Consider the following 225,216-nt stretch of genomic DNA (forward strand, 5'->3'; position numbering starts at 1 on the left):
GGCGCATCGGCGCGTTCACGGGCCATGGGGACATGTGTGGACATGTCCCCATGGCCTCGGTATTTCTCAGAGCGCTCCGGACAGCCGGGACTCCACCTCGCGGTAGCGAGCCACGGGGATCAGGTGCACGCCGTCGAAGGCGCCCGAGTCGCGGATGCGCAGCACCTGCTCGCAGGCCGCCTCGACTCCGGCCAGCCGGTCCGCGGCCACCCGCTCCACCAGGTCGGCCGGGATGTCGATGTCCGGGATGGCGGAGGCCATGCGGCGGGCGTGGTTCTCGCTGGCGATGACCATCACTCCCGCGTAGACCGGTACGTCCACCGGGTTGGCCTCGCGCCAGCGCAGCAGCGTCTCCAGTGAGAAGCTGACCTGCACGAACACGAAGTCGGCCGCGCGCTTCCACGCGGGCAGGGGGCGCAGCCCGGCGGCGGTGCCGACCCGGAAGGCGGGGCCGCCGGCGAAGGCGGGGTCCTCGCCGAGCCCGCGTACCTCCTCGATCATCGAGCGGACGGTGAGATCGCCGGTCCGGTTGCCCGTGGTGGGCTTGTCGCCGTACACGAACAGGAACTGGTCCACCCCGTAGGCCGCCGCGGTGAGCAGGTCCCGGCGGAAGCCCAGCAGATTGCGGTCGCGCGAGTTGAGACAGGCGATGCTCCGCCCGCCCATCGCCTGGACCTCGTGGGCGACCGCGACGCTGGAGACCGTGGCCCGGCCGATGTGGTTGTCGGGGATCAGGAAGGAACCGGCGATCTGGCTGAGGGTGCCGATCTGGTGGCGGACGCGCTTGAGGTCGGGACGGGTCGGCGGCTCGACCTCGCAGACGATCTCGAAGGGGTGATCGGTCATGGGGCCGAACCTACGCAAGCACCGGCTTCACGCGCCCGGCGTTCCACTGGGCGAGACCGGTCCGGACGGCCGGAACGCTGCCCGCGGAGGGACTCCGGAGGCCTTTCGGGGAGGTTTTTCCCTTCAGGGGTGAGTTCCTCCCCAGCCGGGCCTTCCGCGTGGCCTAACCTCGGCTACACGGTCTGACCTGCGCATCAGCGGGTCGGGGAGACGTCGTCGTGCGCAGGATCCCGGTCGGCGGGTTCAGCTGTGAGCACGGGGTTCTCCTGTGCCCGCGGCGTGCGGCCGGTTCCGGCGACGGCCGGTCTCCGTGTGAGCGCGGGCCGTCCACCACGCTCCTGAAGAACGGACTCGCCCGTGCACCACCTTCATGTTCTCCGGTCGCGGCCCGCCGGGGCATGCCGCCTCCTGGGCCTCGCGACCCTGCTCGTACTCGTGGCAGCCTGCTCCTCCGGGGAGTCGGACCAGGGGGCGACCGGCTCCGCGACCGGGTCCCCGGCCGTCTCCGGACCCGGAGGCCCCCCGGGGTCCGGGGGACCGGGCGGCGGTGGCGAGGCCGCCTCGACGCCGGCCTTCCTGACGAGCCTGGACTGCCCGGCCGGTTCGACCGCCGGCGGGACACCGTCCGGTACGGCGGACGGACAGACGGCGGAGGCGGTGCTGGCGGCGACCCGGGCGTTCCTGGGCACGCTGGACGAGACGCAGAAGACCACGGTGATGGGGGAGCGCACCCAGGCCAACCTGTCGCAGTGGTCGAACCTGCCCGACCAGCTGTTCAAGCGCGCCGGGCTGCGGATGGACAAGCTGAACTCCGGCCAGCAGGAGGCCGTACGGAAAATCCTCCAGACCGCGCTGAGCGGGCAGGGCTACCGGCAGGTCACCCGGATCACCGCCGCAGACGGCGTCCTGGCCTCCTCCGGAGGGATGAACCTCGACTTCGGGGCGGACCACTACTGGATCCGGATCCTGGGGACGCCGTCGGCGAGCGGGAAGTGGACGCTCCAGTACGGCGGCCACCACCTGGCGGTGAACGCCACGATGGCCGGGGACGCGGTGACCCTCGCGCCGACCTTCTGGGGAGCCCAGCCGGCCGGGTACACCGAGGCGAGCAGCGAGGTCGAGCCGTTGTGCGGGGAGACGGTCAAGGCGTTCAAGCTCGTGGAGGCTCTGGACGACACCCAGCGTGAGGCCGCCGTGCTGACGACGCCCGTGAAGGAGATCGTGCTGGGGGCCGGGCAGGACGACAAGACCCTGGCCGCCGAGGGGGTCAAGGCCTCGACCTTCACCGACGAGCAGAAGAGCCTGCTGCTCGACCTGATCAGCGAGTGGATCACGCCGCTCAACGCCGAACAGGCCGCCGCCAAGCTGAAGTCCGCCGAGGACGGCCTCGCCGGGACCACGTTCGCCTGGTACAGGGAGACCGAGATCGGCAACCCGATCTACTACCGGATCCAGGGACCGGCCTTCACCATCGAGTTCGCCCACCAGCAGGGCGGGGGCGCCAACGCGGGCGGGATCACTCACATCCACTCGATCTACCGCGAGCCCGGCAACGACTACGGCGCCGGACCGGGTTCGTGATGATCACCCGGCGACAGCCGGCCCGGTGGACGGCGGCGGCGGTGCTGACGGTCGTCGGGACGGGCGCGTTCGCCGGAACCGCCACCGGGACGGGCGCGTTCGCGGGAACGGGTGCCGGGGCCGGTGCCGAGGCGGGCGCATTCCCGGTCCGTGCCCATCCGGGTGACGAGGTCGTCCAGCAGGTCTATCTCACCCCCACCGCCTCTCACCTGGCCGTCGAGCTCGACCTCACGCCGGGGGTCCTGGTGGCACCCGCCTTCGCGCGGACCGTAGACGCCGACGGCGACGAAACGATCACCGCGGGAGAGGCGGCCGCACACGCCGCCCCGGTGACCTCGGCGCTCGATCTGCGCGTGGACGGCAGGGCCGTCCCGCTCATCCTCACCGGGCGCGTCTACCCCGCCTACCGGCTTCTCGCCGCGGCGGGCGGCGCCGTGACCGTCGAACTGATCGCAACCCTGCCTCCGGGCGCCCGGAGCGTCGTCTTGACCGACCGCTACCGGCCCGGCCGTACGACCGTCCAGATGAACGCCCTGGTCGCCAAGACAGATCCCGCGCCCTTGGACGGCATCACCCGCGCCGACCAAGGACGGACGATCACCCTGACGCTGGCCCGCCCCGGCGACGGGACGAGGACGACCGGCGGGATGGAGACGCCCGGGGAACCGGGGCCGGTGGGCGGGACGGAGAGGCTCGCGCAGGCGGCCGGTGGGGTGGCCGTGTTCGAGGCGCTGGGTGCTCCGCTGCGATCACCCTGGGCCCTGGCGGTGCTGATCGGCACCTGCGTCCTGCTCGGGGCCCTGCACGCCCTGACCCCCGGCCACGGCAAGGCCATGCTCGCCGCCTATCTGGTCGGCGCCCGCAGCACCCCAGGACAGGCGGTCGTCCTCGGAGCCGTCATCACCGCCACCCACACCTCCGCCGTGATCCTGCTCGGCGGAGCGGTCCTGGTCGCGGGCCGGTTCGTCGTCCCGGCGGTCCTCGTCCCGGTCCTGGAGGTGACGGCCGGGATCGTCGTCCTCCTGCTCGGCGCGAGGCTCCTGGCCCGCCGCCGTCACCGCGGCCACAGCGGACATGGGCACAGCGGACACGAACACGGCGGACACGAACACCGCGGGCCTGAACACCGCGGCCCCGGCCGCCGTCGTCACCACCCCGGCCGCGGCAGGCACCGGTACCGCGGATCCGGTCACGGCCGCCCCAATCATCATGATCGTCCGGATCGCCACGGCCACGAGACCGGGGACACCTACGACACCCGTGACACCCGCGGCGGCCGTACGTCCCCGGCGAGGCTCCTGCGTCCGGCGGCCCGGCGCCGGCACGCCCCGCCCGTCACCCGGCCCACCGGCTCATCCGCCGGTCCGCCCGCGGGCCCGGCCGCCGCTCCGGCGGGCCTGCGGGGCCTCGCCGCCATGGGCGTGGCGGGCGGGATCATCCCCTGCCCGGAGGCGCTGAGCGTTCTGCTCCTGGCCATCGGCCTCAACCGCACCGCGCTGGGACTGACCATGGTCGTCGCCTTCAGCGCCGGCCTGGCCGCGGTCCTCATCGGGCTGGGCCTGATCCTGGTGAGCGGTCGTACGGCGTTGCGCAGGTTCCGGCGTCCGGGCACCGGCCCGCTCGTCGTGTGGCTGCCGGTCGTGTCCGCGGCCGTCGTCACCGTCCTCGGTCTGGCCATGGCGCTCAGCGGGGCGAGCGCGCTCATGGGCTGAGCCGGCGGCCCGCCGTACCTGGTGATCCCGGCGGGCCCGCGCCGGACGGGTGAGCGGTGGGCCTCCATCGGGCGGGCAGGTGGTGGTTCCGCGCCGTACGGGTAAGGAGCGGCGCATGCATCGAAGCCGCGTTCACGCCCTGCTGATCGACACCCCCGAAGCCGAGGCCGCCGACGCGGTGGCCTTGTGGAGAGCGACCCGGAGCTCTTCGCCGCCGAGGCCAAGATCTGGCCCTGATCCCGGAGCCCTGATCCCGGAGCCCTGATCCCGGGGCCCTGAACTCCGCCCGCCCGGTCGGTTCCCCGGCCCGAGGCGCGCGCCGTACTCAGCGGATGCCGGCGTCCGGGTGGGCGGCGTCCCACGCGCGCCGGGAGGCGGCGATACCCTCGCGGTGGGCGGCCGACCAGTCGGCCAGGGCCTTGACCAGGTGGGTGAGGCTGTGGCCGGTGGGCGTCAGCTCGTACTCCACCTGCGGGGGGACCGTGGGGTACACCGTCCTGCTCACCAGGCCGTCGCGCTCCAGGCGGCGGACGGTCAGGGTGAGCATGCGCTGGGAGATGCCGGGCACCGCCCGCTGGAGCTGCCGGAACCGGCGCACCCCCTGGGCCAGCTCGACGATCACCAGGACCGACCACTTGTCCCCGATCCTGTCCAGCACCTCGCGGATGCCGCAGTCCTCGTGCTCGCCGCCGCAGGAGACGACCGGTTCCGCGGACGCGGTTACCTGCGTGTGCCCCACCGACATCGAAGTGCCTCCTTATGGGATCCGTCCCGGTTCTTGATGATGATCCCAGTTACCTGAGAGAACCACATGATCGGGGGAATCCTCATGATCCTCGTCACCGGCGCGTCGGGCGCCCTGGGGCGGCTCGTCATCGACCATCTGACCCGGTCCGCGGGGGCGCCCGATGACCGGTACGTCGTCGCCGGGACCAGGGACCCGGAGAGCGCCCCGGCGGGGGTGCCGGTGCGCCGCGTCGACTTCGGCGACCCGGCCTCGCTGGCGGACGGTTTCGCGGGGGTGGACAGGCTCCTGCTCATCTCGGCGGGGTACGGCGAGGACGACGAGGTCATCGCCCGGCACGGGGCCGCGATCGAGGCGGCGGAGAAGGCCGGGGTCGGGCACATCGTCTACACCAGCCTCAGCGCCGACGGCGACCACCTGGCCTATGCCCTGGCCCACCGCTGGACCGAGCACAGGCTCCGGTCGGGTACGGCGCGCTGGACGATCCTGCGCAACGGCCTCTACGCCGAACTGCTCGCCACGCTGACCCCCGTCGAGGACGGCCGGATCACCGCGCCCCTGGGGGAGGGGCGGCTGGCCGCGGTCGCCAGGCGGGACCTCGCCGAGGCCGCCGCGCGCGTGATCGCCGACGCCGCGGCGCACGAGGGCCGGACCTACGAGCTGGTCGGTGAGGAGGCCGTCGGCGGGGCCGACCTCGCGGCGCTGCACTCCCGGATCACCGGGGCCGCCGTCTCCTACGAGCCCGGCACCCTGGCCCGGGCCCGCGAAACCTTCACCGCCCTGGGACTGGCACCCTTCCAGGTCCCGATGCTGGTGGGCACGTACTCCGCCATCGCGGGCGGGTTCATCGGGCGGACCGGCGGTGACCTGCGCACCCTGCTCGGCCGCGCCCCGCGCTCCGCCCTGGAGGTCATCGCCGCGACGGTGCGGGCCGGCTCCCCGGCCTGACCCCGCCGCGGGGCCGGATCCGTTGTCGGCCCGGCGGGCATGTCCGTGGGCCGGGTCCGCGCCGGTGCGGCGGGCGCGGACCCGGCCCTCCCCCGGCTCAGGCCGGAGGGGGCTCCTGCGGTGCGTGGAGCTCCGGCGCCCCGTGGGGCGGGCGCACGATCAGCACCTCGCACTCCGCGCGGCGCACCACCTCGGTGGCGACGGTGCCCAGCAGCCGGTCGGCGATGCCGGCGTCGCGCAGCGCCCCGACGACGAGGAGGTCGGCGGCCCTGTCCCTGGCGGTGGACAGCAGCGTGCTCGCCGGCTCGCCGTCGGCCATGAGCGCCGCCGCGATGGTCGCGCCCTGTTCCCGGGCCAGGGCCACGGCCGAGGCGATGGCCGCGCCGGCGGTGTCGCGCCCCGGGATCTGGCCGGCGCGCGAGTCGCCCAGGGTGGCGACGTTGCGCGCCTCCTGCCGGCGGGAGAGCTCGGCGTAGGCGCAGACGATGACCAGGTCGGCGTCGGCCTGGGCGGCCAGCCACGCGGCCCGGGTGACGGTCGGGGCGGCCAGCGGCGAGCCGTCGGTGCCCACGACGATCGTGCGGTAGTCGGGTGCCTTGCCCATCGGTCCACCTCCCTCAGTGCGCGCCCGCGGGCATCTGCATGACGTCGTCGACGTCGCGGACGATGGGCGGCTCCTTGATCCATGTCATGGCGAGGGCGGCCACGGCGAGCATGATCCCCGCGAACATGATCGCGTTGGTCGGGTCGCCGCCCAGGACGTTCTCGTAGATCCAGCCGAAGGTCAGCGTCTGGATGAGCATCGGAATGACGATCATCATGTTGATGATCCCCATGTACACGCCGTAGCGCGTGGACGGGATCATCCGCACGGCCATGATGTACGGCACGCCCATGATCGAGGCCCAGGCGATGCCGAGGCCGATGATCGGGATGAAGAGCAGGTACTGGTTGGTCAGGTTGGCGAAGACCACCAGCCCGACCGCGGCGCACAGCAGGCAGAAGATGTGCACCCACTTGGCCCCGCGCCTGCGGGCCAGCGTCACCAGGGGGAAGGCCACGCAGAAGGTGACGATGTTGTACCAGCCGTTGACGAGCCCGGTCCAGGAGACGGCGTCGGCGTACTTGGGATCGTCGGCGCTCACGCCGTAGACGGACTCGGCGATGGACAGCGAGACGTACTGCCAGTAGCAGACCATCGCGTACCACTGGAAGAGGTACACCAGCGCGAGCTTGCGCAGTTCCCCGGGCATCTCGACGATCGCGTCCCAGATCTCCCGCAGCGCGGAGGCGAAGCCGCCCTTCCTGGCCCGCAGCGCCGCCAGTTCCTCCTCGCTCGGGGGGATCTCCGGGGTGGTGAGGATCGACACCAGGACGGTGCCGATGGAGCACACGGCGCCCAGCATGAAGGAGCCGACGACCCAGTACGGGATGCCGGCCGAGGTCGCCCCGCTGATGAGGTTCTGGAAGACGAACAGCGAGATGTTGGCGAGGGTGATCCCGAACCCGGTGAAGAAGCTCTGCGCCAGGAACCCCTTGGCCAGCTGCGACGGCGGCAGCTTGTCGGCGATGAAGGCGCGGTAGGGCTCCATGGCCGTGTTGTTGCTGGCGTCGAGGATCCACAGCAGCAGCACGGCCGTCCAGATGGCGGCCACGAACGGGAACAGGAACAGGCAGATGCTGCAGCCGATCGCGCCGATGAGGAAGTACGGCTTGCGGCGGCCCCAGCGCGGGCTCCAGGTCCGGTCCGACAGCGCGCCGATGATCGGCTGGATGAGCAGCCCGGTGACGGGGCCGGCCAGGTTCAGCAGCGGCAGGTCCTCGGGGGAGGCTCCGAGGAAGTTGTAGATGGGGTTCACCGCGGTCTGCTGCATGCCGAAGCTGTACTGGATGCCGAAGAACCCGAAGTTCATCAGCAGGATCTGCCGCATGGTCATCAGCGGCTTCTGCCGCACGATGGTGAGGTGCACCGCGGCGGGCTGCGTCGTCGTCACCGGGGCACCTCCCGGTTCCGGTGCCCGGCCAGGTAGGTCTCCAGGCGGTCGAGTTCGAGCTCCCAGCCCTTGCTGTGGTAGCCGGCGACGGTCGGGTCGTAGGGGCCCTGGACGATGCGCACCAGGGTGCCGTTGCGCCCCGTCTTGGTGAACTCGACCCGCAGCTCCAGCGGGGCGTCGGGGTCGATGCCCGGGTCTCCGGTGATGCGCTGCCGCGCGACGAAGACGTCGGGCTCGAAGTACTCGGTGAAGACCGCGTCGGTCGTCACCCGGGTGGTGGGGTCGTTGTCGCGGACCTTGACGTGGTGGTGGCGTCCACCGAGCTTCAGGTCGGAGGTGACCGTCTCGGTCTCCACGTGCCAGCCGGGGCTGCCACGCCACTGGGCCATCTCCTCCGGGGCCGTCCAGGCCCGGAACACCTCCGGCCGGGGATAGTCGTACTGCCGCTCGACCACAACCATCACATTGGCGGTCATGGGTCCTCCAGCCCGGCAACGGCCGGCCGCGCGTCCTGTCTGGCCCCGCTGCCCTCCCCACACGATCCACCCGGTTGCTAAATCTGTCTAGCACGCAATTTCACGGACATATCCACTGCTGTCCATCGGCGTTCCGGGGTACGGCGACGCCGCGTGGGCCGGTCCGTCAACGGGGCAGGAGCAGCGCGACCTCCCGGCCGAAACCGGCGATCAGCCCGCCGTCCGGGGCCGGGGCGAGCGGCCCCACCGGCAGCGGGAACGTCAGCTCGGCCCCGGCCGGGCGGCCGTCCGGCAGCTCCAGGATCCGCACCGTCTCACCATGGCCGGTGACGGCGACGGGACGCCCGCCCACCACCGCGGTGGTCAGGGCCCGTGCCGGGATCCCGGTCAGCGGCTCGCCCAGCGGCCGTGCGCCGGCGAGGTCCCACAGGCGGAGTACGGCGTCGCGGCCCGCGGTGACGGCGACGGGGCGATCGTCCACGGTCGCGGTGGCGACCGCGGTCACCCAGTCGCCGTGGCCGGTCAGCGGGTCGCCCGTCCGGTGACCCGGCTCCAGGTCCCAGATCCGCACCGTCTTGTCCCAGCCCCCGGTGACGGCGACGGGCCGTCCGTCCACCATCGCGGTGGCGACCGCCGTCACCCGGCCGGTGTGCCCGGCCAGGGGTTCGCCCGACTGGCGGCCCTTCTCCAGGTCCCAGACGCGCACCGTGCGGTCGGCGCCCGCGGTGACGGCGACGGGGCGCCCGTCCACGGTCGCGGTGGCGATCGCCAGCACCCGGCCGGTGTGCCCGGCCAGGGGTTCGCCCACCCGGCGGCCGTCCAGGAGGTCCCACACGTTCACGGCGCAGTCAGCGTCGACGGTGACGGCGACGGACCGCCCGCCCAGCACGGCCGTGGCCAGCACCGCCGTCTCCTCCTCGAAGCCGCCGAGGGGCGGGCCGGCCTCCAGGCCGGTGCCGAGGTCCCAGGTGCGCACGGTGCGGTCGGCGCCCGCGGTGACGGCGACGGGGCGCCCGTCCACGGTCGCGGTGGCGGCCGCCAGGACCGGACCGGTGTGCCCGGCGCGCCCGGAGCCGGTGGGGCGCGCTCCGGCGTGCCCGGACCGGGTGCGGCCGGGCCCGGCGTGGTCGGACCGGGTACGGCCGGGCCCGGCGTGGTGGGCCTCGGACAGGTCCCAGATTCGTACCGTGCGGTCGGCCCCTGCGGTGAGCGCGACGGGGCGCCCGTCCACGGTCGCGGTGGCCACCGACCACACGTGATCGGTGTGGCCGGTCAGGGGTCCGCCCGACTGGCGGCCCGCCTTCAGGTCCCAGACGCGCACGGTGTGGTCGGCGCCCGCGGTGACGGCGAGGGGCCGCCCGTCCACGGTCGCGGTGGCCACCGACCACACGCGGTCGGTGTGGCCGGTCAGGGGTCCGCCCGACTGGCGGCCCGTCTCCAGGTCCCAGACGCGCACGGTGTGGTCGGCGCCCGCGGTGACGGCGAGGGGCCGCCCGTCCACGACGACGGAGGTCACCGCCAGGACCGGTCCCCGGTGGCCGGAGAGCCGGTGCCGCAGCCACAGCGCGGCACGCGCGTCCGGGTCCCGGATCGGGCCCCGGGCGAACGAACCGCCGGGCTCCAGCAACCAGACGCCGACCGTCCCGTCGGTGCCCGCGGTGAGGGCGACCGGCTCCCCGCCCACCACCGCCGTGCTCACCGCCCCCACGGAGCCGGTCTGGACGGGGTGAGCCGTGCCGGCCTCTCCCACTTTCCGGTGGGTGCGCAGGTCCCACACTCGCACGATGTCGTCGCGTCCGGCGGTCACGGCGATCGGGCGATCGGCGAGTACGGCCGTGGCCACCGCGCTCACCCCGTCCCGGTGCGCCGACAGCGGCTTGCGGAAGTCCTCGCCCGCGGTCAGGTCCACGAGCGAGAGACGCCCGTCGTCGCCTCCGGTGACGGCGACGGGCCGCCCGTCCACGGTCGCGGCGGAGATCGCCACCGCCTCGGAGGTCACGGACGATATCGGGTCGGTGCGGCCGTACAGCGGTTCGCCCATCTGACGGCCCGTCTCCAGGTCCCAGATCCGCACCGTCTTGTCGGCGCCGCCGGTGACGGCCACGGGCCGCCCGTCCGCGGTCGCGGCGGCGACCGTGCGGACCGGACCGTCGTGGCCGGCCAGCACGTGCAGGAGCCGGTGGTCGAGCAGCGAACCGCCGGCCCAGGCGACCCTCCATCCGGGGGAGGGCTCGCCGGGCAGGTCCACGGCCGTGAATCCGGCGGCCAGCTCCCGGTCCCCGAACCTGGCGGCGTCGACGGCCAGCACCTGCCGCCGCCGGGCGGGGCCCATGTCACGGTGCGTGGCGGCCGAGGCCCGGTACACCGCGGCCACGAACCGTGCCCGCGGGCCGGGCGTCCCGTCCAGCGCCGCCAGGACGCGCTCCGGGTCCGCGGACACCACGAACGCCAGGTCAGGTGATGACATGTCTAGGTTTTCGAGCTGTTCCCCCGAGATTTCTGGCATGCCGGAAGAGTAGTCGTCCCCTCCGACGACCGGCTTTTCGAGGAGGCGCGGTCGTTCAGAGCTTCGCGCGGTTCAGAGCTTCGCGCCGTTCAGAGCTCCGCCCGGCAGCGGGCCGCCAGGTCCCCGGCCGCGGCGGCCGGGGCCAGCCAGCCGGCCGCGGGTGCGGCGGCGAGCACGGGCTCCAGCACGCGCAGCGCCTCGCGCGGCGCACCGCGGGCGAGCCAGGCCCGCGCCACGGACACGTAGACGTCCGTGCCCTGCAACCAGGCCGCGCCGGACGGCGCCTGGATCGCGCGGAGCATCGCGTCGGCCTCCTCCAGGAGCACGCGCGAGCCGGTCGCCTCCGCCATCGGGGCCAGGCAGCGCAACCGGTAGGCCTGGGTGTCAGGCGGGGTGCAGTCCTCCAGGCCGCGTTCCAGGAGCGCGGCGGCCTCGCGGGTCTCACCGATCTCGATCAGGGTGGTCGCGTGCATGCCGAGGGCCGCGGCGCTCCACCAGGCGTGCGAGTCCAGGTCCAGCGATTGACGGCCGTAGCGGACCGCGTCGTCGTGGCGGCCCCGGAGCCGGGCGATCCAGCCCAGGTGGGCGACGTACCACTTCTCGTAGCCGGTGTAGCCGCTGCGCCGGTTGACGGCCAGCGCCTCCGATATCCGGGCCGCCGCCTCGTCCCAGGCTCCGGTCGCGGCCGCCGGCAGCGCGGACTCGAAGACGCACCACTGCAGCAACCACAGGTCGCCGAGCCGCCGCAGCAGCGGCTCCAGCTCGCCGATCAGGCGGCCGAGCGCGGGCATCTCGCCCAGGTGGGCGTGGGCCGTCTTCAGCCCGTCCAGGGCGGCGGCGCGGGCGTGGTCGTCACCGGACAGCCGCGCCGCGAGCAACGCCCGCTCGCCGTACGCGAGCGCGTCGGCCAGCAGCAGCCGGTTGCTGCTGACCACGGCCAGCCAGCCGAGCAGGTGGGCCTCGGCGTCGTGGTCGCCCAGCAGCGTCGCGTGCCGGAGCGCCGCCAGCAGGTGCGCGGCCCCCTCGTCGACGGACCTCCCGACCCCGGCCCAGGCCGCGCCGCCGAGCTGGCGCAGCGCGTTCATCTCCAGCCGGCGGTCACCGGTGACCCGGGCCAGCTCCACTGCGGCCTCGTGGTCGACGAGCGCCTCCTCGTACCGGAACGCCATCTCGTTGACCCGGCCCCGGTTGAGGTGCGCCTGGCCCTGCAGCTCGGGGTCCGCCGCCCGGGTCGCCGCGTCGAGCGCGAGGTCGAGCAGGCCCTTGGCGTCGTCGACCGCGTACCCGGCCATGGCGCGCTGGCCCGCGGTGAGCCAGCCGCGGGCGGCCCTCGGCCAGTCCTCCGCGGCGGCGCTGTGCCGGGCGACGGCCTCCGGGTTGCCGGTCAGGAGATCCGCCGCGGCGCGGTGGTAGGCGGTCCGGGTCGGCGCGGGGACGCTGTCGTACAGGATCTCCTGGACCAGGTCGTTGGCGAACTCGTAGACCCGGCCGGTGACGACGCTCAGCCGGGCGGCGAGGATCCGCTCGCAGCGGCGGGCCGCCTCCTGGACCCCGATGCCGAGCAGGCCCGCCACCGTCTCCGGGGAGAACGACGGCCCGAGGACCGCCGCGGCGCGCAGCAGCTCCTCGGCCGGCTCGCCCGCGCGCCGTACCCGGGCCAGCACGCTGGTCCGCAGCGAGGCGGGGATGCCCGATCCGCCCGCCGCCAGCGCGCGCAGCGTCTCGACCACGAACAGCGGGTGGCCCCGGGTGCGCTCCCCGATCCGGCCGGCCAGTTCCGCGTGGCCCGCGGCGGCGGCCAGCCGGGCGACGGCGGCCGGATCCAGCGGCCCGATCTCGATCTGTTCGGCGACCTCCCCCAGCAGGTCCAGGACGGTCCGGCCCTCCTCGGCCCGTACGGTGGCCAGCGCGAGCAGCCGGCCGGGCCCCGAGCGGGCCGCCAGATAGTGGAGCAGCTCGACCGTGGCCATGCTGGCGTGGTGCAGGTCGTCCAGGAGCAGCAGCACCGGCTGACGGGCGCACATGCGCCGCAGGAACAGGGCGACCGCCTCGTAGGCCCGGCGGCGCTCGGTCTCCGCGCTGGCGTGCTCGGCCGCCACACCGGGGAGCGCTGCGGCGACGTCGGGCACCAGCCGGGCCAGCGCCGCGGCCCGCCCGCCCGCCGCCTCCCGCAGCTCGGCGGCGGACAGCCCGCCGGCGAGCTGCGTCAGCACCTCGGTGAACGGCTGGAGGAACAGGGAGCGCTCCACCTCGAAGCAGCGCGTCGAGACCACCCGGCCACCGGCGGCGCGCGCGGCCCGGGACGCCTGCTCGGCCAGGCTCGTCTTCCCGATGCCGGCCTCGCCGGTGAGCAGCACCAGCCGCGGCCGGCCGCGCACCGCCTCCTCCCACGCGGCGGCCAGCCGCGCCAGCTCGGCCTCGCGGCCGGTGAACCCGACGGACCCGGTGAACCCGGCGGACCCGCCGAACCCCGTGAACCCGGCGGACCCGGTGGATGCGCCGGAGCCGAGAGACCCGTGAGACCCGTGGGACCCGGCCTCCCGTCCGGCGGGCCCGTCCCCGGCGCCGATCGGTCCCGCGACGGCCCGCTCCCGCAGGATGGCCTCGTGCAGATCGCGTGTGACGCGGGCGGGATCGGCGCCGAGCTCCTCGGCGAGCGTCTCCCGCAGCCTCTCGTACGCCGCCAGCGCCCGGCCCGGCTCCCCGGCGGCCTCGTGCGCGCGCATGAGCAGCCGGTGGGCGGCCTCGTCGAGCGGGTCGGCGCGGATCGCCGCCTCCGCGGCGGTGACGGCCTCGGCCGGGTTCCTGGTCCGCAGCGCGGCCTCGGCCGCGGTGTGCCTGGCCCGGCGCAGCAGCCCGGCCTGGACGGTGCGCGCGGGCTCGGCCCACAGGGCGTCGGGCTGGTCCGCCAGCACCCCGGCCGCCGCCAGCAGCTCCGCCGCGCCGCGGGCGGCGGCCAGCGCGAGCACGGGCTCCCCGCCGGTGAGCCGCGTCTCGGCCTCGCCGACCAGGGCCGCCGCCCGGTCCAGGTCGACGGTGACGCCGGGGCCCAGCCGGTAACCGCCCCGCCCCCCGACGATCACCTCGGGACCGAACGTCATGCGCAACCGGCTGACCAGCGTGGCCAGGTTCTGCGCCGGCCGTGACGGCGGGGCGCCGTCCCACAGCACGTCGGTGATGGCGTCGGAGGGGACCAGGTGGCCGCGCCGTACCGCGAGCAGGGCCAGCAGCGTGCGCGCCTGGCGGCTGCCCACCGCGCCGGACGAGCGGACCTCGCCGGCCCGGCCGACGGCCAGGCTCCCCACCAGCCGCAGTTCGATCTCGTCGTCCACGCCCCCAAGTTTTGCCTTCGCTCTGCAACGTTCCTGCAACGGTTCCGAGGAATCTGGGGGCGATCTACAGAGATTCACGGCGATCGGCGGTGAATCCGGACAGAGAGGAGACCGGCCATGGCGGTCGACCAGGACAGACTCATGGAGTTCCTGCTCAAGTTCGTCGGCGACGTGGGCGCCACGATGGCCGCGGGCAACGTGCTCGTGGGGGACAGGCTGGGCCTGTACCGCGCCCTGGCGGGCGAACCGCTCCGGCCGGAGGCGCTCGCCGAGCGGACCGGCACCCACCCCCGCTACGTGGAGGAGTGGCTGCGCGGCCAGGCCGCCGGCGGGTACGTGGAGTACGACGCCGAGAGCGGGACCTACCGGCTCACCGAGGAGCAGGCGTTCGCGCTGACCGACCCGGACGGCGCGGTGTTCGCCCCCGGTGCCTTCCAGCTCGCCGCCGGCGCCCTGCGGGCCCAGGAGCAGATCATCGAGGCCTTCCGCACCGGCGGCGGCGTCGGCTGGCACGAGCACGACCCCGACGTGTTCACCGGCTGCGAGCGGTTCTTCCGCCCCGGCTACGCCGCCAACGTGGCCACGACCTGGATCCCCGCCCTGGACGGCGTGGAGGACAAGCTCCGCGCCGGGGCCCGGGTGGCCGACGTCGGCTGCGGGCACGGCGCGTCCACGGTGCTGATGGCGCAGGCCTACCCCGCCTCGGTCTTCGTCGGCTCCGACTATCACGACGGCTCGGTCAAGCAGGCCGGGATCCGGGCGGCCGAGGCGGGCCTGAACGGCCGGGTCAGCTTCGAGACCGCCTCCGCGCAGACGTTCTCCGGCGGGCCGTACGACCTGATCACCTCCTTCGACTGCCTGCACGACATGGGCGACCCGCTCGGCGCGGCCCGGCACATCCGGGAGTCGCTGGCCCCCGACGGCACCTGGATGGTGGTCGAGCCCGCGGCGGGCGACAGCGTCGCCGCCAACCTCAACCCGGTCGGACGGGTCTACTACTCGTTCTCGACCTTCCTGTGCGTGCCCAACGCGATGTCGCAGGCCGGGGGGTACGCCCTGGGCGCCCAGGCGGGCGAGGCCCCGATCAGGAGGCTCGCCTCCGACGCCGGGTTCACCCGCTTCCGCAAGGTCGCGGAGAATCCGTTCAACATGGTGTACGAGGCGCGTCCCTGAGAGGCCGGGTCATGAAGGCGAGACAGGCGGACTCCGAAGGCTTCGTCGAACACGGCGGCGTGAAGATCCACTACGAGGTGCACGGCACCGGCGGGCCCACCATCCTGCTCCTGCCGACCTGGACGATCGTGCACAAGCAGATCTGGAAGATGCAGGTCGCCTTCCTGGCCCGGCACCACCGCGTGGTGCTCTACGACGGCCCGGGCAACGGGCGCTCGGACCGGCCGCTCGCGCCCGCCGCCTACGCGCAGCGGGCGCAGGTCGGCTACGCGCTGGCGGTCCTGGAGGCGACGGACACCGGCCGGGCGGTGGTCGCCGGGCTGTCCAGAGCCGCGAACTGGGCGCTCGAACTGGCGGCCGAGCACTCCGAACGGGTGCTGGGGGTCATCGCGATCGGCCCCGCCGTGCCGCTCGTGCCGTACGGCCCGCCGAATCTGGACGGGCCGCCGCCCGAGGCGGAGCCCTCGGCGGTACGGCGGGGCCGCCACGACCCGATGACGCACTGGCTCAAGTACAACCGGCGCTACTGGGTCGACGACCACGAGGACTTCCTCTGGTTCTTCTTCGGCCAGTGCTTCTCCGAGTCCCACTCCACCAAGGCCATCGAGGACGGCGTGGCGTGGGGCCTGGAGACCACCGGCGAGGTGCTGGTCGCCGAGAGCCTCGCCGAGCGCCCGGACCGGGACACGGTCCTGGACTGGTGCGCCCGCCTCACCTGCCCCCTGCTGGTGATCCACGGCGACCGCGACCGGGTCGTCCCGCTGCAGTGCGGCGAGGCGCTCGCGGAACTGGCCGGAGGGCGGCTGGAGATCCTCGACGGCGGCGGCCACGCGCCCCAGGCCCGCGATCCGGTCCGGGTGAACCTGCTCATCGGCGACTTCGCCGCGCGGTTCGCCCCGCCGCAGCCGCGGCGGACCTGGAGCCGGTGGAGCCGCCGGCCGCGCCGGGTGCTGTACCTGTGCTCCCCGATCGGGCTCGGGCACGCCCGCAGGGACGTGGCGATAGCCCGCGAGCTGCGCGCCCTCCACCCGGACGTGCGGATCGACTGGCTCGCCCAGGACCCGGTCACCCGGGCGCTGGAGGCGGCCGGGGAGCGGGTGCACCCCGCGAGCCGCTGGCTGGCCTGCGAGTCGGCGCACATCGAGAGTGAGGCGGGCGAGCACGACCTGCACTGCTTCCAGGCGCTGCGGCGGATGGACGAGATCCTGCTGGCCAACTTCATGGTCTTCCACGACGTCGTGCGGGACGAGCCGTACGACCTGGTGATCGGGGACGAGGCCTGGGAGGTCGACCACTTCCTGCACGACAACCCCGAACTGAAGCGGTTCTCCTACGCCTGGCTGACCGACTTCGTGGGCATGCTGCCGATGCCGTCCGGCGGTGAGCGGGAGGCGCTGGTGGCCGCCGACCACAACGCCGAGATGATCAGGCGGGTCGAGCGCTTCCCCCGGCTGCGCGACCGCGCGGTGTTCGTCGGCGACCCCGAGGACGTGGTCGGGGGCGACTTCGGCCCGGGGCTGCCGTCGATCCGGGAGTGGACCGAGGCCCACTTCGATTTCGCCGGGTACGTCACCGGCTTCGACCCGGCCGCGCACGCCGACCGGGAGGCGCTGCGCGCCGAGCTCGGCTACCGGCCGGGGGAGCCGGTGTGCCTGGTGAGCGCCGGGGGCTCCGGCGTCGGCGGCGACCTCCTGGGGCGGGTCGCGGCCGCCTTCCCCGAGGCCGCCCGGCGCGTGCCCGGCCTGCGCATGGTCGTGGTCGCCGGACCGCGGGCCGACCCGTCCCGGCTGCCGTCCCATCCCGGCCTGGAGGTGCGCTCGTGGGTCCCCGACCTGCACCGCCACCTGGCCGCCTGCGACCTGGCCGTGGTCCAGGGCGGGCTGACGACCTGCATGGAGCTGACCGCGGCCGGGCGGCCGTTCGTCTACGTCCCGCTCCGCAACCACTTCGAGCAGCAGTTCCACGTCGCCCACCGGCTGCGCCGCCACGGCGCCGGGCGCCGGCTGGACTACGCCGACCTCGATCCCGGTCTCCTCGCCGAGACCGTCGCCACCGAGATCGGCCGGCGGGTCGACTACCGGCCCGTCGCGGGCGACGGGGCCGCGCGCGCCGCCGCGCTCCTGGCCGGGCTGCTGTGACCGGGCCGCCCCGGGCGCGGGGCTATTCTTCTGACCGGCCGACGTTCCCGGAAGGGGCGTCACGCGCTCTCCGGCGCGGCGGGAAATTCCTTTCCTGCCGCACCGGGACGGGCCGATCCGCCGACGAGAGAGGGCGGCCCCGCTCATTTCCGAACGATTTTCAAAATCGGCCGGGAATAGCGGAGCCGCCCTTTTTCCGATGCCGGTGAAGGGATGCTCAGGGCAGGCAGCGGGTGGTGCCGTTGACCGTCACGCACGCCTGCTGGACGGGGAGGGGGACGGTGACCCGCTGCGTCGTGGTGGCGTCCGCCGCGACGGTCGTGGTGGTCCTCACCCCGGCGAGTGTGGTGCCGCCGACGCCGAGGACGTTCAGCCCGATGTCCACGGACTGCGAGGTGGAGCACGACACCGTCAGGGCGATCTCGGCCCCGGTGCCGGTGCGGGTGACCGTCGGCCCGGACGTGGTGCACGGCGCCTGGGCGTAGGAGGGCTGGGCGCCCGCTCCCACGGCGAGGACCGCGGTCATAGAAGCCAGACCGGTGAACAGGGCGATGCCCCGCCTGGTCCTGGTTTTCGGCATGAAAGCCTCCTTGAATGGCCGGCGCTCAGGTTGTCACCGCAAGTGATTGCGCCGCTACGAGAGAGTCTGCAGCATTTATCGGCGGCACGTAAAGCCCTGGGAAAGTAAATTCACGGAAAGATCGCGAACCCGAATCTAATTCTTGGAATCAATGCGAATTGAATTCCTGTCGAATCCTTAAAACGGAAATTTCCGTTTTGCTATACGGGGCGGTCCCTGTGAGTGATCCGCGACGTCGATCACCCGTCCGGTCCGGGCCCGGCCCGCGACGCGGAGGCCGTACGGCATCGCCGACTGCGCCGGGGATTGGAAGATCTCATTTTGATGTCATGCGCCGGTTCTGGGCGTTTGGATCGTTCCTTCCTGCCACGATGATCCACGCCGCACACTCCTGTCCCATCTCGATCCGGAGTCACATCCATGAGAATCGGTAAGCCTGTGTACCTCGCTGCGGCGGCAGTGCTGCTCGTCGGCGTCGCCGGTACGGCCACCGCGTCCGCCCAGGTTGCCGCCCCCGGCGACGTGGTCACCGCGTGCGTCCACAAGAAGACCCGCTACATGCGGCTGGTCAACGCGACCGCCAGCTGCCGCACCACCGAGTTCAAGACCTCCTGGGGCGGCCAGTCCCAGCAGGGCGTCGCGACCGCGGGCCCGCAGGGGGAGCGCGGCCCGGCCGGTCCCGCGGGACCGAAGGGCGACACCGGCCAGCAGGGCCCGCAGGGCTTCCGCGGCCCGCAGGGCAAGCAGGGCGTCCCCGGCCCGAAGGGCGACACCGGCCCGGCCGGCCCCGCGGGCAAGGACGGCAAGGACGGCGCGCCCGGCCCGAAGGGCGAGACCGGTCCCGCGGGTCCGAAGGGCGAGACCGGCCCGGCCGGTCCCGCAGGCCCCGCGGGCAAGGACGGCAGCCCGGTCAAGTACTTCGTGTTCGACCTGGCGGCCTTCGGCATCCCCGGCCTGAAGGGCACCGTCACCTGCGAGGACGGTGACCCCAGCCCGCAGGTCTTCAGGATGGCCAACTGCAGGAAGGGCGGTGTCCCGGCGGTCTCCTCGCAGGGCACCCCCTCGCCCGGCGCCTCGTCGAACGAGTCCGCGGCCAAGCCGTAGGCCCGTCGTCCCGGCCGGAACGGTCCCGCCCTCCGGGGACCGCTCCGGCCGGTCGCGCCATCGCGGTCCCCTGAAAGGGACCGGTCGTGTCATCGCGCTTCCCTGACGCAGGATGTCAGGGAAGCGCGGTTAGCGTCGCGTCCATGACCGACACGAAGGACACCGCCTTCACGGTGGGCAACAGCTTCGACTTCCTCGTCGGCACCTGGACCTCCCGCCAGCGGCGGCTGCGCCGGGTGCTCGCCGGCGACGACGAATGGTACGGGTTCCCGGGCGTCACCAGGTGCTGGAGCGTTCTGGACGGCGCCGGCAACATCGACGACGTGTACGGCGGAGTCCCGATCAAGGTCAACTACATCTGGTCGGACATCACCGCCCACTCGTGCCGCTGGGAGCAGGAGTTCTCCGCCGACGGCGGCGCGACCTGGGAGACGAACTGGATCGCCGAGTTCACCCGCACGTCCTGACCGCCTGCGCGCACGCGCGGCCCGTCCGGCCGCCCGGGGCTCACGCCGGGGGCGGCGGGACGGTCGGCAGGCAGACGGTGAAGACGGTGCCCCCGCCCTCGCGGGGGGCGGCGGAGATGGTGCCGCCGTGCGCTTTGACGATCGCCCTGGTGACGGCCAGTCCCAGACCGGTGCCCTTGATCCCGGCCTCGCGGGCGGTGGAGGCGCGGAAGAACCGGGTGAACAATCGGTCGTACTGCTCGGCCGGGATGCCGATCCCGGTGTCGGCGACCGTCAGGGTGACCGCCGTCTCTCCGCAGCGCTCGCCGAGGCCGGCGGAGACGGTGATCTTCCCTCCCTGCGGGGTGTACTTGATCGCGTTGGACAGCAGGTTGTCGAGCATCTGGCGCAGCCGTACCGGGTCGGCGTGCAGGCGCAGGGGCGGGGCCAGGTCGCTGGTGAGGGTCAGCTGCTTGGCCTCGGCCGCGGGCCGGTGGTCGTCGACGGCCTCGTTCAGCAGGCCGGTCAGCGACAGGGGACGGAGGTCGACGCCGATGCCCCCGGCGTTCATGCGGGCCAGGTCGAGCAGGTCGTCGACCAGGCGCTGCAGGTGGGCGCTCTTGCGGTCGATGACGTCGGTGAACATGCGCTGCTCGGCGCTCAGAGCGGGGTCGTCGCCGAGCAGCTCGACGTAGCCGCGGATGGCCCCGATGGGATTGCGCAGTTCGTGGGTGACCAGCGCCATCAGCTCGTCCTTCATGCGGTCGAGCTCCCGCAACCGGTTCACCTGCTGCTGTTGCTGGGCCAGCAGGCGTTCGCGCTCCTCGGCTATGTGGTGGCGTTCGGTCACGTCGGTGGCGATGCCGTCGACCAGCAGCCGGTCGCCCTCGCGGCGGGGCATCGTCCGGATCCAGATCCAGCGGGTGACCCCGTCCAGCCCGAGGACCCGGCACTCGATCTCGGCGGGCTCGCCCGCGTGCAGCGTGTGGTCGAAGGCGAGATAGGCCGCCATGTCGTCGGGGTGGACCCGCTTGAGCATCAGGTCGGTGACGTCGGCGTCGTCGGGCAGCCGCCGGCCGAACACGCCGGCGGCGTTCTGGCTCTGGTACAGCGAGCGCACCCGGCCGTCCTCGAAGACCTCGATGCTCCACACGTTGTCGTTGATCTGGGCGATGACCTGGTTGAAGTAACGGCGGCTGGCGTCCAGGGCCAGGGCGAGCTCCTCGGCGCGGCGGCGTTCCTTGTAGCGGCCGAGGTGGGCGGAGATCCCCTCCAGCAGCTCGACCAGGCCGTCGTCGGGTTCCCGGACGGCGTCGGTCAAGAGGATCAGCACGCCCAGGATCCGTTCACCGCTGCGGACGGGAAGGCCGACGACGGTGCGCAGGCCCGCCTGCAGCGCCTCGTGCTCGCGGACGAAGCCGTCGGGGTCGTCCAGCAGGTCCCTGATCCAGTGGCGCCGGCCGGTGTCCCACACCCGGCCGGGCAGCCCCTGGCCGCGTTCGAAGGTCTCGGAGCCGGAGTGCTCCGGGCCGGTGAAGGCCGACAGGTCCCGCTCGGGATCGCTCCACGAGCCGATGTGGGTGATGCCGCTCTGGTCCTCGGCGACGCGCCAGTACTCCCCGCAGGACCACCCCAGCGCCCGGGCGATCGCTCCGGCGGTGCCGACCGCGGCCTCCTCGGCGGTGGCGGCGTCGGCCAGCACCCGGTTCACGGCGTCCTGGGCGGAGCGCAGGATCTCGGTCCGGTGCTGGTCGGTGATGTCGTGCAGGGCCATCACCGCGCCCAGGCGGCGCCCGTCGAAGGTGTCGATGGGACGGCTGTTGGCCAGGAACCGGCGCACCCCGCCGGACGTGTGGGCCGCCAGCGGCTGGCCGTCCACGGACTCCCCGGCCAGCGCGCGGGCCAGCGGCACCTGCTCGGGGGCCAGCGGGGTCCGCCCGTCGGTCGCCAGCAGGCCGTAGACCTGCGGGAGGTCGTCGACGCGCAGGTTCGGCTTCTGCTCGCGGCCGCCGCGCAGCGGCTGGTTGACCACGGTCAGGCGGCCCTCGGGATCGCAGGCCGCGACGCCGACGTCCAGGCTGTCCAGCAGCGCCTGAAGGAACCTGCGCCCGTCGTCGTACTCCCCGCCGCCCCGGCGGTACTCGCCGACCTCGTGCAGGAACGCGTGCACGACCACCTGGCCGTGCACGGTGGTGGCCTGCGCGACCCCCTCCACCTCGAACTCCCGCCCGGCGCGGTCGACCACCTCCAGCTTCAGCCCGCGGCCGGCCAGCGTCGGGGCGTCGCTCTCGCGCAGCAGCCGCAGCCGCTCGTCGTAGTCGCAGCGCACCCGCTCGGGGACGACCAGCTCGACGATCGGCCGTCCGACGCTCTCGCCGGTCGACCAGCCGAACAGCCGCTGGGCGCCGGTGCTCCAGCCGCGCACCACGCCGGCGGCGTCGAGGGAGACGACCGCTTCGGGGACGCAGTCGAGCAGCCGCTGCGTCCACGCCGCGGTCTCCCGCGTCTCGGCCCTGGCCAGCCGGAGCCCGATCTCCGCCTCCGCCATCTCCGCCAGGTCCTCCAGCATGCCCAGCTGCTCGGCGCTCCACGGACGGGGCCGGGAGTCGACCGCGTACAGCGTGCCCAGCACGTGGACGCCGGAGCGCAGCGGAACCCCGGCGTAGGCGACGGGCCCGCCGTCCGAGGGCGTCCACACTCGCCGCCATCGCTCGTCGGCGCCGATGTCCGCCACGACCAGCGGCTCACCGGTGGCCACGACGTGCCGGCACATCGCGTACGACGGCGTGAGCCGGCCGTCCGAGGCCGGATCGCCCGGCCCGGCCGTACTGACCACGACCTGCCGGTCGCGCTCGGCCAGCGCCACCATCGCGGCGGGCACCCCCAGCAGGCGGACCGCCGTCCGGGTCACCCGGTCCAGCAGCGGCACCCGGGCCTCATCCAGCAGACCCGTGGCATGCAGCGTCTGCACCCTCCGCGCGTCATGAACATCATCTATCGCCCCCACCGGCCCAGACTCCCCCGAGATCACCGGCTCCCCGTTCCCTCCCACAGTAGACGCCCGCGCCGGGACGGCCGATGCGGCCCCCGGCCGTTCCCGCGCAGGTCGGGGCGGCCGGCACGGAAACTGTCGGCCGCGGAGACGAGAATCGCCCCCGGAGCCCATCGCAGAGCCCACCGGGTCCACCCAGAATCCGCCGCAGCGACCACCGCGGCGACCACCGCAGAGCCCGACGAGAGGATCCACCGGGATGGCCACGTTCGTTCTGATCCACGGAGGCGGCGGCACCGCCTGGCAGTGGCACCTGCTCGACCCCGAACTGCGCGCCCTGGGCCACGACGTCGTGGCCGTCGACCTGCCGCTGGAGGACGAGACGGCCGGGCTGGACGACTACGCCACCGCCGTGCTCGACGCCGTGGGCGGGCGCACCGACCTGGTCGTGGTGGCGCACTCCTGGGGAGGTTTCGTCGGCCCGCTGGTGTGCGAGCGGGCGCGGGCCGGCCTGCTGGTGATGCTGACGGCCATGATCCCCGCGCCGGGGGAGCCGCCGGCCGACTGGTGGGCGAACACCGGGTTCGACAGCCCGGGGTTCGACGATCCGATCGCCACCTTCATGCACGACGTCCCGCCGGACCTGGCCGCGCAGGAGATGCGTCGCGGACGGGACCACGCCGAGCGCGCGCTGGTCGAGCCGTGGCCGCTGCGGGCCTGGCCCGAGGTGCCGACGGAGGTCCTGCTCTGCCGCGACGACCGGTTCTTCCGCCCCGATTTCATGCGCAGGATCACGCGGGAGCGGCTCGGCCTCACGCCCGACGAGATCGACGGCAGCCACTGCGTGATGCTCTCGCGGCCGAAGGAGCTGGCCGGGCGCCTCGACGACTACGCCCGCCGCGCCGGGGCGTGATTCCAGCGGCGTCCCGCCTGCGCGGCGGGGCCGCCGGGCGGGCGCGACGCCTCACCGGCCATTGGGGCCCATGGCGGGGTGGACGTCGAACCTGGTGCGCAGGTTGCCGGTGGCCAGGGTCCGCGCCACCGGCCCGTCCAGGCCGGCGACCTCCATCTCCACGCCCCGGGTGCGGGCGTCGGTGACGGCGGTGAGGACCTCTCGCAGGCCGGCGGCGTCGCAGTCGGTCAGCGCGCTCAGGTCCAGGACCAGGCGGAGCGGGCCGGTGAGCGTCCAGATCTCCTCGAGCCGCCGCCGCAGCAGGGGAGCGGAGCGGTGGTCGAGCGCGCCGCCGACGCACAGGACCATCCGGTCGCCGAAGGAACGGGTGGTGAGGGTGAAATCCGACGGGGAGTGATGATCATTGAGCATTGCGTCGCTTCCCTGCGCGATCGATGTCATGTACTCCGCCCCTACCGCCGTCGGGCGAGGGCTAACCCCGGACCGGGTTCTTTCCGGTCCGGAGCCCGGACGGTACGGCGGGCCCGCCCCCGGCCGGGCGGCACGGCGCCGGTCGTTCTCCCACGCTTGACCTGGAGCGCGCTCCACATCCCAGACTCCTGTCCGTGATCTGCACGACGGACCGGACGGAGACATCATCGTGAAGTACCGCACCATCGGCGCCGACCCGAAGACCCGCCGCGAGGTGAGCGTGCTCGCCCTGGGGGCGATGCTGTTCGGTTCGGTGACCGACGAGAAGACCTCCTTCGCCATCCTGGACCGCTACGTCGAGGCCGGTGGCACGTTCATCGACACCTCCGACAACTACGCCTTCTGGGTCGACGGCGGGCAGGGCGGCCAGAGCGAGGAACTGCTGGGGCGGTGGCGGCGCAGCCGCGGCGTCGGCGCGGAGATCGTCATCGCCACCAAGCTGGGGGCGCGCCCGCTCGCGCCGGGCACTAGCTATGTCGACAACCCCGAGGGCCTGTCGGCGAAGGTGATCCGGGAATCGGCCGAGCGCAGCGGCGAGCGGCTCGGGGTGGACCGGATCGACCTGCTGTACGCGCACATCGAGGATCGGACGGTCTCCCCGCGCGAGACCGTCGAGGGGTTCGCCGAGCTGGTGGCCGAGGGCACGGTCGGCCTGCTCGGCGTGAGCAACCACGCGATCTGGCGGGTGGAGCGGGCCCGGGCCCTGGCCGAGGCGGCCGGGCTGCCCGGCTACGAGGTCCTGCAGTACCAGCACAGCTACCTCCGCCCGCGCAGCGACGTGCCCGAGCCGCTGTTCCCCGAGGGCAGCCTCGGCCACGCCGGCGCCGAACTGCGCAGCTATCTGCGGGCCGAGCCCGGCCTGACCCTGGTCGCCTACTCGCCGCTGCTGCGCGGCGCCTACACCCGGACCGACAAGCCGCTGCCGCCGGACTACGACCACCCCGGCACGCCCGCCCGCCTGGAGGTGCTGAACGAGGTCGCCCGGGAGACGGGGGCGAGCGTGAACCAGGTGGTGCTGGCCTGGCAGATCGGCGCCGGTCTGCCGGTGATCCCGCTAGTCGGCGTCTCCTCGGTGGAGCAGCTGGAGGAGAACCTGGCCGCGGTGGATCTGGAGCTGACGCCGGACCAGCTGGCCCGGCTGGAGGCCGCCCAGTAGCCCCGGGCCCGCCGCGGACGTGCGCCACGGGTGAGCTCCTTCGCCCGTGGCGCGCTGCCGTACGACCCTTCCTCACCCCCTCCGAACCCTGCGCTCTCCTCCGGGAACGTCGCCTCGGCACGCGTTGACAGATAAACCTTCTTTTCCTACTGTTTAACTAGGTAATGGCTCCCGGCATGCCCCGTGCGAAACGAGGAGAGCTCGTGACCCCTTCCGCCTCTGTCAACCGCGGCTCCCGGCAGGTCTGGTGAGCGCGCCGCGCAGGCAGGTCCACCTGGCCGCGCACTTCCCCGGCGTCAACAACACCACGGTCTGGGCCGACCCCCGCTCGGGCAGCCAGATCGACTTCACCTCGTTCGTCCACCTGGCGCGCACCGCCGAGCGCGGCAGGTTCGACTTCTTCTTCCTGGCCGAGGGGCTGCGCCTGCGCGAGCTCAAGGGCCGCATCCACGACCTGGACGTGGTCGGGCGGCCGGAGTCGCTGACCGTGCTGTCCGCCCTGGCCGCCGTCACCGACCGGCTGGGCCTGGCCGCCACGGTCAACGCCACCTTCAACGAGCCCTACGAGCTCGCCCGGCGCCTGGCCACCCTCGACCACCTCAGCGAGGGCCGGGCCGCGTGGAACGTGGTGACCACCTCCGACGCCTTCACCGGGGAGAACTTCCGGCGCGGCGGTTTCCTCGACCGGGCCGACCGCTACACGCGGGCCGCGGAGTTCGTCCGGTTGTCGCGCGCGCTGTGGGACTCCTGGCGGCCCGACGCGATCGTCGCCGACCAGGCCGCAGGCGTGTTCGTCCGGCCCCAGGACATCGGGACGGTCCGGCACGACGACCGGCACTTCACCGTCGAGGGCCGCTCCACCGTGCCGCGCAGCCCGCAGGGCCACCCGGTGATCATCCAGGCGGGCGACTCGGACGAGGGACGGGAGTTCGCCGCCTCCAGCGCCGACGTCATCTTCAGCAGGCACGGCACGCTGGAGGAGGGCAAGGCCTTCTACGCCGACGTCAAGCGCCGCCTGGCGAGGTACGGCCGCGAGCCGCACGAGCTGAAGATCATGCCGGCGGCGACGTTCGCGCTGGGCGGCACCGACGCCGAGGCGGCCGAGAAGGCGGCCGAGATCCGCCGTCAGCAGGTCGGGCCGCAGACCGCGATCGCCTTCCTGGAGCAGATCTGGGGCAGGGACATGTCCGCCTACGACCCCGAGGGGCCCCTGCCCGACGTCGATCCCGAGCCGGAGGAGGGACTCTCCCAGGGCCGGGTACGGCTCGCCGACCGCACCGCGGTCGCCGCGAAGTGGCGGGCGGTGGCCGAGGAGAAGAACCTCACCATCCGCGAGCTGGTCATCGAGATGACCGGCCGGCAGTCGTTCGTCGGGTCGGCGGCGACCGTGGCCCGGCGGATCGAGGAGTTCGTGCAGGGCGAGGCCGCCGACGGCTTCATCCTGGTGCCCCACCTCACCCCCGGCGGGCTCGACGACTTCGTCGAGGAGGTCGTGCCGATCCTGCAGGAGCGGGGCGTGTTCCGCACCGAGTACGCCGGCCCCACCCTGCGCGACCATCTCGGCCTCGCCGTACCCCGCCCCGCCCTGCGCGACCATCTCGGTCTTGCCGTACCCCGCCCCGCCCGGGAAGGAGCATCGTGACGACCGTTCCCCTGCACCTGGCCGTCGCCCTCGACGGCGCCGGCTGGCACCCCGCCGCCTGGCGCGACCCGGCGGTCGACCCCCGGGAGCTGTTCACCGCCCGCCGCTGGGCCGGGCTCGTCACCGAGGCCGAGCGCGGCCTGCTGGACTTCGTCACCATCGAGGACGCGCTGAGCCTGCAGTCCACCCTCCCCGACGGGCCGGACGAGCGCGCCGGCCAGGTCCGCGGCCGCCTCGACGCGGTGCTGCTGGCGGCCAGGCTCGCCCCGCTCACCAAGCGGATCGGCCTGGTGCCCACCGCGACGACGACGCACACCGAGCCGTTCCACGTGGCGATCGGCATCGCCACCCTCGACCACGTCAGCGCCGGGCGCGCCGGCTGGCGGGTGCAGGTCTCCCCGCGCCGGACGGAGGCCGCGCACTTCGGGCGCCGGGAGGTCCCGCCCCTCGACCCGCGGCGGCTCGACACGGACCTGCTGGCGGACCTGTTCGGCGAGGCCGCCGACGCGGTGGAGGTGGCCCGCCGCCTGTGGGACAGCTGGGAGGACGACGCCGAGATCCGGGACGTGCCCACGGGCCGGTTCGTGGACCGCGACAAGCTGCACTACATCGACTTCACCGGGGCGCGCTTCTCGGTCAGGGGGCCGTCGATCACGCCCCGGCCGCCCCAGGGCCGGCCGATCGTCACGGTGCTCGACCACGGCCACTCGCGCGTGCCGTACGAGCTGCCCGCCCGCTCGGCCGACATCGTCCACGTGACCCCGCACAGCCGTGCGGAGGCCGAGGCGATCACCGGGCGGATCCGCGCGCTGCCGCGGGAGGGCGAGCCGCTGAAGATCTTCGCCGATCTCGTCGTCTTCCTGGGGGAGGACGCCGCCGCCCGCAAGGCGGGGCTCGACGAGCTCGACGGCGCCGAGTTCACCTCCGACGCGGCGGTGTTCACCGGCACCGCCGAGGAGCTGGCCGACCTGCTCCTGGACTGGCGGGAGGCGGGGATCGAGGGATACCGACTGCGGCCCGGGGCCGTACCGCACGACCTCGAGGCGATCACCCGCCGGCTGGTCCCGGCCCTGCGCAGGCGCGGCGCCTTCAGGAGGGAGTACGAGGCCGCCACCCTGCGCGGGCTGCTCGGCCTCCCCCGGCCGGACAGCCGCTACCGGGAAGCGGCCACGGTGTGAAGTTCCTCGCCATCACCCTCATCGCGCACGACGGGCGCACGTCCACCACCGAGCGCTTCCGCGAGGTCGTCGACAACGCGATCCTGGCCGAGGAGCTGGGGTTCGACGGCTTCGGGGTGGGTGAGCGGCACGAGCGGCCGTTCATCTCCTCCTCTCCGCCGGTGGTGCTCGGCCACATCGCCGCCAGGACCTCGCGCATCCGGCTGTTCACCGCGGTCACCACGCTCAGCCTGCTGGATCCGGTACGGGCCTACGAGGACTACGCCACGCTCGACCACCTGTCCGGCGGGCGCCTGGAGCTGATCATCGGCAAGGGCAACGGGACCGCGCAGGCCCGGCTCTTCGGCGTCACGGCCGAGGACCAGTGGGAGCGCAACCGTGAGGGCTACGAGCTGTTCCGCAGGCTCTGGCGCGAGGACAAGGTGACCTGGTCGGGGCGGTTCCGGCCGCCGCTGACCGACGCCGAGGCCCTGCCCCGGCCCTTGCAGCGGCCGATCCGCGTCTGGCACGGCAGCGCCACCAGCACGGACTCGGTGGACCTGGCCGCCCGCCACGGCGACCCGCTGTTCTCGGCCAACGTCACCCACCCCGTCGAGCCCTACGCCGAGCTGGTCGACCACTACCGGGAACGCTGGGCGCACTACGGTCACGACCCGGCCGACGCCCTGATCGGCGCCGGCAGCGCGGGTTACTACGCCGCCCGCACCTCGCAGGAGGCCGTCGAGACCTACCGGCCCGTCTTCGCCGCCCGCCAGGAGGCGTTCAGGAGGTACGGCGTGCCGCCGGTGTTCCACTCGCTGGAGGACGCCATCGAGCGCGGCTCCGTCCTGGTCGGCAGTCCCCAGCAGATCATCGACAAGGTCCACCGTTACCACGCGCGGCTCGGCCACGAGGTCATGCACCTGCACGCCGACGCCGACGGGCTGACGAACAGCCGGCACCGCGCCGCGCTCGAGCTGTTCCAGGCCGAGATCGCCCCCGTGCTGCGCAAGGAAATCCCCAGCAGACCGTTCCCGGAAGGGCTGTCATGACAGTTCCGCTGCCCGTCCCCCTGTCCGTCCTCGACCTGGCGCCGATCCCGTCAGGAGGCAGCGCGGGCGACGCGCTGCGCAACACGCTCGACCTCGCCCGGCGGGCGGAGGAGTTCGGTTACCGGCGCTACTGGCTGGCCGAGCACCATTTCGCCGCCGGTGTGGCCGGCTCGGCCCCGGCCGTGCTGATCGCCCTGGTGGCCGCGGCGACCGGCCGGATCAGGGTCGGTTCCGGGGCGGTGCAGCTGGGCCACCAGACGCCTTTGTCCGTGGTGGAGCAGTTCGGCCTCATCGACGCGCTGCATCCAGGCCGGCTCGACCTGGGGCTGGGCCGTTCCGGCCAGCGCAGGGCCGAACTGGCGGGCGCGGGCGCCCCGGGCGGTCAAGGCGCTTCGGGTGGTCAAGGCGCTCCGGGCGGTCAGGACGCCCCGGCCCGTCCGGGCGGGGGAAACAGTTCGCGGGCCGCGGCCGGGCCCGCGGAGTCCTCGGTCGTCGACGGCCTGCTCATCCCGCCCCCGTTCGACTGGTCGGCGCTGGCGAGGTCCCCGCAGCTGGCCTTCCAGGCCTCGCTGCTGCAGCAGCCGGGGGCGCGGACCCCCGACTTCGCCGAGCAGGTCGACGACGTCATCGCCTTCCTGAACGGGACCTACACCTCCCCGGAAGGGCTGACCGCGCACGCCGTACCCGGCGAGGGCGCCGACGTGCAGCTGTGGATCCTGGGCAGCAGCGGCGGGCAGAGCGCCCAGGCGGCGGGGGAGCGGGGGCTGCCGTTCGCGGCGAACTACCACGTCAGCCCGGCCACCGTGCTGGAGGCCGTGGAGGCCTACCGGGAGGCGTTCAAGCCGTCGGCGGCGCTGGCGGAGCCGTACGTGATCGTCTCGGCGGACGTGGTCGTGGCCGGGGACGACGCCGCCGCGGCCCGGCTGGCGGCGCCGTACGGGCTGTGGGTGCGCAGCATCCGCACCGGCCGGGGGGCCGTCCCGTACCCGAGCCCGGAGGAGGCCGACGCCCACGTGTGGAGCGAGGCCGATCTGGAGCTGGTCGCCGACCGGGTCGACACCCAGTTCGTCGGCTCGCCGGAGACGGTGGCGGAGAAGCTGCGGGTGCTGCAGCGCGTCACCGGAGCCGACGAGCTTCTGGTCACCACCATCACCCACCAGCACGCCGACCGGGTGCGCTCCTACGAGCTGCTGGCCCGGGCGTGGGGACCGTCCGGTCCGGTGCTTGGCGACCCCGCCGGCGCGCGGGTGGGAGCGTACCCGTGATAATTTCATGTAAACCCAGTAGGAAATGTTGACTTTCCTCCGAGAGAGCCATAGATTCACCGGTATGAGCCAGGGCCGTTACCTGACCCGGCGCCCGCACGTGGACTTCTGCCACGTCGCCAGCGCGCAGTGTCGCTGACCGCGCATCCCCCTCCTTCTCACGCTCCCACGAGGGCGAGACCTCGCCCGTCCGGCTCGACCCGGTCCCGTGCCCGAGAGGCCCGCGGCCGGGCCGGCCCCAGAACGTTGTGAACCTCACGGAGGTGCTCCCATGACGGAGACTCTGCCCGGCCGCGCGGTGGACGCCGAAGGCTACCGGCGCGCACTCGCGGTGCACGCCGCGGGCGTGGTCGTGATCACCGCCCGGAGCGGCGACGCGCCGGTCGGCCTGACCGCCACCTCGTTCTCCTCGGTCAGCCTCGACCCGCCCCTGGTCTCCTTCTACGTCGACAGGGGCTCCACCACCTGGCCCCGGCTGCGCGCGGCCGGCCACTTCGCGGTCAACGTCCTGGCCAGCGACCAGGCCGAGCTGGCCACGCGCTTCGCCAGCAGGGGCGTCGACCGTTTCGCCGCCCCCACCCGGTGGAGCCCCGGGCCGCTCGGCGCGCCGCTGCTGCGGGACGTCTCGGCGCACTTGATCTGCCTGCCCCACGAGACGGCCGAGGTGGGCGACCACACCCTGGTCGTGGGCCTGGTCGTCGAGGCGGTCGCCGACGGCCCCGGCCGTCCCCTGCTGTACCACCAGGGCCGTTTCGGCCGGTTCATCGCCCACCCCTGACCGGTGCCCGGCCGGCCGGGCCGTGCGTCCCCCGGCCGGCCGGAGCACCCATGAGGAGCGACCATGACAGAACTCGATCTCACAGCCGACGTCCTCGTCGCGGGAGGCGGCCCGGCCGGAGCCTGGGCCGCGGTCAAGGCGGCCGAAGCCGGAGCCGACGTGATCCTGGCGGACAAGGGCTACCTGGGCACCAGCGGCGCGACGGCCGCGGCCGGCACCGGCGTCTGGTACGTCCAGCCCGAGCCCGCGGCCCGCGAGCGGGCGATGGCCTCCAGGGAGGGGCTGGGCGGATACCTGGCCGACCGGGAGTGGATGGCCCGGGTGCTCGACCAGACCTACGCGAACATGCACGAGCTGGCGGAGGTGAGCCGCTATCCCTTCCCGGTCGGGGAGGACGGCGCGCAGATCCGGCGCGGGCTGCAGGGACCGGAGTACATGCGCCGCATGCGCGTGCGGGCCAGGCGCGCGGGAGTGCGCATCCTCGACCACAGCCCGGTCACCGAGCTGTTGGTCGACTCCGAGGGCGCCGTCGCCGGAGCCGCCGGTCACCGCAGGCGGCACGACCAGGCCTACCGGGTGCGGGCGGGCGCGGTGGTGCTGGCCACCGGCGGCTGCGCCTTCCTGAGCAAGGCGCTCGGCTGCGACGTCAACACCGGCGACGGCGCGCTGTTCGCCGCCGAGGCCGGGGCCGAGATGTCCGGTATGGAGTTCTCCAACGCCTACGCCATCGCCCCGGAGTTCACCTCGGTGACCAAGACGGCCTTCTACTCCTATGCCACCTTCTACCACGGGGACGGCAGCGTCCTGGAGGGCGCGGGGAGCACCCGCGGCCGCTCGGTGATCGCCCGCGCCCTGCTGTCGGAACGCGTGTTCTGCCGCATCGACCGGGCCGAGGAGCAGGTGCGGCGGGCGATGCGGCTGGCCCAGCCCAACTTCTTCCTGCCCTTCGACCGCCAGGGCGTCGACCCGTTCACCGAGCTGTTCCCGGTCACGCTGCTGGCCGAGGGGACCGTCCGGGGGACCGGCGGGATCCGCCTGGCCGGCTTCGACTGCTCGACCTCCGTTCCGGGCCTGTACGCCGCCGGCGACGCGGCCACCAGGGAGCCGATCTGCGGCGGGTTCACCGGCGGCGGCAGCCACAACGCGGCCTGGGCCATGTCCTCCGGCACCTGGGCGGGGCAGGCGGCCGCCCGCCACGCCCGCGCCCTGGGCGCCGGACCGGCGCGGCGCCCCGTGCGCGGGACCGGGGGAGCCGGGCTGCGGCCGTCCACCGGCGCGCGGCAGCCGTACCGGGAGGTCGTGGAGGCGGTCCAGCGCGAGGTCCTGCCGTACGAGAAGAACTACCTGCGGCACGGCGCCCGGCTGGCGCCCGCGCTGGCCGAGCTCGACCGGATCTGGGCACAGGCCCGGCGGGCGCTGCACGCGGACGGGGCCGAGACGGCGCGCGCCCGCTCGGCGGCGGCGATGGCCGCCCACGCCCGCTGGATGTACGCCTCCGCGCTGACCAGGACGGAGAGCCGGGGGATGCACAAGCGCGAGGACTTCCCGCGCGAGGACCCCGCCCAGCACTACCGGATCGTCTCGGGCGGGCTGGACGAGGTGTGGACGGCGCCCGAGCCCGGCCTGATCACGGTGGCGGCGGCCTCATGATCGAGATCGTCTCGCGTGAGCGGTGCATCGCCTGCGACAAGTGCGTCGAGGTCTGCCCGACCGGCGTCTTCGAGCGCGGCCCCGACGGCGTGCCCCTGATCGCCAGGCAGAGCGACTGCCAGACCTGCTTCATGTGCGAGGCGTACTGCCCCGCCGACGCGCTGTTCGTGGCCCCCCGGGCCCACCCGCTGCCGGAACCTCCCGACGAGGCCGACCTGGCCGGGCGGGGACTGCTCGGCAGCTACCGCAGGCAGATCGGCTGGGGGCACGGCCGCACACCCGGCGCGCTGCTCGCCGTCGGCCCGCCGCTGCCGGACGCCGGCGGAGCCGTCCCCGCCGCGTCGCCGGCCAACGTCATCATCTCCTGACCCTGATCGCGTCCGGTGAGAACCGGAGGACCTTCCGGTGAGAGCCGGAGAACGGAGCACCACAGTGTCGAGCCGCAGCGGCGGTCCCGGGCACGGACCGCGAACCCTTCCGGGGGCCGGGCCGTGACGCTTTCCGAAGTGAGTGCGGGCCCGCTCGTACGGCAGGAGCGGCCGCCTGAGGTGGTCACCGCCCGCCACCCCCTGCGCTGGGTGGCCGTCGCGGGAGTGCTCGTCCTGCTGGCGATGGCGGCCAGCGCCCTGATCACCAACCCCGCCTGGGAATGGGAGATCGTCGGGCAGTACCTGTTCGCGCCGTCGGTGGTGCGCTCGGTCGTCCTCACGCTGGAACTGACGGTCATGGGCATCGTGCTCGGCTTCGCGCTCGGCACGCTGCTGGCACTGATGCGGCTGTCGCCCAACCGGCTGCTGTCGTCGGTGGCCTGGGGCTACGTCTGGCTGTTCAGGTCGGTGCCGCTCATCCTGCAACTGCTGTTCTGGTACAACCTGGCGCTGCTGTACCCTCGGCTGTCGTTCGGCGTGCCGTTCGGGCCCGCGCTCTTCGACATCGGGACCATGGACCTGATCGGCCCGCTGACCGCGGCGGTGCTGGGCCTGGCGCTGCACCAGGCGGCCTACGCCGCCGAGATCGTGCGCGGGGGCCTGCTCTCGGTGGACCACGGCCAGCGCGAGGCCGCGGCGGCCCTGGGCATCCCGCGGGCCCGGCGGCTGCTGCGCATCATCCTGCCGCAGGCCATGCGGACCATCGTGCCCAACGCGGGCAACGAGATCATCGGGCTGGTGAAGGGCACCTCGGTGGTCTACATCATGGCGCTGCCCGAGCTGTTCTACCAGGTGCAGGTGATCTACAACCGCAACGGCAGGGTCATGGCCCTGCTGCTGGTCGCGGCCATCTGGTACCTGATCCTGACCACCGCGCTGTCGATCGTGCAGTACTACGTCGAGCGCTACTACGGCAGGGGACGCGCATGAGCGGCGGGAGCCGTACCGTGCGGGACCGCGCCCCCGGGGACCGCGCCCTCGGGGACCTCGTCACCGGGGACGGGACCGCAGGCGGGCACGCCATGGTGGAGCTGCGCGGCGTGCACAAGAGCTTCGGCCCGCTGCACGTGCTGCGCGGGGTGGACCTGACGGTGGAGCAGGGGCAGGTCACCGTGATCCTCGGCCCCTCCGGCTCGGGCAAGTCCACCCTGCTGCGCACGATCAACCACTTGGAGAAGGTGGACCGCGGCTCGGTCCGGGTCGGCGGCCGGCTGCTCGGCTACCGCCAGGTGGGCGACCGGCTGCACGAGCTCAGCGAGCGCGAGATCCTGAGGCAGCGCACCCAGATCGGGTTCGTCTTCCAGTCCTTCAACCTCTTCCCCCACCTGACGGTCCGGCAGAACCTCACCGAGGCGCCGCTGTCGGCCCAGCGCCGGCCGCGCGCCGAGGCCGAGGCGCTGGCCGCGCGGCTGCTGGAGCGGGTCGGGCTGGCCGACAAGGCCGACGCCTACCCGCGGACGCTGTCCGGCGGCCAGCAGCAGCGGGTGGCCATCGCCCGGGCGCTCGCCCTGGAGCCCGCGCTGGTGCTGTTCGACGAGCCGACCTCCGCGCTCGACCCCGAACTCGTCGGCGAGGTGCTGGAGGTCATGAAGGACCTGGCCCGCAGCGGCACCACCATGATCGTGGTCACCCACGAGATCGGCTTCGCCCGCGAGGTCGCCGACACCGTCGTCTTCATGGACGCCGGGCTCGTCGTCGAGTCCGGCCCGCCCGCCCAGGTACTGGACGACCCCCGCCACGAACGCACCCGCGCCTTCATCGGCAAGGTCCTCTGACTCGAAGGAATCGCACATGCACTCCACCACCGCGCGGGCACTCGCCCTGCCCGCGCTCCTCCTGCTGGCCCTGACCGCCTGCGGCGCCGAGCCCGAGATCGTGCCCGCGACCGTGGCCGGCGACGCCACCGGCACGCCCGCCGCCGGCGGCAGGACGCTCAACCTCGGCCCGGACCAGAAGCGCGTCCGCGCCGAGAAGGTCGACTCGATCGCCTCCCGGGTCCCGGCCGAGATCGCCGAGGACGGCAGGCTCACCGTGGGCTTCAGCGGGGAGGGCTCGCCCCCTCTGACGTTCCCGGCCACCGACGACACCACGATCATCGGCGTCGAGACCGACATCGCGCAGCTGGTGGCCGACGTGCTCGGCCTGGAGATCGAACCGCAGACCAGCTCCTGGGAGAACCTGTTCCTGGCCGCCAAGTCGGGCAAGTACGAGGTCGTCTTCAACAACGTCACGGTGACCGAGGAGCGCAAGGACCTCTACGACTTCGCGACCTACCGGGTCGACCAGCTCGGCTGGCAGGTGCCGGAGAACAGCCCGATCAAGGAGATCGCCAAGCCGGCCGACATCGCCGGGCTGCGGGTCTCGGTGGGCTCGGGCACCAACCAGGAGAAGATCCTGCTCGACTGGGACAAACAGAACAAGGAGGCGGGCCTCAAGCCGGCCGAGATCCTGTACTACCAGAAGTACGGTGACGTCCTGCTGGCGCTGAAGTCCGGCCGCGTCCAGGCGTACTTCGGCCCCAACCCGTCCATCGCCTACAACATCGCCGTCAGCGGCGGATCCCGGATCGTCGGCACGTTCTCCGGCGCCGGCCCCGACCTGCAGGGTCTCATCGCGGCCATGACCAAGAAGGACAACGGCCTGGTCAAGCCGGTCAGCGAGGCGCTGAACACGGTGATCGAGAACGGCAGGTACAAGGAAGTGCTCGACCGCTGGGGCCTGGGCAACGAGGCGATCCCCGAGTCGCAGATCAACCCGCCCGGCCTGCCGAGGCAGGGGGCATGAGCGAACTCGCCACCGGGACGGACTGTGTGAGCGGGCTCGCCGGCCGGATCGGGGGTGCGGGCGGGCCCGCCGCCGAGGTGCGCCTGGTCGGCATGGAGGATCCCGCCGTCACCCCCCTGCTGGCCGGGCTGGATCTGGAGTACACCACCCGGTACGGCCCGAACGACGAGCTGAGCAGGTATCCGGCCGGGGAGTTCGCCCCGCCGCACGGGGCCTTCCTGATCCTCGTGGCGGACGGCGAGACGGTGGCGGGCGGCGCGTTCCGCCGCTACGACGCCGTGACCGCCGAGCTCAAGCGGGTCTGGACGCACCCGCACCGCCGCCGGAGCGGCCTGGGCCGCCTGGTGGTGCGGGAGCTGGAGCTGCAGGCCCTGCGGCTGGGGTACCGCCGGGTGTACCTGACGACGGGGCCGCGCCAGCCGGAGGCCGCTGGGCTCTATCTCGCCGCGGGGTACACGCCCCGCTTCGACGTCGACGACCGCCCCACCGAGGGGCCGCTGCCCTTCGTCAAGGACCTGGGTCACGCGTCCTGAGGCGCCGCCGGCCGGCGTATCCGTCAGCGCAGGAACCGGGTCAGGGTCTCCGCGAGCCACCCGGGATCGCCGAGCCAGGGATAGTGCGCGCCGCCCGGCTGTACGGCGAGCTCGGCCGCCGGGAATAGCCCGGCGTACTCGGCGGCGCGCTCCGGCGGCAGCGCCAGGTCGTACTCGCCCGTGACGAGCAGCACCGGCGCCCGCAGCTCCGCGAGGGCGGATCTGACGGTCTTCGGGTCGAAGGCGCCCTCGGCGTAGTAGCCGGCCGCCGCCTCCGTGTTCTTCAGGTCCCTCTCCCGGTCGAACAGGGCCCGGACGGCGCCGTCCCAGCGGCCGTAGAAGAAGGGCGCGGTCGCCGCCGAGTCGCCGGCCGCGGCCCGGCCGGACCAGATCCGCTCGAATGCGGCGAAGGCGTCGGGGAACCAGGGCTCCTTGCGACGCTGCTCGGCGAGCTTGCGGCGGTCCGCATCGGTGATCTCCAGATCGACCGCCCGCGGGCTGGGGTTGAGCAGGACGAGGCGGCCGACGCGGCCGGGGTGCCGGGCGGCGTACAGCAGGGCGAGCGTCGCCCCGGCCGAGTGCCCCATCAGGTCCAGCCGCTCCAGCCCGAGGTGCGTGCGCAGCGCCTCGACGTCCTCGACCTGCCGATCGCACCGGTAGGTGGCCGGATCCGCCGGGACGGCGGACTCCCCGGTGCCGCGCAGGTCCAGCAGCACCGACGGCAGGCGCGCGGACAGCCCGCCCAGGTCGCCGAGGTAGGCCGAGGCCAGCATGGGCCCGCCGGGCAGGCAGACCAGCGGGGGGCCTTCGCCGGTCCGGCGGTAGGCGAGCCGGGTGCCGTCGGCGCTCTCGAAGGTGGCCATACGAAGATCATACGCACCGGGATCACCGGAGGCCGCGCGGCCTCCCGGGCACGGGCTTCCCGGGAAGCACGGCCCTTCCGGGAGCGCGTCCTCCTCGGCGGTGCGGCCTTCTCGGGAGTGCCTTCCCAGCGGTACGGCCCTGTCAGGAGTGCGTCCTCCTCAGCAGCACGCCCCCGGACAGGCCTCCCGCCAGGCTCATGACGGCCACGGTGACGGCCAGCGGCACCATGGTGCCGGTGCCGAACGCGCCCGAGATCGGCCCGGTGATCCCGCCGGTGACCCACTGCACCAGGCCGAACAGGGCCGAGGCGCTGCCCGCCCTGGAGGTGGGCTGGCTGGACATGGCCAGGGTCAGCGCCATGGGATAGATCATTCCCTGGCCCGAGGTCATCAGGAACAGGGCGACCATCACGACGGGGAGCCCGAGACCGGCCAGGGCCGCCACGAGCAGCAGCAATCCGGCGGCCGCGGACAGCGCCAGCCCGGTCGCCAGCATCAGGCGCATCGACACGCGCCCGGCGAGCCGCCCTGCCAGCTGCCCGGTGATGATCATGCCGGCCGAGTTCACCCCGAACAGTACGCCGAAGCCCTGCGGGGACAGGCCGTACACCTCCTGCAGGACGAACGAGGCGCCGGAGATGTAGCAGAACATCGCGCCGCTGGCGAAGGCCGCGGTGAGGGTGAGGGCCATGAACCTGCGGTGCCGGAGCACCGCGATCATCGATCGCGCGACCGCGCCGGGGGCGGTGCCGGTCCGCAGGTGCGGCGGGTGCGTCTCCGGCAGGGCCAGCAGGGCGGTGAGCCACAGCAGCCCGCCTGTCGCGGTGATGACGCCGAACAGTCCGGGCCACGGCACGACCCGCAGCAGTTGCGCTCCCAGCAGCGGCGCCGTCAGCGGGACCAGGCCGGTCACCAGCATCAGCATGCTGAAGAACCGGGCCGCCTCGACCCCGCCGTACAGGTCGCGCACCACGGCTTTGGTGAGGGCGACGCCGGTGGCGGCGGTCAGCCCCTGCAGGAGGCGCAGCGCGACGAGCGCCTCGATCGACGGGGAGATCGCGCACAGTGCGGACACCGCGCAGAAGGCCGCGAAGCCGATGAGCAGCGGGCGCCTGCGGCCGAAGGCGTCGCTGAGCGGGCCGACGACGACCTGGCCGGTCCCGAGCCCCACCATGAAGGAGGTGAGTGAGAGCTGGGCCGCGGACGCGCTCGCGCCTAGATCGCCGGCGAGCCGGGGGAGCGCCGGCAGGTAGAGGTCGATGGCCAGCGGGCCTATCGAGGTCAGCGCGCCGAGCAGGATGAACATCCTGGTCCGCCCGCGCGCGTGGGTGATCGGGGACGTGGGACTGTCGGTGGGGGCGTGGGCGGGGGCCGCCGTCACCGCGGGACCGTGCTCATGGTGGTTCTTTCTCTCTGATCTTCTGATCTGCGCGTGGGCGGTCCGCCGAGGAGAGGCCGGCTGCTTTCATCCTTGACCTTGGGCCACATTCCCCTATAAGTCAATAGGTAATATATGGAATATCGCCGCTCCGCCAAGAAAGGGTGAAGAGCCATGGACGCCTTCCGGCCGGGATCTAACCTCGTGCCCATGTCGATCGAGGAGAGCGCCTCCCGCGGCGCGGCGCTGCCGCCCGCCCCCGTCCGCTCGGCCGTCGCGGTCGCGCCGCCGACCCCCGGCGAGGGGCACTGGGCCGGAGCGCCCAGCGCGGTGGCGCACGAGGGCCGGATCTATCTCGCCTACCGGCTGCGCCGGCCCGTCGGGCAGGGACGGGGTCACACGGTGGTCGTGGCCCGCTCCGCGGACGGTGAGCGCTTCGAGACCCTGCTGACGATCACGCGTGAGGAGATGGACACCGAGTCCCTGGAGCGGCCCGCGCTGGTGCGCACCCCCGAGGGGCGCTGGCGGCTGTACCTGAGCTGCGCCACGACCGGGACCAAGCACTGGCGCGTGGAGATGATCGAGGCCGACGACCCCGCCCGCTTCGACTCCCGCTCGCGCAGGACCGTCCTGCCCGGCGATCCGAAGACGGGGGTGAAGGATCCGGTGATCGTACGGCGGGAGGGGGTGTGGCACCTGTGGGCCTCCTGTCATCCGCTGGCCGACCCCGACCACACCGACCGGATGGTGACCGACTACGCCACCAGCGCCGACGGCCTGGAGTGGACCTGGCACGGCACGGCGCTGAGCGGCCGCCCCGGGGCCTGGGACGGCCGGGGGGTGCGGATCAGCGCGGTGCGCTTCACCGGTGAGGGGGTGCTGGCCTTCTACGACGGGCGGGCGAGCGCGCAGGAGAACTACGAGGAGCGGACCGGGATCGCCGTGGGATCCGATCCGGCCGACCTGGCGCCGCAGGGGGACGCCCCCGCCGCGGTCTCGCCGCACCGGGGCGGGGGGCTGCGCTATCTCGACATCGTCGACCTGCCGGACGGCGGTGTGCGGCTGTACTACGAGTACACCCGCGCCGACGGCGCGCACGAGCTGCGCACCGAGCTGCGCCGGTCGGCCTGACGGCACCGGGCCGCGCCGGTCAGCCTGAGGAGGGGCGGCCGTTGCGGGCCTGGCGCTGACCGGGAGGGCGGGCGCCCACCAGGCCTCCGGAGCGCTCCCTGGGCCGCAGCCAGTCGCCGAAGTCCTCACCGGTGACCTGCTGCAGCAGCTCGATGTCGTCGGCGAAGCGGGGGATGAGCCGCCGGCGCTGCTCCCAGGTGAGCGGGCGCCGCGCCTTGCCCCGCCGCTGGAGCAGGCCCTCGATCGGCTCGGCCAGTGCCGTGCCCAGCCGTCCCGGCAGCAGGCGGCCGGCCCGCAGGGCGGCCGACAGCAGCCGGTGCCGCCGGTCCGCCTCGGGATGCGCGGTCACGTTCTCCCGGGGGACCTCGGTGAGCAGGCCCTGCTCCACGCCGAGGAAGGCGCAGATGCGGTCGAGCGCGGGCCCGGGTCTGTCGAGCAGGTCGCGGTATCTGAACACCAGCACCTGTTCGCGGGGGAAGAGCGTGAACAGGTGCGCCAGCTGCTCGCCGTACCGGCCCAGCCGGACGTAGTGCCAGAAATGGGCCCAGCCGGCCTCGATGCGCCGCTCCTCCTCGGCGCAGGCGCGCACCACGTCGCCGATCGGCTCCAGGCCGGCCGACCACAGGTGCGTCCAGTTGGAGTGGGCCCGCTCGACCGGGTCGCGCAGGATCGCGATGATCCGCGCCCGGGGGACGGTCGCGTGGATGCGCCGCTGGGCCTGCCGGTCGTAGAGATAGAACGGGGTCGACTCGCCACGTGAGGTCCCCGGCGGGGCGTCGGCGAACAGGGCCTCGTAGTCCTCGCGCCGCCAGACGTGCTCCCGGTAGGTCTGGGCGTCGCCCGGCCCGCCCCGGTCCGGCGGGGGGCCGTCGGTGAGGAAGAACTTCGGTTCCTTGACGGGGGACATGTAGAGCTGCGGGTGTCTCTGGAGTGCGGCGTGCAGAGCCGTCGTTCCGGACTTGGGGGCGCCTGCGACCAGGAAGTCCGGCAGGGGCATCGTCGTCCTCCGATCCCGTGTGGCAAATACCTTATTTTCCTACCAAATGTGTGGGATAATGTAAACATGGGTTCGGATCTCACCCGCTCCTCGCGAGCGGAGACTCCCCTGACCGCCGCCGTCTCGGCCGGACGCTGGATCCGCCGGGCGGCCGTCGACGGTGAACACGGACGGCACTGGAAGGCCAACCCCGATCCCCGGGGCAGATCGGCCCTCAACCCCGCCGAACCCGCCTCGCTCTACGCCGGGGCGGCCGGCATCGTGCTGTTCTTCCTGGAGCTGGCCGACGCGACCGGCCACGAGGCGTACCTGGAGGACGCCCGCGCCGGCGCCCGCTATCTCGCCTCCACCTGGCAGGACCAGACGGACCTCTCATTGCACCACGGCCTGGCCGGCACGGTCTTCGCCCTGGCGCAGGCGGGCTGGGTGCTCGGCGACGGGAGGTTCGAGGAGGCGGCCGTGGCCGCCGCCGACCGCGTCGTCCGCGGCGTGCGCGCCGTCGACGGCGGCGTCGGCTGGTCGCGGGACCCCGCCCAGCGGGGCGACGGCGGCATCGTGCTGAGCCTGCTGCACGCCTCCACGATCCTCGGCGTGCCCGCCTACGGGGAACTGGCCGTCGAGGCGGGCGGGCGCATCGCCGAGCAGGCGGTGCCCGGCCACCTGTTCGGCGACTGCCCGGATCTGCCCGCCGACGCGGTCACCCCGGGGTTCCTGTCCGGTACGGCCGGCACCGCCTTCCTGATGGCCCGGCTGTACGGCGTGACCGGGCAGGCGCGGTTCCTGGAGGCCGCCCGCCGGGGCGCGGGCTTCGTCCGCGCGGTCAGCACCGTCGCCGGCGAGTGCGCCGTGGTCCCGCACCACCTGCCCCAGGGCCGGGACCTGCACTATCTGGGCTTCTGTTCGGGCTCCGCCGGAGTGGCGCGGACCTTCTACGAGCTGTACCGGGTCAGCGGTGACGCGGGCGACCTCGACTGGGCCGAGCGGCTGGCCCACGGCATCGTGCGCAGCGGGGCCCCGCAGCGGCGCACGGCGGGGCTGTGGAACACCTCCTGCCAGTGCTGCGGCACCGCCGGACTGCTGGAGCTGTTCGTCGGCATGTGGGCCGTGACCGGCAAGGACAAGTATCTGGAGTTCGCCCGCACGCTGGCCGAGGACCTCATCGGCCGGGGGACCGACCACGACGGCCGGGGACTGCGCTGGTACCAGGCCTACCGGCGGCTGCGGCCGGGCGAGGTGTCGGCCGACACCGGCTACATGGTCGGCGCGGCCGGCATCGGCGCCGCGCTCCTGCACCTGGACGCGGCCCTGCAATCCGACGCCGCCCGGCGGGTGATCCTGCTGCCCGACAACCCGTTCCCGGCCATCCCCGTGCCGCCCGCCGTGCTGCGTCGTCCCATCGGGGAGCAGAACGCCGGGTGAGACGCGGTCCGGCGAAGGGCGGCCCGTCGCGGCCGCCCTTCGCGTTTCCGCCGGGGTCACGGGAAAGCCCCGGCCGCTCTGGGCGAGCGGCCGGGGCCGGGGTGATGACGGTCGCCGGGGTCGGGGGTGGCGGCTGTCGGGGCCGGGCGGTCGGGGTCGGACCGCCGGGATCAGGCGGCGACGGGGGAGTAGGCGGTGGCGTCGCCGGTCAGCACCGTGCTGGGGCTGCCGTCCACACCGACGGGGACGTCACCGGCGATGGTGATCCGGTGCAGACGGCGCGGCCGGCCGCCGAAGTCGTGTACGACCCGGTGCTGGGTGGCGCGGTTGTCCCAGACGGCCACGTCGCCCGGGGCCCACCGCCAGCGCACGGTGTTCTCCACCGCGGTGACCTGGTCCTGGATCAGCCGGATGATCGAGTCCGAGGTCACGGCCGACAGGCCGGCCACCCGCCTGGCGAAGTCGCCCAGCAGGATCGAGCGCTCCCCGGTCTCCGGGTGCACCCGCACGACGGGGTGCTCGGTCTCGAAGACCGTGGAGGCGAAGACCTCGGCGCGCGCACGCTCCTGCTCGGGGTCGTCCGAGGTGGCGATGCGGGCGTAGTCGAACCGGTTGGTGTGCACGGCGCGCAGCCGGTCGACCAGGTGACGCAGGTCGGCGGGCAGGTACTCGTAGGCGGTGACGGTGTTGGCCCACAGCGTGTCGCCGCCGGCCGGGGGGACGGTGACCGCGCGCAGCACGGAGGCCGCCGGCGGCCGGTCGACGAAGGTGACGTCGGTGTGCCAGCGGTCGACCTTCTGCCCGCCGCTGTAGTCGAGGTCGAGGATGTGGCCGTTGCCGCCGAGGGCGGGCACGGTCGGGTGGGCGGTGGTCAGCTCGCCGAGCAGCCGGGCGAACGCCTCCTGGCCGCTCTCGTCGAGGTGCTCCTGGCCGCGGAAGAAGATCACCTTGTGGGTGAGCAGGGCCAGGCGGATCTCGGCGACGACGTCGGCGGACAGCTCGCCGCCGAGCCGTACGCCGGTCACCTCGGCGCCGATCCGGCCGGCGACGGGGGAGACGTGAAGCGATGGCATGGTCGTGGGGTTCCTTCCAGAAGGGGAGAGGGGTCGTCCTAGGGCTGGAAGGGGCGACAGAGCGCGCTGGCCACGCGGCAGAAGTCCACGTGACTGCGGATGGTCAGCAGAACCGGGGTCGTCACGTTCCTCACGGTAGATCGGCCTCCGGATAAAGTCAACACAATTGGTAGGGAATTAGGGTTTATGACTACGCCCGATCGATGGGAGCTGGGAGTGACGGTGTGGTCACGGGGGCTTGACGCGGGCTCCGTCCGGGTCTATAAACACACTAAGTCTACTGAATAAGTGGGAAATAGGGAGAATGATGAACGCTCGCAGGCTTCGCGGAGTGGTGGCCCTCCTGGCCGCCGTGGGACTCACGACCGTGGCGGCGGCCTGCGGGGGTTCGGAGCCCGCGGATTCGGTCAAGGCCGGCGGCGCGGGACCCGCCGAGGTCAGGCTCGGCTACTTCCCCAACATCACCCACTCCACCGCCCTCGTCGGCGTGGAGAAGGGGCTGTTCGCCAAGCACCTCGGCTCCGGCACGACGCTCAAGACCAGCACGTTCAACGCCGGTCCCGCGGCGATCGAGGCGGTTTTCTCCGGTGCGATCGACGCCACCTACGTCGGCCCGAACCCGGCCATCAACGCCTGGTCGAAGTCCCAGGGCAAGGCGATCAAGATCATCGCCGGTGCGGCCTCCGGCGGCGTCTACCTCGTCGTCAAGCCGGAGATCAACACTGTCGAGGACCTGAAGGGCAAGAAGATCGCGACGCCGCAGCTGGGCAACACCCAGGACGTCGCCCTGCGCTACTGGCTCGACTCCAAGGGCATCAAGACCGACACCAAGGGCGGCGGCGAGGTCTCGATCGTGCCGCAGGAGAACTCGCAGACCATCCAGACCTTCGCCACCGGCGACATCGACGGCGCGTGGGTGCCCGAGCCGTTCGCCAGCCGCCTGGTCACCGAGAGCAAGGGCAAGATCCTCCTCGACGAGCGCGACCTGTGGCCGAACAAGCAGTTCGTGATCACCCACCTGATCGTCCGCCAGGAGTTCGCCGCCGAGCACCCCGAGACGGTCAAGAAGCTCCTCGAGGCGCACGTCGAGGCCAACGCCACGATCAACTCCGACCCGGCCGGCGCCGCGCAGACCGTCAACTCCGCGCTGGAGAAGCTGACCGGCAAGCCGCTCAAGCCCGAGGTCCTCGACAGCGCCTTCAAGAACATCACCTTCACCAACGACCCGATCGCCTCCTCTCTGGTCGGCAGCGCCGACCACGCCGTCAAGGTCGGCCTGCTGGAGCCGGTGGACCTCAACGGCATCTACGACCTGAAGGCTCTCAACGAGATCCTCGCCACCAAGGGCGAGTCGCAGATCGCGGACAAGTGAGGCGGCCATGACCACGCCACTGACCACGCCGCAGGCCGGGCCGGCCTCCGGGCCGGGGCGGGAGCACGGGCCCGCCGTCCGGCTGGAGGGCGTCTCGAAGGTGTACGGCCAGGGCAAGGACGGCCTGCTGGCCCTGGACGAGGTCTCCCTGACCGTGGCCCCCGGCGAGTTCGTCTGCCTGCTGGGCGCCTCCGGCTGCGGGAAGAGCACGCTGCTGTCGCTGGTGGCCGGGCTGGACGCGCCGACCGCCGGGCGGATCGAGGTCGAGACCGGCCGGGTGGCGATGATGTTCCAGGAGCCGGCGCTGTTCCCCTGGCTGACGGTCTCGGCCAACGTCGAGATGGCGCTGCGCGCCAAGCGGGACAGGGGCGTCAAGGGCACCGGGGGTGCCGAGGGTGCCGGGACCAGGAGCCGGGCCGAGCGCAGGGCCCTGGCCGGGGAGTTCCTGGACATCGTGCACCTGGGCGGGTTCGGCGGCAAGCGGCCGCACGAGCTGTCGGGCGGCATGCGCCAGCGGGTCGCGCTGGCCCGCGCGCTCGCCCAGGACGCCGACGTGCTGCTGATGGACGAGCCGTTCGGGGCGCTCGACGCGATGACCCGCGACCTGCTCCACGACGAACTGGAGCGCATCTGGCGCGAGCGGAACCTGTCGGTGCTGTTCGTGACGCACAACGTGCGCGAGGCGGTACGGCTCGGCGACCGGGTGGTGCTGCTGTCCAGCCGGCCCGGCCGGGTGGTGGAGAGCTTCCCGGTGGAGCTGGAGCGGCCCCGCCGTACCGACTCGGCCGAGGTGGCCCGGCAGGCGGCCGAGATCACCGACCGGCTGCGCGAGGAGGTCCTGCGCCATGGCCGCTGACCTCGTCCACGCAGGAAGACCGATTCGGAAGGTGGCCCGCGATGGCCGTTGACGCGAGCACCCAGCAGTCCGGCGCCGAGCCGTCCGACGTCCACGCGCGTCAGATCGCCGGGCTGGACGCCCTGGAGCTGGCCGACCGGCGCAAGAGCGGGCTGGCGTCCCGGATCTGGTCGGGCCTGTGGCCCGTCGTCTCCGCCCTCGTGCTCGTCCTGCTGATCTGGCAGGGCGTGGTGCTGGCCGGCTGGTGGCCCGAGTACGTCTTCGCCGGACCGGTCACGACCCTGGGCGAACTGGCCGGCCGCCTCGGTGAGGCGGAGTTCTACCAGGCGGTGGGCGTCACCATGCGGCGCGCGGTGGTCGGCTTCGCGCTGGCGATCGCGGTCGGGCTGGTGGTCGGCGCACTGGTGTCCAGGATCCGCCCGCTGCGCCGGGCGGTCGGCTCGCTGATCACCGGCCTGCAGACCATGCCGTCGATCGCCTGGTTCCCGCTGGCCATCCTGCTGTTCGGGCTGACCGAGAGCGCGATCACGTTCGTCGTGATCCTCGGCGCGGCGCCGTCCATCGCCAACGGGCTCATCGCGGGCGTCGACTACACCCCGCCCATCCTGCTGCGCGCCGGGCACATGCTGGGGCTGCGGCGGCTGAGCCTGTACCGGCACGTCATCCTGCCCGCCTCCCTGCCGTCGTTCCTGGCCGGGCTCAAGCAGGGCTGGGCGTTCGCCTGGCGGTCGCTGATGGCCGGTGAACTGCTGGTCATCATCGCCAACCAGCCCTCCCTGGGTGAGCAGCTGCACTACGCCCGGGAACTGGCGGACTCCCCGGGCCTGCTCGCCACGATGATCGTGATCCTGGTCATCGGCATCGGGGTGGACCTGCTGTTCGGGGCGGCCGACAACGCGCTGCGCCGCCGGTGGGGTCTGCACCAGGTCACGAACTGATCGGGGCGGCGATGCGGATCTCCGCCAGAACGCAGTACGCCCTGCGCGCGGCGGCCGAGCTGGCCGCCGCGCAGCCCGGTCCCCTGCCCGCCGAGAAGATCGCCGTGGCCCAGGGCATCCCGCGCAGGTTCCTCGACAGCATCCTGCTCCAGCTGCGGCGCGCCGGGGTGCTGCACAGCCAGCGAGGCCCGGAGGGGGGCTACTGGCTGGCCCGTCCCGCCGAGGAGATCAGCCTCGCCGAGATCATCTCGATCGTCGAAGGCGTTCCCGAGGGCGGCGACCACGGCGGGTACCCGGGGGTGGCCAGGCCCCTGGCCGACGTGTGGAGCGCACTGCGCGACCACGAGGAGACCATGCTCGCCGAGATCACTCTCGCGCATGTCGCGCGCGGCGCCCTGCCGGGGAGCGCGAGGGGCTGAGCCGCCGGAACTCCCGGGCCGCGGCGGTGCGCCGGCCCGCCGGAACGGGTGGCGGAACCCAGGTGATCCAGGGCGAAAGCGCAGGTCAGGAGGGGCTGGTCAGGTCCCGGGGTGGCGCAATCTCCCCGTTATTCTATTTTCCCTACTTGATTACTAGGGTTATTTCGTCACGAGGTTCCGGCGGTTTCCGGGAGGCGGGAATGGACAGGGCGGCGGCCGTACCCGCCATCGCCGAGGCACGGCGGCGCAGGGCCGACCGGGCCAGGCAGGTGGCCGACCTGCTGCGCAGGGAGATCCTGCACGGCGGGTTCGGCGCCGGGCGGCTGCCGCTGGAGGCGGCGCTCGCCCGCGAGTTCGGGGCCTCGCGCAACACCGTGCGCGAGGCGCTGGACCTGCTGCGCGAGGAGGGCATCGTCGAACGCTGCCCCGGGGTGGGCACCACGGTCGCGGGGGAGAAGTACCCGCACGGCCTGCACCGGCTGCTCGGCCTGGCCGAGACGCTCCACGAGCACGGCAGCGTGACCAACGAGGTCCGGACTATGGGCCTCATCGAGCCGCCGGCCGCGGTCGGGCGGCGGCTCGGGGTGGCGGCCGGGGAGCCGGTCGTCTATCTCGAACGGCTGCGCCGCCTGAACGGCCTGCCGCTCTCGCTCGACCTGACCTACCTCGTCCGCGACGTCGGCGAGCCCCTGTTCGAGGCCGACCTCGAACGCAACGACATCTTCGTGCTGCTGGAACAGCTCACCGGACAGCCGCTCGGTACGGCGGAGCTGACCATGGAGGCCGTCAACGCCGACGCCCACACCGCCGCCGTGCTCGACGCACCGCGCGGGGCCGCCCTGCTGATGATCGAGCGGCTCACCCACCTGTCGGACGGCCGCCCGGTGGACCTGGAGTTCGTCCGGTTCCGGGGAGATCGCCTGGCCATGCGCGGCCACCTGCGCCGTGACCCGGAGGACCCGGAGGACCCGGAGGACCCGGTGGACCCCCAGGACCCACAGGACCCCGAGGAGAACACATGCCCCTGATCACCCAGCGCGTCGAGGTCCCGGTGACCATCGACGAGGCCCTGTGCATCGACGGCTGCACGCTCTGCGTCGAGGCCTGCCCGCTGGACTCCCTCGCCATCAGCGACGAGACCGGCAAGGCCTACATGCACGTCGACGAGTGCTGGTACTGCGGCCCGTGCGCCGCCCGCTGCCCCGTGGACGCGGTCACCATCGACATCCCCTACCTGCTGCGATGAAGCCTGCTGCGATGAAGGATCCCGCGAAGATGAACCCCCTGCGCGCCGCGGCCGCGGCCGCCCTGCTGCTGGCCGTCGCCGGCTGTTCGGTCGCCGGAGCCGCGGGCGGCGGCGACGGCGGTGACGACACCGGCAAGACCAGGGTCGTCATCGGCTACCAGTCGAAGACCATCAACACCGTGACCGCCGGGACGCTGCTGCGCTCGCTCGGCTATCTGGAGAAGCGGCTCGGCGACGAGTACGCCGTCGAGTGGCAGGACCACGACACCGGCGCGCCGATCACCGCCAAGATGGTGGCCGGGAAGGTCGACATCGGCTCGATGGGCGACTACCCGCTGCTGATCAACGCCTCCCGCACCCAGGGCATCGAGGCGGCCCGCACCGAACTGGTCGCCATCACCGGATACAACCTGCGCGGCGCGCTCAACATGGTCGTCGTCGCCAAGGACTCCGAGGCCGCGACCCTGGCCGACCTCAAGGGCGGGAAGATCTCCGCCAGCGTCGGCTCCGCCGGGCACGGCACCCTGGTCCAGGCGCTGGAGAAGGCCGGGATCGACCCGGTGAACGGCGTCGAGACCGTCAACCAGCAGCCGCCGGTCGGCGCCTCCGCGCTGGAGGCCGGCACCGTACAGGGCTACGCCCAGTTCGTCGCCTGGCCCGGCCTGCTGGTCTTCCAGGACAAGGCCCGGCTGCTCTACGACGGCGCCGCCTTGGACGTGCCGACCTTCCACGGGACCGTGCTGCGCGCCGCGTACGCCAAGGAGCACCCCGAGGTCGTCGAGGCGTTCCTCAAGGCGCAGATCGACGCCACCCGCTATCTGCACGAGCACCCGCTGGAGGCGGCCGAGTCGGTCGCGAAGGAGACCGGGCTCCCGGCCGAGGTCGTCTACCTCTACAACGGCCCCGGCGGCATCTCCACCTTCGACGTCACCCTCAAGCCGCAGCTCAAGGCGGCCCACGAGCACGACGTGCCCTACCTCAAGCGCATCGGCGACGGCTTCTCCGGGGTCGACCTGTCCCGTTTCGTCAACGACTCCTACCTGCGCAAGGCGTACGGCGCGGCCTACGACGCCGACACCGCCTCCACCGCCAACCCCGCCGCGATCACCGGCGACGACCCCGTCTGCGGGATCCCGGTGAAGGACCCCGCCACCGCCTCCGAGCTCTGGCTCGCCGGTGAGAAGACCACCCGCCCCGCGGCGACCCCCGCCTGCCTGCTGCGCGGGGTCGCGAAGGCGCAGGCGGACGGGGCGGCGGAGGTCCGCGCCGCCTACGTGCCCGACGCCGCCACCGGCACCCGCTGGTTCGCCGACCGGGCGTTCTGGGTCGAGGACCCCGGGGCGGAGGAGGACGCCCGCCTCCTGCCCTTCACCACCCAGGACGGGGCCGAGGCCTATCTCGACGCCCACTCCGGCGCCAAGGCCATCTCCTACGACGACGCCCTGAAGGCCGCCGCGAAGGGCGACGCGTGATGGCCGGTCCCCGGACGGCCCCCCACTCCCCGTCGCCCGGCCCCGGCACGGACCCGGCCACGGTCTCGGACGCGGTCTCGGACGCGGAGAACGCGCCCGCCACGGGCCCGGGGACCGCGGACGCGGACTCGAAGAACGCGATCGGGAGCACGGGGCCCACGGCCCCCGTCTCCGGAGGTCCGGGCGCTCCCGACGGTACGGCCGGCGGTCTGACCGCTTCCCGGGGTGCGGCCGGCGGGCAGGCCGTGCTGCGCTGGGGGATCCGGGCGGCCTCCCTGCCGGCCGCGGCCGGGCTCTGGCAGGTGCTCACCGCCGCCGACGCCCGCCTCTGGCTGCGCTTCGACCGCCTGCCCACGCTCGGTGAGATCGCCGAGCGGTTCGGCGCGCAGCTGACCACCTCGCTCTACTATCTCGACCTGCTGCAGAGCCTCATCCGCATCCTCACCGGCTTCGGCCTCGCCGCGGTCGCCGGGATCGCCACGGGCATCCTGGTCGCCCGCTCCCGGCGCGCCGGCGACGTGCTGCTGCCGCTGCTGGAGGCGGTCCGGCCGATCCCCGCCATCGCCCTGGTGCCGATCGCGATCCTGCTCTTCCCCACCGACGAGCAGGGCATCGTCTTCATCACCTTCACCGCCGCCTTCTTCCCCGTCACGGTCAGCACGCGGCACGCCGTACGCGCCCTGCCGACGATCTGGGAGGAGGCGGTCAGGACCCTCGGCGGGACCCGCCGCCACGTGCTGTGGAACGTCGTGCTGCCCGGCATCCTGCCGGGCGTGTTCGGCGGGCTCTCGGTCGGCATGGGCGTGGCGTGGATCTGCGTGATCTCCGCCGAGATGATCTCCGGCGAGTTCGGGGTCGGCTACCGGACCTGGCACGCCTACACGGTCGTCGACTACCCGGGGGTGATCGTCGGAATGATCACCATCGGCGTCCTCGGCTGGCTGACCTCGGCCGCCATCGAACTGATCGGGCGGCGGGCCACCGGCTGGCTGCCCCGCGCGGAAGGGAGCAGGCGATGACGTCGGTCGCGGAGAGCGCCGCCGGACGGACGGGGGCGGGCGGCACTGTGGTGGACGGCGCCCGCCGCGAGGACATCGTGGGCGGGGCGGGCGGCGCGGGCCTGGCCTTCCGGCTGGAACGGGCGGGCCTGGGCTACGGCCGGGACGCGGTGCTGCGGGAGGTCGAGCTGGAGGTGGCGCCGGGCGAGGTCCTGGTCGTCGTGGGCGCCTCCGGCTCCGGCAAGTCCACGCTGCTGCGCGCCCTGGCCGGGCTGCTCCCTCCGAGCGAGGGCCGGATCCTCGCCGGAGGGCGGGAGGTCACCGGCCCCTCGGCGGACCGCGCGATGGTCTTCCAGGACGACGGGCTGCTGCCGTGGCGCTCGGTCCGGCGCAACGTCGAGCTGCCGCTGCGCATCCGCGGCGTGGCCCGCAGCGAGCGCGGGCGGGCCGCGCAGGAGTGGATCGAGAAGGTCGGGCTGGCCGGGTTCGCCCGGCACCTGCCCCGCGAGCTGTCAGGCGGCATGCGCCAGCGCGTGCAGCTGGCCCGCGCCCTGGTCGGCGCCCCGCGCGCGGTGCTGATGGACGAGCCGTTCGGCGCGCTGGACGCCCAGACCCGCGCGGAGATGCAGCGCCTGCTGCTGGAGGTGCTGCGCGAGACCTCCGCGACGGTCGTGTTCGTCACCCACGACGTGGAGGAGGCGCTGCTGCTGGCCGACCGCGTCGCGGTGCTGGGCCGCACCGGCGTGCGGGCCGTCCTGGACGTGCCGGTCGGCGACGAGGCCCGTACGAACCTGCGTGAACGCATCCTGGAGGAGTTGTGATGGAGATCCCGCCGATCGAGGACCGCCTCGAGCTGGAGTGCGAGGTGCTCGTCGTCGGCGGCGGGACCGCCGGCACGATGGCCGCGATCACCGCGGCCGAGCGCGGCGCCCGGGTGCTGCTGATGGAGAAGGCCCACGTACGGCACAGCGGGGCCCTGGCCATGGGCATGGACGGGGTCAACAACGCCGTCATCCCCGGCAAGGCCGTCCCCGAGGACTACGTCGCCGAGATCACCCGCGCCAACGACGGCATCGTCAACCAGAAGACGATCTACCAGACCGCGACCCGCGGCCACGACATGGTCCGCAGGCTCGAAGGCTACGGGGTCAAGTTCGAGAAGGACGAGTACGGCGAGTACGCCGTGCGCCGCGTGCACCGCTCCGGCAGCTACGTGCTGCCCATGCCCGAGGGCAAGGACGTCAAGAAGGTCCTGTACCGGGTGCTGCGCCGCCGCGACATCAGGGACAGGGTCCGCATCGAGAACCGGGTCATGCCGGTCCGGGTCCTGACCGAGGGCGGCCGGGCGGTGGGCGCGGCCGGGTTCGACACGCGCAGCGGGCAGTTCGTCACCGTGCGGGCCGGATCGGTCATCCTGGCCACCGGCGCCTGCGGGCGGCTCGGCCTGCCGGCCAGCGGCTATCTCTACGGCACCTACGAGAACCCGGCCAACGCCGGTGACGGCTACGCGATGGCCTACCACGCCGGGGCCGAGCTCAGCGGCATCGAGTGCTTCCAGATCAACCCGCTGATCAAGGACTACAACGGCCCGGCCTGCGCCTACGTCGCCAACCCGTTCGGCGGCTACCAGGTCAACAACCGGGGAGAGCGCTTCGTCGACTCCGACTACTGGTCGGGCCAGATGATGGCCGAGGTCGCCTCCGAGATCGCCTCCGCCCGCGGCCCCATCTATCTCAAGCTCTCCCACCTGCCCGAGGAGACCGTCAGCGCGGTGGAGACCATCCTGCACTCCACCGAGCGGCCCACCCGCGGCACCTTCCACGCCGGGCGCGGCCACGACTACCGCACCCACGACGTGGAGATGCACATCTCCGAGATCGGCCTGTGCGGCGGCCACTCGGCCTCCGGCGTGTGGGTGGACGAGAACGGCGCCACGACCGTCCCGGGCCTGTACGCCGCCGGGGACCTGGCGTGCGTCCCGCACAACTACATGATCGGGGCGTTCGTCTTCGGCGACCTCGCCGGGGCTCACGCCGCCGCGCACCACGCCGTCCCGCAGACGCTCCCCGAGGACCAGGTCGCCGCCGCCCACGAGCTCGTCTACCGCCCGCTGCGCAACCCCGGCGGGCCGCCGCAGCCGCAGGTGGAGTACAAGCTGCGCCGCTTCGTCAACGACTACGTCGCCCCGCCCAAGACCGGCGCCAAGCTGGAGATCGCGCTGGAGTCCTTCGAGCGCATGCGCGAGGAGATCGCCGCGATGGGCGCGCGCACCCCGCACGAGCTGATGCGCTGCGCGGAGGTGGACTTCATCCGCGACTGCGCGGAGATGGCCGCCCGCTCCTCGCTGGTGCGGACCGAGAGCCGCTGGGGGCTGTACCACGCGCGGGCCGACCTGCCCGCCCGCGACGACGCCTCCTGGCTGTTCCACCTGAACCTGCGCAGGCGGCCCGACGGCGCGATGGAGTTCCTCAAGCGCCCGGTCGAGCCGTACCTGGTGCCCGTGGAGGAGTTCCGCCCGGTCCCGGCCGAGCCCGTGGTCGTCGGCGCCCACGCGAGCACCGCGGTGCGCCGGGCCGCCGGGACCCGTACCGGCCGGGCCGCCGTCGGGCACTCGCCGCGCATCCTGGAACTGCACCGGCTGGCGGAGGAGCAGCCGTCCCTGGAGCGGCTGGCCCCCTACCTGGCCGACACCGACCCCAAGGTGCGCCGGGCGGCGATCGCGGCGCTGACCGAGACCGCGCCGGAGGGCGTGGGCGAGGCGCTGGCCGCCGCGCTGGCCGACGACCACGGGACGGTACGGCGGGCCGCGGCGAGCGGCCTGCGCGAGCTGGTCGAGGTGCTGCCCGCCACCCCCGGGCTCGGCGCCGCCCTCACCGCGCGGGCGGAGAGCTCCGACGCCGCGGTCCGCGGCACCGTGCTGGACGTCCTGCGCGCGCTGCGCCTGGGCACGCGGGAGATCTTCGCCGAAGGGACGCGCGACCCCGACCACCGGGTGCGCATCGAGGCGATCAGTGGCCTGGTCTCCCTCGACGAGTCCGGCCCGGTGGCCGCCGCGGCGGGCGACCCCTCCCGCGAGGTCCGCGTCCGGGTGGCCAGGGGGCTGGGCACGATCGGCAAGCCCGCCGAGGTGCTGGCCGAGCTCGCCGGCGACGCGGACCCGCTGGTCAGGGCGGCGGCCCTGGAGGCCTCCGGCGCCACCGGCTCCCCTCTGCGGGAGCAGGCCGTACGGGCCCTGCGGGATCCCGAGTGGCAGGTGCGGACCGGCGCGGCCCGGTGCCTGGGGGCGTGCGACCCGCAGGACGCGGCCGGCCCGCTGGCCGGGGCGCTGGCCGACGGCAACCTCGACGTCCGCAAGGCGGCCGTGCTCTCCCTGGCCCCGTGGGCGGCCCGCCCCGAGGCGGCCGCGGCGCTGCGCGGCGCCCTGGCCGACACCGACGCCGACGTCCGCGCCTACGCGCGCAGGGCCCTGGCGGAGTGAGCCCCGCCCGCCGAGGCCCGCGTTCCGGGGCCGGGGCGGGCGGGAAACCTGTTGTGCCGGGTGGCCGGGGGCGTTTTGGATGGAGGGCGTGTCGGCGTCCGGTGATCCCGTGTTCCGCGGTGCGGCGCGGGCGGACGCCTCCGGCCGGGCTCCGGCGGCGGACCCTCCCGCCGTCCTGGAGATCGCCTGCGACGAGTCCGGATCGGAGGGCGAGAAGCTCGTCGGCGGCAACACCGACGTGTTCACCCACGCCAGCGTGTCGCTGGACGTCGACGACGCCGCGGGCTGCATGCGGGAGATCCGGCGCAGGGCGCCCTCCCCGGCGCTGGAGTACAAGGCGAACATCCTGCTGCGGGACAAGCACCGGTCCGCCCTGGTGTGGCTGCTCGGGCCGTCGGGGCCGCTGCGGGACAGGACCCACGTCCACCTGATCGACAAGGCGTTCTTCGCCGTCGGCAGGCTCGCCGGGCTGCTGACCGGGAGCGCCGTACGGCCGGCGGGGGCGGGTCCCCGCCCCGGGCGGCGGAGCGGGGAGGCCGAGGCCGTGGCCCGCGCGCTGTACCGCGAGGGGCCGGGCGTCTTCGGGCCCGGAGGCTGGCCGGTCCTGCTGGAGTCCTTCAACGATCTGGTGCGCGCCAGGGATCCCCGGGAGGCGGCGGAGCACGCCGAGGCGTTCTCCCGCGTCGTCGAGACCGCACGCGTCGACGGCGCACGGGGCCGGGCCGGTGAGATCGTGGAGCTGCTGTGGGAGGCCCGGTCGCGGGCGGGCTCCTTCCGGGCCCTGCTGTCCGCCGGCCCCGCTACGGCCCCGGCCCTGGACCCCCTGATCCCGGCCATCGTGCGGACCGTCGCGCACTGGGGCGCGGGCGGAAGGCCCGTCTCGATCGTCCACGACATGCAGACCACGCTGACCGCGGAGCGCATCGCCCAGCTCAGGGAGATGCCCTTCGTGGGCGGCCTGACCGGCCTGCGGCTCGTCGACTCCCGGTCGGACCCGCGCGTCCAGGTCGCCGACGTCCTGGCCGGGGCCGCGCGGAAGATCGCCTCGGAAGAGCTCAACGGCCGGGGCGACGCCGAGCTCACCGCGCTGCTGCGGCCGTACGTGGACGCCTCCTCGACCTGGGGCGACGAGCGCAGCTGGTCCCTGCTCGGCCCCGTCGCGGACCCGGCGGCCCGGCCCCGTCCCTGATCGGCCCGCCGGGGCGCGGAAACGCCCGGCCCGGCCGCGACCAAGCAGAGGTGTAAGGGCGAACGACGAAGGGAGCGGGGCCGGTGCGCCTCAATGAAGACCCTGTGGCCTTTGAGGCCTTCTATCGCCGTCACATCGATGCGGTCATGCGGTTCGTCGTACGCCGGGTGAGCGATCCTCACCTGGCGGCCGACCTGACCGCGGACGTCTTCCTGGCGGTCCTGGACTCGGCGCACACCTACCGCCCCGGCCGGGGCAGCGAGGTGGCGTGGCTGTACGGCATAGCGCGCAACGTCGTGTCGGCCCAGCGCCGCAGGGCGGCCCGGGACGCGCGGCTGGCCGGGCGCGTCGCGGGCCGGCGGATGATGGACGACGACGATCTCGGCCGGATGGAGGAACGGATCGACGCCGAGCGGCGGATGCGCGAGGCCTTGCGCGCGATGGCGGACCTGCCCGACGGCGAGCGGGCCGTACTGGAGCTCGTGGCTATCGACCAGCTCACCGTCACCCAGGCCGCCGAGGCCCTGGGCATCCGGCAGGTGACCGCCCGGGTCCGCCTGCACCGGGCCAGACGCGCCCTTCAGGGCGTCGTTTCGCCGACCGTACGGCAGATGGAGGGATCGGCATGAGCAACTTCGAAGAGCGCCTGCTCGGCGCGCTCAAGCAGGACATGGCCGCCCGGGGGCCGGCCGGGCGGGAGACGGCCGTGACGCGGGCGCGCCGCGGCCCGGACCGCCGCCTGCTGGGGCTGGCCGCCGGAGTGACGGGGGTCGCGGCGGCCGCCACGGTGGTCTTCACTCTGATCGGCGGGGCCGGCAGCCCGGCCTTCGCGGTGGACGAGCGCCCGGACGGGTCGGTCGAGGTGCGGATCGACGAGTTCCGCGACCCCGGGGAGCTGGAGGCCGCGCTCGCCGGCAAGGGGATCACCGCCGTGGTGGACTATCTGCCGCAGGGGCAGATCTGCCGGGAACCGCGTGGTGAGCGCGGCGGGACGGAGCGGCAGGGAGAGCCGATGCAGGCCGAGATCACCGGAGGCGGGGGGATCACGTTCCGGATCGGCAAGGGGCATGTCGGAGCCGGTGAGACGCTGGTACTGGCGGTCTCCTTCGACCGGGAGCATTCGGATCAGGCGCCGTTCGCGATGTCGCTGGGGATCGTCCGGGGAGCCGTCGCCCCGTGCGAGGCGGTGCCGATGCCCGAGCCCACGGGGGTCAGGCCCACCGGCCCCGAGCCCACCGGCCCGGTCACCCACGAGCGGTCCGGCGGCGGCGGTGACGACGGCCCCGGCCTGGACAGCGGCGGCTGAGCCTGATCCCCGATCGGACCTCGGCGGCTGACGGCGCCGGGGTCCCCGGAGGGCCGGAGTCTCGGTGGCCGGGGCCTCAGGGTTTGCGGGCGAGCCCGGCGACGACCCAGGACTTCTGCGCCAGCCGGTCGGGCACCGGGGCCGGGGGCCGCCACTGGCGGACGTAGACGAAGCCGGGCTCCACCAGCTCCAGCCCGTCGAAGAAGCGCAGTGCCCCCTCGCGGGTGCGGGGGCCGCCGCCGGGCTTGTCGAGGGCCTTGCGGTAGATGTCGGCGATCCGCTCGGCGATGTCGGGGCGGGTGTCGAAGACGGCGTGGGTCAGGCCGAGATAGCTGCCGGACGGCAGCCGCTCGCACAGTCGCGCCACGCTCTCGAAGGGTCCGTCCTCGTCGGGGATGTACTGCAGGGTTCCGAAGATCAGGGCGGCGACGGGCCGGTCGAGGTCGATCAGTTCGCGCAGGCCGGGGTCGTCGATCAGCTCGTCGGGGTGGAGGATGTCTCCCTCCACCGCCGCCGTCCGGTCGTCGACGGCCAGGAAGGTCCGGGCGTGGTTGAGCGCGACGGGGTCGTCGGCGACGTACACCACGCGGCTCTCGGGAGCCAGGGACCGGGCGATCTCGTGGACGTTGCGCTGGGTGGGCATCCACGAGCCCACGTGGACGAACTGCCGGACGCCCTGCTCGACGAGATGGCGCACGACGTTCTCCCGGAAGGCCTGGACGTGCCTGCCCATGGCCTTGGCCTCCGGCGCGAGCGCCAGGACCTTCTCCGCGGCCGCCCGGTCGGCGGCGAAGTTGTCCTTGCCGCCCAGGAAGTAGTCGTTCATCCGGGCGATGTTGGGAGTGCCGGCCGACAGACCCGCCGGCCGTTGAGACGCCTCGCTCATCCGTCTCCTCCTCGTTCCCGCGGGGGTTACGAGGACGGTAGCAGTGTTCACGTGGATATGTCGGGATAGGGGAGAGTCATGTGGGAAAGCCTGCGGGCGTATTCCAGCTGGAAGCCCAGCGGTTCGTGGTCGCGCTCGAACATGGCGATGAACAGCGTCAAGGTGAGGAACGGGTGCGCGCCGAGCCGGAAGAGCCCGGGATAGTCGTGCTCGCGCAGGGCCCGGCGTTCGGCGTCGTCGAACCGCAGCCAGCTGGAGGACTCGCCCCGGTGGCAGCCGAGGATGCGGTTGGCGTACTCGGCCTCCCACATCTCCACCGTGGCCGCCGGGTCCTCGCGATAGCGCTCCACCAGCTCGGGGTCGCGGTCGACGGTGAACAGGAACTTGTTCAGCAGATACTTGCTCACGGCCGCCCTCCGCGGGGATACCAGGTGAAGTAGGCCTCCATGGTGTGGAACAGGTCGTAGGTGTCGACGTAGTCGGCCTTCCTGCCCTCGCCCGCCACGCCCATCATCAGCATGAAGTCCATGAAGCCGTGGGTGGCGTTGCCCGGCAGGTGCAGGCTGTCGAGGGTGACCTCGGCCAGGCAGCCCTCGAGGTCGCCCGAGGCGATCCACTCCACGGCCCTGCGGTCGAACTCCGGATCCGGCCCGGTCGGCCCGAACTGGCGCGGCCCGCCGAGCTCCAGCGACAGGTGCCCGGTGCCGATGATCGCCACCCGGCTCTCGTCCGGCCAGTCCTCGACGATCCGGCGGATGGCCCGCCCCAGCTGCACGAACCGCTCGGGCCGCGGCAGGGGAGGGGCGAAGATGTTGGTGTAGACGGGCACGATCGGCAGGTCGTTCTGCGGGCGCAGAGTGATGATCGGGCAGGTGATGGAGTGGTCGATCCGCAGCTCGTTGGAGAAGGCCAGGTCGAACCCCGCGTCCAGCCCCTCCCGCAGCAGGTGCGCCGACAGCTCCTCGTGCCCGGTGAACAGCATCCTCGGCAGGCCGAACTCGCGCTCCTCGTTGTAGAAGTTCGCGTCGTAGAAGGGCGCCTTGCCGATGAGGAACTGCGGCATGTTGTCCAGCCACAGCTGGTGGAAGTGGTCGGAGCCGACCATGACCAGCACGTCCGGGCGCGCCTCCGTCAGCGTCCGCCGGAACGCCTCCACCTTGCGCACCCACTCGTCGGCGAACGGAGGCCGGTCGTCGCCGGTGGCGGTGCTGGCGCGGAGGTAGAAGGGATGGTGGGTGGACGCGATCACCGCGACGACGTCAGCCATGCGGGCCTCCGGGGGTGTACGGCTCGGGCGCGACGGACCGGGTGCCCCGGTCGACCGACAGGAAGATCTCGCCCGCCACCGGACGGCGCAGCTCCTCGGCGAGCTGGCCGATCAGCCCGGCGGTCCGGGCGAGCAGGGCGAATCCGCGCAGCAGCTCCAGCGGCAGGCCCAGGTCGGCAAGCGCCGCGCCGCAGGTGCCCGCCCCGTTCAACGGCAGCGTCCTGCCCAGCACCCGGGGGTGGACGCGGCCGATCGCGGCCAGCAGCGACAGGTGCGGGCCGAACAGGTCCTCCTCGGCGGCGATCCGCATCAGCCGGGGGGTGCGCGGGTCGCCGTCCTTGTGCAGGTGGTGGCCCAGACCGGGGACGAGCCCGCCCTCCTTGCGCCGGGCGAGCACGGTCTCCAGGGCCAGGGCGTCCCATCCGGCCTCGTCCGCCGGCGGCGTGCCGTACCGTCCGAGGGCCTCGTGCAGGAAGCGGCCGCAGTCCTCGGTGACGCCCAGGAAGCGGGACCCGCCGCCGAGCAGCCCGGCCGCCAGCGCGCCCTGGACCGAGTCGGGCGCCGACAGGTAGGTCAGCCGGGTCACGATCGCGGTCGGCGTGAACCCGTGGTCGGCCAGCGCGGCGAGCACGGCCTCGAACACCCGCACCTCCCCCGGGGAGGGCCGCCGCTGGGCCGCGAGCCGGAAGGCCAGCTCGCCGAACCCGACCGTGCCCATCACCTCCTCGGCCAGGTCGCACCCGAGCAGGGTGATCGAGGTCGGCGAGGACGCCCCGAGCGCGGTGGGGTAGGCGGGGTACTCCGGCCGGGCGGGGCGCCCCGGTGTGCCGGACGGGTCCGGGGTGCCCGGGGCGTCCGGCCGCTCAGGCCCGGCCCGGGAGTCACGCGCGTGCGGGGGGTCCGGCTGTTCAGGCATGGCCGTCCTCTCCTGCGCCGTCCTCTCCTGCGCCGTCCTCTCCTGCGCCGTCCTCCTTCTCCGCGCCGCCTCCTTTGCCGGGACCGGCAAGCCAGGCGCGCAGCTCCGGGCCGTGCTCGTCGAGCTCCGGCGGGGGCAGCGCGTAGGCGGCCGGGGTCTCGGAGAAGCGGATCGGGTGGCGCGTGGTCGGCGTCGCGCGCCCGCCCTCGCCGACCTCGACGATCGGGTCGAGCCCGAAGCGCTCGGCCATCGCGAACCCGCCGTCGATGGTGTTGATCGGCCCGCTCGGCACCCCGGCCTCCACCAGCAGCTCGAACCACTCGACCGCGCCGCGCCGGGCCAGCCGCTCGACGAGGACGGGGCGCAGCTGCGCGCGGTTCTCGGTGCGGTCGGCGTTGTGGGCGAAGCGCGGGTCGTCGGCGACCTCGGGGACGCCCAGGACCTCGCAGAGCCTGCGGAACTGCCCGTCGTTGGCGGCGGTGACGATGAGGTCGTCGTCGGCGGTGGGCAGCGGCTCGTAGGGGAACACGCTCGGGTGCGCGTTGCCCATCCGGTACGGCACGACGCCCCCGGCCACGTACGCCGAGCTCTGGTTGACCAGCCCGCTCAGCGCCGACGACAGCAGGTCGACCTCCACGTGCTGCCCCCGGCCGGTGGCCTCGCGGTACCGGAGCGCGGCCAGGACGCCGATGACGGCGTGGTTGCCCGCCATCACGTCGAAGACCGAGATCCCGGCCCGGTACGGCGGGCCGCCCGGATCGCCGGTCAGGCTCATCAGTCCGGAGACGGCCTGCACCATCAGGTCGTAGCCGGGGACGCGCCGGCCGGCACCCGAGCCGAACCCGCTGATGGAGGCGTACACGATGCCGGGGTTGGCGGCGTGCACCGAGGCGAAGTCGAGGCCGTACCGGTGCAGCCCGCCCGGCTTGAAGTTCTCCACCAGCACGTCGGCGCGGCGGGCCAGCTCCCGCGCCGCCGCACCGCCGGTCTCGTCCCGCAGGTCCAGTGCGACGGACCGCTTGCCGCGGTTGACCCCGAGGTAGTAGGTCGAGACGCCGTCGCGCGCCGGGGGCGTCCAGGCCCGGGTGTCGTCCCCGCCCGGCGCCTCGACCTTGACGACGTCGGCTCCCATGTCCGCCAGGAGCATCGTGGCGTACGGCCCCGCCAGGACCCGGGAGAAGTCGGCCACCAGCAGGCCGGACAGCGGCCCGCTCCGGGCCCCTCCCTCCGCGACGGCGTCGTCTGTCATCCGGCCCACCTTCGTGTCCGTATCACGGACAATCGTCCGTATCCGCGAGTCTGAGAGCACCTGCCTTACGCGTCAAGGGTCTTGACAGCGGGCTGGCGGCTATTCAGAGTGACGGCGAATAGAGCTGACCGTCAGACGGACGATCGTTCGCAAAACCGGCCTGCGCCGCCCGTCGAGGACACGGTGAGGAGCCCGACCATGAACGATCGGATCACGTTCGAGAACGGACGGCCCGTGGTGTTCCGCGGCGGCACGGTCCTGCCGATGGACGGCCGGCGGGTGCTCGCCGACACCGACGTCCTCGTCGCCGGCGACCGCGTCGCCGCCGTCGGCCCCTGCCTGCAGGCGCCGCAGGACGCCGCCGAGATCGACGCTACCGGCGGGATCGTCATGCCCGGGATGATCGACACCCACCGGCACATGTGGCAGACCGCCATGCGCGGCTACGGCGCGGACTGGACCCTGACCCAGTACTTCGTCTGGTACTACCTGGAGTACGGCAAGCTGTTCCGGCCCGAGGACGTGCACGCGGGCAACACGCTCGCCGCGATCGAGGCCCTCGACGCCGGGGTGACCACCGTCGTCGACTGGTCGCACGGCCTGCAGACCGTCGACCACGCAGACGCCGCCGCCGACGCGCTGCAGGCGGTGCCCGGCCGGTACGTGCTCGCCTACGGCAACCTCCAGCAGGCGCCCGCCGCGTGGGCGACCACGCCGGAGTTCCGCGACTTCGTGCGCCGCCGGATCACCGGCGACGACATGTTCGGCTTCCAGATGGCCTTCGACGTTCTGGGCGACCCGGCCTTCCCCGAGAGGCCCGCCTTCGAGGTCGCCCGCGAGCTCGGCGTCGCGGTCACCACCCACGCCGGCGTGTGGGGGGCCACCGGCGACGACGGCATCCGGCTCATGCACGAGCACGGCTTCATGACTCCGCAGACGGTGTACGTGCACGCGGCCACGCTGTCGGCCGACTCCTACCACCGCATCGCCGCCACCGGCGGGTCGGTCTCGGTCGCCACCGAGAGCGAGCAGAGCGCCGGGCAGGGCTACCCGCCCACCTGGGCCATCCGTGTGCACGGCATCCCGGTGTCGCTGTCGATGGACACCGGCGTCTGGTGGAGCGGCGACCTGTTCTCGGCCATGCGGGCCACGCTCGGCGCCGACCGCTCCCGCGAGCACATGGAGGCGCACGCCAAGGGCGACACCGTCACGCACTGCGGCCTGCGAGCCGACCAGGTCGTCGAGTGGGCGACCCGTGGCGGCGCCCGCGCGCTCGGCCGTGACGACCTGGGCCGCGTCGAGGCCGGCGGGAAGGCCGACCTCGTGCTCATCAAGAACGACAGCTCGCCCGTCTCGTTCCCGCTGCTCAACCCCTTCGGCCACGTCGCCTTCCAGGCCCAGCGCGCAGACGTGCACACCGTCGTCGTCGACGGCCGGGTGGTCAAGCACGGGCACCGCCTGCTCGGTGTCGACCTGGCCGCCGCCCGCCGCCAGGTGGAGCGCACGGTCGAGCACCTGCGCGGGGCCATGGGGGAGGAGGCCTGGCTCAAGGGCATGAACCCCGACATCCCCGAGACGAAGATCCTCGACAACCCGTACACCTACACCGACTACCGCAGCACCTCGACGCACCGGCGGTGAGCGGGGCCCGGCACGGCATGAGGCCGCCGTCCGGGGAGCCGCCGTCCGGGCAGTCGCCGTCCGGGCAGTCGCAGCGGGCGGGAGGATCCCCGGGGCACCCCTTAGAGTGGATCAGTCCGTTCGAGCGAGCGAGGGGCGTCCATGGCGCGTGCTGACACCGGCCCCGACTTCATCGAGGCCCTGGCCCGCGGCCTCGACGTCATCAGGGCCTTCCGGCCCGGACGCCCGGTCATGTCCCTGACCGAGGTGGCGACGGCCACGGGACTGGCCCGGCCGACGGCGCGCCGCATCCTGCTGACCCTGCGGGAGCTGGGATACGCCAGGACCGAGCAGGGCGGTTTCGCCCTCACCCCGCGCGTGCTGGAGCTGGGCGTGTCCTACGTGCGCTCGATGGGGCTGTGGGAGGTGGCCAGGCCGCACCTGGAGCGCCTGGTGGCGCAGACGCACGAGTCGTCGTCGATCGCCCAGCTGGACGGGTCGGACATCGTCTACGTGGCCCGCGTGGCCGTACCCAAGATCGTCACTCTGTCGGTGCAGATCGGCACGCGCTTCCCCGCGCTGCAGACCTCTCTCGGCAAGGTGCTGCTGGCCGCCCTGTCCCCGGCGGAGGCGGAGCGGGTCCTCGCCGAGCCGAGCCGGTCGGGCGTGGAGCCGCGCTGGCGGCCGTCGGCCGAGGAGCGCGAGGCGGCGCTGCGCACGGTGCGGGCCAGGGGCTGGGCGCTCACCGACGAGCAGCTCGCCCTGGGCATCCGGTCCGTGGCCGCCCCGCTGCGCGACGGCCTGGGCAACGTGATCGCGGCCGTCAACGTCAACGCGCACGCCGCGGAGACCTCCGTCGAGAAGCTGACCGAGGACTATCTGCCGCTGCTGCTGAAGACCGCCGGAGCGATCAGCGCCGACTGGGCGCTGTACGAGACGGTCCCGCAGGTCACGGCCTCCTGACCTCCCCGCTCGCCCGCCGATCGGCGAGGGGCCGGTATGACGCTCAGGTCCCGGTGCGGGGCCAGGCGGCCAGGGCCAGTTCGGCCGTCTCGGTGAGCTCCGCCGCCGTGGCGCCGTCGCGGGCCCGCTGGGACATGCCCTGGATGACCGCGGCGAAGTAGGCGGCCAGGGCGCGGGGGTCGGCGGTGGCGGGAAGCTCGCCTTCGCGCCGCGCGGTCTCCAGGCGCGCCTCGAAGGCGGCCAGGTTCGCGTTGCGCAGGTCGCGCAGGAACGCCGCGACCCCGGCGTCCTGGACGGTGACGTTGGTGGCGGCGCTGATGGTCAGGCAGCCGGGCGGATGGCCGGGGCCGGGATAGAAGGCCGCCGCCTCGCGCAGGATGCGGCCGAACGCCTCGCGGGCGGTGGGCTCCTCCCGCAGGGCGGCGCCGGCGAACGCGCCGGCGGGGGAGCGGCCGTAGGCGTGGACCACCTCTTCGAACAGGGACTTCTTGTCTCCGAACGCCGCGTACAGGCTGCCGGGCTTGATGCCCATGACCCGGGTCAGCTCGCCGACGGACGTGGCCTCGTAGCCGTGCTCCCAGAACAGCCGGGTGGCGGCCTCCAGGGCCGTCGCACGGTCGAACGCCGGCGGGCGCCCTCGTTTCGCCCCTGTCCCACTCATGCCCCCGATTCTAGAGCGATCCCTCAAAAAAGTGTGTTACGTTTCTTATTGAGTGATCGCTCAAGAAATAAGGGATGGAGACCAGTCATGGCAGTGGGAACACTCGAGGGCAAGGTCGCGCTGGTGACCGGCGGCAGCAGAGGCATCGGCCGGGCCGTCGCGCAGCGGCTCGCCCGGGACGGCGCCGCCGTCGCCGTCGCCTACGCCCGCGACGAGGCGGCGGCGGCTGAGACCGTCGAGCGCGTCAGCAAGGACGGCGGCCGGGCCTTCGCGTTGCGCGCGGAGCTGGGGCGGCATGGGGACGCGGCCCGCCTGTGGGCCGCCTTCGACGCCGCGGCCGGGGAGCACGCGCCCGGCGGGAGGCTCGACATCATCGTCAACAACGCCGGGATCGGCCGCAGCGCGCCGCTGGCCTCGCTGTCCGAGGACGGCTTCGACGAGGTGTTCGCCGTGAACGTGCGCGCGCCGTTCTTCATCGTGCAGCAGGGGCTGAGCCGCCTGCGCGACGGGGGCCGGATCGTCAACATCTCCAGCGGCGCGGCCCGCCTGGCCATGCCGGAGATCATCGCGTACGGCGCGACCAAGGGGGCGCTGGACACCTTCACCCTCAACCTCGCCAAGGAGCTGGGTCCCCGGGGCATCACGGTGAACTCGGTGGCCCCCGGGATCATCGACACCGACGTCAACGCGGGCTGGCTGCGCGGCAACCCGCAGGCCGAGGCGCACGCGGCGTCCCTGGCCGCCCTCGGTCGGGTCGGGCGGCCCGAGGACGTGGCCGACGTGGTGGCCTTCCTCGCCTCCGACGACGCGCGCTGGGTGACCGGGCGGGTCGTCGACGCCACGGGCGGTTCCGGGTTGTGAGCCCTTCTCCCGGATGAGGGCGCCGTACGGCACCGCCTCCGTTCCGGTGGTCGGCGCCTCCGTCCCGGCCGGCGGCGCCGGGCCCGTCCCGGTCAGCGGTGGTGCGGCGGGTGGTGGGCACCGCTCTGGTGGCGCAGCCAGGCGTGCCAGGCCGCGACGCCGTCGCCGCGCGTCGCCGAGACCGGGATCACCGGGACCGCGGGGTTCACCCGGTGCAGGTGGTCGCGGAACAGCTCGTCGGGGAAGTCCACATACGGCAGCAGGTCGACCTTGTTGAGCACCACGGCGTCGGCGGTGCGGAACATGTGCGGGTACTTCAGCGGCTTGTCCGTGCCCTCGGTGACCGACATGATCACGACCCGGCGCGACTCGCCCAGGTCGAACAGCGCGGGGCACACCAGGTTCCCCACGTTCTCGACGAACACCACCGACCCCGGGGCCGGATCGAGCTCCCGCAGCGCGCCGGCGAGCATGGCGGCGTCGAGGTGGCAGCCGGCCCCGGTGTTCACCTGCACCGCCCGGCAGCCGGTCGCCCGGATCCGCTCGGCGTCGAAGGCGGTCTCCTGGTCGCCCTCCACCACCGACACCCCCGGCCCGCCGCCCATGTCGCGGATCGTCCGCTCCAGCAGGGTGGTCTTGCCCGACCCGGGGGAGCTCATCAGGTTGACCGCGAGGACGCCCCGCCCGGCCAGCCACGCCCGGTTGAGCTCGGCGAGGTCGTCGTTGCGGGCCAGGATCCGCTGCTCGACGGCGACGGTCCGGCCGCGACCGGGTCCCCGGTCGTTCCCGCGCCCGTGCCCCGGGTCGTACCCAGATCCGGGGGCGGGCCCGGGCCCGGGTCCGGGCCCGATCCCGTGTCCGGAGTCGGATCCGATCCCCTGGTCGTGGTCGTGGTCGTGGTCGTGGTCGTGGTCGTGTCCGGGGTCGCCGTACTCCGCGCAGCCGCAGGTGCCGCACATGCGCTCTCCACCTCCGCCGGTGCCTCCGCCGGTGCCTCCGCCGACACCTCCACCGACGTGATCAACATCTGCCTCCCGGACAGCACGGCCACGTCGGCCCCGCCGCACGCCGGGCACAGGACGATCGGGTCGCCGGTCTCGAACGCCGTGCCGCACCCGCGGCACCGGCAGCGGCCGGACGGTTCCCCGACCTCCAGTACGGCCCCCTCCAGCGCGGTCCCCTCGGCGACCAGGTCGAAGCAGAAGGCGATCGACTCCACCACCACCCCCGACAGCCGGCCGATCTCCAGGCGCACGCGGGTCACCGTCGCGCCGCCGGTCCGCTCGGCGACGGCCTCGACGACCGCCTGGGCGAGGGACAGCTCGTGCATCAGCAGATCCTCGGCAGCGGGTCGCCCACCAGCAGATCGCAGATCCGGGTCCCGCCGAACACGGTGTTCAGCAGCACCAGGCCCGGCGGGTCGTCCTTGACCCGGCCGATCAGCGCGGCCCGCTCGCCGAGGGGGTGGCCGCGCATGGCGGCGAGCGCGGCATCCGCCTCGGCGCCGTCCACGAAGACCACCATCCGCCCCTCGCACGCCACGTACAGCGGGTCGATGCCCAGCAGCTCCGAGGCCCCGCGCACCTCGGGCTCCACCGGCACCGCCCGCTCGTCGACGACCACCGCGACGCCGGCCGCCCCGGCCACCTCGTTGAGCACCGTGGCCACCCCGCCCCGGGTGGCGTCGCGCATCACGCGCACCCCCGGTGCGGCGGCCAGCAGCGCGGCCACCAGGCCGTGCAGCGGCGCGGTGTCGGAGACCAGGTCGGCCTCGATGTCGAGCTCGCCGCGGGCCAGCATGATCGTGATGCCGTGGGCGCCGACCGGGCCGGAGACCAGGACCGCGTCGCCGGGCCGCACGGTCGCGGCGCCCAGCCGGCCGGGACGGTCGATCACCCCCACCCCGGCGGTGTTGACGTAGCAGCCGTCGCCCTTGCCGCGCTGCACCACCTTGGTGTCCCCGGTGACCACCGACACCCCGGCCGCCTGCGCCGCCGCCCGCATCGAGTCCACGATCCGGGTCAGGTCGGCGATCGGGAAGCCCTCCTCCAGGATGAAGCCGGCCGTCAGGTACAGCGGCCTGGCCCCGGAGACCGCCAGGTCGTTCACCGTGCCGTTGACCGCCAGGTCGCCGATGTCCCCGCCGGGGAAGAACAGCGGCGAGACCACGAACGAGTCGGTGGTCAGCGCCAGCCGCGCCCCGTCCACGGACAGCGCGGCGGCGTCCTCCAGCGGTTCCAGCAGCGGGTTGCGGAACGCCTCCAGGAAGATCGCCTCGACCAGGGTGCGGGTGGCCTTCCCGCCCGAGCCGTGGGCGAGGGTGACGCGCTCCTCGCGCACCTTCGGGCGCCGCCGCCTGGCCCGCTCGATCCGGTCCAGGACCTGCTCCTCCGGGTTCACGTGACGCTCGCCTCCCGGACCCTGGTGCGGGTGAACCTGCCGAAGTTGTAGTAGGCGGCGCAGGCGCCCTCCGGCGAGACCATGCACGTGCCGATCGGCGTCTCCGGCGTGCAGGCCGTACCGAACACCTTGCACTCCCACGGTTTCAGCACACCCTTGAGCACCTCGCCGCACTGGCACGCCTTGGGGTCGGCCACCCGCACCCCCGGCGTCTCGAACAGCAGCTCGGCGTCGAAGGCGGCGTACCGCTGCCGCATCCGCAGCGCGGAGTGGGAGATGAACCCCAGCCCCCGCCACTCGAAGTACGGCCGCAGCTCCATCACCTCGCCGATCGCGCGCAGCGCGGTCGGGTTGCCGTCCCAGGGGACCACGCGCGCGTACTGGTTCTCCACCTCGGCGCGGCCCTCGCGCAGCTGCAGCAGCAGCATGTAGATCGACTGCAGGATGTCCAGCGGCTCGAACCCGGCCACCACCAGCGGCTTGCCGTAGTCGCGGGCGATGAACTCATACGGCCGGCAGCCGATGACCGTGGAGACGTGCCCGGGGCCGATGAACCCGTCCAGCCGCAGGTCGGGGGAGTCCAGGATGGCCTTGATCGCCGGGATGATCATGATGTGGTTGCAGAAGACGGAGAAGTTCTCCAGTCCCTCCTTGGCCGCCCGCAGCACGGTCATCGCGGTCGACGGCGCGGTCGTCTCGAACCCGATGGCCATGAACACCACCTGCCGGTCCGGGTTCTGCCGGGCGATCTTCAGGGAGTCCAGCGGCGAGTAGACCATCCGGATGCTGGTGCCCTCGGCGTTGGAGTCGAAGAAGTTCCCGCCGCTGCCCGGCACCCGCATCATGTCGCCGAAGGAGGTCATCAGCACCTCCGGCCGCCGGGCGATGTGGATCGCGTCGTCGATGCGGCCCATGGGGATGACGCACACCGGGCAGCCCGGGCCGTGGACAAGCGTGACGTTCTCGGGCAGGTAGTCCTCCAGTCCGTGCTTGTAGATCGTGTGGGTGTGCCCGCCGCACACCTCCATGAACTTGTACTCCCGTCCGGGCTCGCACAGAGCGGCGATCTTGGCCGACAGCGCCCTGGCCGTCTCGGCGTTCCGGAACTCGTCAACGAACCGCATACCGGCCTCCTAGATGATCCGGGACTCGCGCAGCGCCGCGATCTCGTCCTCGTAGGCCTTCCCGATGCCCTCCAGGAACTCCATCGCCGCCTTGGCCTCCGCTTCGTCGATCTTGGAGAGCGCGAAGCCGACGTGGATGAGCACCCAGTCGCCCGGCTCCACCCCCTCCTCGGCCAGCAGGCCGATGTTGATGGCGCGTTTGACCCCGCTCACGTCGACCCGGGCCAGATCGGGCCGGTCGGCCAGGATCTCGATCACCTCTCCCGGGATTCCCAGGCACATGTCCGCTCCCTTTCGATCAGGTCGACGACCGCCTCCATCGCGGTGCCGACGGCCCGCTCGACGGCGGGGCTCAGCCCCATCCGGTGTTCGAGCGTCGCGGGCTCGCAGCCCACCAGCAGCAACCGCCGGGGCGGCCGGCCGAGCATGCCCATCAGGGCCAGGACGGCGTCCGGCTGCATGCCGTGGGCGTCGAGACGGGTCGGGGCCCCGGCCTCCAGCTCGACGACCGAGACCGTGCCGGGCGGATCGCCCAGGCCGACCGCGTCAATCATGATCATCACGTCGTAGTCGCCGTCCACCGTGTCGTAGGCCAGGTGCATGCCGCGGATTCCGTAGTCCGCGACCCGCACCCCGGCCGGCAGCGCCAGGTCGGCCAGCCGGCGGACGACCTCCACCCCGAAGCCGTCGTCGCCGAGGAACACGTTGCCGACCCCGGCCACCAGGATCCGCGCGGCCGCGTTCCCCTCCGAGCCCGGGGGGACGGCGGCGGTCACAGCGGCTCCACCTCGTCCGGGGCGAAGTAGCGGAATCTTCCGTGGGCGGCGTAGGCGTCCTCCTCGCCGTCCCCGTCGAGCGCCACCGCCAGGTGCACGCCGCCGTCCACGTCGTGCAGCACGGCCGCCACGGTCGCCGTGCGCCCGGCCAGGAACATGTCCTGGGCGTCGGCCCGGCGTCCGGGGCGCAGCCGTACCGGCGAGCCCTTCGCCACCCTGACCCCGGCCACGACCACGGCGTCGGTCTCCGGGGACACCGAGGCGTCGGCGCCCGGATCCCACCACGGCACCGCCGGACGGCCGGTCGCCTCGGGCCACGACTCCCGCGGATCTCCCGTCGCCTCCGGCCACGACTCCCGCGGATCTCCCGTCGCCTCCGGCCACGACTCCCGCGGGTCTCCGGTCGTTCCCGGCCACGGCTCGCCCGGCTGCCCGTCCGGCTCCCGCGACCCGTCCGGCGGTTTCCGCGGCTGCCCGGTGACCGCGCGCAGGTCCCGCACCGCGCCGTGCAGGCGGGCCAGCGTCTCCGCGGGCAGGTGGTCCACCCGCTCGATCAGCTCGGCCGCGCGCGGGTCGGTGGCCCGGGCCTGCCGCTTCTCCTCCTCGGTGAGCGCCATCGTGCGCAGGGTGAGGATCTCGTCGATCTCGGTGCCGTCGAACAGCTCGCCCGGGCTCTCCTCGGCGACCGCCGGATAGTCGTAGAGGATGATCGGCGAGCAGAGCACGGTGTCGCGCCGGCCGGGTTCGCCGACCAGCACCGGCCACATGCCCTCGTTGCGGCACTCGCGCGCCCGCGCCGCGGCCCACTCCGGGGGGTCCAGCGAGGACAGGAAGCCGCCTGAGGTGATCGACAGCAGCACGTGCGCGGCGATCAGCGCGCTCTTCAGCGCCCCCGGCCTGCTGCCCGCGACCGCCTCGGGGGAGGCGTCCGCGGTGTTGGCCACGCACAGCCGCAGCCGCAGCCCGCCGTACGGGCCGGGCAGGGGGTCGGCGCGCAGCAGCAGCTCACCGCGGAGCGGCAGGCGGCGGCGGGCCAGCCGCGCCCCGCCGCCGCCCGGGATCGGCTCGACGTCCACGCCGCCGGGCACCTGGAAGGGCACCCGGTTGTCACCGGCGAGCAGGTCGGCCACCCGCAGCGCCGCGTCGACCTCCCGCTCGACCGCCTCCTCCCAGGTGGTGTACTCGGTGCCGGCCACCCGCAGCGAGGGCACCGCCGCACCCGCGCCGTCCTGGACGACCCTCTCCTGCAGGTGCAGGAACCGCAGCCGGACGTGGAGCACGGCCCCGGCCCGCGCCTCGGCGAGCAGCTCGGTCCGCGAGCGCGACGACTCCCCCCGGCAGCCGGGCGGCGCCAGCACGCCCCACTGCCAGCGCACCCTGTTCTTGGCGGCCGAGGCGCGGTACGGGTAGAGCAGGTAGCCCTCGTAGAGCACCGCGTCGGCGATCGCCCGCGCCCGCTCCGCTGCGCCGTTCATCTCGGGCCGTTCATCACGGCTCGCCCGTTTCGTGGCCGTTCATCGCGGGGCCGCTCATCTCGCGCGGTCCATGGTGAGCTCCCACAGAGCGTGGTACAGGGTGGTCTGCGCCTCCTGGATGCGGTGCACCGAGAGGGAGGGCACCGTGAACAGATAGTCGAGGGTGTCGATCTCGGCCATCCTGCCGCCGTCGTAGCCGGCCAGGCCCACCGTGAGCAGGCCGCGCCGGGCGGCCTCGTCGAAGGCCCGCAGCAGGTTCGCCGAGTTGCCGCTGGTCGACAGTCCCACCGCGATGTCCCGCGGACGGCCGAAGGCGGCGACCTGCCGGGAGAACACGACGTCGAAGCCGACGTCGTTGCTCAGCGCGGTGACGGACGCGATGTCGTTGGTCAGGCACAGCGCGCCCCGGCCCGAGCCGAGGAACAGCGACGCCAGGTCCTGGGCGTCGGTCGAGCTGCCGCCGTTGCCGAAGGCCAGCAGCCGCCCGCCGGCGGCGAACCGCTCGGCCATCCGGTCCGCGCACTCCAGCAGGCGCCGCCCCTCGCGCTCCAGGACGAGCGCGCGCAACTCGGCGGTCTCGCGCACCTTGGTCTCGGTGGACCGGCACACCTCCTCCAGCACATCCGTCGCCGTGCCGGAGTCGCCGGAGTACAGGAACGGGTAGAGGGAGTCCAGGCTCATGACGCAACGTCCCCTGATCGATGGAGTACGGCCAGCGCCTCGCGGGCGTGCACCAGGACGGTGTCGCCGACCCGGGCCTCGACCAGGGCGACGCTCACCTCCTCCCGGCCGCCGCCGGCGTCGACCAGGGCGAGGTCGTCGTCGAGCAACCGCACGACGACGACGGGGACCGCCGTGTCGGAGCAGGTGATGCAGGTCTCGCCGGAGCAGTCGCTCATCGCAGGGCTCCCGGGCGCTCGAGGAAGACGTGCACCAGCTCCCACAGCACGTGGTAGACGGTCACGTGGACCTCCTTGACCACGCGGGGGTCGTCGGAGGCGGCCAGCAGCAGGTGGTCGGCCGACCCCGAGGCGGCGATGGCGCCGCCGTCGCCGCCGGCCAGCGCGACGCGTAACAGGCCGACGTCGCCCGCCTGTTTCAGCCCGCGCAGGACGTTCTCGCACCGGCCGTCGGTGGAGATCGCGAGCGCGATGTCCACCGGCTCGGCCAGGTGGCGGATCTGGTGGGCGAAGGCGTCGGTCAGCCCGGTACCGGTGAGCGTGGCCACGTCGGAGGCCAGCGAGATCGCCGGCAGCGCGCGCTTGCCGACGATCACCGGGTGGACGAACTCGACCGCCACGTGCTGGGCGTCGGTGCTGGCCGTACCGCTGCCGAAGGCGAGCAGCTTGCCGCCGCGCTGGAAACGGGCGGCCATCGCCTGGCAGGCGCGGGCCACGTCGGCCGCCTGCCCGGCGAGGTCCTCCAGCGGTGCGGCCCGGCGCCGTGCCAGCTCGGTGACGGTGACGCGGTGCGATGGTGACATGAGTGTCACCTTCCATTCCTCAGCGTGTCCGCGCCTCGCTCGATACGGCGAAGCCGGCGGGCGTGGGACCGAGGATCCCCGCCCCGTTCACCGGGAGCGGCGGCTGGTCGGCGGGCGTGGCGGGATCGGGCTGCCACGCCGACGGATCGTGGGTGAGTCCCAGTAGATAGGTGACGGTGCAGCCGAGGACGTCGGCGAGCTCCGGCAGCAGGCCGAGATCCAGCCCGTGGCCGTGCTCCATGGCGCTCAGCGTCCGGTTGGTGGTCGGATTGCCGCGTCGCTGCAGACGCACGGCGACCTCGTGCTGGGTGAGCCCCAGTGCGAGCCGCCTACCGCGCAGGCGCTGCGCGCACATCCAATGGCGTTCTCGGACCGGGTCTGGTCGGTGTGAGTTCATCCCGACACCTCTGTCCGTGGGAGAAGCCACAAGTGTCCACCCGGTTACGGACGGCGTCAATCGGAGATGAGAGGAAGTTGGCGCCCAGGTCAGGGGATCAAGGGCAACCGATCACGTATGGGGAGAAGACCGCCGCGAGGCCGAGAAATCGGGCTTTCCGCAGGCTTCCCGGGCGATTCCGGGGCCGGGAAACCGGGCTTCCCGGAGGCCTTCGCGGGCGGTGGTTCCGGGGGCCCCGTCCTCAGGGGGCCGACAGGTCGAGCTCGGCCTCCACCTCGACGGCGTCGGCCAGTTTGAGCGCGCCGAAGAACGCCGAGTACGGCTTGATGCCGTACTCGGACTGCACGACCCTGCCGGTCGCGCGGTAACGGCCGCCGCCCAGGTGGGCGACCTCCAGGCGGAGCGGGCGCTCGCGGCCCAGCAGCGCGAGCGTCCCGGTGACGGTTGCGCCGCCGTCGCCGCCGGGGGAGACCTCGGCGGAGGTGAACCTCGCCTCCGGCCGCCGGTCGGAGCCCAGCAGCCGGCGGGCCGTCGCGGCGATCTCCTGCTTCTCGCGCTCGGTCAGCGGCTTGACCCCGCCGCTGCCCGCCACGACCCGCAGCGAGCCGGTGTCGGCGGTGACGGTGACCGAGCTCGCCGCCGGGTCCTCGGCCACGACGGCCTCCCCGGACCAGCGGGTCACCTCGATGGTCAGGTCGTGACCGGCCTGGGCGGCCAGGCCCTGCCGGGAGGTGCGCAGGATCAGCGTGCCGCGGGCGGGACCGACCGATATCGCCATACCGGCACCGTACGGAACGGAGTTCCGGGAGGGAAGGACCAGGCCGGACCTCAGGGCAGGGGGATGTCGCCGAAGCGTTCCCGGATGCGGCGCAGGTCGCGCAGGCGCGGCTCGGTCTCCCCGCCGAGCCACCGGCTCACGGTCCTGACCGACACGCCGAGCTGGCGGGCCGCGGCCTCCTGGGTGAGACCCTCCCTGCGCAGGGTGTCGGACATCCATTCGGCGAACGTGCGCGGCGCGGAGCCGGACGGCGAGGGGACCGCCACCGGGCCGGGCCGCTCGCCGTCCGAATGCAGCACGTCCACCTCGACGTCCTCCGGGAAAATGCGAATTGATATCTGAATCGTTCCCTCGGGACCGGCCGCGTGGAGCAGCGCGCGGAATACCCGCTGGGTGAGAGCGCGATTCTCGTTTTCGGGAAGCGAAGAATCGGCGAGCCCACGACGGACGAATTCCTGGATTTCCGGAATCGAGGACGGACGGGCCGGGAAAATTCTGGACAGCACGACGACCGGGAGTACCTCGATCGGGTTCTCCAGCGGCATGTCCGGAGGGTCGATCACCCGATCAGAGTACTCCTCACATAGGCGATCCATTCATCTGACACTTGTGTCCGGCTGTTATTGCAATATGCTTGCCGCCGTCGCCGTACGGATTTAACGTTCTCCCGTGGCCGACGAAATTAATTTCCCGCGAGGAGGTCACCGATGGCGGACGCCGATACCGATCAGGTGATCCACATTCTCTGGATGAACGGCGGCCTCGGCTGTGACGGGGACTCCGTGGCGCTGACCGCGGCCACCCAGCCGAGCATCGAGGAGATCGCGCTGGGCGCCCTCCCCGGGCTGCCGAGGATCGCGATGCACTGGCCGCTGATCGACTTCGAGTGCGGGCCCGAGCAGGGCGCCGACACCTTCATCGAGTGGTGGCACAAGGCCGACCGCGGGGAACTGGAACCGTTCGTCCTGGTGGTCGAGGGGTCCGTCCCCAACGAGGCCATCAAGTCCGAGGGCTACTGGTGCGGGTTCGGCAACAATCCGGCCACCGGCCAGCCGATGACCACCAGCGAGTGGCTCGACCGCCTGGCGCCCAAGGCCCTGGCGGTCCTGGCGGTCGGCACCTGCGCCACCTACGGCGGCATCCACGCGATGGCCGGCAACCCCACCGGCGCCATGGGCGTGCCCGACTATCTGGGCTGGGAGTGGCGCTCCAAGGCCGGCATCCCGATCGTGTGCGTGCCGGGCTGCCCGATCCACCCCGACAACCTGTCCGAGACGATCCTGTACCTGCTGTACCAGGCCGCCGGGCAGGCGCCGATGATCCCCCTGGACGAGGCGCTGCGGCCCACCTGGCTGTTCGGCGCCACCGTGCACGAGGGCTGCGACCGGGCCGGCTACTACGAGCAGGGCGAGTTCGCCAAGGAGTACGACTCGCCCAAGTGCCTGGTCAAGCTGGGCTGCTGGGGACCGGTGGTCAAGTGCAACGTGCCCAAGCGCGGCTGGATCAACGGCGTCGGCGGGTGCCCCAACGTCGGCGGCATCTGCATCGCCTGCACCATGCCCGGCTTCCCGGACAAGTTCATGCCGTTCATGGACGAGCCGCCCGGGGCCAACGTCTCGACCGTGGCCAGCACGATGTACGGCACGGTCATCCGCGCGCTCCGCGGCGTCACCATGCGGACCGTGGACGAGGAGCCCAAATGGCGCCGCAAGGGCGACGACCTTCTGAGCGGCTACAAGAGCACGTGGTGAGACCATGACGACTTCGAAGGACGACGGCGACCTGGTCGAGATGTCCTGGGACCCCATCACCAGGATCGTGGGCAGCCTCGGCATCTACACGAAGATCGACTTCGCCCAGAAGCAGGTCGTCGAGTGTCACAGCACCTCGTCGATCTTCCGCGGCTACAGCATCTTCATGAAGGGCAAGGACCCCCGCGACGCCCACTTCATCACCAGCCGGATCTGCGGGATCTGCGGCGACAACCACGCCACCTGCTCGGTCTACGCGCAGAACATGGCCTACGGCGTGCGCCCCCCGCACCTCGGCGAGTGGATCCTCAACCTGGGCGAGGCCGCCGAGTACATGTTCGACCACAACATCTTCCAGGAGAACCTGGTCGGGGTCGACTACTGCGAGCGGATGGTCGCCGAGACCAACCCCGGCGTGCTGGAGCTGGCCAACCGGACCGAGTCGCCGCACGCCTCCGCGCACGGCTACCGGACCATCGGCGACATCATGCGCTCGCTCAACCCGCTGGAGGGCGAGTTCTACCGGGAGGCGCTGCAGGTCAGCCGCTACACCAGGGAGATGTTCTGCCTGATGGAGGGCAGGCACGTCCACCCCTCGACGCTCTACCCCGGAGGGGTGGGGACCGTCGCCACGGTGCAGCTGTTCACCGACTACCTGACCCGGCTCATGCGCTACGTGGAGTTCATGAAGAAGGTCGTGCCCATGCACGACGACCTGTTCGACTTCTTCTACGAGGCCCTGCCCGGCTACGAGAACGTCGGCCGGCGGCGGGTCCTGCTGGGCTGCTGGGGAAGCCTGAACGACCCCGCGCACTGCGACTTCACCTACGAGAACATGAACGCCTGGGGCCGCAAGATGTTCGTCACGCCGGGCGTCGTGGTGGACGGCAAGCTGCTGACCACCAGCCTGGTCGACATCAACCTGGGCATCCGCATCCTTCTGGGCCACTCGTTCTACGAGGACTGGGAGGACCAGGAGATGTTCGTCACCCGCGACCCGCTGGGCAACCCGGTGGACCGCCGGCACCCGTGGAACCAGCACACCATCCCCCGGCCGGCCAAGCGCGACTTCGACGACAAGTACTCCTGGACCATGTCGCCGCGCTGGTTCGACGGCACCGACCACCTGGCGCTGGACACCGGGGGCGGGCCGCTGGCCCGGCTGTGGTCGACCGCCCTGGCCGGGCTCGTGCAGACCGACTACATCAGGGCCACCGGCAACAGCGTGCAGATCGTCCTGCCGCGCACCGTGGCCAGGCCGGAGACGGCCTTCGAGTGGAAGATCCCCCGGTGGAGCAACGCCCTGGAGCGCAACCGGGCCCGCACCTACTTCCAGGCCTACGCCGCCGCGCTCGCGCTGACCTTCTGCCAGAAGGCGCTGTCGGAGATCCGCGGCGGCAACACCAGGACGTGGGAGCCGTTCACGGTGCCCGACGACGCGGTCAGCTGCGGGTTCACCGAGGCGGTACGCGGAGTGCTGTCCCACCACATGGTCATCAGGGACGGGCGGATCGCCAACTACCACCCCTACCCGCCGACCCCGTGGAACGGCAGCGTCCGCGACAGCTTCGGCACCCCCGGCCCCTACGAGGACGCCGTCCAGAACACCCCGATCTTCGAGGAGAACCCGCCGGAGAACTTCAAGGGCATCGACATCATGCGGGCGGTGCGCAGCTTCGACCCCTGCCTGCCCTGCGGCGTGCACATGTCGCTGGGCACCGGCAAGGTGCTGCGCAAACTGCACACCCCCCACGCCTTCAACGCCGAGTACTGATGACCGGCGATCCCCGGGCGGTGGGCGACCGCATCGAGCAGCTCCTGACCGGCCTGCGCGCCGGACGCGACAGGCAGGCCGCTGAGGAGCTGGTCGGCCTGCTGGTCGGGATGTACGGCGAGGGCCTGAAACGGATCGTCACCCTGCTCGGCGGGCACGACCCGGTCCTGGTGTCCCGGCTGGCCGAGGACGACCTGGTGGGCAGCCTGCTGCTCCTGCACGACCTGCACCCGCTGGACGTGGACTCCCGGATCCAGCGGGCGCTGGACCGGGTGCGCCCCTACCTGGGGTCGCACGCCGGCGGGGTGCAGTACCTCGGCGTCGACGAACAGGGCGTCGCCCGGCTCAGGCTGGAGGGCACCTGCGACGGCTGCCCGTCCTCGACGCTCACCGTGAAGACGGCCATCGAGGGGGCGGTCCTGGACGCCGCACCGGAGGTCACCGGGATCGAGGTCGCCGGCATGTCGGAGCCGCGGCCGGTCGAGCTGCTGCAGATCGGAACGCGTCCACCGGACGGATGGGGTGGCGACACCGGCGAGGGGGGCCCCATCCGCACGGGCTGGACCGCGCTTCCGGATCTGGGGCCGCCGACCGGCCGCCCGGTGAGGGTGACGGCGGGCGATGTGACGATCATGGTGTGCTCGGTGCGCGGCACGCTGTACGCCTACCGGGACGCCTGCCCCGCCTGCGGTTCCACGCTGTCGGACGGGATGCTCAACGGACACGTGCTGGCCTGCCCCGCCTGCGACGCGCATTACAACGTCCGGGTGGCCGGGCGCGGGATGGAGGACCCCGCCCGCCACCTGGATCCGGTGCCGCTGCTGTCCGACAGTCACGGCGTACGTGTGGCGGTGCCGTCGTGACGGGCGGCGGCGAGGGGCTGCGCCGGTTCGTCGGCGCGCGTCCCACGCCGCCGGTGCCCACGGACAAATGTGACATGTGCGGAATCCCCGTCGGCGTCGACCACGGCCACGTGGTCGACGTGGACAACCGCGCGCTGATGTGCGTGTGCCGGGCCTGCTTCATGTTGTTCACCTGGGAGGAGGGCGTCGGCCGCTACCGGGCGGTGCCCGGGCGCTATCTCCACGACCCGCGGCGGCCGCTGGCCTCAGCGGACTGGCGGCGGCTGGGGATCCCGGTCGGCTCGGCCTTCTTCCTGCGCGGTGAGTCAGGGGTCACCGCCTTCTACCCGAGCCCGGCCGGGGCGACCGAGTGCCTGCTGGACCTTCGGGCCTGGGCCGAGCTGACCGAGCAGCATCCGCTGCTGAAGGCGGCGATGCCCGAGGTGGAGGCCGTGCTCATCCGCGAGACCCCCGGCGGGGTCGAGTGCTACCTGGTCCCGATCGACGCCTGCTACCGGCTGGCCGGCACCGTACGGATGTACTGGAAGGGGTTCGACGGCGGTCAGGAGGCGCACGAGCGGATCGAGGAGTTCTTCGCCGACGTGCGCTCCAGGTCCCGGCCCTTCGACCCGCCGGAGGGATGACGTGGCCGACCTGTTCTTCGACTGCCTCGGCGCCCGCGCCGACCGCTACGCCGTCACCCCGGGCATGACGCTGGAGCTGCGCGTCACCGAGACCGGCGGCGAGCGGGTGGAGGCGATCGCCCTGCGCTGCCAGATCCGCATCGAGCCGCACCGGCGGCACTACTCGGCCGCCGAGGCCGAGCGGCTGCACGACCTGTTCGGCGACCCCGGGCGCTGGTCGGACACCCTCAAGCCGCTGCAGCTGGCCACGCTGTCCACGATGGTGCCCGGGTTCACCGGCGGCACGACCGTCGAGCTCGCGCTGCCGGTCACCTACGATCTGGAGATCGCCTCAACCCGTTACTTCAGCGGGCTGGACGACGGCGTGATCCCCCTGCTGCTGCTGTTCAGCGGCACGGTGTTCGGCACCCGCGACGGCCGGATCCAGGTGCAGCAGGTGCCGTGGAGCAAGGAGACCTCCTACCCGATGCCGGTCGAGGTGTGGCGCGAGACGGTCGATCTGCACTTCCCCGGAAGCGCGTGGCTGCGCGTACGCCGCGAGACCCTCGACGCGCTGCAACGCTTCAAGTCCCGCAACGCGCTGCCCAGCTGGGACGGCGCGATCTCCGCCCTTCTCGACCGAGAGGAGACCGGACCATGGTGATGCGCGTGCTGAAGATAACGCTGCTGATGCTCGTGGTGGCCTTGATCATCAGAGCGTTGCCGGACATCAAGCGGTACATCAAGATCCGCAACATGTGACGCGACGGTGCTCGGGCACGCCGGTGCCTGGGCGCTCAGCCGCGCGCATGGTCCCGTGCGGCCGCGACCGCCGCCTGGCCGAGGCTGATCCCGCCGTCGTTGGCCGGGACCCTGGAGTGGGTCAGGACCCGGAACCCGGCGGCGGACAGCCCGTCCGCCGCCCGCTGCAGCAGCAGCAGATTCTGGAAGACCCCGCCGGACAGGGCGGCCGTCGTCACCCCGGTCGCGTCCCGGAGCGCGACGCAGCAGCGCACGACGAGATCGGCCACCCCGTTGTGGAACCGGGCGGCGATCACCGCGGGGTCGACGCCCGCCAGCAGATCCTCGGCCGCGGCCCGCACCAGGTCGGCCCCCGCCACCACCAGCGGCCCGCCGGGGACCGCGCCGGACGGTGCGGCAGGCGTGCCGGGGGAGGCCGAGGCGTGGTGGCGGTCGTGTCCGGCGGGGGAGACGGACGCGTGGTAGCGGCCGCGTTCGGCGGGATCGGCGCGCTGTTCCAGCTCGATCGCGGCCTGGCCCTCGTAGGTGATCGCGTCGCGCGGGCCCAGCAGCGCGGACACCGCGTCGAACAGCCGGCCCGCGCTGGAGGTGAGCGGGGAGTTCACCCCCGCGCGGGCCAGCGCCAGGACGTCCGCCCACCGGGCGCGGTTGCGTACGGCCACCGCCAGCCCCTCCGGCGCCTGCCCGCCGTAGGCGGCCTGGAGATAGGCGGCGGCCATCCGCCACGGCTGCCTGATCGCCGCCGTGCCGCCCGGCATCGGCACCGGCGCCAGGTGACCGGCCCGCTCGAAGGAGGTCAGGTCGGCCAGGAGGAACTCGCCGCCCCAGAGGGTCCCGTCGGCGCCGAGACCGAGCCCGTCGAAGGCCACCCCGAGCACCGGCCCCGGCTCCCCGTTGTCGGCCAGGCAGGAGGCGATGTGCGCGTGGTGGTGCTGCACCCCGACCAGCTCGGTCTCCGCCAGGGTGTCCGCCAGCTCCACGGCGTACTTGGTGGACAGGTACTCCGGGTGCAGATCGTGCGCGACGACCCGCGGCCGGATGCCGAACAGCGCGGAGAAGTGCTCGACGCCCTCGGTGAACGACCGCAGCGTCTCGTAGTTCTCCAGGTCGCCGATGTGGTGGGAGACGAAGGCCCGGTCCCCCTCGGCCAGGCAGAAGGTGTTCTTCAGCTCCGCGCCGCAGGCCAGGATCGGCCGCGGGGCGGGCCGGCGCAGCTCGACGGGGTCGGGCACGTAGCCGCGTGATCGGCGCAGCACCGACCCGCGCCCGCGGAACGGGCGCACGACCGAGTCGTCGGTGCGGACGTGGATGGGCCGGTCGTGGGTGAGGAAGGCGTCGGCGATGCCGCCGAGCCTGGCCGGCGCGTCGGAGTCACGGTGGACGATGGGCTCGTCCGAGACGTTTCCGCTGGTCAGCACGATCGGCCCGGTCACGGCGGCGAGCAGCAGGTGGTGCAGCGGGGTGTAGGGCAGCATGACGCCGAGCCTGCGGTCGCCGGGTGCCGCCGAGACGGCCACCGGCGCGCCGGCCCGCCGCGGCAGCAGGACGATCGGCCGGGCCCGGTCGGTGAGCAGCGCGGCGCCCGTCGCGTCGACCTCGCACAATAGCCCCGCCTGCTCCAGATCGGCGGCCATCACCGCGAACGGCTTGTCCTCGCGGTGCTTGCGCCGCCGCAGGGCCGCGACCGCGTCCTCGTCGGAGGCCAGGGCCGCCAGGTGGTAACCGCCCAGGCCCTTGACCGCCACCACCCGCCCGGCGCGCAGCAGCCCGGCGCACCGGCCGACCGGGTCACCGGGCAGCTCGGCGCCGCGCGGGTCCAGCAACCGCAGCCGGGGGCCGCAGTCCGGGCAGCACACGGGCTGGGCGTGGAAGCGCCGGTCGGCCGGGTCGTGGTACTCGGCGGTGCAGGCCGCGCACATCGCGAACCCCGCCATGGTCGTCAGGGGGCGGTCGTACGGTACGCCGCGCACGATGGTGAAACGCGGCCCGCAGTTGGTGCAGTTGACGAAGGCGTACCCGAAACGGCGATCACCCGGATCGGCCAGCTCCCTCAGGCAGTCGGCGCAGGTCGCACCGTCCGGCGAGACCAGGGCCCGGGGTCGCCCGGAGGCGTCACTGTCCACGATCGCGAACGCCCCCGCCACACCCCCACCCGCCCCGGCCGCGATCTCGGCAGGCTGCCCGCCGGCCTCGGCCTCCGCGGGGGTGCGGGGCATGACGGAGATCCGGTCGATCCGGGCGAGCGGGGGTGCGTCCCGCTCCAGCGCGACCAGGAACTCCTCGATCCGTTCCGGTGCCCCCTCGGCCTCGACGAACACCCCGTCCGCGTCGTTGCCCACGCACCCGGCGAGGCCGAGCCGGACGGCCAGGCCGTAGACGAAGGGCCGGAACCCGACACCCTGCACGAGGCCCTCGGCCCGCACGTCGACCCGCACCCGCCCGCCCACCCGTGTCTGCCCGGCGGCCCGCGCCTGCCCGTCCCCCCGCCCGGTGCGCACCTGGCCGCGGCCCCCGGGGCGGTCTCCCCGGTCGCGGTCTGCAGGGGTACGGCGGCGGCCGTCTTCGGAGGTCACAGATGCTTGAGGATGGCTTCGGCCAGCCGGTCGGGGGTCTCGATGAGGGGCCAGTGGCCGACGTCCGGCCACACCTCCACCTCGGTCTGCGGGCGCAGTTCGAGCAGGCGGTGGACCATGTCCACCACGGCGATCGGGTCGAGGCCGCCCCATATCGCGGTCAGCGGGCCGGGGAAGCCGGTCAGGCCCGCCGTCCAGCGTTCCTGGTGGATGCGGCGTTCCTCGACGTAGCGGATCAGGCGGGGCATCAGCCGGTCGCCGCCCTCGTGGCGGATCAGGGAGACCATCGCGGTCAGCTCGCCGTCCGGCGCCTTTCCGGACGGGAAGGTCTCGGCCAGGCTGCCCGTCAGCATGTCGGCGGGCAGCCCGTCGGTGAGGGGTTCGTCGGGGAGGGAGAGCAGGAACAGCTGGCCGTCGGTGAGCTGCGCCTGATCGATGAAGATCGACCCGTTGGTGAGGACCACCTGGTCGATCACGAACGGCAGCTCTCCGGCGGCCTGCCGTACCAGCAGTTCCGCCACGACGGTGTCACCCATGTCGTGGGCCACCAGGGCGCAGCGCTCGATCCCGCACGCGGTCGCGACCGCGACGGCCAGCGCCGCCTGGTCGAACAGCGAGTAGGCGCGGTCGGCCGGTTTGGCCGACAGCCCGAACCCCAGGAAGTCGAAGGTCACCACGCGCCGGTGACCGGCCAGCCCGGCCGCGACGGCGCGCCAGTCGAAGGACGAGCCGGGGAAGCCGTGCAACAGCAGGACCGGCGGCCCCTCGCCCGTCTCGGAGACGAAGATCTCCTGACCGGCGTGGACCATCATGCGACCGCGGGCGCGCCAGTCGTCGACGGCGGCGGGAAGGTGCTCGGACATGTCGGCATTCTTCGCCGCCACCCACGCCGGCGCCAGACCTCATCGCAAGGTTTCGGCCTACAGAGCTTATGTCCGCCGTGACGCCGGCGTCAGGGCTCGCAGACCACGCCGTCGCCGTCGCGGTCCTGATACCAGTCGTACTCCGGATCCACGCCCTTGCGGTACGGGCCGAGGCCGGCGTCGTTGGCCTCGGCGCACGTCCGATGGCGCCTGTCGAGATCCTGTCCGGGCCCGCCGGGCGTCGTGGGCTTGGGCGTCGGTGTGGGGGTGGGTACGGGGGCGCCGCCGGTGCCGCACCTGCCCGACCAGATGCGCAGTTTCTCCTTGCGGGCCTTGTCCTGCTCGGCCCGCATGATCGTGATGTACTTGTCGTTCGGCTTGTACAGCACCGCCTTGCCGTACCCGTAGCGCACCAGGTTGCGGTTGACGAACACCCCCGAGGCGTTCCACGCGTAGAACAGCGACCGGCCGTAGCGGTCCTTCGGGTCCCTGTCGGGCAGCAGCCGTACCGCCCTGCCCACCGGCAGCAGCGTCCCGACGCGGGCCGTCGCCTCCTTGTGCCAGCACCGGCCCCGCTCCGGGGTGTCGACCTCCAGCAGTTGCACGCGGACCGTCGGGCCGGTCGCGGTGAAGCGGACGTCGATCGTGTCACCGTCCACGATCTTCACGACGGTCGCCTTCTTCGTGCCCTTCGGCACGGTGGCCGAGGCCGGTGCGATCGGCGCGAACGTGACCGTCAGGCAGGCCGCCGCGAGGACGGCGGCCGTGGAACGCAGGTGCATCGGGTTTCTCCTGTGGCTGGGGGCCGGTGGGGAGAAGACGTGCGGTGCGTGCACCAGGTTCACACGTTCCAACGAAGAATGATGAGTTTCAGCCTCTCTGTGGCTGTACGGCTGATCCGTGACCTGTGCGGCCCGCCTATGTCCTCCGGGGGTTCCGCATCTGCGGGGCGCCGTCGTGGTCCTGCGGAGTGACCGCCGTGAAGATGTCGTGCAAGGTCGCGAGGCGGTACGGGGGCATCAGGGGTCCCCGGCCGGGGACGGACCTGGCGGCGGCGCGCCGCTCGGCGGCGCCGTCCTCGGGCCGGGAGCGGGACGGGCGCCCGCGCCGGGCGCGAGCCTCCTCCCGGCGCCGCAGCAGAAGGTCGGCGAGCTCCTCCACCGGCCGCTCGGCGCGGGCGGACGGGCGCGGGACGGTTTCCCCGGCCGGGAGAGGACCACGGCGGGAACGGGTGGGACCGGTTTTCGCCATGCTGCGATCCTTCGCTTTCGGCGCCGCCGCCGGGTTGCGCCGCTGCTACGCGTTTGTGAATTCCTCGCTGCCGCGGTCACAGGCGGGACAGCGGCCACGGGTGAGACAGCCGCCGCCGGCGGGACGGAGGCGATCGGTGGGAAGACCGCGCCGGGGGTGAACCCGGCGGGGGAGGGGTGCGTATCTCGGGGCGTGATGACATATCCGCGCATCGCCGCGCTCGCCCTCGCGCTCGCGCTCTCCGCGGCCTGCTCCGCCAACGGCGCCCCCGCCGGAGGCGGCCCGGCCGGTGGCTCCGGTGACGGGTACGGCGAGGCCGTGGCCCAGGAGAAGGCGCTCACCGTCGAGGAGCTGGCCGCCCGGCTCGACTGCAAACCGGACATCCAGATCGAGGCGTCCGAGCTGCGGCAGGGACACTGCAAGACGTCCATGGGGGAGTTCTTCCTCACCACCTTCGCCACCCAGCAGGGCAAGGACGAGTGGATGGACGCCGCCCCCGAGTACAACCCGCACCTGGTCGGGCACCTGTGGACGGCGCTGTCCACCCGCAAGGTGCTGGAACGCGTGCAGGAGAGGATCGGCGGCGACCTGCACCTGACCGACCACCGGACTCAGACGCCCGTACCGGGCTGACCGGTCACGGCGCGCAGGCGGCGGACCGCCGGCGCGTCCGAGGCGGGCAGCAGATCGGCGCGGTCGGCGGGCCAGGTGACCTCGATCTCGGCGCGGTCGTGGAAGCGGTACGGCCGGTGGCACAGCACGCCGCCCAGATGACGGCGCAGGCGGGACATCTCCGCTCGGACCGTGACGGTCCTCGTCGGGTCGCCGAACAGGTCGCCGGCCAGTTCGGTGGCCGTGCGGCCCTCCCGCCGGCAGGCCAGCAGGAGCAGGATCTCCGCGTGCCGGGGGCTGAGCCGGTGGTGCCAGGAACCGCTGGGACCGCTCAGCGTGACCGTCGGCGACGCCGCGCCGCGCAGGTCGAGCCGGACGCGCGTGGCGGGCCGGTCGCCCGCCGGGTCCGGCCGGATGATCCAGCCGCCCGGCAGCGGCTCCAGCACGCAGGTGCCCAGGGACGGCAGCCACACGCCCCCGGCGTCCACGACGTCGGGGACGGGCAGCCGGGCCACCGGCTCCCACCCGGAGGCGGCGGCCACCCAGCCGTGCGGGTCCACGACGATCACCGGACCGCCGGGCCGCGCCACCACGGGAGCCGCGACCGCGCGCAGCCGTTCCAGGTCGCGGTGGTGGAGGGTGCGCAGCTCCGCCTCGGCCAGCCGGGCCACGGCGTCGACCAGCGCGAGCGTGTTGGGATGGATGGTGGCCGCGGGACCGCTCACGTCGGCGATCCCGATCAGCCGCCCGCTGCGGGGGTCGTGCACGGGAGCGGCGGCGCACGTCCAGGCGTGGTGGGTGCGCACGTAGTGCTCGGCGGAGTACACCTGGACGGGACGCCGTACGGCCAGCGCGGTGCCGATGGCGTTGGTGCCGACGGCCTCCTCCCGCCAGCTGGCGCCCTCGACGAACCCCAGCCGGTCGGCCCTGCGCCGTACGGCGGAGCTGCCCTCCCGCCAGAGCACGCGTCCTTCGCCGTCGGTCACCACCATGATCTGCGAGGCGTCGTGGGCGACCCCCGCCAGGCCGTGCCGCAGGGTGTCCAGGGCCTCGCCGATCAGCGAGTCCCTGCGCCGGTGCTCGACCTCCTCATAACGCAGCGGTGCGGCCCCGCCGCCGCGGTCGGGGTCCACCCCGTAGCCGCGCACCCGGCGCCAGGAGGCGTCGATGATCCGCCGGGGGAGGGCGGGCGGCGCCTGCCCGGCCAGTGTGGCGCAGTAGACCTGCGTGAGCACGCGGGCGTGCCGGCGGGGATCAGAGCCCGCCGGCACCGCCGCTTCCAGCCGCTGGCGCCGCAACCGCCGCTCCCGACCTCGACCTCCGGTCTCCTGGCCGCTACCTCCGTTCTCACCGTGAGTCTGAACCTCACCGCCCGAGATCGCCATGGCCCCGCGGTGCGGATCCGCTTGACCTTGACACAGTGACAAGCTCTTCACTGCTGCCGAGGAGGTGGTCGCGATGACCATGCAGGAACAGGACACGGATACGGTTCGGGCCCTGCGGCAGTTGGAGGACGGCCGCGCGTCGGTGCGGCTGCGGGCGGCGATGGCGCTCGGCACGGCCCCTGACCCGCGGTTCGTCGGCAAGCTCGTCGAACGCTGCGCGATCGAACCCGAGTTCTATGTGCGCGATATGCTGACGTGGGCACTCACCCGTCACCCGGCGTCCATGACGATTCCGGAGCTTCTCGGGGAACTCCGCTCGGAGCGTGCGCAGGCACGGAGTCAGGCGTTGCACACGCTGTCCAAGATCGGGGATCGGCGGGCGTGGCCGGCGATCACACGGGCGCTGCTGTCCGACGCCGAGGACGAGGTGGCGCGGAGCGCCTGGCGGGCGGCGGTCGTGCTCGTGCCCGAAGGGGAGGAGCACGGGTTGGCCGCGGTGTTGTCGGGGCAGTTCGGGCGCGGCGGACGTGAGACGCAGCTGAGCCTCAGCCGGGCGCTGGTCGCGCTCGGCGAGGTGGTCGTGCCCACGCTGCGCGCCGCGACGACGGATCCCGACCCGCGTGTGCGGGCGCACGCGATCGCCACGGAACGGCTGCTGCGCGACCCGGACGCCGGATTCGAGTTCGCGATCGAGGAGGCCAAGCGCGTCGTGGCCCTCGGCGGCGCCGGCAAGGAGGAGTGACAGGCAGTGCTGATCGGTGACGTGGCCCGGCGGTCCGGGGTCAGCGCCCGGATGCTCAGGCATTACGACTCACTCGGCCTGGTGCGGCCGACGGGCCGCAGCGGCGCGGGCTATCGGGAGTACTCCGGCGAGGACGTCCGGCGGATCTTCCATATCGAGAGCCTGCGGTCCCTGGGACTGTCGCTGCGCGAGGTCGGGCGCGCGCTCGACGATCCCGGCTTCGCACCCGCGGAGCTCGTCGGCGACCTCATCCGTCAGACGCGCGAGCGCATCGCGGCCGAGACGGAGCTGCTCACGCGTCTGCGCCGGATCGACGCCGCGGAACCCGCCGGCTGGGAGGACGTGCTCCAGGTCGTCGCGCTCCTGCAGGCGCTGGGGTCGAAGAGCGCCGGCAACCGCCAGCGCGCGGCCCTGTCCGCGGTCGAGGAGGTTCCGCTCCCGGTGGAGGCGCTGGTCGAGGCGGCGCTGGGCGAAACGGACCCCAACGTCGCCGGAGCCCTCCGCTGGGCTCTGGCGCAGTCGGGCGATGACGGCCTGGCGTTGCTGGCGGAGGGCCTCGGCTCACCGGCGGCCGAGGTGCGCGAGCGCGCCGTCCGGTCCATCGCCGAGATCGCGGGCGATGAGGCGACCGCGCTGCTGCGGGAGGCCCTGGCCAACCCCGACGTCGTGGTCCGCAGACATGCGGCTCTGGCACTCGGGGCCCGTGGAGTGGCCGAGGCGGTCCCGACGCTCGTCGACATGGTCGTGGAGGGGACGAACGACGTCGACGCGGCCGATGCCCTGAACGCGCTGGCGAGCCGTTCCGCGCAGGCGGACCGGATCGCCGCCGGGCTCGTCGACCGTCTCGCCCGCGGCGACGTCGAACCGTCCGCGCGCCGGCGGCTGACCCAGGCGCTGGCCGACATCCCGGGAAGCACGGCGTCACGGGCCCTGGCGGATCTGTCACATGACGAGGACCGAGCCGTCGCGCTCACCGCGGCGTACGTCCTCGGGCTGCGCGACGCACGATGACGGATCTCTCCCGGGACGCCGGGGTGGAGACCGCGTTCAGGACATGAAGATCACGCGGTCGATCACGCCTTCCCTGACGCGGTAGGAGACCAGCAGGTCGAAGTCGCCGCGAGCGGTGCCGACCGCGTGCTCGTGGTCCACCACCCACTCACCCTCGGCCATCCGTCCCAGCAGGTCGGCGTGGCAGGACCTGGCGGTGAACTGCGGCGAGTACCGCTCGCGCAGGTGGTCATGGCCCTTGCCCTGGACCTGGTCACCGCTGAGCACGACGACGTCCTGCGCGTAGCACGCGATGAAGGCGTCGAGGTCGTGGGCGTTGTAGGCGTCGAGCTGGCGCTGGGCGAGATCGGAAGGCGTGGCAGTCATGCCGCACAGCATCCCAGACCATCAAAACAGATCTCAGGACCCACCCGCCTCCACGGCCTCCTCCACGGCCGCCACCACCGCGGCGGGCGCCTCCATGTGGACCATGTGCCCGGCGCCGTCGACGAGCCGTACGCCGGGCGGCCGGCCCGCTTCGCCGTACGGCAGGATCCGGTCGGACCCGCCCCACACCACCACCGTCGGGACGGCCAGCCCGGCGTGCAGGGTGGTCACGTCGATCGCCTGCCGGTCGCCGTCGAGCATGGACTCCGACACGGTCTTCAGCGCCTCAGCGACGCCGTCCAGGCGTTTGTAGCGCAGCAGGTCGTCCACGAGCCTGCCGGTGACCTGGCCGGGGTCGGCGAAGAGCTTGCCGAGCTGCGGTCTCAGCTCGCGCCGGGACGAGGCGGCGGCGAAGGAGCGGACGTATCCGGCGTCGATCTCCGTGCCGAACCCGGCCGGGGCCACCAGCGTCAGTGAGCGCACCCGGCCGGGGCGCGCGGCCGCGACGGCCGTGACCACGGCTCCGCCCAGTGAGTGGCCGACCAGGTGGGCGGGCGGTGCCCCGATCGCGTCGAGGAATCCCGCCACCGCGCCGGTCAGGCTCCCGAAGTCCTCCACCCGCTTGCCGGACCCGCCGTGACCCGGCAGGTCGAGCGCGTGCACGGTGTGCCTGCGGGCCAGCGGTTCCTGGACGAACAGCCAGGAGCCCTTGTCGCCGCCGTAGCCGTGCACGAGGACGATCACCTCCGGGCCCTCGCCCAGCGTGGCGTAGCAGATCTGCCGGCCGTCCGCCTCGACGGTGCCGAAGGCGGTCCCGGACTCCTCGGGGACGATCCCGGAGGCCAGCCGCTCGCGTGCCCCGGCGGCCATCCGCTCGACCTCCTCCTCGGCCGCGCCGGCCGGGGCGATCACCGCGATCACCGCTCCCACCGGGACCGTCGCGCCGACCGGCGCGACGATCCTGCGCACGACGCCCGGCCAGGGCGACTCCAGCACACCGTTGATCTTGTCGGTGTCGATCTCGGCGAGCTCCGTGCCCTCCTCGACCTCCGTGCCCTCGGAGACCAGCCAGGCGAGGATCTTGCCGGTCGTCATGGACAGGCCCCACTTGGGTACGGCCAGGCCCCGGACCGTCATCGCTTCCACCCGGCGACGCTCTTGACGGCGTTGGCGACGCGCTGGGGATCGGGGATGTACAGGTCCTCCAGCGCGTCGCTGAACGGGACCGGCGTGTGCGGGGCGGTCACCATCCGGACCGGCGCCCGCAGCGCGCCGAAGGCCTCCTGCGCCACCAGCGCGCAGACGTCGGTGGCCATGTTGCACCGGGGCGTGGCCTCGTCGACCACCACGAGCCTGCCGGTGCTCTCGACGCTCTCCAGGATGGTGTCGGCGTCGAGCGGGCTGGTCGTACGAGGGTCGATGACCTCGCATTCGATCCCGTCGCCGGCCAGCTGCCCGGCGGCCTGCTCGGCCGTCCCCACCATCCGGCCGAAGGCCACGATCGTGACGTCGCCGCCCTCGCGCACGATGTTGGCCTCGCCGAAGGGGATGGCGTAGCTCTCCTCGGGCACCTCGCCGACGGTGTCGTAGAGCATCTTGTGCTCGCAGAAGATCACCGGATCGTCGTCGCGGATCGACTGGATCATCAGCCCCTTGGCCTCGTAGGGACTGGAGGGCAGCACGACCTTCAGGCCCGGGATGTGCGTGAAGATCGGGTAGAGCGCCTGCGAGTGCTGCGCGGCGGCCCGCAGGCCCGCGCCGTACATCGTGCGGACGGTCACCGGGGTGATCGCCCGGCCGCCGAACATGTAGCGGAACTTGGCCGCCTGGTTGAAGATCTGGTCGAAGCAGACCCCCATGAAGTCGATGAACATCAGCTCGGCCACCGGGCGCATGCCCCGGGTGGCCGCGCCGATCGCGGCGCCGATGAACGCCGACTCCGAGATCGGGGTGTCGAGCACCCGCCCGGGGAAGCGGTGGTAGAGCCCCTTGGTCACGCCGAGCACGCCGCCCCACGCGTCGTCCTCGCCCGGGCTGCCCGCGCCTCCGGCGTTGTCCTCTCCCATGATGATGACGCGGGGGTCGCGTTCCATCTCCTGCGCGAGCGCCTCGTTGATCGCCTCGCGGTAGCTGATCGTCCTGGCCATGGCCGTTCTCCTCAGTACGCGGCGTACCGGTGGGTGACGTGGACGTCGGTCAGTACGTGACGTAGACGTCGGTGGCGAGATCGCCCGGGTCCGGCCGCGGCGCGCTCTCGGCCTCGGCCACGGCGGCGTCGATCAGGGCGTCGACCTCGATGTCGACCGCGTCGAGCTGCTTGTCGGTCAGCAGATCCCGCTCGGTCACGCGGGCGCGGAAGCGCAGCAGGCAGTCCAGGTTCTCCCTGGCGTGGGTAACCTCGCCGGCGCGGTAGGTCTGCTGGTCGCCCTCGAAGTGCCCGAAGTAGCGGGTGAGCTTGACCTCGATGAGCGTGGGCCCGCCACCCTGCCGGGCGCGGGAGATCGCCTCGCCCGCCGCCTCGTGCACGGCGAAGAAGTCGAACCCGTCGACGATCACGCCGGGCATGCCGAAGGCGGCGGCCCGGTCGGCGATGTTGTCGCAGGCGACCGACCAGCTGCTGGAGGTGGCCTCGGCGTAGCCGTTGTTCTCCGCGACGAAGACCGCCGGCAGGTGCCAGACGGAGGCGAGGTTCAGGGCCTCCAGCGTGGTGCCCTGGTTGCTGGCGCCGTCGCCGAAGAAGGCCACGCCGACGCCGCCGGCCCCCTCGTGCTTGGCGGCGAGGGCCGTGCCGCAGATGAGCGGCGGGCCGCCGCCCACGATGCCGTTGGCCCCGAGCATCCCCTTGGTCAGGTCGGCGATGTGCATCGAGCCGCCCTTGCCGCGGCACGACCCCGTGCCGCGGCCGTAGATCTCGGCCATCATGGCCTTGACGTCGACGCCCTTGGCGATGCAGTGGCCGTGTCCCCGGTGGGTGCTGGCGATGGTGTCGCGCGCGTCCAGGTGCGTGCACACGCCCGTGGCGGAGGCCTCCTCGCCCGCGTACAGGTGCACGAAGCCCGGGATCTCCCCGGTGGCGAACTCCTCGTGGACGCGCTCCTCGAAGGCCCGGATCGTACGCATCATCCGGTAGGCGTCGAGCAGCGTGATCTCGTCGATCTCTGGCATGGCGTCCCTCCCGCCGTTCCCGGCCGTGCGGCCGGGCGTCGTGGGCCAGTGGGTGGTGGGGGCAGTGGGTGGTGGGGGCAGTGGGTGGTGAGGCAGTGGTACGCGCCGCGGGCCGTGCCGGGAAAGGGTTGCAGGGGGTTGCAACGGCACCGCCCGCTCGCGGGTGGATCGTCACGAGCGGATCGCCGCTCCACTCTCCGGGTCGAAGAAGTGCACCCGCTCGGTGTCGACCACCACCTCGATCTCGTCGCCGTTGCGGACCCGCGAGCGCGGGCCGAAGGAGGCGCGGAAGCGGGTGCCCCGGTCGTGGAGGGCGACGTCGGAGCTGTGGGCGTCCTTCTCCAGGGCCTTGGTGTCCTCGGTGACCACCTTGGGCGCGTCGAGGACGAAGTGCACGACGATCTCCGAGCCCAGCGCCTCGGTCATCGTCACCGTGGTGCGCAGCCTCGGCAGGTCGTCCCCGCCGCGGGCCAGCCGGGCGTCCTCCATGTCCTCGCTGCGGACGCCCACCGCGACGTCGCGCCCGGCGTAGCCGGCCAGGGCCGGGCGCGCGGCGGTGACGGCGCCGGGCAGGGCGAGCGTCGCGGCGCCCAGGCGCACCGCCAGGTCGCCGTTGCCCGCCTCGACCCGGCCCAGGGCCATGTTCATCGGGGGCGATCCGATGAAGCCCGCGACGAAGATGTTGTCCGGATGGTCGTAGAGGTGCTGGGGGTCGCCGATCTGCTGCAGGACGCCGGCCTTCATCACGGCCACCCGGTCGCCCATGGTCATGGCCTCGATCTGGTCGTGCGTGACGTAGATCGTGGTCACGTTGAGGTCCTGCTGCACCTGGGCGATCTCGGCGCGCATCTGCACCCGCAGCTTGGCGTCGAGGTTCGACAGGGGCTCGTCCATCAGGAAGACCTGGGGCTCCCTGACGATCGCCCGGCCCATCGCGACCCGCTGACGCTGCCCGCCGGACAGCTGCTTGGGCTTGCGGTCCAGCAGGTTGCCCAGCTCCAGCATCTGCGCGGCGCGCTCGACCCGGCGGGAGATCTCGGCGGCGTCCATCCTGCGGATCCTCAACCCGTAGGCGATGTTGTCGGCCACGCTCATGTGCGGGTAGAGCGCGTACGACTGGAAGACCATCGCGATGTCGCGGTCCTTGGGCGGCAGGGTGTTCACCACCTTGCCGCCGATCGTCATCGTGCCGCTGGTGATGTCCTCAAGCCCGGCCACCATCCGCAACGCGGTCGTCTTGCCGCAGCCCGAGGGGCCCACCAGGACGAGGAACTCACCGTCGGCGATGGCGATGTCGAGGTCCCTGACCGCGTGGAACCCGTTCTCGTACCGTTTGTTGATCTTGTCGAGGACGACCTCTGCCATGGCTTTCCTCCGGGGGCTGGATGGTCAGGCGAGCCGCCAGACCTGGAACGCCGGCCCGTCGCCGGGCAGCGTCACGGGTTCGCCGGGGGCGGCCCTGAGCGGGTCGGCCCCGCCGTACAGGTTGGGCGCCTCGCCGGTGAGGCCGAGGGGCGCGGCCGGCAGGCGCAGCGGCCGGTGCGGGGCGCGGGCGGCCAGGACCAGCAGCCGCTCGCGGGCGCTCTCCCGCAGGAAGCACAACGCGTCCCCGGCGGCGTGGACCCAGCGCAGGCCGCCCCGGCGCAGGGCCTCGTGCTCGCGGCGCAGCGCGGCCAGCCGGCGGTAGCACACCATCGTGCGGCGGTCCCACCGGTCGCGCCGGTGCCAGGGGAACGGGCGGCGGGCGTCCTCCCCGAGCCGGCCCTCCAGGCCGATCTCGTCGCCGGCGAACACCATGGGCGTGCCCACCATCGTGAACAGCAGGCCCGCGGCGACCTCCGCGACCTCGGGGGCGCCCACGACGGTGCGGATCCGCGCCGAGTCGTGCGAGCCCAGCAGCGACCACGAGGCGGCCGCCGAGCGCCACGGCACGGCGGCGGAGAAGGCCCGTACGGCGCGCGCGAAGGACTCGGCGCCCAGCCGGGGCGCCCGCACCGGCAGCCCGAGATAGTGGTGGTCCTGCGGTTCCGGCGAGCGCACCCACGCCCACAGCGGCCGGGTGAAGCCGGAGTAGTTCATGGTCCCGTGCCAGCCGTCGCCCGCCAGGTCGGCGGAGGCGTCGTGGCAGTGCTCGGCCAGCAGCAGCGCCTGCGGGCTGACCTGCCGCAGGGTCGCCCGAAGGCCGCGCGCGACCTCGGCGTTGACGTCCTCGGCGCCGTGCCGCCCGGCCATGTTGGCCACGTCGACCCGCCAGCCGTCGAGCCCGTAGGGCGGATCGAGCCACCGCCCGGCCACGGACTTCGGGCCGTCGAGCAGCCGGCGCCGCAGCTCGGCGGAGGTGTGCCGGAACTTCGGCAGGGAGCGGTGGCCCAGCCAGTCGGCGTACCGGTCGCTGCGCGGGCCGGCGAAGTAGAAGAAACGGCGCTCGGCGGCCTCCGGATCGGCCAGCGCCCGCCGGAACCACGGGTGGGTGTCGCCGCAGTGGTTGACCGTCAGATCGCCGAGCAGGTGCCAGCCGCGCGCGTGGACCTGCCGCGCCAGCCGTACGAGGGCCTCGTCCCCGCCCAGCAGCGGGTCCACCGCGTGGAAGCTGGAGGCGTTGTAGCGGTGGTTGGACTCGGCCGGGAAGAACGGCGTGAGATAGAGCGTGTCGACGCCGAGCGCGCCGAGGTGGTCCAGGTGCTCGGTGACGCCGTCCAGGTCGCCGCCGTAGAACTGGCGGCCGGTCGAGGTGCCCGTGGAGACGACGGGGTCGTCCCACTGCGCGGGCTCGGCCCACGGCGGCGGCGGGCGCCCCGCCGCGGCGGCGGAGCGGGCGAAGCGGTCCAGGAAGATCTGGTAGACGTACCCGTCCCTGGCCCAGTCCGGCGGCGGGTCCGCGGTGGACAGTCGGAAGTCGGCCGTGTCCGGGACGTCGTGGGCGTGCACGCCCGCGCCGTTGAGCCAGCGGTAGCCGCGCGGGCCGCCGTCCAGCAGGAACCGGTAGCCGGTGACCGGGTTGCGCACCCGCAGGCCGCAGCGCCACCAGGTCTCCGCGGCGGTGACCCGGTCGAGGGTGCCCGCCGAGAAGGCGGGCTCGCCGTCGTGCGGAGATCTGATCCAGACCCGCTCGGCCCCGTCGGCGCGGGGCACGCGCACCAGCACCGTGACCGTGTCGCCCAGCACCGGCGCCTCGTCGGCGACGTACAGCGCCGCGCCGTCGTGGTGCGGCGCGTTCAGCGCGGCGCCGTCGTGGTGCGGCGCGGGCCGGGGCCGGGCGGGGGAGGTCATCCCTTCACCGCCCCCGAGGTCAGCCCGCCGACGATGTAGCGCTGCAGGAACTGGAAGAGCACGACCGTGGGGATCGCCAGGATCACGGCGCCGGCGGAGAAGACCCCGAAGTTCGCGTTGCGCTCGCCGGAGATGAGCCCGTACAGGCCCACCGCGGCCGTCTTCGCGCTGTCGTCGGTCAGGAACACGCTCGCGATGAGGAACTCGTTGACCGTGTTGATGAAGCCGAGCAGGCCGGTCACCGCGAGGATGGGCACGACCAGCGGCAGGATGATGCCGAAGAAGATCTGGGAGTGCGTGGCGCCGTCCACCTTCGCCGACTCGTCCAGGTCCTTGGGGATGGTGTCGAAGAAGCCCTTCATCAGCCAGGTGTTGACCCCCAGCGCCCCGCCCAGGTACAGCAGGATCAGCCCCCAGGAGGTGTTCAGGCCGATGGCCGGATACAGGTCGGTGATCTCGGCGAAGATCAGATACAGCGCCACGATCGCCAGGAACTGCGGGAACATCTGCACCAGCAGCAGGCTGACCAGCCCGATCCGCCGCCCCTTGAACCTGTAGCGGGAGAAGGCGAAGGCGGCCGCCGCGGAGACGAACATGGACAGCACCGCCGACAGGACCCCGATGAGCAGGGTGTTGAGGAACCACCGCGAGAACGACGTGGTGCCGAACAGCTTGGTGAAGTTCTCCAGGCTCGTGTCGGGCGGGATGAGGGTCGAGGAGCTGAGCGTGCCCAGCGGGTTGAGCGAGGCGGAGACCACGAACAGGATCGGGAACAGGGAGAAGGCCAGCGCGAGCAGTCCGACGAGATGGCGCCAGCCGAACTGGCGCAACCAGCCGCCTCTGGCGCTGCCGAGCCGTACGACCTCGTTGGTTGCGGTCATCAGTTGATCTCCTCCAGGCTCCGTGTGCGCCGGAAGCCGATGATCGACACGGTCGCCACGATGACGAAGATGAACACCGAGACGGCCGCGGCGAAGCCGTACTGCGCGCCCGCGCCGCCGAAGGCCAGCCGGTAGGTGTAGGTGATCAGGATGTCCGTCGCCCCGGCGTTCGGGTTGTCCGGCGGGAAGGGCCCTCCGCCGCTGACCAGATAGATCCCCGCGAAGTTGTTGAAGTTGAAGGCGAAGGAGGAGATCAGCAGGGGGGCCAGGGCGATGAGCAGCAGCGGGAAGGTCACGGTGCGGAAGGCGTACAGCGGCTTGGCGCCGTCGATCGAGGCCGCCTCGGTCAGGTCGGCGGGGATCGACTGCAGGGCGCCGGTGCACACCAGGAACATGTAGTTGTAGCCCAGCCACAGCTGCACCAGCAGGACGGCGACCTGCGCCGCCGGCGGGGTGCCGAACCAGTTGACCTCCAGGCCGGTCATCCGGTTGATCAGGCCGAACTCGGTGTTGAACATGTCCCGCCACACCAGGAGCATGACCACCGCCGGCATGGCGTACGGCAGGATGATCAGGGATCGGTAGACGCGCTGGCCGCGCATGCCCGGCCGGTTGAGGGTGATGGCCACCAGCAGCCCGAGCGCGAAGGTGATCAGGACGGTGCCGCCGGCGAACACGAAGTTCCACAGCAGCATCTTCAGGAAGGAGCTGCGGATCTCCTGGTCGGTCACGACGTCGGTGAAGTTGCGCAGCCCGACGCCGACCTTCCAGCCCTGCGCCAGCCGCTGCCCCTGCTGGTCGGCGAAGGAGCCGTCGGACTCGTCGGCCGTCCAGGTCCGCCCGGACGCGGCGTCCCTGATGCAGTCGCACCCGGCCTCGTAGGTCTGCTGCGGGGCCCCCTCGAACGCCCGGGACAGGCCCTGGCCGTACAGGGCCCCGGCCCGGGTGGGGACCTTGAAGGCGGCGATCTCGGCGCTGCGGGCCGCGGCCTGGCCGATGGTCAGGACCGTGTACCCCTGAGCCTGCCGGATCTTGCCGTCGGGATCGGCCCGCACCGCGCCGGCGGGCAGCTCCCGCAGCCCGCCGGCCGTCCCGGCGAAGGACGCGTCGGTGCCGGGGTCGGTCAGCAGGAAGACGAGGTCCCCGCTCACCGGGTCCCCGGTGGTGGCGATGGACAGGACGTAGACGGTGGAGCCCGGCACCTGCCGCACCGAGGCGTCCTGGATCGCGGTGATCGCCTCCTGCTTGGTGCCCCGGTGGCCGTCGCCGAAGTTCGTGAACGCGGTGGTGACCGTGTAGACGACCGGGACGACCTGGAAGGCGATCAGGAAGAGGGTGCCCGGGATCAGGTACTTCGCCGGGATCACCCGGGGGGAGAGGTAGATGTAGAACAGCAGCGCCGTCACCGCCACCAGGATCCCCAGGCCGATCCAGTTGCCCTGGTTCACCAGCGGGAAGGCGGCCCACAGCGCGAGCGCCGCGGCCACGCCGAGCACGGCGATCCTGATGACGAGCCTGCCGGTGGAGACGGTGCCGTCGCCGCCGCTGAGGCCGAACCGGGGCCGGCGGTGGCCGGGCCCGTGGGAGGCGCGTTCCTCGGAGATCTCAGTTGTGTCGGACATGACGCTCTCCTGGGCCGGGGTGTCCCGGGCTACTCGATCGCCGACCGGATCGTCTCGGCCGCCGCCTGCGTGGTGCCGGCGGGGTCGGCGCCGCCGACCACCGCGGCGATGGCCTTGCCCCAGGGGTCCCAGACCGCGTTCATGGCGGGGATCGCCGGCATGATGTCGCCGCCCTCGCCGGCGGACAGCAGCTTCGGCAGGTCCTGGTCGGTGGTCTTGGCCTCGTCGAAGGCGGCGATCAGCGCCGGCGGGCGCGGGTCGGCCCTGTAGAAGGCGAGCGCGACGTCGGGCTGGGCGAAGTAGTTGGTCGCGAACTCCTGGGCGAGGACCTTGCTGGGGCCCTTGGAGGCGACGAACAGGGCCTGCACGCCGACGAACGGCTTGGCCCGGGTGTCGCCGAAGCCGGGGACGGGGGAGATGTCGTAGGCGATCCCGGCCTTCTGGATCTCGGAGATGAACCAGGGGCCGCCCACCAGGAAGGCGCTCTTGCCGCCGGTGAACACGCTCGCCACGTTGTCGGTCCCGATGGAGCGCTTGAGCACCCCCTCGCCCTTCTCGCCGTACTTGGCGAAGTTCTCCATCGCCTCGGCCGCCCCGGGCTCGGCCAGTCCGAGGTCGCCGGGGTCGTAGTCGCCGTCGTCCGCCTGGCCGAACAGGTAGCCGCCGCCGGCGGTGTACAGCGGGTAGCCGTAGTAGGCGTCGCCGTTCTGGCCCACCGGGAAGGCCAGGACCTCCGAGACCTTGCCCTGGCTCTTGAGCCTCTTGCCCGCGGCCACCAGCTCCTCGAAGGACTTAGGCGCCTGCGGGGCGAGGGCGGTGTTGCGGAAGAGCACCACGTTCTCCAGCGCGAAGGGGATGCCGTAGATCTGGCCGTCGAACGTCACGCCCTTGAGCGCCAGCGAGTTGAAGGCGGCCTTCTGGTCCTCGGTCATCGTGATCGGGTCGATCGCGCCGTTGCGGACCAGGTTGCCGATCCAGTCGTGCGCGCCCATCACCAGGTCCGGGGCCTTGCCGCCCTGCGAGGCGGTGACGAAGTCGACCTGCCTGGTCTCTCCCGGCACGGTCTGGATCTTCACAGTGACCCCGGTCTCCTTGGAGAACCTGTCGGCGGCGGCCTTCAGCGCCGGGGCGCGCTTGTCGTCGGTCCAGATCGTCAGGGTGCCGCCGCCCTCGCCCTGCCGCGCCGCCGCACGGCCGGTTCCGGCGCCGCCCTGGCCGCAGGCCGCGACCGCCAGCAGGATCCCGGCCAGCAGTATCGCCGGCAGCGTGCCCCCCGGTGTGTCCCGTCGTGTGCGCAGCCGCATGTCATCGCTCCTCGGCGCACGGGAGATTGGGTTTCATACGCGCTAAACCCTGTTAGCCCGAACGTCCTCCGCCCTTCCCCGAGTGTCAATAGACCGTTGCGCAATCGTTTCCGGTATGCCGATCATGGTCGGATGACGCAACACCGCGCGACGCTGACGGAGGTGGCCCGGCGGGCGGGTGTCTCCCCGACGACGGCCTCCTTCGTCATGACCGGGCGCACCGACATGCGGATCTCCGTGGAGACCCGCGACCGGGTCCTGCGGGTCGCACACGAGCTGAACTACCGGCCCAACCTGATGGCGCGCAGCCTGCGCAGCAAGGTGACCCAGACGATCGCGCTGATCTCCGACACGATCGCCACCGAGCAGTACGCCGGGCAGATCGTGTACGGCAGCCTGGCCGCCGCCGCCGAACGCCGGCATCTGCTGTTCATCGGCGAGACGGAGGGCGATCCCGTCCTGGAGGAGCGCCTGATCAACGACCTGCTGGACCGCCAGGTCGACGGGTTCATCTACGCCACCATGTACACCCGGCGGGCGCGCGTCCCGCGCAGCCTGCGCGGCCAGCGGCTGGTCCTGCTCAACTGCGCGGCCGCGGGGCGGGAGATCCCGGCCGTGGTCCCCGACGAGGTGGGGGCCGGCCGTACGGCGGCGCAGGCGTTGATCGACGCCGGGCACCGGGAGGGCATCCACCTGGTCGGCGAGCGGGCCCCGCACCTGATCGCCGGCAACGAGCGCATCCAGGGCATCGAGGCCGCCCTGGGCGCGGCGGGGACCTCCCTGGCCGGCTCGGTGGACTGCGCCTGGTGGCCCGAGTCGGCCTACGAGGCCACGGCGGGGTTCCTGGCCGCCGGGCACCTGCCCAAGGCGCTGATCTGCATGAACGACCGGGTCGCCCTCGGCGTCTATCAGGCGCTGCAGGAGGCGGGACTGGGCATCCCCGAGGACGTCTCGGTCGTCTCCTTCGACGACTCCGACCTCGCCACCTGGTTACGGCCGCAGCTCACCAGCGTCGCCCTGCCGCACCAGTGGCTCGGCCGGCGGGCCGTGGAGATCCTGCTCGGCGAAGCGGAGCACCGGGGGGTGGAGCGTCTGCCCATGCCGTTGCGTCACCGCTCATCCGTGGGTTCTCCGAGGGGACGGTCCCGGGGGAATGGTTAACGTTAACAATGCTGACCGCGACAACGGTAGGAACCCGGAGGCTCCTCGTCAAGAGGGGTTAACGGGGCGTTTCCATGTGACCAGACCGTAACCGGCGAACTTCTTGACGACACCCGTTGTTAACGTTCACAGTCACTCCAAGCCAGGAAAGGAAGTGACCGTGAGTTCGAGACAGGAGCGCCGCTCCCCGGTGATGGCCGATGTGGCCAGGGTGGCCGGTGTGTCCCACCAGACCGTCTCGCGCGTGCTCAACGATCACCCCAACGTGCGCACCGAGACCCGTACCCGGGTCCTGGCCGCGATCGACCAGCTCGGCTACCGCCGCAACCTCGTCGCCCGCGCACTCGTCACCCGCCACTCGCGCACCCTCGGCGTGGTCAGCTTCGACACCACCCTGTACGGCCCGGCCAGCACGGTCTACGGGATCGAGCAGGCGGCCAGGGCGGCCGGCTACTTCGTCAGCATCGTCAGCCTGCGCACCATCGACAGGGCCGGCGTGCGCGAGGCCCTGGACTATCTCGCCGAGCAGGGCGTCGACGGCATCGTCGTGGTCGCGCCGCAGCGCTCGGCGGCCAGCGCGCTGGCCGACCTGCCGCCCGGCGTCCCGGCCGTCGCCGTCGAGGGCGACCACGGCGGGGACGTCAGCGTGGTCAGCGTCGACCAGGTCGAGGGCGCCCGCCTGGCGACCGAGCATCTGCTCGGCCTGGGTCACGAGACGGTCTGGCACGTGCGCGGGCCGCTGGACTGGCTGGAGGCCGAGGGGCGGATCGCGGGCTGGCGGGCCGCCCTGGAGGCGGCCGGCCGGCCGGTCCCCGAGCCGCTGCCCGGCGACTGGAGCCCGCGCTCGGGCTACGAGGCCGGGCGGTTGCTGGCCCGGATACCGGAGATCACCGCCGTGTTCGTGGCCAACGACCAGATGGCGCTCGGGGCGCTGCGGGCGTTCGCCGAGGCGGGCGTCGACGTGCCCGGACGCATCAGCGTCGTCGGGTTCGACGACGTCCCCGAGTCGGAGTTCTTCTCTCCGCCGCTCACCACGGTCCGCCAGGACTTCGGGGCGGTGGGCAGGCACAGCATCGCGATGTTGCTCAAGCAGATCGAGGAGGGTCAGGCGCAGTCCCGCGAACGATTCGTCGTCTCGCCGGAGTTCAAGGTCAGGGCCAGCACCTCGCCGGCCCGGCGATAGCCGTAAAGGAAGAGACAGGGCGCCACGGTCCCGCCGTGGATGTTAGCGCTCACATAAAGGAAGGAACCCCCCACCGTGTTGAAGAAGATGTCCGTACTGCTGCTGACCGGAGCCGTCGCCATGACGATGGCCGGCTGCGGCGGCGGTGGCAACGACAGCGCCACCGCCGGGTCGGGCGGCGGCAGCGGTGACGGCAGCATCACCATGGGCTTCTCCCAGGTCGGCGCGGAGAGCGGCTGGCGTACCGCCAACACCAAGTCCGTGCAGGAGTCGGCCAAGACGGCCGGGATCGAGCTGAAGTTCTCCGACGCGCAGCAGAAGCAGGAGAACCAGATCAAGGCGATCCGCTCCTACATCCAGCAGAAGGTCGACGTCATCGCCTTCTCGCCGGTCGTGGAGTCCGGCTGGGACACCGTGCTGAAGGAGGCCCAGAACGCCAAGATCCCGGTGATCCTCACCGACCGCGCCGTGGACTCCAAGGACACCACCCTCTACAAGACCTTCCTCGGCTCGGACTTCGTGGAGGAGGGCAAGAAGGCCGGCCAGTGGCTGGTGGAGGAGTACAAGGACTCCACCGAGCCGGTGAACATCGTCGAGCTGCAGGGCACCACCGGCTCGGCCCCGGCCAACGACCGCAAGGCGGGCTTCGCCGAGGTCATCGGGGCGGACGCCAAGTTCAAGATCGTCGCCTCGCAGACCGGTGACTTCACCCGGGCCAAGGGCAAGGAGGTCATGGAGGCCTTCCTGAAGTCCAACCCGGACATCGACGTGCTGTACGCGCACAACGACGACATGGGCCTGGGCGCGATCGAGGCGATCGAGGGCGCGGGCAAGGTCCCGGGCAAGGACATCAAGATCATCACGGTCGACGCGGTCAAGGACGGCATGCAGGCGCTGGCCGACGGGAAGATCAACTTCATCGTCGAGTGCAGCCCGCTGCTCGGCCCGCAACTGATGGACCTCGCCAAGAAGGTCGTCGCGGGAGAGCAGGTGCCCGCCCGCGTGGTGACCGAGGAGACCACCTTCACCCAGGAGCAGGCGAAGGAAGCCCTGCCCACCCGCCAGTACTGATGACCCGACGGGTCGCTCCGAACTCGCACTTCGGAGCGGCCCGTTCCCCCCGAGGAAGGGACGCCGCATGGCCACACCCGTCCCGATCCTGCGGATGAGCGGGATCTGCAAAGAGTTCCCCGGCGTCAGGGCGCTGAGCGACGTCGACTTCCGGCTCATGCCGGGAGAGGTGCACGCCCTGATGGGGGAGAACGGCGCCGGCAAGTCGACCCTGATCAAGGTCCTCACCGGGGTCTACGACATCGACGCCGGCGAGATCACTCTGGACGGCGCGAAGGTCGCCTTCGCCAACCCCCTGCAGGCGCAGCAGGCCGGCATCAGCACGGTCTACCAGGAGGTCAACCTCTGCGCGAACCTCTCGGTGGCGGAGAACATCTTCATCGGCCGCGAGCCGCGCCGCCTGGGCCGGATCCGCTGGCGGGAGATGCGGCGGCGGGCCACGGCTCTGCTGGACAGGCTCGACCTCGCCATCGACGTGACGGCGCCCCTGTCGGCCTACTCCCTGGCCGTGCAGCAGATGGTCGCCATCGCCCGCGCCGTCGACATCTCCGCCCGGGTCCTGGTCCTGGACGAGCCGACCTCCAGTCTCGACGCCGGCGAGGTCGAGCAGCTGTTCCGGGTGATGCGCCGGCTCAAGGACGAGGGCATCGCGATCCTGTTCGTCTCGCACTTCCTCGACCAGATCTACGAGATCGCCGACCGCATGACGATCCTGCGCAACGGCAGGCTGGTGGGGGAGTACCTCACCAGCGAGCTCGGCCAGGTCGAGCTCGTCGGCAAGATGATCGGCAAGGAGCTCGAGGACCTGACCGAGCTCGACGAGAAGCCCAAGGAGCTGGAGGCCGTCGAGCGCTCGCAGCCCTTCGTGGAGGCGCGCTCGCTGGGCCGCTCCGGTTCCGTCGAGCCGTTCACGCTCACCATCCACGAGGGTGAGGTGGTCGGCCTGGCCGGGCTGCTCGGCTCGGGCCGCACCGAGGTGGCGCGCCTGCTGTTCGGGGCCGACCACGCCACCACGGGGGAGGTGGCCGTCGGCGGCACGCCGGTGGCGCTGCGCACCCCCCGGGCCGCCACGGCCCGCGGGATCGCCTTCTGCTCGGAGAACCGGCGCGCCGAGGGACTGATCCCCGACCTCACCGTCCGCGAGAACATCGTCCTGGCCCTGCAGGCCGCCCGCGGGTGGTCGCGGCCGATCCCGCGCCGCCGGCAGGACGAGCTGGTCGACAAGTACATCCAGGCGCTGAGGATCAGCCCGGCCAACCCCGACCAGCTCGTGAAGAACCTCAGCGGCGGCAACCAGCAGAAGGTGCTGCTGGCCCGCTGGCTCATCGTCGAGCCGCGGCTGCTCATCCTCGACGAGCCCACCCGGGGCATCGACGTCGGGGCCAAGGCCGAGATCCAGCGCCTGGTCGCCTCCCTGGCCGACGGCGGCATGGCGGTGCTGTTCATCTCCGCCGAGCTGGAGGAGGTCCTGCGCCTCAGCCACAAGGTCGGCGTCCTGCGCGACCGCCGGCTGGTGGCCGAGCTGCCCAACGACGACGACCTGACCACCGGAGTCCTGATGGAGACCATCGCGAGCGGAGGCCGTACATGACCGCTCCCACCGGACGTCCGCCCATGAGCGGCGCGGACCCCGCCGAGCCCGCGGAGCCCGGGACGGGGGCCGACCCGTCCGTGACCGTGGCCCGGTCCGGCCCGTCCGAGGCGGCTCCCGAAACCGCTGCGACAGCTTCGACCGGCACGAGCGCCCCGGCTGCGGCGGCCCGTCCGGGCCGCAGGGCGGGCCTGGCCGCGGTGACCGGGCACCGGCTGTTGTGGCCCGGCGTCGTCCTGGCCCTGCTGCTGCTGGCCAACGTGCTGTTCACGCCCGGCTTCCTGTCGATCGAGATGAAGGACGGCCACCTCTACGGCAGCCTCGTCGACATCGCCAGGTTCGGCGCGCCGCTGATCCTGGTCGCGGTCGGCATGACCCTCGTCATCGCCACCGGCGGCATCGACCTGTCGGTCGGCTCGGTGGTGGCGATCTCCGGGGCGCTGTCCTGCCTGTGGATCAGCGGCCTGGACGACCAGCAGGACGTGGGCGGCGTGCTCGTCGCCGTCGGCCTGGCGCTGGGCCTGTCGCTGGTGCTGGGCCTGTGGAACGGCTTCCTGGTGGCCGGCTTCGGGATCCAGCCGATCATCGCCACCCTGATCCTCATGGTGGCCGGCCGCGGCCTCGCCCAGCTGATCACCGACGGCCAGATCATCACGATCAACAGCAGCCCCTACAAGCTCATCGGCGGCGGCTACTGGCTCACCCTGCCCTTCGGCATCATCGTCGTGGCGGCCGTCCTGGCGATCACCGCGTTCCTCACCCGCCGCCTGGCCCTGGGCCTGCTCATCGAGTCCGTCGGCGGCAACGCGACCGCCAGCCGGCTGGCGGGCATCCGGTCCCGCGGTCTGATCATCACGGTCTACGCGTTCTGCGCGCTGTGCGCCGGCATCGCCGGTCTGATGATCAGCTCGAACGTCTCCAGCGCCGACGGCAACAACGCGGGCCTGTGGATCGAGCTCGACGCCATCCTCGCCGTGGTGATCGGCGGCACCTCCCTCGTCGGCGGCCGCTTCTCCCTGGGCGGCACCGTGCTCGGCGCGCTCATCATCCAGACGCTGACCACCACGATCTACTCCGTCGGCATCCCGCCGGAGACCACGCTGCTGTTCAAGGCGCTCGTGGTGACCGTCGTGTGCCTCCTGCAGTCCCCGGCCTTCCGAGAGAAGGTCTTCCACCGCCGCGGCCGGCGCCCGGGCGCGTCGCCGGCGAGCGCCGATCCGAAGGTGAAGGTGCCGGCATGAGCTCGGACGTCGTGACCTCCGGCCCCTCCGGCCCCAAGGGGCGGACCGCGGACCGCCCGGCCCGCGCCGCGGTGCTGCGCGGCCGGGAGAGGTACATCCCCGTCATGGCGACGGGCGCCCTGCTGCTGGCCATGTTCGTGGTCGGCGGGATGCGCTACGAGGCCTTCGCCTCGGGGCAGATCGTGCTCAACGTCTTCATCGACAACGCCTTCCTGCTCGTCGTCGCGATCGGCATGACCTTCGTGATCCTCACCGGCGGCATCGACCTGTCGGTCGGCTCGGTGGTCGCGCTGTCGACGATGATCTCGGCGAGCCTGGTGACGGGTCAGGGCTGGCCGCCCCTGCTGGTGATCCCGCTGGTCCTGCTCATCGGCGCGGCGCTCGGCTTCGCGATGGGCTGCATCATCCACTACTTCGACATCCAGCCGTTCATCGTCACGCTGGCCGGGATGTTCCTGGCTCGGGGCCTGTGCTACACGATCGGCACCGACTCGATCCCGATCACCGACGAGACCTACACCGCCATCGCCCAGACGCGGATCGACCTGTCGGCCGAGATGTTCATCTCGCCGAGCGTCCTCATCGCCCTGGCGGTGGTCGCGGTCGCCACCTACGTGCTGCACTACACCCGCCTGGGCCGCAACGTCTACGCGGTCGGCGGGAACGAGCAGTCCGCGATGCTGATGGGCCTGCCCGTGGCCCGCACGAAGATCGCGGTCTACACGATCAGCGGTTTCTGCTCCGCGCTCGGCGGCGTGCTGCTGTCGTTCTACATGCTCTCCGGGTACGGCCTGCACGCGGTCGGCATGGAGCTGGACGCGATCGCGGCGGTGGTCATCGGCGGCACGCTGCTGACCGGCGGATCGGGTTACGTGCTGGGAACCGTGCTGGGCGTCCTCGTCCTCGGCCTGATCCAGACGATCATCAGCTTCGAGGGCACCCTGAGCTCCTGGTGGACGAAGATCTTCATCGGCATGCTGCTGTTCGTCTTCATCCTGCTCCAGCGCCTCATCACGGCCCGGCGCCCGTAGAGCCGCCGGAACGCCCCCATGGACCCCTCTGACCCTGGAGAAATTGTGAGCGCTAACAACGACAGCTACGTGGTCGGCGTCGACTTCGGCACGCTGTCCGGCCGCGCCGTCGTGGTACGGGTCTCCGACGGTGCCGAGGTGGGCAGCGCCGTGCACGAGTACGCCCACCGCGTGATCGAGGACCGGCTGCCCGGCACGGAGGTGAAGCTGGGCCCGGACTGGGCGCTGCAGTCGCCGCAGGACTGGCGCGAGGTGCTGCGCACCGCGGTGCCCGAGGCGGTGGCCGTCTCCGGAATCTCCCCGTCGCAGGTCATCGGCATCGGCACCGACTTCACGGCCTGCACGGTGCTGCCGGCCACCGCCGACGGCACCCCGCTGTGCGAGGTCGACGGGCTGGCCGGGCGGCCGCACGCCTGGCCCAAGCTCTGGAAGCACCACTCCGCCCAGCCGCACGCCGACCGGATCAACGCCCTGGCCGAGCGGCGGGGCGAGAGCTGGCTCCCGCGCTACGGCGGGAAGATCTCCTCCGAGTGGCAGTTCGCCAAGGGCCTGCAGGTCCTGGAGGAGGACCCCGAGGTCTACGACCTGGCCGAGCGCTGGATCGAGGCCGCCGACTGGATCATCTGGCAGCTCACCGGCGTGGAGACCCGCAACACCTGCACCGCCGGGTACAAGGGGATCCACCAGGACGGCGCCTACCCCTCCGATGACTTCCTGGCCGAGCTCAATCCCGCCTTCGCCGGTTTCACCGGCAAGCTCGGCCGGGAACTGGCTCCGCTCGGCGGCCTGGCGGGCCGCCTGACGGCCGAGGCCGCCGAGTGGACCAAGCTCCCCGAGGGGATCGCGATCGCGGTCGGCAACGTCGACGCCCACGTCACCGCGGCCGCCGCCGACGCCGTCCGGCCCGGCCAGATGGTCGCCATCATGGGCACCTCCACCTGCCACGTCATGTCCTCCGAGGCCCTCGCCGAGGTGCCGGGCATGTGCGGCGTGGTGCGCGACGGGATCGTGCCGGGCCTGTGGGGCTACGAGGCCGGCCAGTCCGGCGTCGGCGACATCTTCGGCTGGTTCGTCGACACCTGCGTGCCCGGCTCCTACGAGCGCGAGGCCGAGCGGCTGGGCCGTACCGTGCACGAGCACCTCACCGAGCTGGCCGCCGAGCAGAAGGTCGGCGAGCACGGCCTGGTGGCGCTGGACTGGCACAACGGCAACCGGTCGGTCCTGGTCGACCACGACCTGTCCGCGGTGATCGTCGGCCAGACGCTCGCGACCCGCCCCGAGCACACCTACCGGGCGCTCATCGAGGCCACCGCCTTCGGCGCCCGCATGATCGTCGAGACGTTCGAGGACGCCGGCGTGCGGGTGGAGGAGTTCGTCGCCGCCGGCGGCCTGCTGAAGAACCGCTTCCTCATGCAGGTCTACGCCGACGTGCTGGGCCGCCCCATCTCGGTGATCGGCTCGGACCAGGGCCCGGCGCTCGGCTCGGCGATCCACGCGGCCGTCGCCGCCGGCGCCTACCCCGACATCGAACAGGCCGCCGCGGCCATGGGCAAGCGCACCGAGGCCGCCTACGTGCCCGACGCCGGGCGCGCCGACGCCTACGACCGGCTGTACGTCGAGTACTGCCACCTGCACGACCACTTCGGACGAGGAGAGCACCCCCATGGCAACGACGTTCTGCACCGCCTGCGCGCCCTGCGGAACGAGGTGACCGCGTGAACCCCCGCGTTCGTGAGCTGAGGGAGACCGTCTGCGACCTCCACGCCGAACTGGTCCGCAACAACCTCGTCGCCTGGACCGCGGGCAACGTCTCGGGCCGGGTGCCGGGCGAGGACCTGTTCGTCATCAAGCCGAGCGGCGTCTCCTACGACGACCTGACCCCGGACTCGATCGTCGTGTGCGACCTGGACGGCAACCTGGTCGAGGGCGACTACGCCCCCTCCAGCGACACCGCCGCCCACGCCTACGTCTACCGGGCCATGCCGCATGTCGGCGGCGTCGTGCACACCCACTCCACCTACGCCTCGGCCTGGGCGGCCCGCGGCGAGGCGATCCCGTGCGTGCTCACCGCCATGGCCGACGAGTTCGGCGGCGAGATCCCGCTCGGGCCGTTCGCGCTGATCGGCGGCGACGACATCGGCAAGGGCATCGTCGCGACGCTGGAGGGCCACCGGTCCCCGGCGGTCCTGATGCAGAACCACGGCGTCTTCACCGTCGGCGCCTCCGCCAAGGCGGCGGTCAAGGCCGCCGTGATGTGCGAGGACGTCGCCCGTACGGTGCACATCTCCCGACAGCTCGGCACGCCGCTGCCCATCGCGCAGGCCGACATCGACAGCCTGTACGACCGTTACCAGAATGTCTATGGACAGAGGAGTCCGCGTTGACCCGACACGAGCGTGAGATCTGGTTCCTCACCGGCAGCCAGGGACTGTACGGCGAGGCCACGCTGCGGCAGGTGGCCGACCAGTCCCGGCAGATCGCGGAGGCTCTGGAGGAGGCCCTGCCGTTCACCGTGGTGTGGAAGCCGGTGCTCACCGACGCCGAGGCGATCCGGCGGATGTGCCTGGAGGCCGGCGCCTCGGACGCGTGCGTCGGGGTGATCGCCTGGATGCACACCTTCTCCCCGGCCAAGATGTGGATCGCCGGCCTGGACGCGCTGCGCACCCCGCTGCTGCACCTGCACACCCAGGCCAACATGGAGTTGCCGTGGGACTCCATCGACATGGACTTCATGAACCTGAACCAGGCCGCCCACGGCGACCGCGAGTTCGGCTACATCCAGGCCAGGCTCGGCGTGCCCCGCAAGACCGTCGCCGGGCACGTGAGCGACCCGTCGGTCGCCGCGCGGATCGGGGCCTGGGCCCGGGCCGCGGCCGGGCGCGCCGAGGTGGGCTCGCTCAAGCTGGCCAGGTTCGGCGACAACATGCGCGACGTGGCCGTCACCGAGGGCGACAAGGTGGAGGCCCAGCGGCGCTTCGGGGTCTCGGTCAACACCTACGGGGTCAACGACCTGGTGGCCGCGGTCGAGGCCACCTCCGACGCCGAGGTGGACGCGCTCACCGCGGAGTACGAGGACGCCTACAAGATGGCCCCCGAGCTGCGCGCGGGCGGCGAACGGCACGACTCCCTGCGCTACGCCGCCCGGATCGAGCTGGGCCTGCGCGGCTTCCTGGAGGACGGCGGCTTCAAGGCGTTCACCACGAACTTCGAGGACCTCGGCGGCCTGCGGCAGCTGCCCGGCCTGGCCGTGCAGCGGCTGATGGCCGACGGGTACGGCTTCGGCGGCGAGGGCGACTGGAAGACCTCGGTGCTGCTGCGCACGCTGAAGGTGATGTCGGCCGGGCTGCCCGGCGGCACGTCGTTCATGGAGGACTACACCTACCACCTCGTGCCGGGCCAGGAGCTCATCCTGGGCGCGCACATGCTGGAGGTCTGCCCGACCATCGCCGCGAGCACGCCCTCGTGCGAGATCCACCCGCTGAGCATCGGCGGCCGCGAGGACCCGGTCCGGCTGGTCTTCGACGCCCAGCCCGGCCCCGCGGTGGTGGTGGGCCTGGCGGACATGGGTGAGCGCTTCCGGCTGGTCGCCAACGAGATCGACGTGGTCGCCCCCGCCGAGCCGCTGCCCCGCCTGCCGGTGGCCCGCGCCGTGTGGCGCCCCCGGCCGGACCTGCGCACCTCGGCCGAGGCGTGGCTGACGGCCGGAGCCCCGCACCACACCGTGCTGTCGGCCGCGGTCGGGACCGAGGAGCTCGCCGACTTCGCCGACATGCTCGGCGTCGAACTGCTGGTCATCGACTCGGAGACCACCACCCGCCAGTTCACCAAGGAGATCCGCTGGAACCAGGCCTACTACCGCCTGGCCCAGGGCTTCTGAGGGTTCCGCCCGGCTCGGGCGAGTACACCGGCATACGCCGGACGGGCCCGTCCGCGGGGCTCAGGGGATGCCGGCACGGCTGGAGGGGGAGATCGCGTCGGCGGGGGGACGGGCGGGCGGCATCGCCCTCATCCTCGCCGCCGAGGCGGGCCTGCTCCTCGTGCTGGGTGGCCGGCTGAACCGCCGGTCCACCGCCGACGGCCTCGTGCCGTGCACGGCCGCCGGGCGTCGACGGTGCGAGGCGGTTCAGGCGATGAGCAGGCGGAGGCCGAGATCCGCCGCGTCGAGGCCGGCGAGGTCGCCGTTGCGCTCGGCCCACCGGCCGGAGTCGAGGTCGTCGCCGAGGCTTCGCACCGCCCGCTGCTCGGCCTGCGGTCCGACCCTCGTCCACACCGACATCGCACGGCGCACGTGATCCTCCAGATACGCCGCCGGCCGGCGCCAGTACGCCTCGAACAGGCCGTCCGCGCAGTCCCACGGGACGGGCACCGGCTCGGCGCGGGCGCCGATCGCACCGGCCATCCCGGCGAGCGAGGGGAATCCCGCAAGGACGGCGGCGAACTCGGGCAGGTAGTCGCGGGTGAGCCAGAACCGGTCCTGCCATCCGGGCTCGTCGGTGTCGAACGTGAGCACCACCACGCGGTGGGCCACGCGCCGCATCTCGCGCAGCCCCGCCATCGGGTCCTCCCAGTGGTGAACGGTGGAGACGGCCATCGCGACGTCGAAGGAGTGATCCCCGAACGGCAGGCTCTCCGCGGCGGCGGCCACGCACGGCGCCGCGCCGGCAGGCCGCTGCCCCCGCATGACGGCCGAGGGCTCCACCGCGGTCACGTCGCGATCGGCGGGCTCGTAGGAGCCGGTGCCGGCCCCGACGTTCAGCACCGTCCGCGCGTCCCCGAGTGCGTCCCAGATCTGCGCGGCGATCCGCGGCTCGGTACGCCGCGTTGCGGTGTAGGCGCCGCCGATCGCGTCGTACAGCCGTGCACCGAGCATCTCCAGTTGCTCCTCCGGCGTCACCTTCAGTCCCCTCGCCCGTGCCTGGAGTTCCCTGTCGATGGCCGCCACCATGGCGTCGGCGCGATCACGCCGCTCCAGCAGCAGGCCGCGCAGCCGGCGCAGGTGCGCGACCGCGTCGGTGGACGGGTCGCCGACCAGTTCCGCGATCTCCCGCAGCCCGAAGCCCAGCCGCCGATAGGCCAGCACCTCCCGCAGCCGCTCCACGTCGCCCGCCGAATAGGCCCGGTACCCGGCCGCGGTCCGCGCCGACGGCCGGACGAGCCCGATCCCGTCATAGTGATGCAGCGTGCGGACGCTCACACCTGCCAGCTCGGCCACGTGTCCCACGGTCCAGTGATCCTCCACGGCACCGACTATGCGGCCTGACGCCACGTGAGGGTCAAGGGCCCGGCTCACGACCGACGGCCGCCTCGACGCCGTCCAGCAGGATGGCGAGGCCGACGGTGAACGTCCGGTCCATCTGCCGTTCCAGGTACGGCGCCGCCTCGTCCCCGGGCGGTTCCTGCGCGCTGTCGTCGCCGTGTCCGGCCGCCGTCTCCCCGGCGAGCCGGGCCGACATGGGGAAGCGTTCGGCGAAGTCGGGCGCCAGTTCACCCAGCAGGGCCGAGCGGCCGGCCCACCACTCCTGGTCGGACACGCCGGTCGCCGTCGCGGCGAGCCGCGCCTCGGCCACGGTCTGCGCCGTCCCGCGGACGAAGTGGAACAGCGCGGTCACCGTCCCGCGCAGCGTCCCGGCGTCGAGGCCGGCGCCGTACAGGATGCCCACCAGCCGTTCCAGGACGGCCTGTTCGTTGGGACCGAGCACGGGGCGTGCGTAGGACACCTGCACCACCCACGGATGCCGCAGGTAGAGCGACCACAGTTCCCCGGCCCACGCCGTCACCGCCTCCCGCCAGCCCCCGTCCGGGTCCCGGGCGGGCGGCATCTCGGCGTGCACCCGGTCGTACATCAGGTCCAGCAGCTCCGCCTTGCCGGGCACGTAGGTGTACAGGGCCATGGAGGAGCGCCCGAGCCGCTGGGCCACGGTGCGCATCGACAGCCCCGCCAGGGTGTCGGCGTCGGCCACCGCGATGCCCGCCTCCACGATCGCCTCGACGCTCAGCGTGGGCTTGGGCCCGGGGGCCGAGCCCGTGGCCCGCGCCCGCGGCGCCCACAGCAGGGCCATCGACCGGCCCGCGTCTCCCTGGCCGGCGAAGATGCTCACCGTTGAACTCCTTATGGCGTAAGGTATCATCTTATCGATCTACAGCATACGGGATTACCGTCGTCATCCGGTGGACCAGAGGTGGAGGCGTCCGATGAGCGAAGCGAAGCTGACCGAAGTGAAACTGCACGACGGAAGCGGCATCGAGGTGGAGGCGCGAGGCACCGGCCCGGTCGTGCTGCTGCCGGTGAACCCGCGCCCGGCCGAGGGGGCCAAGGCCGAGGAACTGCGCCGGTGGGGGATGGACCCCGCCCTGGGCCGTTCCCTCGTGGACGGGCTCGCCGACGCGTTCCGGGTGGTCGCCTTCGACTACGAGGGCCACGTCCTGGCCGATCCCAAGCCGGACAGCCTGACCCCGCAGGCCATCGCCGACGACATCCTCGCCGTGGCCGACGCGGCCGGCGCCGGCCGGTTCGCCTACTACGGATACTCGTGGCTGGCGCTGAGCGGGCTGCAACTGGCGATCCGCACCGACCGTCTCTCGGCGCTGGTCATGGGCGGGTTCCCGCCGATCGGCGGGCCGTACGCGCAGATGCTGCGGGTCACCGAGGCGACCCACGAGCTGGCGGTCTCCCCGCCCGGCGTCGAGACGTCAGGCACCGAGACGTCAGGCACCGACGCGTCCGGCTGGACGGCACAGGAGGCGCAGGACGTTCAGGTTCCGCGGAGCACGGACGACTACGACTGGTCGGCGTCGGAGATGACGATGACCGAGCCGCAGACCCGGCAGTTCGTCACGCTGTACCGGGCGCTGCGGGGGTTCGACGACCGGGCCGTCCAGGCGCGGCTCACCTGCCCGCGCCTGTGCTTCGCCGGATCGGCCGACACGATCACCTACGACGAGCGCTGGGGCGACGTGGTGGTGGACATCGCCGGCCCGTTCACCGGGCGGCGCGCGGAGCTGGAGTCCCTCGGCTGGGAGGTGCGGGTGCTGGACGGCCTCGACCACACGCAGGCCATGCAGCCGGGACGCGTCCTGCCCATCCTGCGTCCCTGGCTCGACTCCGCGCTCGCCGGCCGCTGACCGGCGGGCGGCGGGTCAGATGTTCGACCCGTCCGGGGGCACGCCGTCGGGCAGCGGCGCCGCGGGCTCGGTGCCGTCGGCGGCCCCGGGGCAGGTCAGCCCGAGGGTGTAGGCGGTCATGGACAGCGAGCCGTAGGCGTACCCGTCCACGAGGACCTCGGTGGCGCCGCCGTCGGCGCCGGCCAGCCCGGCGAGATACAGCAGCGGGATGAAGTGGTCGGGGGTGGGCACGGCGTGCCCGAAGTCGCGGTGGCCGTCGAGGGAGGCGGCGGCGACGGGATCGCCGAGCATCGTCTCCTTGGCCTGCTCGTCGAAGCGCTGCGCCCAGTCGTAGCCGCTGTCGGGCAGCGCGCCGTTCATGCCGCGCAGGTTGTGCACGACGTTGCCGCTCCCGGCGATCAGCACCCCGCGCTCGCGCAGCGGCGCGAGCCGGGCGCCGAGGTCGAGGTGATAGTCGAAGTCCTTGTCGGCGTTGATGCTCAGCTGCACGACCGGGACGTCGGCCAGCGGGAAGGCGTGCACCAGGACCGACCAGGTGCCGTGGTCGATGCCCCAGCTGTCGACGTCGGCGCCCACCCAGGTGGGGTGGACGGCGTCGGAGATCTCCTCGGTCAGCTCCGGCAGACCGGGGGCGGGATAGTCGACGTCGAACAGTCGCTGCGGGAAGCCGTAGAAGTCGTGGATGGTGCGGGGGCGGGGCATCGCGGTGACGGCTGTGGCGTTGATGTACCAGTGCGCCGAGATCACCAGGACGGCGCGCGGTCGCGGGACCGCCTCGCCGAAGGCCCGCCACGCCTGGGTGTAGCGGTTGCTCTCCAGCGCGTTCATCGGGCTGCCGTGCCCGAAGAACGCCGCGGGCATCACCGGCGGCGCCGTCTCACCGATCGTCTCCGTGCCGCTGACCGTCTCTGCCACCGTTCACCTCCGCCCCTGCCGTACGGCCTGCCGTGCGGTCAGGCTAGCCCGCCCGCGCCCGCCCTTCGCGGAGGCGCGCTCCGGGACGGCGGGGACCGCTTGACCTCAAGGGCGGTTGAGGTCGCAGGCTTGATCGCGGAAACCGAGCCGGAGGGGCTGACTGATGCGTGCGGTGTGGTTGAAGGAGTTCGGCGGGCCCGAGGTGCTGGTCGTGGCGGAGACGCCCGATCCGGTGGCCGGGCCCGGGCAGGCGCTGGTCGAGGTGGCGTTCGCCAACATCACCTTCGTGGAGACCCAGCTCCGCGCCGGTGGGGCCGGGCCGTTCCGGCCGGAGCTGCCGATGATCCCGGGCAACGGCGTCGGCGGGGTGGTCACCTCGGTCGGCGCGGGGGTGGACGGGGCCCTGGTCGGCAGGCGGGTGATCGGCGGCACCGGCGGCTCGGGCGGGTACGCCGAGCGCGTCGCGGCCGAGGCCGGCGCCCTGATCGAGGTGCCGGACGGCCTGGACCTGGACGCCGCCGTGGCGCTGCTTGCCGACGGCCGTACGGCGACCATGATGCTGCGGGCCGCCGGGGTGCGCGCCGGGGAGCGCGTGCTGGTCGAGGCCGCCGCGGGCGGGGTGGGGACCCTGCTGGTCCAGCTGGCCGCGGCGGCCGGCGCCGAGGTCGTCGCGGTGGCCGGCGGCGCGCGCAAGGTGGCGCTGGCCCGCGACCTGGGCGCGGACGTGGCGATCGACTATCTGGAGCCTGACTGGGCGGACCGGGTGCGCGAGGCGACCGGCGGGGTCGACGTCGTCTTCGACGGGGTCGGCGGCGCGGTCGCGCACTCGGCGTTCGGGCTGCTCGGCCGGGGCGGGCGGATGCTCAGCTTCGGGCTCGCGAGCGGGCAGTGGGCGAGCATCCCGGAGGAGACCGCCGCGGAGCGCGGGGTGAGCCTGGTACGGGCGCAGGCCTCCCCGCAGGAGATGCGCGGGTTCACCGAGAGCGCGCTCGCCGAGGCCGCGGCCGGCCGGCTGCGCCCGGTGATCGGGCAGCGCTTCCCGCTGGAGCGGGCGGCCGACGCCCACGCCGCCATCCAGTCCAGGGCCACCGTCGGCAAGACCCTGCTGGAGGTCCGGGAGCTCTGAGAGCCGACCCGCTGACCCGCCGGGCTCCGGGCCGGGCTGTCGGACTGTCGCCTCCGGCGGACTCCGCGGGGCTCCGGAGGGCTCACGGCAGACTGTCGATCTCCGGCGGTCTCCGGGGACTCACCGCGGTTTGTCGGTCTCCGGCGATCTATCCGGGCACTCACAGCAGCAGTTGCTCCTGCTGCTCGGTGCGCCACTCCACCAGCAGCACGGTGGCGTCGTCCTGGAGCCGGCCCTGCTGGTGCTCCAGGAGGCCCTGGATCAGGCGGCGCAGTGTCTCGGGGGGCGGTACGCCGTCGGCCTCGCGGCGGATGACGAAGTCGGCGAAGCGCTCCAGGCCGAACTCCTGCCCGTCGGGACTCTGGGCCTCGATGACGCCGTCGGTGTAGAACAGCAGCCGGTCGCCGGGCTCCAGCTGGTAGCGCGACGGCTCGGTGAACGCGCTCATGCCCAGGCCCATCGGCGGGTCGGGCTCGGCCTGCAGGGTGGCCACCCAGCGCCCGCCGCGCAGCACCAGCGGCGGGTGGTGCCCCCGGTTGACCCAGGTCAGCACTCCGGTGCGGGTGTCGAGGTCGGCCAGGATGCCGGTGGCGAAGCGGGCGCCGCCGAACTGCTCGGCGATCGCGGCGTCGATCGCCTCGCCGACGGCCCGCAGCCCGATGTCCTGGCGGCGGTTGTTGCGGCAGGCGCCCATGGCGATGGTGGCGGTCAGCCCGGCGGCGGTGTCGTGGCCCATGGCGTCGAAGATCGACAGGTGCAGGGTGTCACCGGCCAGCGCGTAGTCGAAGGCGTCCCCGCCCACGGCGTAGGCGGGCTCCAGGGCGACGCTGACCACCACGCGTTCGGTGGCGAAGGTCCTGATCGGCAGCAGGGTCCACAGCACCTCGGCCGACAGCTCCATCGGCTGGGTGCGCACCAGGCGGGCGTAGGCGTCGCTGGTGGGGTACTTGCTGGAGAGGATCAATGCCACCAGGGAGGCCAGCTGGGCGGCCCGCCACCGGACGGTCTCGCCGCCGGCGGCGACGGTCATGCCCAGCACGCCGATGCGTTCGGTGCCGTCCAGCAGCGGCGCCCACAGCTGCCGGGGCTCCTCGTCGGTGATCGGGTGCGAGGGCGTGGGCTCGGTGTCGTCGGCGCGGCGCACCTGCACGATGTCCAGGGTGCGGAAGGCCCGCCCGGCCACGGTGGCGTCGATGCGCAGGCGTTCCAGCTCCTTGCCGTCGGGGTCGCGCTGGCCGGGCAGCGGCACCAGGAACTGGTGCTGCAGGTCTGTCAGGTACAGCATGACCTCGGAGAAACCGGCCGGTCCGGCGTACTTGGCGATCATGGCGGGAAGCTCTTCCACCGAGGCCAGGTGGTGGGCGGCGATCAGGTCGCCGAGCATCCGCTCACCGCGGCCGGGCATCCGCTCACCGTGGCCGGACATCGGCTCCCTCTCTCCTCGTCGGTCGCCTCCCGCCCGCCGGGCGGCCGGCGACCGGGTTCGGCCGGGCCCTCCACCGTCCGGCACTTCCCTGAAGGGACGAGGCTCACACGATTCGGCGGTGCCCGGTGTCTACCAGAATGCGACTGGGCGCATCCAGCCGACACGCGGGGGTCCCGGTACGGCGGGCCGTACCGGGACCGTCGGCGGGGCGGCGGCCGCGGGCGACGGCCGCGGCGCCGGGGAGGTCACCGCAGGACGCGCAGGAAGACGTCGTTGACCAGGTTGCCGTCGCCCGGCACCAGGTTGCCGGCCTCGGAGGCGAAGGCGACCGTCCGGCCGTCGGCGCTGAGGGCGGCCTCGTCGCTGAGGTCGTCCGAGGCGGCCCCGGTGGAGGTGACGCTGGCCAGGGTGTTCTGGAAGCCCTCGGCCTGGTTGAGGTCGGCGACGAAGACGTCCTGGGTCCCGCCGTTGGCGTCGCCGCCGAACACCAGGTTGGTGGCGTTGCTGCGGAAGGCGACGAAGCGGCCGTCGGCGCTGATGGACGGGCCGCGGCTGCTGCCGTTGCCGGGGACGTTGGACAGGCCGCTGACCACGTTGACCGTGGTGCGCCTGGTCAGGTCGTGGCGGAAGACGTCGTCCCTGCCGTTGGTGTCCCCGCCCTCGAGGTTGGCCGCGCGGGACTCGAAGGCGACGAAGCGGCCGTCGGCGCTGATCACCGGGTTGACGCTGAAGTTGTCGCCCTGGGCGCCGGAGGAGGAGACGCTCGCGCGGACGGTGCCGCCGGACAGCGTGCGGACGAAGACGTCCGTGGCTCCCGCCGTGTCCCCGGAGACCAGGTTGGACGCGGCCGACTGGAAGGCGATCTTGACCGCGGTCCCGGCCCGGGTGACCGAGGGGCCGGTGCTGGCGCCGTTGGCCTGGGCGTCGTCGTCGGCGAGGCTGACCCGCGTGGTCAGCCCGAGGTCGCGGTCGTGCAGGAACACGTCCCGCACACCGTTGGTGTCCCCGTTGACCAGGGACGAGGCCTCCGACTCGAAGACGACGTAGCGGCCGTCGGGGCTGATCGCCGGGTTGGCGCTGATCCCGTTGCCCTGGGTGCCGTTGGTGGCCACGCTCACCCGCTTGGTGGTGCGGGTCACGGTGTCGTGGACGAAGACGTCGGGGGCGTTGTTGGTGTCGCCGCCGACCAGGTCGGCGGCGAAGGACTGGAAGGCGACGAAGCGCCCGTCGCCGGAGACCGCCGGGTTGGAGCTGTTCGGGCCGGCCTGCGCCCCGCCGGTGCGGACGCTGACGAGGGTGGTCGTGCCCGCCGTGCGGTCGCGCAGGTACACCTGCCGCCCGGCGGTGGAGCCGAGGTTGTCGCTGATGGAGTCGAAGGCGACGAAGCGGCCGTCGGTGCTGACCGAGGGCAGGTCGCTGACGGAGTCGCCCGGCTGCCCGGCGCCGCTGAGGCTGATCTGCTCCGTCGCGGGCGCGGCGGCCGAGGCCGAGCCGGCCCAGGCGGCGCCGATCACCAGCTGGGCGGTCACGAGCCCGGCCGCGGCGGCGCCGAGGAGGCGCCGTCCCGATCGGCCGTTCCTGAAACGCGCGTTCATGTCGTTCCCCTTGGATGTGAAGATCCCGGCCTGGCTCTCAGGCCGGGATTCCTCACGATGCGGGGGCCCGCTGTCACGGCGCTGTCGCCGGGCTGTCGTCGTGCTGCCACAGGCCCGGCCGAGGTCCCGCGGGTCCGCGCGGGGTCGCCGCGCCGACGTCAGCCCGCGGCCGTGCCCGGCTCGCCGACCCGGAGCACCAGCTTGCCCCGGGTGCGGCCGGTCGCCAGGCGCTCGTGCGCCTCGGCCGCCCGCTCCAGCGGGAGCACCTCCTCGACCCCGACCTCGACGTGGCCCTCGTCGATCAGGCGGGCGATGCGGGCCAGCGCCGGGCCGTCCGGCTCGACCAGGAAGGCGCTCGCCCGCAGGCCGCGCTTCTCGGCCTGCCGCAGCAGGTCGGGGGAGACGCCGGAGGGGATCGCCAGCAGCAGGCCGCCGGGGACGAGGACGTCCAGGGAACGGGTGCTGGTGGAGTCGTGCCCGTCGCCGACGAGGTCGACGACCACGTCCACCTCGCCCACCTCCTTCTCGAAGGGGCCCGCGGTGTAGTCGATCAGCTCGTCCGCGCCCAGGCCGCGCAGCCACTCGTGCTTGCCCTCCCGGGCGGTGCCGATCACGTGCGCGCCGAGGTGCTTGGCGAACTGGACCGCGAAGTGCCCCACCCCTCCGGCCGCGGCGTGCACGAGCACCCGCTGCCCCGGCCGTACGTCCGCGGCGTCCACCAGGGCCTGCCAGGCGGTCAGCGCGGCCAGGGGTACGGCGGCCGCCTCGTCGTGGCCGACGGAACGCGGCTTGAGGGCGAACTGCCGGGAGGGCGCGGTCACATACTCGGCGAAGCCCCCGGCCCGGCGGGGGAACCACGGCATGCCGTACACCTCGTCCCCGGGACGCAGGGTGTGCACGCCGAAACCGATCTCCTCCACCACTCCGGAGACGTCCCAGCCCAGGACGAACGGGGGCTCACCCAGCACCCCGGCCATCCCGCCGCCCTCGCGGGTCTTGACGTCGACCGGGTTGATCCCGGCCGACACCACGCGGACCAGGACCTCCGTGGGAAGCGGTTCGGGCCGCGGCAGCCGTACGGAACGCAGAACCTCCGGACCGCCGAAGGCATCCTGGCTGATCGCGCGCATGAGTGTCATCAGTCGTCTCCTTGCCGTTGGTGATGGCGACGGCAGGGACGCTATCGTCAGGGGCCTAGTAACCATCAAGGGCACCTACTTTCTTTTGGAAAGCATGGAGCTCCGGAGGGGGAGTCGTCATGCCCACCACCTGTCTCACCGGCCGGCACGACAAGCACGACGTCTACGCCGAGCAGTGCCCCTGCCGCGGCGTGCTCGACCTGCTGGCCAACAAGTGGACCGCGCTGGCGATCGGGGCGCTGGAGGACGGGCCGCAGCGCTTCGGCGCGCTGCAGCGTCGCCTGGAGGGCGTCAGTCCCAAGGTGCTGACCCAGACGCTGCGCCGCCTGGAGGAGGCCGGTTTCGTGGACCGCACGGTCTATCCCGCCGTCCCCCTGCACGTGGAGTACGCCCTGACGGAGCTGGGCGCCGGCGTCGCCGAGCCGTTGCGCGGGCTGCGGTCGTGGGTGGAACGGCACCTGGACGAACTCCTGGGGTGAGCGGTGCCGTATGTGCGCCTGCGCGGGAAAGGGGCGGCTGTGGACGGACGAGGTCGCGGACAGTAGTAACTTCGACACATGCGACTGGGCGTTCTCGATATCGGTTCCAACACCGTGCACCTGTTGATCATGGACGCCCATCGGGGAGGCCGGCCGCTGCCCGCCTACTCCCACAAGGTGGAACTGCGGCTGGCCGAGCACATGGAGGACGGCGAGCGGCTGTCCGCGCTGGGGGCCGCACGGCTGCGCGAATGCGTCGAGGAGGCCCTGCGGATCGGTGAGGACAAGGGGATCGAGGACCTCATGGCCTTCGCCACCTCGGCGGTGCGGGAGGCCGTCAACGGCGAGGAGGTGCTCGCCGGCATCAAGGCCGACACGCGGGTGGACATCCAGGTCCTGTCCGGGCAGGACGAGGCGACGCTGACGTTCCTGGCCGTGCGGCGGTGGTTCGGCTGGTCGTCGGGGCGGCTGCTGGTGCTCGACATCGGCGGCGGCTCGCTGGAGATCGCCTCGGGCATCGACGAGCAGCCCGACGTGGCGGTCTCGCTCCCGCTGGGCGCCGGCCGGTTGACCCGCGGCTGGTTCACCGCCGACCCGCCGCCCGCCGAGGAGGTGCGGGCGCTGCGCAGGCACGTGCGGGCGGAGATCGCGCGCTCGGTGGGCGACGTCGCCCGGTACGGCCAGGCCGACCACGCCGTGGCCACCTCCAAGACGTTCAAGCAGCTGGCCAGGATCGCCGGGGCCGCGCCGTCGGGTGAGGGGAACGGCGTCCGCCGGACGCTCAAGCACGCCGACCTCACCGAGTGGGCCGGGCGGCTGGCCGAGATGGACGCCGGGCAGCGTGCGCAGCTGCCCGGCGTCTCCGAGGGACGGGTCCGGCAGCTGCCCGCCGGGGCGATCGTCGCCGACGCCACGATGGACCTGTTCGGCGTCGAGGAGCTGGAGGTGTGCCCCTGGGCGCTGCGCGAGGGGATCATCCTGCGCCACCTCGACTCGCTCCCCGGCTGATCGCGCCCGGCGGCACACGCTCCCACGTGCGCCGTGTTTACCGTTCTTTGAATGGGTTAGGCGCCCTACCATGAACATGGCTCAGATGGAAGGGGCCGCCCACCGGGCGGCGAACAGCCGGACGCTGGACAGACTGGCCCGTCTGGGCATGGCCTGCCGCGGCATCCTCTACGGACTGATCGGTTTCCTGGCGCTGCAGATCGCCTTCTTCGGCGGCAGCGGCGGCAAGGAGGCCGACAAGACAGGCGCGCTGGAGATAGTCCGGGAGCAGTCCTTCGGCACGGTGCTGCTCTGGCTGATGGTCGTGGGCTTCGTGGCCCTGACCCTCTGGCAGCTCTCCGAGGCGCTCATCGGACGCGGCCGGACCAAGGACAGGCTGGAGTCGGCCGGGCGCACGGCGGTCTACGCGCTGATCGTGGCCACGCTGCTCAGCCTGCTGCTGCGCGGCGACGCCGGAGGCTCCACCGACGAGCAGTCCAAGGACCTGACCGCCAAGCTGATGGACCTGCCCGCCGGGCAGTTCCTCGTGGGCCTGATCGGGCTCGGCCTGATCGCGCTGGGCGCGTACTGGGCGCACAAGGGCTGGAAGAAGCGCTTCCTGAAGGACCTGCGGACCGGGGAGATGCCCGCCAAGGCGCGCGAGCTCGCCGAGAAGCTGGGCATGGCCGGCTATCTCGCCCGCGGCGTGATCGCCGTGGCGGCCGGGATCTTCGTCATCCAGGCGGCGGTCACCTACGACCCGGACCAGGCCAAGGGCATCGACTCGACGCTCCGCTCGCTGGCCGAGACCCCCGTGGGTCCGTGGCTGCTGGGGATCGTCGCGATCGGCCTGCTGCTGTTCGCGGTCTACTGCTTCTTCGAGGCCCGCTGGCACCGGGTCTGACCGATCACCGGCACCGGATGCGACAGACCGGTGTGACACAGGAAACCGCACGTGACGGCAGGTGTGGACACGCAGGCGCGGGCGCGCCGGGCAAGTCCCACCTGCCTGTCCGTTAAGTGATCCGATTCGTACTTTTTCGAGACATCGCGCTTCCCGAGCGCCGCGTCTTCCAGAGGCGCTGACAGCATCGGGAGGGCCGTATGAACGACTCGCCGGAGTACGACAGTACCGAATGGGCTCTCCGTCTGGAGGGCTCCCCCGACCAGGTGGTGCAGGCCCGCCGCCTGGTCTCGGCGACCCTGGGACGCGACCATCCCTTTCACGACGACTGCGTCCTGCTCACCAGCGAGGTCACCACGAACGCGGTGCTCCACTCCCGGTCGGGCGACGGCGGGGCGTTCGTCCTCGCGGTGTCCTGCTCACCCTGGGGCGTACGGGTGAGCGTGCGCGACGAGGGCTCCGCGCGGCCGCCCCTGCTGGGCCGCGCCGCGGCGGAGTCGACCGGCGGCCGAGGCCTCCCCCTGCTGGAGGCGCTGGCCCACCGGTGGGGCGTGGTCAGGGAGGCGGGGACCAGCGAGGTCTGGTTCGAGCTCGTGCCGCAGCCGGTCGCGGTGCCGGTGGGCCGGCTCACCGGCGCCGGCGCCGGCGTCAGGTGACCCCGGGGGACGGGGAGGCGAGCAGCCGGTCCAGCACCCGCACGCCGAACTCCAGGCCCGTCACCGGCACCCGCTCGTCGACGCCGTGGAACATCCCGAGATAGTCCAGGCCGGGATCGAGCAGCAGCGGGGCGAAGCCGTACCCCGCGATGCCGATGCGGGCGAAGGCCTTGGCGTCGGTGCCGCCCGACATCACGTACGGCACCGGCCGCGCGGCCGGGTCCTCGGCCCGCAGCGCCGAGCACATCCGCTCGAAGAACGGCGCCTCCATCGGCGCGGAGGGGCCGTCCTCCAGGTTGACGAACTCGCGTGTCACCCCCGGGCCGAGGAGCCGGTCGATCGTCTCCAGGAACTCCTCGCGCAGTCCCGGCAGGAACCGCCCGTCCACGTGGGCGACGGCGGAGCCGGGGATCACGTTGACCTTGTACCCGGCCTGGATCATCGTCGGGTTGGCCGAGTTGCGGATCTGCGCCCTGAACAGGGTGCCGACCCGGCCGAGCCGCTCGGCCTCCTCCTCCAGGCGGTCCCGGTCGATCCGCTCGCCCAGGATCTCCTCCAGCGAGTCGATCAGCGCGGAGACGGCGGGCGTCAGCCGTACCGGCCAGCGGTGGGAGGCGATCCGGGACACGGCGTGGCACAGCTCGGCGACCGCGTTGCGCACCGGCGGGCGGGAGCCGTGGCCGGCGACCCCGCGGGCGGTCAGGCGCATCCAGGCGGTGCCCCGCTCGCCCACCGCGACGGGATAGACCCGGGCGTCCTGCGCCTGGACGCTGTATCCGCCCGACTCGCTGATCGCCTCGGTGCAGCCGTCGAACAGCTCGCGGTGCCGGGTGGCCGCGTAGCGCGAGCCGTACTCCCCGGTGGCCTCCTCATCGGCGAGGAAGGCCAGCACCAGGTCGCGTTCCGGGCGCACGCCGCGCCGCGCCCAGTCGCGCACCAGGGCGAGCGTCATGGACAGGGTGCCCTTCATGTCCACCGCGCCGCGGCCCCACACGCAGCCGTCGACGACCTCACCGGAGAACGGGTGGATGCGCCAGTCGGCGGGCTCGGCGGGGACCACGTCGAGATGACCGTGGATCAGCAGGGCCTCGGGCGAGTCACCCGGGATCCTGGCGACCACGTTCGTGCGGTGCGGGGCCGACTCGAAGACGACCGGCTCGGCGCCCGCCTCGGACAGCAGCCCGGCGACGTACTCGGCCGCGGGCCGCTCGCCGGCTCCGGGGTTGGTGGTGTCGAACCTGATCAGGTCCGAGCAGATCTGCGCGACCTCACTCATGGGGGGAAACTCCTGGAAACGATCGGTGCCCTGTTGCCCTGTGCCTGTTGTCCCGGGCCTGTTGCCTCTGTGCCCGCGGCGAGCGGCAGCGCCGCACCCCCTCCTCAGAAGTCGGGAACCTGGATCATCCGCAGCGTGATCTGCTGCCCGCTCCCGGCGGTCATACCCGGACCGGGGGTCTGGTCCACCACCCGCCACCGGGACGGGTCGGTCACCTCACCGCCGAGGATCGAGGTCAGGACGACGCCGGAGAACCCGAGCGACTGGAGCCGAGTCCTGGCGGTCTGCCCGTCCACGCCCCGCACGTCGGGGACCTGGATCTGCCCGTTGACGCCGGAGGGCGGGGCCGTGGTGCCGGGCACCCACTCGGGCTTGTCCGAAACGGTGACGCCGGGCGTGGCGGGAGCGGGGGTCCCGGTGGAGGGGGCGGTGTCGTCGGGCGGCAGGGTGAAGACCGACGGCGGGCCGGGGGAGGTCAGGCCGGAATCGGAGGATCCGCCGGACAACAGGAGGATCAGCGCCGCCACGGCGCCGCCCGCGGCGGCCAGCCAGGCGATCACGGCCACCGGGCCCGCCTTCGGGAGGTGCCCGGCGGAGTCGGAGGCGGCGGAGGGACCGGGCGGCAGGGGGCGCGGCACCGGCGGCAAGGGCGCGTACGCCGGGGGAAGCGGGCCGTGCGGCCCCGGCGCGGGCCGGGAGGGGGGACGCGGCGCGGGCGGCGGGAGGGGGAGCGTCGCCGTGGGAGGCGGCGTCCGCGGCGGGGCCGGAAGCGGGCGGTGTGGTGCGGGTGAGGGACGCGGCGCGGGCGGCGGAGGATCGGGAAGGGAACGATCGTGCAGGTGGCCGGGCTGAGGACGAGTCAATGCCGGATGCCCCACTCTCTGTTCGAATGCCGCCATTCGTGACCTTACGCGTGTCCCGCGCGGACGTCGGGCCCCCGGGCCGTATCGGTTCCGTCACGGCCGTTCCGGCGGTGGCGCGAATTCGGTTTTGTCGGTGAACGGCTCTACTGTCCGCGGCATGACGAACGCGGTACAGGCGTACTCCTACGCCGGACCCTCCACCCTCGCGCAGGGCCACCTGGGACTGTCGACCTCCGGCGGCAGGACGGCCACGGGGTTCCTCGACCACCCCCGTTTCTTCAGCGGGCTGCTCACCCAGGCCGCGCCCGCCGCGGCGGGGCTGCTCGCGGTGGCCGACGTGGCGCTGGCCCGCTATCACCGGCCGCAGCCCGGCTTCACCCGCGACCCCGTGGTGACCTGCGGCGGCGACCGGCTCCGCTTCGAGTCCTTCTCCGCCTGCGGCGGCGTCTACGCCCGCCTCGACGTGCTCGGTCCCGCCCTCGACGGCGAGGTCTTCGACCGGGGCACCACCAACGTGGACGTCAACAACCCGCTGCGCGAGGCGCTGGCCAGGGTCGGCGGCCGGGACCCGCTGCACGTGGGCGTCGGCCCCGACGAGCTGACCGTGACCACCGCCGACGGCGCGGTCGTGGAGAAGAAGGTGCCGCTGCCCGGCCGGTGGCTGCGCGGTTTCGCCGAGGTGCAGGTGATCGCCTCCGGCTTCGACCTGCGCGCCGAGCTGCCCGGCCCGCAGGCCGTACGATTCCTGCGCGGCCTGCCCAAGCGGGCCTCGGCCGAGGTGTGGGCGGTGCCGGCCGGGCGGGAGCTGCGGGTGACGGACCGGGCCGGGGCGGGCGGGGTCCACCTGGCCGGGGTCGGGCGGCTGGCGACGATGACGCGGCTGCTGCGCTTCGCCAAGGCCCTGCGGGTGTACGGCCCCGCCGACGGCTCGGGCGCCGGCGCCTGGGAGCTGGAGCTGCCCGGCATGCGCTACACCCTGGCCCTGTCCCCGCAGGCCTGGCGCGGTTTCTCCGGCGAGGGCGCGGTCCTGGACGACCTGTCCCGCGAGGAGACCGCCGACGACGCCGACCTGATCGGCGTCCTGCTCAACTTCGAGCCCACCCTGGAGCTCGGCGTGCTCGCCGGGCGCTCCGGCCTGTCCGTCGAGCGGGTCCGCGCCGCCCTGACCCAGCTCGGCACCGCCGGCCGGGTCGGCTACGACCTGGCCGAGGCCGCCCACTTCCACCGCGAGCTGCCCTACGACCGCACCCACGTCGCGGCGCTCAACCCCCGCCTCACCTCCGCCCGCAAGCTCGTCGAGGCCGGAGCCGTCCGGCTGAGCGGCGCGGACTCCGCGGAGGTCACCACGGACGGCGGCGTGCGCCGGGTCCGGATGGAGGAGGGCTCGTGCACCTGCGAGTGGTGGTACGACCACCGGGGCTCGCGCGGCCCCTGCAAGCACGTGCTCGCCGCCCGCATCGCCGCCCGTGAGATCCCCGGTGCGAGCGGACCGGGTGGGCGTGCCGCGGACGCGGCGGTGGCGGGCACGCGGCCGGCGGGGGCCTCGTGAGCGTGTGGGAGGAGGTCCGCGCGCTCATCGACGCGGGCGACGCGGACAAGGTCGCGGCCCGGGTCGCGGAGCTGGACCGGGCGGAGCGGCGCGAGGTGGCCCGCGAGCTGCCCGGCCACATCGCCGCGGCGCGTGAGGCGGCCCACCGGGCCACGGCGGAGAAGGAGCAGCGGCTGCTCGTCGAGCGCGTCCAGGCGATGGAGATGGGGCAGGAGGAGTTCGACCGGTACGCCGCCGAGCGCGGGCTCCTCCGGGAGGACCGCCGCCTCTGGGCGGGTAACCTGCACCACGACTGGCTGCACGGCGCGGGCCCCGGCACACGCTCCGCCGAGCGCGACGCCTGGATCGACCCGATGCGCGCCGCCGGCGCGGGCACGATCGAGAGCGTGACGGCGGTGATCTCCTGGCTCAACCGGCGCGACTTCGACCGCTGGGGCTCTCCGGCCGACGCCGTCGGGCCGGTGGCCCGGGCCGTCGCGGCGCGCCCGGCCGAGTGGCGGGCCGATCTGGCGGTACGGCTGGCGCTGAAGGTCAGGGGCGTCCGCGGGGACGTGAACTGGTACGGCGACCCGGTCGACCGGCATCTGCCGCCGGCGCTGGAGCTGTTCCGGCAGCTCGGGACGGCGCCGCCCGAGCACGACCCGCTGGTGGTGGGCTGGGTGACGATGACGCCGGATGCGGATCGGCTGCGCGAGGACCCGCTCCTGGACGTGCTGGTGCCCAGGATCTTCCAGGCGGAGGGGACAGGCCGGGCGCTGCGGGAGGAGCGGGCCGACCCGCTCGCGCCGGACTCCTGGCTGGGGGTGCTGCACGCGCTGGCGGCCGAGGGCCGCATCTCCAGGCAGATGCTGCTGAGCGGCTGCGCAGGCCGGTTCCTGCGCGGCGGGGACGCCGCCGACCTGCGCTTCTTCGCCCGCCTGCACGAGCTGCTGGAGCCGTCGGCGGCCGAGGCGGCCGCGCGGGCGCGGGACTACCTGCGGCTGCTGCCGGTGGCGCCGGGGCCGGTGGCGGAGCTGGCGCTCAGGCACCTGCGCCGCCTGGACGCGGATCCGGCGGGGACGGCCGCCGGAGCGGCCCCGGCGGTCGGAGGGGCCTCGGGCAGGACGGAGACGGTCGATGCCGCCGAGGGGTCCGGGGCCCTGGAACCGCTGGATGCGGCCGAGGTGGTCGAGGCGCTGGAGGGGCTGCTGTTCCGGGCCGAGGGCGGTCTGGTGCGGGACGGTCTCGCCTGGCTGGAGGAACGGCTGAAGGCGGATCCGGAGCGGGCCGACGGGCTGGTCCCGGCGCTGGCCCCGGCCCTGGGACACCAGGCGCGCGCCGTACAGGAACGGGCCGTGCGCCTGGCGGTCAGGCACGCCGCCGCCTTCACCCCGCCCGGCGCCCGGACGCTGCGGGAGGCGACCGGGCAGCTCCCGCCCGATCTGCACAACCGGATGGCGGCGGCCTTCGGCGGAGAGCTCCGGCAGGAGCCCGAACCCGAACCGGAGCCCGAGGAGGTCCTCCAACCCCGGGCGATCCCCACACTGAGCCCTCCCGTCGCCTTCCTCGCGACGCCGGAGAGACCCGAGGAGGTGGCCGCCCTGTACGGCGCGCAGGGCTGGATCGCCGCCGAGCGCTTCCTCGCGGGGTTCGTGCGCTGCGCCGTACGGGATGCCGAAGGGCTGCGCGAGGCACTGGCGGAGACCCGCAGGCGCGGGATGCACCGGTCCCCGCAGCTGTGGTCCGCCGCGCTCGTGAGTGGGTTCCTCAAGCTCGGCGCGGACCGCGTGCCCGAGCCGGCCGCTCATTCCGGAGATCTCCCGCTCGCCCGGGTCGTCCGCACTGAAGAACCGGCCGCGCAGATCGTTCTCACCGGCGAGCCTTCGGCCGCGCAGAGCACGCCCGCCGGCGAATTCCCGGCCGGGCCGGTGACTGTTCCTCCGGGGGCCCTGCGGAGAGGCGCCCATGCGGCGTGGCAGGTCCTCGGGCCGGGCCACCTCATCCGCCGCCGCCAGGAGGAGATCCTCGCCGCCCTGCGGGACGGCGCGCTCCCGCCGCTGCTGCTGGCCACCCCCACCCTCACCACCGGCCACCTGGACCCGGCCGAGCTGGTCGCCCGCCTCGAACGCCTGGAGGAGGCGGGGGCAGAACCGCTCCTCGCGGACCTGACGCAGGCACTGCTCCGGCTGCCCAGGACCGCCGACCCCGGCGCGGCGGCGCGGGCCGCAGGGCTGACCTCGGCGGCCGGTCGCGAGGCCGCCCGCAGGCTGGCCGGCATGGGACTGCCCGATCCGGAGGTGGCCGTCCGGTGGTTCTGCTCACCCGAGGCGCAGGACGAGCAGTGGAGACAGCAGGAGAACCCGGCCGGGCACTGGCTCGACGAGCGAGAACCGGACGGGCCCCTCACCCCCCGGCAGGTCATGGCGGTGGTCACGATCACCCCTTCGGGGAACGACGCGACGACCGGCCCGGCGGAGGTCACTTCGGCCGATGACGCGGTGACCGGCTCGCCGGAGGCTTCTCCGGCGGACGGCGCGGAGATCGGTCCACCGGAGGCTTCTCCGGCGGACGGCACGGTGACCGCTTCGGCCGGCACCGCCTCCCCGGAGCGGCGGGCCGGTGACGACGGTCCCGGCGGTGACCGGCTGGCGGCTGCCGTCGCCGAGCTGGTCGCCACCCTGGTGGCCTCGCCCGTCACCGGCCCGGGGCCCGGTCCCGCCAAGGAGGATCTGGACTGGTGGCCGAGCGTCATGCCGTCCCACCGCGAGGTGGTCGCCGCCCACATGCTCCCGTTCCGGCGCTGGGACGACCGGGGCGACGGGTTCGCCCAGCAGCGACTCCCGAACCTCGCCCTCCTCCAGGGCCCGACCGGCCAGGCGACCGCCCTGCTCCTGGCCGAACGGCTCGTCATGGGCCTGTCCACCCACCCGAGCCGGGCCCTGCTGCACCTGGCGGCCACCGGAGCCCTGCCCGCCGCGGACCTCGGCGCGGACCTCGGCCGGCGGCTCCGCCGATTCTGGATCACCCTCGGCGCCGTGCGGTCCATCCTGAACGACGCCGTACGGCAGGGCGCCGTCCGGGATGCCTGGACGATGACCGCCGCGATCCTGCCCGCGGCCCTCCCCGCCCCCGGCGAGCGGCCCCGCAAGGCCCTGCTGGAGTTCTTCGTCTTCGCCCGCAAACTCGCCGGCTGGGCCGGAGCCCGGGGAGAGATCCCCGAGATCACGGCGGTCGCCGCCCGCCGGGGCGGCAACCCGTTCCTGCAGGAGTGCCGCTGTCTCCACGGCCTCCTCACCCGTCCCTGACCGGCCGCGGACGTCCCGGGCCCGCCGGTGGAGCCGGCAGGCGGTTCCGGCGCCGGCGGCGGGAACCACGGACGACTCCGCGAACAGAGCGTGTCGAAAGCCCTTGCGCCGATATCGCACCGCGAATCGGCGACGATGGGCCCGGGGAGACACACAGGACGCAGGACGCAGGGCGTCGAATACGGAGGGGCCATGGTCGTGGATGCCGATGAGCTGGAACTGCGTCCGGGATCGCGTGCCGACCGTGAGTGGATCTACCGGCTCCGGCACGAGGTGTACGCCCGTGAGCTCGGCCAGCACGCCGTCAACGACGCCGGGCGGCTGAGCGACGAGCTCGACGAGGGCAACGTCTACATCGTGGCGGCCCGCGGGGGGCGCCCTGCCGGGTTCATCAGCGTGACGCCCCCGTGGCGGGGACGCTACTCGATCGACAAATATCTCCGGCGTGAGGAGCACCCCGTCCTGAACCGGGACGGGGTGTTCGAGATCCGCATCCTGACCGTGGAGCCGAGCCGGCGGGGCGCGCTGACCGGGAAACTGCTGATGTACGCGGCGCTGCGCTGGGTGATGGCGCACGGCGGCCGTACCGTCGTGGCCCTGGGCCGCAGCGAGCTCCTGCCGATGTACCTGGAACTGGGGCTGACCTCCACCGGCGTGCCGGTGCGCTCGGGGGAGCTGACCTTCGAGCTGCTGAGCGGTGAGGTGGCCGACCTCGCCGAGCGGACGCTGCGGACGTACGGCCCGGTGCTGCGCGCCCTGGAACCACAGGTGCGCTGGAGCCTGGAGACGCCCTTCCTGCCCGCCGCGGGCGCCTGCGAGCACGGCGGCAGCTCGATCGAAGCGCTGGGCCGCCGCTTCGACACCCTGGGGGCGCACGGCGACATCGTGCCCGCCGACGTGCTCGACGCCTGGTTCCCGCCCGCTCCCGCGGCCGCCGCGGCCCTGACCGCTCACCAGGACTGGATCGCGCACACCTCCCCGCCCACGCAGGCCGAGGGGCTCATCGAGGAGGTCGCGGCCCGCCGGAGCCTGCCCGCCGAGTCCGTCGCGGTCGGGGCCGGCTCGTCCGACCTGATCTTCCGCGCGTTCCGCGGCTGGCTGGACGCCTCCTCCCGGGTGCTGCTGGTCGACCCCTCCTACGGCGAGTACGCCCACGTGGTCGAGCGGGTGATCGGCGCCCGCGCCGACCGGTTCGCGCTCCGGCGCGAGGAGGGCTGGCGGATCGACCCGGACCGCCTCGCCGCCGCCCTGCGCGGGCGTTACGACCTGGTGGTCGTCGTCAACCCCAACAACCCCACCGGCGTGCACCTCGGCGCGGACGAGCTGCGTGAGGTGCTGGCGACGGCTCCGGACGGGACCCGCTTCTGGATCGACGAGGCCTACGTCGGCTACGCCGGTCCGGGGCAGTCGCTGGAGCCGTACGCCGCCAGTGCCGGCAACGCCGTCGTGTGCACCTCCCTGTCGAAGATGTACGCGCTGTCGGGGCTGCGGGCGGCCTATCTCACCGCGCCCGCGCAGGTCGCGGCCGAGGTGCGCCGCTGGACCCCGCCCTGGGCGGTGAGCCTGCCGGCGCAGATCGCGGCGGTGCACGCCCTCGGCGATCCCGGCTACTACGCCGGCCGCTGGGCGCGGACCCGGACTCTGCGCGCCGAGCTGGCCGCCGCGCTCGCCGCGACCGGCGAGGACGTGCACGTCCAGGAGACGGTGGCCAACTTCGTCCTGCTCACCCTGCCCTACGGTGGCCCCGGCGCCGCCCGCCTGGTCCGCCGGTGCCGCGAGCAGGGAGTGTTCCTGCGCGACCTGTCGCCGATGTCGCCGGCCTTCGAAGGCAGGACGGTACGGATCGCGGTGCGCGGGGCCGCGGCCAACGCCAGGATCGCCGCGACCGTCGCCGAGGCCCTGCGCGACCTCGTGAAAGACGCGACGTGACCGAGGTAGGGGATCTGATCCCCTACCTCGCCGGCGCGCTTGTGATCGGTGGCGTCGCCGTCGCGCTGTCGCGGCGGCGGGAGTACATCCTGCGGTGGTGCGTCTGGGCGGTGGCCGTACCCGCGGTGGTCGCCGTCCTGTACGCCGGTCCCGGCGGGGCCGCCGCCCTCGCCGCGGCGGTGGGCGTGGTGTGCGCCGTCGAGTACGGCCTGCTGACCCGGTCGCCCGTGCCGGACCGCGTGGTGCTCGGCGCCGCCGTGGCCGTGCTGCCGGTGACCGCCTGGCTGGCCCCCGCGCAGCTGCCCCGCGTGTCCGCCGCCGCCGTCCTGGCCGTCGCCCTGGTCCCGCTGCTCGCCGGTGACGCGGCCGGCGGGCTGAACCGGTTGTGCCTGGGCGTGCTCGGCGTCGTCTGGTTCACCCCGCTGATCGGGGTGGTCCTGCTCGGCCCGGCGGCCCTGGCGGTGTTCGCCGCGGTGTCGGTCGCCGACATCACCGCCTCGTTCGCCGGCCGGTCGCTGGGCGGGCCGCGTCTTTCGCCGCTGTCGCCGGCCAAGCACTGGAGCGGCGTCCTGGCCGGGGCCGCCGCGGGTCTGGGGGTGCTGGCCCTGCTGGGCGCGTTCACCCCCGCCCTGGCGGTCGCCGTGGCGCTCGGCGCCCCGCTGGGCGACCTCCTGGAGTCGATGGTCAAGCGGGGCGCCGAGGTCAAGGACTCGGCCTCCTGGCTGGCGGGAGCCGGCGGGCTGCTGGACCGGCTCGACTCCCTCCTGTTCGCCCTGGCCCTGGCCCTGCTGCTCGGCTGAGGATCCGGGCTCCGTACGGGGCTCGCAGACGCGCAGGTCCTAGAGATAGAGACCGGTGGTGTCGGGGGCCGTGCTCTGGGCGGCCACGCCCTCGCGCAGGGCGAACAGCTCGGCGAGCGTGGCCCCCGAGGCGGGGACGCCCTCGCCGGTGCCGAGCCAGGCGGCCGCCTCGTCGTACGGCAGCGCGCCCACCTCGACCTGGGCCAGGCAGCGGCCCGGGCGGACCACGGCCGGGTGCAGGCGGGCCAGGTCCTCGTTGGTGGTGATGGCCACCAGGACGTCGCGGCCCTGGCCGAGGAGGCCGTCGGTGAGGTTGAGCAGGCGGGACAGGCCCTGCCCCGTCGCCTCCTTGGCCCCGCCCCTGATCAGCTCGTCGCAGTCCTCCAGGACCAGCAGGCGCCACTTGTCGCCGTCGTCGCCGCAGTCGGAGCCGACCGCGACCTCCATCAGATAGCCGGGGGAGCCGAACAGCAGCTCGGGGTCCAGGACGCAGTCGACCTGGCACCACGACCGCCACTCGTGGGCGAGGGTGCGCAGCAGGGTGGTCTTGCCGGTGCCGGGCGGGCCGTGCAGCAGGACCAGACGGCCGCGCACCTCCTGCGGGGTGACGGACATCAGCCGGGAGAGCGGGTCGTGCAGCGACCGGGCGTAGTTGCCCCTGACCTCCGCCCACGGCGCGGTGGTGATCGGCTTGCCCGAGCGGCGGCTGCCGTGGCCGCCCCGCCACCAGAAGCCCATCTCGACGTGGTCGCTCTCCGGAGCGGGCTCCGTCGCGTCCTCGGTGATCTCCTCCAGGACCGCCTTGGCGAGCTCGTCGCTGATCGCGCTCACGCTGAGGGTGGCGGAGCGGTTCTTGTAGCGGACCACGCGCAGCGTCCAGCCGTCGCCGACGATCAGGCGCGAGTCGCGGCCGTCGTCCTCCCCGGCGGCCCGCACGAGCGTCCCGGCGGCGGGCATGAGAGAGGCGTCGGAACGCACCCGCTCCAGGCCGACCGTACGGGACCAGGGCTGGTCGCCCGAGGCGAACGGGGACAGCGCGAGGGCGTCGATGACGTCGACCGCGGTGTCGCCGTCGTCGAGCCAGATGTTCATCGGCAGCTCCGCCGGACGCTGCTCCGGCGCGAAACGTACCTCCTTCAGCACGGACATGACGACCATGATCCCGCTCGCCGCCGTACAGGTCGAAGGGTTTTCCGGCGCCCCGGCGTCAGGAGGCCCTGGAGAGATCTCCGGTCTCGGTGACGAGGCCGAGCCCCGGCTCGTCCTTCCAGGTGTAGGTGAGCCGGTCGCCCTTCCTGGCCAGCCAGACCGTCCCCGGCACGCAGCCGGTGTCGGCCCCCAGCGCGAAGACCAGGGTGTCCTGCTCGACGCGCTGCAAGGCGATCCGGCCGGTGCACCTGCTGCCCGGCTCGGCCCAGCCCGCATCGGCCTTGCCCGCCTGAAGCTCGACCTCGATCCGCTTCGTCCCGGACGCGAGGGGATTGGTGGAGGTGATGTCGTCACCGGCCCACTTCCCGGCGAAGGAGGCGGGGATCTTCAGCCCGTCCTCGGCCGAAGAGGGGTCGCCGCTCCCGGAGGGTTGCGCGGACGCGGTCTCCCCCGCGGCGTTCCCCGTGGGCCCGGCGGAGGCGGACCCGGTGGTCGCCGGGGTCTCGCCGCCGAGGGCGGCACCGGTGCGGTCGCCGAGGACCGTCCAGACGACGATCCCGGCGACGACCAGCGCGGACGCCGCCACCAGCACCGAGCCGACCACCAGACCCCGGGGACGTCTCCGTCCCGGCCGGGTGGTGAGCGCGGAGGACCCGGGGCCCGTCCGTCCCGGGTCGGAGGGGTGGGCACCCGCCGCGGAGGGGAGACCGGGCGCGGCGTGGCGTGGCGGGGCGGCGGGATGGGGGCCGGGTACGGCGTGGCCGCGGGGGTCGTACGGGGCGCCGGTGGGGGAGGCCATCTCGCTGCCGATCCTGGCCAGGTCCTCGGTCGAGGGCGCGGCCCCCGCCCCGGGGTCCACCAGGCTGACCATCAGGGCGCGGGCCCCCGGGCGGTGGGCCGGGTCCTTGTCCAGGCAGGAGGCGATCAGCCCGCGATAGCGGGCGGGCAGGGCCGCCAGGTCGGGATGGTGGGTCATGACGCGGTGCAGTACGGCGGGCACGGTGTCGGCGCCGAAGGGCGACCTCCCGCTCGCCGCGTAGACCATGGTGGCCGCCCAGGCGAACACGTCGGAGGCGGGCGAGGCCGGGGAGCCGGCGATCTGCTCGGGGGACAGGTAGGCGGGGGTGCCGATCAGGCCGGAGGTATGGGTCGCCGGGCCGTCGGCCCTGGCGATGCCGAAGTCCACCACGCGGGGGCCGTCCGGGCCGAGCAGCACGTTGGAGGGCTTGAAGTCGCGGTGCACCACCCCGGCCGCGTGGATCGCCGCCAGGGCGGTGGCCGTACCGACGACCAGCCGTTCCAGCTCGCCGTCGCGCAGCGGCCCGTGCCGGTCGACCCGCTGCTCCAGGGAGGGGCCGTCGACGAACTCGCTCACCACGTAGGGCCGGGGCCCGTCCACCGAGGCGTCCAGCACGCGCGCGGTGCAGAACGGGGCGACGCTCTCCAGGGCCGACAGCTCCCTGGTCAGCCGCCTGCGCGTCTCGGCGTCGGAGCGGAACAGCAGCTTGACCGCCACCGGCCGGCCGTCGGGGGCGTAGGCGAGGTAGACGACGCCCTGGCCGCCCTCGCCGAGCCGCCCGGTCAGCCGGAACTCACCGAGCCTGTCGGGATCGTCGGGGGTCAGCGGAGCCGTGGGCACGCGGTCAAGGCTAGCGATCCGGGCGGGAGCGGGCATAGGGCGGCGGGTTTAGCCGATCGGTTCACGGAAAGTCAGCGATGGTCCGTTTCCGGAGTCGCGCGTACGGAGCCCGGGTAGATCAATCGGTAAACCTCCCGTCACGCGCCGCGTCACCCATTACGCTCCGGTTAGCCACCGATGCCCGACCCCCTGGAGATCTTTGTGGCCATCGACCTCGTGTCCCGTCGTGAATGGGGTGCCCGCGCGCCGCGGGGTTCCTACTCCTCGCTCAGCTCGACGAAAGGGGTGAAGGTTCACTACACGGGGGGACGGGTCGACCCGGCGATCGTCGAGGACCACGCGAAATGCGTGGCGCTGGTGAAGTCCATCCAGAACCAGCACATGGACGGCAACGGATGGATGGACATCGGCTATTCCATGATCGCTTGCCCGCACCGCAAGGTGTTCGTGGGGCGCGGTCCCAAGCACCTTCCCGCCGCCAACGGATCCGGGCTCAACAGCGGCCACTACGCGGTGCTCGGCCTGGTCGGCTCCTCCGGCCTGGTCCAGCCGAACGACGAGATGCTGCACGGCATCCTCGACGCCGTCGAATACCTCCGTGACCGAGGCGGCGCCGGGCGCGAGATCAAGGGCCACCGTGACGGCTACGCGACCTCCTGTCCGGGCGAGCCGCTCTACGCGTGGGTGAGGCGGGGCGCGCCCCGCCCCGGCGGCGGCGGCGACCCCGACCCGCCCGAGCCCCACCCCTCCTTCCCCGGCCGGACGCTCAAGTACCCGCCGGTCATGGTCGGCGAGGACGTGCGCACCTGGCAGCAGCAGATGCGCACGCGCGGCTGGAGCATCGACGTCGACGGCCTGTACGGCGAGCAGTCCCGCGACGTCGCCCGGAGGTTCCAGCGGGAGAAGGGCCTGCCCGTGACCGGGGAGGTCGACCGCGCCACCTGGAACGCGTCCTGGGAGGAGCCCGTCACCTGAACGCGCGGGAACGCGCCAAGCGGCCCCCGAAGTAATGTTCTGGACGGGGGCCGCCTACTATCCGGTTCATGACCGTGCCGCCCGAGGAGCCCCGACCGGCCGCAGCGTCCCCGTCGCCCGCGTCCTCTCCGCCGTTCCCGTCGACCACGCGCGAGCAGTGGCGGGAGCTGGCGCTGGGAGTGCTGCGCAAGTCCGGGGCGGAGGCCTCCTCCCCGGAGGAGGCGCTGGCCTCGGTCACCTATGACGGAGTGACCGTCGCGCCGCTCTACGACCTGTCCGACCTGCCGGGCGACCCGGGCCTGCCGGGCCTGGCCCCCCATACGCGCGGCTCCCGCCCGGTGGCCGGCGGCTGGGAGGTACGGCAGCGCCACGAGGTGGCCGACCCCGAGGCCGTCCTCGCCGACCTGGAGAACGGGGCCACCTCGCTCTGGCTCGCCCTGGAGCCGCAGGACCTGCCGAAGGTGCTGGAGCGGGTCCACCTGGAGCTCGTCTCGGTGACGCTGGAGGCGGGAGAGCGCACCCGCGAGGCCGCCGAGACCCTGTTCGCGCTCGCCGCCCGGAAGGCGGGATCGGCCGGGAGGCCCTCCACCGTCCTCACCGCCACCCTCGGCGCCGACCCCCTGGCCCTGCGAGCCCGCACCGGCGTATCCGGCGATCTCCCCGCGGAGGCCGGCACTCCCGGCGGCTCCTCCGCTCAGGACGGCGAAGGGGGATCCGAGGCCGGGGCCGAGAGAGGTCGCCGGAGCGGTGGCGGGCTCGTGGACGCGGTGGAACTGGCCCGCAGGTGCGCGGCGGAGTTCCCGGGGGTGCGGGCGATGGTCGTGGACGCGACGCCGTACCACGACGCGGGCGGGAGCGACGCCGAGGAGCTGGGCTGCTCGATCGCGACCGGCGTCGCCTACCTGCGGGCGCTGACGGACGGCGGGCTCACCGCGGAGCAGGCGTTCGGGCAGCTGGAGTTCCGCTACGCCGTCACCGCCGACCAGTTCCTCGGCATCGCCAAGCTCCGCGCGGCGCGCCGGCTCTGGGCGCGGGTCGCCGAGGTGTGCGGGGTGGAGGGCGCCGGACAGGTGCAGCACGCGGTGACCGGCTCGGCCATGATGACGGCCCGGGATCCGTGGGTGAACATGCTCCGCACCACCCTGGCCTGTTTCGCCGCCGGGGTCGGCGGCGCCGACGCGGTGACCGTCCAGCCGTTCGACACCCGGCTCGGCCTGCCGGACGCCTTCTCCCGCCGCATCGCGCGCAACACCCACTCGCTGCTGGTCGAGGAGGCGCACATCGCCCGGGTGACCGACCCGGCGGGCGGCTCCTTCTACGTCGAGCGGCTCACCGAGGACCTCGCGGGCCGGGCCTGGGAGTGGTTGCAGGAGATCGAGCGCGCGGGCGGGATGGCCGCGGCCCTGGACGCGGGCCTGGTCGCCGGCCGTCTGGCGCACACCCGGGAGCGGCGGACGGCGAACATCGCCCACCGCCGCGACCCCGTCACCGGCGTCAGCGAGTTCCCGAACCTCGCCGAGCGGCTCCCGGTACGGGCACCCCGGCCGGGTGCGGAGACGGAGGCCGGGGCGTCCCGCGGCGGCGCGGAGGGTCCGGCCGGAGGGCGGGGGGCCGGGGAAGGAGCGGGGGAGACCGGGCGGGCCGCCGGCGGGTTGCCGCGGATCGCCTACGCGCAGGACTTCGAGGCGCTGCGCGACCTGGCCGACGCGCAGGAGACCCGGCCGAGCGTCTTCCTGGCCACGCTCGGCCCGGTGGCCGCGCACACGGCCCGGGCCTCGTTCGCGGCCAACCTGTTCCAGTCCGGGGGCATCGCCACCGTCCCCTCCGGCCCGGAGACCGATCCCGGGCGCATCGCCGCCGCCTTCGCCGCGAGCGGCACGCCGGTCGTCTGCCTGTGCTCCAGCGACCGGCTGTACGGCGAGCACGCCGTGGCCGTGGCCGCGGCGCTGCGCGCGGCCGGGGCGCGGAAGGTCTGGCTGGCGGGGAAGGGATCCTACGAGGGGGTGGACGCCGTGATCTTCGCCGGGTGTGACGCCCTGGCCGTGCTCCGCGAGACCTTCGACGACCTGGAGGTGACCCGATGATTCCGGATTTTTCAGGAATTGAGCTGGGCGGCCGGGCGGACGCCGTACCGGGTGATCCGGACCGGTGGGCGCGGGCCGTACGGGAGGAGACCGGTCACGACCCGGACGAACTGGTGTGGGAGACGCCCGAGGGGATCGGGGTCAAGCCGCTCTACACGGCCGCCGACCTCGACGGCCTGGACTTCCCGCACACCTATCCGGGCGCGGTGCCGTACCTGCGCGGGCCGTACCCGACGATGTACGTCAACCAGCCGTGGACCATCCGGCAGTACGCCGGGTTCTCCACCGCCGAGGAGTCCAACGCCTTCTACCGGCGCAACCTGGCCGCCGGGCAGAAGGGCCTGTCGGTCGCCTTCGACCTGGCCACCCACCGGGGCTACGACTCCGACCACCCGCGCGTGGCCGGCGACGTCGGCATGGCGGGCGTGGCGATCGACTCGATCTACGACATGCGGCAGCTGTTCGACGGGATCCCCCTGGACAGGATGAGCGTGTCGATGACCATGAACGGCGCGGTGCTGCCGATCCTGGCGCTGTACATCGTGGCCGCCGAGGAGCAGGGGGTGGCGCCCGGGCAACTGGCCGGGACCATCCAGAACGACATCCTCAAGGAGTTCATGGTCCGCAACACCTACATCTACCCGCCGGGGCCGTCGATGCGGATAATCTCCGACATCTTCGCCTTCACCAGCGAGAAGATGCCGAAGTTCAACTCGATCTCGATCTCCGGGTACCACATCCAGGAGGCCGGGGCCACGTGCGACCTGGAGCTGGCCTACACCCTCGCCGACGGCGTGGAGTACCTGCGGGCGGGCGTCGAGGCCGGACTGGACGTCGACCGGTTCGCGCCGCGCCTGTCCTTCTTCTGGTGCATCGGCATGAACTTCTTCATGGAGGTCGCCAAGCTGCGGGCCGCCCGGCTGCTGTGGTCGGAGCTGGTGGCGGGGTTCGGCGCGCAGAACCCCAAGTCGCTGTCGCTGCGCACCCACTCGCAGACCTCCGGCTGGTCGCTCACCGCGCAGGACGTGTTCAACAACGTGGTGCGCACCTGCGTCGAGGCGATGGCCGCCACCCAGGGCCACACCCAGTCGCTGCACACCAACGCCCTGGACGAGGCGCTGGCGCTGCCCACCGACTTCTCCGCGCGAATCGCCCGCAACACCCAGCTGCTGCTGCAGCAGGAGTCGGGGACCTGCCGGGTGATCGACCCGTGGGGCGGCTCCTACTACGTCGAGCGGCTCACCCACGAACTGGCCGCCAAGGCGCGGGCGCACATCGAGGAGGTCGAGGCGGCCGGCGGCATGGCCAGGGCCATCGACGCCGGGCTGCCCAAGCTCCGCATCGAGGAGGCCGCCGCCCGCACCCAGGCGCGCATCGACTCGGGGCGGCAGCCGGTCATCGGCGTCAACAAGTACCGCCCCGACGCCGACGAGCCGATCGAGGTGCTCAAGGTCGACAACACCGCCGTGCGGGCCAGCCAGCTGGACAAGCTGCGCCGGCTGCGCGCCGAGCGCGACCCGCGCGCGGTGGAGGAGGCGCTCGCGGCCTTGACGAAGGCCGCCGACGCCGCGGTGAACGGCACCCGCGCGCCCGGTCTGGAGCAGAACCTGCTCGCGCTGGCCGTGGACGCGGCCCGGGCCAAGGCGACGGTCGGGGAGATCTCCGACGCGCTGGAGAAGGTCTTCGGGCGGCACGCGGGTCAGATCCGTACGATCTCCGGGGTGTACCGCGAGGAGGTGGGGTCCGGCGTGGACGAGGTCCGTACGGCGTGCGCCGCGTTCGAGCGGGCCGAGGGGCGCCGCCCGCGCATCCTGGTCGCCAAGATGGGCCAGGACGGCCACGACCGGGGCCAGAAGGTGATCGCCACGGCCTTCGCCGACCTCGGCTTCGACGTCGACGTCGGCCCGCTGTTCCAGACGCCCGAGGAGGTCGCCCGCCAGGCGGTCGAGGCCGACGTGCACGTGGTGGGCGTCTCCTCGCTGGCGGCCGGGCACCTGACCCTGGTGCCCGCGCTGCGGCAGGCGCTGGCCGACCTGGACGCCGAGGACATCATGATCGTCGTCGGCGGCGTCATCCCGCCGGACGACGTCGAGGAGCTGCACGCGGCCGGGGCCTCGGCGGTCTTCCCGCCGGGCACAGTGATCGCCGACGCCGCCCTGGGCCTGCTGGCGGAGCTGTCGGCCCGGCTGGGTCATGAGTCCTGAGGCCGCCCGCGGTGAGAGCGTCTGCAGTGAGGCCGCCCGCGGCGAGGCCCGAGTTGTGACGGGGTTCTGAGCCGTGAGCACTCTTGAGGACTACCTCCGGGGCGTGCGGTCGGGCTCCCGGCGCTGGATCGGCCGGGCCGTCACCCTCGTGGAGTCCACCAGGGCCGACCACCGGGAGCTGGCGCAGCGGCTGCTCGTCGAGCTGACCCCGCTGGCCGGCGGGGCCCGCAGGGTGGGCGTCTCCGGCGTGCCCGGGGTGGGCAAGTCCACGTTCATCGACGCGCTCGGCACCCTGCTGACGGGGGAGGGCCACCGGGTGGCGGTGCTCGCGGTGGACCCCTCCTCCACCCGGACCGGCGGCAGCGTGCTGGGCGACAAGACCCGGATGGCCCGGCTGGCGGTCGACGACGACGCCTTCATCAGGCCCTCGCCGACCTCCGGCACCCTCGGCGGGGTCGCCAAGGCGACCAGGGAGGCCATGGTCGTCGTCGAGGCGGCCGGATACGACGTCGTCCTGGTGGAGACCGTGGGCGTCGGCCAGTCGGAGACCGCCGTGGCGGACATGGTGGACACCTTCCTGCTGCTGGCGCTGGCCAGGACCGGCGACCAGCTCCAGGGCATCAAGAAGGGCGTGCTGGAGCTGGCCGACGTGATCGCGGTCAACAAGGCCGACGGCCCGCACGAGATGGACGCCCGCCGGGCCGCCAGGGAACTGGCCGGGGCGCTGCGGCTGCTGCGCTCGGAGCGGGCGGTGCCGGTGCTGACGTGCAGCGGGCGGGAGGGAGCCGGGCTGGAGGAGCTGTGGCGGCAGATCGTCGCGCACCGCGACGCCCTGGAGGCCTCCGGCGAACTGGCCGCCAAGCGGCGGCGCCAGCAGGTCGGCTGGACCTGGTCCATGGTCACCGACCGGCTCCTGCGGCGGCTGCACGACCACCCGGCGGTGGCGGCCGCCGCCGCCGAGGCCGAGCGCGGGGTCCTCGACGGCACGATCACCCCCGCCCTGGCCGCCGACCGCATCCTCGCCGCCTTCTCCCCGGAGTTCTCGCAGGAGTCCCCACCGGAGCCCTCGCGAGGGAGTGGATCCCCGGAACGGCTCGGCCGTCACGCTGGGTGACGGCCCTGAAAAGAAGCCGGAAAGCCCCTTCGGGGCCTCTCGTTAACTTAACGTTAACGGTGCTGTTTGTCCGGATGTAGAGATAATTCGGATTGGATGCGAACTTGATCACGACTAGTGGATCATGTGATACTTCATCCGGAGAAAATGCGAATGCTGTGATGCGAGGCGTTTTTAGCGTGTAACGCCCCGAAGGGGCGTACGGCGAAGTCCGGGAACGGCCGGGGGCCGTCGGCTGACCGGTCCTGACCCGTTCCCGGGTGGAGAAGGGGCACGGAGCGGTGTCCCGGTTCCCGGCGTGCCGTCCCGTCCGCGTGGCCACGCGGACGGTGTTCCGCGCTGCGCGGATTCGCTCACGCGAGGTGGGAGACGCTTGGCATGCCGATCGACGTGGAGGCCGGACCCGTCCGGCGGGTGAGGTCCATCCCGATGCGCAGAACCGTGCGCAGGCTCATGAACGACCCGGCGGGCGCGCTGCTGGAGTTCGCGCGGGAGGCCGAGGGTCAGGTCGTCCGGCTGAACCTGGGCCCGTTCCGGCCCTACCTGGTGACCCACCCCGATCACGTCCAGCAGGTGATGCGCCTGGAGTGGACGAACTACCAGCGGGTGGGGATGTTCTGGCGGCCCCTGGAGCGGCTGTTCGGCCACAGCATCATGGGTGACGGCGAGCCCTGGCACACCAGCCGGGCGATCCTGCAGCCCCTGTTCACCACGCGGTACATCGCCACGCTCGCCGACGAGGTGGCCGCCCGTGTCGCCGGGCGCATCGAAGAGTGGGACGAGCACGCCCGGACCGGGCGGGACATCGACGCCACCGCCGAGATGTCGGGCGTCCTCACCTACATCGTCAACCGGGTGCTGTTCGGGGACAAGCTGAGCCGGAAGGACGCCGAGCGCATCGTCCCCGCCTTCGATCTGGTCTCCCACTCGCTCGTCTACCGCTTCCTCATGCCGTTCATGCCCTACTTCATCCGGATCCCCCGCGACCGGGCCTGCCTGAGGGGCGTCAAGCAGATCGACGACGTGGTTTTCCCGGTCGTCCATGAGGCGATGGCCCACCCCGACGACAACCTCGACGTCGTCTCCGTGCTGTGCCGCTTCACCGACGAGAACGGCGAGCGGCTCACCGCCAAGCAGATCCGTGACGCCCTGGTCAGCGTGTACGCCGCCGCGTCGGAGACCACCGCGATGATCCTCACCTGGCTGTGGCTGCTGCTGGAGGAGCACCCGGGCGTCGCGGCCCGCCTCCAGGCGGAGATCGACGAGGTGGTGGGGGACGGGCCCGCCGGCGCCGAGCATGTCCCGCATCTGTCCTACACGCGGATGGTCCTGCTGGAGGCCCTGCGCCTGTACCCCTCGGGCTGGCTCCTGCCCAGGCATGTCATGGAGGACGCGGAGATCGGCGGCGTGCGGATCAAACGCGGTTCCACGGTGCTGATCAGTCCCTACGCCACACAGCGGCTGGAGGAGGTCTGGGAGCGCCCCGACGAGTTCGACCCCGAGCGGTTCGCGCCGGACAAGAGCGCAGGCGGGGAGCGCCGCCACCGCTACTCCTACTTCCCCTTCGGCGGCGGTCCGCACAAGTGCCTCGGCGAGCACCTGTTCTACGTCGAAGGGCCGCTCGTCGTGGCCTCCATCCTCAGCCGCTACCGCCTGTCGGTGCGCACCCCGGGACCGTTCACGGTGGCCTGGGCCGCCTCGCTGCGTCCCAAGGGCAAGGTGCATCTGGGCGTGTCCTTCGCCCGGCGTGACCGGAGTCCTGCGGCCGGACACGATCGGAGCGCGGTCTCCCGATGACGATCCAGCCCGATCCCGCCGCCCGGCCGACGGCGGCGGAGTGCGGAACGATCTGCGCCGGCGCCGGCCGCTCCCAGCGGGACATGCGCGAGTGGGCCAAGGCCTATCCGGACCTGTTCTCCGCCAAGCCGTTCGACGCCGCCCTGTACAGCACGCTCTCGCTGGCCATGGCCTTCAGCGGGCCGTGGTTCACCCCCGGTCAGCTGCGGATGGCGAACAAGACCTCCCTGTGGGCGTTCGGCCTGGACTGGCTGGTCGACTACGCCGCCGCCTCGCGGGCCGAGGTGGAGGACATCGCCCGGCGGTGCCTGGACGTGGCGGCCGGAGCCCCGCCCTTCCCCGGCGACGACCTCACGCGCATGCTCGCCGACATCCGCGACGAGCTCGCCGCCGCACCGGCCTTCACGGCCCTCGGGCCGGTCTGGCGCGACGAGCTCAGGCGCATGCTGGACGGGATGCTCGCGGAGTGGCGCTGGAAGGCCGAGGAGGTCGTGCCGACCCTGGAGGAGTATCTCGGCAACGCCGACAACCTGGGCTTCTCCTTCGCCTTCACCGCCCACTGGATCCACGTCACCGGGGAGGAACCGGTCGCCGGCATCGGACCGCTGCGCGAGGCGGGCCGGGCCGTGCAGCGGGTCATCCGCCTCCTCAACGACCTGGGCACCTACGAGCGGGACGTCGCCTGGGGCGACCTCAACGCCCTGCTGCTGGGCGCCGGCCGCGACGAGGTCGAGCGGCGGGTCGCCGAGCTCGCCGCCGGCGCCCGCGAACTGCTCGCCCCGCTGCGCGGCGCCCACCCGGGACTGGCCGCCTACATGGAGCGGCAGATGGACTTCTGCGCGGGGTTCTACCAGGTGGGCGACTACTGGGGGACGCTGTGAGGCGTGCGGGCCCGCCCGTCGCCGGACCCGCCGAGGCCCCGGTCCGGCCGTCCGCGCCTGCCGGGACGCCCGGACCGCAGGTGTCGCCGGAGGCCGGCGGGCCGGGAGCCGACGTGGCCGCGGAGGTCGCGGGGCTGGTGGCCGGGCTGCTGGCCGAGCCCTGGGGCCGGGTGTCGGCCTCGCCGTACGAGACGGGCCGGGTGGTGAGCCTGGCCCCGTGGCTGACGGGGCACGCCGACCGCGTCGACTTCCTGCTCGACGCCCAGCGCGCGGACGGTGCCTGGGGCCCATCCGGCGGATACGCCCTGGTGCCCACCCTGAGCGCGGTCGAGGCGCTGCTGGCCGAGTTCCGGCGCGAGGGCTCCCACGCCGATCCCGGACTCCTGGCCAAGGCCGCCGCCCGTGGGCTGGAGGCCCTCAAGGAGTGGCCGTACGGCGGCGCCGGCACGCCCCTGCCCGACCTGCCGGCGATCGAGCTGATCGTGCCGTCCCTGCTCGACCTGATCGACGGTCACCTCGACGCCGGGCCGCCCGGCGAGAACCGTCCCGGGGACCGCGGACCGGGGCTGCCACCGGGTATGGACAAGGCCAAGCTGGCGTCGGTCAGAGCCCTGCTGGCCTCCGGCGCGGCGGTCCCGCAGAAGCTGGTGCACGCCCTGGAGATCGCGGGCCACGAGGCGCTGGCCGCCTGCCGGGTCGCCCCCACCCCGATGCCCGGCGCGATGGCGGCCGTCGGCGCCTCACCCGCCGCGAGCGCCGCCTGGCTGGCCGCGCGGCCCGGCGCCGCGTCGGGTGGTCCGGAGGGGGAGGCCGCGGTACGGAGGTATCTGGAGGCGGTGGTGGCGCGCTCCGGCGGTCCGGTGCCCTGCGCCTTCCCGATCACCCTGTTCGAGCGCGGCTGGGCGCTGAGCTGGCTGCGGCGTGCCGGGATCCCGGTGGACGCGCCGCCCGAGCTGATGGCGAGCCTGCGGGAGGCGCTGGCCCCCGAGGGGGCGGCCACCGGGCCGGGGCTGCCGGCCGACGCCGACACCACCTCCGTCGCGCTGTACGCCCTGGCGCTGCTCGGCGAGCCGCACGAGCCGCGGGGACTGTGGCCGTTCGAGACCGGGACCCACTTCTGCACCTGGCGCGGGGAGGAGGGGATGTCCCCGACGACCAACGCGCACGTTCTGGACGCCTTCGGGGAGTACGTGCGCCGCCGTGGCGGGGAGCCCCGCCACGCGGCCGTCGTGGCCAAGCTGTCGGCCTGGCTGCGCGGTCTCCAGCGGGGCGACGGGAGCTGGCCGGACCGCTGGCACGCCTCGCCGTACTACGCCACGGCCTGCTGCGCGATCGCGCTGCACGAGTTCGGCGGCCCCGAGTCGGCGGGCGCGGTGGGACGCGCGGTGGACTGGGTGCTCGGCGGACAGCGCCCGGACGGGTCGTGGGGCCGGTGGGAGGGCACCGCCGAGGAGACCGCCTACGCGCTGCAGACCCTGCTGCTCACCGGCTCACCCGGCGGCCGGTCGGAGGCGCCGCCCGCCGGGCCGCTCACCGGCTCGCCGGCGGGGGAGCGGTCCGGGCCGCGGGAGGCCGTGGAACGCGGGTACCGCCGGCTGCTGGAGCTCCGTGACCGGCCGGCGCCGCCTCTGTGGGTCGACAAGGACCTGTACCTGCCGGGGACGATCGTCCGCACGGCGGTGCTGGGGGCGCTCCACCTGGCGGGCCGGACACTGGCCTTATCAGATTCTGACTCGCCTTGAAAACCTACCGTAAACCTACAAAAGGGACAGAAAGCCTCATTCATTCCCCCCTGCCTTGAGTGTGTTTATGGACATTGCTAAGGTTCAGCGGGTGTGATGCGGGATATCCCGCTGATCCGTGACTTATGGTGGCCATTCGGCGTATTTGCCGATTGCTGAAATTGCTCGCTCTTTCTTCCTGTTCTCGGGGTGGATGCCATGCGCTTGCGCAATGCGCGCTTGCGGACCAAGGTCACGGCGCTTCTGGTGTCGCTCACCGCACTTTGGGCATTCACCGCGTGGGTGACCGTCCGTGACGGCGTGAACATGCTGGGCGTGGCCACCCTCAACTCCGACGTGGCCGAGCCCGGCGAGCGGCTCATCGTCGAACTGCAGGCCGAGCGCAGGCTCACCGCGATCACGCTCGGTGAGCCGGGGACGCAGGCCCGCCGGGAGGCGCTGACCGCCCAGCGCAAGCGCACCGACGAGGCGGGTGCCGACTTCCGCAGGCGCACCTCCTCCAACGGCGTGAAGTGGCTGGGGAGCGCGGCCCTCGAACGCCGCATCGCCGAGACCCTCCGGTCGCTGGACGGCCTGGACGCCATGCGCAAGGCGATCGACGGCGGCCGCGCCGACCGCACCCGGGCGATCGCGGGGTTCACCGGCGCCGTCGACGCCGTCTTCCGCGTCTACGACTCGCTGGCCACGCTGGACGACGACGAACTCGCCAAGGACACCCGGACGCTCATCACGATGAACCGGGCCCGCGACATGCTGGCCCAGGAGGACGCCCTGGTGATGGGCGCCCTGACCGAGGGCCGCTTCGGCGACGACGACCGCGTCCGCTTCACGCAGATCGTCGGCACCCGGCGCTTCATGCTCGACCAGGCGGTGGCGGAGCTGCCGGCCGCCGACCAGGACGCCTACCGGAAGATGGCCGACAGCCAGCAGTTCGCCCGGCTGACCGCCATGGAGGACCTGCTCGTCGAGAACCGGAACGCGGTGGCGCTCGGGCTGGTCGACGCGGTCAAGTGGAGCGGTGACGCCCAGCCCGCGCTGTCGAGGTTCGCGCAGAGCGTGCTCACCGCCGGCGGCGGCGTGGTGGAGCGCGCCGTGCCGGTGGCCACCGGCGTCATCGTGCGGCTCGTGCTCGCCGGCGGCCTGGGCCTGGTCGCCGTCATCGCCTCGGTCGTCCTGGCCATCACCACGGCCCGCGCCCTGGTCCAGCAGCTGGAGAAGCTGCGGACCGCGGCCTGGGAGCTGGCCGACAAGCGGCTGCCCGGCGTGGTGGACCGGATCGGTCACGGCGAGAACGTGGACGTGGCCGCCGAGGCGCCGCCGCTGGAGTTCGGCGACGACCAGATCGGCCAGGTCGGCAGGGCCTTCAACGCCGTCCAGCAGACCGCGATCAAGGTGGCGGCCGAGCAGGCCCAGCTCCGGCGCGACATCGCCGACATCCTGCGCAACCTCGCCCGCCGTACCCAGGGCCTCGTGCACCGCCAGCTGAACGTGCTGGACGCCATGGAAAGGCGCGAGCAGGACCCGCAGGAGCTGCGGGACCTGTTCCGGCTGGACCACCTGGCCACCCGCATGCGCCGCTACGCGGAGAACCTCCTGGTCCTGTCGGGGGCGGCCCCGGGCCGCGCCTGGCGGGAGGCGGTCCCGATGCTCGACGTGGTGCGCGGCGCGCTGGCCGAGATCGAGGACTACACCCGGGTGGACGTGCTGCCCATGGGCGAGGTGTCGCTGGACGGCCGGGCCGTCGGCGACGTCATCCACCTGGTGGCCGAGCTGGTCGAGAACGCGGCGTCCTTCTCGCCGCCCTACACGACGGTCAAGGTCAGCGGGAGCGTCGTGGCCCACGGGTACGCCGTGGAGATCGAGGACCGGGGCCTGGGCATGAGCCCGCAGGACGTCGCCGCGGCCAACGAGCGCATCGCCAACCCGCCCGAGCTCAAGCTGTCGGGCAACGCCCGCCTGGGACTGTACGTGGTCAGCCGCCTGGCCGAACGGCACGGCATCAGGGTGACGTTCAAGGCCTCGCCGTACGGCGGCACGACCGTCGTCGTCCTGATCCCGCAGGACCTGATCAGCGACGGCGGCGTCCCCTCCGGGGAGGGCGTCCCCGGCGCACGGCCCGCGGAGCCGGCCGTGGCCGCCGCCCGCGCGGACGGCCTCCGGACCCACGCGGAGGCCGTCCACGCCCGTACGGCCGTCGCGGAAGGCGCCCGTACGGCGGCCGCCCGGCCGCCCCTGGAACCCGCCGCGCCACCCGTGAGACGGCAGGCGCCGGCGGTGACGGCGCACGTGAGCCCGGAGGAGCTGGCGGCGTCCGGCCCGCCTGCCGGGCCGGACAGGGGAGGGGCCGTGAACGCGGAGCCCGTACCGGCGCCGGCGGCGTCGTCCGTCATGCCGGCGCCCGACACCAGCCACACCCCCGGCGGCCTGCCGAGGCGCGTGCCCCAGACCCACCTCGCCGCACCCCTGCGCGAGCAGGAGCCCGCGCCCCCGCCGGCGCCGCAGGAGAGCGGGGACGACGGCGAGCGCTCGCCGGAGGAGATCCGCGCAGCCTTCTCCTCCTTCCAGGCGGGCACCCGCCGGGGACGGTCCGAGGCGGCGCAACTGCTGATCGAGGGGGGTGAACGCGCGCAGGACGATCGGCCACCCATGTGACCCCGGACGATGATCGCGATTCGCGCACGAGACCCCGCGCCGACGAGCCGCCGAGAATCCGGTGGCGGCCGGCAGAAAGAGGACAACGAGTGGTGCAGGGAACAGGGCCCGCCGCCGATCTGGCCTGGTTGCTGGACGACCTGGTCACACGCGTGGCGGAAGCCGAGCACGGAATCGTCTTCTCCACCGACGGCCTGCTGATGGCGGCCTCGGCGGGACTCGACCCGGCCGACGCCGAGCATCTGGCCGCTGTCGGCTCGGCCATCCAGAGCCTGGGCAGAGGGGTCAGCGACCGGGTCAGGGGCGGCGCGGTGCGCCAGACCATCATCGAGATGCGCTCGGCGTACCTGATCGTGTCCACCGCGGGGCAGGGAGCCTGCCTGGCGGTGCTCTGCGCCGACGACGCCGACGTCGGTCTCGTCGCCTACGAGATGGCCATGCTCGTCACCCGGGTCGGCCAGTACCTCACCTCGCCCGCGCGGACGGCGGTCTCCGCCGACGGGGGCGACGCTCTGCGATGAACCCTCGCGACGAGCATCCCGACGCCCAGTGGATCGGGGAGGAGGCGGGGCCGATCGTCCGGCCGTACGTCCTGACCCGCGGCAGGACCGAGCCCACCCGCGGCCGGTTCGACCTCATCACCCTGGCGGTCACCGTCCGCTCCCCGTCCCCCGGGGAGATGGGCCTCACCCCGGAGTGCCACGCCATCCTGCGCCTGTGCCGGCAGCCGCAGTCGGTGGCGGAGATCGCGGCCCACGTCGACCTCCCGGCGGGCACCGTCCGCGTCCTGCTCAGCGACCTGCTCGACCACGGGCTCGTCACCCTGCAAGAACCACAGTCGGAGACGGACATGCAAGACGAGAGGATGTACAGGGCGGTGCTCGATGGACTCCGTGCGCTCTAGCCGCGACGCCGGGCAGGCGGTCCTGCCCAAGGCGATCAAGATCCTGGTCGCCGGCGGCTTCGGGGCGGGCAAGACCACCCTGGTCGGCGCGGTCTCCGAGATCGAGCCGCTGCGCACAGAGGAGACGCTGACGGACCGCAGCGTCGGCGTCGACGACCTGTCGGGGGTGGAGGGCAAGGACACCACGACCGTCGCGATGGACTTCGGCCGCATCACCATCGGCGACGCCTACCGGCTCTACCTGTTCGGCACCCCGGGGCAGGAGCGTTTCTGGTTCCTGTGGGACGAGCTGGCGCTGGGCGCGCTGGGCGCGGTCGTGCTGGCCGACACCCGCAGGCTGGCCGACTGCTTCCCCTCCCTGGACTACTTCGAGCGCCGGCAGACGCCCTTCATCGTGGCGGTCAACTGCTTCGACGGCGCCCGTCGCTACGACCTGGAGGAGGTGCGGCTCGGGCTGACCCTTCCCCCCGGCGTCCCGGTCATGCTCTGCGACGCGCGCAGGCGGGCGTCCGGCAAGGACGTCCTCATCACTCTGGTGGAGCACGCGATGAAGGTGCGGCTCGGCAGATCCCCCTCCGGTCCGGGGCAGCTGGAGACCATCAAGTAGGGATATCTCTCTACCCGAGTAGAGAAAAACACATCCGCCTGACAGGTGGGGTCCTAGCGCTGTGTGTTCGCCGTGTCACCATAACGGCGATCATGGAAGGCTTGACGCGCGGAGACGCCCATGTGTGACGATCCGAGTACGTCCCCGGCCATGGCCCGGGCATTGGACGACTATCGCAAGCTGCTGGCGGAGCACGGTGTCACCTGGGGCGAGGACCCCGTCTTCTACGTGAAGTCGATGGCCACCGACGCCTACCTGATGGGCCCGCGCGACTTCTGGGGGGTGTGCTACGGCATGGTCGCCGAGCGCAACCCCGGCGCCGGCGTCAAGTCCCTGGAGGACGACCTCACCGCGCTGGACATGGACGAGGTGATCCGCAACGTCCTGGCCGGGGAGGTGCTCGACAACCTCGCGGCGCTGCGGCTGACCGGTGACGGCGTCAAGCTGGAGGCCAGGGCGCAGGCCGTACTGCCGGGGCGGACCCTGCGCACGGCGCTGCTGATCGACTCCGCCCGCGGGGAGCCGGCGACCGTGCTGGTGGACGGCCGGGCCCACGAGATCGGCCCGCGCGGCGCCCGGCTGATCGAGATCACCTCGGCCAGTCGCGTCGTCGCCGACGGCGAGCCGGTCGACCTGGCGGCCCTGACCCGCCCGGCCGCCGCCGCCCGGCTGCGGCTGCGCGCGGGACTGCCGTGCCGGTGGAGCGTGTACGGCGAGCACGGCCAGGGCTGGTACCCCCGGGACGCCCCGCACCGGCGCGACGCCCACGTGCTGCCCTACTTCCACGGCGACGACGTGGTGCTGGAGGTCCCGGCCGAGCCGCTGACGGTACGCGTCGCGCGCGGCATGGAGTACGACCGCGCGCAGGCCGAGGTGACGCCCGTCGCGGGGCGGGAGACGCTGGTCGAGCTCACCCCCCGGCGGCTCTACGACGCGGCGGCCAGGGGCTGGTACGGCGGGGACATGCACGTCCACCTCAACTGGGCCGGGGACATGGTCGGCACCCCCGCGCTCGCGGCGGCCATGCAGCACGGCGAGGACCTGCACGTGCTCAACCTGGTGGCCGGGAACGTCTCCTCCGCGCGGGTCTACGACGCCGAGGCGCTGGAGCACTGGGCGGGCCGGGACCTGCCCTGGTCCGACGCCACCCATCTGGCCAGGATCGGCGTCGAGTACCGCAACGACCTGCTCGGCCACTTCTACGCCTTCGGGCCCTCCGCGCCGCCCTCCCGCTTCCACACCGGCTTCCTGGGCACGGCCGACTGGCCGCCCAACAGCGAGGCCTGCCGGGAGCTGCGCGGCCTGGGGGCGATCACCGGCTACAGCCACCCCTTCCACGTCCCGTTCACCGAGACCGACGGCCCGGACAAGGCGCTGCTGTGGCGGCGCAACTGCTCCTCCCGGGAGATCGTCGCCGACGCGGCGCTGGGCCTCGTCGACAGCCTCGACGTGCTCAACCACTCCTCGGTGGAGGCCACCGCCCTGGTCTACCGGCGCCTGATCGGGGCAGGCAACCGGCTGGCGGTCACCGCGGGGACCGACAGCATGCTCTCCTTCGCCCGCCGGGGCAGCCAGTCCAGCCCGCCCGGCTGGGAGCGGGTCTACGCCCGGGTGCAGGGGACGCTCACCGCGGCCTCGTTCGCCGAGGCGGTACGGCGGGGCCGTACCTTCGCCACCACCGGGCCGTGGCTGGAGCTGACCGTGGACGGGCACGGCCCCGGCGACACGCTGGAGGTGCGGGCGGGGACCCGGGTGACGATCACCGCCAGGACGGCCGGGCCCGAGGTGGAGCGCCTGGAGATCCGCACCGCCGACGGGGTGTTCGCCGAGGGGGCGGGCGGCTGGCTGACCGTCGAGCTGGCCGTGGACGAGCCGACCTACGTGGTCGCGGTCGTCTCCGGCGGGCCGCACGAGCGCAGCCTCCACCCCACGGGCGTGCACGCCCACACCAGCCCGGTCTACCTGGACGTGGACGGCCGTCACGTGGCCCGCCCCGAGGACGTCCGCTGGTGCCTGGAGTGGCTGGACGGGCTGGAGGCACTGCTCCGCGAGGAGGGCAGGTTCGAGAACGACGAGCAGCTCGCCGACCACCTGGCCCTGTACGACCGGGCCCGGGAGGTCTACCGCGGCCGCCTCCCCTGAGGAGGAGCGGGACGGTGCCCGAAGGGGTGCCTCGGTAGCCTGGTCCCCGTGAGATACCGGAAGGCGGCCGCCCTGCTGACGGCGGTGCTGGTCGTGGCGGGCGGGGCGGGGTGCGGCGCGGGCTCGGCCGTCTCGCACTACGGGAAGGTCGTCGAGGGCGGGGTCGGCCGGACGGCCGAGGTGGAGGTCACGCCCGGCGCGCGCTTCGCCCTGGCCGTCGGGGAGAACGCCTCCATCGGCGACAGCTGGCGGATGGGGCCGCTGCCGGATGTGAAGGTGGCCTCCTTCATCAGCGACGAGTACGAGGGCCCGTCGGAGGCGGCCGGGTCGGGCGGCACCCGCTATTTCGTCTTCAACGCCAAGCAGCGCGGCACGACCACGGTCACGCTCACCAACTGCTGGCGCTGCGCGGCCGACCGCGTCCCCGCCGACGAGCAGAGCAGACGTTACTCGGGAGACGCGGTCTTCCGGATCACCGTGAAGTGAAACATGCGACGCTTGGAGCATGAAACGACTGGCTGAGGTTGATCTGTCCGCCAAGCTCCCGAAGAAGGTCGCCGGCGAGCGGCTCGACACCGCGCTGCACCGCCTGCTGCGACTGCGGCTGATGCTCGGCGGGCAGATCGGCGACAAGCGCATCGGCCCCCCGCTGTGCGTGGTGTTCGAGGGATGGGACGCCTCCGGCAAGGGAGGGGCGATCAAGCGGCTGGTCCGCCCGCTCGACCCCCGGCACGTGCGGGTCGCCCAGTTCGCGGCCCCGACCTACGACGAGAAGCGGCACCATTTCCTGTGGCGCTTCTGGCCCGTGCTGCCCGGCTGGGGCGGCATGGCCGTACTCGACCGCTCCTGGTACGGGCGGGTGCTGGTGGAGCGGGTGGAGGGCTTCGCCACCGAGGAGCAGTGGTCGCGCGCCTACGGGGAGATCGTGGAGTTCGAGCGCACCCTCGTCGCCGAGGGCATGATCATGGTCAAGTTCTGGATGCACGTCTCGGAGGAGGAGCAGCTGCGCCGTTTCCAGGACCGGGCCGACGACCCGCTGCGGGCCTGGAAGCTCACCGACGAGGACTGGCGCAACCGTGACAAGCGCGCCGACTACGAGGTCGCGGTGGAGGAGATGCTGGAGCGGACCGACCACCCGGACGCCCCCTGGCACGTGGTCCCCGGCGACGACAAGCGCTACGCCCGGGTCACCGTGGTGGAGACCGTGTGCGCCGCGATCGAGGCCGAGCTGACCGAGCGCGGGCACGACCTGAGCGACCCCGCGCCGGGCGCCGCCGACGACGACTGATCCGGCGGGCCGGCCGGGGACGATGATTTTTCCCGGTCTTGACCAGCCGGGAGCGCCCGCCCCGCGGCGGGGCGGGCGCCGGGCGGTACGACTCTCCCGAACGGGGTACGGCAGGCAGCCCGTGCCGGTCAATCAACGAGGAGAGCACGCATGACCTTCAACCCGCTGCGCGAACGCGGTATCCCCCTGGACCGCCAGCTGCGCAACTGGCGCGAGCTGAACGTCACGCCGATCGACCCCGACCACGCCGACCCCTACACCCGGTGCCGGATCATCGCCATGAACGGCATCGAGGTCGAGGCGATCCTGTTCAGCCACCAGTTCGCCCGGCACTGCCCGGACCCGCTGGTCAAGCAGCAGCTGGCCCGGGTCCGCTACATCGAGGCCCAGCAGCAGAAGGTGGTCAACTGGCTGCTGCCCGGTCTGGCCTCGGTGCTGGAGACCACGATCGCCTACGAGCAGGTCGCGGTCGACCTGACCGCGTGGGTGGCCCGGATGGAGCCCGACCCCTACCTGAAGCAGGCCTACCAGTTCGGCGTGCTGGAGGACTTCGACCACCTGTACCGCTACGCCAACCTGTACGAGATGATCGAGCACCGCAAGGCGGAGAAGATCGTCGACAACCTGACCGAGGTCACCCCGGGCCGGCCCACCTACCTGCACCACCGCAACCCGATCGACAACCTGCGCGAGCCGTACGACAAGACCGCGGCCGCCCCGATCTCCAAGCTGCACGCGCTGACCATCATGGCCGCCGAGCAGCAGACCATGAACTTCTACATGAACGTCGGCCCGACCTACATGGAGCCGATCGCCCGCCGGCTCTACCAGGAGATCGGGCTGATCGAGGAGGAGCACGTCACCCACTACGAGTCACTGGTGGACCCGGGGGAGACCTGGTGGGAGATGCTGCTCAACCACGAGTACAACGAGTGCTACATGTACCACTCCTTCATGGAGACCGAGTCCGACCCGAAGGTCAAGGCGATCTGGGAGCTGCACCTGAACATGGAGCTGGAGCACCTGCGCATCGCCGCCGAGCTGTTCGAGCGGCACGACGGCCGCGACCCCCAGGAGGTCGTCGCCCCGCAGCTGCCGGCACCGGTGACCTTCGAGCCGAACAAGGCCTACCTGCGCGAGCTGCTGGCCACGCAGATCGACTTCACCACGATCGGCACCGGCTACGTGCAGGACATGCACGAGCGCTTCGAGCAGAGGCAGGAGGCGATCCACGGCGGCGACGCGTCCCAGGCGCCCAGCGAGCAGGTGATCGTCGACAACCGTGACAAGTCCGGCCGGGAGTACCGGCACGAGACCGACGGACCGCACCCGGTCGAGAGCCTGCGCGCCGACCGCTGACGCCCGGCCCCCAGCCGGGCGCCGACACGGCAGGGCCCGCGACCTCACCGGAGGCCGCGGGCCCTGCCGTGCCCGGCGCACTGCCGGGGTACCGCCCTGCTGGAGGGGCGCCGCCTCAGCCCTGCTTGCCCATCGCCTGGCGGATCACGTCGCGGGCCCGGTCCATCATCGCGACCGGCGTGCCGATCAGCAGGTTCTTGGTCGCCGACTCGGTCCCCGGGTGGGGGTGGGTCGGGGCCATCGCCTCGGCCGCCTTGACCCCGGCCGCCATGGCGCGGCGCTCGGCGTCGGAGGCGTAGGCGCGCAGCTTCTGGAACTCGTAGCGCTCCTCGCTGCGGGCGTGCGCCTCCACGGCCGCGCGCAGCAGCAGCAGGTTCTCCGTGAACTGCGGATCCTCGGGACCGGCCTGGTCCATCTTCATCAGCAGCTGCTTGGCCTCGTGCTCCTCGGCCAGGCGGTCGTCGACCACGGCGTCCCCGCCGTCCAGCTTCTTGCGGGCGTAGGGGTGGACGATCTCCTCCTCGGCCGTCTCGTGCACCGCCAGCAGCCGGACCAGCCGCTGGAAGGCCTCCGGCCGTTCGGCGGCCGAGGCCTTCTCCACCTCGTCGAACATGTCCCTGATCATGGAGTGCTGCGCCAGCAGCAGGTCGACGACGTCGTTCTCCTCCATCGCCTCGGGGCGCGGGTGGGCCTTGACCATGTCGATCTCCTTTTCGGATTCCTTCCGGAAGGCGTGGCCTACCCGCCCCGCCGGGGAGAAACCAGGACGGCGGCGGCGCCCGCCCCCCGGCTCCCGCCGCCACCCCGCTCGGCGGGGAGTTTGCCGGGATGGCGATCGGGCATCGGCGGGCCATGGGAGACGACGCTGCGAAGGACCCGGGCGGTGCCGCGCTCGCCCGGGCGCACGGGGTGTTCAACGTGTTGTCGGGAGTCTGGCCGCTGGTGCACCTGCCCAGCTTCGAGAAGGTCTTCGGCCCGAAGCAGGACGACTGGCTGGTCCGTACGGTGGCCGGGCTGCTGGTCGGGGTGGGCTGGTCACAGCTGCGCGCCGCGGGCGAGCCCGGGGGGGTCCGGCACGCCCGGCGGATCGGGATCGCCACGTCGGCGACCCTGCTGGCCATCGACCTCCTCTACGTGCCGCGCGGGCGGATCCGCCCCACCTACCTGCTCGACGCCGCCGCCGAGGTGGCCTGGATCACCCTCTGGCGGGCCGCTCACAGGTCGAGGCCGGAGGGGCCGAAGCGGTCGCGCAGGAAGCGGCTCTGATCGCGCAGGGCCTGCTCGTCGCCCCGGTGCACCGCCTCGGCCACCGTGCGCAGGGCGGAGTCCAGCAGGTCGAGCTGGACCAGCAGCTCCTCGTGGGCGCTGCGATCGCGGTCGCCGCGGCGGGTGAGCGCGTAGGCGGGGGGCAGGTTGGCGTAGGCCTCCAGGCCCGCGGGCAGATAGTCGCGGATCGTCCGGGAGACGACGTGCAGGTGGTCGGGGGAGGTGGTCAGCGCCTCCGCCCGGTCCAGCACCTCCGCGATCACCTCGGCCAGGGCCTCCACCCGCGCCACCACGTCGATGGGGAGGCGCCCCGAGCCCCGCACCCGGCGCAGCAGCGCCTCCAGGTCCGCCCGGAGCGGGCCGGTCTCGGCCTCGGCGTAGGAGACGGCCGCCCGGGTCCGGTCCGCCGGGGCCAGCAGCGCGCCCACGCCGTACAGCCCGGCCACCACCAGGGGCCAGAACGCGCCGGCCAGGCCGAGGAAGTGGGCCAGCAGGCCGGCCAGGGCGAGCGCGCAGCCGACGATGTTCCTGGTCGAGCCGAGGTACCCGACCACCCGGTCAAGCATGCGCGCGGCCTCCTCTCCGGGAGGGCCGGGATCGCCCGGACTGCGGGGATCGCGGGGACCGCCCGGCGGCCGGGCTACGGCCGCGGCCCTCACTGGTAGCCACGGATCTCCTTGAACGCCGCGGCCAGCGAGCCGTCGCGGGCGTCGAAGACGGCGCCCCCGGTCAGCTCGGCGACCCTGTTCATCTCCTCCACGTCGCTCTCCCCGAACAGCACGACGAAGGTCCGGGGCCGGCGCCCTTCGGGCAGCATCCGATACAGGGACTCGAAGTCCTCCGGTGAGGCGCCGTCGGTGTTCTCGCCGTCGGTCATGAGCACGATCGAGGTGTAGTGGTCCGGGTCGGCCCGCGTGCTCTCGGCGTAGGCGGCCCGCAGCCCGTCGTAGATCGCGGTCCCGCCGTCGGCGCCGAGACCCTCGGCGTATCCCCTGATCTCCTCCAGCACCGGTCCGGGGTCGCCCGCGGGCAGCGTGAAGGTGCGCGAGGCCCCGACGCCGTCGCTGAACGGGATCATGGTCACGGTCTCGCGGCTGCGGAACCGGGAGAACGTCCCGGAGGCCGAGCGGTCGGCGCCGGTCAGCATGACCAGGGCCTCGCGCAGCGCCTCGATGCGCTCGCCCTGCATCGAGCCGGAGGTGTCCAGCACGAACAGGGCGTGCGCGGGCACCCGAGCCTCGTCGAGGTAGGCGGTGATCAGCTGGTCGGCGGCGGCCCTGCGGTTGGGGAAGGGCAGCTCCAGCAGGGGCGCCGAGCCGAACTCCGGCCCCGGTCTCACCTCGGGGACGACGGGCCGCCGATGGGTGGTGGTCATGATCTCCCGCTGCGTGTCCGGCGTGCGCAGCCAGGCGGTCAGCCTGCCGTACAGCTCCCGCTTCTCCGGTGGCGCGGAGGCCAGCAGGGTCAGCGGATAGTCGGCGGTGACCACGCCGTCGTCGGGGTGGACGAGCGTGAGGTCCTTCATTCCCAGCAGCACCGACTCGTAGTTCACGATGCCGTCCACCCCGCCCCGCCGGGCGTAGGCGTCGGCCAGCCAGCCCGACGACCCCGCGGTCAGCCGCTGGGCGGAGAAGAACTCCTTCAGCTCCGGCGTGACCGCCGAGACCTGCGCGGCGTCCAGGGCCTCCCCGGCGTCCGACAGCGCCGCGGCCACGCCGACCAGCGCGGAGAAGCCGGAGTTGGACGAGGCCGGGTTCGCCATGCCGAAGGTGAACCTCCCCTCCCGGGCGGCGGTGGCGATCTGCTTCCAGCTCGCCTTGCCGCCGGCCCAGCCGAGCTCCCGGGCCTTGGCGGTCCTCAGGCCGAGCAGCACCGGGGAAACCATGATCTTGGTCTCGGTGGACAGCCGGGCGGGGGCCCCGTCGATCAGCGACAGGTAGCGGTTGGAGGAGAACCAGACGGCGTCGTACTCGCCGTCGGCGCCGCCGCCCGCCACCTGCTCGGCGCCGTCCAGGGTGCCGGTGTAGGAGATCTTCAGCTTGAGCCCGGAGCGGGACAGCAGCGGTTCGAGGTCCTTGACCTCGCTGCCGGCCAGGATCCGCAGCGTGTCCGGATGGTCGCCGATGTCGTCGGGGCCGCACGCGGCCAGGCCGAGCACGAGAGCCAGCGCCAGCGCCGATCCCAGGGCCGGCCTCAGGATCGGCCGTCTCGGCGGCCTCGGGGACCGGGCGCCCGCCGGCCGGCGGTCCGGTCCGGGGGCGGATCCCGGCGCGAGGGCGTTCATCGGCCCTCCTCCGCCGCCCGGTCCAGATAGGTCCTGACGTGTTCCAGCTCGCCGCTGAGGCTCTGGACGGTGACGGCCATGCTCTCCACGGCCTGGGCGCGGAAGGAGTCGATCATGTCCATGGTGGCGTAGACGTTGTCGAAGGCCCGGCGCAGGGAGTCCATGTCCACCGTGGTCGAGGCCGCCTGGTTCTGGACGGCGCCCGCCTGGGTGCGCAGCATCTCGCTGGTGGCCAGGATCAGGTCGCTCGTCGTGGCGTTGAGCGCGCCGATCTGGTCGAGCACCGGCTTCTGGTCGGCCAGCGCCTGCGCCACCGTGACCGCGGTGCGCAGTGCGGCGATCGTCGTGGTGGTCGCCCGGTCCACGCCCTTGCTGAGCTCCAGGTTGTTCTTGCGGACCAGGTCCAGCGCGAGGTAGCCCTGGGCGGAGACGGCCAGCTGGGTGAGGATGTCCTGGTGCTTGTGCCGTACGGTGAACAGCGCGTCGGAGCGCAGCGCGGTCGCCTTGTCCGGGTCGGCCGCCTCCAGGTGGAGCAGGTGATCCTCGATCGCGGCGTCCAGCGCGGCGGCCATCACCGCGTACTCCTGCAGGCGGGTCATCGCCTCCCACAGGTTCGCCTTCTCGCCCTCGATCGCGGCGTTGTCCTTCAGCAGCTCGTCCTGGCCGGACTTCAGCGCCCGGATGATGTCGTCGATGTGCTTCTGCGCGCTGTGGTACCCGGCGAAATAGTCGCGCAGCCGGTCGCCGAACGGGATCAGCCCGAGCAGCCTGCGCGGCCCGCTCGCCGCCTGCTTCGGGTCGAGGTCCACCACCGTACGGCGCAGCGCCACCAGCTGCCCGGCCACCCGGCCCTGGGCGTCGGCCGCCTCGCCCTTGGCCGAGGCCAGCGCGGCGACGGGACGCTTGAGCATGCGGTTGGCCACCTGGGAGGCGGCGCGGATCTCGGAGTCGCCCATCGAGGCGATGTCGTGCACCTTGCGGGCGAACTCCGGCACCCGGGGGTCCATGCCGGCCAGCTCCGCGGCGAAGTCCCTGGCCTTGGCGGCCAGCTCGTCGGCGCGGCCGTCGGGCAGCGGCAGCATGGTCGCGGCGCGCTCGGCGGGGACGGCGGTCACCGGGGCCGGCGGGGTGAGCGTCAGATCGGGCGGGGTGAGCGTCAGGCCGCCGGTCGTGCCCCCGCCCGCGCGGCCCGTCGTGTCCCCGGGCGTGTTCGCGGCCGTGTCGTGAGCCACGGTCAGGATCCTCCTTCGGCCTGCGGTACGGCACCGCCGGCGTAGAGCCGGTCGATTGCGGTGATCAGCTGTTCCAGGCGCTCGTAGACGGGGGGCTCGACCACGTCCACCAGGTCGCGGGGGACGGCGGCCCTGCGCTCGGCGACCAGGTCCGCGAAGGCCTCGGGGTCGGCGGTGCGGAAGCCGTGCTCGGCGGCCAGGCGGCGCAGCTGCGGGTCCTCGGTCAGCAGCCGGCCGACCTCGCCGCCCTGCTCGGTGAGCGGCACCAGGGTGTGCTTGCTGAGCACGGTGGGCGCGGGGTAGAGCAGCCGCATCTCGGGCGTGATCGAGCCGTCGCCGGAGAACAGGCGCGACAGGTACTGGGCCTCGTAGGTGACGACCATCGGCGTCTTGCCCGAGCCCATCACCAGATAGTCCTCGAACGGCGCCTCGGTCGAGGACTGCGAGTACCCCTGGTCGAGGAAGACCGGCGCGACCTTCTCGGCCACCCCGGGCACCTGCTCGGCGGTGGTGACCACGTCCTCGCCGTTGGCCACGTAGCTGGTCATCGCCAGATACATGGCCGCGGAGTTGGAGGTCCTGACGTCGGTGGTGGTCAGCAGCACCCGCTTGCGCGCCGGGTAGGCGGTGTTGCCGGGAAGCCGGTCCCACCGGGTCCCCTCGGCCACCAGCTCCAGATACCCGGCCATGTCCAGCACCTGGTAACCCCGCCCGGAGTCGCGCACGAGCCCGGCCCGGGTCAGCACCTCGACGATCGGCTGGAAGGTCGCCACGGTCATCGGCGAGTAGAAGGGGGAGAAGACCCGGGAGACCCCCCGGTCCTTCTTGATCTTCTCCGCCGCGGGCAGGCTGGAGGGGAACGCGAAGGCGTAGTCGTCGAGCCCGACCTCGGCCGCGATCTGCCGGGAGCCGGCGGTGTCCACCTCCACCCGCAGCCCGTGCTCCTCGAACGCCGCGCGGACCCTGGGGTCGTCGAAGAACGGCTTCTTCTCCGATCCGATCACGCCCCGCACCACGGCCGGGCCGCCGCCCCCGTTGCCGAGGACGACCGCCGTCACGACCGCGGCGCCGAGCAAGAGCGCCAGGACGACGCCGATCGATCGTTTCATTTCACCCCTTTTCCTGAAAATGCCCCTGTAGTGGGGATTATCAGAGGCCGGGAAAAGGGGTGCGGCGCTTACCGGGCGATATCCGGGAGAATTCAGCCCGTGTTCATTTTCCGGTCACGCCTCAGGCCGGTTTGACCGCTTTGTCGTACAGCGAGTCCAGGACGTCCTTGTGGCGGTCCTCCACCTCGCGGCGGCGGACCTTCATGCTGGGCGTCAGCTCGCCGCTCTCCACGGTGAAGTCGGCGGGCAGGATCGCGAAGTCCTTGACGGTCTCGTAGCTGGCCAGGCCGGAGTTGACCTCCTCGATCGCCGCCCGCACCTTCTCGCGCAGCGCGGGCAGCGAGGCCAGCTCGGCCGGGTCTTCGGACAGGCCCTCGGACTTGGCCCAGGCGGCGACCACGTCCGGGTCCAGCGTGACCAGGGCCGTGCAGTAGTTGCGCCGGTCGCCGTGGACCACGACGTGGGACAGGAACGGGCAGGCGGCCTTGATGCGGCCCTCCAGGTGCTGGGGCGCGACGTACTTGCCGCCGGAGGTCTTGATCAGCTCTTTCTTGCGGTCGGTGATGCGCAGCCGCCCGGCCTCGTCCAGCTCGCCGATGTCACCGGTGTGCAGCCAGCCGTCCTGGAGCGCCTCGGCGGTCTCCTCGGGCAGCCCGTGGTAACCGCGCATGATCCCGTGCCCGCCGACCAGGATCTCGCCGTCCTCGGCGATCCGCACGGTGACGCCGGGCAGCGGCGGGCCGACCGTGCCGAACTTCACGCTCCCGGGCCGGTTGACGAAGCTGCCGGCCGAGGACTCGGTCAGGCCGTACCCCTCCAGGATGGGCAGTCCGGCCGCGTCGAAGAACTCGGCCATCTCCAGCGACAGGGGCGCCGAGCCGGAGATGAAGTAGCGCACGCGCCCGCCGAACCTGGCGCGGAGCTTGGCGAAGACGAGCCGGTCGGCGATCGCGTGGCGGGCGCGAAGAGCGGCGGAGAGGGGCCGGCCCTCCTGCCGGGCGCGGCTGACCTCCAGGCCGGTGGCGCGCGCCCAGCGGAACAGCCTGAGCTTGATCCCGCCCTCGTTCTGCACGGTCGCGGTCACGGTGTTGTGGATCTTCTCGAAGATCCGGGGCGCGGCGGCCATCACGGTGGGCCGGAGCTCGCCCAGGTTGGCCGCGATGCGGTCCAGGCGGCCGTCGATCGCGGTCGGCGTGCCCGCCGCGATCATCACGGCCTCCAGCAGCTTGCCGAACGAGTGGGACATCGGCAGCCACAGGAAGTGCAGGTCGTCGGGGGTGAGGAGGTCGATCTCGACGGCCGCCCGGGCCGTCTGCAGCCAGTTGCGGTGGGTCAGCTCCACCCCCTTGGGGCGGCCGGTGGTGCCGGAGGTGTAGATCAGCGTGGCCAGGTCGTCCTCGGTGACGGCGTCCACCATCCGGTCGTACTCGCCCGCGTCGGCCTTCGCGCCGGAGGCGGCGACCTGGTCGAGGGTGAGCACCCAGCCCTCCTCGTCCGCCTCGCCGTCGATGACGATCACGTGCTTGACCGCGGGGATCTCGTTCTTGACCGAGCGGAGCTTGGCCACCTGGTCGTCGTTCTCGGCGATGACCAGCACGCTGCCGGAGTCGGCGGCGATGAACGCGCACTCGGAGGGGGTGTTGGAGGGGTAGATCGTGGTGGTCGCGGCCCCGGTGGACAGCACCGCCAGGTCGGCGAGGATCCACTCGATCCGGGTCCCGCAGAGCACCGCGACCCGGACGCCGGGCTCGGCGCCGAGCGCGCGCAGGCCCAGCGCCAGCGCGCGGATCCGCGCACCGGCCTCCGACCAGGTGAGCGAGGCCCACCCGCCTGCGGAGGGGTGGCGGAAGGCCTCCGTGTACGGTGTCGCCCGGATCCTGCTCCGCAGCATCGCGGGAAGGGAACCGGTGAATTCGACGCTCATGACGCACCTCGATTGGAGTGGCACTCTAGAGCGTTACTCTAGCAAGCGGGGGTGGAGTGATGGCAAGGGCCGCCACGCGTGAGGCGATCCTGGACGCGGCGCTGACGATCGTGGCCGACAAGGGCCTCGAGGCGATGACGATCAGCCGGTTGGCCGAGGTCTCGGGAGCCTCGAACGGGAGCATCTACCACCACTTCGGCAGCCGCGGGGGCGTCGTCGCCGAGCTGTACCGCGCCGGCTTCGCCGAACTGGTCGGGGAGATGATCCCCGCGCTCGACGAGCGCCCGGCCGAGGCCGTCGTGCCGGAGCTGGCCGGCCGCTTCCTCGACTGGATCGTGGCCCACCCGACCAGGGCGGAGTTCGTCTACCGGGCCTCGACCGCCGGGGTGCTGCCGGAGGAGGAGACGGCCGCCTTCAAGGCGCGCGTCATGGCGCCGCTGGCCACGTGGTTCGGGGCGCGCACGGCCCGCGGGGAGGTGCGCCCGGTCCCGGCCTGGGCCCTGGACGCGGTGGTGATGAGCCCGGTCCACGAGTGCGCCCGGCGCTATCTGGCCGCTCCGGCCACGTTCGACCTGCGGCGGGCCCGTCCCGAGGTGGAGCACGCGGTCTGGGCGATCGTCCGGCCCTGACCCGGCCGGGAGTCCTCCGGAGAATCCATTGGCGTCACTCCGGTCCCGTCAGTATCCTTGCCGTGTCGTACTGCCGTCCCCGGGAGCGTCCGTTGGAGATCTGAGGTTGCGGACACCGCGCCATGCGAGCCGTTGTGACGGCCCGGCGCGCCCGACCTCAGCGGACCCGTCCCGCCCTTTTCCCGGCGACGACCCATCTCGCGGTCTTTCCTCACCCCGCGATCTCCTCTGAAGGCGTGCGCGTCTGCGGTGTCCCTGTGTCCCGATAAATCGCGTCCTGATAAATCACGACACATTCTGGGAGCCGCCTCATGTCTTTCCCTTCATTCTCGATCGTCTGCGACGACCTCTCCTACAACTGGCCCGACGGCACGGCCGTCCTGGAGAATCTCGACGCCGCGTTCCCGCCCGGCCGTACCGGCCTGATCGGGGTCAACGGCTCGGGCAAGTCCACCCTCCTGCGGCTGATCGCCGGCGAGCTCACCCCGTCGGGGGGATCGGTCGCCGTCACCGGCGAGGTCGGCTACCTGCCGCAGAACCTCCCGCTGGGCACCGGCCGCACCGTCGCCGAGCTGCTGGGCATCGCCGAGCGGCGGACCGCGCTGCTGGCGATCGAGCGCGGGGACGCCTGCGCGGAGAACTTCGCCGTCGTCGGCGACGACTGGGACATCGAGGAGCGCGCCCGGGGCGAGCTGGACCGGCTCGGCCTGGAGCACGTCGGCCTCGACCGGACGGTGGCGACGCTGTCGGGCGGCGAGGCCGTCATGGTGGGGCTGGCCGCGCTGTTCCTGCGCCGGCCGGACGTGCTGCTGCTGGACGAGCCGACCAACAACCTCGACCTCGACGCCCGCCGCCGGCTGTACGCCGCGGTGGAGTCGTGGACCGGGGTGCTGGTGACGGTCAGCCACGACCGCGCCCTGCTGGAACGGGTGGACGCCGTCGCCGACCTGACCGGCGGCGCGGTCCGGATGTACGGCGGCAACCTGCCGGCCTACGAGGAGATGCTCGCCGCCGAGCAGGAGGCGGCCGAGCGGGTGGTCCGGACCGCCGAGGCCGACGTGCGCCGCCAGAAACGCGAGTGGGAGCAGGCGCAGGTGAAGCTGGCCCGCCGGGCCCGCTACGGCAACAAGATGTACGAGCAGAAACGGGAACCGAAGATCATCATGCAGGAGCGCAAGCGGCAGGCGCAGGTGGCGGCGGGCAAGCACCGCACCATGCACGCCGCCAAGCTCGCCGGGGCCCGCGAGCGCCTCGGCGAGGCCGAGGCGGCCGTGCGCGACGACGCCGCGATCCGCATCGCGCTGCCCGAGACGGCCGTGCCCGCGGGCAAGACCGTGCTGACCCTCACCGGCGTGCGGACCGTGAGCGGGACGACGGTGGAGGAACTGGTCGTGCGGGGACCCGAGCGGATCGCGCTGCTCGGTCCCAACGGCTCCGGCAAGACCACGCTGCTGCGCACGATCGCCGGGGAGCTGGATCCGGAGGCGGGATCGGTCGAGGTGGGCGTGCCCGGCGTGGGGTACCTGCCGCAGCGGCTGGACCTGCTGGACGACGGACTCAGCGTGGTGGACAACGTCCGCCGGTTCGCGCCGTCGGCCTCGGTCAACGCGGTCCGGGCCCGGCTGGCCCGCTTCCTGTTCCGCGGCGGGCGGGCCGACCTGCCCGCCGGGGCTCTCTCGGGCGGCGAGCGCTTCCGCGCGGTGCTGGCGGCGCTGCTGTCGGCGGAGCCGCCGCCGGGACTGCTGCTGCTGGACGAGCCGACCAACAACCTCGACCTGGCCAGCGTCCGCCAGCTGGCCCAGGCACTGGAGGCCTACCGGGGCGCGCTCGTCGTGGCGAGCCACGACCTGCCGTTCCTGGAGGCCGCGGGGATCACCCGGAGGCTGGTCCTCGACCGTCAAGGCATCGTCTCGGAGGGGTCGATCGAGTTTGACGCGTAAGGATCTATCCCACGATAGTGGGATAGATGAGCCTCCCCCCGACGGCCCGCCGGCTGATCCCGTGTGTCACGGTCGCGGCACTCGCCCTGAGCGCCTGCTCGTCGCTCACTCCCGCCCGTGAACCCGTGCGGGGTCAGGCCACCGCGGGCGGGGTGGCCGGAGGAGGCGGCGGCCCGAAGGCGGATCCCTCCGGCGGCCCGTCGGTCGCGGTGAGCACCGCCCCGCCGTCCCCGTCGGCGCTGACGGCCGACGCCTACCGGACCGAGCTGGAGCAGGCGGGCGAACCGGTCAGGCAGGCGCTGCGGAAGCTGGCCGCCGCCGGCGGGCTGGACGGCCTCGACGGGCGGGTGCGCAAGGCCGCCGGCGCGGTGGACCAGGCGGTGACCCGGCTGCAGGTCCTCGCGCCGCCCCCCGAGGTGGCCGCCCAGCACGGGGCCTATCTCGGTGCGCTGCGCACGTTCGGCGGGGCCCTGCACGACGCCGTGGAGGGCGTGCGGGCGCAGGAGACGTGCACCGGCCCCTCGGTGCTGACCAAGCTGGACAAGGGCGGGGAGCTGTCGGTCATGAAGGACGCCGCGGCGGCCCTGACCGGCTACCCGGCCGACGTCGTGTCGGTGAAGGCGGCCAAGCAGCAGAACCGCCGCCTGTCCAACGGCAGGATCCTGCGGTCGTACGAGAGCCGCACCGGCCGGGGCTCGCTCAAGGTCGACAACGGCGGTGCCTACGACGCCGTCGTCGTGGTGCTGCGCGGCAAGAAGCGGGTCGTCTCCTTCTACGTGCGCAAGAAGGGCAAGGCGACGATCAGCGGCATCCGCGACGGCAAGTACAAGGTCTACTACGCCACCGGCACCGACTGGGACGCCAAGCGCAAGGCCTTCACCCGCTCGTGCGACTTCACGCAGTTCGGCAAGACGGTGCCCTACAAGACGACCTACTCCGGCGCGTACATCCGCTGGAACAACTGGACGATCACCCTGCACTCGGTCAAGGGCGGCACGGTCGCCTCCAAGCCGGTCAAGCCCGGCGACTTCCCCAAGTAACCGCTTCCCTGGGCGGGCGCGGGCCCCCGAACGCGAAGACCGCGATCTCGTGGAGATCGCGGTCTCGGGTCGTCCCCCCTGGATGGATCAGGTGGAGAAGAGCATGCCCACCCAGCTGCGCTGACGGTGGTGGCCGTAGTGGCCGCCGTAGTGCGGAGCGGGAGCGCCCCAGCCGGGAGCGCCGTGGGCCGGCGGCGGCGGAGGCGGCGGCGCGGCGTGCTGCTGCGACCACTGGCTCTCCATCCGGGTCAGGGTCTCGAGCTCGCCGTAGTCGAGGAAGATCCCGCGACAGCCGTCGCACTGATCAATATGGACACCATTGCGCTCATAAGTGCGCATGTTGCCGCGACACTTCGGGCACTGCATCGGTCGTCTCCTTGCCTTGGCATCGTGGTCGTCGTACCCACAACCTACTGCGTGGGCACACTATGGCAGGCACTTCGGAACTGGACAATCCTTTGGCAGGTGTCGACGAGCACGCTCTCCACCTCGTCCAACGCCCGCTCCTCCCGCCGCGCCGCCGCCACCGCCGCGGCGGCCAGCTGTACCGTCAGCGCCTGCGCCGGGACGTTCAGCCGCTCCCACGGATCGCCCTGCGCCGGGACGGCGTCGCCGCCCGCGGCTCGGTAGGCCGCCAGGAAGCGGTGCCACACCTCCGGCTCCAGCAGCCCGGCGGCGAACCAGGCCGCGGGCCTGGCCAGGTCCCAGGCCGGATCGCCCAGGCCCAGGTCGTCGGCGTCGATGAGGATCCACCGGCCCTCTGCGCGGACCATCTGCCCCATGTGCCAGTCGCCGTGGGTCGGCAGGCTCACGCCCGCGGAGCTCTCGTCGAACTCCGGCAGGCAGGCGAAAGCCCGCAGCACGACCTGCTCGGCGGCCGAGCCGCCGGTCAGCCGGGTGACGGTCCTGCCCACCCGGGCCGGGCCGCCCGCCGGGGGGAGGGCGGGCAGCGCGCCGGCCGGTACGGCGTGCAGCCGGGCCAGCAGCCGGGCGCCGTCCTCCCAGGGAGCGGCGCCGGGGTCGCCGGGGTCGACCGGGGTCCCGGCCGGCCAGACGGTCACCAGCCTGTCGCGGACGGCCGTGACCTCCTCGGTGACCGGCCGCAGCAGGATGCCGCCCAGGGCGGGGTGCGCCGCGGCCCGCATGCGCCGCTCCAGGGGTTCGCGGGCGGCGCCGGGGGCGTGCGCCTTGACCACGACGGACCCGGCCCGCACGATGACCACGTCCGGCCGGGTCGGCACCACCGTCGCGGGGCCGCCGCCGTAGCGCACGCCGATCCGGCTCATCTCCTCGATCAGGTCCTCGTCGCTCACCAGGAAAGTGAATCACAGCTCCGGCCTGCGCGAACGAGCGAATCTACGCTGTAAAGGCGGTGGTTCCCGTGAAAACCGGCACCGCTGAGGGGAAGGCCCCGGATCCACGAGGCGATCACCCCTCGCATTCGTAGCAAGCGTTTGGTTGTATGCGGGCATGAGGCAACAGGAGATCGCGGACCGGCTGGAGATCGGCGACGTGCTCGCCCGCTACGCCTACTCCATCGACACCGGCGACTGGCAACGGCTCGACCTCGTCTTCACGCCCGACGCGGTGATCGACTACACGGCGGCCGGCGGGATCAGGGGCACCCGGGAGGAGGCGCGGGCCTGGCTGGCGGAGGTCCTGTCGCACTGGCCGGGCCGCCAGCACCTGATCGGCGCGACGAGCGTCCGCTTCGAGGGGAACGAGGCGGTGGTGACGGCGTCCTTCACCGACACCCTCGCCCCGTCCAGGGAGATGGTCGCCGCCGACGCCGCCGGGCTCATCCGCGGCGGCGGCTGGTACCACCACCGCATGGTCCGCACCGTGTACGGCTGGCGCAGCCGGGAGCTGGTCGAGGAGCAGGCCTGGCGCACAGCGCAGTGAGCGTCCTCCCGCGAGCACCCCGGCGGGCATCCGGCGCGGCCGACCTGCCGGTGGGGCGCCCGCCTCGCACCTGTCATCCTGGTCACCTCCATCGACGAGGAATTGAGAAGCGGGGAAGTGCGGGCCGATGACGGACGAGCGCAAGCCGATCGAGTGCTGGCTGTCGGACATGGACGGCGTCCTGGTCCACGAGGGGCACCCGGTGCCGGGCGCCGAGGAGTTCATCCGCCGGTTGATCGCGACGGGCAAGCGGTTCATGGTGCTGACCAACAACTCCATCTACACCCCGCGCGATCTCGCGGTACGGCTGCGCGCGGCGGGCCTGGACATCCCGGCGGAGTCGATCTGGACCTCGGCGCTGGCCACCGCGCAGTTCCTGGACGACCAGCGTCCCGGGGGCTCGGCCTATGTGATCGGTGAAGCCGGTTTGACCACGGCGTTGCACGAGATCGGTTACGTGCTGACCGACCTCGGCCCCGACTACGTGGTCCTGGGCGAGACGCGCACCTACAGCTTCACGCAGATAACGCGGGCGATCCGGCTGATCGAGGCCGGGGCCCGCTTCATCGCCACCAACCCCGACCCGATCGGCCCCTCCCACGAGGGCTCCCTGCCGGCCTGCGGCGCGGTCGCGGCGATGATCACGAAGGCGACGGGCGTGGAGCCGTACTTCGTGGGCAAGCCCAACCCGATGATGATGCGCAGCGCGCTGCGGGCCATCGACGGGCACAGCGAGAGCACCGCGATGATCGGCGACCGGATGGACACCGACATCGTCTCCGGCATGGAGGCCGGGCTGCACACGATCCTGGTGCTCACCGGGGTGATGGCCAAGGAGCAGATCGACCGCTACCCGTTCCGCCCCTCCCAGGTGGCCGACTCGGTCGCCGACCTCATCGACATGGTCGGTTGAGTCCCGGCCCGCCGGGTGAAGATCGGCGGATGTCCGGATTCTCCGGTCTCCGCGGTGGGCGGGTGCCATAATCCCCGCCCATGGGGGACTACTGGAACCACAACACCCACTACCATCCGCTCGTCCTGCGGGCCGTCCCGCCCGGTTGCGGGACGGCGCTGGACGTCGGCTGCGGCGACGGGCTGCTCGCCAGGAAGCTGGCCGGGCGGGCCGGACGGGTCATCGGGATCGACCGGTACGCCCCGGCGATCGAGAAGGCCAGGTCGCTGGGCGGTCCCGGTGACCTGACCTTCGCCGAGGCCGACTTCCTGACCTGGTCGCCGCCGGAGGACGGGGTCGACTTCGTCTCGTTCGTGGCCACGATCCACCACATGGACTTCACCGCGGCGCTGAAGAGGGCCGAGGCGATCCTGCGGCCGGGCGGCGCCCTGGCCGTGGTCGGCCTGGCCTGCAACGCCACCCCCGCCGACTGGGCCTTCTCCGCCCTCGGCGTGCCCGCCACCCGGATCCTGCGCCTGCGCCACCGCGCCGCCGCGGGCGAGCCCGACGTGCCGGTCCTCGATGCGGACATGTCCTGGGACCAGGTGCGGCGGGCGGCCGGCGAGCTGCTGCCCGGCTCGGTGTTCCGCAGGCACGTGCTGTGGCGCTACTCCCTCACCTGGCGCAAGCCGTACTGAGTCCGCGGGCCGGTTCCCGCGTGGCGCGGTCGATCCTCGCGTGGCGCGGGCCGGTTCCTTCGTGGCGCGGGCCGGGGCGGCCCCGGTGATCGCCCGCCCGGCGCGCCGCGCGTAGGGTGCCTGCATGAGGATCGGATTCGCGGTGCCGACGTCGGGATCCTGGGCCACGCCCGCCAACATGGCGCGGGTCGCCCGCCGGGCCGAGGAGCTCGGCTATCACGGGCTGTGGACCTTCCAGCGGCTGCTGTACCCCCGCGGGCACACGATGGGCCCCACCTACCGCAGCGTGCACGACCCCGTGGTCACGCTGTCCTATCTGGCGGGGCTGACCAGCCGGATCCGGCTGGGGGTCGCGGTGCTGAACATGCCGTTCTTCTCGCCCGTCCTGCTGGCCAAGCAGCTGGCCAGCCTCCAGGCGGTCTCCGGCGGCAGGCTGGAGGCCGGGCTGGGACTGGGCTGGCTGGAGGAGGAGTTCGTCGCCTCGGGGGTGCCGATGGAGCGGCGCGGCCGGCGCGCGGAGGAGTTCCTCCAGGTGCTGCGCAGGCTCTGGTCGGAGGAGACCGTCGAGCACGAGGGCGAGTTCTACCGGCTGCCCCCGGTCCACCAGGACCCCCGTCCCGCCACGCTCCCGCCCGTCCTGCTCGGCGGGGGCGCGCCGGTGGCGCTGCGCCGCGCGGGACGCCTGGCCGACGGCTGGATCAGCGCCAGCCGCGAGGATCCGGCCGGCCTCGGCGAGAAGATCGCCGTCGTCAAGGAGGCGGCCCGCGCCGCCGGGCGGGATCCGGAGGCGCTGCGCTTCGTCACCCGGGGCGTCACGCGGGTGCGGCCCTCGGGGACCGCGGACCGCAGGCCGCTGACCGGTTCGTTCGAGGAGATCCGGGGCGACCTGGCGGGTCTGGCGGCCCAGGGCGTGACCGACGTCTTCCACGACCTCAACTTCGACCCCGAGATCGGCTCGCCCGACGCCGACCCGGCGGAGTCGATGCGCCGGGCCGAGGCGGCACTGGAGGCGCTGGCTCCCTGATCACCCCTTGACGCGGTCTCCGGCGGGATCTAGAAAACAGAGCAAGATTCGGCCGAGAGGGGCGCCCCATGATGACCGCGACCGCCCAAGGCCGCCTGGGCGCGGTCACCGCCGGGGCCCCGGCCTTCCCGCTCGCGCTGCTGTTCGGGCTGAACGCCGTCGACGAGATCGACCGCCTGGCCTTCGCCACGCTCTCGCCGGAGATCAGGGACGCCTTCGGGCTCAGCGACACCGAGATCGGCGCGATCGGCTCGATCGTCAGCGTGTTCGTCCTGCTGGCGGCACTGCCGCTGGGGTATCTGTCCGACCGGGTGAACCGGGTGCGGCTGGTGGCCGGGGCGGCGCTGCTGTGGGGCACGATGAGCGTGCTGACCGGGCTGGTCACCACGGTGGCGCTGCTGTTCGCGGTGCGGATGCTGGCCGGGCTCGGCCGGGTGAGCAACGAGGTGGTGCACTCCAGCCTGCTGACCGACTACTACCCGCCCCGGGTCCACCCGAGGGTCTTCCAGCTGCACCGGCTGGCCAACCCGCTGAGCCAGGTCTCCGGGATCGCCGCGGGCGCGCTGGCCACCGCCTACGGCTGGCGGTGGGCGTTCGTGCTGCTGGCGATCCCGACGTTCGTGCTGCTGGCCCTGACCGTACGGCTGCGCGAGCCGGGCCGCTCCCGCTCCACCGCCGCGCGGGCCGAGGCCGCCGACGGCGTGCCGTTCACTGCGGCCACCCGGCGGCTGTTCCGGATCAGGACGCTGCGGCGGCTGTGGCTGGCGGCGCTGCTGTCGGGCATGGGGCTGGTGGCGCTGCCGCAGATGTTGTCGCTGTTCCTCGGCCACGTCTTCGAGTTCGGCGCGACGCAGCGCGGCGCGGCGCTGACCGTCGCGGGCGCCGGTCAGGTGGCGGGCCTGTTCCTGGGCGGGAGCTGGGCGACTCGGGCCTCCTCGCGGGACGACTGGCACGGCGTGGCCACGATCGCCGGCCGCTCGGCGCTGGTCTTCGCCGGTGCGCTGCTGGTCCTGGGCTGGACCCCGGTCCCGATGGCGGCGTTCGCCGTGATGTTCGTGATGGGGGCGGGCGGGGGGAGCTTCCTGCCGGCGTACCTGTCGCTGGTGGGCCGGGTCTCGCCGGGGGAGATCCGCTCGCAGGCCTACGCGTGGGCGGTGTTCTGCATCGGCCTGAGCACGGTGGTCTCGATCGGCCTGTACGCACTGGGCGAGGCGGCGGGCTTCAGGATCGCGATGACGGTCTTCGGGCTGATCGTCCTGGCCGGGGCCACGGCGGTCCTCACCGCCCGCCGGTTCGCCCAGTCCGATGCCGGGACCGGGGACACGGGGCCTGAAGCCGGAACCGGGGTCACGGGCTCCGGCGCAGGCGTTTGAGGTCGGAGCGCTGCTTCTTGGCGGTGATGCGGCGCTCGACGGCGCCCTTGCTGGGCTTGGTGGGGCGGCGCTTCTTGGGCGGCGGGGCGACGGCCTCGCGCAGCAGCTGGGCCAGGCGCATCTCTGCGGCCTCGCGGTTGCGGAGCTGGGAGCGGAACTCCGAGGCGGCGATGGTGACCACCCCCTCCACGAGGCGGGAGGCGAGCCGTTCGAGGGCACGCGTCTTGAGCAGGGGCGGCAGGGCCTCGGTGGCGGCCAGGTCGAAGCCGAGCTCGACGCGGCTGTCGGTGGTGTTGACCCCCTGGCCGCCGGGGCCCGAGGAACGGGAGAACCGCCAGCGGAGCTCGGTCTCGGGGATGGAGATCGAGCCGCTGACCTGAAGCGGACCGGGCATGGCGGCGACTCCTTCGGCGACGGGGGTGCGCGTTCAGGGTAACGAGGGGACACACCCATCGATCAACCGGTTTATGCCCCATGTGAACTGTTCTACCGAGTTCCACCCGGCCGCCACCTCCGACGCGGCGGAGGTGAGCGGCGGCCCGGCCGCCAGTGCGGCCCGGCGCTCCAGCAGGACCTGCTCCGGGTCCGTCCCGGGTCCCGGCAGGTCGGCGGCGGCCAGCGCGGCCGAGCCGAGCACGTGAACGATCACCGCGTACGCCGCCCGGGCGCCGTCGCCGGGGGACAGCCCGGCCTCGGCGAAGGCGGCGAGCAGCCCCTCGCCGACCAGGACGGCGTTCGGGCCGTTCATCGGGCCGGAGAGGAAGAACGGCACGGCTCCGGGCCTGGCCAGCAGTTCGGCGCGCAGGCGCAGCGCGTAAGCGGTGATCCGCTCGCGCCACGGGGCCGGCCCGCTCAGGACGGCGGGCCCGGCCAGGTCCAGCAGGTGCTCGACCACGGCGCCCTCCAGTGCGGCCCTGTCGGGCACGTAGGTGTAGAGCGTGTTCGGCCGCACGCCGAGGCGGGCGGCGACGCCCCGCAGGGTGGGGACGGTCGCGGGGTCCTCGGCGAGCAGTTCCAGGACCGCGTTGACGATCTTCGGGACGTCGAGGCTGCGCTTGGGGCCTTTCATTCCTTCATTGTACGGTGTATAAATTTTGTACAGCGTACATTGTGCATCGTACAAAGAAGGAGGGGCCATGATGCCCATGAGGAAGGTCGCGGTCCTGCTGGTGCTCGGCGCGGTGGCGGCCAACGCCGCCTTCGCCGGCCTGGCGGCCGTCTTCGACTATCCCGACGTGCTGGCCCGGCCCGCTGCCGAGGTCATGGACGCCTTCCACCGCGATCAGGCGATCGTCAGCGCGCTGTTCCTGCTGCTGGCGCTGGGTGCCGGCCTGCTGGCGCCCATCGCCGCCGGACTGGCCCCGCGGGCCGGGCGCCTGTCGCTCGTCGTGGGGACGGCGGCGGCCGTCGTCCAGGTCGCCGGGCTGCTGCGCTGGCCCCTGATCGTGCCGTTCGTGCGGGACCCGGAGACCTTCGAGACGCTCGGGACCGTGCTCGGCACGGTGGTCGGCGAGACCGCCGGCTACCTGCTGACCGCGGCCTGGACGGTCATGGTGGTCAGGGCCCTGGGCGGCCGGGTGCTCAAGGTGTGGGGCCTGGCCGCGGCGGCGCTCGTCGCCTCCGGGGTGCTCGTCCCCTTCGGGGTACCCGGGACGGACCTGGCGAATTTCGCGGGATATGTGGTGTGGAGCCTCTGGCTGGTGGGACTTGCCGCAGTCTTGTGGGGTTCGCGGGCTTCCGTCACAGTGGCTTCTCAGGGGAAGGCCGTACGGGCCGGTGAGGGAAAGGCGGGGGTGTCATGAACGCGATCGTCGGCGTGCACGGGATAGGCAAGTACCGCTACTACCGCGAGGCGGGCAACTCGGTCAGCGGGGCGGCCACCGCGATGCGTACCAAGTGGGACCGCTATCTGCACAAGGGTCTCACCGGCGGCGCGCCCCACGGCGGGGAGCGCTACATCACCGAGATCGCCTACTACGCCCACCTGCTGGGCGAGAGCAAGGACGAGGCGCCGCGCGAGGTCCGGGCCATGGACGCCGGGGCCCAGGAGGTCCTGGTCGCCTGGGCCCGGCAGCGCGACACGCTCGGGGAGGGGCTGACCGGCGCGCTCAACCGGGTGGCCGGCTGGCTGCTGACGCGCATGAACGACAACGCCGCGGCCTTCGCCAAGCTCTTCTGCCCCGAGGTCGCCGCCTACCTCGCCGCCGGGAGCCGGGCGCGGGAGGGCGTGCGGGCGATCGTGGCCGAGGTGATCCGCCGCAACCGGCCCAGGGTGGTCATCGCGCACTCGCTCGGCAGTGTGGTGGCCTACGAGACGCTCTGGGCCAACCCGGACCTGAAGGTGGACCTGCTGATCACGCTGGGCAGCCCGCTCGGCATGCGCAATGTGGTCTTCGAGAAGCTGATGCCGGCCCCGGTCAACGGCTGGGGCGAGCGGCCCCGCCAGGTGCGCCGGTGGGTCAACATCGCCGACAAGGACGACATCGCGGCCATCCCGCCGGAACTGCGGACCCGCTTCACCGGCGTGGACCAGGAGGTCCTGGTCAACCTCGACTGGATCGACTTCCACACGGTGGAGAAGTACCTGGGCTGCGGCGCGCTCAGGGATCCGCTGAAGCCGTACCTGTCCTGACGTCCGATCTTCGCTCGCAGGCGGGAGAGAAGTCACCTTCCGCTCGACCGGTGTTCAGCCACGGTGGGTAACCGGCGTGGCTATGCAGCGGCTGTTCACCTCCCCTTGGAGCGCAGGTCACAGCCGGGACAGCTGAACCGCGTGCACTGGGCGGGTGGAGCAGAACCTGTCACGCAGAGTGTTCCTGTCCGCCGCCGCCGACGCCGGCGGCCTGTTGCTCACCGGGGCCTCGCACGCTCCGGCCGCCCGGTCCAGGAGCCTGGCCCGGGATCCGTTCGCCCTGGGGGTCGCCTCGGGCGACCCCTCACATGACGGCGTCGTGCTGTGGACCCGGCTCGCGCCCGAGCCGCTCGGCCTGAACGGCCGCGGCGGCATGCCGTCCCGGGACGTGGAGGTGCGCTGGCAGCTCGCCTCCGACGAGGGGTTCACCAAGGTGGTGCGCTCGGGCGCCGAGACCGCGCGGTGGCGGCAGGCGCACAGCGTCCACGTCGAGCTGGAGGGCCTGGAGCCGGGCCGCGAGTACTTCTACCGCTTCCGCGCCGAGGGACACCTGTCGCCGGCCGGCCGTACCCGCACCGCGCCCGCCCGGGACTCCTCGACCTCCCCGCTGAACTTCGCCGTCGCCGCCTGCGCCCACTACGAGCACGGCTACTACACGGCCTACCGCAGGCTGGCCGAGCAGGAGCCGGACCTGGTGGTGCACCTGGGCGACTACATGTACGAGTACGCGCCGCAGGGCTACACCGCGATCGGCGGCGCCGTACGGCAGCACACGCCCGGCAAGTGCGAGACCCTGGCCGACTACCGGATGCGGCACGCGCAGTACAGGAGCGACCCCGACCTGCAGGCCGCGCACGCCGCCGCGCCCTGGCTGGTCGCCTTCGACGACCACGAGATCGAGAACAACTGGGCGGCCGGAGTCTCCAGCACCGGCGCCCCGGCGTTCGCCCGGCGCCGGGCCAACGCCTTCCGGGCCTACTACGAGAACATGCCGCTGCGGCGCTCCAGCGTGCCCGGCGGGACGTCGATCCGGGTGCACCGGCGGGTGGACTGGGGGCCGCTGGCCCGCTTCCACCTGCTCGACACCCGCCAGTTCCGCGACGACCAGGCCTGCGAGGACGGCCTGCGGGCGGGCTGCGACGACCGGCTCGCGCCGGAGCGCACCCTGCTGGGCGAGGACCAGCGGCGCTGGCTGCTCGACGGCCTCGCCGCCTCCGGGGCCCGGTGGAACCTCATCGGCCAGCAGATCATGATGGCCCAGCGCGACCATCGGACCGGCCCCGGGATCGAGGTCAACATGGACTCCTGGGACGGCTACGCCGCCGAGCGCACCCGCCTGCTGACCGGCCTGCGCGACTCCGGCGCCGCCAACCCGGTGGTGCTGACCGGCGACGCGCACATGCACCACGCGGCCGACCTCATGCTCGACTTCGACGACCCGGACTCGCCCCGGGTCGCGGTGGAACTGGTCACCTCCTCGGTCGCCAGCGACGGGGACGGCTACCGCGACGAGAGCCGGGTCGCCGAGCTGACGGCCGAGAACCGGCACATCTCCTATCTCGACCAGCGGCGGGGCTACATCATGTGCCGGTTGACCACCGAGGAACTGCGGGCCGACTTCCGCGTGCTGGACCACATCAGCCGCCGCGGGGCTCCGGCCGAGACCGGCGCCCGCTTCACCGTGCCGGCGGGGGAGAACGCGCTCGATCCCCGCTGATCGCGGGGGCCGAGAACTTATTGGCGAAATGTCGGCTATGTAAGAAATGATCTGCCGCATGAGTCACTTCGCCACGCGGCTCACCGCCGCGGCCGCCGCCGCCGTACTGGGCGGCACGCTCCTCGCACAGAGCCCGGCCACGGCGGCGGCCGTCACCGCCCCCGCGGTCGTCGCCCCCGCGGCCGCCACCGCCGCGCCCAAGTTCAAGGCCACGGTCTACTACTACAAGCACATCCGCCGGGGCGGCTACACGACCTACAAGGTCAAGGTCACCAACAGGGGCTACGACGGCCAGGCCCACGCCCTGCTCGCCGGGGCCTTCCCGGCCGGGACGCGCAAGATCAAGGTGATCGGCAAGCCGCGGAGCGTCACCTGCGACGTCGAGGGCCGCGGCCTCGGCTGCTGGATCTCCTCGCTGGACAACGGCGACACCACCACGCTGACGGTCGGCGTCTGGCTCTCGCCGTCCAAGCGCGGCACCTACACCGCGCAGTTCGGCGTGGCCTACGCCGACAGCCCGGACGTGGACGCCGACGAGGTGATCGACTACAGGCGCCTCACGAAGTTCAAGAGCAAGATCGTTTGATGCCCGGCCCGGGTGAGGAACGCTCCACCCGGGTCACGACCCGGTCCGGGTGATGGCGTAGCCGAACAGCGTGTCCCCGGCGGCGGTGGCGAAGGTCGTCGCCGTCGCCGGGCGCAGGCCCGGATACGCGCCCTTGCGCGTCGTCCCGCGCAGCAGGGTGAGCCTGCCCGTCCCCGGAGCCGCGACGATCAGCTCCTCGCCCCGGCCGGGGCCGGGGACGGCCGCCAGGGCCGCGCCGAAGTCCCCGCCGCGACCGGTGAGCAGCAGGTCGTTCTTCTTGGTCAGGCCGCCGGAGCGGGTCCCGGCGAGCACCTGCACGGCGTTCTCGCCCGGTACCCCGATCGCCAGCTCGTCGTCGCCGTCGCCGTTGAAGTCGCCGGCGGCCAGCGCGGCGCCGAACCGGTCGGAGTAGCGCGGCCTCCCCTTCAACCCCCGCTGCGACCAGGCCTCGGAGGTCGCGGTCCGCAGGCCCGCCCGCGCGCCGTAGACGACCACCACGGTGCCGTCGCCGTAGTCCATCGCCCGCTGGCCGGCGGTCAGCCCCTCTCCCGGCACCCCGATCGCCAGGTCCGAGCGGCCGTCGGCGTTGAAGTCGCCGGTGGCCAGCGCGGCGCCGAAGCCGTCCCAGACCTCGGCGCGGCCGGTGATCCACGGGCTGTCCTGGGTGAGCTGCGCGGCCCTGCGCCGCCGGACGTCGAGCACGGTGACCGAGCCCTGCCCGTTCTTCAGGATCGTGTCGCCCGGCGCGCCCACGGCCACCTCGGCCCGGCCGTCGCCGTCGAAGTCGCCGGTCGCCAGCACCGCCCCGAACTGGTCGGTCGCGCGCTCGCCCTGGTCCACCCAGCCGCTGTCCTGGGTGATGACGTACGGCGCGCGCCCCCGGTACCCGTAGACCCCGACGCCGCCCCCGCCCAGCCCGGGGATCCCGACCGTCAGCTCGTCGTCGCCGTCGCCGTCCAGGTCCCCGGCGGCCAGCGCGGCCCCGAACCGGTCCGGGCCGCGCTTACGCCCCAGGTCCCCGGAGCCGATCGTCTTGCCGGGACGCAGCCCGTCCGGCGAGCCCCGGAAGAGCTGCACGACCCCCTTGCCGTCCGAACCGGGGCCCGGCCGGTCCTCCTCGGAGACGCCGACGGCCAGGTCGGCGCAGCGGTCGCCGTCGAAGTCGCCGACGGCCAGCGCCGAGCCGAACGCGTCCCCGGTCTCGGCCTCGCCGGGCACGCCGGGGCCGTCCTGGGTGAGCCGCCGCTCGGCGCGCATGCCGTACAGGATCGTCACGGAGCCGGCGCGCGCGTGACCGCCCACCGTCGCGTACGGCGCGGCGACCGCGAGGTCGGCGCGGCCGTCGCCGTCGAAGTCGGAGGGGACGCCGGAGCAGGCGCGCGCGGAGACCTGGGAGGCCGCGGGGGAGGGGGAGACGAGGGTGGTGGCCAGGACGGCCGAGGCGAGGAGCATGGCTCTCATGCCTGGAATGTTTTCCGCCGATTCGAACCCGCATCCTGCCGAAACATGAAATCCGCGTGACCGGTGCGCATAAAGAACGTGCCAGGATTGGAGCATGGACATCGACCTGGCCGATCTGGGCTTCTGGCGCCGCCCGCTCGCCGAGCGGCACGAGGCCTTCGCCCGGCTGCGCGAGCTGGAGCGTCCCGTCTTCTTCCCCGAGAAGAAGGTGCCGCTGCTGCGCTCGGGCAAGGGGTTCTACGCGCTGGTGCGCCACGCCGACGTGGTGGAGGCCAGCCGTAACGCCAAGGTGTTCTCCAGCGAGCCGGCCGTCACCAACCCCGAGCCGCCGGGCTGGGTCAAGCACGTGTTCGGCGAGTCGATGGTGAACATGGACGACCCCCGGCACGCCCGGCTGCGCCGCATCGTCTCGCGGGCGTTCAGCCCGAAGATGCTGGCCAACCTGCAGGGCGACATCGAGAAGGCCTGCGCCAGGATCGTCGACGAGGCGCTGGCCGCCGGGCCCGGCGGCGACTTCGTGAGCCAGGTGGCCGCCCGGCTGCCCATCCACGTCATCTGCGACATGATGGGCGTCCCCGACGACATCCGGGAGAAGGTCCACAAGCACGTCGACGTCTCCACCGCCTACACCGGCGTGCGGCCCAGCCTGCCGCAGACGGTCCGGATGGCCGGGCAGAACATGTTCGCCCTGCTCGCCCTGCAGCGCATGGTGATCGAACTGGGCAAGGAGCGGGCCCGCGAGCCCCGGGGCGACCTCGTCTCGGCGCTGGTGACCGCGAACGTGGACGGGGAGAGGCTGACCGACCGCGAGCTCGGGTCGTTCTTCGCGCTGCTGCTGGTGGCGGGCAACGAGACCGCCCGCAACACCATGGCGCACGGCATCAAGCTGCTCACCGACAACCCCGGGCAGCGCGCGCTGCTGATGGAGGACTTCGACGGCCGCATCGGCGGCGCGATCGAGGAGATGGTCCGCTACGTCTCGCCCATCATGCAGTTCCGCCGCACCGTCACCCAGGACTACGACCTGCGCGGCCTGCACCTGAAGCCGGGCGACAAGGTCGTGCTCTTCTACGGCTCGGCCAACCGCGACGCGGAGGTCTTCCCCGACCCCGACCGCTTCGACATCACCCGCGACGCCAAGGCCCACGTCGGCTTCGGCGGTCCCGGCCCGCACTTCTGCCTGGGCGCCAACCTGGCCCGCCAGGAGATCCGCACCATGTTCAAGGAGCTGTTCACCCGCATGCCCGAGGCCCGCTCGGTGGGCGAGCCGGAGCTGCTGCTGTCCAACTTCGACAACAGCGTGCGCAGCCAGCGCTTCACCTTCTGACCCGGCACGGGTCGCGGGGCTCTAGTCTCGTGGTCGTGACGATCAAGAACGCGCACTGCTCCTACTGCGGTACGGCCTTCGCCGCCGACCAGGCCTGGCCGCGCACCTGCTCCGGCTGCGAGAACACCAGCTACCTCAACCCGCTGCCGGTCGCGGTCATGGTGCTGCCCGTGGACGAGGGCCTGCTGGTGCTCCGCCGCGCCATCGAACCGCACCTCGGCAGGCTCGCCCTGCCCGGCGGCTTCATCGAGACGGGCGAGTCCTGGCAGCAGGCGGCCGTACGGGAGCTGCGCGAGGAGACGGGCATCGCCGTCGATGTGGACGGCGTGCGGCTGCTGGACGTCCTCAGCGCCCCCGACGGCACCGTGCTGATCTTCGCCGCGGGGCCGCCGACCGCCGCGGCCGACCTCCCGCCGGTCGCGCCCACGACCGAGGCGACGGAGTGGCTGGTGATCGGCGAGCCGGAGGAGCTGGCGTTCCCGCTGCACACCCGGGTCGTGGCGGAGTACTTCGCCGCGCGGTGAGCACGGCCGCCGACGAGCACGCGGGTTCCCGCGGCCGGGCCGGCCCCGGGCGGGCGGTCGTCCTCAGGCCGGAGGCTTCGGCCCCCGGGATGACGGGTCCGGACCCGGGGACGGAAGGTCCGCTCCCCGCTCGCCGCTTCCGGGCGTGGCCATGGCCGGAGCGCTCACCTGGCAGCTCATGCACGGCTCCGTGGCGGCCAGCACGTTCTCGCGGATGGTCAGGAAGGTGACCAGCGCGGACAGGGCCATCATCGCCGCACCGACCAGCATCGTCGTGCGGAAGCCCGCGGTGAACGCGGCCGGGGAGGTGAAGGCGTCACCGGTCAGGCCGGCCAGCGGCGGGATCGCGGCCACCGCCAGCAGGCTGCCGGTGCGGGCCACCGCGTTGTTGACGCCGCTGGCCACCCCGGCGTAGCGCTCCTCGGCGGTGGCCAGCACGGTCGCGGTGAGCGGCGCGACCGCCGCCGACAGGCCCAGGCCGAACAGCGCCATCGGCGCCAGCACCCCGGTGACGTAATCGGAGCCCTCCCCGATCCCCGCCATCCACAGCAGCGCCGCGGCGCACAGCAGGATGCCCGCCGTCATGGGGATCCGCGGCCCGATCCGCTTGGCCACCTCACCGGCGCGCGCCGACAGCAGCAGCATCAGCACCGTCACCGGGATCATCGCCGACCCGGCCAGCAGCGGCGAGAAGCCGGCGGAGACCTGGAGCTGGACGACCAGCAGGAAGAACACCACGCCCATCGCGGCGTACATGACGAACGTGACCGCGTTCACCGCGGTGAACACCCGGGAGGCGAACATCCCGACGGGCACCAGGGCGTCCGGCGAGCGCCGGATCTCCAGGAGGACGAACGCCGCCCCCAGCGCCGCGCCGATCGCCAGCGGGATCGGCAGCAGGTCGATGAGGCCGTAGGTGATCCCGGCCAGGGCCAGGGCGGCCAGCACCGCGCCGAGCACGTCGAAGCGCCCGGAGGCGCCGGTGTCCCTGCTCTCCGGCACGTGCCGTACGGCCACCGCCACCACGAGCACCGCCACCGGAAGGTTGATCAGGAACACCCACCGCCAGCCGGCCGTGTCCACCAGCCACCCGCCCAGCAGCGGGCCGACCGCCGCGGCCACCCCGCCCAGCCCCGACCAGGCGCCGATCGCCCGGGGCCGGTCGTCCCGGGTGAAGGACGCCTGGATGATCGCCAGGGAGCCCGGGGTCAGCAGCGCCCCGCCGACGCCCTGCAGCGCCCGGGCCGCGATCAGCATCTCCGCGGTGAGCGCCATGCCGCACAGGGCCGAGGCCAGGGCGAACCAGACGGCGCCGACGAGGAAGATCCTGCGCCTGCCGTACCGGTCGCCGAGCGAGCCGCCGAGCAGGATCAGGCCCGCCAGCGTGAGCGTGTAGGCGTTGACCGTCCACTGCAGGCCCGCCATGTCGGCCCCCAGGTCCGCGCCGAGGGCGGGCAACGCCACGTTGACCACGGTGCCGTCCAGCATCGTGATCCCCGAGCCGAGCACGGTGGCCAGCAGGATCCACCGCCCGGCGGGCGAGGAGAACCGGATGTGACCGTTGTCCATGACGCCCGTCCTTCCCGATGCCCCGCGCGCGACCGCCCGCGGCGTCCGGTGATCCATCGTGACAGGAGGAAGGCAACAACGGGGCCCGCCGTCTGATTCCCCGCCGGTTCTCTGCCGGAGAGGCCGGAGAGGCCGGGGCGGGCGGGGCGGGCGGGCGTGGGCGGGTGCGCGTTCGCGCGGGGCGTCTGGGGAACGCCGGCGATCTCTGGTAGGACATGGGCGTCCGTCCCAGCCCGTGAAGGAACGCATATGACCGACGAGAACGCGACAGGCGGCGTCACCTGGAACCTGGCCGGCGACCCCTCCGAGAGGGGGCAGGACCCCACGATCCAGCGGGAGTTCGACACGTTCATGGCCACCCGCGACCCCGGCCGCGTGCGCGAGATCGTCGTGGGCTGGTGGGGAGCCGGATACGCGGGGTGCAGCTCCGAGCTGCCGGTCGGGCTGCTGAGCGGGGCGGCCGACCGGCTGAGGAATGTGCGCTCGATCCATCTCGGCGACATCGGACAGGAGGAGTCGGAGATCTCCTGGATCGAGCACGGCGACGTCACCCCGCTGCTGGAGGCGTTCCCGAAGCTGGAGTTCCTGCGCATCCGGGGGAGCAGCGGCCTGCTGCTGCGGCCGGTGCGGCACGGGGCGCTGCGGACGCTGGAGTTCGAGAGCGGCGGCCTGCCCGCCGAGGTCGTCCGGGCGGTCGGCGCCTCGCAGTTCCCCGCACTGGAGGACCTGGACATGTGGCTGGGCGTCGAGGAGTACGGCGGCGACGCCACGGTGGCGGATCTGGAGCCGATCCTGTCGGGGGAGCGGCTGCCCGCGCTGCGCTCCCTGGGCCTGCAGAACAGTGAGATCCAGGACGAGATCGCCGCGGCGGTGGCCTCGGCGCCGGTGGTGGCCCGGCTGGAGACGCTCGCCCTGGCCATGGGCACGCTGACCGACACCGGCGCCGAGGCGCTGCTGTCCGGCCAGCCGCTGACCCACCTCAGGCGCCTGGACCTGAGCCACCACTTCCTGAGTGAGGCGATGACGGAGCGGATCCGCGCGGCGCTCCCCGGGGTCGCGGTCGACCTGTCCGACCGCCAGGAGGCCGAGGAGGACGACTGGCGCTACGTCGCGGTCTCGGAGTGATCTTCCGGTCTCCGGGGCGCCGCGGCCGTTCCTGCGAGACGGGTTCTGGGGTGTCGGCGATCTCTGGTAGGACAGGTCCGCCGTACTTCCCCTGACAGGAGCCCAGGTGGACTACTCCGAGTTCAACGACAGTGTGAGCGACCTCGATGAGGGGAGCTACGCCGGTCTGCCGATCGTGTCCGTGCCCGAGAGGAAGGGCCAGAAGATCCCCGCTGCGGGCGGGGCGGCGTGGCGGATCTCGGTGACGCCCTACGAGAAGGTGGAGGCCTTCGAGGAGCAGTTCACCCTGTTCCTGGAGGAGGTGGATACCACGGAGGTGAAGGCGGTCATCATCGGTGAACGGCCGGACCCCGTCGACGGCGAGGATGCGGTGGTCCGTTCGCTCGTGGACAACGCGTCCCGGTTTCCGGCGCTGCGCTCGCTCTTCCTCGGTGCGATGAGACAGGAGATATGTGAGATCTCCTGGATCGAGCACGGCGACGTCACACCGCTGCTGGAGGCGTTCCCGCTGTTGGAGCGGCTGGAGGTCAGAGGGAGTGAGGGCCTGCGGCTGCGGCCTATACGCCACGGGAACCTGAGGATCCTGCGGTTCGAGTCGGGTGGGCTCCCCGTTGAGGTCGTGCGCGGGGTGGGCGCCTGCGACCTGCCCGCGCTGGAGTATCTGGAGCTGTGGTTCGGCATGCTGGAGTACGGCGGCGACGCCACCGTGGAGGACCTGGAGCCGATCCTGTCGGGCGGGCGGCTGCCCGCGCTGCGGCACCTGGGTCTGCAGAACAGTGAGATCCAGGACGAGATCGCGGCGGCGGTGGCCTCGGCGCCGGTGGTGGCGCGGCTGGAGTCCCTGTCCCTGTCGATGGGCTCACTGACCGACACCGGCGCCGAGGCGCTGCTGTCCGGCCAGCCGCTGACGCATCTACGGCGCCTGGACCTGCACCACCACTTCCTGAGCGACGCGATGATGAGCCGTGTCCGCAAGGCCCTGCCCGGAGCCGAGACAGACCTGTCCGGCCGGGAGCGGACCAGCGGCCCGGGCTACGTGGCGGTGGCGGAGTGACCTCGCCCGCACCCGGATCACCCGGAGTGTCGCCGATCTCTGGTAGGACATGGTCCGTCGTATTTCGCCTGACAGGAGCCGGGATGGACCACACCGAGTTCAACGACCGCGTGAGCAACCTTTCCGAGGGGACCTACGCCGGTCTGCCGATCGCGTTCGCACCCGAGAAGGATGACGACGAGGAACTCCCCGCCGCGGGCGAGGCGGCGTGGCGGCTGTCGGTCGAGACCTATGACGCGGAGGAGAGCTTCGAGGAGCAGTTCACCCGGTTCACGGCGAAGGTGGACACCACCGCCGTCAAGGCGATCATCATCGGCAGCTGGGAGGACGCCTACGAGGACGGCAGCTCCACGATCGTCCGGCTCCTGACGGACAACGCCGGCCGCTTCCCGGCACTGCGCTCGCTCTTCCTCGGCGCGATGGAGGGGGAGGAGTGCGAGATCTCCTGGATCCAGCAGAGTGACGTCACGCCGCTGCTGGAGGCGTTCCCGCTGCTGGAGCGGCTGGAGGTGCGCGGCGGCAGCGGCCTGGAGCTGCGGCCGGTGCGGCACGGGAACCTGAGGATCCTGCGCTTCGAGTCCGGCGGGCTGCCCGCCGGGGTGGTGCGCGCGGTGGGCGGGTGCGACCTGCCCGCGCTGGAGTATCTGGAGCTGTGGCTCGGCGTCGAGCAGTACGGCGGCGACGCCACCGTGGCAGACCTCGCCGGGATCCTGTCGGGGGAGCGGCTGCCCGCGCTGCGGCACCTGGGCCTGCAGGACAGCGAGATCCAGGACGAGATCGCCGCCGCGGTGGCCGCCGCCCCGATCGTCGCGCGGCTGGAGTCCCTGTCCCTGTCGATGGGCTCACTGACCGACACCGGCGCCGAGGCGCTGCTGTCCGGCCAGCCGCTGACCCACCTCGGGCGCCTGGACCTGCACCACCACTACCTGAGCGACGTCCTGGTCGAGCGCGTCCGCAAGGCGCTGCCGGAGGCGGAGATCGACCTGTCGGACCAGGAGGACATCAGGAACGACTGGCGCTACGTCGCGGTGTCCGAATGAGAGCGGGCGAGGGGCACGTGCGGTGCCTTACGGCGGTGGCCGGATGAGTCCGCTGCTCGCGGTGGCCGGGACGCCCGGGGATCGGCGGGTGACGATGTTCGCCGACGCCTGCGTCCGGTACGGCCTGCGCCCGCCGGAGGTGATCCCGTGGACCTCCGTGCTGCGGGGCGGGGAGATCACGCTGGAGCCCGGGACCCTCGTGCGGATCGACTCGCCCGGGGAGGACGCCGAGGCCGACGCGTTGCTGCGCGGGCCCGGCGAGCCGTCCCGCGTCGGCGGGGGCGCGCGCTGGCACGCCGCGTTCACCGCGGGAATGGCGCGGGTCCGGGAGGCCGTGGAGCGCACGCCCGGGGCGGGGCTGCTCGGTGACGTCGATGAGATCGCGGTCATGTTCGACAAGCGGCTGTGCCACGCGCGGCTGGCGGCGGCCGGGGTGCCGGTGCCGCCCGCGCTGCCCGGACCGGTCGAGGGGTACGCCTCGTTGCGCGAGCAGATGGACCGGGCCGGATGGGGCCGGGTGTTCGTCAAGCCCGCGCACGGTTCGTCGGCGTCCGGGGTGATCGCCCTGCACGCGGCCGGGAGCCGGGTTCTGGCGGTGACGTCGGCGGAGCTGTCCTCGGGCGGGCTGCACAACTCGCTGCGGGTGCGCCGCTACGAGAACGAGGCCGATCTGCGGGTGATCGTCGACCGGCTGGCCGGGGACGGGCTGCACGTCGAGTGCTGGTTCCCCAAGGCCGGGCACGACGGGCGCACCATCGACCTGCGGGTGGTCGTCGTGGACGGTGTGCCCACGCACGCCGTCGTCCGCGCCGGCCGTACCCCCATGACGAACCTGCACCTGGGCGGTGCGCGGGGCGACCTCGGCGCGGTCCGGGCCCGGCTGGGGGAGGGGGGCTGGGAACGGGTGCTGGACGCCTGCGCCCGGGCCGCCGCGTGCTTTCCCGCGAGCCCGGTCGCCGGGGTCGACGTGATGATCGGCGTCGACTGGCGGTCGGTCGCGGTGGCCGAGGTCAACGCCTTCGGCGACCTCCTGCCCGGGCTGACGGGCTTCCCCGGGAGCGGCGCCGAGGACCTGGACACCTACGGGGCCCAGGTCCGGGCGATCCTGTCCCGCCGTACGGCGGCGCCGGACACCGCCGTACCCCCTCCCGTCGCACCGGCGCCGGGAACGAGGGACGTCCCGGTGCGGGGGCGGGTGTGATGCGGGCGGGGGACGTGAGGGCGGTTGCTTCGAGTGTGTCCCGGGTGAAGGGCGCCGGGGCGTCAGGGGCGAGGGGTGTCTCGACGCGGGTTGGGGACGTGGGCGCCTTCTCGGTGGTGGGGGGAGTGGTGAGGTGAGTGGGATGCGGGACATGAACGCGGTCGTGGGGGGTCACGATCTGCTGCTGGTGACGCTGGACACGCTCCGCTACGACGTGGCCGACGAGCTGGTCCGGGCGGGGCGGTCGCCGAATCTGGCGCGGGCGTTGCCCGGGGGGAGGTGGGAGCGGAGGCACAGTCCGGGGAGCTTCACCTACGCCGCGCACGCCGCGATCCTCGCCGGGTTCCTGCCGACGCCGGTCGCGCCCGGTCCGCATCCCCGGCTCTTCGCCGCCACCTTCCCCGGCAGTGAGACCACGACCGGCGGGACGTGGGTGTTCGACGCGCCGGACCTGCCCGCCGGGCTGGCGAAGGCGGGCTATCACACGATCTGCGTCGGGGGCGTGGGCTTCTTCAACAAGCTGACCCCCCTCGGGTCGGCGCTGCCCGGGATGTTCGCCGAGAGCCACTGGGATCGGGGTTTCGGCGTCACCTCGCCGACCTCGTTCGAGCAGCAGATCGCGTGCGCGGAGCGGGCGGTCGCGCGGGCGCGGGCGCGGACGGGCGGGCCGGTGTTCCTGTTCGTCAACGTCGCGGCGCTGCACCAGCCGAACTGGTTCCACCTGCCCGGGGCGACCCGCGAGCACGGGGACGGCCGGGAGAGCCACGCCGCCGCGCTGGAGTACGTGGACCGGCACATCGGCAGGCTGTTCGCGCTGATGAGTCAGGATAGGCCGGGCTTCGCGATCGTCTGTTCCGATCACGGGACGGCCTACGGCGAAGACGGATATGTCGGGCATCGGATCGGCCATGAGGTGGTCTGGACGGTGCCCTACGGAGAGTTCGAACTGGAGCGGGGGGCATGGCGGTGACTCCGAGGGCGGGGCGGACGCTGGAGATCGTGCAGGCGGGCGCACGGGCCGGCGGGCGGGCTTCGGCCGTGACGGCCGCCGGGGCCGGCGGCAGGGGGACGGACAGGCCCTCCGCGTCGGGCCCGTACCAGGGATACGTCTACGCCTACCCGCACAAGACGGCCTACCGGCCGCTGGACCCGCGTCCGTCGCTGCGGGAGGTGTGGGAGGGTGAGCCGCTCGGCAGCCTCTTCCTCTACCTGCACATCCCGTTCTGCGAGATGCGCTGCGGCTTCTGCAACCTGTTCACCCGGACCGGCGCCCCCGAGGAGCTCGTCGCCGCCTATCTGGGCGCGCTGGAGCGGCAGGCGCACGCCGTACGGGACGCCCTGGACGGCCCGCGGTTCGTCACCGCCGCGATCGGCGGCGGCACGCCGACCTACCTGAGCGCGGGCGAGCTGACCCGGATGTTCGACCTCACCGAGCGGATCATGGGCGCGGACCTGCGCGCCGTACCCCTGTCGGTGGAGACCTCGCCCGCCACCGCGACCGCCGACCGGCTGGCGGTCCTGGCCGAGCGGGGCACGACCCGCATCTCGATCGGCGTGCAGAGCTTCGTCGACGCCGAGGCGCGGGCCGCGGTCCGCCCGCAGAAGCGGGCCGAGGTCGAGGCGGCGCTCGGCCGCATCAGGGAGACCGGGTTCGAGGCCCTCAACATCGACCTCATCTACGGCATCGACGGGCAGACCGAGGAGTCGTGGCGCCACTCGCTGGACGCCGCGCTGGAGTGGAAGCCCGAGGAGGTCTATCTCTATCCGCTGTACGTGCGCCCGCTCACCGGTCTCGGCCGCCGGGCGCGCGACTGGGACGACCACCGGCTCGGCCTCTACCGGTACGGCCGCGACCACCTGCTGGCCGCCGGGTACGAGCAGGTGTCGATGCGGATGTTCCGGCTGCCGGGTACGGCGAGCGCCACCGAGTACTGCTGTCAGAGCGACGGCATGGTCGGGCTGGGCTGCGGCGCCCGCTCCTACACCTCCCGTCTGCACTACTCCTACGAGTACGCGGTCGGCGCCGGCCAGGTCCGCGCGATCATCGACGACTACGTACGGCTCACGCCGCGGGACTTCGAGGCCGCCAACGTCGGCTTCCGCCTGGACTCCGGGGAACGGCGCCGCCGTCACCTGATCCAGTCGCTGCTGCAGGCCGAGGGGCTCGACGCGGCCGCCTACCGGGAGCGTTTCGGCACCGAGGCCGCCGAGGACTTCGGCGAGGAACTGGAGCGCCTGGCGGACCGGGGCTGGCTGGAGGCGGGCGCCCGGCTCCGGCTGACCGCCGAAGGGCTGGCGCACTCCGACGCGATCGGCCCGGCGCTGTTCTCCGCCCCGGTCCGCGAGCTGATGGCCGCCTATGAGACCCGCTGAGCCGCGCGCCGCCGGGGCGTCCCCCGAGGTGCTCCGGATCGGCGGAAGGCCGGAGCACCTCGCGGACACAGGTCCGGCGGACGACGCAGGCGACTCGGAGCACCTGACGATCCTCTACCGGGGGCCGCTGTCGAGCTGCGACTACGACTGTTCCTACTGCCCCTTCGCCAAACGGCGCGACAGCCCGGAGCGGCTGCGGGCCGACCGGGCGGCGCTGGAGCGCTTCACCGGGTGGGTGGCCGGGCGGGAGCATCCGGTCTCGGTGCTGTTCACGCCGTGGGGTGAGGGGCTCGTCCGGTCCTGGTACCGCCGGGCGATGGTCGGGCTCAGCCACCTGCCGCACGTGCGCCGGGTGGCCGTCCAGACCAACTTCAGCTGCCGCCCGGACTGGCTGGCCGAGGCGGACCTCGGCACGCTCGCCCTCTGGGTCACCTACCACCCCAGCCAGGTCGCCTACGAGCGGTTCACCGACAAGTGCCGCGACCTGGTGAGCAGGGGAGTGCGGTTCAGCGTCGGGATCGTCGGCCTGCCCGAGCACCTGGACCACGCCCGCAGGCTCAGGGCCGACCTGCCGGACGGGGTGTACCTGTGGGTGAACGCCGCCGAGGGTCACCTCTACACCGACGCCGAGGCCGCCGTCTGGACCGGGATCGATCCGCTGTTCCCCTACAGCCGCACTCCGCACCGCAGCGCGGGACGGCCCTGCCGTACCGGCGACAGCGTGATCTCGGTGGACGGCGACGGCACCGTACGGCGCTGCCACTTCGTCCCCGCCGTGCTCGGCAACCTCTACGACGGGACGTTCCGCCGCCGGGCCCGGCCCTGCCCGCTGGCGGTGTGCGACTGCCACATCGGCTACGTCCACCTGGAGCCGACCGGCCTGTACGACGTCTTCGCCGGCGGCATCCTGGAACGCATTCCAAGCATTCTATGAAATTTCGGATATATCCGTGCATGAGGGAAAATAAGAGCGGCCCCACGGTCGGAAGCAAGGCCGTGGAGCCGCTCTCGTATATGTGCTGCTCTCCAGAAGAGTCTTTCGGTTGGAGCCGTGGGCTCCGGGGAACACGGATTTCCGTCCTTGGGAATTCGTGTTCCCGGGGAATCCTGTGTGATTCCCCGATTGCGACCGCCCGGGGGTGATCCGTCCCCGGGCGGGGCGTCCGGTACGAGCGGCCGGACGCCCCGAGGCCTCCCGGAGGAGGTCAGTTCTCGATGAACCCGAGGAGGGCCACGTCGAGCAGGTCGTTCAGGACGTTGTTCTCGTGGTTCTCGATGTAGGTGGAGCCCCCGCCTCCACCGCCGTTGTCCCAGTCACAGGTGGCCGAGGCCGGGCCGGCGAAGATCAGGCCGGCGAAGCCGGCGATGGCTGCGCCAGCGAGAAAGCGGCGAATCATGGTTCTTCCTCCATGAAAGAGAGAATCATCGTTTGTTTCCGAGACAGGCCAGGTATGGCCGATTGCCCGTCGCTATGAACAATCTCACCTGTCCAGGAGATGACTCCAGCCGGGTTCTGTGATATCGGACCAAAAGGTGACGATGTTTTTTTGGAGGTCGCCGATGTTTTATCTGCTCCGCTGCGACTTTCCGGGGCCTGCCGGCGGGAGCGGGAGGCGTCAGGTCTCGCGCTCGGGGCGGTAGTCGGCCTCGGGCATGCCGAAGGTCCAGGCCACGCCCCCACGGGCGGTGCGGGTGGCGGGCGGGACGCGCAGCCAGTACTTGCGGAAGGTGCCGTCGGGCTCCGCGGTGGAGTTGACCACCTCGACCATCACCACCGGCTCGTCGCCTGGCAGGTCGATCCGCCACAGGATCCCCGTCTCGTCACGGTGCAGCGGGGTCGCGCCGGACTCGGCGAGATAGCGGTCGTAGCCGAAGTGCTCGAGCATGACCCGGCGCAGCTCGGCGTTGTCCTCGGTGCGGATGCGCTCGGGCGTCAGCGTCGCCATGGAGAGGGCGAAGTCGGCCGGGACCGGCATGCCGCCCCAGGCGTGCAGCGCGAAGCCGTCGGGGAAGACCAGGGCGGGCCCGCCGGCGCGGTGCAGGCGCGACAGCTCGTCGAGGTGCAGCTCGGCGGGGCGCTCGCAGACGATCGCCACCCGCTCGAACGGCCACCACCAGCCCGCCGCCCGGGCCACCTGGACGAGCCCCTCCACCTCGGGCCTGCCCAGTGCGTCGAACAGCGACAGCCACGGGGCGTCCTGCTGGCCGAGCACGGCGTCCAGCGTCGAGGCGCGCAGCGCGACCCCGGCGGACTCGGACTCCTCGGTCGCGGCGATGCCCCGGCGGATCTGCGTCACCAGGGCGTTCACCGGGTCCCAGAGCAGGCCCCCGGTCAGCGACCAGGCCACCGGCCACTCCGCGGGACCGAGTGAGGCGTGCACCTCGGCCCTGGCCCGCTCCCACGGCCGGGTGCGCACCTCCTCGCGCACCGATCGCCCGGCGCCCAGCGTGGTGATGGCCCGCGCGCCCGCGGCGGGCGAGTCGACCCAGATGATCTTCTCCGGCTCGGGCAGTCCTGCGCCGCGGTAGGCCAGCCGGATGCCCGCCTCGGCGCCGGGGCGGTCGGCGGGACCGGTCCGGAAGGCCACCTCCTCCCAGCGCCGCGCCGTCGCGGCCAGCACGTCGGCGAGTTCCATGGTGACGGTCATGTCGGCAGGCTCCTGTCGTGGGACGGGCGGTCGGCTCGGAAGAAGGCGGGCTCGGGAGGTGGCCGGTCGGCTCGTGCGGCGGTCAGTCGGCGACGACGCGGAAGGCGCCGGGGACGTATTCGCGCTGGCGCTGCACGCGGTACCAGCCCTTGGGCAGGGAGATCGCGGCGTGTTCCTCGTGGACCACGCGCCCCCCGGAGGGGACGTGCAGGAAGTCGGGGTCCATCGGGCGCGGGGAGCGGACCAGGGTGCCGGGGCCGACCACGGCGTGGGCGTGGCCGGTGGCCTCACCCAGCGCCAGCACCAGCCGGCCGCGGGCGTCGCGCGGCGCGGAGGGGGTGGCCTGGACGGAGGCGGGGACGGCCTCTTCGGGAACGGGCACGATCAGGATGTCACCCTGTCGGTACATGGGTCGCTGGCTCCTCGGATCGGGGACTGATCGAGAAACTAGCCCCCGCCCCCGACATTTCCGGACCGGCGCCGACGCCGGTCCCGCCGGTCCTCCCGGACAGAAACTCCCACCCCGGCAGAACCGGGAGCGGTGGGATCTGCGATAGATCGAATGTGTACCGATTCCTCGCCAGACGCCGGGAGCCGCCCCCGATCGGCCCGGACAGCGACGACGCCGCGCTCCTGCTGGCCGTCGCCGCGGAGCGCACCGAGGCGCTGAAGATCCTGCACCGCCGGCACGCCCCCTGGCTCCGGATACGGCTGGCCCGCCGCTGCGCCGATCCCGACCTCGTGGACGACGCGATCCAGGACGCCTTCGTCGCGATCTGGCGGGACGCGCACCGCTATCGCGCCTCCGAGGGCGAGGCGGCGGCCTGGATCTGGACCATCGCCGTGCGCAGGCTGATCTCCCTCCTGCGCCGGTCCGGGACCGCGCCGCGGACCACCTCCTTCGACGGCGACCGGACGCCCGACGCCCACCACGCCGCGTCCCCGCCGCACCCGGTCACCGAGTCCGCCGAGGACGCCGTCCTGGTCGGCGTGGAGCACGGCGACCTGGGGACCGCGCTGGCCCGGCTCTCCCCGGACCTGCGCGCCGCCATCCAGGCCACCGTCCTGGACGGACTCACCGTGCGCGAGGCCGCCCATCTCCTCGGGGTGCCGGAAGGCACCGTCAAGACCCGCGTCATGCGGGCGAAAGCCCAGCTCAGGGGGTTTCTCGCATGAGTACGACCTGGCATCTGCCCGACGGGCTGACCGAACGGTACGCGACCGGCCGCCTGGAACCCGCCCAGGTCATGTCGGTGGAGGCCCATCTCGCCCGGTGCGGGCGCTGCCGCGCGGCGGTGCCGTACGAGCCGGAGTGGCTGGCGGCGAGCTGGGAGCGGGTGGCGGGCGTGGTGGACCGGCCCGCGCCCCGGCTCTCCGAACGGGTCCTGCACCGGCTCGGCGTGCCCGGGCACGTGGCGCGGCTGCTGTCGGCCACGCCCTCCCTCAGCCGGGCCTGGCTGGCGGCCCTGGCCGCGGTGCTGGCCTTCGCCGTGGCCGGTGCCCGGCTCGTCCCCGGCGAGGAGAACGTCCTGCTGGCCTTCCTGCTGGTGGCGCCGGTGCTGCCGGTGGCGGGCGTCGCGGTGGCCTACGGCCGGCACGTCGATCCGGTGCACGAGACCCAGGCCGCCACCCCGATGTCCGGCCCGCGCCTGTTCCTGCTGCGCGCGGTCGCGGTGCTCGCCGTCGCGCTGGGGCTGACCGGCGGGGCGACGCTGCTGTTCCCCGGCCCGCTCGGGCTGAGCGCGGCCTGGCTGCTGCCCGCGCTGGCGCTCAGCCTCGGCCTGCTGGCGCTGTCCGGCCGCTTCTCCCCGCTCCTGGCCGGAGCCGTCCTGGCGACCGGCTGGTTCGGCTCGGCGCTGGTCTGCCACGCCGTCCTGAACGACCGCTTCCTGCCGTTCCACCCCGCGGCGCAGGCCCTGTACGGCGCCGCCACGCTCGCTCTGCTTCCCCTCGTCTATCTGCGGCGCCGCCGCCTGGCCCCTGGAGAACCCCGTTGGACACGACCGTAGAGGTCCGGGCGCTGGCCAAGCGCTACGGCCGGACCACCGTGCTCGACCGCGTCGATCTCGATCTCGGCCCCGGAGTGACCGGCCTGCTCGGCCCGAACGGCGCGGGCAAGACCACGCTGCTGCGCTGCCTGGCCACCACCCTGGCCCCCGACGACGGCGGTATCAGGGCGCTCGGCCTGGATCCCGCCCGCCGCGAGCAGCGCACCGCGCTCCGCCGCCGGCTGGGCTACCTGCCGCAGGATCCCGGCTTCTACCCGCACTTCACGGTCTTCGAGCTGGCCGACTACGTGGCGATCCTGAAGGAGCTGACCGACCGCGCCGAGCGCCACCGGGAGGTGCGCCGGGTGCTGGCCGAGGTGGACCTGGCCGACCGCGCCCGGACCCGGGTCCGCAAGCTCTCCGGCGGCATGAAGCAGCGGCTCGCGCTGGCCCAGGCCCTGCTCGCCGATCCGGACCTGCTCATCCTCGACGAGCCCACGGTCGGCCTGGACCCCGAGCAGCGCATGCGGTTCCGGGCCCTGGTCTCGCGGCTCGGCGAGAGCCGTACCGTGCTGCTGTCCACCCATCAGACCGAGGACGTCGCGGCCCTGTGCGAGCGGGTGGTCGTGATGAACGGCGGCCGGGTCGTGTTCGAGGGCACGCCCGGCGAACTGGCCGGCGTCGCCGCCGGGCAGGTGTGGATCTCCGACGCGCCGCCGTCCGGATCCGCGCTGTTCTGGCGGACGGCCGACGGCCGCTACCGGACCCTGGGGGAGAACCCGCCGGGCGGGACGCCCGCCGTACCGGCGATCGAGGACGGTTACCTGCTGCTGCTCGGCGCGCCGGCGGAGGCGGCGGCATGAGCCTCATGGTCGTCGCTCCCCCGGGGACGGAGCCGTCGGCGGGTTTGCGGTCGTTGTTCCGCTTCGAGGCCCGCAGGCTGCTGCGCAGCCCGTTGTTGTGGGGCGCCGCCGCGCTCTGCCTGGGCCTGCGGCTCTACGAGGTCTGGGAGTGGCTGCCCGACCTGAACGTCGAGGCGGTGGGCATGTCGGGGAGCATGCTGCTGCTCGCCGGGGCGGCGATGCTCGCGGCCGACCTCGCGGCCTCCCGGGACACGCGCGGCGGCATGCCCGAGGCGCTGGGCGCGCTGCCCGGCCGGGCGGCACGCCGGACCGGGGCGGTGATCGGCGCGGCCGTGGCCGCGGGGACCGGGATCGCCGCGCTGGTGATGGCCGCCTACCTGGTGGTCCGGCTGGTCACCGGCCCGGCGGCGGGGGTGTTCGACCCCTACGAGGCGCTGTCGGGGGTGCTGGCCGTGCCCTTCGCCGCGGCGCTCGGCGCGCTGCTGGGCCGGTGGGCGCCCTCGCCGGTCGCGGTGCCGGTGACGGCGTTCCTGCTGGCCTTCCTCACCTTCCTCAACAGCAACCAGAGCGGGTACGGGGACTGGTTCCTGCCGGTGGTGCCCTTCCACGGGCCGGACTGGCCCGCCCGGCCCTCGGGGCTGCACGCGGTCTACCTCGCGGCGGCGGCGGTGCTGTTCGCGGCGGTGGCGCTGCTGCGGCACGGGGCCCGGCCGGTCCGGGTGGTCGCGGCTCTGACCGCCGCGGCGGTCGCGGTGCCCGCGGGGGCCGTCGCGTCCGCCCGGGCGCCCGGCGCGGAGATCCGTGACTGGAGGACCGCCGTGACCGGCAGGGTGATCTCCTCCGCGGACGCGCCCGCCTGGGTCCGCGAGCGCTACGTGGGGCCGGACACCCGCAGGTGTGAGAAGCACGGGAGCGTGACCTACTGCGCCTTCCCGGGCTATGAGCCCTGGATCCCGCTCTGGGCGGCCGCGGTCGGCCCGGTGGCCGAGGCGCTGCCCCCGGCGGAACGGCCCGGCCTGCCGATCGTCCGGCAGTACACCGACTCCTGGTGGATGCACGAGGAACACGACGAGCGGTTCATCGGGACCTTCATGGGGTGGGGCCGGGCACAGGACGCCAACCACGGCGTTCTCGCCTCCAACCTCGTCAACCGGGTGACGGGGCTGCGCCCGCCGGGGCCGGAGGCGTGCGACGCCCGCGGCCAGGCCAGGACGGTCGTGGCGCTCTGGCTGCTCGGCCAGGCCGTCCCGCCGGAACCGGTGCGGGAGCGGGAGATCCGGCTCGGCACCTCCCATTACGCGACTCAGCAGTCTCCGCTGGGCATGGTCCGGTACGGCGCCGCCGAGCTCGGCTACGCCCGCAGGCTGCTGGCCTCACCCGGATTCCGGGAACGGATCTGGGCCCACTGGGAGACGCTGCTCAAGCCCGGCACGACGATCGAGCAGGTCCTCCCCCTGCTCGGCCTGCGCCCCGAGTTCGCCGCCGAACCGGTGAAGGGGAAGCCGTGCTCGTGATCCAGCTCCTGCGGCCGGTCGTCCGGGCGGTCGACTGGACCCCGCTCGCGGTCGCCGGCGTCCTCGCCCTGCTGCCGGTCTCCGTGATCGGCGCGGGGTCCGCGCTGGACCCGGGGATCTCCCTCATCCTGCTCAGGATGACGGGGGTGCTGCTGGGCGCCGCCGCCGGGTTCGCGGTGAGCGACGCCATGACCGCGAGCACGGCCGCGACCCCGGTGCCGCGCAGGCTGCGCCACCGGCTCCGCTGCGGCCTGGCCGGGCTGACCGCCGCGGCGTTCTGGGCGGCGGCCTGCGCGGTCGCGACGGCGCGGCTCCCGCGGGGCGGCACGCTCCGGGTGCCGGAGACGGCGGTGGAGGCGGCGGCCTGCGTGGCGGCCGGACTGCTGGCGGCCTCGGCCGCCGGGCGCGTGCGCCAGGGGAGGACGGCGGCCCTGGCCGGGATGGGCGGGCTGCTCGCGGTGGTCGCGGTCACCATGGCCGTGCGCGGGCCGTACCGGCCGTGGCTCCTGCCGGATGAGGACACCTGGGCCGCCGTGCACCGCGGCTGGCTGGCCGTACTGGTGCTCCTGCTCGTCGCGCTCGATCTGACGGGCCGGGGGCCGCGCCGTACCCGGTGACGGGCGGGAACCGGCGTACGGCGCGCGCCTCGCGGGGGGTCTTCAGGCGGCCGGGTCGAGGCTCGCCGCCTGCGAGGACGACCGCTCCGACGAGGCCGGGGACTGCGCGGCCGGCGCCAGCGGCAGGGTCACCACGAAGCAGGCGCCGGGACCGGCGGAGGCGTCGTACCAGGCCCTGCCGCCGTGGGCGCGCGCGAGCGAGGCGACGATCGACAGGCCCAGGCCCACGCCGGCCATGCTGCGGGTGCGCTCGTCGTCGGCCCGGCTGAAGGCGTCGAACAGGTGGGGGACGAACCCCTGAGGCACGCCGCCTCCGTGGTCGCGGACTCGGATGTCCACCGTGCCGGCGGCGAAGCGCGCCTCCAGCACGACCGGGAGCTCGCCGTACTTGAGCGCGTTGCGCACGTAGTTGCCGACGATCTGCTGCAGCCGCAGCGGGTCGGCCCACACCGGGGGGCCGGCCGGGCAGTCGACCACGATCGAGGCCTCGGGGAACAGCGCCGCGCACTCCGACAGCGCCTCCCGCAGGTCCACCGGCTCCATGTGCACCGGCAGCTGCCCGGCCTGCACGCCCGGTGTCGTCAGCAGGTCCTCGGTGAGCATGGTCAGCCGGCCGAGCAGGATCTGGGATCGGGCGATCATCTGCCGGGCGCGCTCGTCGGAGAGGTCGGGGTGCTCGTCGATGATCTCCAGGAAACCCCGGACGGCGGTCAGCGGTGAGCGCAGCTCGTGTGAGACCACGGCCACGAGGTGGTCGCGCAGCGCGTTGGCCCGCTGCAGCTCGTCGTTGTGCCGGACCAGCTCGTCGGCGTGGCGGCGCACGCGCCGGTAGAGCGTGGTGATCTCCCGCAGCAGCGAGGTGAGGACCACCAGCGCGGCCACCAGGGCCAGCAGGCGGGCGCCGTACCAGCCGAAGGTGAAGCGCGCCCCGGCGAACAGGGTGAGGAACACGTCCCCGCAGGAGGCGATCACCGCGATCACCGCCCACGACTCCAGCCCCCGGACGGTGCCGCGGAACCGGCTGACCGCCAGGAGCAGGCTGATGACGTTCAGCGCGATGATGGCCGCGCCGAACTTCTCGGTCAGCACCCGGTAGTCCCCGTTGACCATGATCACGGGGATGTGCCCGGCCCCGGCCGTCACCAGCCAGGTGACGGCGGCGGCTCCGGTGATCACGGCGCCGGTCACGGCCGCGGTAATCGTCGCCCGGCGCCCGGACGGGACGGGCGCGGCCTCCCACCGGCGCGGCCACGGCCCCAGCGCGAGTCCGATCAGCAGGGGGAAGCCGGTGTGCCATGCCGTCCACAGCCACGGCGCGCTGCTCGGCGTCGCGCCGAGCAGCCCGGTGGGCGCGAACAGGCCGGAGAACACCATCGCGTGCGGCACGATCACCGCCGCCGACCACAGGTAGGCGCTGGACAGGGCCAGCAGGCGGCGGTCGCCGCCCGCCCGGAACTGGGTGATCAGCAGGAAGGCGGTGAGCAGGTCGCTGGCCCACACCACCGCCAGGAAGGCGGGCAGGAAGGCCGGCACGGGCCCGAGCATCCGGCCGGCGCCCGCGAAGATCAGCGCAGTGACCAGAGGCACGATCGCGGCGGCGAGCAGGGGCGCACGGCCCACTCGCACGGCCGGCGCCGGACTCGGGGCTGGACTGACATTCATCACGCCGCATGGATCGGCAGCCCGTCGCCCGATCTGAGGAGTGGGGAACGACCGGTTTCCCGGACCGGGCGGTCAGGCGGTCAGGCGGTCAGACGATCGGGCGGACGGCAGGCGGCCGGGCGGCCAGGTGTTCAGGCGGCCAGGGCGCGCAGGACGAAGCCGCAGACGGTCTCCTCGGCCTGCTCCACCGTCACCGTGCCGCCGAGCAGCGGCAGCCGTTCGGCGCCGATGACGGCCATGATGATCCGGGTGGTGGCCGGCACGTCGGGCGCCTGGAAGGCGCCCGCCTTCACACCGCTGTCGATGATGCCGGTCAGGATGCGCTGCATCGGGGCGACGTGGTCGGCCAGGCGCTGGTAGGCGTCCGGGCCCAGGGCCGCCGACAGGTCGGCCGCGCCGGGATGAGGGTGGGCCAGCAGCCCGGCCAGCTGGAGCCGGACGAACACCCGCAGCCGCTCGGCGGGGGAGGCGTCGTCGGGCAGCTCCCGCTCGTAGGCCTCGATGAAGTAACTCGTCACCCGCTCGGTGAAGGCCAGCAGCAACGTGGCCTTGTCGGGGAAGTAGTTGTACAGGACGGTGCGGGTGATCCCGGCCTCGCCGGCCACGTCGGTCATCGAGACGGCGTCGATGCCCTGGTCCCGGGACAGCCGCGAGACCGCCTGCAGGATGCGATCGCGTGTCTGGGCGCGATGCTCGCCGATCGTCGCGGCCGAAATGCGGGGCATGATCCCATGGTCGCACAGGCGGGGTGGGACGGCCCCGCGGATCCGCCGAGGCTTCCTCCCATCGCGGAATCAATCCTTCCGCAATGACCGGCATGCTTGTCACAGACGGCGGACAGGTCCACCAGGACGGGAAGAGGACACATGACGACTCTCAGCTCCAGGGCGCTCAACCGTGCCACCCTCGACAGGCAGTTGCTGCTGCGCCGTTCGGAGCTGACGGTGCCGCAGGCGCTGGAGCACCTGGCCGGGCTGCAGGCCCAGAGCACCCACTCGTGGTACCTCGGCCTGTGGTCCCGGCTGGCGGACTACACCCCGCAGGGTACGGCGCAGCTGCTGCGCGAGCGGGGCGCGGTGCGGATGGCGCTGATGCGCTCGACCATCCACCTGGTCACCGCCGAGGACTGCCTGTGGCTGCGCCCCCTGGTGGAGCCGGTCATCGAGCGCATGACGATGAGCAACTTCCGCCGCGGCCTGACCGGCCTGGACCGCGCGGAGCTGGTGGCGGCGGCCCGCGAGCTGCTCGCGGACAGGCCGATGACCTTCAGCGAGCTGGGCCGGGCGCTGGCCGGGCGGTGGCCGGACAACGACCCGGCCTCGATGGCCCAGGCGATCCGCGCGTCCGTGCCGCTGGTGCAGGTGCCGCCGCGCGGCCTGTGGGGCGAGAGCGGGCCGGCCGCCCACCAGGCGGTCGAGACCTGGCTGGGGCGGCCGGTGGAGGCGGGCGCCTCGCTGGAGCGGCTGGTGCTGCGCTATCTGACCGCGTTCGGCCCGGCCACGGTCCGCGACGTGCAGCACTGGTGCGGGCTGACCCGGCTGACGGAGATCGTCGAGCGGCTCCGGCCGCGGCTGGCGGTCTTCCGCGACGAGCAGGGACGCGAGCTGTTCGACCTGCCGGACGCGCCCCGCCCCGACCCGGACACGCCCGCGCCCGTGCGGTTCGTCTACGACTACGACAACCTGCTGCGCTCGCACGCCGACCTGAGCCGCCTGGTCACCGTGAACGTCGCCGACCAGGGGTTCGGCATGAGCGGGGAGGAGCCGAGCATGCTCCTGGTGGACGGCCTCGTCGCCGCCACCTGGCGGGTCGTCAGGCAGCGCGGTACGGCGACGCTGACGGTGCGCCCGTTCAGGAAGCTGACCGGTGCCGAGGAGGAGGCGGTGACCGCCGAGGGCGCCGCCATGCTGGCCTTCTCCGCGGCCGGGAAGACCCACGACATCGTGTTCGCGGCTCCCCAGCCGGGGTGAGGCGGCCGGGGACCCGGTCCCGGCGCGGAGGTCAGGCGGCGGACTCGGCCCGCGCCACCCGGCCCAGGTCGCCCAGGACCTCGGTGTTGAGCTGGTAGGCGAGCTTCGTCTCGCGGATGACGCGCTGCTTGTCGGCCTCGTCGAGGGGCAGCGCGTCCAGCCGGGCGCGGTACTCGTTCTTGAACCGGGGGAGGCTGCCGATCGCGTCGAAGCGGTAGAAGTCGACGCCGCCGCCCGCGCGGTAGCCGTATATCTTCTCCAGCTCCATCCGGATGAACTGCCCGCCGGACAGGTCGCCCATGTAGCGGGTGTAGTGGTGGGCGACGTATCCCCCGGGCCAGGTGGCGACCTGCTCGATCCGGGCGACCAGGGTCCGGGTCGGCCCCGAGGGCTCGATCACGTCCGCCCAGCCGGGGCCGTAGATCGTCTCCAGGTCCCGGACCAGCGCCTCCTCGCGGTAGAGCTCGGGGAAGACGAACGGCGCGGCGACCGGGTCGCCGGCGAGCGCCCGGGAGACGCCGTCGAGCGCCACGTAGGCGAAGTAGTGCTGGGCGACCATCTGGCCGTACGCCTCGCGGCTGAGCCGGCCCGCCATCAGGGCCTTGAGATAGCTGTCGTCCTCGGCCGACCGGTGGTCGCCCCAGGTGGCGTTCCTGAGGACTTCGGAGAACGGCGCCTCGCCCGTGCTCACTCCGCTGCTCACTCCCTTACTCACCCTGCTGCTCGCTCCACGTCTCTTTCATGACACGGTGTCATGAAACTCGGAGGCGCGTCAAGGGATCACGACAGGCTGTCATATAGACCCGGCGGTACGGCTCCCGCCGGGTCGTGCCGCCAGGTCAGCACCGTACCCAGTGGCCGGGGGCGATCTCCTTGATCGTGCTGGTGACGTAGACGTTCCACAGGCCGAGGTTCTGCCCCGAACCGGCGGCGTAGGCGTACCCCTGCCGTTGCCGGGCCCGCCCCGCGGCGACGTGCGCGTAGTTGCCCGCCGTCACGCACACGGGCGCCGAGGTGGGGGTCGGCGTCGACGTCGGGTTCGGGCTCGGGGAGGCGGTGGGCGTGGGGGTGGGCCCGGGTTCCGCGCCGCCGAGCGCGCGCACCATGCCCATCAGAGCCGTGATCTGCTTGCCCGCCCGCTCCGCGTAGGCGGTGTCCCCGCCGTACGCCCACCAGTTCCAGCAGCCGCGCGGGTTGTCCGGGGCGGTCGTCGCCTGGGGGTAGAGCACGATCATGCGGTTGGCGTCCGCGTACTCGTTGAGGTACGCCTTGTCGATCAGCGCGTCGCCCACCAGCCCGTGGTACTGGTAGCAGCCGTGCAGCGTGACCATCAGCCTGCAGGGGCCGGACTCGCAGACCGGGGGGACGTAGACGAACCCCTCGCGGCCCATGCTCACCGCGGCCGGGTCCCCGCCCGGGACGTACGGGTCCTGGTCGAAGGAGACGAGCCTCCCGGCGAGGGGCCCGGTGCCGGGGGCGGTGACGCCGCCGAGCAGGTGGCGGAGCATGTCGCCGACCGGGTCGGCGCCCCCGCACCTGTTGACGTAGGGGGAGGCGGTGGAGGAGCAGGCGTTCGTTCCCGCCGGGCTCACCCAGGCGTGCCCGGCGCCCGAGGTCCTGTCGTAGACGACGTCGGCGCCCAGGGCCCCGTAGTACGCGGCCAGATCGTCGTTGACGGCCTGGAGCACCGTGTCGTCGGCGGTGCCGTGGTACAGGTACACCGGGTCGCCGGCGAGCCCGGAGACGGGGTCGACCCTGCCGGCGGAGGCGAGGTTGCGGGTCTCGGCGGCCAGCTCCGCCGGGGTCTTCCCGGGCAGCGTCGTCTTCATGCACGCGTTGAGGGCGTGGCCCAGGTTGCCCTGGGCGCACCGGTAGGGGCCGGCCGAGAAGATCCCGGCGCCGTCGAACGCGGCCGAGTGGGCCACGTGCAACTGGTTGGCCATGAAGCCGCCGGAGGACAGGCCCGAGACGTAGGTCCCGGTGATGTCGTGGCGCTGCAGCGCGCCGGGGACGGGCTCGGGCGCGGCCGCGTTCACCTGTATCGGGACCGGTACGGCCGCCGCCCCGGTGGTGTTCGCCGTGACCGCCGCCAGAGCGGCCGCCAGGAGGGTCAGGAGTGTGCGCCGGAGTTTCATGCGTGCCTCCAGGTGGGGGGATGCCGTCATCCTCGGTCTCCGGGGCGGCTCCGCCCACGTGGCGCACCATCACTCTGCGCAGCGGTGATGTGGCGTGGATCACCACCTACCGGAGAGCGGAGGCCGGAGACCTGCCGGAGGCCGAGGACCTGCCGGAGGCCGGAGGCCGCCGCCGCGCGACCAGCGCCGGCACCGAGGCCAGCAGGAGCGCGAACACCGGCACCCAGGCCAGGCGGCAGGCCACCCAGCCGAGCGTGGCGGGCGGGGAGAGCAGTCCGGGCACCTCGCCGAAGGGCAGCGCCGCGACCACGGTCACCGCCGCCGCGGTCTGGTGCCACAGGAACAGCGTCATCGCCGACAGGTTGACCATCGCCACCGCCGCCCACACCCGGGGCCGCCGCATCAGCCGGTCCAGCGGCCCGCGTACCAGCAGCGCGAGCCCCACCTGGGCCAGCCCGAAGGTGACGGCGGCGAGCGTGGGCGGGCTGAGGTTGGAGACCTTCGCCCCGGTCAGGCCCACCATGCTCGCGGGATAGCCGAACACCGTCACCAGGACCACCGTCCCGGCCGCCCCGCCGACCAGCAGCGCCACCACCGGACGCCGGGAGGCGAACAGGCCGCGCGCCCAGCCCAGCCCCAGCGCGTACGGCACCAGCCACCCGGCCGCCAGGTTCGTCCAGCCCGGCCAGGCCGGCCCGCCGAGCCCGAACCGGAGCGCGTCCACGACGAGCACCACCGCGCCCGCCGAGAGGGCCGTGACCCCCGGCCGGAGCCTCAGCAGCAGGGGAGTGGCCGCGGTCAGCCCGGCGAAGACCGCCAGGAACCAGATCGGCCCGACCACCGGGAGCACCAGCGCCCTGACCGTCGCCGGCGGCACGCCGTACGCCGCCGCCCCGGCCGCGATCGCCGCCCAGGCCGTCAGCAGCGGGACCGCCGGCCGCAGCAGGCGCCCCATCCTGGCCCGCACCCACGCCGGACCGTCCGTCCCCGGCCGCAGACTCCGCGCCGCCGCGTAGCCGCCCACGAAGAAGAACACCGCCAGCGTCTGCAGCACCCACGACAACGGCGTCAGCTCCGGCAGGTGGATCAGCGGACTGGAGATCCGCAGACTCCCCCCGGGTCCCACCACCCACGCCGTCACCAGCCAGTGCCCCAGGATCACCCCCACGATCGCCAGCCCCCGCAGCGCGTCCACCCCCCGGTCCCTCCCCGCAGGAGTCATCGCTTCGATCCGCCCCACCCACCCCCCTCCCGAACTCCCGCTCTCCGCCCGCCCGGCCACGCCGTTCCGGGTTCCGGCCGCACCGCTCTCCGCCCGCCCGGCCACACCCGCCGGCCCTTCGGCTCCTGCGTGTCCCGGGTGCTCGTTCTCCGGCGCCGGTACGGCGGGCAGCGGGGCGGAGATGGCCGGCGCCGCCGTACGGTGGCCGAGGCGGTCAGACATGGGACACCTCGGCGGTCCGGCCGAGGGCGATCAGGGTGAGGTTTCGCAGGGACTCGCTGCCGGGCTGGAAGTAGTCGCTGTGGCCGGCGGCGCCGGTGGCGAAGACGTCGGAGCCGAAGTCCGGGCCGGCCGGGTCGGGGCCGAAGCCCAGCGGGCCGATGCGGATCTTGGGCACCTTGCGCATCCAGTCCTCCGCCCCGCTGCCCGCCCACAGCCGGGTGCCGCCCAGCTCGGCGGCCGACGACACCCCCAGGCCCGGGCTGCCGACCACCGCGGTGTCGGCGACCGCGGTCCCCGGCACGGCCTTGGCGCACACCACCGATCCGTAGCTGTGGCACAGCAGGCTGACCCGCTTGCCCCGCAGCGTCTCCGACACATAGCGCCGCAGCGCCGGGGCGCCCTCGACCGCGGCCCCCTCGGTGGCCACGTCCAGGCTGACGGTCGCCGGGCTGCCGTACCCGAGCCAGGCCACCACCGCGAGCCGGGCGTCCGGGTCCAGGGACCGTGCCTGCTCCAGCAGCGCCCGCGCCGCACCTCCCGGCGTGCTGTACGGCTTGGCGCGCCCGCCGTCGAAGGTGGCGGCCGTGGTGTCGGCACCCGGGACGATCACGGCCACGTGCTCCGCCGTGCTCAGGTCGCCGTAGACCTTGATGATCCGGTCGTCGGACGGCTGGGGAGTGAGCAGGTGGGCGGCGGTCGCGATCGCCGCGGCGGCGAGCAGGGGGCGGACCATGCGAGTCTCCTGTCAGGTTCGGGGAACACGACAGGACGCTATGAACCATGATCGGTAACCCGCGTCACCCCGGAGTGCCCAGCTCCGGGTCCCTCCCGAGAGGTACGCGGGTCACCTTTTCCGGGCGCCCGCGACCCGGAGCCCCTCGCCTCGCGACGCGATCCCGCGAACAGGCCGATTCACGAGAGACCGACTCCCGGACAGGCCGATCCGGTCCCGGGCACTACTCGCCCGGACGCACCAGCCCGCTCTCGTAGGCGTACACGATCGCCTGGGCCCGATCACGCAGGTCGAGCTTGGCCAGGATCCGGCCCACGTGCGTCTTGACCGTCTGCTCCGACAGGACGAGCTCCTCGGCGATCTCCTGGTTGGAGCGGCCCCGGGCGATGAGCGTGAGCACCTCGGTCTCGCGCTCGGTGATACCGTCCAGCCGCACGCGCGGGCGCTGCGGCCCGACGCGGGCGAACTCCGAGATGAGCCGCCTGGTCACCGAGGGGGCGAGCAGCGCCTCCCCGGCCGCGACCACCCGCACCGCCTCGGCCAGCTGCTGCGCCGAGGCGTCCTTGAGCAGGAAACCGCTGGCCCCGGCCCGCAGCGCCTCGTACACGTAGTCGTCCAGGTCGAACGTGGTCAGAATCAGGATCTTCGGGGTGTGCCCGCCGGAGGTGAGGATCTCCCTGGTCGCGGCCAGCCCGTCCATGACCGGCATGCGCACGTCCATCAGCACCACGTCCGGCCGCAGCTCGGCGGTGCGGGCGATCGCCTCCTCGCCGTTCACCGCCTCGCCCACGACCTCGATGTCGGCCTGGGCGTCCAGGAACACGGTGAAGCCGGTCCTGACCATGCCCTGGTCGTCGGCGATGAGCACCCGGATCGTCATGCTTCCTCCATGATCGGCAGTATGGCGGTGACCGCGAAGCCCTTGCCGGTCGGCCCGGCCCATACGCTCCCGCCGAGCATGGCGGCCCGTTCCCGCATCCCGATCAGGCCGTGTCCGGTGTGCTTCTCGCCTCCGGCCTTCGCCGCCCCCGCGGCGGAGCGGTCCCCGCCGTCGTCCGTCACATGGATGTTCAGCTCGTCGCCGGACCTGGAGATCTTCACAGTGACGGCCGAGCCGGGCGCGTGCCGCATGGCGTTGCTGAGCGACTCCTGCACGATCCGGTAGGCGGACAGGCTCACCGCGGTGGGCAGGTCGAGCAGGTCGCCGCCCAGCTTGAGCGCCACGGTGAGCCCGGCGGTGCGCGCGGTGGCGGCCAGCTCCTCCAGGCGGCCCAGACCCGGCTGCGGCGCGGTGTCCGTGCGTCCCTCCCCGTCGCGCAGCACGCCCAGCACCCGGCGCATCTCGGTCATGGCGGCCAGCGACAGCGTGCGGATCTCACCGAGCCCCTCCTCCAGAAGCCGCACGTCCCCTCGCGCCTTCAGCGGTACGGCCTCCGCCTGGATGGCGATCACCGACATGTGGTGGGCCACGACGTCGTGCATCTCCCGGGCGATCCTGGCCCGCTCCTCCAGTACGGCCTGCCCGGCCAATGCCTGCTCGCTGCGCCGTTCCTCCTCGGCCAGGCGCCCGGCGGCCGTCCTCCTGCCCTGGACGTTGTAGCCGAACAGGACGGTGACGGTCACCATGGCGATGCCGATGAACGTCACGCCGGGCAGGTCAGGGCCGGATTGGATGCCGAGGATCCACAGGGCGGCAGCCGAGATCATCCACACGCCGATGATGACGTGCCGCTCACAGCGGACCGCGACCGCGTAGACCACCAGCAGGTACATGATCACGGCGTCGGCGGAGAAGAGCGCCTCCAGGTCATAGCCGCGGGTGACGACCCCCCAGGGGATCAGCACCACCGCGAGCCGCCAGGCCGTCAGCGGCCAGCGGTCGCGCAGCGCCAGCGGCAGCGAGGAGGTCGCGGCGATGAATGCGATCTCTCCCTGGTCCAGGGGCGCCGCCAGGTCCGCCACCTCGGTTGTCAGGAGTGCCTGCACGGCGCGGAACAGGATGAAGGCCAGCACGAGATCGGCGATGAGGACCAGGTCGATCGTGCGGAACGGGAGCAGGCTCAGGAACCCCGGCACGCGGGGGGCCAGCCACCGGGGGCGGGGGTGCGGCGGACCGGCCCTGCCGGTCCACACGGCCGCGACGAGCGCGCGGGCCAGCCGGGCGAGAGGCCGCAGCCGTGCACGCCGGGCAGGGGGAGAAGCCATCCGGCCAGTCTAGGGAGATCGCCGATCACCCGGATCACACCGCGGGGGGATCGGCCGGGTCACCCCGCAGAGGGATCACCCGGGCGGATGCCTCGCAAGGCGGAGGAGGCCGTAGCGGAGGCGCCGGTGCGCGGGCGGCCGGAGGCCGTACCGACAACCGCGCCGAGGGCCGCGCCACCGGCCATGCCCGCCGCCCACAAGGCGATCATGCCGGCGAGGAACTCCGGGCGCAGCACGTCCAGGACCGCCGCCTGCCACGTCGGCGGTACGGCGTCGCCGGTGCTCAGGTAACCGGCCTTCCGGTGCGCCCAGAGCACGGCCTCGGGAACGCCGACGGCGAGCACCGCCACCAGCGCGGCGACCGGGGTCAGCAGCCCGGCGACGGTTCCGGCCCCGAACCCGCGGGCACGGGTCACGGCGGCCGCGGCCAGTGCGGCGAGCGCGCCGTACCCGACCGCCGCGGGCAGACCGAGCACCACGGTCAGCAGTGCCACGTCGAAGCCCCAGCGCGGGCCGTTCGCGACCGTGGCGAGGTAGAGGCGCTCCAGGCCGGCGGTGAGCACCGCTGCGACGGCGGCGACGGCGACCAGACCCGGCCACACGGGGCGCGCGGTGCCCTGCCGCCACGCGGCGCGGGCGCCGACGGCGAGTGCGCCCGCACCGCCCCGCCGTACGGCCTGGCGCAGCCGTACCGCGAGCACCGCGACCGCGAGCAGGGGCGCCGGTGCGAGCACCGCCGCCAAGAGGAGGAGTTCGAGCATCGAGGGCCTCCGAACACAGGGGCGGGCCGGGGTCGGGTGGTCGCGGTCAGATGGCCCCGGGCAGGAGCCGGGCCGCGCCCGGGGCGGGTGCGTCGTCACCGGCACGTGCCGACGCGGTGACGGTGACGGCACGTGCCGGTGCGGCGATGGTGTGCGCGAGCTCGGAGCCCGCTGCGGTGAGGCGGTACAGGTGCCGGGCCGGCCGTCCGCGCGGCGGGTCGGCCTCCCAGGAGGTCTCCACCTGCCCGCGCTCGGCCAGGCGGATCAGGATCGGGTACACCGTGCCCGCCTTCAGGCCGAGGGCGCGGCACAGGTCGTAGCCGTGGCTCCAGTCCGAACCCGCCTCGGCGAGGGCGGCGAGCACGGCCGCGGTCTGCGGGGAGGGGCGTCGTACGCGTGCCATGACTCCAATGTCTATCTAGATAGAGTTGATGCGCAAGCCTTCAGGCGGGCCAAGTCGCGTCGAGCGGAACCGGCGGAGCGTCGCGCCCCGGTCGGGTTTCCGGGACGGCCGGCGATCTTTGCCGCTACGGTTCGTACTGGTTGTGGTGCTTTCGTGGAGGCTGGTAGGGGTTGGCGACCCGGTTCTTCTCCGGCGGGCAGACGGATCGGCTGCGCCGTACCCGGACGTCGGCCGGGAGGAAACGATCCGGCATGTCCATGTCTTCTGACATACGAAAGCCGGCCGCTCCGCCGCGTCCTGCATTTCTCGTCCTGCTGACGGCGATATCGGTGCTTCCGGTAAACATCTACCTGCCGGCGCTGCCGAATATCGCTGCCGCGTTCGATGCCGACTTCGCCTCGGTCAACCTTTCGGTCGCGGTATACGCGGTCGCCACCGCCCTGATCGAGATAATCGCCGGCGCCCTGTCCGATCGTTACGGGCGTCGGCCGGTCGTATTGACGTCCGTTTCGATTTTCATCGTCGCGTCCATCGGTTGCGCGCTGGCACCCGGCATCGGGATCTTCCTCGTGTGCCGCACGTTCCAGGCGGCGATCGCCGCGTGTTTCTCCGTTGCGATGGTCGTCATCAGAGAAACGTCGGGCGAGCGCGAGGCGGTGAGGAGAATCGGCCTCGCCGGCATGGGGTGGGCGCTCGCCCCCATGCTCGGGCCCACGTTGGGCGGGATCCTGGATGAGCTGTTCGGGTGGCGTACGATCTTCGTCGTTCTCGCGCTCCTCGGCGGAACGGTTCTCATCGCGTCGATGCGGCAGCTGAAGGAGACGTCTCCCCATCCGGGAGCCTCAAAGGGAAGGCTTCTCTCCTCGTTCCGGAGAATACTGGGTTCACCCAGGTTCTGGGCCTACACTCTCTGCATGGCCTGCTCGACGGGGACGCTTTACGTGTTCCTGGGGGGAGCGCCTCTGGTCATGGGCGACCATTTCGGCGGATCAAGTGTCGCTCTGGGCCTTTGCATGGCCATGGTTCCGGGCGGGTTCGTCCTGGGCAGTTATCTGGCGGGAATCTGTGCGTCCCGGTTCTTCAGAAGCCACATCCTCCTCTATGCGCGCGTCTTGACATGTGGAGGCCTGCTGGCCGGTTTGGTCCTCGCCACGTTGCATGACATCCACGCTCTCGCGTTCTTTTCCTCCTGCCTGTTCATCGGAATGGGCAACGGCCTGACCGCGCCTGTCGTCAACGTCGCAGTGATGGCTGAGCGTGCCGATCTGGCGGGAACCGCGACAGGCCTGTCCGCTGCGATGTCAATCGGGGGCGGTGCGTTGATCTCCTCTGTCGCGGGTCTTCCTCTCGGCGCCGCCGGTTCGGTCCGCACCCTGCTGGCTCTGTTGCTGACGTCGGCGTCACTGGCGTTGCTGGCGGCGATCTGCGCCGCCCTGGTCGACCGGCGGCCTCCTGCGTAGGTCCGGACGGCAGGGCGTGACCCTGCTGATCATGGACGTGGTGTGCAGGGTGGACATGGCGGCCCTGAGGGGTCGGGCCGAGCTGTCTTCTCATGGTCGATTACACGATTACGATCGCTCACAGCGAAACGACTCAAGGTCGGGAACATCCGGGGACTCCTGTTAATTGAGTGTGTATAACTCAACCCCCTGGAGTGCAGATGAGTGAGAGCTTGATCCTCCCGGTCCTTCCGCTCGACGACGCGGTCGTGCTTCCGGGGATGGTCGTCCCTCTGGACCTGTCGGACACGGAGATCCGCGCCGCGATCGAGGCCGCCCAGGCACTCGACGAGAACAAGCCGTGGGTCCTGCTCGTTCCCCGCATCGACGGCAGGTACGGCCCCGTGGGCGTACGGGCCGTCGTGGAGCAGGTCGGCAGGCTGCCCGGAGGCGAGCCCGCGGCCGTGGTGCGCGGCGTCGACCGCGTCCGCGTGGGGTCCGGCACCACCGGTCCCGGTGCGGCGCTGTGGGTGCAGGCGACCCGGATCGATCCGGTCCCGGCGAGCGAGCGGGCCGAGGAACTGGCCAAGCAATACAAGGCGCTGACCACCACGATCCTGCAGAAGCGCGGCGCGTGGCAGGTCGTCGACGCCGTGAACCAGATGAACGACCCGTCGGTCCTGGCCGACAACTCCGGCTACGCCCCCTGGCTGAGCACCCAGCGCAAGGTCGAGATCCTGGAGGCCCCCGACCCCGCCGACCGCTTGGAGAAGCTGGTCGAGTGGGCCCGTGAGCACCTGGCCGAGCTGGACGTGGCCGAGACGATCCGCAAGGACGTCCAGGAGGGCATGGAGAAGCAGCAGCGAGAGTTCCTGCTCCGCCAGCAGCTCGCCGCGGTCCGCAAGGAGCTCAGGGAGCTCAACGGCGACACCGCCGAGACCGAGGAGGAGGACTACCGCGCCCGCGTGGAGGCCGCCGACCTGCCGCAGAAGGTGCGCGAGGCCGCGCTCAAGGAGGTCGACAAGCTGGAGCGGACCTCCAAGCAGTCCCCCGAGACCGGCTGGATCCGCACCTGGCTCGACACCGTCCTCGACCTCCCGTGGAACGTGTACACCGAGGAGCGCCGTGCCGAAGGCGCGCCGAAGGGCACTGTCGACATCACCGCGGCCCGCGAGGTCCTCGACGCCGACCACACCGGCCTCGACGACGTCAAGGACCGCATCATCGAATACCTCGCCGTCCGCGGGCGCCGGGCCGCCAAGGGCCTGGGCGCGGTGGGCGGGCGCCGCAGCGGCGCCGTGCTCGCGCTGGCCGGTCCTCCCGGGGTCGGCAAGACCTCGCTCGGCGAGTCCGTCGCCCGCGCGATGGGCCGCAAGTTCGTCCGCGTCGCCCTCGGCGGCGTCCGCGACGAGGCGGAGATCCGCGGCCACCGGCGCACCTACGTCGGCGCGCTGCCGGGCCGGATCGTCCGGGCCATCCGCGAGGCCGGCTCGATGAACCCGGTCGTGCTCCTCGACGAGGTGGACAAGGTCGGCTCCGACTACCGGGGCGACCCGACCGCCGCGCTGCTGGAGGTGCTCGACCCGGCGCAGAACCACACCTTCCGCGACCACTACCTCGAGGTCGAGCTCGACCTGTCGGACGTGCTCTTCCTGGCCACGGCCAACGTGCTGGAGGCCATCCCCGGCCCGCTGCTCGACCGCATGGACATCGTGACGCTCGACGGCTACACCGAGGACGAGAAGGTGGCCATCGCCCGCGACCACCTGCTCCCGCGCCAGCTGGAGAAGGCGGGGCTCGGCGCCGAGGAGGTGACGGTCGGGGAGGACGCGCTGCGCAGGCTCGCGGCCGAGTACACCCGGGAGGCCGGAGTCCGGTCCCTGGAGCGCTCGATCGCCCGCGTCCTGCGCAAGGTCACCGCGAAGGCCGCGCTCGGCGAGGGCGAGCTGCCGGTGGCGGTGACGGCCGACGACCTGGTCGCCTACCTCGGCCGCCCGCGCCACGTGCCCGAGTCCTCGCTGCCGGAGTCCCGTCAGCGCACCTCGGTGCCCGGCGTGGCCACCGGCCTGGCCGTGACCGGCGCGGGCGGCGACGTCCTGTACGTGGAGGCGTCGCTGGCCGACCCGGAGACCGGCGACACCGGCCTGACCCTGACCGGTCAGCTCGGCGACGTCATGAAGGAGTCGGCGAAGATCGCGCTCTCCTACCTGCGCTCGCGCGGCGCGGAGATGGAGCTGCCGGTCGCCTCGCTCAAGGACCGTTCGGTGCACGTGCACTTCCCCGCCGGCGCCGTGCCCAAGGACGGCCCGTCGGCCGGCATCACGCTGACCACGGCCCTGGCCTCGCTGCTGTCCGGACGGCCGGTCCGCAACGACGTGGCGATGACCGGTGAGGTCTCCCTCACCGGACGGGTGCTCCCGATCGGCGGCGTCAAGCAGAAGCTGCTGGCCGCCCACCGGGCGGGCATCACCACGGTGCTGATCCCGGCGCGCAACGAGCCGGACCTGGACGACGTCCCCCAGGCCGTCCGCGACGAGCTCACCATCCACACGGTGAGCGACGTGCGGGAGGTCTTGGAGATCGCCCTCACCCCGGCCAAGGTCGCCGAGCACGCCGCGGCCTGACCCCGTTCCACGACCGGCCCGGTCCTCCCCCGTGGGAGGGCCGGGCCGCTCCGTATGCATGCACCGCCGTCGGGACACATGCGCGCACCGCCGTACGGCGCCGCCGGGGGGAAGCGGCCGGGCCGCGAAGGCCGTACCGCAAGATCACAATTTGCCCCGAGAAGCCCGGATCCGTCGCGACGAAATCCGGAAATTGGAAGACTGCTGAGATCACGCACATGCTGGACAGAAGGCCTTCCATTGAGCACCGAGATCGACATCTACGACCCCTCGCTGTACGAGGCGGGCATGCCCTGGGACCGCTACGCCCGGCTCAGGGAGGACGACCCCGTCCACCGGCACGCCGAGCCCGGCGGGCCCGGCTTCTGGGCCGTCACCAGGCACGCCGACATCCAGCACGTCTCCCGGCACCCGGAGGTCTTCTCCTCCCACGCGGGCGGCATCATGGTGCCGGACGCGACCGAGGAGCAGCTCTCCCGCAACCGGCTCATGATGCTCTTCCAGGACCCGCCGGAGCACACCTCCACCCGCAGCGTCGTCAACCGGGGCTTCACCCCCCGGATGATCGGCAAGCTCGAGGACCACATCCGCGAGATCTGCCACGATCTGGTCGGCACCGCCCTGGCCCGCGGCTCGGTGGACTTCGTCGCCGACATCGCCGCGCCGCTCCCGCTGTACGTGATCTGTGAGCTGATCGGCGCGCCCTCCGAGGACAGGGAGAAGATCTTCACCTGGTCGAACGCGCTGATCGGCGCCGACGACCCGGAGTTCGCCACCGGTGACCTGACGCCGATCTTCGAGCTGCTCTCCTACGCCTCCGCTCTCGGCGCCCGGCGCCGTGCCGAGCCGCGCGACGACATCGTCAGCAAGCTGGTCGCCCCCGGAGAGGACGGGACCAGCATGGACGACCTCGCCCTCGGCGTGTTCGTGATGCTGCTGGCCGTGGCGGGCAACGAGACCACCCGCAACGCCGCCTCCGGCGGGCTCCAGGCCTTCTTCGACCACCCGGAGCAGTGGCGGCGGCTGCTGGAGGACCGCTCGCTGCTGCGCACGCTCCCCGACGAGGTCGTCCGCTGGGTCTCCCCGGTGATCACCATGCGCCGCACCACGCTCGCCGACACCGAACTCGGCGGGCAGAAGATCCCGGCGGGGGAGAAGGTCGTCATGTACTACCCCTCGGGCAACCGCGACGCCGCCGTCTTCCCCGACGCCGACGTCTTCGACATCGGCCGCGACCCCAACCCGCACATCGGCTTCGGCGGCGGCGGCCCGCACTTCTGCCTGGGCGCCCACCTGGCCCGCATGGAGGTCCGGGTGCTGTTCGAGGTCCTGGCCGAGCGCGCCCCGGACATCGCCCCCGCCGGGCCGACCCGCCGCCTGCGCTCCAACTTCGTCAACTCCCTCAAGGAGATGCCGGTTCGCATGGGCGGGTGAGCGCGGGCGGGGACCGGCACGCGGGGAGGGCCGGCGGCCGCGACGGCGCCACGGGGCGGGGACCGGCGGGGAGGGTCAGCGGCCGCCGCACAGCGCGCGGTCGACCAGTTCGGCGGCGGCCTTCTCCCGGGCCAGCATGCGTTCTGCGTCCGCGGTCTTGCCGGAGACGAACAGTGTGACGCTGCGGCGGCCGTCCGCGGTGACGCCGGTGCGCGCGGTGTACCCGTAGTCGTCGCCGCCGTGGTTCCAGTAGAGGCCGCCGCACGTCAGCGGGCGCGACATGATCCCCAGGCCGTAGCGGGCTCCGGGCCACACCTGCTGGAACGCCGTGGCGGGCACGGTGCGGCGCATCTGCTGCAGCAGCGCGGGCGAGAGCAGTCGGCCGCCGGCCAGGGCGCGCAGGAAGCGGTTGACGTCCGAGGCGGTGGAGATCAGGCCGCCCGCGGCGTCGCCGTCGAAGTGCCTGGTGACGTCCACCGGCGCCGCGCCGGGACCCGGCACCAGATAGCCCTTCATGCGGGGGCGCGGCACGTCGAGTGAGGTGCCCGACCAGAGCGTGTGCCGAAGGCCCAGCGGCCGGCTGATGCGCTCGCTGACCTCCGCGTGCCAGGGACGGCCGGTGACCTTTTTGATGATCATGCTGATGGCCAGGTAGCCGGTGTTGGAGTACAGCCAGCCCTCGCCGGGCCGGAAGGCGGGCTCGTGCCGCATCGCCTCGGCCACCACCTGCTCGTCGGTGAAGCGGTCGTAGCGGCGCTTGCGGTAGTCCTCGACCGAGCCGAAGACCGGATAGGCGTCGTGGACGCCGGCGGTGTGCTGCAGCAGCTGGCGGACGGTCATCGCGCGGCCGTCGTGGCCGTTGCCCCGGATGACGCCGGGCAGCCAGCGCTCCACGGTGTCGTCCAGGGACAGCTTTCCCTCGCCGGCGAGCTGGAGCACCACGGTGGCCACGAAGGTCTTGGTGACGCTGGAGACGCGGGTGTATCCGCCGGCGGGGACGGGCTTTCCGGTACGGACGTCCGCCACGCCGGCCGTGGCGACCAGGCGCCGGCCGTCGCCGGTGACGACCTGCGCTTCGACGCCGGTGGCGCCGAGGGCGCGGACGGCGTCCACGTCGCGCTGGAGGTGGGCCCGGCCGTACCGGCCGATGGGTGCCCCTCCCGCGGGGGACGCTGTGGGAGAGGCCGAGGGGGAGGACGGTCCGCTCGCGGGGGCAGGAGCGGCGGAGGCAGGACGAGCGGCGCCGGAAGCGGGTCCGGTCCCATCCCCAGATGATGAACGCACGCATTGCAGCAACGATCGCCGCGGCGCGCCGACGGCTGCGTGCCCGCCCGCGGGCGGCCGACGCGGCGCTCGCCTCCGGGCTGACGGCGATGGCGCTGCTGCTCCGGCTGGGTGAGGGGTTCCCGGCGGACACCGCCACGGCCGCCGTGCTCGTCGTGCTGCTGCTCGCGCAGGCCGTACCGCTGCTGTGGCGGCGGTCGCGTCCGTGGCCGGTCATGGCCGCCGTCGGCGTCGCCTATCCGCTCTTCGAGCTGACCGACCCCCTGGTCGGCTTCCACGACGGGCTGTACGTCCTGTGCGCCGTCTACGCCGTCGCCCGCTACGCGCCCCCGCCGCGCAGCGCGGCGGCGATCGGCGCCGCCGTGGCCGCGATCGCGGTTCCCGAGGCCGCCGGGCCGTGGCTGAGCCTGCCGGTGCCCCGGGAGCCGGTCGCGGGCCCGGTCGAGGCGGTGCTGATCGTCGCGGTGGCGGCGGGCACCTGGCTGCTGGGCTTCTCCCAGCGCCATATCCACGCCGACGCGGCGCACCTGCGGGAACTGGCCGGTCGGCTCCGCGCCGAGCAGGAGGTCAGCGCCCGCCGGGCGGTCCTGGCCGAACGCGCACGCATCGCCCGCGACCTGCACGACGTGGTCGCCCACCACGTCAGCGCGATCGCGATGCAGGCCCGCGCCACGGCGGAGGTGCTGACCGAGGACCCCGGCCTGGCGGGCCGCGGCGTGGCGGAGATCGGCGAGGCGGCCGACAACGCCCTGACCGAGATGCGGCGCCTGCTGGGCCTGCTCACCGACGACCGCGACCTCGACGCCACGGGCCTGCCCGCCGGCGACCGTGCCCTTGGTCCGGCGGTCCTGCCCACCGGTGACCGCGACCCTGCTTCGGCGGCCCTGCCCGCCGGCGACCGTGGCCGGACCGGGCCTGCGGTCCCGCGCGACGGCGGTGGGCCGGGCCCCGCTCCGGAGCCGTCGCTGCGCCATCTGGACCGGCTCGCCGCCGCCGCCCGGGCCGCGGGGTGCCGGGTGGGGATCGAGGCGGTCCCGGTGGCCGGGATCCCGCCCGCGGTGCAGGTGTCGGCCTACCGCGTCGTCCAGGAGGCCCTCACCAACGTCCTGCGGCACGCGGGGGCCACGGGCGTGCGCATCACCCTGAGCCGGGGGAGGGGACGGCTGACCGTCGTCGTCGGCAACGACCCTCCCGCGCCGGCCCACGTCCCCCTGCCCGGCTCCGGCCTGGGCCTGGTCGGCATGCGCGAGCGGGCCGCGCTGTTCGGCGGCACCCTCCGGGCGGGCCCCCGCGACGGCGGCGGATGGCGGGTGGAGGCCGTCTTCCGCTTCCCCGAACCGCTCCCGCCCCGCGAGGACGGCGTCGCGTCCTGCGGGGACGCCGTGGTCACGGGCCCGCAGGGCCTGGCATGACCTCCGTGCGCGTGCTCGTCGCCGACGACCAGGAGATGGTCAGGGCCGCCCTGCGCGTCATGATCGAGCGGCGTGCCGATCTGACGGTCGTGGGGGAGGCCGCCGACGGGGAGGAGGCAGTGGCGGCGGCCTTCGAACTGCGGCCCGACGTGGTGCTGATGGACGTGCGCATGCCCGGCCTGACCGGCGTGGAGGCGACCGGGCGCATCCTGGGGCAGTGGCCGCACGACGGCCCCCGCCCCCGCGTGCTGATGCTGACCACGTTCGACCTCGACGAGTACGTCCACGCCTCCCTGCGCGCGGGCGCCTCGGGCTTCGTCCTGAAGAACACCTCGCCCGACCGGCTCGCCGACGCCATCCGCGTGGTCGCGGCGGGGGAGGCCGCACTCGCCCCGACCGTCACCCGGCGGATCATCGGCGCCGTCACGGCCCTTCCCCCCGTCCTGCTCGCCGGAGCGCTGGAGCCCGCCACGGGTGCGGCGGAGCCCGCCGCGGGAGCGCCGGCGGCCGTCACGGGGACGCCGGGATCCCCTCTGGAGCCGCCGGCGGCCGCCGGGGGAACGCCGCCGGGCCCACGATCCGGGGCGGCCCGCCGGATCGGCCGGCTCACCGCGCGGGAGCTGGAGGTCCTCGTCCTGGTGGCCAGGGGCATGTCCAACACGCGCATCGCCAGGAGCCTCGGCCTGTCGGAGGCGGGGGTGAAGAGCCGGGTGAACCGCATCCTCACCCGGCTGGGCCTGGAGAACCGGGTCCAGGCCGCGCTCCTCGCCCACGAGGCCGGCCTGGCGGAGCGCTTTCCCTCCACCCCTGCCCACCTGGGCGAATGACATATACGGACGAATCATCAAGTTGATTGACCGAATGATTCGTCCATGCTGCCATGAGCTCCATGCTGTACGGCACGCCTCGGCTGGAGGCCATCGACCGGAAAGTCCTCGACGAGATCGAGGAGATGCGCCGGGACTTGAAATACCGCCTGGCCGAGACCCATCGCTGGGACGGCCAGTTGCGGCGGCAGCTCCAGGCCCGGGCGATCCAGGGGTCCAACTCGATCGAGGGCTATCGGGCCAGCGTCGAGGACGTCGAGTCCATCATGTCCGGCGAGGAGCCGCTGGAGACCTCGGCCCGGGTGGCCCGTGAGATCGCCGGGTACCAGCAGGCGCTGACCTACATCCAGCTCCTGTCCCGGGCCGCGGTCTTCCGGTTCGATGCCGGCCTGCTGCACGGGCTGAACTTCATGATGATCGGCCACCACCCGGACAAGACTCCGGGGACCGTACGGTCCGGCGGCATCTACGTGCGCAACTCCGCCACGGGTGAGGTCGTCTACGAGGGGCCGGAGGCCGAGCGGGTGCCGGGGCTCCTGGACGAGCTGGTCTCCTGGCTCAACGAGGGCGACCTCGACGCACCCGGTTACGTCCGCGCGGCCATGGCCCACTTCAACCTGGTGGGCATCCATCCGTGGCGGGACGGGAACGGCCGGATGTCCCGCGCGCTGCAGACCCTCGTGCTCGGCCGGGACCAGATCACCACACCGGAGTTCTGCTCGATCGAGGAGTGGCTCGGGGAGGGCAGGAACACCTACGACTACTACGACGCGCTGGGCGCGAGGCAACGCAGGAGCTGGGACCCGCACGACGACATGCTGCACTGGGTGCGCTTCTGCCTGCGGGCCCACCACATGCAGGCCCAGCGGGTACGGCGCCGCCTGGCCGAGGCCGGGGAGGTCTGGATGCTCCTGGAGGAGCAGGTCGACGCCGAGGGGCTGAACACCCGGGCGGTCTCGGCGCTGTACGAGGTGTTCGTCAACCGCCGGCTGCGCCGGAGCCGCTATCAGGCCGACGAGTCGCTCAGTCAGGGGCAGGCGGCCAGGGATCTGCGGGAGCTGGCGGCCAAGGGCTGGCTGAGGCCGTACGGCGAGACCAAAGGGCGCTTCTACGCGCCGGGGCCGAGGATGCAGGCGATCAAGGACGACTTCGCCGGCCGGATCACCCCGCTGCGCGATCCCTGCCGGTGACCGGCGGGCGGGCTCGGAGCGGGGGCCGCCGGGAGGGCCATGGCGTTATCGGCCCCGAGCGGGCGGGTAGGACGCGTGTGCCCGGTCGTTGATCGCTCGGCGGGATCCGGGGCCGCGGCGTCGCCGCCTCCGCGTGAGGCCCGGTCGCGGCCGAGGAAGATCTCCGGGACCGGGGCAGGTGTGAGGTACCTCACTGGAAGTGTCGGGAATAGGGGGAATTAAGGGCGTGTTGTGGCAGGCGTGAACGTGGCGTACGACATCGCGATGACCCCGCAGGGCCGGGCCGTGTGTCGTGGCGCGCGCATGTGCGGGATGTCCCGCATGTGTGCCATGGGCGGCATGCCGTCGACGGGCTGATACCCCCTCCCATGCCGAAGCCCCCGCCCCGTTCCCCAGAGAAGGCCTGCACCATGAACTGCCCCGCGGACACCATCGTCCTGCGCCGCCTGAGCCACCTGCCCTTCCCTCCCGGCACCCGCTGACCCCCCGGCTGAATCCGCTTCTCGTACGACCTAATTCATGTTGGGGAACCGTTGTGATCGATGTGTCGGGCCTGCGCAAGGTCTATCAGGATCGAGGGCGGCGGGTCGAGGCTCTGAAAGGCGTCGACCTGCACGTCCGGGAGGGTGAGATCTTCGGCGTGCTCGGGCAGAGCGGTGCCGGCAAGAGCACGCTGCTGCGCTGTGTGAACCTGCTGGAGCGGCCCACCTCGGGCACCGTCTCGGTGGCCGGGCAGGAGCTGACCGCGCTGGGGGAGGCCGAGCTGCGCCGGGCCCGGCAGCGGATCGGGATGATCCACCAGCACTTCGCGCTGCTGTCGTCGCGGACCGTCGCCGGGAACGTCGCCTTCCCGCTGGAGGTCATGGGCGTCGGCCGGGCCGAGCGGTCCGCGCGGGTGGCCGAGCTGCTGGAGCTGGTCGGGCTGGCCGACAAGGCCGGGGCGTATCCGGCGCAGCTGTCCGGCGGGCAGAAGCAGCGGGTCGGCATCGCCCGCGCGCTGGCCGGCCGGCCCTCGGTGCTGCTGTCGGACGAGGCCACCTCGGCCCTCGACCCGGGCACCACCCAGTCGATCCTCGCCCTGCTCAAGAGCCTCAACCGCGAGCTGGGCCTGACCATCCTGCTGATCACCCACGAGATGCACGTGGTCAAGGGCATCTGCGACTCGGTCGCCGTCATGCGCGACGGGCTGATCGAGGAGTCGGGCGGCATCACCGAGCTGATCGCCCGGCCCGGCTCCCGCCTGGCCGCCGAGCTGTTCCCCCTGCCCGCCCCCGAGGCCGGAGCCGTCACGATCACCTTCACCGGGCGGGCCGACGAGCCGGTGGTCTCGGAGGTCGTGCGCAAGTTCGACGTGGACGTGAGCATCCTCGGCGGGGCCCTGGAGGAGGTGGCCGGCGTCTCGGCCGGCCGGCTCCGGGTCCGCATCACCGGTGACGAACGCGACGCCGCCCTCGGCTATCTGGCCGCGCGCGACCTGCTGGTGGAGGTGGCCCCGTGACGTGGGAAGAGATGAGCCCGCTGCTGTGGGAGGCCACCGGGCAGACCGCCCTGATGGTCCTGTGGTCCACGCTGTTCACCGTACTGCTCGGCCTCCCGCTCGGCGTCGCGCTGGTCGTCACCGACCGGGGCGGGCTGCTGCCCTCCCGCCTGCTCAACCGGGTGCTCGGCCTGATCGTCAACGTCGGCCGGTCGCTGCCGTTCATCGTCCTGATGATCGCGGTCATCCCGCTGACCCGGCTGATCGTGGGCACCACCATCGGCACCTTCGCCGCCGTCGTCCCGCTGACGCTCGGCGCGGCGCCGTTCTTCGCCCGGCTGGTGGAGACCGCGCTGCGCGAGGTGGGCCGGGACACCGTGCAGGCGGCCCAGGCCATGGGCGCCGGCCGCTGGACGATCATCGGCAGGGTCCTGCTGCCCGAGGCCCGGTCCGGTCTCGTCGCGGGACTGACCGTGACCGTGGTCGCGCTGATCTCCTACTCGGCCATGGCCGGGGTGATCGGCGGCGGCGGCCTCGGCGACCTGGCCATCCGGTACGGCTACCAGCGCTTCGAGACCACCCTCATGATCGTCACGGTCGTCGTGCTGATCGTCATCGTCCAGCTCGTGCAGACCCTGGGCGACGTGATCGCCCGCCGCCTCGCACGCCACTGACCTCATCTGATTCCCGGGCCTCCGTCACGAGTGGGGGTCCCGGTCTCTCACACCGAAAAGGAGCGCGCACCATGCGCAGGTTCTTCGCCATCGCGTCCGCCGCCACAGCCCTGGCCCTGGCGCTGACCGCCTGCGGCTCGAACGAGTCCGGCACCGCCACCGACGCCGCCGCCACGCCCGCCGCGAACGAGGTGCTCAAGGTCGGCGCCACCCCGGTCCCGCACGCGGCGATCCTGAAGTTCGTCAAGGACAACCTCGCCGCCAAGGAGGGGCTGAACCTGGAGATCGTCGAGTTCACCGACTACGTCCAGCCGAACGTCCAGCTCGACGACGGCCAGCTCGGCGCCAACTTCTTCCAGCACCGGCCCTACCTCGACGACTTCAACGCCTCCAAGGGCACCAAGCTGACCTACGTCCAGGACGTGCACCTGGAGCCGCTGGGCCTGTACTCCAAGAAGATCAAGGCCGCCGCCGAGCTGGCCGACGGCGCGACCGTGGCCGTGCCCAACGATGCCACCAACCTGGGCCGCGCGCTGAAGCTGCTGGCCGACAACGGCGTGATCACCCTGAAGGAGGGCGTCGGCACCGCCGCCACCGAGCGCGACGTCGCCGGCAACCCGAAGAACCTGACCTTCCAGCCGCTGGAGGCCGCCCAGCTGCCGCGTTCGCTGGAGGACGTCGACGCCGCCGTCATCAACGGCAACTACGCCATCGAGGGCGGCCTCAAGCCCGCCACCGACTCGCTGGTGCTGGAGAAGGCCGAGGACAACCCCTACGCCAACGGCCTGGTCGTGGCAGCGGGCAAGGAGCAGGACCCGCGCGTGGTCAAGCTCGCCAAGCTGCTGTCCGGTCCCGAGGTGAAGAAGTTCATCGAGGACACCTACAGCGGCTCGGTCATCCCCGCCGCCGCGCAGTGAGATCCGGCCGCCCGCACGGGTGACTTTCCCGATCCCTCTCCTGGGGGATCGGGAAGGCCCGCCCGCCGGATCATGATGGTGACCTCGCCATTTAAGCAAGTTGTAAGTGAGTGGCAATCGCCGGGATCTACAACGGGAGCGTCAAAAATCCTCATTCCCGAGAGGACCCCTCAGATGCGATTCGTCACCCGTATCCTGGCCGGTGCCGGTGTGGCCGCTCTCCTCGCCATAGGAGCCCCCGTCGCCGCCAACGCGGCGACGGCCCCCGCCGCCGCGCCGACCACGGCCACGGACCCCTACTTCCACGACTCCTGGGGCCCGTACTCCTCCTCCGACCACAAGGCGGAGGCCGAGGGCAAGGTCACGGTCCACAAGAAGTCGTACAAGCAGTGGTACTGGAAGAAGTACTACAAGGTCGTCAAGAAGTGCTGGTGGAAGGACGGCAAGAAGCACTGCAAGTGGGTCAAGACCTGGCACAAGAAGAAGGTCTGGAAGTGGGCCCACGAGTACCCCTTCACCGTCGACAGCAAGCTCACCAACCACAAGTGGTGGGGCAAGCACCGCTTCAGCTGCGCGTGGGAGACCTTCAAGGTCGTGAACTTCGACGACTCGGTCTACTACAAGAGCTTCAACAACTGCCACAAGCACTCGAAGTACTACTCGTTCAGCGGTAAGGACGCCAAGGCGATCTTCGTTCAGGTGAGCCGCGGCAACCACCACGAGCCCAAGGGCTACTTCGGCGGCTGGCAGCACGTCTACAGCCAGGCCTGATCGAAAGTCCCGATGGCACAGGGCCATCACCCGCACGCGAGGCCGTGATCTCCCCGGAGGTCACGGCCTCGCCGTGTGAGCGGGGGCCTCGTGCCGCAGTGGCCGTCACCCGAGGTAAGCGGGCACTTCTCAGCGGGGAGTTAACCGAGTAGCGTTCGGTTTCATGCATCCCGGAGCCATCGCAGCAGTTTCGCCGGACAAGCCCGCTGTGATCATGGCGGGCTCCGGCCGGGTCGTCACCTTCCGCGAGCTGGACGAGGAGTCCAACCGGCTCGCCCACCTGTTCCGCGCCGCGGGCCTGCGGCCGGGCGACCACATAGCCTTCATGCTGGAGAACCATCCGCTGTTCCTGGTGGTGGCCTGGGCGGCGCACCGCTCGGGCCTGTACTACACCGCGATCAGCTCGCGGCTGAAGACCGACGAGCTGGCCTACATCGTGGACAACTGCGAGGCCCGGATCTTCATCTCCTCGGCGAAGCTCGCCGACGTCGCGACCTCCATCGCCGAGGCCACCCCCCGCGTCGAGCGCCGGCTCATGCTGGACGGCGTCGCCCCCGGCTTCGACTCCTACGAGGAGGCGGTCGCCGCCCACCCGGCCACGCCGATCGAGGACGAGTGCCAGGGCGCGGACATGCTCTACTCCTCCGGCACCACCGGCCGGCCCAAGGGCGTCAAACCCGCCCTGTCCAAGGCCCCGCTCGACGAGTCCGGCCCGCTTCTGCAGCTCATCCAGTTCCTGTTCGCGCCGTCGGCCGACAGCGTCTACCTGTCCCCGGCGCCGCTGTACCACGCCGCGCCGCTGCGCTACTGCATGAGCTTCCAGCGGGTCGGCGCGACCATCGTGGTGATGGAGCGCTTCGACCCCGAGCAGGCGCTCGCGCTCATCGACAGGTACGGCGTGACGCACTCGCAGTGGGTGCCGACCATGTTCATCAAGATGCTCAAGCTGCCGCAGGAGACCCGCGCGAAGTACGACCTGTCCTCGCTGGCCTGCGCGATCCACGCCGCGGCGCCCTGCCCGGTCCCGGTCAAGGAGCAGATGATCGACTGGTGGGGCCCGATCATCCACGAGTACTACGCCGGGACCGAGGGCAACGGCTTCCTGTACGTCGGCTCGGAGGACTGGCTCAAGCACAAGGGCACGGTCGGCCGCCCCCTGCTGGGCGTGGTGCACGTCTGCGACGAGGACGGCGACGAGCTGGCGCCGCGTGAGCACGGCACGGTCTACTTCTCCGACGGGCCCCGGTTCGTCTACCACGGCGACGCGGACAAGACGAAGGCGTCCCAGGACCCGCAGGGACGCGGGTGGACGACCCTGGGCGACATCGGCTACGTCGACGAGGAGGGCTTCCTCTACCTCACCGACCGCCGCTCCTACATGATCATCTCCGGCGGGGTGAACGTCTATCCGCAGGAGGCCGAGAATGTGCTCTCGGTCCACCCCAAGGTGGCCGACGTCGCGGTCTTCGGCGTCCCGGACGAGGAGATGGGCGAGCAGGTCAAGGCCGTGGTCCAGCCGCTGTCCATGGACGAGGCCGGCCCGGGGCTGGAGGCCGAGCTGATCGAGTACTGTCTGTCCCAGCTCGCGCCGTACAAGTGCCCCAAGTCGGTGGACTTCCGCGAGGAACTGCCCCGCCACCCCACCGGCAAGCTCTACAAGCGCCTCCTGCGCGACGAGTACTGGCCCGCGAAATCATGATTTTTTAGATTTTGTACGGCTTCCGCGCCGCCCCCTGACCACGGCTGATAAAGGCCGTGTCAGGGGGTGCGGATCACCGCGATCATCCCCTTAACCAGCTCTTACGTCATGCCCGGCATCGTTGTGCGTACCGGAGGAACCGGTCGTCACCGTGGCGTCCACGGGTGGACGTAGGACATGGGGGATGACATGGACGACAACAAGAACGAGCAGGGCGTCACTCCGGCATCGGCCGCCGGCACCACCCCGGTCGAGCCGGTCCCCGGCAACGACGGCTGGAGCCAGTTCGGCGCGAGGCCGCCCCGGGCCGGGGGCTTCCGCGAGGACCAGAGCACGGGATCCCAGAGCGCGGGGCCGGAGCCGACGCTGGTCCACCCGCTTCCGGAGCGGGACGGCTCCGGGCGGCCCACCTTCGAGCAGCCCGCCGAGCGCACGGCCGAGCAGCCGATCATCGGGCACGCCGCCCCCGGGTACACCGCCGAACAGCCCGTCATCGGGCACGCCGCCCCCGGGTACACCGCCGGGCAGCCCTTCGCCGGGCACGGGGTCCCGGTGCAGGGGGCGCCCGCCGTGCCCGCCCAGCGGGTCCGGCTGAGCGCGGTGCAGAAGCTGGGCGCCGGCCTCGCGCTGGCCGCCATGGCGGTGGGCGGCGGGGTGGCCGGGGCCTTCGCGGCCAACGCCTTCGACGACGACGCCAGGCTCACCTCCTCCTCGGCCCCCGTGGTCAGCCCGGTCGGCCAGGTGACCACGGTCGCCGACGTCGCCGAGGCCGTGCAGCCCTCGGTCGTGTCGATCGAGGTCAGGAGCGGCAACGGCGGCAGCGAGGGCTCGGGCGTGATTCTGTCCGAGGACGGGCAGATCCTCACCAACAACCACGTCGTCGAGGCGGGCGGGCAGGACGCCCAGATCACCGTCAAGTTCAGCGACGGCAAGACCGCCACCGCCAAGATCGTCGGCACCGACCCGGCCACCGACCTCGCGGTCATCAAGGCGGAGAACGTCTCCGGCCTCACCAAGGCCTCGCTCGGCGACAGCGACCAGCTCAAGGTCGGCGACTCCGTGCTCGCCATCGGCAGCCCGCTCGGCCTGTCGGGTTCGGTCAGCTCCGGCATCGTCAGCGCCCTCGACCGCACGCTGACCGTCGGCGGCCGGCAGCAGGAGCAGCAGCTCCCGCCCGGCTGGGGCGGCGACCAGGGCCAGAGCGGCGGCACCTCCACCACCATCGGCGGGGCCATCCAGACCGACGCGGCGATCAACCCCGGCAACTCCGGCGGCGCGCTGGTCAACTCCTCCGGGCAGGTGATCGGCATCAACACCGCCATCGCCACCAACGGCGGCGAGGGCAACATCGGCGTCGGCTTCGCCATCCCGATCAACACCGCCCGGCAGGTCGCCCAGCAGCTCATCGACACCGGCAAGGTCTCCCACGCCTTCCTGGGCGTGAGCATGGCCGACGCCGTCGGAGACGCGGGCGGCGCGCTGGTCCAACAGGTCACCGAGGGCAGCCCGGCCGCCCAGGCCGGCCTGAAGCAGGGCGACCTGATCACCAAGATCGACGACACCGCGGTCGAGGGCTCCGCCACCGTGGTCGGCGCGATCCGCAGCCTCAAGCCGGGCGACCGGGTGACGCTCACCTACGTCCGCGACGGCCGCACCGAGACCGCCACCGCGACGCTCACCGAGAAGACCGGAGAGCAGTAGTCCCGCAAGCGGAGGCGCCGCCGGGTTACTCGGACCCCGGCGGCGTCTTCATGTCCGGTGATGACATCGGCCCGCCCAGGCCGGAGGGGAGGGCGCCCGGATATTAATCGGATATTCAACTGTCCGGTCCTGAAGTGAATTCGGCCGCGCTCACCCCCGCCCCACCTGGCCTTACTCATTCCGCTGACCGTGACGGCCGTTTCGGTCAGGGCCGCTTCAACTCTCTTGCCGGAAAACTCTTTAACGTCGTCTCAGCGGGCACTTTTTCTGAAAGGCTTGGAGCGGAGGGAGGATTGGCTTCCGCGGCGGTGGACGGAATGAGGGAGACGTTGCCCCCCGAGCGGCGAATGGGTCGGATCTTCGTCGAGTTGGCTGACACCCTGACCGACGACTTCGACATCATGGATTACCTGGACAATCTCGCCTGTCATGGAGCCGAGGTTCCCGGGGTGAGCGCGTGCGCGGTGCTCCTGGCCGACCCGGTCGGCCCGCTGAGCATCGTGGCCGCCTCCAGCGAGTCGGCTCGCGCGGTGGGGGTGAACCAGCTGCGTCACCAGGAGGGACCGAGCCTGCAGGCCTACCAGACCTGCGCACCGGTGTGCTGCACGGACCTGAAGGCCGCCCTCCCGCGCTGGCCGCACTACGCGCCGGTCGCGCTGGCGGCCGGGTTCGCCGCGGTGCACGCCTTCCCGCTGTGCTGGCAGGGGCAGGCCGTGGGCGCGTTCAGCCTGCTGCGCGCCGCCGCGGGCCGGCTGGACGTCCCGGCCGCCGAACGGGCCGGGGACCTGGCCGAGGCGGCCGCCATCGGCCTGTTGCACCGGCGCACGGTGCGCCACCACGAGAGCCT

Annotated in this window: 206 protein-coding genes (1 of these 206 only partly in view); 122 read left to right on the forward strand and 84 right to left on the reverse strand. The window is 72.9% G+C overall.

The features are described from left to right. Positions 1–66 precede the first annotated feature (66 nt). On the reverse strand, positions 67–846 hold the full coding sequence (locus tag Pta02_RS10300; protein ID WP_203874509.1) for a methylenetetrahydrofolate reductase: 780 nt from the start codon (positions 844–846) through the stop codon (positions 67–69). 435 nt (positions 847–1,281) lie between these two features. Here Pta02_RS10300 and Pta02_RS10305 point away from each other — a divergent pair, with 435 nt between their 5' ends. Together Pta02_RS10305 and Pta02_RS10310 are read left to right on the forward strand one after the other, a co-directional pair. Next, positions 1,282–2,427 carry a DUF3500 domain-containing protein gene (locus Pta02_RS10305; RefSeq protein ID WP_203874510.1) on the forward strand — a complete coding sequence of 382 codons (1,146 nt, stop codon included), beginning with the start codon at positions 1,282–1,284 and terminating at the stop codon, positions 2,425–2,427. Next, positions 2,427–4,139 carry a sulfite exporter TauE/SafE family protein gene (locus tag Pta02_RS10310; protein WP_203874511.1) on the forward strand — a complete coding sequence of 571 codons (1,713 nt, stop codon included), beginning with the start codon at positions 2,427–2,429 and terminating at the stop codon, positions 4,137–4,139. Before Pta02_RS10305 ends, Pta02_RS10310 begins: the two co-directional genes overlap by 1 nt. Positions 4,140–4,464: 325 nt before the next feature. On the opposite strand, the gene Pta02_RS10315 is transcribed toward Pta02_RS10310, so the two are convergent. Further along, entirely contained in the window at positions 4,465–4,884 is a 420-nt protein-coding gene (locus Pta02_RS10315) for a winged helix-turn-helix transcriptional regulator (protein ID WP_203874512.1), read from the reverse strand. 66 nt (positions 4,885–4,950) lie between these two features. On the opposite strand from Pta02_RS10315, the gene Pta02_RS10320 reads away from it, so the two are divergent. Further along, on the forward strand, positions 4,951–5,832 hold the full coding sequence (locus Pta02_RS10320) for an NAD(P)H-binding protein (RefSeq protein ID WP_239130070.1): 882 nt from the start codon (positions 4,951–4,953) through the stop codon (positions 5,830–5,832). A gap of 97 nt (positions 5,833–5,929) precedes the next feature. Here the strand turns inward: Pta02_RS10320 and Pta02_RS10325 are convergent, their stop codons facing one another. The 5 genes from Pta02_RS10325 to Pta02_RS10345 form a co-directional block, all read right to left on the reverse strand. Continuing rightward, the gene (locus Pta02_RS10325; protein WP_203874513.1) at positions 5,930–6,436 is read right to left on the reverse strand and encodes a universal stress protein; all 507 of its coding nucleotides are present in this window, start codon (positions 6,434–6,436) and stop codon (positions 5,930–5,932) included. A 13-nt stretch (positions 6,437–6,449) separates the two neighbouring features. Then, a complete protein-coding gene (locus Pta02_RS10330) occupies positions 6,450–7,826 on the reverse strand; it encodes an MFS transporter (RefSeq protein WP_203874514.1) in 1,377 nt (458 codons plus the stop codon). Beyond that, the gene (locus Pta02_RS10335; RefSeq protein ID WP_203874515.1) at positions 7,823–8,302 is read right to left on the reverse strand and encodes an SRPBCC family protein; all 480 of its coding nucleotides are present in this window, start codon (positions 8,300–8,302) and stop codon (positions 7,823–7,825) included. The genes Pta02_RS10330 and Pta02_RS10335 overlap by 4 nt, the downstream gene beginning before the upstream one ends. A gap of 166 nt (positions 8,303–8,468) precedes the next feature. After that, complete coding sequence (locus Pta02_RS10340; RefSeq protein WP_203874516.1) at positions 8,469–10,769, reverse strand: WD40 repeat domain-containing protein; 2,301 nt, start codon at positions 10,767–10,769, stop codon at positions 8,469–8,471. Positions 10,770–10,897: 128 nt separating this feature from the next. After that, on the reverse strand, positions 10,898–14,140 hold the full coding sequence (locus Pta02_RS10345; protein ID WP_203874517.1) for an ATP-binding protein: 3,243 nt from the start codon (positions 14,138–14,140) through the stop codon (positions 10,898–10,900). Between the two features lie 117 nt (positions 14,141–14,257). On the opposite strand from Pta02_RS10345, the gene Pta02_RS10350 reads away from it, so the two are divergent. Both Pta02_RS10350 and Pta02_RS10355 read left to right on the forward strand, forming a co-directional pair. Then, on the forward strand, positions 14,258–15,313 hold the full coding sequence (locus Pta02_RS10350; protein WP_203874518.1) for a class I SAM-dependent methyltransferase: 1,056 nt from the start codon (positions 14,258–14,260) through the stop codon (positions 15,311–15,313). Positions 15,314–15,324: 11 nt separating this feature from the next. Then, on the forward strand, positions 15,325–17,451 hold the full coding sequence (locus Pta02_RS10355) for an alpha/beta fold hydrolase (RefSeq protein ID WP_203874519.1): 2,127 nt from the start codon (positions 15,325–15,327) through the stop codon (positions 17,449–17,451). Between the two features lie 217 nt (positions 17,452–17,668). Here the strand turns inward: Pta02_RS10355 and Pta02_RS10360 are convergent, their stop codons facing one another. Continuing rightward, positions 17,669–18,031 (reverse strand): hypothetical protein, encoded by a 363-nt coding sequence (locus tag Pta02_RS10360; protein WP_203874520.1) that lies wholly within the window; start codon positions 18,029–18,031, stop codon positions 17,669–17,671. Positions 18,032–18,451: 420 nt separating this feature from the next. Between Pta02_RS10360 and Pta02_RS10365 the strand changes: the two genes are divergently transcribed. Together Pta02_RS10365 and Pta02_RS10370 are read left to right on the forward strand one after the other, a co-directional pair. Continuing rightward, positions 18,452–19,135: a collagen-like domain-containing protein gene (locus Pta02_RS10365; RefSeq protein WP_203874521.1), complete on the forward strand. Its 684-nt coding sequence runs from the start codon at positions 18,452–18,454 to the stop codon at positions 19,133–19,135. 143 nt (positions 19,136–19,278) lie between these two features. Then, positions 19,279–19,602, forward strand: coding sequence for a hypothetical protein (locus Pta02_RS10370; RefSeq protein ID WP_203874522.1), 324 nt, complete (start codon positions 19,279–19,281; stop codon positions 19,600–19,602). Between the two features lie 40 nt (positions 19,603–19,642). On the opposite strand, the gene Pta02_RS10375 is transcribed toward Pta02_RS10370, so the two are convergent. Then, on the reverse strand, positions 19,643–22,552 hold the full coding sequence (locus Pta02_RS10375) for an ATP-binding protein (RefSeq protein WP_203874523.1): 2,910 nt from the start codon (positions 22,550–22,552) through the stop codon (positions 19,643–19,645). 280 nt (positions 22,553–22,832) lie between these two features. Here Pta02_RS10375 and Pta02_RS10380 point away from each other — a divergent pair, with 280 nt between their 5' ends. Continuing rightward, positions 22,833–23,486 (forward strand): alpha/beta fold hydrolase, encoded by a 654-nt coding sequence (locus tag Pta02_RS10380; protein WP_203874524.1) that lies wholly within the window; start codon positions 22,833–22,835, stop codon positions 23,484–23,486. Between the two features lie 51 nt (positions 23,487–23,537). On the opposite strand, the gene Pta02_RS10385 is transcribed toward Pta02_RS10380, so the two are convergent. Then, on the reverse strand, positions 23,538–23,897 hold the full coding sequence (locus Pta02_RS10385; RefSeq protein ID WP_203874525.1) for an STAS domain-containing protein: 360 nt from the start codon (positions 23,895–23,897) through the stop codon (positions 23,538–23,540). A gap of 229 nt (positions 23,898–24,126) precedes the next feature. On the opposite strand from Pta02_RS10385, the gene Pta02_RS10390 reads away from it, so the two are divergent. The 12 genes from Pta02_RS10390 to Pta02_RS10445 all read left to right on the forward strand — a co-directional run bounded on the left by Pta02_RS10390 (position 24,127) and on the right by Pta02_RS10445 (position 36,402). Then, positions 24,127–25,113: an aldo/keto reductase gene (locus Pta02_RS10390; protein WP_239130071.1), complete on the forward strand. Its 987-nt coding sequence runs from the start codon at positions 24,127–24,129 to the stop codon at positions 25,111–25,113. A gap of 247 nt (positions 25,114–25,360) precedes the next feature. After that, a complete protein-coding gene (locus Pta02_RS10395) occupies positions 25,361–26,755 on the forward strand; it encodes an NtaA/DmoA family FMN-dependent monooxygenase (RefSeq protein ID WP_203874526.1) in 1,395 nt (464 codons plus the stop codon). Then, entirely contained in the window at positions 26,752–27,933 is a 1,182-nt protein-coding gene (locus tag Pta02_RS10400) for an LLM class flavin-dependent oxidoreductase (protein ID WP_203874527.1), read from the forward strand. The genes Pta02_RS10395 and Pta02_RS10400 overlap by 4 nt, the downstream gene beginning before the upstream one ends. After that, a complete protein-coding gene (locus Pta02_RS10405; RefSeq protein ID WP_203874528.1) occupies positions 27,930–28,964 on the forward strand; it encodes an LLM class flavin-dependent oxidoreductase in 1,035 nt (344 codons plus the stop codon). Before Pta02_RS10400 ends, Pta02_RS10405 begins: the two co-directional genes overlap by 4 nt. After that, positions 28,961–30,229, forward strand: a complete 1,269-nt coding sequence (locus Pta02_RS10410; RefSeq protein WP_203874529.1) for an MsnO8 family LLM class oxidoreductase — start codon at positions 28,961–28,963, stop codon at positions 30,227–30,229. The genes Pta02_RS10405 and Pta02_RS10410 overlap by 4 nt, the downstream gene beginning before the upstream one ends. A 271-nt stretch (positions 30,230–30,500) precedes the next feature. Next, positions 30,501–31,007, forward strand: a complete 507-nt coding sequence (locus Pta02_RS10415) for a flavin reductase family protein (RefSeq protein WP_203874530.1) — start codon at positions 30,501–30,503, stop codon at positions 31,005–31,007. A gap of 63 nt (positions 31,008–31,070) precedes the next feature. Next, positions 31,071–32,657 (forward strand): FAD-dependent oxidoreductase, encoded by a 1,587-nt coding sequence (locus Pta02_RS10420; RefSeq protein ID WP_203874531.1) that lies wholly within the window; start codon positions 31,071–31,073, stop codon positions 32,655–32,657. Further along, the gene (locus tag Pta02_RS10425; RefSeq protein WP_203874532.1) at positions 32,654–33,025 is read left to right on the forward strand and encodes a 4Fe-4S dicluster domain-containing protein; all 372 of its coding nucleotides are present in this window, start codon (positions 32,654–32,656) and stop codon (positions 33,023–33,025) included. The genes Pta02_RS10420 and Pta02_RS10425 overlap by 4 nt, the downstream gene beginning before the upstream one ends. A gap of 138 nt (positions 33,026–33,163) precedes the next feature. Continuing rightward, positions 33,164–34,015, forward strand: a complete 852-nt coding sequence (locus Pta02_RS10430; RefSeq protein ID WP_203874533.1) for an amino acid ABC transporter permease — start codon at positions 33,164–33,166, stop codon at positions 34,013–34,015. A gap of 92 nt (positions 34,016–34,107) precedes the next feature. Then, positions 34,108–34,860: an amino acid ABC transporter ATP-binding protein gene (locus Pta02_RS10435; RefSeq protein WP_203874746.1), complete on the forward strand. Its 753-nt coding sequence runs from the start codon at positions 34,108–34,110 to the stop codon at positions 34,858–34,860. A gap of 16 nt (positions 34,861–34,876) precedes the next feature. After that, positions 34,877–35,869 (forward strand): ABC transporter substrate-binding protein, encoded by a 993-nt coding sequence (locus tag Pta02_RS10440; RefSeq protein WP_203874534.1) that lies wholly within the window; start codon positions 34,877–34,879, stop codon positions 35,867–35,869. Continuing rightward, positions 35,866–36,402, forward strand: a complete 537-nt coding sequence (locus Pta02_RS10445; RefSeq protein ID WP_203874535.1) for a GNAT family N-acetyltransferase — start codon at positions 35,866–35,868, stop codon at positions 36,400–36,402. Before Pta02_RS10440 ends, Pta02_RS10445 begins: the two co-directional genes overlap by 4 nt. A gap of 23 nt (positions 36,403–36,425) precedes the next feature. Here the strand turns inward: Pta02_RS10445 and Pta02_RS10450 are convergent, their stop codons facing one another. Together Pta02_RS10450 and Pta02_RS10455 are read right to left on the reverse strand one after the other, a co-directional pair. After that, complete coding sequence (locus tag Pta02_RS10450) at positions 36,426–37,265, reverse strand: alpha/beta fold hydrolase (RefSeq protein WP_203874536.1); 840 nt, start codon at positions 37,263–37,265, stop codon at positions 36,426–36,428. A 142-nt stretch (positions 37,266–37,407) separates the two neighbouring features. Beyond that, positions 37,408–38,646: a multidrug effflux MFS transporter gene (locus Pta02_RS10455; RefSeq protein ID WP_203874537.1), complete on the reverse strand. Its 1,239-nt coding sequence runs from the start codon at positions 38,644–38,646 to the stop codon at positions 37,408–37,410. A 207-nt stretch (positions 38,647–38,853) separates the two neighbouring features. On the opposite strand from Pta02_RS10455, the gene Pta02_RS10460 reads away from it, so the two are divergent. Beyond that, the gene (locus Pta02_RS10460; RefSeq protein ID WP_203874538.1) at positions 38,854–39,774 is read left to right on the forward strand and encodes a glycoside hydrolase family protein; all 921 of its coding nucleotides are present in this window, start codon (positions 38,854–38,856) and stop codon (positions 39,772–39,774) included. Between the two features lie 19 nt (positions 39,775–39,793). Here the strand turns inward: Pta02_RS10460 and Pta02_RS10465 are convergent, their stop codons facing one another. Then, positions 39,794–40,771 carry a sulfotransferase family protein gene (locus Pta02_RS10465; RefSeq protein WP_203874539.1) on the reverse strand — a complete coding sequence of 326 codons (978 nt, stop codon included), beginning with the start codon at positions 40,769–40,771 and terminating at the stop codon, positions 39,794–39,796. Between the two features lie 66 nt (positions 40,772–40,837). Between Pta02_RS10465 and Pta02_RS10470 the strand changes: the two genes are divergently transcribed. Next, positions 40,838–42,190: a lanthionine synthetase LanC family protein gene (locus Pta02_RS10470; protein ID WP_203874540.1), complete on the forward strand. Its 1,353-nt coding sequence runs from the start codon at positions 40,838–40,840 to the stop codon at positions 42,188–42,190. A 170-nt stretch (positions 42,191–42,360) separates the two neighbouring features. Here the strand turns inward: Pta02_RS10470 and Pta02_RS10475 are convergent, their stop codons facing one another. After that, positions 42,361–43,263, reverse strand: a complete 903-nt coding sequence (locus Pta02_RS10475) for a TauD/TfdA dioxygenase family protein (RefSeq protein WP_203874541.1) — start codon at positions 43,261–43,263, stop codon at positions 42,361–42,363. Positions 43,264–43,570: 307 nt separating this feature from the next. Between Pta02_RS10475 and Pta02_RS10480 the strand changes: the two genes are divergently transcribed. The 13 genes from Pta02_RS10480 (at position 43,571) to Pta02_RS10540 (ending at position 56,537) form a co-directional block, all read left to right on the forward strand. Then, positions 43,571–44,635: an ABC transporter substrate-binding protein gene (locus Pta02_RS10480; RefSeq protein WP_203874542.1), complete on the forward strand. Its 1,065-nt coding sequence runs from the start codon at positions 43,571–43,573 to the stop codon at positions 44,633–44,635. A 7-nt stretch (positions 44,636–44,642) separates the two neighbouring features. Further along, complete coding sequence (locus tag Pta02_RS10485; RefSeq protein ID WP_203874543.1) at positions 44,643–45,491, forward strand: ABC transporter ATP-binding protein; 849 nt, start codon at positions 44,643–44,645, stop codon at positions 45,489–45,491. A gap of 41 nt (positions 45,492–45,532) precedes the next feature. Further along, the gene (locus Pta02_RS10490; RefSeq protein WP_203874544.1) at positions 45,533–46,429 is read left to right on the forward strand and encodes an ABC transporter permease; all 897 of its coding nucleotides are present in this window, start codon (positions 45,533–45,535) and stop codon (positions 46,427–46,429) included. Positions 46,430–46,440: 11 nt separating this feature from the next. Continuing rightward, positions 46,441–46,848 carry an RrF2 family transcriptional regulator gene (locus tag Pta02_RS10495; RefSeq protein ID WP_203874545.1) on the forward strand — a complete coding sequence of 136 codons (408 nt, stop codon included), beginning with the start codon at positions 46,441–46,443 and terminating at the stop codon, positions 46,846–46,848. 200 nt (positions 46,849–47,048) lie between these two features. Next, a complete protein-coding gene (locus Pta02_RS10500; protein ID WP_203874546.1) occupies positions 47,049–47,876 on the forward strand; it encodes a GntR family transcriptional regulator in 828 nt (275 codons plus the stop codon). Next, a complete protein-coding gene (locus Pta02_RS10505; protein WP_203874547.1) occupies positions 47,867–48,094 on the forward strand; it encodes a 4Fe-4S dicluster domain-containing protein in 228 nt (75 codons plus the stop codon). Before Pta02_RS10500 ends, Pta02_RS10505 begins: the two co-directional genes overlap by 10 nt. Before the next feature lie 11 nt (positions 48,095–48,105). Beyond that, entirely contained in the window at positions 48,106–49,566 is a 1,461-nt protein-coding gene (locus Pta02_RS10510) for an ABC transporter substrate-binding protein (RefSeq protein WP_239130075.1), read from the forward strand. After that, positions 49,566–50,585 (forward strand): ABC transporter permease, encoded by a 1,020-nt coding sequence (locus Pta02_RS10515; RefSeq protein ID WP_203874548.1) that lies wholly within the window; start codon positions 49,566–49,568, stop codon positions 50,583–50,585. Before Pta02_RS10510 ends, Pta02_RS10515 begins: the two co-directional genes overlap by 1 nt. Then, positions 50,582–51,385 carry an ABC transporter ATP-binding protein gene (locus Pta02_RS10520; RefSeq protein ID WP_203874549.1) on the forward strand — a complete coding sequence of 268 codons (804 nt, stop codon included), beginning with the start codon at positions 50,582–50,584 and terminating at the stop codon, positions 51,383–51,385. The genes Pta02_RS10515 and Pta02_RS10520 overlap by 4 nt, the downstream gene beginning before the upstream one ends. After that, complete coding sequence (locus Pta02_RS10525; protein ID WP_203874550.1) at positions 51,385–54,042, forward strand: fumarate reductase/succinate dehydrogenase flavoprotein subunit; 2,658 nt, start codon at positions 51,385–51,387, stop codon at positions 54,040–54,042. Before Pta02_RS10520 ends, Pta02_RS10525 begins: the two co-directional genes overlap by 1 nt. Before the next feature lie 109 nt (positions 54,043–54,151). Then, positions 54,152–55,231: a hypothetical protein gene (locus Pta02_RS10530; protein ID WP_203874551.1), complete on the forward strand. Its 1,080-nt coding sequence runs from the start codon at positions 54,152–54,154 to the stop codon at positions 55,229–55,231. Positions 55,232–55,335: 104 nt separating this feature from the next. Further along, entirely contained in the window at positions 55,336–55,860 is a 525-nt protein-coding gene (locus tag Pta02_RS10535) for an RNA polymerase sigma factor (protein ID WP_275423570.1), read from the forward strand. Beyond that, positions 55,857–56,537 (forward strand): hypothetical protein, encoded by a 681-nt coding sequence (locus Pta02_RS10540; protein ID WP_203874553.1) that lies wholly within the window; start codon positions 55,857–55,859, stop codon positions 56,535–56,537. Before Pta02_RS10535 ends, Pta02_RS10540 begins: the two co-directional genes overlap by 4 nt. Positions 56,538–56,613: 76 nt before the next feature. Here Pta02_RS10540 and Pta02_RS10545 read toward each other — a convergent pair whose 3' ends face one another. Genes Pta02_RS10545 through Pta02_RS10565 form a run of 5 tightly spaced genes read right to left on the reverse strand, consistent with a single transcriptional unit; the run spans position 56,614 to position 60,855 of the window. Next, complete coding sequence (locus Pta02_RS10545) at positions 56,614–57,423, reverse strand: SAM-dependent methyltransferase (protein ID WP_203874554.1); 810 nt, start codon at positions 57,421–57,423, stop codon at positions 56,614–56,616. Between the two features lie 47 nt (positions 57,424–57,470). Next, a complete protein-coding gene (locus Pta02_RS10550) occupies positions 57,471–57,830 on the reverse strand; it encodes a hypothetical protein (protein ID WP_203874555.1) in 360 nt (119 codons plus the stop codon). After that, positions 57,827–58,690, reverse strand: a complete 864-nt coding sequence (locus tag Pta02_RS10555) for a DODA-type extradiol aromatic ring-opening family dioxygenase (protein WP_203874556.1) — start codon at positions 58,688–58,690, stop codon at positions 57,827–57,829. The genes Pta02_RS10550 and Pta02_RS10555 overlap by 4 nt, the downstream gene beginning before the upstream one ends. Continuing rightward, complete coding sequence (locus Pta02_RS10560) at positions 58,683–59,606, reverse strand: citryl-CoA lyase (RefSeq protein WP_203874557.1); 924 nt, start codon at positions 59,604–59,606, stop codon at positions 58,683–58,685. Before Pta02_RS10560 ends, Pta02_RS10555 begins: the two co-directional genes overlap by 8 nt. Further along, a complete protein-coding gene (locus tag Pta02_RS10565) occupies positions 59,599–60,855 on the reverse strand; it encodes a CaiB/BaiF CoA transferase family protein (protein WP_203874558.1) in 1,257 nt (418 codons plus the stop codon). The genes Pta02_RS10560 and Pta02_RS10565 overlap by 8 nt, the downstream gene beginning before the upstream one ends. A 198-nt stretch (positions 60,856–61,053) precedes the next feature. Here Pta02_RS10565 and Pta02_RS10570 point away from each other — a divergent pair, with 198 nt between their 5' ends. Both Pta02_RS10570 and Pta02_RS10575 read left to right on the forward strand, forming a co-directional pair. Continuing rightward, positions 61,054–62,496, forward strand: coding sequence for an amidohydrolase family protein (locus tag Pta02_RS10570; protein ID WP_203874559.1), 1,443 nt, complete (start codon positions 61,054–61,056; stop codon positions 62,494–62,496). Positions 62,497–62,637: 141 nt separating this feature from the next. Continuing rightward, positions 62,638–63,438, forward strand: coding sequence for an IclR family transcriptional regulator domain-containing protein (locus Pta02_RS10575; protein ID WP_203874560.1), 801 nt, complete (start codon positions 62,638–62,640; stop codon positions 63,436–63,438). Positions 63,439–63,481: 43 nt separating this feature from the next. Here the strand turns inward: Pta02_RS10575 and Pta02_RS10580 are convergent, their stop codons facing one another. Next, positions 63,482–64,099: a TetR/AcrR family transcriptional regulator gene (locus Pta02_RS10580; protein WP_203874561.1), complete on the reverse strand. Its 618-nt coding sequence runs from the start codon at positions 64,097–64,099 to the stop codon at positions 63,482–63,484. Positions 64,100–64,186: 87 nt separating this feature from the next. Here Pta02_RS10580 and Pta02_RS10585 point away from each other — a divergent pair, with 87 nt between their 5' ends. Next, a complete protein-coding gene (locus Pta02_RS10585) occupies positions 64,187–64,960 on the forward strand; it encodes a glucose 1-dehydrogenase (protein ID WP_203874562.1) in 774 nt (257 codons plus the stop codon). 92 nt (positions 64,961–65,052) lie between these two features. Here Pta02_RS10585 and hypB read toward each other — a convergent pair whose 3' ends face one another. From hypB to Pta02_RS10650, 13 genes are all read right to left on the reverse strand, one after another. Further along, a complete protein-coding gene (gene hypB / locus Pta02_RS10590; RefSeq protein WP_239130254.1) occupies positions 65,053–65,697 on the reverse strand; it encodes a hydrogenase nickel incorporation protein HypB in 645 nt (214 codons plus the stop codon). Next, positions 65,619–66,290 (reverse strand): hydrogenase maturation nickel metallochaperone HypA, encoded by a 672-nt coding sequence (hypA, locus tag Pta02_RS41130; protein ID WP_239130085.1) that lies wholly within the window; start codon positions 66,288–66,290, stop codon positions 65,619–65,621. The genes hypB and hypA overlap by 79 nt, the downstream gene beginning before the upstream one ends. After that, the gene (gene hypE / locus Pta02_RS10600; RefSeq protein WP_275423571.1) at positions 66,290–67,360 is read right to left on the reverse strand and encodes a hydrogenase expression/formation protein HypE; all 1,071 of its coding nucleotides are present in this window, start codon (positions 67,358–67,360) and stop codon (positions 66,290–66,292) included. Before hypE ends, hypA begins: the two co-directional genes overlap by 1 nt. After that, positions 67,357–68,484 carry a hydrogenase formation protein HypD gene (gene hypD, locus Pta02_RS10605; protein ID WP_203874563.1) on the reverse strand — a complete coding sequence of 376 codons (1,128 nt, stop codon included), beginning with the start codon at positions 68,482–68,484 and terminating at the stop codon, positions 67,357–67,359. Before hypD ends, hypE begins: the two co-directional genes overlap by 4 nt. Before the next feature lie 9 nt (positions 68,485–68,493). After that, a complete protein-coding gene (locus Pta02_RS10610) occupies positions 68,494–68,766 on the reverse strand; it encodes a HypC/HybG/HupF family hydrogenase formation chaperone (protein WP_203874564.1) in 273 nt (90 codons plus the stop codon). Further along, positions 68,739–69,260, reverse strand: a complete 522-nt coding sequence (locus tag Pta02_RS10615) for a hydrogenase maturation protease (RefSeq protein WP_203874565.1) — start codon at positions 69,258–69,260, stop codon at positions 68,739–68,741. Before Pta02_RS10615 ends, Pta02_RS10610 begins: the two co-directional genes overlap by 28 nt. Continuing rightward, the gene (locus Pta02_RS10620; protein ID WP_203874566.1) at positions 69,257–70,735 is read right to left on the reverse strand and encodes a hypothetical protein; all 1,479 of its coding nucleotides are present in this window, start codon (positions 70,733–70,735) and stop codon (positions 69,257–69,259) included. Before Pta02_RS10620 ends, Pta02_RS10615 begins: the two co-directional genes overlap by 4 nt. A gap of 54 nt (positions 70,736–70,789) precedes the next feature. Further along, positions 70,790–71,416: a D-sedoheptulose-7-phosphate isomerase gene (locus Pta02_RS10625; RefSeq protein ID WP_203874567.1), complete on the reverse strand. Its 627-nt coding sequence runs from the start codon at positions 71,414–71,416 to the stop codon at positions 70,790–70,792. After that, positions 71,413–71,634 carry a HypC/HybG/HupF family hydrogenase formation chaperone gene (locus Pta02_RS10630; protein WP_203874568.1) on the reverse strand — a complete coding sequence of 74 codons (222 nt, stop codon included), beginning with the start codon at positions 71,632–71,634 and terminating at the stop codon, positions 71,413–71,415. The genes Pta02_RS10625 and Pta02_RS10630 overlap by 4 nt, the downstream gene beginning before the upstream one ends. Continuing rightward, the gene (locus tag Pta02_RS10635) at positions 71,631–72,218 is read right to left on the reverse strand and encodes a D-sedoheptulose-7-phosphate isomerase (RefSeq protein ID WP_203874569.1); all 588 of its coding nucleotides are present in this window, start codon (positions 72,216–72,218) and stop codon (positions 71,631–71,633) included. Before Pta02_RS10635 ends, Pta02_RS10630 begins: the two co-directional genes overlap by 4 nt. Before the next feature lie 19 nt (positions 72,219–72,237). Next, entirely contained in the window at positions 72,238–72,573 is a 336-nt protein-coding gene (locus tag Pta02_RS10640) for a helix-turn-helix domain-containing protein (protein ID WP_203874570.1), read from the reverse strand. A 283-nt stretch (positions 72,574–72,856) separates the two neighbouring features. Beyond that, on the reverse strand, positions 72,857–73,393 hold the full coding sequence (locus Pta02_RS10645; protein WP_203874571.1) for a YceI family protein: 537 nt from the start codon (positions 73,391–73,393) through the stop codon (positions 72,857–72,859). Positions 73,394–73,443: 50 nt separating this feature from the next. Further along, complete coding sequence (locus tag Pta02_RS10650) at positions 73,444–73,956, reverse strand: helix-turn-helix domain-containing protein (protein WP_203874572.1); 513 nt, start codon at positions 73,954–73,956, stop codon at positions 73,444–73,446. A gap of 144 nt (positions 73,957–74,100) precedes the next feature. On the opposite strand from Pta02_RS10650, the gene Pta02_RS10655 reads away from it, so the two are divergent. The 6 genes from Pta02_RS10655 to Pta02_RS42295 all read left to right on the forward strand — a co-directional run bounded on the left by Pta02_RS10655 (position 74,101) and on the right by Pta02_RS42295 (position 79,145). Beyond that, positions 74,101–75,144, forward strand: a complete 1,044-nt coding sequence (locus tag Pta02_RS10655) for an NADH-quinone oxidoreductase subunit B family protein (RefSeq protein WP_203874573.1) — start codon at positions 74,101–74,103, stop codon at positions 75,142–75,144. A 4-nt stretch (positions 75,145–75,148) separates the two neighbouring features. After that, positions 75,149–76,918, forward strand: a complete 1,770-nt coding sequence (locus Pta02_RS10660) for a nickel-dependent hydrogenase large subunit (RefSeq protein ID WP_203874574.1) — start codon at positions 75,149–75,151, stop codon at positions 76,916–76,918. Continuing rightward, entirely contained in the window at positions 76,918–77,781 is an 864-nt protein-coding gene (locus Pta02_RS10665; protein WP_203874575.1) for a NifU family protein, read from the forward strand. Before Pta02_RS10660 ends, Pta02_RS10665 begins: the two co-directional genes overlap by 1 nt. A gap of 74 nt (positions 77,782–77,855) precedes the next feature. Next, a complete protein-coding gene (locus Pta02_RS10670; protein WP_203874576.1) occupies positions 77,856–78,404 on the forward strand; it encodes a DUF5947 family protein in 549 nt (182 codons plus the stop codon). 1 nt (position 78,405) lies between these two features. Beyond that, positions 78,406–79,047, forward strand: coding sequence for a DUF6084 family protein (locus Pta02_RS10675; RefSeq protein ID WP_203874577.1), 642 nt, complete (start codon positions 78,406–78,408; stop codon positions 79,045–79,047). Between the two features lie 5 nt (positions 79,048–79,052). Further along, entirely contained in the window at positions 79,053–79,145 is a 93-nt protein-coding gene (locus Pta02_RS42295) for a DUF6893 family small protein (protein ID WP_373872360.1), read from the forward strand. Positions 79,146–79,180: 35 nt separating this feature from the next. On the opposite strand, the gene hypF is transcribed toward Pta02_RS42295, so the two are convergent. From hypF to Pta02_RS10695, 4 genes are all read right to left on the reverse strand, one after another. Beyond that, the gene (gene hypF / locus Pta02_RS10680; RefSeq protein ID WP_307837456.1) at positions 79,181–81,718 is read right to left on the reverse strand and encodes a carbamoyltransferase HypF; all 2,538 of its coding nucleotides are present in this window, start codon (positions 81,716–81,718) and stop codon (positions 79,181–79,183) included. Continuing rightward, a complete protein-coding gene (locus Pta02_RS10685) occupies positions 81,715–82,581 on the reverse strand; it encodes an alpha/beta fold hydrolase (protein WP_203874578.1) in 867 nt (288 codons plus the stop codon). The genes hypF and Pta02_RS10685 overlap by 4 nt, the downstream gene beginning before the upstream one ends. 89 nt (positions 82,582–82,670) lie before the next feature. Beyond that, complete coding sequence (locus Pta02_RS10690; RefSeq protein WP_203874579.1) at positions 82,671–83,363, reverse strand: thermonuclease family protein; 693 nt, start codon at positions 83,361–83,363, stop codon at positions 82,671–82,673. Between the two features lie 136 nt (positions 83,364–83,499). After that, positions 83,500–83,832 carry a hypothetical protein gene (locus Pta02_RS10695; RefSeq protein WP_203874580.1) on the reverse strand — a complete coding sequence of 111 codons (333 nt, stop codon included), beginning with the start codon at positions 83,830–83,832 and terminating at the stop codon, positions 83,500–83,502. Between the two features lie 195 nt (positions 83,833–84,027). Here Pta02_RS10695 and Pta02_RS10700 point away from each other — a divergent pair, with 195 nt between their 5' ends. Continuing rightward, positions 84,028–84,465 (forward strand): hypothetical protein, encoded by a 438-nt coding sequence (locus Pta02_RS10700; protein WP_239130087.1) that lies wholly within the window; start codon positions 84,028–84,030, stop codon positions 84,463–84,465. Here the strand turns inward: Pta02_RS10700 and Pta02_RS10705 are convergent. Beyond that, positions 84,444–85,742 carry a GAF domain-containing protein gene (locus tag Pta02_RS10705; protein ID WP_239130089.1) on the reverse strand — a complete coding sequence of 433 codons (1,299 nt, stop codon included), beginning with the start codon at positions 85,740–85,742 and terminating at the stop codon, positions 84,444–84,446. The two genes, Pta02_RS10700 and Pta02_RS10705, sit on opposite strands and share 22 nt — an antisense overlap. A gap of 160 nt (positions 85,743–85,902) precedes the next feature. Here Pta02_RS10705 and Pta02_RS10710 point away from each other — a divergent pair, with 160 nt between their 5' ends. Together Pta02_RS10710 and Pta02_RS10715 are read left to right on the forward strand one after the other, a co-directional pair. Next, positions 85,903–86,571, forward strand: coding sequence for a HEAT repeat domain-containing protein (locus Pta02_RS10710; protein ID WP_203874583.1), 669 nt, complete (start codon positions 85,903–85,905; stop codon positions 86,569–86,571). A 6-nt stretch (positions 86,572–86,577) separates the two neighbouring features. Then, entirely contained in the window at positions 86,578–87,582 is a 1,005-nt protein-coding gene (locus Pta02_RS10715; RefSeq protein ID WP_203874584.1) for a HEAT repeat domain-containing protein, read from the forward strand. A gap of 36 nt (positions 87,583–87,618) precedes the next feature. Here the strand turns inward: Pta02_RS10715 and Pta02_RS10720 are convergent, their stop codons facing one another. The 9 genes from Pta02_RS10720 to Pta02_RS10760 form a co-directional block, all read right to left on the reverse strand. Then, a complete protein-coding gene (locus Pta02_RS10720) occupies positions 87,619–87,948 on the reverse strand; it encodes a nuclear transport factor 2 family protein (protein WP_203874585.1) in 330 nt (109 codons plus the stop codon). A gap of 33 nt (positions 87,949–87,981) precedes the next feature. Beyond that, positions 87,982–89,085, reverse strand: a complete 1,104-nt coding sequence (locus Pta02_RS10725; RefSeq protein ID WP_239130279.1) for an acetoin dehydrogenase dihydrolipoyllysine-residue acetyltransferase subunit — start codon at positions 89,083–89,085, stop codon at positions 87,982–87,984. Continuing rightward, entirely contained in the window at positions 89,082–90,095 is a 1,014-nt protein-coding gene (locus Pta02_RS10730; RefSeq protein ID WP_203874587.1) for an alpha-ketoacid dehydrogenase subunit beta, read from the reverse strand. The genes Pta02_RS10725 and Pta02_RS10730 overlap by 4 nt, the downstream gene beginning before the upstream one ends. A gap of 49 nt (positions 90,096–90,144) precedes the next feature. Continuing rightward, entirely contained in the window at positions 90,145–91,113 is a 969-nt protein-coding gene (locus tag Pta02_RS10735) for a thiamine pyrophosphate-dependent dehydrogenase E1 component subunit alpha (RefSeq protein ID WP_203874588.1), read from the reverse strand. Positions 91,114–91,284: 171 nt separating this feature from the next. Continuing rightward, positions 91,285–92,478, reverse strand: a complete 1,194-nt coding sequence (locus tag Pta02_RS10740) for an ABC transporter ATP-binding protein (RefSeq protein WP_203874589.1) — start codon at positions 92,476–92,478, stop codon at positions 91,285–91,287. Between the two features lie 24 nt (positions 92,479–92,502). Next, on the reverse strand, positions 92,503–94,383 hold the full coding sequence (locus tag Pta02_RS10745; protein WP_203874590.1) for a glycoside hydrolase family 13 protein: 1,881 nt from the start codon (positions 94,381–94,383) through the stop codon (positions 92,503–92,505). Then, a complete protein-coding gene (locus tag Pta02_RS10750) occupies positions 94,380–95,264 on the reverse strand; it encodes a sugar ABC transporter permease (RefSeq protein WP_203874591.1) in 885 nt (294 codons plus the stop codon). The genes Pta02_RS10745 and Pta02_RS10750 overlap by 4 nt, the downstream gene beginning before the upstream one ends. Continuing rightward, positions 95,264–96,886: an ABC transporter permease subunit gene (locus Pta02_RS10755; RefSeq protein ID WP_203874592.1), complete on the reverse strand. Its 1,623-nt coding sequence runs from the start codon at positions 96,884–96,886 to the stop codon at positions 95,264–95,266. Before Pta02_RS10755 ends, Pta02_RS10750 begins: the two co-directional genes overlap by 1 nt. Positions 96,887–96,915: 29 nt before the next feature. Beyond that, on the reverse strand, positions 96,916–98,190 hold the full coding sequence (locus Pta02_RS10760) for a sugar ABC transporter substrate-binding protein (protein ID WP_203874593.1): 1,275 nt from the start codon (positions 98,188–98,190) through the stop codon (positions 96,916–96,918). A 132-nt stretch (positions 98,191–98,322) separates the two neighbouring features. Between Pta02_RS10760 and Pta02_RS10765 the strand changes: the two genes are divergently transcribed. The 9 genes from Pta02_RS10765 to araA all read left to right on the forward strand — a co-directional run bounded on the left by Pta02_RS10765 (position 98,323) and on the right by araA (position 109,345). Next, positions 98,323–99,351 (forward strand): LacI family DNA-binding transcriptional regulator, encoded by a 1,029-nt coding sequence (locus Pta02_RS10765; protein ID WP_203874594.1) that lies wholly within the window; start codon positions 98,323–98,325, stop codon positions 99,349–99,351. A 193-nt stretch (positions 99,352–99,544) separates the two neighbouring features. Beyond that, positions 99,545–100,534, forward strand: coding sequence for a LacI family DNA-binding transcriptional regulator (locus Pta02_RS10770; RefSeq protein ID WP_203874751.1), 990 nt, complete (start codon positions 99,545–99,547; stop codon positions 100,532–100,534). Positions 100,535–100,609: 75 nt separating this feature from the next. Next, positions 100,610–101,605, forward strand: coding sequence for an ABC transporter substrate-binding protein (locus Pta02_RS10775; protein WP_203874595.1), 996 nt, complete (start codon positions 100,610–100,612; stop codon positions 101,603–101,605). 67 nt (positions 101,606–101,672) lie between these two features. Next, positions 101,673–103,196: a sugar ABC transporter ATP-binding protein gene (locus Pta02_RS10780; RefSeq protein ID WP_203874596.1), complete on the forward strand. Its 1,524-nt coding sequence runs from the start codon at positions 101,673–101,675 to the stop codon at positions 103,194–103,196. Continuing rightward, positions 103,193–104,437: an ABC transporter permease gene (locus Pta02_RS10785; protein ID WP_239130091.1), complete on the forward strand. Its 1,245-nt coding sequence runs from the start codon at positions 103,193–103,195 to the stop codon at positions 104,435–104,437. Before Pta02_RS10780 ends, Pta02_RS10785 begins: the two co-directional genes overlap by 4 nt. Then, positions 104,434–105,468: a galactofuranose ABC transporter, permease protein YjfF gene (yjfF, locus tag Pta02_RS10790; RefSeq protein ID WP_203874597.1), complete on the forward strand. Its 1,035-nt coding sequence runs from the start codon at positions 104,434–104,436 to the stop codon at positions 105,466–105,468. Before Pta02_RS10785 ends, yjfF begins: the two co-directional genes overlap by 4 nt. Positions 105,469–105,486: 18 nt before the next feature. After that, complete coding sequence (gene araB, locus Pta02_RS10795; RefSeq protein ID WP_203874598.1) at positions 105,487–107,187, forward strand: ribulokinase; 1,701 nt, start codon at positions 105,487–105,489, stop codon at positions 107,185–107,187. After that, complete coding sequence (locus tag Pta02_RS10800) at positions 107,184–107,852, forward strand: L-ribulose-5-phosphate 4-epimerase (protein ID WP_203874599.1); 669 nt, start codon at positions 107,184–107,186, stop codon at positions 107,850–107,852. The genes araB and Pta02_RS10800 overlap by 4 nt, the downstream gene beginning before the upstream one ends. Next, positions 107,849–109,345, forward strand: coding sequence for an L-arabinose isomerase (gene araA, locus Pta02_RS10805; protein ID WP_203874600.1), 1,497 nt, complete (start codon positions 107,849–107,851; stop codon positions 109,343–109,345). The genes Pta02_RS10800 and araA overlap by 4 nt, the downstream gene beginning before the upstream one ends. 246 nt (positions 109,346–109,591) lie before the next feature. Here araA and Pta02_RS10810 read toward each other — a convergent pair whose 3' ends face one another. Further along, positions 109,592–110,707, reverse strand: a complete 1,116-nt coding sequence (locus tag Pta02_RS10810; protein ID WP_203874601.1) for a MerR family transcriptional regulator — start codon at positions 110,705–110,707, stop codon at positions 109,592–109,594. Positions 110,708–110,741: 34 nt separating this feature from the next. Further along, the gene (locus Pta02_RS10815) at positions 110,742–111,566 is read right to left on the reverse strand and encodes a TetR/AcrR family transcriptional regulator (protein WP_203874602.1); all 825 of its coding nucleotides are present in this window, start codon (positions 111,564–111,566) and stop codon (positions 110,742–110,744) included. 94 nt (positions 111,567–111,660) lie between these two features. On the opposite strand from Pta02_RS10815, the gene Pta02_RS10820 reads away from it, so the two are divergent. After that, complete coding sequence (locus Pta02_RS10820; protein ID WP_239130093.1) at positions 111,661–112,590, forward strand: alpha/beta fold hydrolase; 930 nt, start codon at positions 111,661–111,663, stop codon at positions 112,588–112,590. Between the two features lie 15 nt (positions 112,591–112,605). On the opposite strand, the gene ygiD is transcribed toward Pta02_RS10820, so the two are convergent. Further along, complete coding sequence (ygiD, locus tag Pta02_RS10825) at positions 112,606–113,505, reverse strand: 4,5-DOPA-extradiol-dioxygenase (protein WP_239130095.1); 900 nt, start codon at positions 113,503–113,505, stop codon at positions 112,606–112,608. A gap of 163 nt (positions 113,506–113,668) precedes the next feature. Between ygiD and Pta02_RS10830 the strand changes: the two genes are divergently transcribed. After that, positions 113,669–114,631 (forward strand): zinc-binding dehydrogenase, encoded by a 963-nt coding sequence (locus Pta02_RS10830; protein ID WP_203874603.1) that lies wholly within the window; start codon positions 113,669–113,671, stop codon positions 114,629–114,631. Between the two features lie 160 nt (positions 114,632–114,791). Here the strand turns inward: Pta02_RS10830 and Pta02_RS10835 are convergent, their stop codons facing one another. The 3 genes from Pta02_RS10835 to Pta02_RS10845 form a co-directional block, all read right to left on the reverse strand. Further along, on the reverse strand, positions 114,792–116,057 hold the full coding sequence (locus Pta02_RS10835) for a PP2C family protein-serine/threonine phosphatase (protein ID WP_239130100.1): 1,266 nt from the start codon (positions 116,055–116,057) through the stop codon (positions 114,792–114,794). Positions 116,058–116,302: 245 nt separating this feature from the next. Further along, entirely contained in the window at positions 116,303–117,652 is a 1,350-nt protein-coding gene (locus Pta02_RS10840) for a TolB family protein (protein ID WP_203874604.1), read from the reverse strand. Positions 117,653–117,810: 158 nt separating this feature from the next. Continuing rightward, positions 117,811–118,791, reverse strand: a complete 981-nt coding sequence (locus tag Pta02_RS10845; protein WP_239130102.1) for an NADP-dependent oxidoreductase — start codon at positions 118,789–118,791, stop codon at positions 117,811–117,813. Between the two features lie 119 nt (positions 118,792–118,910). On the opposite strand from Pta02_RS10845, the gene Pta02_RS10850 reads away from it, so the two are divergent. The 4 genes from Pta02_RS10850 (at position 118,911) to Pta02_RS10865 (ending at position 121,817) form a co-directional block, all read left to right on the forward strand. After that, the gene (locus Pta02_RS10850) at positions 118,911–119,270 is read left to right on the forward strand and encodes a winged helix-turn-helix transcriptional regulator (RefSeq protein ID WP_203874605.1); all 360 of its coding nucleotides are present in this window, start codon (positions 118,911–118,913) and stop codon (positions 119,268–119,270) included. Positions 119,271–119,348: 78 nt separating this feature from the next. Beyond that, positions 119,349–120,278 carry a Ppx/GppA family phosphatase gene (locus tag Pta02_RS10855; RefSeq protein ID WP_203874606.1) on the forward strand — a complete coding sequence of 310 codons (930 nt, stop codon included), beginning with the start codon at positions 119,349–119,351 and terminating at the stop codon, positions 120,276–120,278. Positions 120,279–120,354: 76 nt separating this feature from the next. Further along, positions 120,355–121,161: a DUF1206 domain-containing protein gene (locus Pta02_RS10860; RefSeq protein ID WP_239130104.1), complete on the forward strand. Its 807-nt coding sequence runs from the start codon at positions 120,355–120,357 to the stop codon at positions 121,159–121,161. Positions 121,162–121,361: 200 nt separating this feature from the next. Beyond that, positions 121,362–121,817 (forward strand): ATP-binding protein, encoded by a 456-nt coding sequence (locus tag Pta02_RS10865; protein WP_203874608.1) that lies wholly within the window; start codon positions 121,362–121,364, stop codon positions 121,815–121,817. Here the strand turns inward: Pta02_RS10865 and Pta02_RS10870 are convergent. Together Pta02_RS10870 and Pta02_RS10875 are read right to left on the reverse strand one after the other, a co-directional pair. Further along, the gene (locus Pta02_RS10870) at positions 121,810–123,093 is read right to left on the reverse strand and encodes a M20/M25/M40 family metallo-hydrolase (protein WP_203874609.1); all 1,284 of its coding nucleotides are present in this window, start codon (positions 123,091–123,093) and stop codon (positions 121,810–121,812) included. The two genes, Pta02_RS10865 and Pta02_RS10870, sit on opposite strands and share 8 nt — an antisense overlap. Before the next feature lie 104 nt (positions 123,094–123,197). Then, a complete protein-coding gene (locus Pta02_RS10875) occupies positions 123,198–123,731 on the reverse strand; it encodes a PASTA domain-containing protein (protein WP_203874610.1) in 534 nt (177 codons plus the stop codon). 382 nt (positions 123,732–124,113) lie between these two features. Between Pta02_RS10875 and Pta02_RS10880 the strand changes: the two genes are divergently transcribed. The 4 genes from Pta02_RS10880 to Pta02_RS10895 all read left to right on the forward strand — a co-directional run bounded on the left by Pta02_RS10880 (position 124,114) and on the right by Pta02_RS10895 (position 131,518). Further along, positions 124,114–125,505, forward strand: a complete 1,392-nt coding sequence (locus Pta02_RS10880; RefSeq protein ID WP_203874611.1) for an SWIM zinc finger family protein — start codon at positions 124,114–124,116, stop codon at positions 125,503–125,505. Continuing rightward, entirely contained in the window at positions 125,502–128,789 is a 3,288-nt protein-coding gene (locus Pta02_RS10885; RefSeq protein ID WP_203874612.1) for a hypothetical protein, read from the forward strand. The genes Pta02_RS10880 and Pta02_RS10885 overlap by 4 nt, the downstream gene beginning before the upstream one ends. A 192-nt stretch (positions 128,790–128,981) precedes the next feature. Beyond that, positions 128,982–130,718, forward strand: coding sequence for a histidinol-phosphate aminotransferase family protein (locus Pta02_RS10890; RefSeq protein WP_203874613.1), 1,737 nt, complete (start codon positions 128,982–128,984; stop codon positions 130,716–130,718). Then, positions 130,715–131,518 carry a phosphatidate cytidylyltransferase gene (locus tag Pta02_RS10895; RefSeq protein ID WP_203874614.1) on the forward strand — a complete coding sequence of 268 codons (804 nt, stop codon included), beginning with the start codon at positions 130,715–130,717 and terminating at the stop codon, positions 131,516–131,518. Before Pta02_RS10890 ends, Pta02_RS10895 begins: the two co-directional genes overlap by 4 nt. Before the next feature lie 39 nt (positions 131,519–131,557). Here the strand turns inward: Pta02_RS10895 and Pta02_RS10900 are convergent, their stop codons facing one another. Further along, positions 131,558–132,667: a DUF5925 domain-containing protein gene (locus Pta02_RS10900; protein WP_239130106.1), complete on the reverse strand. Its 1,110-nt coding sequence runs from the start codon at positions 132,665–132,667 to the stop codon at positions 131,558–131,560. A 58-nt stretch (positions 132,668–132,725) separates the two neighbouring features. Further along, entirely contained in the window at positions 132,726–134,306 is a 1,581-nt protein-coding gene (locus Pta02_RS10905; RefSeq protein ID WP_203874615.1) for a serine/threonine-protein kinase, read from the reverse strand. Between the two features lie 177 nt (positions 134,307–134,483). Here Pta02_RS10905 and Pta02_RS10910 point away from each other — a divergent pair, with 177 nt between their 5' ends. The 15 genes from Pta02_RS10910 to Pta02_RS10980 all read left to right on the forward strand — a co-directional run bounded on the left by Pta02_RS10910 (position 134,484) and on the right by Pta02_RS10980 (position 154,055). Beyond that, positions 134,484–135,281: a peptidoglycan recognition protein family protein gene (locus Pta02_RS10910; protein ID WP_239130108.1), complete on the forward strand. Its 798-nt coding sequence runs from the start codon at positions 134,484–134,486 to the stop codon at positions 135,279–135,281. Positions 135,282–135,349: 68 nt separating this feature from the next. Next, entirely contained in the window at positions 135,350–137,365 is a 2,016-nt protein-coding gene (locus Pta02_RS10915; protein ID WP_203874616.1) for a methylmalonyl-CoA mutase family protein, read from the forward strand. After that, positions 137,362–139,569, forward strand: coding sequence for a methylmalonyl-CoA mutase (gene scpA, locus Pta02_RS10920; RefSeq protein ID WP_203874617.1), 2,208 nt, complete (start codon positions 137,362–137,364; stop codon positions 139,567–139,569). The genes Pta02_RS10915 and scpA overlap by 4 nt, the downstream gene beginning before the upstream one ends. A 73-nt stretch (positions 139,570–139,642) precedes the next feature. Continuing rightward, entirely contained in the window at positions 139,643–140,683 is a 1,041-nt protein-coding gene (meaB, locus tag Pta02_RS10925; RefSeq protein ID WP_203874618.1) for a methylmalonyl Co-A mutase-associated GTPase MeaB, read from the forward strand. Positions 140,684–141,061: 378 nt separating this feature from the next. After that, positions 141,062–142,480, forward strand: a complete 1,419-nt coding sequence (locus tag Pta02_RS10930) for a cytochrome P450 (protein ID WP_203874619.1) — start codon at positions 141,062–141,064, stop codon at positions 142,478–142,480. Next, positions 142,477–143,361, forward strand: a complete 885-nt coding sequence (locus tag Pta02_RS10935; protein ID WP_203874620.1) for a terpene synthase family protein — start codon at positions 142,477–142,479, stop codon at positions 143,359–143,361. The genes Pta02_RS10930 and Pta02_RS10935 overlap by 4 nt, the downstream gene beginning before the upstream one ends. A 113-nt stretch (positions 143,362–143,474) precedes the next feature. Then, positions 143,475–145,103 carry a prenyltransferase/squalene oxidase repeat-containing protein gene (locus tag Pta02_RS10940; protein ID WP_239130110.1) on the forward strand — a complete coding sequence of 543 codons (1,629 nt, stop codon included), beginning with the start codon at positions 143,475–143,477 and terminating at the stop codon, positions 145,101–145,103. Between the two features lie 198 nt (positions 145,104–145,301). Further along, the gene (locus tag Pta02_RS10945) at positions 145,302–147,755 is read left to right on the forward strand and encodes a sensor histidine kinase (protein WP_203874622.1); all 2,454 of its coding nucleotides are present in this window, start codon (positions 145,302–145,304) and stop codon (positions 147,753–147,755) included. 89 nt (positions 147,756–147,844) lie between these two features. Beyond that, positions 147,845–148,276 carry a roadblock/LC7 domain-containing protein gene (locus Pta02_RS10950; RefSeq protein WP_239130111.1) on the forward strand — a complete coding sequence of 144 codons (432 nt, stop codon included), beginning with the start codon at positions 147,845–147,847 and terminating at the stop codon, positions 148,274–148,276. Then, positions 148,273–148,659, forward strand: a complete 387-nt coding sequence (locus Pta02_RS10955; RefSeq protein WP_203874623.1) for a DUF742 domain-containing protein — start codon at positions 148,273–148,275, stop codon at positions 148,657–148,659. The genes Pta02_RS10950 and Pta02_RS10955 overlap by 4 nt, the downstream gene beginning before the upstream one ends. Further along, entirely contained in the window at positions 148,640–149,266 is a 627-nt protein-coding gene (locus Pta02_RS10960) for a GTP-binding protein (RefSeq protein ID WP_203874624.1), read from the forward strand. The genes Pta02_RS10955 and Pta02_RS10960 overlap by 20 nt, the downstream gene beginning before the upstream one ends. A gap of 150 nt (positions 149,267–149,416) precedes the next feature. Next, a complete protein-coding gene (locus Pta02_RS10965; RefSeq protein WP_239130117.1) occupies positions 149,417–151,408 on the forward strand; it encodes a CehA/McbA family metallohydrolase in 1,992 nt (663 codons plus the stop codon). Positions 151,409–151,456: 48 nt separating this feature from the next. After that, positions 151,457–151,894: a protease inhibitor I42 family protein gene (locus Pta02_RS10970; RefSeq protein WP_203874626.1), complete on the forward strand. Its 438-nt coding sequence runs from the start codon at positions 151,457–151,459 to the stop codon at positions 151,892–151,894. 19 nt (positions 151,895–151,913) lie between these two features. Further along, the gene (locus Pta02_RS10975; protein ID WP_203874627.1) at positions 151,914–152,696 is read left to right on the forward strand and encodes a polyphosphate kinase 2 family protein; all 783 of its coding nucleotides are present in this window, start codon (positions 151,914–151,916) and stop codon (positions 152,694–152,696) included. A 150-nt stretch (positions 152,697–152,846) separates the two neighbouring features. Then, entirely contained in the window at positions 152,847–154,055 is a 1,209-nt protein-coding gene (locus Pta02_RS10980; protein WP_203874628.1) for a hypothetical protein, read from the forward strand. Between the two features lie 115 nt (positions 154,056–154,170). Here the strand turns inward: Pta02_RS10980 and Pta02_RS10985 are convergent, their stop codons facing one another. Next, entirely contained in the window at positions 154,171–154,755 is a 585-nt protein-coding gene (locus Pta02_RS10985; RefSeq protein ID WP_239130120.1) for a hemerythrin domain-containing protein, read from the reverse strand. 128 nt (positions 154,756–154,883) lie between these two features. On the opposite strand from Pta02_RS10985, the gene Pta02_RS10990 reads away from it, so the two are divergent. Continuing rightward, the gene (locus Pta02_RS10990; protein ID WP_203874629.1) at positions 154,884–155,321 is read left to right on the forward strand and encodes a hypothetical protein; all 438 of its coding nucleotides are present in this window, start codon (positions 154,884–154,886) and stop codon (positions 155,319–155,321) included. Here the strand turns inward: Pta02_RS10990 and Pta02_RS10995 are convergent. From Pta02_RS10995 to Pta02_RS11015, 5 genes are all read right to left on the reverse strand, one after another. Continuing rightward, positions 155,270–155,887 (reverse strand): hypothetical protein, encoded by a 618-nt coding sequence (locus tag Pta02_RS10995; RefSeq protein WP_203874630.1) that lies wholly within the window; start codon positions 155,885–155,887, stop codon positions 155,270–155,272. The genes Pta02_RS10990 and Pta02_RS10995 overlap by 52 nt on opposite strands. Positions 155,888–155,976: 89 nt before the next feature. Then, positions 155,977–157,605, reverse strand: a complete 1,629-nt coding sequence (locus Pta02_RS11000; protein WP_239130122.1) for a VWA domain-containing protein — start codon at positions 157,603–157,605, stop codon at positions 155,977–155,979. Next, positions 157,602–158,837, reverse strand: a complete 1,236-nt coding sequence (locus Pta02_RS11005) for a toxic anion resistance protein (protein WP_239130125.1) — start codon at positions 158,835–158,837, stop codon at positions 157,602–157,604. The genes Pta02_RS11000 and Pta02_RS11005 overlap by 4 nt, the downstream gene beginning before the upstream one ends. Before the next feature lie 2 nt (positions 158,838–158,839). Further along, positions 158,840–159,946 (reverse strand): hypothetical protein, encoded by a 1,107-nt coding sequence (locus tag Pta02_RS11010; protein ID WP_203874631.1) that lies wholly within the window; start codon positions 159,944–159,946, stop codon positions 158,840–158,842. Positions 159,947–160,067: 121 nt separating this feature from the next. Beyond that, on the reverse strand, positions 160,068–161,870 hold the full coding sequence (locus Pta02_RS11015; RefSeq protein ID WP_239130128.1) for an AMP-dependent synthetase/ligase: 1,803 nt from the start codon (positions 161,868–161,870) through the stop codon (positions 160,068–160,070). A gap of 59 nt (positions 161,871–161,929) precedes the next feature. Between Pta02_RS11015 and Pta02_RS11020 the strand changes: the two genes are divergently transcribed. The 3 genes from Pta02_RS11020 to Pta02_RS11030 all read left to right on the forward strand — a co-directional run bounded on the left by Pta02_RS11020 (position 161,930) and on the right by Pta02_RS11030 (position 165,479). Then, positions 161,930–162,499 carry a TetR/AcrR family transcriptional regulator gene (locus tag Pta02_RS11020; protein ID WP_203874632.1) on the forward strand — a complete coding sequence of 190 codons (570 nt, stop codon included), beginning with the start codon at positions 161,930–161,932 and terminating at the stop codon, positions 162,497–162,499. Positions 162,500–162,810: 311 nt separating this feature from the next. After that, positions 162,811–164,439: an ABC-F family ATP-binding cassette domain-containing protein gene (locus Pta02_RS11025; protein ID WP_203874633.1), complete on the forward strand. Its 1,629-nt coding sequence runs from the start codon at positions 162,811–162,813 to the stop codon at positions 164,437–164,439. Positions 164,440–164,465: 26 nt separating this feature from the next. Next, entirely contained in the window at positions 164,466–165,479 is a 1,014-nt protein-coding gene (locus Pta02_RS11030) for a hypothetical protein (protein WP_203874634.1), read from the forward strand. 87 nt (positions 165,480–165,566) lie between these two features. Here Pta02_RS11030 and Pta02_RS11035 read toward each other — a convergent pair whose 3' ends face one another. Both Pta02_RS11035 and Pta02_RS11040 read right to left on the reverse strand, forming a co-directional pair. Beyond that, positions 165,567–165,845, reverse strand: coding sequence for a TFIIB-type zinc ribbon-containing protein (locus Pta02_RS11035; RefSeq protein ID WP_203874635.1), 279 nt, complete (start codon positions 165,843–165,845; stop codon positions 165,567–165,569). 44 nt (positions 165,846–165,889) lie between these two features. Beyond that, a complete protein-coding gene (locus tag Pta02_RS11040) occupies positions 165,890–166,792 on the reverse strand; it encodes a phosphotransferase family protein (protein ID WP_239130131.1) in 903 nt (300 codons plus the stop codon). A gap of 157 nt (positions 166,793–166,949) precedes the next feature. Between Pta02_RS11040 and Pta02_RS11045 the strand changes: the two genes are divergently transcribed. The 5 genes from Pta02_RS11045 (at position 166,950) to Pta02_RS11065 (ending at position 171,368) form a co-directional block, all read left to right on the forward strand. Then, on the forward strand, positions 166,950–167,381 hold the full coding sequence (locus Pta02_RS11045; protein ID WP_203874636.1) for a nuclear transport factor 2 family protein: 432 nt from the start codon (positions 166,950–166,952) through the stop codon (positions 167,379–167,381). A gap of 127 nt (positions 167,382–167,508) precedes the next feature. Then, positions 167,509–168,294, forward strand: a complete 786-nt coding sequence (locus tag Pta02_RS11050) for an HAD-IIA family hydrolase (protein WP_203874637.1) — start codon at positions 167,509–167,511, stop codon at positions 168,292–168,294. Between the two features lie 80 nt (positions 168,295–168,374). Further along, positions 168,375–168,971, forward strand: coding sequence for a class I SAM-dependent methyltransferase (locus Pta02_RS11055; RefSeq protein ID WP_203874638.1), 597 nt, complete (start codon positions 168,375–168,377; stop codon positions 168,969–168,971). A gap of 124 nt (positions 168,972–169,095) precedes the next feature. Next, the gene (locus Pta02_RS11060; RefSeq protein WP_203874639.1) at positions 169,096–169,995 is read left to right on the forward strand and encodes a TIGR03619 family F420-dependent LLM class oxidoreductase; all 900 of its coding nucleotides are present in this window, start codon (positions 169,096–169,098) and stop codon (positions 169,993–169,995) included. A gap of 68 nt (positions 169,996–170,063) precedes the next feature. After that, positions 170,064–171,368 carry an MFS transporter gene (locus Pta02_RS11065; RefSeq protein WP_203874640.1) on the forward strand — a complete coding sequence of 435 codons (1,305 nt, stop codon included), beginning with the start codon at positions 170,064–170,066 and terminating at the stop codon, positions 171,366–171,368. Here Pta02_RS11065 and arfB read toward each other — a convergent pair. Continuing rightward, the gene (gene arfB / locus Pta02_RS11070) at positions 171,343–171,762 is read right to left on the reverse strand and encodes an alternative ribosome rescue aminoacyl-tRNA hydrolase ArfB (protein ID WP_203874641.1); all 420 of its coding nucleotides are present in this window, start codon (positions 171,760–171,762) and stop codon (positions 171,343–171,345) included. The two genes, Pta02_RS11065 and arfB, sit on opposite strands and share 26 nt — an antisense overlap. Before the next feature lie 33 nt (positions 171,763–171,795). After that, positions 171,796–172,437, reverse strand: coding sequence for a TetR/AcrR family transcriptional regulator C-terminal domain-containing protein (locus tag Pta02_RS11075; protein WP_203874642.1), 642 nt, complete (start codon positions 172,435–172,437; stop codon positions 171,796–171,798). A gap of 67 nt (positions 172,438–172,504) precedes the next feature. Here Pta02_RS11075 and Pta02_RS11080 point away from each other — a divergent pair, with 67 nt between their 5' ends. The 4 genes from Pta02_RS11080 (at position 172,505) to Pta02_RS11095 (ending at position 176,303) form a co-directional block, all read left to right on the forward strand. Beyond that, complete coding sequence (locus tag Pta02_RS11080) at positions 172,505–173,170, forward strand: DUF4386 family protein (protein ID WP_203874643.1); 666 nt, start codon at positions 172,505–172,507, stop codon at positions 173,168–173,170. Continuing rightward, positions 173,167–174,000, forward strand: coding sequence for a hypothetical protein (locus Pta02_RS11085; RefSeq protein ID WP_203874644.1), 834 nt, complete (start codon positions 173,167–173,169; stop codon positions 173,998–174,000). Before Pta02_RS11080 ends, Pta02_RS11085 begins: the two co-directional genes overlap by 4 nt. 154 nt (positions 174,001–174,154) lie before the next feature. Further along, positions 174,155–175,717, forward strand: a complete 1,563-nt coding sequence (locus tag Pta02_RS11090) for an alkaline phosphatase D family protein (protein WP_203874645.1) — start codon at positions 174,155–174,157, stop codon at positions 175,715–175,717. A 58-nt stretch (positions 175,718–175,775) separates the two neighbouring features. After that, entirely contained in the window at positions 175,776–176,303 is a 528-nt protein-coding gene (locus tag Pta02_RS11095) for a DUF11 domain-containing protein (RefSeq protein WP_203874646.1), read from the forward strand. Between the two features lie 33 nt (positions 176,304–176,336). Here Pta02_RS11095 and Pta02_RS11100 read toward each other — a convergent pair whose 3' ends face one another. Next, on the reverse strand, positions 176,337–177,764 hold the full coding sequence (locus Pta02_RS11100) for an FG-GAP repeat protein (protein WP_203874647.1): 1,428 nt from the start codon (positions 177,762–177,764) through the stop codon (positions 176,337–176,339). Positions 177,765–177,858: 94 nt separating this feature from the next. On the opposite strand from Pta02_RS11100, the gene Pta02_RS11105 reads away from it, so the two are divergent. Both Pta02_RS11105 and Pta02_RS11110 read left to right on the forward strand, forming a co-directional pair. After that, on the forward strand, positions 177,859–179,091 hold the full coding sequence (locus tag Pta02_RS11105; RefSeq protein WP_203874648.1) for a cytochrome P450: 1,233 nt from the start codon (positions 177,859–177,861) through the stop codon (positions 179,089–179,091). 35 nt (positions 179,092–179,126) lie between these two features. Beyond that, positions 179,127–179,615, forward strand: a complete 489-nt coding sequence (locus tag Pta02_RS11110; RefSeq protein ID WP_203874649.1) for an NUDIX domain-containing protein — start codon at positions 179,127–179,129, stop codon at positions 179,613–179,615. A 63-nt stretch (positions 179,616–179,678) separates the two neighbouring features. Here Pta02_RS11110 and Pta02_RS11115 read toward each other — a convergent pair whose 3' ends face one another. Then, entirely contained in the window at positions 179,679–181,184 is a 1,506-nt protein-coding gene (locus tag Pta02_RS11115) for an MFS transporter (RefSeq protein WP_203874650.1), read from the reverse strand. A gap of 249 nt (positions 181,185–181,433) precedes the next feature. On the opposite strand from Pta02_RS11115, the gene Pta02_RS11120 reads away from it, so the two are divergent. The 7 genes from Pta02_RS11120 to Pta02_RS11150 all read left to right on the forward strand — a co-directional run bounded on the left by Pta02_RS11120 (position 181,434) and on the right by Pta02_RS11150 (position 188,911). Further along, entirely contained in the window at positions 181,434–182,309 is an 876-nt protein-coding gene (locus Pta02_RS11120) for an STM4015 family protein (protein ID WP_203874651.1), read from the forward strand. Positions 182,310–182,415: 106 nt separating this feature from the next. Continuing rightward, positions 182,416–183,363 carry an STM4015 family protein gene (locus Pta02_RS11125; protein WP_239130134.1) on the forward strand — a complete coding sequence of 316 codons (948 nt, stop codon included), beginning with the start codon at positions 182,416–182,418 and terminating at the stop codon, positions 183,361–183,363. 83 nt (positions 183,364–183,446) lie between these two features. Beyond that, positions 183,447–184,403, forward strand: a complete 957-nt coding sequence (locus Pta02_RS11130; protein WP_203874652.1) for an STM4015 family protein — start codon at positions 183,447–183,449, stop codon at positions 184,401–184,403. A gap of 43 nt (positions 184,404–184,446) precedes the next feature. Next, on the forward strand, positions 184,447–185,604 hold the full coding sequence (locus Pta02_RS11135; RefSeq protein WP_203874653.1) for an STM4014 family protein: 1,158 nt from the start codon (positions 184,447–184,449) through the stop codon (positions 185,602–185,604). A gap of 142 nt (positions 185,605–185,746) precedes the next feature. After that, positions 185,747–186,574, forward strand: coding sequence for an STM4013/SEN3800 family hydrolase (locus Pta02_RS11140; protein ID WP_377237399.1), 828 nt, complete (start codon positions 185,747–185,749; stop codon positions 186,572–186,574). Further along, entirely contained in the window at positions 186,565–187,977 is a 1,413-nt protein-coding gene (locus tag Pta02_RS11145; RefSeq protein WP_203874655.1) for an STM4012 family radical SAM protein, read from the forward strand. The genes Pta02_RS11140 and Pta02_RS11145 overlap by 10 nt, the downstream gene beginning before the upstream one ends. Next, positions 187,964–188,911 (forward strand): STM4011 family radical SAM protein, encoded by a 948-nt coding sequence (locus Pta02_RS11150; protein WP_203874656.1) that lies wholly within the window; start codon positions 187,964–187,966, stop codon positions 188,909–188,911. The genes Pta02_RS11145 and Pta02_RS11150 overlap by 14 nt, the downstream gene beginning before the upstream one ends. A gap of 271 nt (positions 188,912–189,182) precedes the next feature. On the opposite strand, the gene Pta02_RS11155 is transcribed toward Pta02_RS11150, so the two are convergent. The 3 genes from Pta02_RS11155 to Pta02_RS11165 all read right to left on the reverse strand — a co-directional run bounded on the left by Pta02_RS11155 (position 189,183) and on the right by Pta02_RS11165 (position 191,034). Continuing rightward, complete coding sequence (locus Pta02_RS11155) at positions 189,183–189,374, reverse strand: hypothetical protein (protein ID WP_203874657.1); 192 nt, start codon at positions 189,372–189,374, stop codon at positions 189,183–189,185. Between the two features lie 219 nt (positions 189,375–189,593). Further along, on the reverse strand, positions 189,594–190,625 hold the full coding sequence (locus tag Pta02_RS11160; protein ID WP_203874658.1) for a DUF6745 domain-containing protein: 1,032 nt from the start codon (positions 190,623–190,625) through the stop codon (positions 189,594–189,596). An 82-nt stretch (positions 190,626–190,707) separates the two neighbouring features. Next, positions 190,708–191,034 (reverse strand): DUF8820 family protein, encoded by a 327-nt coding sequence (locus tag Pta02_RS11165; RefSeq protein WP_203874659.1) that lies wholly within the window; start codon positions 191,032–191,034, stop codon positions 190,708–190,710. Positions 191,035–191,189: 155 nt separating this feature from the next. Here Pta02_RS11165 and Pta02_RS11170 point away from each other — a divergent pair, with 155 nt between their 5' ends. From Pta02_RS11170 to Pta02_RS11190, 5 genes are read left to right on the forward strand one after another with little or no spacing between them, the layout of a single operon-like run. After that, positions 191,190–191,801: an RNA polymerase sigma factor gene (locus Pta02_RS11170; protein WP_203874660.1), complete on the forward strand. Its 612-nt coding sequence runs from the start codon at positions 191,190–191,192 to the stop codon at positions 191,799–191,801. Beyond that, complete coding sequence (locus Pta02_RS11175; protein WP_203874661.1) at positions 191,798–192,634, forward strand: cupin domain-containing protein; 837 nt, start codon at positions 191,798–191,800, stop codon at positions 192,632–192,634. Before Pta02_RS11170 ends, Pta02_RS11175 begins: the two co-directional genes overlap by 4 nt. Further along, positions 192,619–193,476, forward strand: coding sequence for an ATP-binding cassette domain-containing protein (locus Pta02_RS11180; RefSeq protein ID WP_203874662.1), 858 nt, complete (start codon positions 192,619–192,621; stop codon positions 193,474–193,476). Before Pta02_RS11175 ends, Pta02_RS11180 begins: the two co-directional genes overlap by 16 nt. Beyond that, positions 193,473–194,990, forward strand: a complete 1,518-nt coding sequence (locus Pta02_RS11185) for a hypothetical protein (protein WP_203874663.1) — start codon at positions 193,473–193,475, stop codon at positions 194,988–194,990. Before Pta02_RS11180 ends, Pta02_RS11185 begins: the two co-directional genes overlap by 4 nt. After that, positions 194,981–195,607, forward strand: coding sequence for a hypothetical protein (locus tag Pta02_RS11190; protein ID WP_203874664.1), 627 nt, complete (start codon positions 194,981–194,983; stop codon positions 195,605–195,607). Before Pta02_RS11185 ends, Pta02_RS11190 begins: the two co-directional genes overlap by 10 nt. 42 nt (positions 195,608–195,649) lie before the next feature. Here Pta02_RS11190 and Pta02_RS11195 read toward each other — a convergent pair whose 3' ends face one another. Further along, the gene (locus Pta02_RS11195; protein ID WP_203874665.1) at positions 195,650–197,233 is read right to left on the reverse strand and encodes a sensor histidine kinase; all 1,584 of its coding nucleotides are present in this window, start codon (positions 197,231–197,233) and stop codon (positions 195,650–195,652) included. A 167-nt stretch (positions 197,234–197,400) separates the two neighbouring features. Beyond that, complete coding sequence (locus Pta02_RS11200) at positions 197,401–197,994, reverse strand: TetR/AcrR family transcriptional regulator (protein WP_203874666.1); 594 nt, start codon at positions 197,992–197,994, stop codon at positions 197,401–197,403. Between the two features lie 141 nt (positions 197,995–198,135). Here Pta02_RS11200 and Pta02_RS11205 point away from each other — a divergent pair, with 141 nt between their 5' ends. After that, a complete protein-coding gene (locus Pta02_RS11205) occupies positions 198,136–199,239 on the forward strand; it encodes a winged helix DNA-binding domain-containing protein (protein WP_203874667.1) in 1,104 nt (367 codons plus the stop codon). A 31-nt stretch (positions 199,240–199,270) separates the two neighbouring features. Here the strand turns inward: Pta02_RS11205 and Pta02_RS11210 are convergent, their stop codons facing one another. The 9 genes from Pta02_RS11210 to Pta02_RS41875 form a co-directional block, all read right to left on the reverse strand. Further along, positions 199,271–199,942, reverse strand: a complete 672-nt coding sequence (locus Pta02_RS11210) for a biliverdin-producing heme oxygenase (protein ID WP_203874668.1) — start codon at positions 199,940–199,942, stop codon at positions 199,271–199,273. A 136-nt stretch (positions 199,943–200,078) separates the two neighbouring features. Beyond that, complete coding sequence (locus Pta02_RS11215) at positions 200,079–201,374, reverse strand: extracellular catalytic domain type 2 short-chain-length polyhydroxyalkanoate depolymerase (protein ID WP_203874669.1); 1,296 nt, start codon at positions 201,372–201,374, stop codon at positions 200,079–200,081. A gap of 106 nt (positions 201,375–201,480) precedes the next feature. Then, positions 201,481–202,818, reverse strand: a complete 1,338-nt coding sequence (locus Pta02_RS11220; protein WP_239130145.1) for an acyltransferase family protein — start codon at positions 202,816–202,818, stop codon at positions 201,481–201,483. Beyond that, the gene (locus tag Pta02_RS11225) at positions 202,811–203,551 is read right to left on the reverse strand and encodes an alpha/beta hydrolase (protein ID WP_203874670.1); all 741 of its coding nucleotides are present in this window, start codon (positions 203,549–203,551) and stop codon (positions 202,811–202,813) included. The genes Pta02_RS11220 and Pta02_RS11225 overlap by 8 nt, the downstream gene beginning before the upstream one ends. Before the next feature lie 223 nt (positions 203,552–203,774). Beyond that, complete coding sequence (locus tag Pta02_RS11230) at positions 203,775–204,431, reverse strand: response regulator (protein WP_203874671.1); 657 nt, start codon at positions 204,429–204,431, stop codon at positions 203,775–203,777. Then, the gene (locus Pta02_RS11235) at positions 204,428–205,756 is read right to left on the reverse strand and encodes a sensor histidine kinase (protein WP_203874672.1); all 1,329 of its coding nucleotides are present in this window, start codon (positions 205,754–205,756) and stop codon (positions 204,428–204,430) included. Before Pta02_RS11235 ends, Pta02_RS11230 begins: the two co-directional genes overlap by 4 nt. A 59-nt stretch (positions 205,757–205,815) precedes the next feature. Next, positions 205,816–206,517 (reverse strand): hypothetical protein, encoded by a 702-nt coding sequence (locus Pta02_RS11240; RefSeq protein WP_203874673.1) that lies wholly within the window; start codon positions 206,515–206,517, stop codon positions 205,816–205,818. A gap of 46 nt (positions 206,518–206,563) precedes the next feature. After that, positions 206,564–206,920: a PadR family transcriptional regulator gene (locus tag Pta02_RS11245; protein ID WP_203874674.1), complete on the reverse strand. Its 357-nt coding sequence runs from the start codon at positions 206,918–206,920 to the stop codon at positions 206,564–206,566. Positions 206,921–207,044: 124 nt separating this feature from the next. Further along, positions 207,045–207,173, reverse strand: a complete 129-nt coding sequence (locus Pta02_RS41875) for a hypothetical protein (protein ID WP_275423572.1) — start codon at positions 207,171–207,173, stop codon at positions 207,045–207,047. Here Pta02_RS41875 and Pta02_RS11250 point away from each other — a divergent pair. The 3 genes from Pta02_RS11250 (at position 207,172) to Pta02_RS11260 (ending at position 212,417) form a co-directional block, all read left to right on the forward strand. Further along, entirely contained in the window at positions 207,172–208,380 is a 1,209-nt protein-coding gene (locus Pta02_RS11250) for an MFS transporter (protein WP_203874675.1), read from the forward strand. The two genes, Pta02_RS41875 and Pta02_RS11250, sit on opposite strands and share 2 nt — an antisense overlap. Before the next feature lie 200 nt (positions 208,381–208,580). Then, positions 208,581–210,983, forward strand: a complete 2,403-nt coding sequence (lon, locus tag Pta02_RS11255; protein WP_203874676.1) for an endopeptidase La — start codon at positions 208,581–208,583, stop codon at positions 210,981–210,983. 240 nt (positions 210,984–211,223) lie between these two features. Next, on the forward strand, positions 211,224–212,417 hold the full coding sequence (locus Pta02_RS11260) for a cytochrome P450 (RefSeq protein WP_239130161.1): 1,194 nt from the start codon (positions 211,224–211,226) through the stop codon (positions 212,415–212,417). Positions 212,418–212,492: 75 nt separating this feature from the next. Here the strand turns inward: Pta02_RS11260 and Pta02_RS11265 are convergent, their stop codons facing one another. Further along, complete coding sequence (locus tag Pta02_RS11265) at positions 212,493–213,530, reverse strand: serine hydrolase domain-containing protein (RefSeq protein WP_203874677.1); 1,038 nt, start codon at positions 213,528–213,530, stop codon at positions 212,493–212,495. A 158-nt stretch (positions 213,531–213,688) separates the two neighbouring features. Between Pta02_RS11265 and Pta02_RS11270 the strand changes: the two genes are divergently transcribed. From Pta02_RS11270 to Pta02_RS11315, 10 genes are all read left to right on the forward strand, one after another. Then, complete coding sequence (locus Pta02_RS11270) at positions 213,689–215,113, forward strand: sensor histidine kinase (protein WP_203874678.1); 1,425 nt, start codon at positions 213,689–213,691, stop codon at positions 215,111–215,113. Further along, positions 215,110–215,940 (forward strand): response regulator transcription factor, encoded by an 831-nt coding sequence (locus tag Pta02_RS11275; protein ID WP_203874679.1) that lies wholly within the window; start codon positions 215,110–215,112, stop codon positions 215,938–215,940. Before Pta02_RS11270 ends, Pta02_RS11275 begins: the two co-directional genes overlap by 4 nt. Before the next feature lie 53 nt (positions 215,941–215,993). Beyond that, a complete protein-coding gene (locus tag Pta02_RS11280; RefSeq protein WP_239130168.1) occupies positions 215,994–217,130 on the forward strand; it encodes a Fic family protein in 1,137 nt (378 codons plus the stop codon). Between the two features lie 535 nt (positions 217,131–217,665). Next, on the forward strand, positions 217,666–218,628 hold the full coding sequence (locus Pta02_RS11285; RefSeq protein WP_203874680.1) for a methionine ABC transporter ATP-binding protein: 963 nt from the start codon (positions 217,666–217,668) through the stop codon (positions 218,626–218,628). After that, a complete protein-coding gene (locus Pta02_RS11290; RefSeq protein ID WP_239130185.1) occupies positions 218,625–219,281 on the forward strand; it encodes a methionine ABC transporter permease in 657 nt (218 codons plus the stop codon). Before Pta02_RS11285 ends, Pta02_RS11290 begins: the two co-directional genes overlap by 4 nt. Before the next feature lie 71 nt (positions 219,282–219,352). After that, the gene (locus Pta02_RS11295; RefSeq protein ID WP_203874681.1) at positions 219,353–220,198 is read left to right on the forward strand and encodes a MetQ/NlpA family ABC transporter substrate-binding protein; all 846 of its coding nucleotides are present in this window, start codon (positions 219,353–219,355) and stop codon (positions 220,196–220,198) included. A 174-nt stretch (positions 220,199–220,372) separates the two neighbouring features. Next, positions 220,373–220,969 (forward strand): hypothetical protein, encoded by a 597-nt coding sequence (locus Pta02_RS11300; RefSeq protein ID WP_203874682.1) that lies wholly within the window; start codon positions 220,373–220,375, stop codon positions 220,967–220,969. 163 nt (positions 220,970–221,132) lie between these two features. Then, entirely contained in the window at positions 221,133–222,668 is a 1,536-nt protein-coding gene (locus Pta02_RS11305; RefSeq protein ID WP_203874683.1) for an AMP-binding protein, read from the forward strand. Between the two features lie 189 nt (positions 222,669–222,857). Continuing rightward, positions 222,858–224,369 carry a S1C family serine protease gene (locus tag Pta02_RS11310; RefSeq protein WP_239130186.1) on the forward strand — a complete coding sequence of 504 codons (1,512 nt, stop codon included), beginning with the start codon at positions 222,858–222,860 and terminating at the stop codon, positions 224,367–224,369. Between the two features lie 368 nt (positions 224,370–224,737). After that, positions 224,738–225,216, forward strand: partial view of a GAF and ANTAR domain-containing protein gene (locus Pta02_RS11315; RefSeq protein WP_203874684.1) — the 5' portion only. The gene runs 205 nt beyond the window's last position; the window shows 479 of its 684 coding nt (coding positions 1–479); its start codon is at positions 224,738–224,740; the stop codon falls past the right edge of the window.

It is taken from the genome of Paraplanobispora takensis (assembly GCF_016863195.1).
Taxonomy (GTDB): Bacteria; Actinomycetota; Actinomycetes; order Streptosporangiales; family Streptosporangiaceae; genus Planobispora; species Planobispora takensis.

Bases quoted from the DNA above. Each gene is read 5' to 3' on its own strand.
- Pta02_RS11015 (WP_239130128.1), bottom strand. From the start codon at position 161,870: ATGAGCGTCGAATTCACCGGTTCCCTTCCCGCGATGCTGCGGAGCAGG.
- Pta02_RS10860 (WP_239130104.1), top strand. From the start codon at position 120,355: ATGGCTCAGATGGAAGGGGCCGCCCACCGGGCGGCGAACAGCCGGACG.
- Pta02_RS10460 (WP_203874538.1), top strand. From the start codon at position 38,854: ATGTCGATCGAGGAGAGCGCCTCCCGCGGCGCGGCGCTGCCGCCCGCC.
- Pta02_RS10720 (WP_203874585.1), bottom strand. From the start codon at position 87,948: ATGACTGCCACGCCTTCCGATCTCGCCCAGCGCCAGCTCGACGCCTAC.
- Pta02_RS10735 (WP_203874588.1), bottom strand. From the start codon at position 91,113: ATGCCAGAGATCGACGAGATCACGCTGCTCGACGCCTACCGGATGATG.
- Pta02_RS10490 (WP_203874544.1), top strand. From the start codon at position 45,533: ATGGCCGTTGACGCGAGCACCCAGCAGTCCGGCGCCGAGCCGTCCGAC.
- Pta02_RS10820 (WP_239130093.1), top strand. From the start codon at position 111,661: ATGAGCGAAGCGAAGCTGACCGAAGTGAAACTGCACGACGGAAGCGGC.
- Pta02_RS10580 (WP_203874561.1), bottom strand. From the start codon at position 64,099: ATGAGTGGGACAGGGGCGAAACGAGGGCGCCCGCCGGCGTTCGACCGT.
- Pta02_RS10830 (WP_203874603.1), top strand. From the start codon at position 113,669: ATGCGTGCGGTGTGGTTGAAGGAGTTCGGCGGGCCCGAGGTGCTGGTC.
- Pta02_RS10515 (WP_203874548.1), top strand. From the start codon at position 49,566: ATGGCCGGTCCCCGGACGGCCCCCCACTCCCCGTCGCCCGGCCCCGGC.
- Pta02_RS11200 (WP_203874666.1), bottom strand. From the start codon at position 197,994: ATGCCCCGCATTTCGGCCGCGACGATCGGCGAGCATCGCGCCCAGACA.
- Pta02_RS10780 (WP_203874596.1), top strand. From the start codon at position 101,673: ATGGCCACACCCGTCCCGATCCTGCGGATGAGCGGGATCTGCAAAGAG.
- Pta02_RS10610 (WP_203874564.1), bottom strand. From the start codon at position 68,766: ATGTGCCTGGGAATCCCGGGAGAGGTGATCGAGATCCTGGCCGACCGG.
- Pta02_RS11155 (WP_203874657.1), bottom strand. From the start codon at position 189,374: ATGATTCGCCGCTTTCTCGCTGGCGCAGCCATCGCCGGCTTCGCCGGC.
- Pta02_RS10470 (WP_203874540.1), top strand. From the start codon at position 40,838: ATGGGTTCGGATCTCACCCGCTCCTCGCGAGCGGAGACTCCCCTGACC.
- Pta02_RS10740 (WP_203874589.1), bottom strand. From the start codon at position 92,478: ATGGCAGAGGTCGTCCTCGACAAGATCAACAAACGGTACGAGAACGGG.
- Pta02_RS10910 (WP_239130108.1), top strand. From the start codon at position 134,484: ATGCCCGACCCCCTGGAGATCTTTGTGGCCATCGACCTCGTGTCCCGT.
- Pta02_RS10670 (WP_203874576.1), top strand. From the start codon at position 77,856: ATGTGCGGAATCCCCGTCGGCGTCGACCACGGCCACGTGGTCGACGTG.
- Pta02_RS10325 (WP_203874513.1), bottom strand. From the start codon at position 6,436: ATGGGCAAGGCACCCGACTACCGCACGATCGTCGTGGGCACCGACGGC.
- Pta02_RS10725 (WP_239130279.1), bottom strand. From the start codon at position 89,085: ATGACGGTCCGGGGCCTGGCCGTACCCAAGTGGGGCCTGTCCATGACG.
- Pta02_RS10690 (WP_203874579.1), bottom strand. From the start codon at position 83,363: ATGCACCTGCGTTCCACGGCCGCCGTCCTCGCGGCGGCCTGCCTGACG.
- Pta02_RS11150 (WP_203874656.1), top strand. From the start codon at position 187,964: ATGAGACCCGCTGAGCCGCGCGCCGCCGGGGCGTCCCCCGAGGTGCTC.
- Pta02_RS11050 (WP_203874637.1), top strand. From the start codon at position 167,509: ATGACGGACGAGCGCAAGCCGATCGAGTGCTGGCTGTCGGACATGGAC.
- Pta02_RS11075 (WP_203874642.1), bottom strand. From the start codon at position 172,437: ATGAAAGGCCCCAAGCGCAGCCTCGACGTCCCGAAGATCGTCAACGCG.
- Pta02_RS10620 (WP_203874566.1), bottom strand. From the start codon at position 70,735: ATGAACGGCGCAGCGGAGCGGGCGCGGGCGATCGCCGACGCGGTGCTC.
- Pta02_RS10855 (WP_203874606.1), top strand. From the start codon at position 119,349: ATGCGACTGGGCGTTCTCGATATCGGTTCCAACACCGTGCACCTGTTG.
- Pta02_RS11165 (WP_203874659.1), bottom strand. From the start codon at position 191,034: ATGTACCGACAGGGTGACATCCTGATCGTGCCCGTTCCCGAAGAGGCC.
- Pta02_RS11160 (WP_203874658.1), bottom strand. From the start codon at position 190,625: ATGACCGTCACCATGGAACTCGCCGACGTGCTGGCCGCGACGGCGCGG.
- Pta02_RS11225 (WP_203874670.1), bottom strand. From the start codon at position 203,551: ATGGTCCGCCCCCTGCTCGCCGCCGCGGCGATCGCGACCGCCGCCCAC.
- Pta02_RS10315 (WP_203874512.1), bottom strand. From the start codon at position 4,884: ATGTCGGTGGGGCACACGCAGGTAACCGCGTCCGCGGAACCGGTCGTC.
- Pta02_RS10520 (WP_203874549.1), top strand. From the start codon at position 50,582: ATGACGTCGGTCGCGGAGAGCGCCGCCGGACGGACGGGGGCGGGCGGC.
- Pta02_RS11175 (WP_203874661.1), top strand. From the start codon at position 191,798: ATGAGTACGACCTGGCATCTGCCCGACGGGCTGACCGAACGGTACGCG.
- Pta02_RS11145 (WP_203874655.1), top strand. From the start codon at position 186,565: ATGGCGGTGACTCCGAGGGCGGGGCGGACGCTGGAGATCGTGCAGGCG.
- Pta02_RS41875 (WP_275423572.1), bottom strand. From the start codon at position 207,173: ATGCCGGATCGTTTCCTCCCGGCCGACGTCCGGGTACGGCGCAGCCGA.
- Pta02_RS10575 (WP_203874560.1), top strand. From the start codon at position 62,638: ATGGCGCGTGCTGACACCGGCCCCGACTTCATCGAGGCCCTGGCCCGC.
- Pta02_RS10640 (WP_203874570.1), bottom strand. From the start codon at position 72,573: ATGTGCGCGCAGCGCCTGCGCGGTAGGCGGCTCGCACTGGGGCTCACC.
- Pta02_RS11130 (WP_203874652.1), top strand. From the start codon at position 183,447: ATGGACCACACCGAGTTCAACGACCGCGTGAGCAACCTTTCCGAGGGG.
- Pta02_RS11080 (WP_203874643.1), top strand. From the start codon at position 172,505: ATGATGCCCATGAGGAAGGTCGCGGTCCTGCTGGTGCTCGGCGCGGTG.
- Pta02_RS11215 (WP_203874669.1), bottom strand. From the start codon at position 201,374: ATGAAACTCCGGCGCACACTCCTGACCCTCCTGGCGGCCGCTCTGGCG.
- yjfF (WP_203874597.1), top strand. From the start codon at position 104,434: ATGAGCTCGGACGTCGTGACCTCCGGCCCCTCCGGCCCCAAGGGGCGG.
- Pta02_RS10990 (WP_203874629.1), top strand. From the start codon at position 154,884: ATGGCGATCGGGCATCGGCGGGCCATGGGAGACGACGCTGCGAAGGAC.
- Pta02_RS10930 (WP_203874619.1), top strand. From the start codon at position 141,062: ATGCCGATCGACGTGGAGGCCGGACCCGTCCGGCGGGTGAGGTCCATC.
- Pta02_RS10655 (WP_203874573.1), top strand. From the start codon at position 74,101: ATGGCGGACGCCGATACCGATCAGGTGATCCACATTCTCTGGATGAAC.
- Pta02_RS10945 (WP_203874622.1), top strand. From the start codon at position 145,302: ATGCGCTTGCGCAATGCGCGCTTGCGGACCAAGGTCACGGCGCTTCTG.
- Pta02_RS10385 (WP_203874525.1), bottom strand. From the start codon at position 23,897: ATGCTCAATGATCATCACTCCCCGTCGGATTTCACCCTCACCACCCGT.
- Pta02_RS11100 (WP_203874647.1), bottom strand. From the start codon at position 177,764: ATGAGAGCCATGCTCCTCGCCTCGGCCGTCCTGGCCACCACCCTCGTC.
- Pta02_RS10960 (WP_203874624.1), top strand. From the start codon at position 148,640: ATGGACTCCGTGCGCTCTAGCCGCGACGCCGGGCAGGCGGTCCTGCCC.
- araB (WP_203874598.1), top strand. From the start codon at position 105,487: ATGGACCCCTCTGACCCTGGAGAAATTGTGAGCGCTAACAACGACAGC.
- Pta02_RS11140 (WP_377237399.1), top strand. From the start codon at position 185,747: ATGCGGGACATGAACGCGGTCGTGGGGGGTCACGATCTGCTGCTGGTG.
- Pta02_RS10380 (WP_203874524.1), top strand. From the start codon at position 22,833: ATGGCCACGTTCGTTCTGATCCACGGAGGCGGCGGCACCGCCTGGCAG.
- Pta02_RS10410 (WP_203874529.1), top strand. From the start codon at position 28,961: ATGACAGTTCCGCTGCCCGTCCCCCTGTCCGTCCTCGACCTGGCGCCG.
- Pta02_RS10915 (WP_203874616.1), top strand. From the start codon at position 135,350: ATGACCGTGCCGCCCGAGGAGCCCCGACCGGCCGCAGCGTCCCCGTCG.
- Pta02_RS10465 (WP_203874539.1), bottom strand. From the start codon at position 40,771: ATGCCCCTGCCGGACTTCCTGGTCGCAGGCGCCCCCAAGTCCGGAACG.
- Pta02_RS10900 (WP_239130106.1), bottom strand. From the start codon at position 132,667: ATGTCCGTGCTGAAGGAGGTACGTTTCGCGCCGGAGCAGCGTCCGGCG.
- Pta02_RS11025 (WP_203874633.1), top strand. From the start codon at position 162,811: ATGTCTTTCCCTTCATTCTCGATCGTCTGCGACGACCTCTCCTACAAC.
- Pta02_RS10525 (WP_203874550.1), top strand. From the start codon at position 51,385: ATGGAGATCCCGCCGATCGAGGACCGCCTCGAGCTGGAGTGCGAGGTG.
- Pta02_RS10980 (WP_203874628.1), top strand. From the start codon at position 152,847: ATGACCTTCAACCCGCTGCGCGAACGCGGTATCCCCCTGGACCGCCAG.
- Pta02_RS10890 (WP_203874613.1), top strand. From the start codon at position 128,982: ATGGTCGTGGATGCCGATGAGCTGGAACTGCGTCCGGGATCGCGTGCC.
- Pta02_RS10965 (WP_239130117.1), top strand. From the start codon at position 149,417: ATGGCCCGGGCATTGGACGACTATCGCAAGCTGCTGGCGGAGCACGGT.
- Pta02_RS10320 (WP_239130070.1), top strand. From the start codon at position 4,951: ATGATCGGGGGAATCCTCATGATCCTCGTCACCGGCGCGTCGGGCGCC.
- Pta02_RS10935 (WP_203874620.1), top strand. From the start codon at position 142,477: ATGACGATCCAGCCCGATCCCGCCGCCCGGCCGACGGCGGCGGAGTGC.
- Pta02_RS11030 (WP_203874634.1), top strand. From the start codon at position 164,466: ATGAGCCTCCCCCCGACGGCCCGCCGGCTGATCCCGTGTGTCACGGTC.
- Pta02_RS11240 (WP_203874673.1), bottom strand. From the start codon at position 206,517: ATGCTCGAACTCCTCCTCTTGGCGGCGGTGCTCGCACCGGCGCCCCTG.
- Pta02_RS10340 (WP_203874516.1), bottom strand. From the start codon at position 10,769: ATGTCATCACCTGACCTGGCGTTCGTGGTGTCCGCGGACCCGGAGCGC.
- Pta02_RS10750 (WP_203874591.1), bottom strand. From the start codon at position 95,264: ATGACCGCAACCAACGAGGTCGTACGGCTCGGCAGCGCCAGAGGCGGC.
- Pta02_RS10985 (WP_239130120.1), bottom strand. From the start codon at position 154,755: ATGGTCAAGGCCCACCCGCGCCCCGAGGCGATGGAGGAGAACGACGTC.
- Pta02_RS11065 (WP_203874640.1), top strand. From the start codon at position 170,064: ATGATGACCGCGACCGCCCAAGGCCGCCTGGGCGCGGTCACCGCCGGG.
- Pta02_RS10995 (WP_203874630.1), bottom strand. From the start codon at position 155,887: ATGCTTGACCGGGTGGTCGGGTACCTCGGCTCGACCAGGAACATCGTC.
- Pta02_RS10840 (WP_203874604.1), bottom strand. From the start codon at position 117,652: ATGAACGCGCGTTTCAGGAACGGCCGATCGGGACGGCGCCTCCTCGGC.
- Pta02_RS10355 (WP_203874519.1), top strand. From the start codon at position 15,325: ATGAAGGCGAGACAGGCGGACTCCGAAGGCTTCGTCGAACACGGCGGC.
- Pta02_RS11230 (WP_203874671.1), bottom strand. From the start codon at position 204,431: ATGACGATCCGGGTGCTCATCGCCGACGACCAGGGCATGGTCAGGACC.
- Pta02_RS11275 (WP_203874679.1), top strand. From the start codon at position 215,110: ATGACCTCCGTGCGCGTGCTCGTCGCCGACGACCAGGAGATGGTCAGG.
- Pta02_RS10485 (WP_203874543.1), top strand. From the start codon at position 44,643: ATGACCACGCCACTGACCACGCCGCAGGCCGGGCCGGCCTCCGGGCCG.
- Pta02_RS11035 (WP_203874635.1), bottom strand. From the start codon at position 165,845: ATGCAGTGCCCGAAGTGTCGCGGCAACATGCGCACTTATGAGCGCAAT.
- Pta02_RS10700 (WP_239130087.1), top strand. From the start codon at position 84,028: ATGACATATCCGCGCATCGCCGCGCTCGCCCTCGCGCTCGCGCTCTCC.
- Pta02_RS11295 (WP_203874681.1), top strand. From the start codon at position 219,353: ATGCGCAGGTTCTTCGCCATCGCGTCCGCCGCCACAGCCCTGGCCCTG.
- Pta02_RS11000 (WP_239130122.1), bottom strand. From the start codon at position 157,605: ATGAACGCCCTCGCGCCGGGATCCGCCCCCGGACCGGACCGCCGGCCG.
- Pta02_RS11300 (WP_203874682.1), top strand. From the start codon at position 220,373: ATGCGATTCGTCACCCGTATCCTGGCCGGTGCCGGTGTGGCCGCTCTC.
- Pta02_RS10505 (WP_203874547.1), top strand. From the start codon at position 47,867: ATGCCCCTGATCACCCAGCGCGTCGAGGTCCCGGTGACCATCGACGAG.
- Pta02_RS10415 (WP_203874530.1), top strand. From the start codon at position 30,501: ATGACGGAGACTCTGCCCGGCCGCGCGGTGGACGCCGAAGGCTACCGG.
- Pta02_RS10300 (WP_203874509.1), bottom strand. From the start codon at position 846: ATGACCGATCACCCCTTCGAGATCGTCTGCGAGGTCGAGCCGCCGACC.
- Pta02_RS10635 (WP_203874569.1), bottom strand. From the start codon at position 72,218: ATGTCACCATCGCACCGCGTCACCGTCACCGAGCTGGCACGGCGCCGG.
- Pta02_RS11250 (WP_203874675.1), top strand. From the start codon at position 207,172: ATGTCCATGTCTTCTGACATACGAAAGCCGGCCGCTCCGCCGCGTCCT.
- Pta02_RS10435 (WP_203874746.1), top strand. From the start codon at position 34,108: ATGGTGGAGCTGCGCGGCGTGCACAAGAGCTTCGGCCCGCTGCACGTG.
- Pta02_RS10450 (WP_203874536.1), bottom strand. From the start codon at position 37,265: ATGGCCACCTTCGAGAGCGCCGACGGCACCCGGCTCGCCTACCGCCGG.
- Pta02_RS11115 (WP_203874650.1), bottom strand. From the start codon at position 181,184: ATGGACAACGGTCACATCCGGTTCTCCTCGCCCGCCGGGCGGTGGATC.
- Pta02_RS10630 (WP_203874568.1), bottom strand. From the start codon at position 71,634: ATGAGCGACTGCTCCGGCGAGACCTGCATCACCTGCTCCGACACGGCG.
- Pta02_RS11185 (WP_203874663.1), top strand. From the start codon at position 193,473: ATGAGCCTCATGGTCGTCGCTCCCCCGGGGACGGAGCCGTCGGCGGGT.
- Pta02_RS10310 (WP_203874511.1), top strand. From the start codon at position 2,427: ATGATCACCCGGCGACAGCCGGCCCGGTGGACGGCGGCGGCGGTGCTG.
- Pta02_RS10475 (WP_203874541.1), bottom strand. From the start codon at position 43,263: ATGCCATCGCTTCACGTCTCCCCCGTCGCCGGCCGGATCGGCGCCGAG.
- Pta02_RS10480 (WP_203874542.1), top strand. From the start codon at position 43,571: ATGAACGCTCGCAGGCTTCGCGGAGTGGTGGCCCTCCTGGCCGCCGTG.
- Pta02_RS10760 (WP_203874593.1), bottom strand. From the start codon at position 98,190: ATGCGGCTGCGCACACGACGGGACACACCGGGGGGCACGCTGCCGGCG.
- Pta02_RS10420 (WP_203874531.1), top strand. From the start codon at position 31,071: ATGACAGAACTCGATCTCACAGCCGACGTCCTCGTCGCGGGAGGCGGC.
- Pta02_RS11095 (WP_203874646.1), top strand. From the start codon at position 175,776: ATGAGTCACTTCGCCACGCGGCTCACCGCCGCGGCCGCCGCCGCCGTA.
- Pta02_RS11105 (WP_203874648.1), top strand. From the start codon at position 177,859: ATGGACATCGACCTGGCCGATCTGGGCTTCTGGCGCCGCCCGCTCGCC.
- Pta02_RS10445 (WP_203874535.1), top strand. From the start codon at position 35,866: ATGAGCGAACTCGCCACCGGGACGGACTGTGTGAGCGGGCTCGCCGGC.
- Pta02_RS11305 (WP_203874683.1), top strand. From the start codon at position 221,133: ATGCATCCCGGAGCCATCGCAGCAGTTTCGCCGGACAAGCCCGCTGTG.
- Pta02_RS10425 (WP_203874532.1), top strand. From the start codon at position 32,654: ATGATCGAGATCGTCTCGCGTGAGCGGTGCATCGCCTGCGACAAGTGC.
- hypA (WP_239130085.1), bottom strand. From the start codon at position 66,290: ATGCACGAGCTGTCCCTCGCCCAGGCGGTCGTCGAGGCCGTCGCCGAG.
- Pta02_RS10440 (WP_203874534.1), top strand. From the start codon at position 34,877: ATGCACTCCACCACCGCGCGGGCACTCGCCCTGCCCGCGCTCCTCCTG.
- Pta02_RS10365 (WP_203874521.1), top strand. From the start codon at position 18,452: ATGAGAATCGGTAAGCCTGTGTACCTCGCTGCGGCGGCAGTGCTGCTC.
- hypD (WP_203874563.1), bottom strand. From the start codon at position 68,484: ATGCGGTTCGTTGACGAGTTCCGGAACGCCGAGACGGCCAGGGCGCTG.
- Pta02_RS10685 (WP_203874578.1), bottom strand. From the start codon at position 82,581: ATGTCCGAGCACCTTCCCGCCGCCGTCGACGACTGGCGCGCCCGCGGT.
- Pta02_RS10835 (WP_239130100.1), bottom strand. From the start codon at position 116,057: ATGTCCGGCCACGGTGAGCGGATGCCCGGCCGCGGTGAGCGGATGCTC.
- Pta02_RS10495 (WP_203874545.1), top strand. From the start codon at position 46,441: ATGCGGATCTCCGCCAGAACGCAGTACGCCCTGCGCGCGGCGGCCGAG.
- Pta02_RS11235 (WP_203874672.1), bottom strand. From the start codon at position 205,756: ATGGCTTCTCCCCCTGCCCGGCGTGCACGGCTGCGGCCTCTCGCCCGG.
- Pta02_RS10565 (WP_203874558.1), bottom strand. From the start codon at position 60,855: ATGACAGACGACGCCGTCGCGGAGGGAGGGGCCCGGAGCGGGCCGCTG.
- Pta02_RS10570 (WP_203874559.1), top strand. From the start codon at position 61,054: ATGAACGATCGGATCACGTTCGAGAACGGACGGCCCGTGGTGTTCCGC.
- Pta02_RS10845 (WP_239130102.1), bottom strand. From the start codon at position 118,791: ATGACACTCATGCGCGCGATCAGCCAGGATGCCTTCGGCGGTCCGGAG.
- Pta02_RS10350 (WP_203874518.1), top strand. From the start codon at position 14,258: ATGGCGGTCGACCAGGACAGACTCATGGAGTTCCTGCTCAAGTTCGTC.
- Pta02_RS11310 (WP_239130186.1), top strand. From the start codon at position 222,858: ATGGACGACAACAAGAACGAGCAGGGCGTCACTCCGGCATCGGCCGCC.
- Pta02_RS11205 (WP_203874667.1), top strand. From the start codon at position 198,136: ATGACGACTCTCAGCTCCAGGGCGCTCAACCGTGCCACCCTCGACAGG.
- Pta02_RS11085 (WP_203874644.1), top strand. From the start codon at position 173,167: ATGAACGCGATCGTCGGCGTGCACGGGATAGGCAAGTACCGCTACTAC.
- Pta02_RS10660 (WP_203874574.1), top strand. From the start codon at position 75,149: ATGACGACTTCGAAGGACGACGGCGACCTGGTCGAGATGTCCTGGGAC.
- Pta02_RS10500 (WP_203874546.1), top strand. From the start codon at position 47,049: ATGGACAGGGCGGCGGCCGTACCCGCCATCGCCGAGGCACGGCGGCGC.
- Pta02_RS10360 (WP_203874520.1), bottom strand. From the start codon at position 18,031: ATGCCGAAAACCAGGACCAGGCGGGGCATCGCCCTGTTCACCGGTCTG.
- Pta02_RS11060 (WP_203874639.1), top strand. From the start codon at position 169,096: ATGAGGATCGGATTCGCGGTGCCGACGTCGGGATCCTGGGCCACGCCC.
- Pta02_RS10555 (WP_203874556.1), bottom strand. From the start codon at position 58,690: ATGGCTGACGTCGTCGCGGTGATCGCGTCCACCCACCATCCCTTCTAC.
- Pta02_RS10730 (WP_203874587.1), bottom strand. From the start codon at position 90,095: ATGGCCAGGACGATCAGCTACCGCGAGGCGATCAACGAGGCGCTCGCG.
- arfB (WP_203874641.1), bottom strand. From the start codon at position 171,762: ATGCCCGGTCCGCTTCAGGTCAGCGGCTCGATCTCCATCCCCGAGACC.
- Pta02_RS10510 (WP_239130075.1), top strand. From the start codon at position 48,106: ATGAAGGATCCCGCGAAGATGAACCCCCTGCGCGCCGCGGCCGCGGCC.
- Pta02_RS10695 (WP_203874580.1), bottom strand. From the start codon at position 83,832: ATGGCGAAAACCGGTCCCACCCGTTCCCGCCGTGGTCCTCTCCCGGCC.
- Pta02_RS11270 (WP_203874678.1), top strand. From the start codon at position 213,689: ATGATGAACGCACGCATTGCAGCAACGATCGCCGCGGCGCGCCGACGG.
- Pta02_RS10755 (WP_203874592.1), bottom strand. From the start codon at position 96,886: ATGTCCGACACAACTGAGATCTCCGAGGAACGCGCCTCCCACGGGCCC.
- Pta02_RS11245 (WP_203874674.1), bottom strand. From the start codon at position 206,920: ATGGCACGCGTACGACGCCCCTCCCCGCAGACCGCGGCCGTGCTCGCC.
- Pta02_RS10540 (WP_203874553.1), top strand. From the start codon at position 55,857: ATGAGCAACTTCGAAGAGCGCCTGCTCGGCGCGCTCAAGCAGGACATG.
- Pta02_RS10770 (WP_203874751.1), top strand. From the start codon at position 99,545: ATGGCCGATGTGGCCAGGGTGGCCGGTGTGTCCCACCAGACCGTCTCG.
- scpA (WP_203874617.1), top strand. From the start codon at position 137,362: ATGATTCCGGATTTTTCAGGAATTGAGCTGGGCGGCCGGGCGGACGCC.
- Pta02_RS10645 (WP_203874571.1), bottom strand. From the start codon at position 73,393: ATGGCGATATCGGTCGGTCCCGCCCGCGGCACGCTGATCCTGCGCACC.
- Pta02_RS10850 (WP_203874605.1), top strand. From the start codon at position 118,911: ATGCCCACCACCTGTCTCACCGGCCGGCACGACAAGCACGACGTCTAC.
- Pta02_RS10370 (WP_203874522.1), top strand. From the start codon at position 19,279: ATGACCGACACGAAGGACACCGCCTTCACGGTGGGCAACAGCTTCGAC.
- Pta02_RS11135 (WP_203874653.1), top strand. From the start codon at position 184,447: ATGAGTCCGCTGCTCGCGGTGGCCGGGACGCCCGGGGATCGGCGGGTG.
- Pta02_RS10765 (WP_203874594.1), top strand. From the start codon at position 98,323: ATGACGCAACACCGCGCGACGCTGACGGAGGTGGCCCGGCGGGCGGGT.
- Pta02_RS10745 (WP_203874590.1), bottom strand. From the start codon at position 94,383: ATGACCTCCCCCGCCCGGCCCCGGCCCGCGCCGCACCACGACGGCGCC.
- Pta02_RS11280 (WP_239130168.1), top strand. From the start codon at position 215,994: ATGAGCTCCATGCTGTACGGCACGCCTCGGCTGGAGGCCATCGACCGG.
- lon (WP_203874676.1), top strand. From the start codon at position 208,581: ATGAGTGAGAGCTTGATCCTCCCGGTCCTTCCGCTCGACGACGCGGTC.
- Pta02_RS10585 (WP_203874562.1), top strand. From the start codon at position 64,187: ATGGCAGTGGGAACACTCGAGGGCAAGGTCGCGCTGGTGACCGGCGGC.
- Pta02_RS10870 (WP_203874609.1), bottom strand. From the start codon at position 123,093: ATGAGTGAGGTCGCGCAGATCTGCTCGGACCTGATCAGGTTCGACACC.
- Pta02_RS10625 (WP_203874567.1), bottom strand. From the start codon at position 71,416: ATGAGCCTGGACTCCCTCTACCCGTTCCTGTACTCCGGCGACTCCGGC.
- Pta02_RS10335 (WP_203874515.1), bottom strand. From the start codon at position 8,302: ATGACCGCCAATGTGATGGTTGTGGTCGAGCGGCAGTACGACTATCCC.
- Pta02_RS10955 (WP_203874623.1), top strand. From the start codon at position 148,273: ATGAACCCTCGCGACGAGCATCCCGACGCCCAGTGGATCGGGGAGGAG.
- Pta02_RS10665 (WP_203874575.1), top strand. From the start codon at position 76,918: ATGACCGGCGATCCCCGGGCGGTGGGCGACCGCATCGAGCAGCTCCTG.
- Pta02_RS11120 (WP_203874651.1), top strand. From the start codon at position 181,434: ATGACCGACGAGAACGCGACAGGCGGCGTCACCTGGAACCTGGCCGGC.
- Pta02_RS10975 (WP_203874627.1), top strand. From the start codon at position 151,914: ATGAAACGACTGGCTGAGGTTGATCTGTCCGCCAAGCTCCCGAAGAAG.
- Pta02_RS10880 (WP_203874611.1), top strand. From the start codon at position 124,114: ATGACGAACGCGGTACAGGCGTACTCCTACGCCGGACCCTCCACCCTC.
- Pta02_RS10560 (WP_203874557.1), bottom strand. From the start codon at position 59,606: ATGCCTGAACAGCCGGACCCCCCGCACGCGCGTGACTCCCGGGCCGGG.
- Pta02_RS11220 (WP_239130145.1), bottom strand. From the start codon at position 202,818: ATGTCTGACCGCCTCGGCCACCGTACGGCGGCGCCGGCCATCTCCGCC.
- Pta02_RS11055 (WP_203874638.1), top strand. From the start codon at position 168,375: ATGGGGGACTACTGGAACCACAACACCCACTACCATCCGCTCGTCCTG.
- Pta02_RS11010 (WP_203874631.1), bottom strand. From the start codon at position 159,946: ATGAAACGATCGATCGGCGTCGTCCTGGCGCTCTTGCTCGGCGCCGCG.
- Pta02_RS10710 (WP_203874583.1), top strand. From the start codon at position 85,903: ATGACCATGCAGGAACAGGACACGGATACGGTTCGGGCCCTGCGGCAG.
- Pta02_RS10865 (WP_203874608.1), top strand. From the start codon at position 121,362: ATGAACGACTCGCCGGAGTACGACAGTACCGAATGGGCTCTCCGTCTG.
- Pta02_RS11020 (WP_203874632.1), top strand. From the start codon at position 161,930: ATGGCAAGGGCCGCCACGCGTGAGGCGATCCTGGACGCGGCGCTGACG.
- Pta02_RS11045 (WP_203874636.1), top strand. From the start codon at position 166,950: ATGAGGCAACAGGAGATCGCGGACCGGCTGGAGATCGGCGACGTGCTC.
- Pta02_RS10785 (WP_239130091.1), top strand. From the start codon at position 103,193: ATGACCGCTCCCACCGGACGTCCGCCCATGAGCGGCGCGGACCCCGCC.
- Pta02_RS10545 (WP_203874554.1), bottom strand. From the start codon at position 57,423: ATGAGCGAGGCGTCTCAACGGCCGGCGGGTCTGTCGGCCGGCACTCCC.